This is a genomic window from Neptunomonas antarctica (assembly GCF_001305295.1).
GTDB classification, from domain to species: Bacteria; Pseudomonadota; Gammaproteobacteria; order Pseudomonadales; family Balneatricaceae; genus Neptunomonas; species Neptunomonas antarctica.
Window position 1 is genome coordinate 1 of the sequence record NZ_LJSI01000052.1, and the last position, 181,488, is coordinate 181,488.

The window sequence follows — 181,488 nt, forward strand, 5'->3', positions numbered from 1 at the left end:
GCAACAGCCTGTCGGGCACCGACGCCGGCAACTACAACCTGCTGCAGCAGACCGGTTTGACGGCCGATATAACCCAGGCTGATCTGTTGGTCACTGGCCTCACGGCTGGCGACAAGACCTATAATGCCAACACCGCCGCTATCTTGGGCGGCACCGCAGCCGTTGCAGCTATCAGCGGTGACGACGTCACTCTGGACGGCACGGCCGGCGGGCTGTTCGCTGATAAAAACGTCGCCACCGACAAAACCATCGATTAGGCGGCAGCGCCAGCGGCCTGTTCGCTGACAAAAATGTCGATACCGGCAAGACGATCACCGTCACGGGCAACAGCCTGTCGGGCACCGATGCCGGCAACTACAACCTGCTGCAACAAGCTGGTCTTTCTGCCGATATCAGCAAAGCGGATCTGTCAGTCACCGGCCTCACCGTCGGCGACAAGGTCTATGATGCCACTACCGACGCTATCCTGGGCGGCACCGCCGCAATTACCAAGCTGGGCAGCGATGACGTAACTGTAGGCGGCACCGCCAACCACTGCCGCACTGGGCGGCACGGCAGCCGTGACCGCCCTCGACGGTGACTCTGTCATTCTGGACGGCACTGCCGGCGGGCTGTTCGCTGATAAAAACGTCGCCACCGACAAAACCATCGACGTAACGGGCAACAGCCTCAGCGGCGACGATGCCGGCAATTACAATCTGGTGCAACAGGCCGGCTTAACGGCTGATATAACCCAGGCTGATCTGTTGGTCACCGGCCTCACGGCTGGCGACAAGACCTATAACGCCAACGCCATCGCTGCACTGGGTGGCACCTCAGCCGTTGCAGCTATCAGCGGTGACGACGTCACTCTGGATGGCACGGCCGGCGGGCTGTTCGCCGATAAAAACGTCGGTTCCGACAAGACGGTCACCGCCAGCGGCAATACCCTCAGCGGTGACGATGCCGGCAACTATAACCTAGTGCAACAAGCCGGCTTAACGGCCGATATAACCCAGGCTGATCTGTTGGTCACTGGCCTCACGGCTGGCGACAAGACCTATAACGGCGACAGCAGCGCTACCCTGAATACGGCGAATCTTCTCCTGACCGGTTTGATTGATGGAGATGCCTTGAGCCTGAGTGCGACCGGCCTGTTTGCTGACAAAAATGCGGCCGCAGACAAAACTGTCACACTCGCCAGCCATTACACGGGGGCCGACGTTAGCAACTACGCCATCGTCGATCAAACAACGACTACCGCTGACATCACCCAGGCAGCACTCACCTACAGTGCCACAGCGGTCAGCTTCTTTTCCGGGCAAGCACCGGGCGAGCTCTCCGGAGGGGTGAGCGGGTTTGTGGCCGGCGAAACTCTGATAGGTTCGACCAGCGGAGCCCCGACCTGGACGACTGAAGCCGGTGCCACTAGCCAGCCAGGCTCATACGCAATCAATGGCGCGGGCCTGACGGCCGGCAACTATCGCTTCGTCCAGGGCGCCGGCAATGCCAGCGCCCTGACACTCACGCCAGGCACGGCCACTAATCCAGTAGTCCAGGTTACCGCGCAACTGGCCTCCAGCGTGCTATCGCCTCAGGTCCGCAGTCAGCCTCAGGCCCTCAATGGCTCATCGTCCGTTCGGGTGTCGCAAAGCGATAATTCAGACAACGGCTCAGCGGACGATTCTTCCGCGGACGACGCCAACAGTGCGGCGCTGAATACCCAGATGGCGATAGCCAGCGGCGGCCCTGCAATGCAAATTGTCAGTGGCGGCGTAAATCTTCCGGAAACGATGGTGGCAGAATAATGAATTACAAATACGTTGTTACTAATAAGGTGATCCCTCTGCAAACTCTCAAACCACTCTGTGCCGCTCTGCTGTTGGCGGCTGCGCCCTTCTGTGTTCAGGCGGCAGGCCCTGAAGTGCCTGATGCCGGCTCGATTCTGCGGGAGATCCAGCCGCTTGAAGCACCCGTGCCCTCTTCCACCGGGACCGGTTTACGCATCGTACCGAGCGTCTCTACGCTGCCGGCGAGCGCGCCTTTCCGGGTCAAAGCTCTGCGCATCTCGGGCAACACAGCGTTTGACAACGCGACCCTGCATGCCTTGGTGGCAGAAGCTGAAAACACCGACATGACCCTTTCGCAACTGGGCGAGCTGACCGACCGCATCACGGCGTATTATCGTGAGCAAGGTTACCCGCTGGCCCGGGCGATCATTCCGGCGCAGACCATTCGTGATGGCCAGGTGCTTATCCAGGTGGTCGAGGCGCACTACGGCGAAATCAGTCTGGATAACCGCAGCCGGGTCAAGGATTCGCTACTGACGGCCGCGCTTGTGCCCCTGAAAAGCGGCCAGGCCATCCGCCAAACGGCGCTGGATCAACAACTGCTGCTGCTCTCGGACATTCCGGGCATCGCGATCAAAGCTACCCTGAAACCGGGGCAGGCAGTAGGCACCTCGGATCTGCAGGTCGATACTCTGGAGAGCCCGAGGGTTTCGGCCAATCTGACGCTGGACGGTTATGGCAACCGCGCCACCGGGCGCGAGCGGCTCGGCGGCACGCTGAACATCAATAACCTGTCGGGCCATGGCGATGTGTTGAGTCTGAGCGCACTCAGTTCGGGGAGCGGGCTGAACTATGGCCGCCTCGGTTATGAATCACTGGTTAATGGACAGGGCACGCGTGTAGGTGGCAGCTATTCGGCGCTGGACTACCAGCTGGCTGAAGAGTTCGAGGACCTCGATGCCCACGGCAACGCTCAGGTAGGCAGTCTGTGGGCCAAGCATCCGCTAATACGCAGTCGGAACCTTAACCTCAGCGGGCAGATTCAGTATGACCGGCTGCGCTTGCGCGACCGCGTCGACCTCAGTGAAATTCGCACCGACCGCCATCTGGATAACGGGACAGCCAGCCTGGCCGGCGACGCACGCGATACCTTGGGGGCCGGCAGCATAAGTCTCTGGAGCCTGGGGGTAACCGTTGGCCGGGTCGCGTTCGACGACAGTGTCGCGGAGGCGGCCGATGCGGCCAGCGCGAATAGCCAGGGCGGGTTCTCAAAATGGAACGCCAGCTTGACGCACCTGCAGCGCCTGAGTCCGAATACCAGTCTATATCTCACCTTGTCCGGTCAATGGGCCGACGGCAACCTGGATTCCTCACAAAAGATGAGTGCGGGCGGTCCTTACTCGGTGCGCGCCTATGACATAGGTGCATTATCTGGCGATAGCGGGTATAGCGGCAGTGTCGAACTGCGCCATGACCTCGGCATGACGTGGGCAGGCCAATGGCAGGCGCTGGCATTTATCGACAGCGCTCAGGTCACCCTCAACCAGGATAGCTGGTCTGGCCTGAGCGGTGCCAACAAGGCAACCCTGAGCGGCGCGGGCGTGGGACTCAACTGGACAGGCCCGAACCAGTGGAGCGCCAAAGCCAGCATCGCAGCACCTATAGGCGCCACCCCGGCGTTGCTCAGCGACGCCGACTCGGTGCGCGGCTGGCTGGCTGTTAGCCGGGGCTTCTGATCCCCCGGGATTGAGGCATCGAAAAAAAGCCGGCACTTAGCCGGCTTTTTTATGCAAAACCTCCTGTGTATAGATTACGAGAAAACTCTACTTTTGAGACTGTCTATTTCCGTGGAGATTACCCTCTCTATACTTAATAGCCTAAGCAAAAATATAACGCCCATTACCATGACACCGGCAGATAAATAGAGCCCATAATTATAGTTTCCAAAAGCGTCGGCAAGATATCCCGTACAGACCGGTGCAATAATTTGTGCTGCACCAAAAGCCAAGGTCATTGTCCCCATGAACTTAGCCGGGTTACTGGGGTAAAACTTACCCGCCATGGTCAGTACCAGGCTGACACAGGCGATAAACGTTCCACCAAACAACAGCGCACTTACTATAACAACAGGTAAGGTGTCATTTATTGCAGGGAGAATAATCCCTACAGCCTGCAGTGTGTATGCGCCTATTAATGCTTTGAGATAGCCAACATTGCGTGCGATTCGATCCCAGACGAGTGCTGCCGGAGTGGCCGCTAATCCAACCAATATAAAAGCAAACCCTCCCTGCCCTTGCAGACCTTCGGTACCTTCAACAATATCCACAATAAAGGTGGAGCTCACAACATAGCCATAACCCGCACAAAAATAGGCCAACATCATCATAGACGTGAAAGTTTTACCCGGAGGGTTATCTTTTGCGGTACCCCCCGCTTGAGCATTTGCAGAAGGGTGTGGCATCCATAACCATGCCGGAATGGCGAATATTGCTGCCATAATAGCTAACGCCAGCCACTGTTGCTGCCAGCTGGCTGACATAGTCAGCATCACTTCTACCAGTAATGATGTAGCAATGATGCTGAGCCCGGCACCAGAGAAGTGAATACCTAACTCTGCACGGTGGTTATTGTTAACCAGCCATTTAAGGATCAGACCAGAGGCGATGATCATCCCCCCTGACGCACAAATTCCAGCAATAAATCGCAACACAGCCCAGGTAATCATATCAGTCGTCATCACCATGGCTGCTGAGGTGATAATACTCAATAGAAGGTAAACCCGGTGCAAGCTGTACTTGTGGTTTAGGTTATGCAGGCTCGCAGCCAGTATTACGCCTACCATGTAACCCATATAGTTGGTGGTAGCCAGCCAGCCTCCGCCGGTTTCAGTCAGGCCTGCACTATCCTGCATTATCGGTAATAACAGGCTATAGGAGAAACGTGCTACCCCCACGGTCACAATTAAACTACAAATACCGGCTAAATAGACCCGGCTTTTTGTCAACTCCGTTAACATGCTCATTACCTTGCTGCTGAAAGATCATTAACAAATAATATCCTGCTCTGATAAGATTAAAAATTGAATCATTTAGAACTAAAGCTTCTTATTTAGAGAACCTTATGGAAATTTTGACACTGAAAACCTTTAAGGCAGTGGTTGATGAAGGAGGCATTAAAGGTGCTGCAGATAAACTTCATACGGTCCAGTCCAACATCACTAACCGAATTAAAAAACTGGAAAACGAGCTGGATACAAAATTGTTTAATTTGGTGGGAAGAAAGCTACAACTAACACAGAGCGGACAACAGCTTTGTGAATATGCCAATCAGATTTTGCAGTTGGAATATCAGGCTACATCCGCCATTACACGTGATAAGGGCCGTTATGAGTTAAGAGTCGGCATGCCAGAAACATTTGCAGCCGTTCATATGCCTCTGGCGCTCAAACAACTCAAGCAGAATCATCCGGAGATTCGAACGAAAATTTATACTGATACCAGTGACAGGCTTGTATTTGCTGTCTTGGATAACAAAGTTGACTGTGCTGCTTTGGGTAATGCCCCTAAACATGAAAATCTGGTTGTTATACCCATTGTGCAAGAAGAGCTGGTTATAGTGACACCTTTAGAAAGCGATTATGATCCGATATTGTTTGTGCGAGAGGAAGGTTGTGGCTACAGAAAATGCGCTCTTTTCTGGCAACAGGAAGCTGGCCGGGATAGTGACGAGCTAATGGTAATGAGTAGTGCAGATGGTGTTTTAGGCTGTATCTCTGCGGGTTTGGGCTACACCATTATTGGCAAGAATATGGTGGTTGGCAGCCGGTATGAAAAGTCCCTTGTCATGACACCGGTCATCCATGGCCCAAAATATGTTCAGCTATCGATCGTCTACCGCAAAGGAAGTCCATTAGAATCAGGCACACTCACCCTTGCGAAACTTTTAACTAAGTAATTAAACCTTATTATCTGTGAACAGAAAGAGTCTTGTATTTAATAGCTTTTGTGTCAGGTTTCTTTACAAAATTAAAATTAAAAAAATGAGTTTATTTTTAAGCAACTGAAGTATTGACATATTGTTTTATTGGCATGAATTGTGCTTTCTTCCCAGTATGTAACCACATGTCACTTTTAGGGATAACTACACCATAATAAAACGGAAGAGATTTAAAGGATAAAAAGATGTTTAAAAAAATGCTAGTGAAAAAAGTCGGTCTTGGTTTGTTCCTGTGCGGTGCCAGTTTGTTTAGTGCCGTTTCTCAAGGTTCTATTATTGCAAGCTTTGATGCAGAGGTGGATCTGAAAGTTTCGTCCACATTTTTGACCAATGAGTTCGCGACAGAGCTTTTTGACAATGATGTATTTGTTGAGGGCAGTGCATCAGGTGATGCATCAGGCAGTGGCGATGCTGACTACGCCCCTTTAGGATCGGGAGAAATTGGTAGTCTACGTGCGGCGGCCAATGGTGACGTAACTGGCGCCCCAGGCTCGGTTGTTAGTACTTGGTCTACGGATGGCTATTTCTATATCGAAAACACTACAGGCTCAGCAATCACTGGCGATGTGACCTTTGATATATCCTGGTCTGCTAATATTTTCACAGACAGCCTCAATGAAGAAGCCTTGGCTTATGCCGCTGTCTACATTGAAGATAGCTATTTTAACGTTATTTTTGATGACTTTATTGAATTCGACAGCCTTATAGAAGGAGCTGGATCATCTGGTTTAGGGGATTCTTTTACCGTCCAAATAACTGACCTTACCCTAGCCGCCTGGGATTTTGAAGAATACTATATTGCAATTGATGCAGCTGGCTTTGCTGAAGTCCCAGAGCCAGGCGGTATATTCCTGGCGGGTTTGGCATTGTTGTTAATGATGCGAAAATGCAGAACGAACCAGCAACCTTTATTCACTCGTTTCATTTGAGCGTAAAATAAAGCCACACTTGGCACCATAGAGTAGATTCAGCCTCTGGATACACTTTATGGTGCCTAACAACTGAGGCAGCACCATTCAGACCCTATTTATTGGTTGCTTTGTTTTTAATCAAACTATTCACGACCACATGGGCAACATAAATTCTCTGTAGACCAAGCTCCCACGACATACTTTACGGTATATCCAGATTGTGATTTCAATAATGTCAGAGCAAACCTTACCGAGGCATTAATTCCCGCACTTCAAGATCGCCACGGCAACGAAGTGCTAACGCTCAGTAGCAAAATATCTGACGATCGCCGAACCCAAATGAGTTATCTGCAGCGATAATCAATGGATAGGTTTTTACAAAATCAATAAAAGTGCAGAGCCTAAACGAGAATAAATATAATCAGTTATTTGTATCGTAATAATATCAAACCTGACTTATATTTATAAAAAAGCCGCTATTTTTTCTTTAGCGGCTTTAATCATGTTTTGTCATAACTTGTACTTAAACAAACATCTTATCAAGCGTCAGAGGACCTACTACGCCATCAGCTGTCAAGCCATGATCTGATTGCCAGCGCTTAACCGCCTTCTCTGTGCCAGGTCCAAAAACACCATCAACACTAACGATACCGATTGCTTCCTGCATCATTTTAACGCCTTCACCACGCATCCCACGCTTCAGGATTCCGATATCCTCGACATCAAGATCTTCATGCTCAACTTCTGCATCGCACTCAGCATACTCAACGCCCATTGCAGCCAGTGCCGCATTCCAATTATTAATACGCTCTTCAAGTCCGATATAACCACCGTTAATACGTTTAGTCAGCATCTTAATATCACTGCTATCGCAGTACTTATTAAGCCTGTTTGCCTTCCAGAACCAACACGCAGATTCAATAGCACCCTTGGGAGTACGCACATAGTCGACTGCTTCTTCTGCTGTCATACCTACGCTTTTTCCAAAACGCGTATAGTTATCACGACCAGTTAGCTGCAAGATGCCGCCCCCGCGGAACGTGTATCCATCGCCACTATCCTCATCACCGTTTTTCATGCGGTTTGCATAAACATGATTGGCAATCTTTTCTGGTTCGCGAGCGTATTCATCAGCATCAACGCCTGCGCGTTTAAAATACTTACCGAACACCACGTCTAAAGATTTAGCGCAATAGTTTAAGTTCTCAGAAAAAGCCCTGAACCCAGCAGACTCATGACCTGTTTGAGCAATAAAGCCAGCTATACGCTGTGGTGTATCGATATTGTATTTCGGAAAAATGTCATTCATCGCTTCAACGAGCTCAGCAGCATCTTTAGCTCGTGGAAACATCTGTGTAAATTGGTTTGATGTGATCATAGTATTATAATCCCTTTATTATTTTTTTTTATTTAGGTGACTAAGTTTCTTTTCTATCACAACTAAATCTTCAATGCTTGCAATGATCGTAATCACACCAGCGCATTAGTAACAGGCATTCGATATCTATCCAAAAAAACCGTGTGAGTCTTAGCGCCCATATCATTGATTTGTGTTTTCAGTGGCTGTATTTTGAATAGCCTCGTTCAGGTTTTACCGTAAGCTTGTTACGGCCAACCTTTTTCTGATAGCGCAGAGCGGATAATATAACGACACTGTATTTTAAGCGTACTCCTATTCTGAGCGTCACTTATAATATGTTAATGCTGTTTTTCTAAAACATATATTTTCAATATTTGTTCATCTGAATTTTCAAAATCACATAAACTGGCAATGCTTTCTTTGGTCAGTTTATGGCCTTCATCTGCCAATAAAATTTCTTTACTATTGATAACATCCCGAGAGAGCACCATGTTGGGCTTAAGCTGTGAACAGGCAATTTTCTTCTCGTTTCGTGCAATACTATCGGATTCGAATTGAGGCAACACTAAGGGTAAAATTGACACGATTTTTTCATCATAGTGACTGCCTGTTCTATGGTTTACATAATCTAAAGCACACTGACGAGCAAGGCGGATGGGCATTAATTTTGCTTGTGTTAATGCCATATAATCACGGGCAATCATCAGAATACGTGAACCTTCCGGTATCTGCTCACCTTGCAGTTTATCTGGCGTGCCACAACCATTTATTTGTTCGTATTGGTGCAAAATAATACTAGCCGCTAACGATAAGCGAGCAACCGGTGCCATGGCTGCATACGCATGCAGAGGATGTGTTCTATATAGCTTCTTTTGTGCCACTCCCAAAGCAAAAAAAGGTGTTTTGGAAAGTGATGAATCCATACAAAGTAAGCCCAATTCATGTAACAGTCCTGCTAGCTTAAGTTGTTGTAATTCATGCTTTCCATAACCCAGGCGCATTCCGATCAGAGTGCAAAGCTCGCCGATTTTCATGGCGTGAATTCCACCAAGATTCTCATTCATACTAAGAAGGTTATAAAAAACTTTTAGAACGTCACGATTATTTTCTTTATTTATTGTATTTTGCTCTTCAAGTGCTCTCATAGTTTCACGAATTTGTAGCGTTCGCTGCTGAACGCGGCTTTCAAGCTGCAGATTTACATGAATAAGTTCATCATTTTGTTTTTCTACTTCCTGGCTGAGCCTAATGTTTTCGTCAGCCAATAGCTTATGCTCAAGTGCTTGCTCAATCGTTATCAGGACTTCCTGATTATTCCAGGGTTTTTGAATATAATGGTGGATTTTTCCATGATTAACTGCGGCAATGGTTGATTCCATATCAGAATAACCCGTCAATAAAATACGTATAGTATCCGGATAAAGCGCTGCAACCTCAGATAGATATTCGACGCCGCTCATTCCGGGCATACGCATATCAGAAATCACCAGATCGATACGATGTTCTTGCATTAGTGTTAACGCACCTTGCCCACTACCCTCAATAAAGACTTCATAGGTAGTCGTGCGTAATAAACGTTTGAGCGCACTTAATACGCTGGGTTCATCATCAACACACAGAATTTTACACGGAACAAAGGGAATTTCTGGATGAGTCCCTGTGTTTATTTCGGCGTGGTTGGTCATACGGTATACCCGTTCACTTTAAGTTCATAAAAATATAATATCACCAATAAAACTAATATGAGATAATAATATATTTTTTATTTAAATTAGTACAAACTTATATTAAAGCAAGACATCAACCTAAATAAAGCTGATAATGCCAGACAATAACAGGAGAGAATAAGTGGGTGCGCAGAAGACACTGTTACTGGTTGATGATGATCGGAAGATTATCAGTGCTTTAAAACGTTTATTTCGTCATGCTGGATATCAAATAGTTTCTGCCCAAAGTGGTGCGGAAGCACTTGATATTTTACAGACACATCCTGAAATTAAAGCAGTATTAACGGATTTCAGAATGCCCGATATGACTGGAGGAGTATTATTAGCGCACGTTAAGCAGCGCTTTCCTCATGTGGTTGGCATTATTCTAAGTGGGCATGCTGATTTAGAGGCGGCCATCGACATATTAAATAGTGGCACAGCTTATAAGTTCCTTACAAAGCCTTGGGATAAAAGCCTGCTGATAGAAACAGTCGATCAGGCTTTTGAACACTACCGCACACAAAAAGAGCAGCATTCGGCGCCGCTGGGCGTCGACCAACTTTTGTCACGGAGCAAACTGCTGCTCAGTCTCCATGAGTGGATAGGACACGCCCTACCAGTTTCTGCATTTTACTTGGACGTTAATAACTTTCGTAGTTATAACGACAGCTTAGGCTATGAGTTAGCGGATCAGCTATTGTCTTCAATTGCCCGGGAGCTCATACAGAATAAGCCTGCAGACAGCGTACTGGGCCAAATGAGCGGTGATGAGTTCGTACTTATTATGCCGGCAAGTTACTCGCAAGAAGATAGCGAGCGATTAATACAGCGCTTATTACAACCCTTTGAGGAACTGATCATAATTGGCGGACGAGAATTGCATATCTCATTCAGTGCCGGTTACGGAATCAGCCCTGAAGACGGAACGACTCCCGAGTTATTACTACGTAATGCGCAGATTGCTGCTAATCATTCAAAGCAGCCCGGATTTATCCGATTCCCTCGCTATCAAGCGTCAATGAACCTTAAAAGCAGCGAACTGATGGGGCTGCAAAGTGATCTGCACAGAGCGTTGGAACGCAACCAACTATCGGTTGTTTATCAACCTAAGGTCTCTTTAATTACAGGTTGCATCGTTGGTGCTGAATCCTTGTTGCGCTGGAAGCATGATTTGCTTGGCATGGTTGCACCCTCTGTGTTTATTCCTTTAGCAGAGTCGAATGGCTTGATTGATTCAATTGGTGAATGGGTACTGTCTACCGCCAGCACTCAAATAAATGCCTGGGAAAAAGAGGGATTACCTTCTTTTTTACTGTCAATTAACCTGTCCGGACGGCAATTACAACGAGAAAACCTGACTAAAAAAATCGATCATATTTTACGCTCATCAGGCGTCTCTCCCACTCAAATAGAGTTCGAGATCACAGAGACATTTCTGATGCAGGATATAGATAGTAGCCTCAAATTGTTACATGAAATGAAAGGCCTCGGAATAAAGTTAGCGCTTGATGATTTTGGTACAGGGTATTCATCATTAAATTATTTGAGTCGCTTACCTATAGATACATTGAAAGTTGATCAATCGTTTGTAAAAGAACTTACAAAATCGAAAGAGAGAGTAAACTTGGTTAAGCATGTAATTCAAATGTCACATGATTTAGGCATGTCTGTTGTCGCTGAAGGTGTGGAGACACAAGCTGAGTTTGATATGTTACGGCAGCTTAACTGTGATGAAATTCAAGGATATTTTTTTAGCCCACCGGTAAGTGCGGAACAGTTTCGTATATTGCTTGAAAACCAGCCATTAGTCGGTATGGATTATCAGCACCAGAAGATACGAAGTCGAGCTGGCAATAATTGAGTAATGCTCGAAAAGCTATTTCTATTAATGATGATTAGAACCCTTTAATTCTCTTCGAAGAGTATCGCGCCGACAGTCGGGTTGACTCCTCCCCTGAATATCACTGACTTCGCCTAATCCGACAGACTCTTGCTGGCGCTGGACTCGTCCTGTTGAATACAGGGCTTGTAGGTCTTTCAGCTTAAATTCAGCACTATCATACTGACGAATAGCAACGTAAGCACCAACCCAAGGACAATCATCACGACGCTTATAACATCGATACTTTAAGTGACGATGATTTCGCTTAATCTGAATCAAATGAGACGCTAGCTCTCACTCTCTGAACGCCAATTCAGCGCCATTTTAGATCACTCTCAGATGTAAACTTCATACACTATGTAGCTGCCGATCAAGCACGGCGGCAAGGCATAAATGGGCAATTTCCCAACCAAAAACGAGCGTTAAAAACAAGCTAAAAGCGATTAAAGGGATACATGATGACGTATTCATGTCAAGTTACTACTGAATCTGCATAAAAAGGGCTTTATTCTTCCTTCCCTTTGTCAGATCTCTGTTGTCGCGAATTAAACGAATTTCCAGTCGCAATCTGGTTTGTCATTCGCCATCACACAACACATTTTGCAAGAGGTTTACCGATGAATAATTCGACCATCTATGCAGTTATCACCTACCTTATCATTTTCCGTGTGGCCATTATTCTAGTCGGCGGCGTCAGTATTGTACTGGGCTACAAGTTGTTCGTAAGGGGGATATTTGCCGCCGGGAGTGATAACCCGGGTGCATCAATGGAAGCCAAGTTGGGCGGGTATGAGGTCAGCATGAAAAATGCTGCTCCAGGTACTTTTTTTGCCCTTTTTGGTTCGATAGTTATCGGCGCAATGATCCTCAGTTCGCCGCCAGAAGTTCAGCTGGAACAGCGCAGCGGCCTGCCAACCACCCAACAGGATGACAATGGTGCAGCCAATACGGGTGCAGGCACAGAAACTATTTCCCGCCTCACCGCGCGTGGTGATAAAAATGCCGATACCTTGCACAGAGAAGCTTGGGATCATCTGGACCGCGCGCTCAATGCTACCAAACGAGCAGTAGAACTCGAACGGACTTCAAAGCAGAGTGAAAAACTAAATGATTACTTAGATACCTTGGCGGCAATCTCATTCATTGCCGAAAAGGACAAACAGAGCAGGAAAAAAGCGTTGGAACAAATGCCGGTTGACGCTGATTTCCGGAAACTGCTACAAGAATTTTTCCAGCTAAGAGACGCAGACACCCTCCGGGAATGAGGCGATGGCCTGCCTGACCGGGCATAGATTGCTCGCAAAAGGTTTCCGTCAAAGGAGTAATGACTTCCGTCCATCGCTCTGAATCGAATATTGAAAGAGGCGTTATTATGAAAGAGCTGAAGTTACTATTAGTCGTTCTGGCAGCTATCCTGCTTGTGCCTGGCATAGCGACGTCTGCCGAGCCGGCGGCGCCTTCAACGCCTAAGCTAATGCCGCAATTGGGACACGATCAACGATTGGCATCTGTGGCTTTCTCACCCACAGGGAAGCAAGTCCTGACAGGAGGCAACGACGCCGCCGCAGTGCTGTGGGATAACGCTACTGGTCGCGAGATCAGAAGGTTTGAGATAGACCGAAATTCAGTCTGGTCGGTCGCCTTTGCAGCGGAGGGCAAACAGGCGTTGGTCGGGAGCTGGAAGGCAGACTTGTTTGACATCCAGACGGGCGAGATTCTCAATAGCTTCGACACCCACGGACTGGTATCGGCGATGGCCGTCTCACCGGATGGAACACAGTTACTGCTGACCGCGACGAACGCCGCGAGCTTGTGGGACCTCCGCACGTACAAGAGACTGCAGCGATTTGAGGGTAATCGAAGCGCGATCAGCTCTGTGGCCTTTTCACCCGACGGCACACAAGTGGTTACCGGAGGGGGCTACAATCCGACCAATGAGACCAGAGGCATAAAAGACTTCACGATTCGCCTTTGGAACGCGAAGACCGGAAAACAGCAACAGCAATTCGTGGGGCACACGGGCGCGATCAGCTCAGTTTCCTTCTCTCCGCCCGACGGTAAATACCTACTTTCCGCGAGCAGAGATGAATCAGTATCCCGGCTGTGGGACGTCTCAACGGGCCTCGAAGTGGGACAATTTGAGGGGTCTTCGGGAGAGAGCACTGGCGCCATTTTTTCACCCGACGGCAGGTACGTAGTGACTTCATCATGGCCGATTACGCTCTGGGACACGGCTACGAAGACGAAGGTACGTGAATTCGAGGGACACGAGCAAGAGGTTGCTGCGGTCGCCTTCTCGCCTGACGGCAAGCAGCTCGTGTCGGCCAGCTGGGACAAGACAGCTCGCCTTTGGGATGTGCAAACCAACCGCGAGCTCCAGAAATTAGAAGGGAGAGCATACAGCCTCTCGGCGGTGGCTTTCTCTGGAGACGGCCGACGAATTTTAACAGCCGGAACGGACAACAAAGCTCATCTGTGGAACGCGCAGACGGGTTCCGAGGTGCAGCGCTACGAAGGCCACGGCAAAGGCCAGTATGGCTACGTAGATATTCGTGCCGTAGCGTTGTCAGCAGACGACCGGCTCGTGCTGACGGGTGGTTATGACGGCACGGCGCGCCTGTGGTATGCGGGGACAGGTGAAGAGCTTCAGGTGCTCAAAGGCCACGGGAAGGACAAGAACGGATACTACGCAGTCCGGTCCGTCGCGTTTTCGGCCGATGATCAACAAGTACTCACAGGCGGTGACGATGGAACAGCGCGGCTGTGGGATGTAAAGACAGGCAAACAATTACACTTATTCAAAGGCCACGGAGAAAACAGATACAACTCTTCAAGCGTAGGACCTGTGGCTTTTTTACCCGACGGCCGCGTGCTGACAAGCGGGCAAGACGGCACCGCTCGCGTTTGGAACATCGAGACAGAACAGGAGGAGCAGCGTTTTGATGGCTGGGAAGGAGAAATAATTGCTTTCTCGCCGGACGGAAAAACCGCGATGATCAGAGCCGACGGCCACGCAGCCGGCCTGTGGAATTTAGAAGCGCGCAGGCAAGACTGGAGGATCACGGATCAGCCTTATGTTTCGGCGGTTTTTTCTTCGAATGGCAAACAGGTCTTGACGATGAGCGGGTCCAATATTTCCGATAAGACAGCACGCCTCTGGGATGCCGTGACAGGTGATGAGCTACAAAGATTCGAGGGCCATACCGCCAGTCTTTCCGCCGGGACTTTTTCACCGGATGGCTCCAAGGTATTGACGGTCAGCAATGACCGTACGACCCGAATTTGGGACACCAAATCTGGCAAAGAGCTTGCCAGACTGCTTTCGTTCGATGACGGCACCTGGGCGGTTGTCGACTCCTTTGGCCGATTCGATGCATCCAACGGTGGAGATATCGATGGCCTTCACTGGGTAGTCGGCCTCGAACCCATCAAACTCTCGCAGCTAAAGGAACGCTACTACGAGCCGGGTCTTCTGGGCAAGGTTTTGAAACTCAATGTTGATGAGGAGGGATTACGCGAGGTCGAAGTGTTTAACGATAGCGGTATCGCGCTTTTTCCCGAAGTCACTGTGACCCACGATCCGAGTCCCGATGATCCCGTTCTGCATGTGCGCCTGGAAAACCGCGGCGGCGGTATCGGCAGGGTACAAATTCTGGTCAACGGCAAGGAGGTCACCGAAGACGCGCGGCCACGCGGCCCGGATGACCAGGAAGCGACAGTACTAGACCTGGAAGTCGATCTTACCAACAGCCCACTGATGATAGCCGGGACACAAAACGCGATCGAAGTCGTCGCCTACAACGCCGCCGGCTATCTCGCGAGCCGTCCCCGCGGCAGACCCAAAGCGCGACCAAGCGACACCCAGCCAGCCGTGGCACCAGCCTTATGGGCCTTGGTCGTGGGGGTATCTGAGTACCGTGGCAACAATATTGATCTCAACTACGCCGCCAAGGATGCTGACGACTTCGCCAATGCTCTCAGAATCGCAGCCAAAGGGCACCGAGGCTTCAAAGAGGTCAATATCAAGACGTTAACAGATTCGACGACCCCAGCCACTCGAGGTAATCTTGAGGCCGCCTTTGAATGGCTCAAACAAGCCAAATCGACAGATATCCTGGTGGTCTACTTAGCGGGACACGGGATAACTTGGGGTGGTGCTGAAGGCGACTATTACTATTTACTCCGAGACGCGAGCAGCATGGAACTCAAGGACAAGGCGGTGCGCGGGCAGGTTGCGGTATCAAGTCGAGAACTGACCGAATGGATCAAAGCAGTGCCGGCCTTGAAGCAGGCATTTATTTTGGACACCTGCGCATCCGGACAAGCCATTTTGAGCCTGACAGCAAGCCGCTCCGTGTCGGCAAGTCAGACGCGTTCTTTGGATCGCATGAAAGACCGTACCGGCATGTTCGTACTTGCAGGCTCGGCCGCAGATGCGGTAAGTTACGAGGCGTCCGAGTATGGGCAGGGGCTTCTTACTTATAGTCTGCTCGAAGGAATGAAGGGCCCGGCGTTGGGTATTGACGGGTTTGTAGACGTGCAGAAGTTATTCAGCCACGCGATCGATCGTGTTCCACAATTGGCGGGTGACCTCGGCGGCATCCAGCAGCCCCGGCTATCAGTCCCCCGAGGAGGCGAAAGCTTCGATGTGGGACAGCTCCAGGCGACAGATCGCAACCAGATACCTCTATCCCAAAAACGGCCGCTGGTGCTGCGCACCCGCTTCGAAGATGCAAAGCTCTGGCGGGACAACCTGAAGTTTGGAGACAAGGTCAACGGAGCCCTCCGAGAAATTTCCTCAAGTGGGCGCGAGGCACCGCTTGTTTTTGTAGAGACGGACGAATTCTCCAATGCGTACCGACTCGCCGGCCGCTACAGCGTACAGGGAGAATTAGTCGAGGTTACCGTCAAAGTATCGAGGGAAAACAAGGAAATCGGAACCTTCGATGTCCAGGGCCAGAGGACAGCATTGGCTCACCTCGCGTCTCAGGTCGCCCAGCAGATGCAGCGGATCGTCAGGAAGAATCACTGAAGCGACTTAAGTAGCAAACGGCCCTCACATCTGGCGCATCCAGATGAGAGGGCTCTAGCGGTAGCACTCGCCTAAAGAAACCAACCTAAATTTATACTATTTCAAGGGCTATATCGCTTATCTCACGCCCTTCCCCGCGAAAACCATTAACCCTATGAAACCTCTTTTAAAAAATAAGCCAGACCAGAACACAGCGAATATTAATGAAAATATTCACTTATTACAGCCAGGCTTATACTAGAGATGTAGTGAGATTAGTTACTAAATACTACGGTTCGGTGACCATTGATAAACACACGTTTTTCAATATGGTAGCGCACCGCATTAAAGAGCGTGACACGCTCCACATCCTGCCCTTTTGATATCAAATCTTCGGGGTATTGTGCATGCCCGACCGTCTGAATGCCTTGTGCGATAATTGGCCCTTCATCCAGATCATTATTCACATAATGCGCGGTAGCACCGACCATCTTGACGCCTTTTTCCCATGCCTGATGGTATGGACGGGCACCTTTAAAACCAGGTAACAGAGAGTGATGTATATTGATCGCCCAGCCATCTAAATGCTCACACATTTTAGGCGACAGCACTTGCATGTAACGCGCCAGCACGACCAGTTCAATATCGTATTCTGCCAGTAATTTAACGATCTCGGCTTCTTGTTCAGGCTTGGTTTCATTGCTGATGGGCAAGTGATGGTAGGGAATACCATGCCACTCAGCCAGAGGCTTAAGGTCGGGATGATTAGAGATAATCACCGGAATCTCGATATTCAGCTGCCCGGTACGATAGCGATATAGCAGATCGTTCAGACAATGATCATATTTTGATACCAGAATAGCGACACGCTGACGATGCTCAGGGCGGGCCAGCTGCCACTCCATAGAAAACTCAGCCGCACGCTCGGCAAAATCTGCAGCAAAAGTCGCTTCAGTGAAGTCACTATCACCCGGCTGAAACTCTACCCGGATAAAGAAGCGCTGCGACTCCCTATCATCGAACGAATGGATTTCATCGATATAGTTTTTAGCATTAGCCATATACCGGGTTACTACATCAACGGTGCCGACAATACTGGGACAACTGGCAGTAAATATCCACGGCTTTGATTTGCTGTTCATCACACCACCTTTACTTAAAGAACCGCTATAAAAAAAGTGAAACCGAGGGACTATCCGGGCCTTTTCAGGCCCGGACAGTTTCAGACCTCAATCACCAAACCATATTCACGGCTGGCATCCTGCAGCCAGAGCCACAGATAATCGGCAAAACTACGACGTATCACTAACTCAAAGCGATCTTCTCCCGTACGGCTAATCACTGCACCACTTTTCGCAAAGATGGAGGAGACCACCTTGCCAACAGGGAACTGCGTCGGATGAAAATCAATAGGCGTGCATTTTTTCAGCAGGCTCACCACATCAGGTCCCCACAATTCAATAATCGTCTGGCCACCACTGCCATTAACCAGCGAGTAGTGACCTGTCATCACATCGCGGAAACAGCTCTCTATATCGAAAGTTTGCTCACCCGGAACAACGATAAGCCACTCATCCGGAGACATCCAACGAATCGAAATATCTCCTTTAACAACGGCTGTTAACGGCTGGATCGGCAGCGCCAACCCCAGTACCGTTTCAACAGCCGCCAGCTGGTCTGGATTATTCTGATTGCAACGCAGCGTCAAATGGCCTTGCAGCTTATTCTCACGCAGATGCACGCCGCCCTGCTGCGGCCCTTGCTTAGCAAGGACCTCCAACTCGGCATGAAACAAAGGTGATTCAGCACGAACACCGCTACCGTCAGCAGGCAGCTGGTTCATCACGGCCGCTTTTGCTACTACTTCAACGTTTGACTCTAAATCAGACATTTTGACGCTCTCCTTTTGGATCAAGGAAGACAAGGCTACAAATTTCAGCCTCAATCACACGACCATCCGCTTGCGGGTAATACACCGTTTCGCCCATGCGACTCAAGCCTCCTTTAATCACACCCATAGCTATACTATGACCCAAATTAGCACTGTAATAACTGGACGTGATATGACCGACCATCGTCATCGGAATCGGCTCATTCGGATCAAATACCGCTTGCGAACCTTCAGGAATAACGACCTTTGGCTCTTTGGTTTTCAGACCCACCAGCTGCTTACGGTTTTCTCGCATGCAGTCCTGGCGTGCCATTCCACGCTTGCCGACATAACTAAACGGTTTTTGGTCAGAAACACACCAACTCATCCCTAAATCATGCGGATGAACGGAGCCATCTGTATCTTGCCCTGCGATAATGAAGCCTTTCTCTGCACGTAATACATGCATAGTTTCAGTACCGTACGGTGTCAGATTAAACTGTTTACCATGTTCAAAAAGTTTTTCCCAGACATGCATACCGTAGTTAGCCTGCACGTTAATTTCGTAGGAAAGCTCACCCGTAAAGGAAATACGGAAAACGCGTGCAGGCACGCCCGCTACCGTGCACTGATGCACGTCCATGAAGGAGAAATTCTCATTGGATAGATCAAAATCTGTTAACTCAGACAACAATTTACGGCTATTAGGGCCAGAAATAGTCAGCGTCGACCAGTGATCCGTTACGGTGTTGAAGTACACGTCCAGCTCTGGCCATTCAGTCTGATGCCATAGCTCCAGCCATTCAAGAACACGCGGCGCACCACCGGTGGTTGTAGTCATCAGAAAATGGTTATCGCCAAGACAAGAGGTAACCCCATCATCAAAGACCATACCGTCTTCGCCACACATCAAGCCATAACGACATTTACCGACCGCTAATTTAGCCCAGGCGTTGGTGTAAATACGCCCCAGAAACTCACGTGCATCCGCACCCTGAATATCAATTTTACCTAGCGTTGACGCATCGAGAATACCGACACTATCGCGGGTAGCCTTACATTCACGATCCAGACACTCCTGCATCGACTCACCCGGTTTAGGGTAGTACCAACCACGCTTCCACTGACCCACATCTTCAAACTTAGCGCCATGTTCGACGTGCCATTTATGCATAGCGGTATAACGTTTAGGGTCAAACAGCTCACCACAATCACGTCCGACCATTGCACCAAAGGTGACCGGCGTGTAGTTAGGTCTGAAAATCGTGGTACCGGTTTCCGGAATGGTTTTATTAAGCGCCTTAGCGGCCACGGCCATACCATTAATATTACCCAGCTTGCCCTGATCCGTACCAAAGCCCATTGCGGTGTAACGTTTTACATGTTCAATCGACTCGAAGCCTTCACGGCAGGCCACTTCAATACCTGCAGCCGTCACATCCGTCTGGTAATCGACAAACTGTTTTGGCGCTTTTGACGTCGGTAGCAGATGAGGTATCTGGAACAACGTCATGCTCGCTTCTTCAACCATATCGGCCGCCGAAGGTAAGACAACCTCAGTCGCTGGCAGGTCTAATTTAGCCAAGGCGTTTAAGCCCGCCAATACACCTTCAGACAAGGCTTCATTAATGCTGTATTTGCCATTAATCCCGCCGGCCGTCAGCTGCTTCTGAACGGTAGGACCGGGCACAAAGCCAACCACTTTATCATCCCACACCGGACGACTGCCCGTATGCGATGACAAATGGATAACCGGACTCCAGCCTCCTGAACTAGCGACAGTATCGGCGTTCAGGCGGTTGACCGCTCCGGTGACCTTATTACCGGCAGCATCAATGGTGGCCACCGAAACACCGCTAACACGCTTACTGCCCTGAACTTCGATAACGGCTGAACCGGTGATCACATTCAAGCCACGTTTGCGGGCTTGTTCTACACGCGCACCTTGCGGATTTTGACGAGTATCAACGATAGCGACGACTTTACGTTGAGCGTCGTGCCAATCCAGCGCGGCCTGATAACCATAATCATTGGTCGTCATCAATACCAATTCGCTACCGGGAACCACACCGTAACGATTAATGTACGTAGATACGGCACTGGCGATCATGCAGCCCGGCACATCATTGTTAGAAAAGACCAAAGGACGCTCATGCGCACCGGTTGCCAATACAACCCATTTAGCACGTACACGGTGCAGACGCTGGCGCACCATGCCTACGGGTGCTTTATCGGCCAGATGGTCAGTCAAACGCTCATGAATGGTCAGAAAGTTATGGTCGTGGTAACCGTTAACCGTCGCACGGGGTAATAACAGAACGTCGGCACAGCCAGCCAACTCATCAACCGCGCTTTTTACCCAGCTTGTAGCCGGTTTGCCATCCAGCAATTCCTTACTGCTTAATAAACTGCCACCAAACTCGCTCTGTTCATCCGCCAGAATAACGCGTGCACCACTACGAGCGGCGGTTAACGCCGCGGCCAATCCTGCAGGGCCCGCACCCACCACCAGCACGTCACAGTGCTGATTTACTTTATCGTAGGTATCCGGATCATTTTCCAACGGCGAACGGCCCAGACCTGCCGCTTTTCGAATCATTGATTCATACGTATCCCAAAGTGATTTCGGGTACATAAAGGTTTTATAGTAAAAGCCGGGAGGCATCATTTTACCACCCAACTTACCGACCCAACTCATCATATCGTTGTCGACATTGGGCCAGCCATTAACTGCCTGACTGGTGAGTCCGTCGAACAACTCTTGCTGAGTGGCGCGCACGTTAGGTACTTGTGTCTCTTCTGTCGCGCCTAACTGCAATACCGCATTGGGCTCTTCAGCACCGGCGGCAACAACCCCACGTGGACGGCTGTATTTAAAACTACGGCCAACAACATCAATGCCATTCGCTAATATAGCTGAAGCCAGAGTATCGCCCTGAAAACCTGTGTATGTTTTACCGTTGTACTGAAACTTCAGCGGCGTGGTGCGATCGATGCGGCCCCCAGTACCGAGGCGGTTTTTCTGTGACATGGTTCCGCTCCTCATTTATTACCAGCAAGCTTGTTACCGGCAACCACCGATGGCTGTTCGCCAATCTTGTAGATTTCTTTGATTTCGTAGGTGACTGTATCGCGTGTCATATTAAAAAACTTGCGACAACCAGCAGCATGTATCCATAACTCGTGATGCAGACCACGAGGATTTTTACGGAAAAACAGATATTCCCCCCAGGCTTTATCATCACAAGCAGCGGGATCTATCGGGCGCACAATATGCGCTTGCCCTTTAGCATGAAACTCTTCTTCTTCACGGTGCTCGCCACAATGCGGGCAGTAGATATAAAACATCTTTTCATCTCCCCTTAGTGAGCTACGCCAGCAGCGCCATGCTCATCGATCAATGCGCCATCATGGAAGCGGAACATGGAAAACGGTTTAGCCATCGGATGCATTTCACCGGTTGCCAGCGATGCCGCAAAAACATGCCCCGAGCCCGGTGTCGCTTTAAAGCCTCCGGTGCCCCAGCCACAGTTAAAGAACAAATTTTCAACCGGCGTCTTACTGATAATCGGACACGCATCCGGGCAGGTATCAACAATACCGCCCCACTGCCGGTTCAGACGTACACGACTGAAGATCGGAAACAGCTCAACAATGGCCTGCATAGTATGTTCGATCGTTGGAAAAGAGCCGCGCTGACCATAGCCATTCCAGCCATCAATGCCGGCACCAATCACCAAATCGCCTTTATCTGACTGGCTAACGTAGCCATGCACATGGTTAGACATCACAACCGTATCCAGAATCGGTTTGATCGGCTCAGAGACCATGGCTTGTAGCGGATGTGATTCTATCGGCAGATCAAAACCGGCCATCTTAGCGATAACACCAGAATTACCCGCCACGACGCTACCGACACGACCGGCTTTAATCACGCCATATTTGTTGGTTTTAACACCCACAATCGCGCCGTCTTCAATTACCAGATCAACGACTTCCGTTTCTTGCAACATGTCGACACCGTAGGCATCGGCACCACGAGCAAAGCCCCAGGCAACGGCATCATGACGTGCCACACCACCACGCGGCTGCCAGGACGCACCCATAATCGGATAGCGGGTATTGTCAGAGCAGTCCATATGCGGCACTATTTCTTTGATCTGCTGCGGGTCCAGCACTTCGCCATCAATACCATTGAGACGGTTAGCACTCACCCGACGTTGAATATCACGCATGTCCTGCAGCGTATGGCCCAGGTTAAGCACGCCTCGTTGGGAGAACATTACGTTGTAGTTCAGATCCTGAGACAGGCCTTCCCACAACTTCATCGCGTGCTCATATAGATGGGCAGACTCATCCCATAAGTAGTTAGAACGTACGATCGTAGTATTTCGCGCGGTGTTACCGCCTCCCAAATAGCCCTTTTCTATTACGGCTACGTTGGTAATACCATGCTCTTTCGCCAGATAATAAGCAGTAGCCAGACCATGACCACCCCCTCCGATGATAATGACATCGTATTCTTTCTTGGGCGTAGGGTTACGCCAGACACGTTGCCAGTTTTCATGATGAGTCAGACTATGCTTAAGCAGTCCAAAACCTGAATAACGCTGCATATTATCAGCTCCAATTTTTAAACGTGAACGGACAGTTTTTTGTCTTCCCGATCACTTAGCGATGACTAAACCAGCCGCCTGAGCCGCTGGCATATAGGGTCTTATGTGCTCAACGATACACCGGATACTCGGCGCATAACGCTTTCACTTGTTCTTTTACTTCAGCAATCTTTATTTCCAACGTGTCAGGCTGGTCAAGCACATCCAGCAAATCAGCAATCCAGCCGGCCAATGTGCGGCAATGTTCTTCTTTGAAGCCACGGGTAGTCACTACCGGAGAACCGATACGCAGACCCGACGTTACAAACGGTGATTGTGGATCGCCAGGAACAGCGTTTTTGTTCACAGTAATGTTAGCCCGACCCAAGGCTGCATCGGCCGCTTTACCGGTAAGGCCTTGCTTGATCAGGCTTAGTAGAAACAGGTGATTTTCAGTGCCACCCGAGACGATTTCAAAACCACGCTCGATCAGCACTTCAGCCATTGCATTAGCGTTCTTAATCACTTGCGCCTGATATTCTTTGAATTCAGGTTCCTGCGCTTCTTTGAATGCTACTGCTTTAGCCGCAATCACATGCATCAGAGGACCACCCTGACCGCCTGGGAATACAGCAGAATTCAGTTTCTTCTCCAATTCATTATCACGCGAGATAATCAAACCTCCACGAGGGCCACGCAAGGTCTTGTGTGTTGTTGTGGTGACTACATCAGCAAAAGGCACCGGATTCGGATACAAACCAGCGGCAACTAATCCAGCAACATGCGCCATATCAACAAACAGATATGCGCCCACTTTATCGGCAATTTCGCGGAAACGTGCCCAATCAACGATACGCGAATAAGCAGAGAAACCGGCAACAATCATCTTCGGTTTGTGCTCTACTGCCAGACGCTCAACTTCGTCGTAATCGATCTCGCCCGTCGCTTCATTCAGACCGTACTGAACAGCGTTATACATTTTGCCGGAGAAATTAACATGCGAGCCGTGAGTCAGGTGACCACCGTGTGCCAGGCTCATACCAAGAATAGTATCGCCCGGCGCACATAGCGCCATGTAAACGGCAGCGTTCGCCTGAGAACCCGAATGCGGCTGAACGTTAGCGTAAGTTGAACCGAACAAAGCATTAGCACGATCAATCGCCAACTGCTCAACCACGTCAACGAATTCACAGCCTCCGTAGTAGCGCTTTTCAGGGTAACCTTCAGCGTATTTGTTAGTGAGCACAGAACCTTGCATCTGCATGACACGGGGGCTTGTATAATTTTCGGAAGCGATTAACTCAATATGCTCTTCCTGACGCTGTGCCTCATGCTCGACTGCTGCCCACAAAACATCATCGTACCCTTGAACCTGGTCACCTTTACTAAACATCGATATCTCCTACTAAGCCAAACAGCCGAGTCACAAATTGAGTTTTATAATTATTGTTTCCTGCCCGTTAACCGGTGTCAGTAAACGCTGGGGAGATAAGTCATGTTGCACAATTCCCAATACAGCGATAATAACGGGCGTACAGAAACGCGCCATGCCCCGCTACGCCTTGAGAATGTCCATTTACGACACCTGAAATCAAGATATAAAGCGAGAACTAAAGCAAGCGCTAAGGTGGGGACGATGGCGTCATGAAAGATAAGCAGGGACAAGCGCTAGCTGTCTTACGTATAATGAGCTTCAGGTTGCGAATAACCAACTATGCATAAGCAGTAAAATATAATCAACGATCATCGTTTTAGTAACACAGACCGCCGCAAGGCCACAGGGTTTTAATGACGCAAGTACAGAAGAACAATCCACTGCATGGCCTTTCACTTGAGAGTATTGTTACGGCACTCGAAGCCTATTATGGATGGGAGACATTAGGCCAACTGATCACTATTCGCTGCTTCCAGAGCGATCCCAGCGTTAAATCAAGCCTGAAATTTCTACGTAAAACTCCGTGGGCACGCACCAAAGTTGAAGAGCTTTTCCTCAAAACCCGCTTTATATAAGGGCTCTTAACATAAGCTCTCTTTTCAGCGAGCTTATGAAAGTACTTATTAAAACACTTCTCATCAGTGCTTTAATAAGTACTGATGGCACTCCCTAATACAAAGCCTAATGAAAAGTTTTAATGAGAAATACTCTGCCGTATGACCTTAGCCTCGCTCACGGTATCGATCGTGACACGCCTTACACTGCTTAGCTACATTGCCGTAAGCAGGACGAAGCTCATCCTTATCTTCTACGCCCGCTTGCTCTGCTAATTCAGCCGCTGCTTTTATCATGTCGTCCATGTAAGTATTAAAGCGCTCCGTCTGAAACCACACATCAGGCTTGACCCGCGTCGGTAAAGTGCTGTCTTTTGCCTCTTTGACAAACCCTTCAGCGGGCATGTGTGATAACACCGCAACCGCTTCAGCATGACGTTTAAACTCGACCGCATCATAAGGTATGCGCCCCTGAATCATGGGTCCCATCTTTTTGAAGTGCCAGCCGATGGCGTTGAATACACCCTGTCGGTATTCAACATAATCATCTGCTGTTTTATCTTGCGCGTTACCCAGTATTGGCAGCGATAATAAAATCGCACTCATCATCAGTTTTTTCATTGTCGGATTCATTATTTTGCGTTGCATCCCTAGCGTTAGTTTGAAGGCATAAAAAAAGCGGGCAAGTGCCCGCTTTTTTATGCTTATTTGAAAAGCCGCTTACTTAAAATTACTTACTTAAAAAGCTACTTACTTAGCTCAAGTAACAGCTTGTTCAAGCGGGTGACATAAGCCGCCGGATCAGCCAAATGGCCACCTGCTGCCAGGTCAGCCTGATCAAACATAATCAGCGCTAATTCACCGAAGCGATCTTCATCTGCTTCCTGGTCCAGTTTCTGAATCAGTGGGTGCTCTGGATTCACTTCAAAGACTGGCTTAGAATCCGGTACAGCCTGGCCTGCCGCTTCCATAATCTGGCGCATCTGAGCACCCATATCATAGGCGTTCAGTACCAGACAGGCGGGAGAATCAGTCAAGCGGTGTGTAACACGCACATCAGATACTTTCTCTTTCAGACGTTCTTTCAAACGTTCAACCAAACCTGCTGCTTCTTTAACCGCTTCTTCCTGCGCTTTTTTGTCTTCTTCTGTCTCGGTTTCGCCCAGCTCTAACTCACCCTTAGTGACATTCTGAAGCGTCTTGCCTTCGAAGTCGAACAGATGGCTCATCATCCACTCGTCTACACGCTCAGTCATCAGCAGTACTTCGATACCTTTCTTACGGAAGATTTCCAAGTGCGGGCTGTTTTTAGCAGTATTGTAGTTTTCTGCTACCACATAATAGATCTTAGTCTGACCTTCTTTCATGCGGCTGATGTAATCTTCTAGAGACGTCGTTGGTGCATCACTGTTGGTATGCGTAGAAGCGAAACGCAACAGCTTCATGATCTTTTCACGGTTGGTATAATCTTCAGCCGGGCCTTCTTTGATCACGCTACCAAATGCTTTCCAGAAAGTGACGTATTTCTCTGGCTCATTTTTCGCCAGTTTAGTCAGCATATCCAGAACACGCTTAGTCAATGCAGTACGTAGCTTATCGACGTTCGGATCTTTCTGCAGAATTTCACGCGACACGTTCAGTGACAGGTTATTTGAATCAACCACACCTTTGATAAAGCGTAAATACAATGGCAAGAACGAGTCTGCCTGATCCATAACGAAAACACGCTGGATGTATAGTTTCAGGCCACGTGGTGCATCACGGTTCCACAAGTCATACGGTGCTGTTTCTGGCACATATAACAGGCTGGTGTATTCCAGATTACCTTCTACACGATTGTGAGCTACGGTCAGCGGGTTCCCGAAATCGTGTGAAATATGTTTATAGAATTCATTATATTCTTCTTCAGAAATATCGCCCTTGTTCAACGTCCACAGAGCCGTTGCACTGTTGACTGTTTCTAACTCAGGGGCTGCGACTTCTTTTGGTGCTTTTGCTTCTTCGCCTTCAGCCAGATCTTCTTCGCTTTCTTCCTGACCTAGTGGCGCTTCTTTCAGCATCATCACAGGCATAGCAATATGATCTGAGTATTTACGTACCAGAGTACGCAGGCGTGAACCATCAGCAAACTCTTCTTCACCATCTTTAAGGTGCAGTACAATCTGTGTACCACGAGTCGCTTTATCAAGTGTTTCAATGCTGAATTCGCCTTCACCTTCCGAACTCCAAAGCACACCTTCAGAAACCGGCGCGCCTGCAGCACGAGTGAACACATCAACCTGCTTAGCCACAATAAAAGCAGAGTAGAAACCCACACCAAATTGACCAATCAGCTGATTATCTTTTGACTGATCGCCTGTCAACTGGCCCAGAAAGCTTGCCGTACCGGATTTAGCAATTGTACCCAAATGTTCAATCACTTCGCTACGGTTCATACCCAAGCCGTTATCTTCGATAGTGACGGTTTTTGCTTCAGCATCGAAACTGACTGTGATTTTAAGGTCACCGTCGTTTTCGTAAAGTTCACCATTAGAAAGTGCTTTAAAGCGTAGTTTTTCAGCCGCGTCTGATGCATTGGAGATCAGCTCGCGCAGGAAGATCTCTTTGTTAGAGTACAAAGAATGGATCATCAGATTGAGGAGCTGTTTGACTTCCGTCTGAAAACCAAGTGTTTCTTTCTGCGTTTCTGTGCTCATAGATACTGTACCTTATTCTCTTAGAAAATTATTTTTTCACTTCCAGAGAGATGGGGGCAGTGATCTGATTTTCAAGGGTAGATTGGCAGATTATGTCAGTGCAGAAAATGAATCGAGTAGAAAATGCCCCCGCGCTGAGGCAATCGGATGGCTTTTTCTATCCTGCCAGGCAATGATCGAACAATTTGCTACACGGCGCCCTTGTCGTTCTATCTTGCACATCGCAAAGGTATCCCTATCTAAACCCGCCCGCATATAATCCACCGAAAAATCGATAATTTTAGCCAAGGCAGGATGCTCTAATTGCAGCGTCAACTGAAACGCAGCCGTCAGCTCCATAAACGAAGCGATTACCCCCCCGTGAATCGCCGGTATCGTGGGATTACCAATATTATCCGAATTACGCGGCAGACGAAAAATCATCTCTTCGCCAAAACGTTCACACTTTACCCCGATCACGCCGGCATAAGGAATCAGATCGATAACCGGTTGATAATCGCCAGTCGCGTGGGCCTGATTCACGCGTTGCTGTAACAGGTCCATCAGATACTCTCCTCTATCAGTTTCGTCGTAGCTGTTATATCGACACCATCAATTATCGCTTTAAATGATGCATCGGTATTTCCGTCGCCAGGACGCATAAAGGTGGAAATTGCATACGCCACCGGCTTATCGGGGTTTTCCTGATAAATAGTGGCCCGGGTGAACAACACGTTACGCGTTACGCGGTAACATTCGGCAAAAGCGTATAGCGGCTGACTGGCAACAGGGGTCGACATATGATCAATACGCAGATCCAGGGTCGGGCATAATTCGTACTCTTTCAGCGCAGGTATGGTTGATAAGCTAGTGGCGGTATCCACCAGCGTTGTCAGAACGCCGCCATGCATATAAGTATCAAAAGCCGAACTGATTAGCTGATCTTGCACCGGCAAAACCACTGTTACGCTTTTTTCATCGGCTCTGATCACCTGCATCTGCAACTTACGCATGTGCGCGAGTGACGCAATAAAACGGCGGCACTTTTCCAGAATAAGTTGGCTCATTCTTTACGCTCCGGCTCGGTAGACATCATCAGTGTGCGCAACGTAGATGAGTTAAATTCCCGTCGGTACAGAACAAACGCAATAAACGTGGACAATGCAATAAAAAGTATAGGGTTAATGAACCATCCCAATACTGCCTGACTAAAGTAAAACGTCCGCAACCCTGTATTAAAGTTATTGGCGGCCATTGACGACATCTTGGCAATTCTTGACGCCGTCGCCTGTTTAACTTGCTTGGATGTCATTTCTTCGGGTGTAGGTGCACCACCAATCATTACCGACACGAATCCGTACTGGCGCAGACTCCAGGTAAACTTAAAGAAGGCATAAACAAAAAGCACAATGAGTAGCAGTATTTTCAGTTCCCATTCCTGTCGGGTAGCCAGTATAGCAAAGGGGATATCTGCAACCAGATCAATCGCTCTCTCAGTAGACCCTAAGACGGTCATCAAACCGGCCAGAATCAGCATTGTGGTTGATGCAAAAAAGGATACACTACGTTCCAGATTAGCGATGGCTGATGTGTCAGCAATCCGGACTTCCCGTTCCATGACATGTTGCATCCATTGCTGACGATACATGTGCATAACGCTGGCAAGACATGGCGTTGTGTAGCTTTTGCGTTTGGCATAATACATATAGCCACGGAAGCAGAGAACAAACCAGACAAGTGCGGTCAGGCTTAGCCAGTTCTGGGTTAAAAGTACCAGAATTTCATCCATTTAAGTCATCCATTGAGTGCGTAAGCACCCATTGTAATTGAAGCGTCAGGATTCTCAATTGATCTCTTCCCCTACACAAAACATTGGCCTGGGTGCCTTTTATGCGCTGGCCACTGCACTGATCATGAGCGTGGCTGCTGCATTGATCAAATATACAGCGATGCTGGTCAGCATAGAAATTATTGTGGCAGCACAATATGTCATCTGCGCTGTCTTTATGCTGCCCTGGCTATTGCGTAAAGGCATACAGGGAGTCAAAACAGAAAAACTCAGCTTGCATATTATACGGGCACTTTGCGGCTGGGCCTGCTTCTATACCTATTACCTGGCTATCGCCCACATTCCCCTTGTGGATGCTGCTTTGCTACGCAACGCCGCTCCACTGTGTGTCCCTTTTCTTATTTTACTGGTATATAGAATCCATATCGCCTGGATACGCTGGATTCCGATAGCCATCGGTTTTATTGGCATTGGCTTAATTCTCAAACCCGACGGAAACGCGCTGAGTGTCTGGCACCTGATTGGTTTTGGGTCAGCCATTACTCTGGCAGGATCCATTCTCAGCACACGTATGCTGACGCGCTCCGAACCGACGAATCGGGTTTTGTTTTATTACTTTGGATTATCTGCCATCGCGAGCACCCCATTGGCAATACTTAACTGGCAGCCGATTCCTGTCGCAGCGCTCTTGCCGATGCTGCTGATTGGTTTATCCATCTGGTTAACGATGTGGCTATATACGCAAGCGTACCTTTATGCAAAAGCATCGGTGATCTCGCCCATCAGTTATTGTGGTGTCGTATTTACCGGATTCTGGGGGTGGTATTTCTGGGACCATATTCCGGATTGGTTATCATTGGCCGGTGTAATCCTGGTCGTTAGTGGAGGGATGGGGTCGCTGTTATTGGGATCGCAGGCAGAAAAACGTGAGGCAGGTTTAAGTAAGGCTCCTGATAAGCCGAGCGTCTAGCAGACGGTTACTCGTTAAAACGAGAAAAGCCGGTCTATATCGCAAAGACCGGCTTTATTCTAAACATCAACGTTAAAGACAAGCGGTAAAATCGGCCTGAATTACGAGTGACTTTTCAGGAATTCAGGATCTAATTTCAGCTCATCATTACTGTTAACCGAAATACCGCGCGATTTCACATTAGCGGCAATTTGCTTTGCTTCATCTAATGAATGCATCTCTTGCGTGCCACACTGGTACTCGTTCAGCTCAGGAATCTGGTTCTGTGACTGTACTTTCTCAACATCATCCATGGCCGCTAGCCAAGCATCGCCTACTTGCGTCTCGGTAGGATGGCCAATAAGGCTCATATAGAAGCCTGTACGGCAACCCATTGGAGAAATATCAATAATTTCAACGTTATCGCCATTCAAATGTTCACGCATAAAACCAGCAAACAGATGCTCAAGCGTATGAATACCGCGCTCACTCAGAATCTCTTTGTTGGGTAAGCAAAAACGCAGATCAAAAACGGTGATCGTATCGCCACTCGGTGTTTGCATTGATTTGGCCACACGAACAGCTGGCGCGTGCATACGTGTGTGGTCAACGGTAAAGCTATCTAACAATGGCATGGACTTTCCTCTTAAAACGCTATTATTCACTTTTAATGGGATGATTATCCCAATGGAGGGAACCTTTAATCAACAGTAATCCATCATTGATTACTGACACTGTATAATTGAGTTCTTATTTAGGGCACTTAATTCAAGCAATTATTGAAAAAGAAGAAAACACAGCCCCATTAAGATGAACAGCTTAGGCTAATACCACCGGCCCACTCTGGCGCCTCTCCCGCATAACGGGCAAACTCCGGTTTCTCTTCAAAGGGATTACGCACAACGCTAAGCAACGTATTGACCAGTCGGTAATCACCGTCATTGGCTTCACGAATCGCCTCTTCAAGCATGTAGCTGCGTAGTAAATAACAAGGGTTCACACTGCGCATTTGCTGTTGCATGATAGGAAAACTGGCCATTTCCAACGCCGCACGATGGGTGTAAGCCACCAGCCAATCCGTTGCCGCAACAGGATCGCTAAAATGACGCAGGCATTGCTGTAAGCTTGTATCATTATCCGGATCAAGATCACAAAGATCGCGCAGGAAACGATTAAGATCAATACGTTGCACGGTGGCAAGTTGAATCAACTGATCAATCAGCACATCATCACCGTCTTGCGCTACAACCAAGCCTAAGCGCGCGCGCATCTGCTGATAATAAGCCTGCTGATACAGATCTTTATAGTCATCCAGCGCGGCGACCAAGGCATCTCGCTTAATCAGAGGCAATAACGCCTGAGCTAAACATGAAAGATTCCACAGCATAACATCCGGCTGACGTTTAAAGGCATAACGCCCTTCATGGTCGGTATGGTTGCTCACATAGTCCGGTTTGTACTGATCCATAAACACATAAGGACCGTAATCGAAGGTTTCCCCTAAGATCGACATATTATCGGTATTCATCACGCCATGAACAAAACCATACGCCTGCCACTTCGCGACCATTTCAATGGAACGATCGCGAATCGCTTTAAACATAGCAAGGTAAGCAGACTCTGACTCTTTTACATCAACATTATTTGTATCAAGATCGTTAGCCTGCGGAGCCTCACCTAACGGGCTTTTACGATCCCCTTCGCATTCTGTAAAATATCGATCCAGACAAGTGTCAGCCAGCGTTTTCAGTGCATCATACTGACGGCTGTAATAGAGATGCTCAAAATGACCAAAGCGGATATGACATTGCGTTACACGCAGCACCTTAGCGCACGGCTCCATCCCTTCACGCATCGTATATTCGTCACTGCCTACCAGACAGAGCGCACGCGTCGTCGGAATATGCAGCCCCTCCATTGCAGCACTGATCAGGTATTCACGGATACTCGAACGCAGTACAGCACGGCCGTCACCAAAACGAGAATAAGCGGTTTTACCGGCACCTTTAAGATGCAGATCCCAACGCTCGTCTTTACTGTTAACCACTTCACCCAGCAACAAACCACGGCCATCACCCAGATCAGGATTATATTGGCCAAACTGATGCCCACCATACTTCATAGCCAGCGGCTCACTGCCGGTTAAAATCTCCCCGCCACCAAAAAAACGGGCTAGCTCTGAAGGAGATACCTTACACGGATCCAGATCCAGCATGTAGGCGACATCTGGATTAAAGCTGACCAAATGAGCGTTCTTTAATCCCCGGGGATTAACCCGATGATAAAAATTTTCGGGAAAATCCAGATAACTATTTTCCAGTTTCAACTCACTAAGTGTTTTTAACATACCGACCATAATTCCTGATGAAGCAATGACATATGTATACCTTATCATTTTACTCAACTATTCGCATCCAACAGCTGATAGATAACGCTGCTTAGTAAACTTCCCTTTATTTCGACAGGCTTTTACCTCAGACTGCTGAAAAAACTACCGAAGTACCATCGCTATGTATATAGAGTTTTCTGATCTGCTCTGGTTCACCCTAATTTGCCTTTTTCTCTGGTACTGGTGGTCAGCACAAAAAGTAAAAGAGATTGCACTCAACGCGGCACGCAAAAACTGTAAGGATATGTCGCTACAATTACTGGATGAAAACGTCGGGCTAAGAGCGTTATGGATAAAGCGGGACGATAACGGCCAACTCAGGCTGTGGCGACGTTATATGTTTGAGTTCTCCTCAACGGGAGAAGATCGCTATCTGGGTAAAGTTATTATGCTGGGCCTTCGTGTTACCGATGTAGAGCTTCAGCCGCATCGACTCAATGAGTAAATGCGGCTTGGTATCTGCTCTAATCGGGTGATGCTCTGATATGAACGCGTTAATAGTTGCTAGTCACGAGCGTTGGCAGGATTAGTTTCATCGTTCTCTTGATCATACTCGTCTTCATCCAGTTCATCTTCAGGATGTTCAACTTCGTAAACATTATCAGCGCCATCATCGTAATCAAAAGCCCCTAAAAAAGTCATATATTGATCTTTTTCAACACCTGAAATCTTAAGGCTATACTCAACCTCAAACAACAACACGATCCAGGATACTTGCTCAAGTTTTTTCTTGCGCGCCTTACTCATCAATGTTTCGATATACGACGTCGAAAACGAGCACGCACCTGCCGCCACTTCAATGCTGATCAGCCCTTCTTCAGCACCATTGGTTTCTAAATTATCAGGCATAAAATACTTAAGATTAAAGTTTTTAGACCAGGTATTAACCGCGCGGGTATTATTTTTACTAAACGTCTCTTCAAAATAATCATCAGGCACATCAGCATAAGGATGTTGCGACGCCCACACCGACACCTTGTACTTCTTCGTAAAATCGTGGCCTTTGTCGGCTTTAACCTGATTCTTTCTCAGCTGCTTATCTGTCACGTTACCTTCCTACTACCTGATTAACTCACTAAAGAGCTTATTAAAGTGCCTGCTAAAGGGGATTCGTCTGTTGCGCTTTTGTGGGTAAACCATCCGCTAAACTGACCACCCGGGCGGTAACATACATGGTTAATACCACCGCCGCCGTGAAAGCATACAGACCAAAACGCATCTCCACACTCGCTATTGCTCCCAGTTTAACCGCAACCACCAGCACCGCCACCACAAAAACATCGAGCATCGACCACTTCCCGAACAGATGCATCCAGTGTAAATATCTATCAAGATGCACAGAAGCCTGCTGTTTATCACTGAGCAACTTATATAAAACCGCCATTTTCAACAGCGGCAACATAACACTAAATCCAGTAATCAACACAAATAGAAAAAATTGCCCCTCTTTTAAAAGCCCTAACGCACCACTGAGCACCGAGAAGGTATTTTCCAACAACACAAACTTTGTCATGGTGATTATCGGCGTAACCAAGCCTGCAATAAATACGATAAATGTAATAGCCAGAAGAATTTTCAACCGCCGGGTCTCAACAGGGAAATGGTTTGCAATATTGATATGTGTGGTTCCTGTGAATTAATACATGAACGAGAAAAATCTCTCTCGATATGATCCCTGCCTAGGCATTTTAACGGTTTATTAAGACTCGGACCAGATGGACATCCTCTACCCAAGATAACTCATCGATTTCAATATGCCGACGGTGGGGGCGAAGATGCATGGCTGATTGCTTTGAGTGCCATGGCTTCCTGGCAACCCTGGTGTCACGATAAAAACGAGGACTCGTGCAATGAGTGAGTATTAACCCTTGAATATATTATTTGGCGTCGAGTATAGCTAAGATGAAACTTCAACGAAGCAGAACTCAATCACCTGATTGAGTATGTGAGTACGAGTATTAATCACGGCTTACGTATAAACCGTGACCATTACTGATGCTTACCTCATGAAACAGGTTTTAACGAAACTTCTGTTAATCAAACCTATATTAACGATTCCGGTAGTAACGACTCCTCTGATAGTGGAGATTTTGTTGGCAAGGATGGTGTTACCTGAGAAAGCGATAGCTGAGACAGTGCCGTAAATAGAGCGGGAGTGGCCAACACCAATGCCTGCTCACGCTGATTCAGATAAGAGACAGCCTCACTCACACTGGTCGCCTCACGGATTTTCATAGCAGCCGTGGCTTCAACAGCATCAACTTTGCCACGGGCTCGTGTTGGCATACGATCAATCAGGGCCAGATGCACGGCGTACCAGCGAGGGTCACTGGCGAGTGTAAGCAGATCGGGCGCATGACTCACGGCGGTTTCATAAGCGCCGCGTGTTTCGTCCATCGCCTGGCGAATTGCGGGTCTTACGCTTTCATCGGGTGTACGTAGTAACCCCCATTTTTTGACGCGTGCACCAATACTCCAGGAACTCGTTAGCATCGATAGCGGCACAGACAGCAACATGCCGGCAATGGCAGGTGATAACCATGCAAGCAATACTAAGGAGTTAAAGTAAGCGGCAACGGTTAAAAATATGCCGACAGCCATGTGCCAACGGTGTCTATAAATCAGAGATTTAAGTGGCAAACTGCCATCATCACGTCGCTGCGGATTCCAACCTGAATCTTGTCCTAGCAGAATCGACATGACCGCACCGCTGTGAATCAACATCATGACCGGAGCAATCAATGCCGACAGGATCGCTTCGAGAATAAAACTCAATATAAGACGGATAAACCCACCCGACTGGCGGCGTAACTGACCATTGATGATAAACGCGATAAAGCCAAGTATTTTAGGCGTGAACAATATCACCATGGTAAAGATAAATAGCGTTAATGCACGGGCCGCATCCATTCGGGGCCAGGAAGGAAACAGTGAAAATTCATCTGTAAAATACTCAGGACGAATAAATTGGGCTTGCAATGCCAATACCAGACCGACCACGATCAACATAAACCACAAGGGGGAGGAGAGGTAAGACATAATACCCGTCAACAAATGTGTACGGCTAACCCAGTGCAGACCTTTGGCCGTAACAACACGACTGTGCTGAAGGTTACCCTGACACCAGCGGCGATCGCGTACCGCCAGATCAATCATCGACGGAGGGCACTCTTCGTATGATCCGCTCAAATCAGCAGCAATCACAACACTCCAACCCGCACGACGAATCAGCGCCGCTTCAACAAAATCGTGGCTGAGTATATGTCCACCAAAAGGAGGATTGCCTTTCAGGTCAGGTAACCCTGCGGCTGACATAAACGCGCACGTTCTAATAATCGCATTATGCCCCCAGAAATTACCTTCTTTGTCAGTCCACCATGCAAGCCCTGTACCCACGACCGGCCCATATACACGGGTGGCAAATTGCTGCAGGCGTGCCATTAAGGTTGTGCCATTAATCAGCTGAGGGATAGTTTGGATCAATCCGGCATCGGGATCGGCCTGCATACGACGCGCTAACTCAAGCATCGTACCTGCTTCCATCAGGCTGTCAGCATCAAGCACTAAAAGGTGATCATAACCTGCACCCCAACGACGACAAAAGTCCGCAACATTACCCGCTTTACGGGCCGTGTTTTGACGTCTGCGGCGGTAATACACATTAATGGTCTTGCCAATACGTGCACGTAGCGTATGAAAAGCAGCTTCTTCAGTAATGGCAATGTCGGGATCGGTCGTATCACTGATAACAAACCAATCAAAGGCACGCCCTTCTCCGCTTTCTTCTATCGCGCACGCCATCGCTTCAATCGATGCAAATATACGTTCAGGGGCTTCATTATAGGTAGGCATTAGCACGGCGGTTCGTGTATGCAGTGGAGCGCTCAGCAGTGGGCGAGGGAAAAAGCGCTGCCCCACAACATAAAAAAATCCGACAATTGAGCCGCTAAATGCCACCGTAATCCAACTGAACGTCAGACTAAACAATATCAGCACCAGATACTCGACGAAGGTCATTTCACCAACGGCGAGTACCGCACGCATTTCATTAATACCCCACAACGAGAGCAACACGGCAGTACCCAGAACCAACCAGCGCCGCCAGCTATGAGACCGGCAGCCATTAGGATTCACAGGCTGACGTTTAGCATCAACACCGAATTCCCGCAATGACTGAACCGGCATCTCGCCGGGACATTCATCCGGCATACCCGATTCAATCGTTAGCATATCTGCGTCATTATCATGGTCAGTATTAGATTTAATAGTGTGGTTTACCGTGACCACTGGTACATCCAGCTTTCAGCTTTACGGCCGTCTGTGAATTCCAGATCTAATCTGAGCTCAATCAACTTCTGATCTTTAGGATCCAACTCAAAGCTGACGCGATATCCGCTATTCACTGGATTCTCAACCACAACGATATGACTCACATCCCCACCTGAATTTTTCACTGTGGCTTTGGGCTTGTGGATTTCAATCCCATCTAACGGGTTAGGGAATCGGTAATCAACCACAAACAAACGCTCGGGTACGGGGCCGCTAATATCGGCACGTCCACTACGTGTTGCGTCAACCACGGCCTCGCCTTGCATCGCAACCGGAGCAACACCCCACACTAATCTGTACGCAAAACTGTATTCAGAGCCAGCAGGAATGGTCTCTTTAGGTGACCAGTAGGCCACTATATTGTCATGAATTTCTGATTCAGTGGGTATTTCGACCAATACGACCGCCCCTCTGCCCCAATTTCCGACAGGCTCAACCCACAAGCTTGGGCGACGCTCGTAACGCGCTTCCAGATCCTGAAAGTTATTGAAATCACGGTTACGCTGCAACAGACCAAAACCCAACGGGGCGTTATCCATAAATGCACTGATCTGTAAATTAGCCGGATTCGTCAGAGGACGCCACAAGCGCTCACCTCTCCCATTGAGCATCAGTAAACCATCAGAATCATGTACCCTTGGTCGGAAATCATCTACTTTATCGCGTCCATACGATGAAAACATGAACATGCTTGTGCCTGCTGCAAGACCTACCTTGTTCAGGTCTTCACGGGGGAAAAGCGTCACTTCAACGTCCATCACCGTATTTTTTCCCGGGCGCAGGGTAAAACGATAAGAACCGGTAGTACTCGGACTGTCCAGCAAGGCATAAACTACTATCGAGTTGCTGTCTTTTGCTGGTTTTTCTATCCAGAATGCGCGAAAAGTAGGGAATTGCTCTCCTTCAGGATCAGCGGTTTTAATAGCCAGGCCACGTGAGGACAGCCCATATGCCTGATTTTTACCTAAAGAGCGAAAATAACTCGCCCCCTGAAATACAGCCATCTCATCAAAATACTCGGCACGGTTCAGCGGATTATGTAAACGAAAACCAGCAAAACCTACATCTTCAGTAGGCAATGGCTGCTGCATAACTTCGCCTGTTGTGAACAGTTCGGGCGTATAGCGCAGATGATGTGATTCGCCCTCTTCGATAATAGCTATCTCGACAGTTTCTTTAAAATAGAAACCACGATGGAACAACTGCATCTGGAACGGTAATCCTTCATCGGCCCATATAGCAGAAGCTGGATTAAAACGGATATCCCGGTATTGATCGTAATTCAGATCCCGCAAACTCGCAGGCAACACTTTCTCAGGTTCTTTATAAGGCGTCTTAGCCAACTTACGCGCCAAATCCGCTACTGTATTGCGGTTAAACTTACCGGTCACGGCGTACTGAGCCACAGCAGCAGATGCCACTTTCGTGGGAGCAGCATAGGCCTGCAATGGCAGCACTGACAATACGGCCAAGCCTGGAAGCAAGGCACCGGCCAACGCCATTTTTTTCCAGCACAAAGAACTCACAACATTACGTAATATAGGCATTTATAGATTCTTAAATTCGAGGGCTAAGAAAACACACGAGGCTTAAAAGCAAACTTAATACACCGTTTTTCTTTTCAAAAAAAACCCGTATATTAAAAGCGTAATAAAATTTTAAAATTTACACTTTTTTTATAGTATTGCAATCGCTACGCTTCAATAATTAGTCGGATGATACGCCTGATTACCAGTCAATAAGTACTATTTCATTTGCTGCACCGATTTTTATGCGCCGATCAACCAACGGCTTCTACCGGGCAAGAGTGACCGGAATAAACGGGCGGTATAAAAACTACCAAAGAAGTGAATACTGAATACCATCAGCGTCATCATTACACTAAGCCATGCGCCTCCTGGCACTTTCTGCCACCCCAACTGCGGAAAAATATTTCCCATCGCCATCGTAAACAATGGATGTAAAAAGAATATCGCAAAACTCAAATCCCCTACTTCTTTTAGCCAAAGATTGGGAGTGCTTCGGCTTGCCAACATCTGGCATATCGCCAACAAAATAAAACACAGCCCGATTTTTTGTATGAACTGCAGATCAATCCCGTGAAAACCAAAAAACGATTTATGATAATTCCCTACCCATATCCAAACATAAGTTTGCAGCACCAACGTTCCGGCAACCAACAACACGGCCGTTAATAGTATCTGACGTTGTCTCGTTTCAAACCAGGACCGGTATTGCGAATACATGATGCCCAGCATATAAAAAGGGGTGTAGTACAACAGCGATTGAAATACATTGGCATTACCATGAGGCCGATGCAGAAATACAGCCAATAGCATAAACAACCCCAACAACAACAATTGTCGCCAAACTGGCAGGCGTGAAAAACCAAGAAACAAAGGCGATAAAACAAACACCACCATAATAAAAGGGATATACCAGTGCGGATAAAGCACATAAAAGTGTTTAATCGTATGGAAAATATTTAATCCGATTTTGTCGCCAGGCAAGCCTTCGATACCTCCCCAGCCAAACACCTTAAATGTTAAGCCAAGCAGCGACACAACCAAAAATGGAACATAAACATTTTTTAGCTTCTTCAACATGAATGACTGCAATTCAAAGTTTTTTGAAAAGACAGCGTGTAAGAAAAAACCGGAAATAAAAACAAATACTGCCGTACCGCCTCGAATGAGGTTTTCCAGCAGAATAGGAAAACCTTTTTCAGAGTTATAAACCGAATGACCCAGCACTATCAGCATAATAGCGAGCGCACGCAGATAATCAAATTCCAACAAGCGTATTTTCAACGAAATATCCTGCACTAATAGCGTATAAAGAAATGCAAACAGGAGTACGCGTGATCTGCATGAATCCGGATGGAAACAAGCCAGAGGGTGGCAATGCTTTTCACTCGTGTGAAGTGTTTGTCGGTGCATTATGAAACGAATGTTATTTTTCTGCTACTACTGCAGACAAGGTTTTTGCAGTTATCTAAAAATTAATCACATGCACGCCTGTGATTAATCATAATATGCAGTTATTTATAAGAACACATTATCTGTCATCTGTCTCGACGGGTAAGTCGGGGCTAACGACATGACTCAATAACGGGTCTCCCCAGCAAACAATACTGTGGTAATCAAATCCGGTTTCCAACATCGGTTTTATCACTTTAAAATAAGGCGACACATCAAAATCACGCGGTGTAAATAAACTGGAGTGTCGCTTGTACAGCATTCGCTCTCTTTGACCTACCGATTCGCCCAATACCACCGAGGGCAATATCGGATAATGTATAGATTGGAATGCCTCTGCGATTAACGAGGAGCAGATAGCACGGGTCGGGTCGCCGCTGCCCAGTTGCAATAATGTTCTACGCCAACGTGTTGGCACCGGCGGTGTTGGTAAAAGATAGCGCGCCAGATCGAAAATATTTTTACGATCGTACTGATCCCCTAAGCGCGAAATAAGATAATGGATTAGCGCATCGACTTCCTCATCCGATAACCCTACGGGTCTGCATATACGAGTGTGTTGATCATAATAAGTACTTAGGGGAATCGCTCTGACACCTTCAATGATATCTGCCTCAATAAGCGTTCGAGCCTCCTCAGGCTGATCTGTAGAATCTATACTATCGCCAATATAGATAGCCGCATGAGACCAGGTAGACTGCGTCAGATACTTAATTGCCGTACTCACCCGGCTGGTACCCTCGACTAACAAAACATCCCCTTTCCTAATACAACTTGCCAGCCGTTCTGGAGAACTTGTTGCAACAAAAGCATTGTCGCCTCTCGATGCCGATAAATAGTCCGCAAGAAAAGACCCCACATTCTCCAGCATAGCTCGCATTGATAGTCCCCTGTTAATAACCACATGCCTTATCTATTAAGCATCCAAGACGCCCTATTATTAGAGTATAGACAGTAGTTGCATCTGCAATGAACTTTACGCCAGGATAGATTACTAATACTTTACAAAAAACAGGACAGATACTTTGCTATGATAGATAAAATGTCCAGTATCATGCGCCACTTAACATGGCTGATCGCATTAATATTGTTAACAATGCTATTCAATAACTGGCTCGATAAACAACACAATCCGAATCAGCTACTGGCGGCTAACAATGCTGAAAGCAGTCAACCGGTTATTCTTAAACGAAACAGACAAGGCCATTACATTGCATCAGGGCTGATCAATGAGCTACCCGTTGTTTTCCTACTCGACACGGGCGCGACGGTCATCAGTATCCCTGAAAAAGTGGCCGAAAGAATGGATCTTCAGAAAGGAAAAGCAGTACGGGTAAGCACCGCTAATGGATCAATTCAAGTTTATTCCACCTTATTAAACAGGGTGCAGCTGGGTAATATTGTGCTTACTAATGTCCCCGGCCATATCAATCCATACATGAATGGAGAAACCGCCCTGCTAGGCATGAGTTTTCTTAAGCATCTTGAGTTACAACAATCAGGAAATACCTTAGCACTGACGGTTCCAAATTAAAAAGCAGCCTAAAGCATACATTGCAGGTAACGGCTAATATACAGGTGGGTAATTATCTGGTCGGATCAAATTTTAACAATATTCTCATACTCCACAAGCCAAGTAGCGGCCCGACCAGCATAATCCAGGCAACATAGTTACCGATATGCGAGTACAACATAGTGGTTAAGGAAATTGAAAAGATAGTCATAAAGAAACCGATACTGTTCATCAACGACAACGCACTACCCAGATATTCTTTCGGACAACTGGCTGCTGCTAAAGCAGAGTACTGCGCAGAATCTGCTATTACTGTTGTACCCCACAGCAATAATACGAAAAGCACAATGAGAATCGAGCCTCCTGCAACAAAAGGCCAGATCAAACAAACAAACCCAGACACCAGCAACATCAGATAAGCCGTTCTCGCACTGCCCCATTCGCGGCTTAGCAGACCGGCAAGCAAACATCCAGGCAAACCCACAGCAACAATAGAAAAAGAAACCCAAGGTACAAGGTACACAGACCAATTGGCTTGTTCCAATGTAGCCAGAACAAGCACAGGTACCAATGTCCAAAATGCGTATAACTCCCAACAATGCCCAAAATAAGCTAATGCTGCGGCGCGAAATTCCGGGACTTTAAAAGCGGCTAACGCTTTCCCCTTTCGAACCAACGTCGAACTGGCAGGAAGATGTTCCCCTTCTCCTAATCGATAAATCATACCGGCGGCAATAACCGCAAGAAAAGATGCTCCCAAAATAACCCACTGCCAGTCCAAGCCACTACTCATGCCACGCATGGCATGCGGTAAACTCGTGCCTAAGGTTAACATGCCCACCAACCACCCTAGCGCATGACCTGTTTTACCAGGCACCCAGCTGACAACCAATTTCATGCCTAACGGATAGATACCAGCAAGGCTAACACCTGTCATAAAGCGCCAGAATAAAGCGGAAGTGAAATTACTGTCAGGTAATAAAAACAAGGCATTGAATACAGCACCACAAATAGCACTTAACGCAAATATCCGACTAGCACGATACCTGTCAGCAAAACCGCTAAAAGCAACGATCGACGTACCAATAATAAATCCAAACTGAACCGCGCTGGTCAAATAGCCCAGTTGATCCAGGGATAAATTCCAATCATGCATTAATGCACTGGCGACGCCGTTCGGAGTAAACCAAAGCGACGTTCCCAGTAACTGCGCTATAACGATAATAACGAGAGGATTATTCACTAATAGCGCCTGAAAATAGTGTTGTGATGCTCAACGCATCTGAATGCAAAAAAGCAAAAAGGCAGCCGAAGCTGCCTTTTGTTACCTCAAGACTAGCTTACCAGCCAGTTACTTCAGCCAATGCTTTACCAATATCAGCCAAAGAACGTACTGTCTTAACGCCAGCATCTTCCAGCGCTGCAAACTTCTCATCAGCAGTACCTTTACCGCCAGAGATGATTGCACCAGCATGACCCATACGCTTACCAACAGGTGCAGTAACACCGGCAATGTAAGAAACCACAGGCTTAGTCACGTTAGCTTTGATATAAGCAGCCGCTTCTTCTTCAGCAGAACCACCGATTTCACCGATCATGACGATCGCTTCAGTCTGAGGATCATTCTGGAACATTTCCAGAATGTCGATGAAGTTAGCGCCTGGAATAGGGTCACCACCAATACCTACACAAGTAGACTGGCCGAAACCAGCATCAGTAGTTTGCTTAACAGCTTCATACGTCAATGTACCAGAGCGGGAAACGATACCCACTTTACCTGGCAAGTGGATATGGCCTGGCATGATACCGATCTTACATTCACCCGGAGTGATAACACCCGGGCAGTTAGGACCGATCAGACGCACACCCAGTTCATCACACTTCACTTTGCACTGCAGCATGTCCAGAACCGGAATATGCTCAGTAATACAAACGATCAGTTTGATGCCACCATTAGCCGCTTCAAGAATTGAATCTTTACAGAATGCAGCAGGTACATAGATAACTGAAGCGTCAGCGCCGGTCACTTCTACTGCTTCTTTAACAGTATTAAAGACAGGAAGACCTAAATGCTCAGTACCGCCTTTGCCCGGTGTAACACCACCGACCATTTTTGTACCGTATGCAATCGCTTGTTCCGAATGGAAAGTACCCTGACCACCGGTGAAACCCTGACAGATTACTTTAGTATCTTTATTAATCAGAATGGACATTATTACTTACCCCCCGCAGCTTTAACTGCTTGCTGAGCAGCATCTGTCAGACTGGTAGCAGCGATGATATCCAAACCAGACTCAGCCAGGCGCTGTGCACCTAACTCAGCATTGTTACCTTCTAAACGAACAACAACAGGTATTGTTACGCCTACTTCTTTAACAGCGCCAATAATACCTTCAGCAATCAGGTCACAACGTACGATACCACCGAAGATGTTAACCAATACTGCTTTAACTTTGTCGTCAGCCAGGATGATTTTGAACGCTTCTGTAACACGTTCTTTGGTTGCACCGCCGCCAACGTCAAGGAAGTTAGCCGGGAAGCCACCGTGTGTAGCAACGATGTCCATAGTACCCATGGCCAAACCAGCACCGTTAACCATGCAACCGATCGTACCATCCAGTGCAACATAGTTAAGATCCCAGGTTGCCGCATGTGCTTCACGGGCATCTTCCTGTGAAGGATCATGCATTTCCTGAAGGTCTTTGTGACGATAAACAGCATTACCATCGATCACAATTTTGGCATCAAGACAGTGCAGGTTACCAGCTTCAGTGATAACCAGAGGATTGATTTCCAACAAAGCGAAATCTTTCTCTTCAAACATTTTAGCCAGACCCAGAAAGATCTTAGTGAACTGTTTTATCTGATCACCGGTCAAACCGAGTTGGAAAGCTAACTCACGCGCCTGATATGGCTGAGCGCCAGTCAAAGGATCGATTGTTGCTTTTAGAATTTTTTCTGGTGTTTCTTCTGCCACTTTCTCGATCTCAACACCACCTTCGGTAGATGCCATGAAAACGATACGACGTGAAGAACGATCAACAACAGCACCCAGATAAAGCTCTTGAGCGATATCAGTACATGTTTCAACCAGTATTTTAGTCACAGGCTGACCGTTAGCATCTGTCTGATAAGTAACCAGATTTTTACCTAACCAATGTTCAGCAAATGCTCGTGCAGCTTCTGGCGTCTCAACCAGTTTTACTCCGCCCGCTTTACCGCGGCCACCAGCGTGAACCTGAGCTTTAACAACCCATTTGTCACCGCCAATTTTATGAACTGCTTCAACAGCAGCTTCCGGAGTGTCTACCGCGTAACCTTTGGATACAGGCAGACCATATTGAGCAAACAATTGTTTGCCTTGGTACTCGTGAAGATTCATGTTCTAGTCCGTTGTGTTGTCACTGATAAATCCAGGCAAGTAAATAACCCACCCAGCCCACAGGGCTTGCGACAGCTCTCGCAAAATTAACCAGGCTTTTGGCCTGGCCAAAACTTAAAACCGTGTAATGATGACTTAACTTAACGCTTTTTACGATTAGCAATATGTATTGCACGGTTGTCTACAGCCAACGCTGCTTCATGCACAGCCTCGCTCACGGTTGGGTGAGCAAAGCACATTAGCTGCAGGTCTTCTGCACTTGAGCAGAATTCCATAGCAATACCACCCTGAGCAATAAGCTCAGATGCAATTGCTCCCACTATGTGAACACCCAAAATCCGGTCTGTTTCTTCATCAGCAATGATTTTTACAAAACCATCGGTAGCATTAGAAGCCATTGCACGACCTGAAGCCGCTAATGGGAATTTACCAACCTTAATTTTAACGCCTTCAGCTTTCAACTCTTGCTCAGTTTTACCCACCCATGCTAATTCAGGGAAAGTGTAAATAATGTTAGGGATTACATCATAATTCATAGCCGCTTTATGACCAGCAATGATCTCTGCAACCATAACACCTTCTTCTGAAGCTTTATGCGCCAGCATCGGACCACGTACAGAGTCACCAATAGCGAAAACACCTGGAACATCCGTACGGCAAGATTCATCAACAAAGATAAATCCACGCTCATCCAGCTTAACGCCGCTATCACCCGCCAACAGACCCTGCGTCTGTGGACGACGACCAACAGCAACAATAAGCTTATCAACGATCAGCTCTTTTTCGCCTTCAGCATCGCTGTACTTCACTTTGACTTCTTTGCCGTCAAGGATTTCAGTACCAGTGCAACGTGCATTCAGCTTAATATCCAGACCTTGTTTAGTGAGCAGCTTTTTAGCTTCTTTAGCAACATCAGTATCAGCCAATGAAAGGAAACCATCCATTGCTTCAAGAACCGTTACTTTAGAGCCGAGGCGTGCCCAGATAGAGCCCATCTCCAAACCGATAACACCCGCACCAATAACACCTAAACGTGCAGGAGTTTCATCGATATTCAGTGCGCCGACATTATCAAGGATCAGACCTTCAGTCAGTGGGGCCGGTGGAATTTCAACAGGCACAGAACCTGAAGCCAGAATCACACTGCCCGCATCATAAACAGTAGCAGTACCATCTGCAGCGGTAACTTCAACCTGTTTATTAGCCAACAGCTTACCCATACCAGAAAGGGTCGTCACACCGTTAGCTTTAAACAGACCGGTAATACCACCGGTTAAATTTTTCACAATAGTATCTTTACGCGATACCATTTTTTTAACATCCATTTGAACATCAGATGCCTCAATTCCATGAACGGCGAAACCATGAGCAGCTTCATGAAATTTATGCGTAGATTCCAACAATGCTTTTGAAGGGATACAACCGACATTCAGGCAAGTCCCGCCTAATAAAGTAGCGCCTTTATCATCAACCCACTTTTCAACACACGCTGTATTCAGTCCTAACTGAGCAGCACGGATTGCAGCAACATATCCACCAGGTCCGGCACCAATTACGATAACATCAAATTTTTGTGACATGTGTCTTTCCTATTTTTACGTTGGTTACAGGTTGAAAATTACACATCAAGGAGAATACGAGCCGGATCTTCCAGCAAACTCTTAACGGTAACGAGGAATTGTACTGCCTCTTTACCATCAATCATACGATGGTCATAAGACAATGCCAGATACATCATAGGCAGAATAACAACCTGACCATCAATAGCCATCGGACGATCCTGGATTTTATGCATACCCAAGATAGCTGTCTGAGGTGGATTCAGAATCGGAGTCGACATCAGCGATCCGAAAGTACCACCATTTGTAATGGTAAATGTTCCGCCTTGCATATCGGCCAAACCCAGTTTTCCGTCGCGACCGCGCTTACCAAAATCGGCAATAGTCGATTCTACGTCAGCAAGGCTCATGCCATCAGTATCACGCAACACCGGAACCATCAGGCCGCGTTCAGTAGAAACAGCAACACCAATATCCTGATAACCATGATAAACCATGTCATTACCATCAATAGAAGCATTGACGGCAGGGAAACGTTTCAGCGCTTCAGTTACTGCTTTTACGAAGAAAGACATAAAACCGAGACGCGTACCGTTATGAGTTTTTTCGAACAGCTCTTTATATTGCTTACGAAGCTCCATGACAGGCTTCATGTTAACTTCATTATAAGTAGTCAACATCGCCGCGGTTTGTTGCGCTTCAACCAAACGTCTGGCGATCGTGGCACGAAGGCGAGTCATAGGCACACGTTTTTCGACACGCTCACCGGCAGCAACATTTACAACAACAGCGGCAGGAGCAGGAGCTGCTTTAGCTGCCGGTGCTGATGTTACGGCTGCTGGCGCACCAGACTTCATAAAGCTCACGACATCTTCTTTAGTGATGCCACCGTTCTTACCCGAACCCGGAATAAGATTAACGTCAAGCTTGTTTTCATCAATCAATTTACGTGCAGCAGGACCGACTTTATCAGCATCGCCGGCCTCAGCAGAAGCAGCCTCAGCTACGGGTGCAGCAGAAGCAGCAGCTCCGGCTTCAAACATCGCGATAACTTCATCACTCAGTACAGTCTCACCTTCACCTTTGATGATCTGTTTAAGAACACCGTCTTGTGGCGCTACTACTTCAAGAACAACTTTATCAGTCTCAATATCAACAATCAGGTCATCAGCAAAACATGCTTCACCGGGTTGTTTGTGCCAAGTCGCAACGGTACCGTCGGCAACCGATTCAGGAAATGTGGGGGCTTTAATTTCGATGGACATTTCTATTCCTTATATGCTCAAAAAGCTGCCCTACTGAGGGCAGCTTTGTCATTAACCGTTGATTGCTTCGTTTACCAGAGTTTCTTGCTGTTCTATATGCACAGAGATATATCCAACTGCAGGTGCAGCTGATGCCGGACGACCGACACCGACTAGCGACAGTGAAGAATCATGCTTATGCAAGACCGAGCGCATATGGTGCTGCGTACAATACCATGCGCCCTGATTCATCGGCTCTTCCTGACACCAGACGACAGATTCCAGTTCGGTATAGTCTTGAATAGCGTTAGCCAGATCGACTTCAGGGAACGGGTACAACTGCTCAATACGAACAATTGCCACGCCTTCTTTTTCAAGTTCTGCGCGGCGGTTATAAAGATCATAATAGACCTTACCACCGCAAAGCACTAAACGCTTGACGCTCTTCGGATCAAGATTATCCATTTCACCGATAACTGAGTGAAAAGTACCTTCTGCCAATTCTTCCAGAGTTGAAGTCGCCTGCTTATGACGTAACAAGCTCTTAGGCGACATGATAATCAACGGTTTGCGTAGCGGGCGTATCACCTGACGACGCAACAAATGGAAGATCTGCGCAGGCGTTGTCGGCGTACACACCTGAATATTGTGTTCAGCTGACAATTGCAGGAACCGCTCAAGACGTGCTGAAGAATGCTCAGGGCCTTGACCTTCAAAACCGTGGGGCAAGAGTAATGTCAGACCGCAAAGGCGCTGCCATTTATGCTCACCACTCGCGATAAACTGATCAATAACAACTTGGGCACCGTTAGCGAAATCACCAAACTGAGCTTCCCAAATAACCAACGCATTTGGCATTGTGGTTGAATAACCATATTCAAAGGCTAACACAGCTTCTTCAGACAAGTAGGAATCATGCAAAGAAAGTCGTGGTTGATCAGCAGACAAATGCTCTAGCGGCAAGTAGGTATCGGCGGTTTTCTGATCATGCAATGCAGCATGACGATGCGAGAAAGTACCGCGCCTCACATCCTGACCCGTTAACCTAACCGGATGCCCTTGCGCAAGAATCGTTGCATAAGCCAACGTTTCAGCCATACCCCAATTAAGCGCCATCGCACCTGCAGCCATACGCTTACGGTCATCATAGATTTTTTCAACCTGACGCTGAACACTAAAGCCTTCTGGTGTTTCACAGATCTTTGCTCCAAGTTCCTGGAGCAACTTAAGGTCAACACGCGTATCACACTCAAATGACCACTCGTGACCCAGATAAGGCTGCCAGTCAACAAACAGTTCTGAATTCGGCTGTTTTACAAGCGACTTAACAACATGCTCTCCATTTTCAAGTAATTGACGATAGGCCACTTCTTTCTGCTTACTTTCTTCAGCAGTAATAACGCCTTCATCAATCAATTTTTGAGCATATAATTCACGCGTAGTTTTTTGCTTTTTAATCTGAGCGTACATCAACGGTTGTGTACCGGATGGCTCATCTGCTTCATTATGACCACGACGGCGATAACAGAACAGATCAATAACAACATCTTTTTTAAATTCGTTGCGGTAATCCAAAGCCACCTGCGTAACGAAACGCACCGCTTCAGGATCATCACCATTGACATGAAAAATAGGCGCCTGAATCATTTTCGCAACATCGGTTGCATATTCAGTTGAACGCGAATCTTCTTTTTTACTGGTCGTAAAACCAACCTGGTTATTGATCACAATATGAACAGTACCACCGGTTTTATAAGCGCGGGTCTGGGACATCTGGAATGTCTCCATCACCACACCCTGACCTGCAAATGCCTGATCACCGTGAAGGTTTACAGGAACAACAGTTGTACCGACAGAGTCATTGCGACGATCCTGACGCGCACGAACAGAACCTTCTACCACAGGAGCAGAAATTTCAAGATGAGATGGGTTAAATGCCATCGCAATATGAACTTCACCGCCCGCTGTCATAACATTTGACGAAAAACCCTGATGATATTTTACGTCACCGGATGTCTCTAATGTTTTCTTACCTTCGAACTCACTGAAAAGATCTGCTGGATTTTTACCAAAGATATTTACCAATGTGTTCAGGCGTCCTCGGTGAGCCATACCAATAACAACTTCTTTGGCTCCCTGCTTACCTGCGCGCTGAATAAGAGTATTAAGCGAAACGATCAGTGACTCGCCCCCTTCGACACCGAAACGTTTAGCACCGGCATAGCGTGAACCCAGATATTTTTCAAGACCTTCTGCCGCAGTTAAACGCTCCAGAATCATCCTTTTTTTACTAACTTCTACCTGAGGATGAGAGCGCACAGGTTCAAGTCGGGACTGAATCCAGCGTTTTTCCTGAGTATCAACAATATGCATATACTCAGCGCCTACTGTTGCACAGTAAGTCTTTTTAAGATCAGCAATAATGTCTTTTAATGGTGCTTCTTCCGGACCGAAGAATAGTGAACCCAGTTGAAACGTAGTATCAAAATCTGCTTCAGACAGCTCATGATACCGAAGCTCCAGATCAGGCACATCTTCACGCTCCATCAACCCCAAAGGATCAATTTTAGCAACCTGGTGGCCACGCACACGATAAGCATTGATCATGCGTAATACACGAATTTGTTTCTTCTCATGTTCCGAAGAAACACTACTCCGCGCTACAGGCTGAGAACGCTTCTGATTCTTAGCGAGATAAAGGAAGTGCTCACGCACTGGTGAATGAGGGACGTCCTGAGAAATGCTTTCTCCCACTTTTGGCAAGCGGTCAAACTCTTCCCGCCATTCTTGTGGAATAGCATTGGGGTCCATAAGGTAAGTTTCATATAGCTGCTCGATATAGGAAAGGTTCCCACCGTATAGGTGAGCGTTCTTCCACAGCAACTCCATTACGCCTTCTTGCATTAGTTGATCACCCTGGCTCGAGGGACTGCCCACGCTGTCAATTACCTGACCGAATCCGCGCAGATGCCCCTTCTTGTGTTTCCGTTGTCTTAACCCTGCGCTTCCACGACATGGCATGGAAATGCGGGCATTATTATATGCCTTTTAAAACAAGCTTTATATATCAAATGAGGTTCGATTCTACAGAAAACAACCGATTAAAAGCATAAGCCTTTCGGCTAAAGAACCAAAAAAAAACGGCACCTATTGGGTGCCGTTTATATTTCTTAAGTCGCCTGCTGGAGCAGCATGTTACGAATTTTGCCAATTGCCTTAGTAGGATTCAGTCCTTTCGGGCAGACGCTCACGCAATTCATGATGCCATGACAGCGAAAAACACTAAACGGATCATCCAGCTCAGACAATCGTTCATGTGTTGCCGTATCACGACTATCTGCAAGGAAGCGATACGCTTGCAGCAATCCAGACGGACCAATAAATTTATCAGGATTCCACCAGAATGAAGGACAAGCCGTTGTACAACATGCACACAAGATGCACTCGTACAAACCATCTAACTCAGCACGCTCTGCAGGAGACTGCAGGCGTTCCATGGTAGGCGCTGGCGTATCATTGATCAAAAATGGCTTAATCTTCTCATACTGCTTATAGAACTGTGACATATCCACAACAACATCGCGGATAACAGGCAGTCCCGGCAGCGGACGAATAACCAGCTTATCGTCAACAACCACTGCAGACAGTGGCGTAATACAAGCCAAACCATTCTTACCATTCATATTCATACCGTCAGAACCACACACACCTTCACGGCATGAACGACGGTAACCCAGTGATGTATCTTTTTCCTTCAACAAATGAAGGAGATCCAAAACCATGATGTCTTTACCACCAGGGATATCGATATGGATATCCTGCATGTAAGGAGCATCATCAGTCTCAGGATTGTAACGATATACGCTTACTAACACTGTAATAACCCCTTAATAGGTACGAATTTTAGGAGGGAATGGCTCAACAGTTTTGGGCGCGAAGTTAACCGCACGCTTACCGACTGTCTTATCCGCTGGAAAGAAAACTGAATGGCATAACCAGTTCTCATCGTCACGATCAGCAAAGTCATTACGCGCATGAGCACCACGCGATTCCTTGCGAACTTCTGCTGCGATAGCAGTAGCTTCAGCAACTTCCATCAAATTCTGAAGTTCCAGCGCTTCGATACGTGCTGTATTAAAAGCATGACTTTTATCATCAAGATACAGGTTTTCAACTTTCTCGCGAATCTCACCGAGTAATTTAAGACCTTTTTGCATGCTTTCGCCATCACGGAACACCCCGAAGTACAGCTGCATAGTTGCTTGCAGTTCTTTACGAACTTCAGCAACAGCCGTACCTTCAGACGAACCATTCAAACGATTCAAACGAGTCATCGCGCGTTGAATATCAGCTTCTGAAGCATCTTTAGCTTCATAGCCTTCACGCATTTGTTTCTCAATCTGAATACCCGCTGCACGACCAAAGACAACCAGATCAAGCAATGAGTTACCACCAAGACGGTTTGCACCATGAACTGACACACAAGCCACTTCACCGCAAGCAAACAGGCCGTCAATGATAGTATGACCGCCGTCTTTATCAGGAAACAGCGCCTGACCACCAATATTGGTAGCGACACCACCCATCTGATAATGACAAGTTGGCACAACTGGAATAGGCTCTTTAACAGGATCTGCATGTGCAAACGTTTTAGACAGTTCGCAAATACCAGGAAGACGTGAAAGAAGCACCTCTTCACCTAAATGATCCAGCTTCAGATATACATAGTCACCATTAGGACCACAACCACGGCCGCCAAGTATCTCAAGAATCATTGAACGCGCAACCACATCACGACCAGCAAGGTCTTTTGAGTTTGGCGCATAACGTTCCATGAAACGCTCACCGTCTTTGTTGATCAGGTAACCACCTTCACCACGACAGCCTTCAGTTACCAGAGTACCCGCACCGGCAATACCGGTTGGGTGAAACTGCCACATCTCCATATCTTGTGCAGGAACACCCGCACGCAGAGACATACCCATACCGTCACCGGTATTAATCAGAGCATTGGTAGTCGAAGCAAAGATACGACCTGCACCACCCGTAGCCAGCACTGTCGCTTTCGCTTTAATATAAACGGTCTCGCCTGTTTCGATACAGATTGCGATACAGCCTACAACAGCACCGTCTTCATTCTTAACCAGATCAACAGCAAACCATTCATTCAGAAAAGTTGTACCTGCTTTCAGGTTAGCCTGATACAGAGTATGCAACAAAGCATGCCCGGTACGGTCAGCAGCAGCACAGGTACGTGCAGCCTGAGTCGGATTATCTGGTCCCTTTGACTGACCACCGAACGGACGCTGATAAATACGGCCTGTTTCGGTACGCGAGAAAGGCAAACCCATATGGTCAAGCTCAAACACAGCCTGCGGACCTACCGAGCACATATACTCAATCGCATCCTGGTCACCGATATAATCGGAACCCTTTACTGTGTCATACATATGCCAGCGCCAATCGTCATCAGGATCAGCACTTGCGATTGCACAGGTAATACCACCCTGAGCAGATACTGTATGTGACCTTGTTGGAAACACCTTGGTCACACAAGCCGTATTCAGCCCGGATTGCGCCAACTGCAATGCAGCACGCATACCCGCACCACCGCCGCCAACTACAATCGCATCAAAAGTTAATGTGCGCAGTTCATTCATTTCTTAGACGCTCCACAGAATCTGAATACCCCAAACGACGTAAATAAACGTCAACAAACCACATCCCGACTGGACAACAAAACGAAGCCCCGTTGGTTTGATATAGTCTGTAGTTACTGACCATAAACCAATCCAGGCATGTGCAGCCATGGACAGTAAAGCCAGTAGGGTGAAAATGCGCATCGAAGTGCACTCAAATAAAGATTTCCACTGCATATAATCCATATCAGAATTAAACAGCAGATAACCAATCATAAAGATTGTATAGGCCAGCAATACTACTGCCGTGACACGCTGAACCATCCAGTCGTATAAGCCACTTCGGCCAAAGCTAGTGATACTTGTTACCATATCCAGACTCCCGCCAGTAGAATCGCAACTGCAGCGACGGCCAAGGTAGCTTTCGCTGCCATTGTTCCGCTCTCAAGTTCTTCAAGATGACCAGCATCCATTATCAGATGCCTAACACCTGCAAGAAGGTGATACAGCAATGCAGATACAAGTCCCCATGTAATCAGTCTCGCAATGAAACCTTCCTCAAACATGGTAATTGTTTCGTTAAAGCCAGCTTCAGACTCGAGCGACAAACTTAGTGCATATGTCATAAAGAGTGTGCCAAAAAACAGCACAACACCGGTGGCACGATGCAGAATGGATGTGATCGCAGGAAGCGGCTGCTTGATCGTACGTAGATCTAAATTTACAGGTCTTTTTTTGTTCACGGCTCTTATTCACACTTTGCTGCCCATCAAGGGGCAAGGTTGCTAGGTAGTGTTCAGAGAGTAATTCCTCAGACAAGATGTACGCACAAACACTCAATTACACGTACTTCGGATCGAGAGTATAGACAGTTCAAAATAAGATTACAACGCGCCAGACCCAGCACTAAGCCTAATGTCTAGCTAACTTACTACCCCATCTTTATACCCTCTACAACTAAAAGAGTATTCAGTAACAGCGCTAATATTGGTAGAAATCATCACCAGATGCTGCAATGCAGAAAAAGTGCCTGACGTCCAGATTGACAAACCTGAATCAGGCTTTATATTGTGACAGGTACACCTCCGACCAAGACTCTTGATATAACCTATTATCAGCAGAGTCTACATATAATGAATAAAATGATAGGAGCCTTTAAATGGCTGATAAGAAAGCACGTTTGACAATCGACGGTCTTGATGAAGTAATTGAATTATCGGTTTATTCCGGCACCGAAGGTCCTGATGTCATTGATGTTCGTCCACTAACCGGCTTAGGTCTTTTCACTTACGACCCCGGATTCGTGTCCACTGCTGCGTGTGAATCCAGAATCACCTATATCGATGGCGACAAAGGTATCCTGCTGCACGGAGGCTACCCGATTGAGCAGCTGGCAGAAAACTCTGACTACCTTGAGGTCTGTTTTCTTTTACTGAATGGTGAGCTACCTACACCAGAGGAAAAAGATCTGTTCGTCAGCACAGTTAAACGTCATACCATGATTCATCAGCAGATGACGAATTTTTTCAATGGTTTCCGTCGTGACGCTCACCCGATGGCTATCATGGTGGGTGTGGTGGGTGCTCTATCCGCATTTTATCATGACTCTCTGGACATAGATGACCCCCATCACCGTGAAGTATGCGCATTCCGCTTAATTGCGAAAATGCCTACCATCGCTGCGATGTGTTACAAATACAGCATTGGCCAGCCATTCCAGTATCCACGTAACGATTTAGACTATGCAGATAACTTCCTGCATATGATGTTCGGTACACCCTGTGAAGCTTATGAAGCCAATCCGATTTTGGCTAAAGCAATGGATCGCATCTTTCTGCTACACGCTGACCATGAGCAAAACGCCTCTACTTCAACGGTACGTCTGGCGGGCTCTTCAGGCGCCAACCCATTTGCATGTATTGCATCGGGTGTAGCTGCTCTATGGGGACCTGCTCACGGTGGAGCAAACGAAGCCGTTTTGCAGATGCTGGAAGAGATCGGTGATGAAGCCAACATTCCTGAATTCATCAAACGCGCTAAAGATCCGGATGACAGCTTCCGCTTGATGGGCTTTGGCCATCGTGTTTATCGCAATTTCGATCCACGCGCAAAAGTCATGAAGCAAACGTGCGACGAAGTACTGGCTGAACTGGGTATTGAGAACGATCCTCTTTTGAAAATCGCCAAACGCCTCGAACAAATCGCACTGGAAGATGAATATTTTGTACAGCGTAAACTTTATCCCAATGTAGACTTTTACTCTGGTATTATTCTGAAAGCTATTGGCATTCCAACCAATATGTTTACAGTAATTTTTGCCCTGTCACGTACGATTGGCTGGATTGCAAACTGGAGCGAATTCCATAGCAGCCCGAATAAAATTGGTCGTCCTCGTCAATTGTATATTGGGCCAAGCAAGCGCGACTTCCCTAAGTAATAGCTAACGCATCAAAAAACCCGCATTTTGCGGGTTTTTTTGTTCTGATTATAAATCTGTTTTTTATTCGTTAAATACTATTCTGCACGCCAATCAATCTCTATCGCCGTCGCTGAACCGACCACCACCTCCGTCAAACTGGGCGGTATTACCGCAATAGCAGGCGATATCTGTACCCGCCCTGCCATAATTTCTGCTTTTTTTTGCGGCAACAAAGGCACTTTTGTCGGATCAGCATAACCATCGGGCCATAATGGCCAGTTCGTCTTAGGATCATATTTATCCGTTGCGCCTAACGTATGCAACAACTCATGCACCGCAATCAGGTTATTTTGCCCCTGATAGTCCGCATCTGCATAGCCATTGACCAGACCAATCAAGCCTTTCTGTAAGCCCAGCGAATGACGCAATGCATGCGGGTTATCAGGCGAGTAAAAACGCATATATATTTTTATATCAGGGGTGGGGCCATCCCAACCATCTTGCTGCCACGACCAATAGCGCATCTTCAGACTCCAGATAACATTCTCAACCAGACTTGGATTATTTGCAGGTTCAGGAGGCTGATTCACTAACGGTGGAGCCAATATCACGTTCACTGGATTTTCCAGCTCAAGCCGATAACGTCGCGCTTCTCTTACGAAAAAATCATTAATATCGTCAAACTGCACTGTTTTCAGTGTATTAATATAGCGCTGAGTATCCTCTCTACTATCCGCATTGACTGGATAAATAACAACCCACAAAGGATCATTCCAATCAGTCGAACGGTTCTTAGAAAGTAGCGCATTTAAACTGACGATAACCAGAAGCGTAAGAAGCACTGTTAACCGAATCACTCTATACATAGAAACCACCGGCAGAAGTAACCGCCATCATTCCCTAGCTAAATAAACCTACCACCAGCATATACCTGAAAGCCTTCCCCAAGAAAACAAACAACACCGCCGCCAACGCATTAATCTTCAGCCAGCCCGCGACAAAACAGAGCGGATCACCTACGACAGGTAGCCATGAAAACAATAAAATACGACTCCCTGCTTTTTCAAACCAGCGCTTCGCCCGCTCGTGACCTGGTTTATTTAATAACTGCAACGGATACCGCATCGCGACCAACCGTCCCATACCATACGTAATCATGCCTCCTAGCGTATTACCTATCGTTGCCACACTGACCAATAAAATCGGAGATATTTCAGCATCACTGACTAACCAGGCAAGATAAGCTTCCGAACCGCCGGGCAGCAACGTAGATGAAATCAGACTACTAAAAAACAACCCGAGCAGATTTGCCTCCATTAATTATCTAAACCCTTAATCATCTAAACCCTTAATTGTCTAACCCTTGTCGAACACAACTGAGCACACCAATTTCATATACACCGGCAAGCGCATCATAAACGGGCTTAAGCGCTTGCCCGAAACGTTGCTGACAATCAAGAATCACTTCCTGAATATGCCGCAATTCAGCTTCTGGCAGCTCAACGACTTCTTCCACTGTCAAATCCCGACTCTTAATCCCTGCGGCCAGGTGGATATAAATCACCTTGGCTGACAGCTTTTGCATTTTAGCCACCTGATCAATCGTCATACCCGCCTTAAACAGCGCAACCGACTCCTGAGCCTGATGGCCTTTATCCTGATCTGGCGATGACTGATGACCAATAACTTCCAAAAACGCATCACCATATAGCGCCAGCTTACGCTCACCCACACCGCTGATCTTATGCAACTGATGGGAATTAATCGGGCGGTACATCACCATTTCCATCAATGTTGCATCGTGAAAAATCACGTAGGGAGGAACATCCTGCTCATCCGCAAGACGCTTTCGTAACTGCTTTAACTGTTCCCATAGTTTACGATCAACCACATCCAATTGATGCTGAGGGGCATTGTTTTTCTGGTAACCACTACTGCGCTCACGCTTATCTTGTCGCAACAATATGCTCTCATCACCCTTCAGCAAAGATCGACAGCTATCACTGAGATGGAGAACCCCATACCCTTCCGGATCGACACTGAGATACCCTCGCGCCACCAGCTGGCGGAAAACCGAGCGCCATTGGTTACGATTCAACTCCACCCCGATTCCCCAGGTGGACACCACGTTATGGTTCGCCGCTTTTACTTTATCGGTCAGATTACCCAGCAGCACATCAATAATATGATTAACACCAAAACGCTGTCCGGTTCGATAAACAGACGACAAGGCTTTTCGCGCCGCCTCAGTACCATCCCATTGCGGCACGGGCTCAAGACAGGTATCACAGTTACCACAAGGTGGATGATCATGCTCACCAAAGTAGCTCAGTAACACCTGCCGCCGACAGGTCGTTATTTCACAAAAACCCAGTATTGCCTCAAGCTTTTGACGCTCGATTTGTTTGAACTGCTCAGCTGCCTGAGAAGTTTCAAGCATCTGGCGTAAAAAAATAACATCCTGTAAGCCATAGACCATCCAGGCATCGGCGGGCAAACCGTCACGCCCGCCCCTCCCCGTTTCCTGATAGTATGCTTCTATGCTTTTTGGAAGATCAAGATGGGCAACAAATCTTACGTTCGGCTTATCGATACCCATTCCGAAAGCAATGGTTGCCACGACGATAATCGACTCTTCCGTCAAAAAACGATGTTGATTATCCCGCCTGACATCAGTTGATAACCCGGCATGATACGGCAACGCATTAAAACCGCGCTCGGCCAACCAGGCAGCGGTTTCCTCAACGCTTTTCCGCGACAGACAATAGACAATACCGGCATCGCTGGGGTGCTCTTGTTTAAGAAATAATAATAACTGTTCCCGCGCCCGGTTTTTTTGACCTATGCGGTAGCGGATATTGGGGCGATCAAAACCCTGCACGAAGCGGCGAGGATCCCGTAAACCCAAACGATCGACAATTTCCTGCTGCGTTCGCGTGTCTGCTGTTGCAGTTAACGCGATACGCGGGACATCGGGAAAATGATCAGTAAGGGAGGCCAGTTTCAGATACTCAGGACGAAAATCATGGCCCCACTGAGATACACAGTGCGCTTCATCAATGGCGAACAGCGCAAGACGACTCTGCCGCAAAAGAGACAGCATTTTGGGCTGAACCAAGCGCTCAGGCGCTATATAGAGCAGATCTAACTGGCCATTGAGCAACGCCTGCTCAACTTCCGTTTGAATAACATAATCAAGTGAGGAGTTAAGGCAGGCAACCCTGACACCCAATTGCGACAAAGCTGTCACCTGATCATACATCAGGGCAATTAATGGCGAGACGACAATGGCAGTACCCGGACGCAACAATGCCGGCAGTTGATAACAAAGAGATTTACCGCCACCGGTAGGCATAATAACCAGCGCATCACGGTTGTCTAATACACTCTGAATCACTTCATCTTGTGGCTCACGAAACTGATCGTAGCCGAACACTTCTTTCAATACATGGAGGGTTTTATTTATCATCATCCAATTATCCGGAAAGACAGCACCACTGTCATCCCAAATTATCACTGACTACTCTTTCGTCTAGGAGTAGAATAGCGCAGAATGCCCTTTTTTCAGGAATGCCAAACATGCAAAGTACATTAAATAGCGCACCGTTATCCGATGCCGAGCTAGATAGTCTCGAAACTTTTATTTTTTCAGACATTGTGTCACAAGATTCTCTCGATCTTATCGGGATTCACGGTTTTCTGTGCGCACTTAATATCAGCCCGCTTCCTGCTGCTGAAGAGGAATGGATGGATGTACTGTTCGATGGCAAGCCTAAATGGGAATCAACAGAGCAAGAAACTGAAATCACCACGTTGTTGAATCGCTGGAAAAACTCAATTGGCGGTGATCTGTATAATGACCGTGAACTTGAAATGCCTTGCGACCTGACGCTGGTCACTAAAAATGAAGAGTCCGAGCTGGAGATCTGGGCTCAAGCCTTTATGGAAGGCGTATTCATCAATGAAGATGAATGGTTCTCAGAAGGCACGGATAAAGAAGAAGTGGTGGCGGAACTAATGCTGCCAATTATGGTGATTTCAAATCTGTTTGATGAAAAAGAATTTATAGAGATCCGCAATAATCGCACAGTGACTGAGCAGATGGCGAATGAAATACCTGACATTCTGATTGATCTTTTCCTTCTTTATCATGCTCCGGAAAAATAAGCATAATAGTTTGATTGCCTGAACAAAAATTCCCCGACCCGATTTTCAGGCGACGGGGAATTTGTACAGCATCAGATATACTGTCTTGGCACCCTTTTCGTGACACCGGTAAATAGCGAGTAAGGAATAGTGCCGCAATGCCGCGCTACCTCGTTAATACTCAGCTGACTACCCCACAGCTCTACTGTTGCACCGATAGCCACGTCAGACAGCCCCGTCAAATCCACCGCACACATATCCATTGATACGCGCCCGATAATCTGTGCCCGCTGTCCGTTTACAAGGACCGGCGTGCCTGTGCCTGCATGACGGGTGTAACCATCACCGTAGCCAATGGCTACCGTGCCTACGCGGGTTTTTTTATCACATACATAGGACGCGGCATAACCAACAGCCTCGCCTGCTTCCAGGTCATGGATAGCGATCACTTCACTTTGCAGCGTCATAGAGGCCACTAATTGATCCGCATTGGGCTGATCCATTTCAAAAGGAGAGGCACCATAAAGCATTAAACCCGGGCGAATCCAGCCCCGATGTAACGCAGGCCACGCTAGCACAGCCGGTGAATTTGCGAAGCTATGTAACGCAGGAATCCCTTCAACAGTTTGATCAAATAGCTCAGTCTGTTGTTGTGTATGGGGCTTATCCAGCTCATCAGCACACGACAGATGACTCATCAGCACAATTTCTGACACCTGATTACAGGCATTCAGACGCTCAAATGCCTGTCGATATTCACAACTATCAAAGCCTAATCGATGCATACCTGAGTCCAGCTTAAGCCAGACATTAACCGGAGCCGACAGCTGAGCATTCTCCAGCATCGCTATTTGCTCTATACGATGAATAGCAGTCCAGAAATTATTGTCTGCAATAACGGATAGCTCATCCGGCGTAAAAAAACCTTCGAGTAGTAAAATGGGTTTTTTCACTCCCGCATCTCGCAATTCGATAGCTTCTTCGATACAGGCAACACCGAAGGCAATCGCATCAGCCTCCAACGCCAGAGCAACGCGAACAGCACCATGGCCATAGGCATCAGCCTTAATCACTGCCAGCGCATTTGCACCCGGCGCTAATGACTTCGCCAAACGATAGTTTTGACGAATTGCCGATAAATCAATAATTGCCCGCGTTGCTCGCCCCATAGATATCCCCTTTATATAATCAGTTAAGTCAGTCTTACTCAGGCGTAACCATAATAGCTTCAACTTCAATGTCAGCATCTTTAGGCAAGGCTTTAACAGCATAAGCCGCACGTGCCGGGTATGGCTCAGAAAAATAACGCATCATGATTTCATTAACCTCAGCAAAGTACTTCAGATCAGAAAGAAGAATGGTTAGTTTTACTATATCAGCCATTGAACCACCGGCTGCTTCGGTCACTGCTTTCATATTTTCAAATACACGTACAGCCTGCGCTTCAAATGACTCTGTCACCATTTCCATGGTTTCAGGGTTTAGCGGAATCTGTCCTGACATATAGACCGTATTACCCACTTTTACGGCCTGAGAATAAGGACCAATAGCGGCAGGCGCCAAAGGCGTTGAAATGATGCTGCGATTCATAATAAGTTCTCTTTAAAAATAATGTGATGTCGTTTACTTAACTTTCATTTACTCAACAATGCATACCCATAATAAATCAGCCGATTTATTTACGCATATCTTTCTATATTAAGGCCTGACGGGTCAATATCCGGCTGTCGCCCACAAATAATATCCGTCACGAAACGGGCAGAACCGACAGCCATTGTCCAGCCAAGCGTACCATGCCCCGTATTCAGATAAAGGCTGGGATACTTAGTCGCACCCAGCACCGGCGTGCCGTCCGGCGTCATCGGCCGTAAGCCGGTCCAGAATTCAGCTTTGGACAAGTCTCCGCCGCCTGAGAATAGATCACTTACCACAAAATCCACATTGTTTCGGCGCTTATCTTTCAGGCTTAAATCATACCCCGTCAACTCAGCAGTACCACCGACACGAATACGATCATCAAAACGAGTTACCCCAATCTTATAAGTCTCATCCATTACAGTCGACACAGGTGCCCTACTTTCATCAATGATAGGCAGCGTTAACGAATAACCTTTAACGGGATAAACCGGTATTTTAATACCGACTTTACTTAATAGCAGAGGACTGTAACTACCCAAAGCAACCACATAACGATCAGCCTTAATAATCTGCGACTCTAGCTGTACACCCTGAATATCGCCCTGATTTTCAATCAATCCTTTAATTGTGGTGTTATACATGAACGTAACACCCAGCTTTTCGCACTCTTTCGCCAAGCCCTGAGTAAATTTAAAACAATCACCGGTTCCGTCGCCAGGTAAGCGTAAGCCGCCAATAATTTTCTCTTTTACATGAGCTAAAGCAGGCTCTCTGTCGATACAACCCTGACGATCCAGCACTTCATAATTAACGCCACACTCTTTCAGGATCGCAACATCTGCTTTTGAGGACGCGACCTGCTTATCTGTTCGGAATACCTGTAATGTGCCTCCGAAACGCTGATCATAATTGAGCACTACGTCATTATTCAGCTCAACCATACTATCGCGACTGTATTCAGCAATACGCAACATGCGCGACTTATTAACCCTATAAGCAGCTTCGTTGCAGTTACCTAGCATTTTAGCCATCCATTTAAACAATACGGGATCAAGCGCTGGCTGAATCCGTAAAGGGGCAAGGTCTTGCATCATCCACTTAACGGCTTTCAGGGGGACACCCGGCGCAGACCACGGAGAGGAATAACCAGGAGAAAGCTGACCCGCATTAGCGTAACTGGTTTCAAGAGCCGCCGCAGGCTGACGATCAACTACCGTGACCTCATGGCCCAATTTCGCTAAATAGTAAGCATTTGTAACACCGATAACACCACTACCCAATACCAATATTTTCATTATTATCCTTAAAGTTGACACAAGATATGTGCCTAGAATAATTCAAATTAACAATGAAATTTTGTTGTTTTATGCGTAAATAATAGTTACTTTAACTAGATAACTTAAAATAAACAGAATTTTATAAAATGAAAAAACTCGATCGGATAGATAGAAACATTCTAGCAACATTACAAAAAGATGGCCGTATGTCATATACCGACCTGGCTGATAAAGTCGGACTATCGACAACGCCCTGTATCGAACGAGTGAAACGACTTGAAAAGGATGGTTTTATTCAAGGATATCACGCCAGACTGAACCCGGAAGCGCTAGGTTACAATATGCTGGTTTTTGTTGAAATCTCTCTCTCTTACCAGTCACCTGATGCATTTGAACGATTTAACTTAGCGGTTAATCAACTATCTTACATTATGGAGTGCCACTTAGTCTCCGGCGACTCCGATTACCTGCTAAAAGCCCGCATAAAAGACATGTCGGAATACCGAGCATTATTGGGCGATATGCTACTGACCTTACCGGGTGTAAAGAATTCAAAAAGCTACATCGTAATGGAAGAAGTAAAAGAAAGCTTCAGCATTCCGGTACAGGCTTAGCTGCTTAATACACCAAGAGGCATTGTCAGTTTTCAGGTAGATAGCCTCTTATATTAGATGCTATCTACCTACGTCTATTACATCAAACGCTAGACTTTAAACCCATGTACTAACTCTTTCAGTTGATGCGCCATGCCAGCTAACTCCTGAGCTGAATTGGCTATTTGTCCCGCGGCTGTTGCAACTTCATCCGAGTGATCATCAATCACAGCCAGATTCTGGCTCACATCCTGAATCACGGCAGCCTGCTCTTCAGATGCAGTCGCTATCTGGCTGGACATATCCATAATACCGGTAACCGCTTGTACAATCGATTCCAATGAATTCTCTACATTATGCGTGCGATCTACTGTTTCACGCATTTTCACATGATTATCTTCCACCAGAGTGAAAGCCAGCTCTACTTCATTCTGTAAATCCTGAATGATCTCGGCAATCTCAGCCGTTGATTTTTGAGTACGGTGCGCCAACGTCCTAACCTCATCAGCCACCACCGCAAACCCTCTCCCTTGCTCACCTGCACGCGCCGCTTCAATAGCCGCATTCAACGCCAGCAAACCAGTCTGGTCTGAGACATGGTGAATAACTTCAACGACATTAGAAATATTGGTACTGCTGGAATGTAGTTTGTTAATTAACTGACTTAACTGACTTACATCGTCCGCCAACTTATTCACAGAATCTACTGACGACTGAACTACCTCATGCCCTTCGTTAGCAATCTGGCTTGCATTATTGGCTTGCTCTGCCGTCCTCCCGGTATTACCTGCGACTTCCTGAACAGCCGCAGACAACTCCTCCACGGCGGCGGCAACTTGTGTCGTACGCTCGCGCTGCATTTGTAATTTTTGAACACTGTGGCCCACGACATCCGTTGTCTCATCTGCGATGTTAACCAGCGTGTTACAGCTATCTGCTAACTGTCGGATAGCACCTGAAAAGTTTTCGAGTGTTTCATTCAGGCCTTCAGCAACCTGACCCAATTCATCATGGCTATATACCTCGACCCGTGATGTTAAATCGTGTTCGCTTCGAACTTTTCTCATTACCGTGGATAATGACGAAACCTGTCGGTTCAACCCCCTGATAATATTAAGCGCGATCAGCGACACCACAAGAAAAGAGACAACCAGTAAAGCTACATAGATTAACAGTGCCATTTGAGATTTTTCTTGTTCTCTTTCCGCCTCGGCAATAACATCTGCGGCCAGTGTGTCTTCAAGTTTTTTGAGTAGATTAATACGCTTAGTTGCTTCACCAAACCACTGTTTGGATTCGACATTAAACCCACCGCTTGACGCTTTATCAGACGCAATCGATCTAAAGCGCTCAACTTCCTCAACAACAGCAGATCCGGACAATTCATTAAATAAAGCTAAGTGTTTATCAGAAGCCAGCGTCTTAAAAATACGACTGTAGGTATTTTGTTCCGTGACTAAGGTAATAAATTTTTCATATAACCCTGGGGCAAATTTATCGCCAGCAAAGGTGTTACTGAGCACGGCACGCTCAATACCAGCCCGCTCTTTGGCTTGTAAAAAAGTGTAATAAGCTAAAGAGGCTCGCGTCAGATTTACATTCTGGCTCAAATTAGCCGTCGTAGCACCCGCGGACAGCAATCTTGTATTCAGGCCGGTGTAATAGCCTAATGCTTCGCTAAGCGGAATCTGTAAAGCATCAACACGCGCTCTTACTGAGTTCACGCTACCTAATTGCTGCTTCACATCACGAGCTAATGCATTAAGTATTTTATTTTCAAGCACATTCTGATTAACAAAATTTTCCCATTGCTGTTGAACCTTCTGAGTCGAGCGTCTCTGCTGATTCAGCACATCAGAAAACTGCTGTCCTTTAGACCCAAGAAAACCTGCCGTTGCTCCCCGCTCCTTCTGAAGCTCATGAACCAATGCACTATTCACCGTAACTAATTCAGTATAAATGGCTAATTCACGGCTTTCTCCGCTGACCGAATAACTATTCACCACTTGTGCAACCAACATAACCGTACTGATAAACACGGGCAGTGCTATCAACAGCAGCAACTTATAGGTAAAGCTAAGATTTTTCATGAAACAACTACCTTGATAATAAATTCAACCTGTTAAGTTCTAATAGTATGGAAATATGCGTTACACATGCTGTGATTGTATTTCATTTGAATAAAAAAAATGTATGTAAACTTAACAAAATGAACGCTGTAAAAGCTATACCTCCAAATATCCATCTATACTTAAGAGGTAAACATGAACAGTAATCATCATTAGAATACCGGTAAAGCACGTCTGATCTTATGATCCAAGACCATTATTTACCCGTATAATATTTATAAAAGCTAAATAGCAGGTATACCCACATGTCACATCATCCCAGCAAACCTACTGCATTGACTATTCACATTGGCATCAGCGCCTGCCTGCTGGGTGAAGAGGTTCGTTATAACGGTGGACATAGTAACTCAAAACTCTGCTCGAATGAGTTTAGTCAGTATTTTGAATACCGGCGCTTTTGCCCGGAAGTCGCCGCAGGATTTAGTATACCCAGACCAACCATGCGCTTAATTGGCGACCCGAATAAACCTCAGTTACGCTTTTCTAACAACCCGGATGAGGATTTAACTGATCAATTAATCTCTGGCTTCGAGCACCAACTGGAAAATTGTGATGACCTCGACGGTTATATACTGATGAAAAATTCGCCAAGCTGTGGCATGGAGCGAATTAAAATTTATCAGGAAAATGGTCACCCGCATATGCAAAGAGGCCGTGGGCTTTTTGCACAGGCATTAATGTCGAAATATCCGCTACTACCGGTAGAGGAAGACGGTCGCCTTAACGATGCGCCGTTACGCGAGAATTTTGTGATGCGAGTGTATGCGCACGCCAACTTTCGACATGAAGTGATGGAACAGCCCAGCTACCACAACTTGCTCCAGTTCCACAGCAGCTATAAATACATGCTGATGGCGCACAGCCAACGTGATTACCGTGAACTCGGCCAGCTATTAGCGGTTTCAAACAAATTACCACTGGATGAATTAATCCCCCGTTATAAAGCATGTTTTATGCAGGCTATCAGCGAACCCGCGAAAAGAGGAAATCATTGCAACACCATGCAGCACATTCTGGGCTACCTGAAAAAAACGGTTTCCAATGACGAGCGACGTGGGGTGCAAAATGTTATTTCTCAATATCATCGGGAAGAGGTTAATCTGGCGACACCAATGGCATTGTTAAATCATTATATACAACGGACCGGCAGCGATTACATTCGCGCGCAACGCTACTTTGAACCCTATCCAGCGGCCTTAGGATTGAGAAATCAGGTATGAGTACAGCTATTGTTTGGTTTCGTCAGGATCTTAGGTTATCAGACAACCCTGCACTCTTGGCAGCATGTAAGGCGGGTCATGTACTACCTGTTTACATTCTGGATGATGTAAATACAAACGCACGGACAAGAGGTGAAGCCAGCCAGTGGTGGTTGCACCACTCTTTGGTATCGCTTCAACAGTCACTAGACGGCCGGTTAAACTTCTATCGCGGCGACCCCTTAACGATATTAAACCAGCTCATCAAAGAAACGTCAGCCAGTAGCGTTTACTGGAATCGCTGCTATGAGCCTTGGACTACTTCCCGAGATTCAGAGATAAAACAGGCACTTAAATCTTCAGGCATTAGCGTATCCAGTTTTAATGCTTCTTTATTGTGGGAGCCGTGGAGCGTCCTTAAAAAAGACGAAACCCCTTATAAAGTATTTACGCCGTATTACCGAAAAGGCTGCCTGCAGCGTACGCCCCCACGAGAACCGTTACCGCTACCTGAGACAATGAATATTGTTGAAAAACTCACGTCATCAGCCAATCTTACTGATCTTAATTTATTACCCACTATTCCCTGGGATAAAGAGATGCAGACGTGCTGGATAATAGGTGAAGCCGCTGCAAAACAGCGACTGGGAGAATTTTTATCCCATGGACTCGTCGATTATAAAGAGGGAAGAAACTATCCCGGCAATGACCCTGACAACGCCAATGTGTCACGCTTGTCTCCTCACCTGCATTTTGGAGAAATATCTCCGAATACCGTCTGGTACAGCAGCGCCGCCGCCGGTTCTGCGCAGGGTTGCGAAGAAGATCTGGATTGCTTTATGAGCGAATTGGGGTGGCGAGAATTTTCCTACTACCAACTGTATCATTCGCCGGAACTTCCATGGAAAAACAGCAAAGCTAAATTCGATCGATTTCCCTGGAAAACAATGGCGGATACGCAGCTTAAACAATGGCAACAAGGGATGACGGGCTTCCCTATTGTTGATGCAGGTATGCGTGAATTATGGCAAACAGGCTACATGCACAACCGTGTCCGTATGGTTGTCGGTTCTTTTTTAGTAAAAAACTTACTGATTGACTGGCGCTTAGGCGCAGAGTGGTTTCTCGATTGCCTGGTGGATGCCGACCCCGCCAGTAACAGCGCTGGCTGGCAATGGGTCGCGGGCTGCGGAGCGGATGCATCACCCTACTTCAGAATTTTCAATCCGGTATTACAAGGACAAAAATTTGATTCCAAAGGGGCCTATATTCGTCGTTATATACCTGAACTCGCAGAGCTACCCAATAAATACATCCATTGTCCCTGGGAAGCCCCGCAAATGACATTAGACATGGCAGGCGTCACTCTTGGTACAGACTATCCAGCACCGATGGTCGACTTAAAAGCATCACGCACCCGTGCGCTAGACGCCCTGAAATCAATAAAAAGCGAATAAATAATGAGACGCCGTGTGATTAATATTTTCAGCAGCGCCATAAAAATCACAGCAACAGTGCAAAGAGAGCATAGGACTACGTCATGAATATCAGTGATGCGATCATTCGAATTACCAATTTAAGACTTCGCACTTATATTGGATTCAATCAGGAAGAAATGGAAAAACAGCAGGATGTTATCATCAATATAAAGATTCATTATCCCGCAGAAAAAGCATATCAAACAGATAACGTAGAAGATGCTCTCAACTATAAAGTAATCACCAAGCAGGTTATCCAACACGTGGAAGAGGGCCGTTTCCTGCTACTGGAAAAACTAGTGGCGGATGTACTCGATATTTGCACCCAGCATAAATGGGTGACTTACGCTTCTGTGACCGTCGATAAGCCACACGCTTTGCGCTTTGCTGACTCCGTTTCACTGACGCTGGAAAAATACTGCGATTAAGGGATTTATATGAGCGCGCCTATTCTTATTACCGGTGTTGGAAAACGCATTGGTTATGCATTAGCAAAACACCTGTTAAACGCTGGTCAACCGGTGATTGGCACCTACCGGACTGAGCATGATTCGATAACTGAACTACGTCTACTGGGTGCAGAATTACATTATTGCGACTTCTACGATGATGACCAGATAGCCACGCTTATCAGCACCATTAACGACAACCACTCAAGCCTTCGCGCTATTATTCATAATGCATCCGATTGGCTACCCGACAACAACGCACTTGCGCCCGCCACAACTCTTGCGCGCATGATGCAGGTCCATGTGAATACCCCATACCAGATCAACCTGGCGCTGGCGGACTTACTCGAAGCCAATGAGACCGAGTTCAGCGACATCATCCATTTTACCGATTACGTGGCAGAGAAAGGCAGTAAAAAGCATATCGCTTATGCGGCTAGCAAAGCAGCGCTCACTAATATGACACTGTCATTTTCTGCTTTGCTCGCACCTAAAGTGAAAGTAAACGCGATTGCACCCGCCATGATTATGTTTAACCCGGACGATGATGAGGATTATCGTTCAAAAGCACTAAAAAAATCACTCATGCAAAGCGAACCGGGTACGCTGGAGATTATTGAGACGGTCAACTACCTATTAAAAAGCCGTTATGTCACCGGCAGAACACTGCATGTAGATGGCGGACGTCACCTCAAATAATAAGGCCGAATAATAGGGGTTGTTCTGACTGCGTTATCTCAAGGTAACGCATCTACCAGCTCAGCCAGCACAACTGACCCCTCTCTGAAAACGGGCCAACCATCACCGGTTAACACGGCATTTATCCCCTTAATCGCCGCTAATTGCCTAACCGATGCAATCGCTTTGCTCTTATCCTTTAATTTTCCGTCTGGAAGAATACACAGCTTTCCACCCGCATGCGCCCGAATAAGATCGCCGGTTATCAGCGTATCGCCTTCTACAACAAAGGCTAATTCCCCTGCTGTTTTAGAGCCGTCAAGCGGGTACACATCCAAACCTTCTAAGATATTTTCAGACGCGCCTAACCACTGCGAACACTCAATAGGAAAGCTGTCTTTTTCCTCTGCGGGCCCCCAAATTCTTGCACCCGTCTCAGCCGCCAACGCCACTGCATTCCGGACATGGTCGGAATTAGAAATCAGAATATGGCTCACCTGACCTAATGAAAGCAGATGCTTTTTGTCATGTTCCGTGAGAGGCAGAGGATCGAAAACGATAGCGCCCTGCTCCCGCACCCAAACATAGCTATGAAAATCAATATTGCGGTCTTCATCAAAAACACTCCAGCAATACAGGTTAGGCTTATGTAGCAATTTCATTATTTATCTCCAGAACTGCGGGCTTATGCCAACAAAAGGTTACCCTTGCACCATACACGATCTGTTATTTTCTAGTAATCAGCGGCGCACAATCTTATGAATTTCCATCACCCATAATACCGTCAGCGCAACCGCTAACAACTCCAGCCAATGCGGAAGCGAAACGGGGTGAATACCTAACACATTTTAATACTTTAGTTTTCTTTTCTTTATGATGGAGGGGGCCATTCCGATAATTAATGTGGAGGAATTGTAATGTTATATAAATTTTCTATTTTTTTGTTGGCCATTATTAATGTTGAGGTTGCAAATGGGGACGTAGCACAAAATATTGGTTTTAATTCAAAAACAAAAGTACTTATTATAACATACAATATTAATAATGTATTAAGCTCTGAGAATGATGAATTTATATACAATGGTTTGGTTCAAAAGTTGATTAGTACGGCCAAGCAGCAAGATATAGAAGTTACAAAGATATTCTATCCGACAAAGAGGGCCATTCGGATTTTTATTTCCTCAGGCATCAATGTCTGCATTTTTCCAGTGTCTCAAAAAATGCTTTTAATATACGAGAAAAAAAGAAAAGTATTATTTGTTTCTAGGTCAGTTGTTTCTGTCGATTTAAATATTATCTCAAGAAAACCGATTCCAATTGCTAGAAGTATGGAAGATTTAAAAGGTCAAAATATCGGACTACTTAATCAGTTTTCATTTGTTCAAACTAAATTAAATACCGCTTCAAGTATATATTTTTATAATAGGGAAGACCAAGGTATTAAAATGTTAGCGTCTGGAAGGATCGATTACCTAGTAGGAAACGGAGAGGATCTAGTTATAGGTAATGGTATAGTGGATGGGAACAGTTTATATTTTGATCCAAAGTTCAAAATTTCTAAAATTGAAGATTTTTTAATTTGTCATGAAGGGGTAGGTAGTAAAATTGTTGTAGACCTTTTTAGTACAATTATTGGCCCTTAGGTCGATTTTTGTTAAGACGAGAGTAATGCGCAAACCAAAACACAAAAGAGTTTGTTATTAACCTAAATAAAATACACACTCTGTTTTTTTATCATTTAAAAGCCCATGTCATGGATAATCATTCAAAGATTGATTCTCAAAAAAAAATAGAGTAAATTTTAGAAAAACTTTTTTTACAAGGAATTATATGAAAGTAGTTAGGTATATTGTATGTGTTTTTTTTATTTTTGGAGTTTCTATTATGAATAGTAATGGAGAACCCTCTGTGGGGATTAAGCTTATCGATTTTGATAAAGAGATTAAAGTTGATATGGTGATTGATTACAAGAAAATCCCTAATATTGAATCTTATGGGTTTTCTTTTGAGCTCACCGAAGTTCATATTGATAAAAACATTATTACCGTCAAAGCTAAGACTAAGAATACAAGTACTTCTGATAAATTAATTTATTCATATGCTTACCCAGCTAATAGTTCTCCGATGGTGCTAAGTATTGATATTCCAAGAAAGGCAACCCTTCCACCTCTTCCGGCCCAGCTACCTCCTGGAGTAGTTAAGTGGAAAATCCCAGCAATGTGTGAGGTTTTGTTTACGGCAAAACTCAATCTTGATGATTATGAGTATATTGGAGCCCCAGCAGTCAGCCTGACCGCAAACCTGGGCCTAAAACAAAAATATAACACCTATGCAACAAAGATCCTGGCGCTTCCAAAACGCTAAATTGTTGGCCATTAGCTTTATTAAAAACCATGTAAACTTTTCTAAAAAAACCAATTGAGTGAGTATTTCTGAGATAACAGTTCATCTTATAAATATGTTGGAGTCAGTCTTGTTTAAGTCTTTTTTTATAGTATTCATGCTCATATTCTCACCTTTAAGTTTTGGCTCAGATACAAGTTGTATGAGTGAAGAGTGTACCCAAGAAGTGGCCGACTTTATCGCTGGTAAGGTTTTTGAAAAAGCAGATGATGGTCAAGTCGATATTAACTTTTCTTTAATGAATGATAATACCTATGGTGTATTTGAACTCATGAGCGGTAGGAAGTTAGGAGATGACTTCGGGGATACCCATGGCGTATTAATTGAAATTGCTCGTACTAATTCAAGGGGTGTTAACTATAAAATTGTCTACTTTTCAAAAATTTATAGTGAGAGAGATTCTCCTAAATACACTACTGACGAGTGGGGAAGCACCTCGTCAACTGCGCCTGCTCTTCTGTCGACGGTACGCCGTGAGGCGTGAGGCGTAACAATACTGCCTTGCGGAATAACACTCTGACCGCCCACCTCCCATCTATCACCATCAGGAAAAGCAATACAACGCACAGAGAGCTGATTGACAGTTAAGGTACCTGTCTTGTCCGTTGCTATAATGGTACAGGAGCCCAACGCCTCGACCGCGAGCAACCTGCGTACAATCACGTTGCGCTGCGCTATTCGCCTCATGCCAATAGCTAATGCAACCGTGAGTGCTACCGGTAATCCTTCAGGGATAACTGATACGGCAAGCGCGACCGCCAATAAAAAACATATCACTAAAGGGTGTGCCTCGAATAACCGCGACGACGATCAGCAGCGCCGCCGCCAGGCCCACAAAAATCGCCACATGGAGAGTAAACCGATCCATCCGGACTTGCAGAGGAGCTTTTGGTGGCTGCTTATACAGAACATCCGCCGCAATTTTACCCAGCTCGGTAGTAAGCCCTGTGCTGACAACAACGCCCTGAGCACGTCCACGGCTGACGATGGTGCCGGTAAACAGCATATTAATGCGGTCGCCTAACGCGGGATTGGCATCTAAGACAGCCATATGATCTTTCAATACCGCTAGCGACTCACCGGTAAGAAGAGATTCATCTACTTCAGCATCATGAGAAACCAGCAAACGCAGATCAGCCGGAATCTTATCTCCCGTTTCCAGCAAGACAATATCGCCAGGCACTAATGTCTCGGCATTTATCTCTTCATTGTTTCCATCACGTAATACGCGACAGCGCTTACTCACCATGCTTTGTAAAGCGGCGGCGGCACGCTGGGCAGAGCTTTCCTGCATCGTCCCAATAACTGCATTAATAATAAGCACCGCTGAGATAAAGCCCGCATCGGACCATTCTTGAATCATGACGGATAACAGCACGGCGGCTAACAACACATAAATCAGCGGACTACCAAACTGATGTAAAAAAACCGTACTGACTCCCGGCATTTTGGCCTGAAGAAAAACATTGCATCCATATTGCTTAATACGCGCGCAAACTTCGTCCCGGGCCAGCCCTGAACGTGAGCTGTCAAGCGCATTAAGTACGACATCGCCGGAGAATGCATGAGGCGACAAAAGAGGCTTAGATTCATGAGGGAGCGGCATACCAATAATCCTTATTCTGACTGACATACTCAATCCAGAAAACCAATCATATATCTATATCTTTTACTGAAAACATATCACCCTCTACTCCCCCTGCAACCTACTCAAAAGCTAGTCAAAACTTCCAATTGAGATTTTTCCAGGTCGCCCAACCATCACACGATCCCATCTTTCGCATCATTCACAGTTCCCTATGCAATTACTTATCTGTAATATTTGCGTCTTTAACACTTCGAATGAGATAGCGTTATGGGCAGAGCCTACCAAAACCGCAAAGAATCCATGGCCAAAACGTCGGATAACAAAGCCAAGGTCTACAGTAAATACGCCCGCGAAATTTATGTATGCGCCAAAGCCAGCGGTCTTGACCCTGACAGCAATCTGACCTTACGTGGCATTATTGAACGCGCCAAAAAAGACCAGGTACCCAGCCATGTAATTGAAAAGGCGATCGAAAAAGCAAAAGGTGGTGGCGGTGAAGATTTTGCGTCTGCTCGCTATGAAGGTTATGGGCCAGGTAACTGTATGGTGATTATTGATTGCCTGACCGACAATCCTAATCGTACTTTTGGTGATGTGCGCAACTGCTTCACCAAGACTAAAACTAAAATTGGCACATCTGGCAGCGTTAGCCATATGTTTGACCACTGTACGATTTTAGTCTTTAAAGGCGATGATGAAGAAGCGGCACTTGAAGCATTGATGACGGCCGATGTTGATGTTTCTGATATCGAAAACGAAGACGGTACTATCAGCGTATTTGCACCACATACCGACTACTTCAAAGCCAAAAATGCATTAACAGATGTCTTTGGTGAGATTGATTTTGACGTAGCTGAGATTCAGTTCGTACCACAAAACACGGCACCGATTAGCGAAGAAGATATGCCCATGTTTGAGAAATTCTTACATATGCTGAATGAATTGGATGATGTGCAGAACATCTATCACAATGTAGAACTGTAATTGTTTGGCCCATGCTCAGCAAAACTGAGTATGGGTAAATATCTGTACCTTTATTGGGTGACCTCCTCTTATTTACTGATTATGACTTCTTACCAGCCGCTTTCTATCAGCAGGCATACTCTACTAACCTCCCCGATCTATCAGGCCTTAGCATTTTTTGATTAAGATTTAAGCAACTTTAAGGACTATTGATGATGCGTATCAAAAGCCTCTTTCTGCCGCCATGCTTATACTGACTGGACGCAGTATTTAAGGGAGCGACAGTATGCATCACCCTCTACATCAGAACGTTTCAAACCTTGATGCGCCACTCCAAGCCAAAGACCATATCAGTGTGTTTCATGTGAAGGGGGTCACTAAGGTATATCAAATGGGGGAAGTTCAGGTCCATGCACTACGCGGGATCGATCTGGATCTTTACCAAGGTGAATTTGCAGTATTGCTGGGGGCATCCGGCAGCGGAAAGTCGACGCTTTTAAACATCCTCGGCGGGCTGGACGCTCCCACCACAGGAGATGTTTTTTATGGACAACGTAATTTAACCCGCGCCACTGAAAGCGAGCTAACCGATTACCGACGCTACCATGTTGGTTTTGTTTTCCAATTTTATAATTTAATACCCAGCCTGACAGCACGCGAAAATGTCGCGGTTGTGACCGAAATTTCACGCGCACCGATAAAGCCGGAAGAGGCATTGCAGCTGGTGGGGCTGGGTGACCGGCTAGACCACTTCCCTGCGCAGCTTTCCGGAGGAGAACAACAACGCGTTGCCATTGCCCGCGCCATCGCAAAACAGCCCGATGTATTGCTATGTGATGAACCTACCGGCGCACTCGACTCCCAAACGGGCATTGTTGTTCTGGAAGCGCTGCAACGCGTCAATCAGGAACTGGGAACCACCACCGCTGTAATTACACATAATGCCGGTATTGCTCAGATGGCCAACCGTGTCATCCACTTAACCGACGGACTTATCAGCCAGATACAGGTTAATAAACACCGCTTAGCGCCGCATGAACTGACATGGTGACGCAAAGATGAAAGCACTCGACAAAAAACTATGGCGCGAACTGTGGGGCATGCGTATGCAAGCACTCGCTATTGCCATGGTGATTGTCGGCGGCGTGAGCATCTTCATCATGTCATTAAGTACAGTGGACTCTTTATTTGAAACCCGTGAAGCCTATTATCGTAACAACCACTTTGCCAACCTGTTTGCATCACTAAAACGGGCCCCGCTCTCACTGACAAAGCGGATCGAGGAAATACCCGGCGTTGAAAGAGTTGATCACCGTGTGATTGCTTACGTCAATATTGATGTTGCCGGTTTTGATGATCCGGTCAGTGCTCACCTGATATCTTTGCCCGATAGTAGCTCGGGGCTATTAAATCAGATCTATTTGCGCTCGGGTCGCTTGCTTGAGCATGATAGCGACAACGAAATACTGCTCAGTGAAGAGTTTGCCCGTGCTCATAAACTTCACTCTGGTTCAAAGTTAAGCGCCACTATTAATGGCCGGCGCAAATCACTGACTGTTGTAGGGCATGCACTGTCACCGGAGTATATTTATCAGATTGCTCCCGGCGCCATGTTTCCTGATTTTATGCGCTACGGTATTGTATGGATGGCACGTAAACCGCTCGCCAGCGCATATGATATGGAAGGCGCTTTTAATAACGTCACACTTACCTTGAGCAAAGGCAGTAACCAACAGGATGTTATCGACCAGCTTGATGAGCTGCTAAAGCCTTACGGTGGGACTGGTGCATTTGGGCGCAAAGATCAGCTATCGCATCGATTTTTGTCCGAAGAGCTCAAACAACAAAAAACTATCGCCACCGTATTTCCTATCATCTTTTTTGGTGTTGCCGCTTTTATTTTGAATGTAGTCACCAGTCGTTTAATCAGCCTTGAACGCGAACAAATCGCCGTTCTCAAGGCTTTTGGCTACAGTAATTTTGCCGTAGGCTGGCATTATGGCAAGCTAGTGTTGATGATCGTCAGCATCGGCGTTATCGCAGGCATCGGCATTGGTACCTGGATGGGTAAAGGAATGAGCAACATCTATATGGAGTTCTACAGCCTGCCCTTTATGATTTATGTGCTCAAACCACAGGTGGTTATTGCCGCCGCACTTATCAGCATCACCGTTGCCATTCTGGGTACATTATATGCGCTGCGCACTGCGGCTGTATTACCACCCGCTCAAGGGATGCGACCTGAGCCACCCGCTATCTATCGCCCTATTTTGATCGAACGTTTAGGACTGCAAGATTGGTTTTCACAGCCAACCCGCATGATTATCCGCCATATTGAACGCCGCCCGCTTAAGTCATTTTTAACCACATTAGGCATCAGCATGGCCTGTGGCACCATGATGGTTGGCGGCTTTCAGGAAGGCGCTATCAATCACATGGTGGAGGTGCAATTTGGCATGAGCCAGCGCAGCGACCTAACGGCTATTTATACGGAGCCGACCTCACAGAGATCACTCTATTCGTTACGCAACTTACAAGGCGTAGAACAGGTAGAAGGCTTTAGAGCCGTACCCGCCAAGCTCATGTTTGAACACCGATTTTATCGCACCAGCGTACAGGGGATTCAGCCAAACGGTGATCTCTTACGCCTCTTAGATACCCGTTTAGCGCCAATAGACCTGCCTGAACAAGGGGTTATTATTACCGATTATCTGGCCGAACTACTGCATATCAAACCTGGCGACATGCTCAGCATTCAGGTGCTCGAAGGTAACCGCCCAACCGTACAAGTACTCGTGGCCGGCACCGCCAAAGAATATATGGGGGTGAATGTTTATATGCAACGGGAAGCCCTGAACCGCCTTTTGAAAGAGGGAAATGCGGTCTCGGGCGCATGGTTGAAGGTCGATCCCTATTATCAAAAAGACGTGTATGTCGCACTCAAGAACATGCCCCGTATCGCCGGCGTTATCGAACAACGATCAGCCATTAAATCTTTCTATGACACCATGGCCGAGACCATCTTATTTTTTACTTTTATATCGACATTACTCGGTTCAAGCATTGCCTTTGGCGTAATCTACAACAGCATGCGTATTGCCTTATCTGAACGTAACCGTGAGCTCGCCAGCTTACGAGTATTAGGTTTTCGGCGCAGTGAAGTTGCCTATATTCTTCTCGGTGAACTGGGACTATTAACCCTGCTCGCCATCCCACTCGGATTACTCATCGGTTATGGGTTATGTGCTTATCTGGCCTTTCAGTTCGACAGCGATCTGTACCGCATTCCATTGGTACTTGATCGAGATGTATTTGCCTTCGCCGCATTGGTGGTGATTGTGTCCGCGTTAATTTCTGCCGTCATGATATGGCGTAATTTGGCGCATCTGGATATGGTCGCTGTATTGAAGAGTAAGGAGTAAGTTGATGCGTCCTCTGTTACGAGAGCACCCTTTAATAGTACTGATCGCTATTCTGCTAAGCGGCTTGATCATATGGGGCTTCTGGCCACAATCGGTACGGGTGGAAGTGGTCCCGGCGAGCTACGCTCCCCTGACCATCACCATTGAAGAGGAAGGGCGTACCCGGGTTGTTGACCGCTATGTTATCGCAGCACCGGTTAATGGCGTAACCTGCCGGCAGCAGCTTAAAGTCGGCGATAGCGTTACACAGGGACAAGTCCTCTTAGGCATTACGCCTCTCGAATCTCAGGTTCTGGATCCGCGTAGCCGCGCAGAGGCAGAAGCACGCTTAGCCTCTGCGGAATCGGCCTTACACGCCGCTCAGGAACAGGCCCGGGCTGCTGCAGCCACCGCACAACTCGCCATTACTGAACGCAACCGCTTGCGACCACTGGCCGATAAAAATCTTATTTCCCGCGAAATAATGGACAAAGCCAGCACGGCAGTCCAAACCACGGCGGCGGCAAAACGCTCGGCTGATTTCACAGTAGAAGTAGCAAAATATGATCGCGAAGCCGCCCGCACAACATTGCAATACTCGGCATCAAACCAAAATGAATCGCTCAACACCGCAGGGGATACAAACGAAGAAAGAGTTCTGGTGCGCTCCCCTATCAACGGCAAAATTCTTAAGATTGCTCGCCAGTGTGAAGGGCCCGTTGCAACAGGCGAGCCTTTATTGGAAATAGGTGATCCAAGCGCCTTAGAAATTGAAGTCGATGTACTGTCAGCCGACGCCGTTCGCATTGCGCCAGGAATGAAAGTTACATTTGATCGCTGGGGAGGCGAACAGCCTCTCACTGGCATTGTCCGTATCATTGAACCAATCGGTTCAACTAAAATCTCAGCACTGGGTGTTGAAGAACAGCGTGTACTGATTATTTCAGATTTCACTTCACCTAAGGCGCTATGGCAACGCCTCGGCGACGGTTATCGTGTGGAAGCCAGTTTTATCATCTGGCATCAGGAAGAGGTTTTACAGATTCCAAACAGCAGCCTGTTTCGTTATCAGAATGGCTGGGCGCTGTTTGTAGCAGAAAATGGCACGGCCAGGCGGCGCAAAATAACGATCGGCCAACGGAACGGATTAATAGCTCAGGTACTCGAAGGTATTGAAGCAGGCGAAAACATCATCAATCATCCTAGTGATGTTATTAACGACGGAACACGCGTAAGATTAAAATAGATACCCACGGATCCGGGCAGAGGGAAATAGCTATGTTACAAAGAGCATTCTTATCACTCATGCTGTCACTCTGGTTTACAATTTTGCCCGGTGCTGCACACGCCTCCTCCTTTATCGGTCTATCCGATGCGATACACTTTTATGAATCCATCGAAGACTCTGGCCAATGGACGACGATTCCCGCAGGGCCATCATTGCGCATCACTGATACCCACCCGCACGTTCCGCTGCTACGCAAACAGCTCCTGCTACTGGGCGACCTGCAACCAGAACTGCAACCAACGGCTCTGGAAAACCCCGAGCAATTTGACTCAGCCCTTCATCAGGCGCTCTTAAAGTTCCAACAACGCAATGGCATCGAAATGGACGGTGTACTTGGACCCCAAACCCGACGCTTACTCAACATAACACCCCGCGATAGAATTCAGCAGCTGGCCATAAACACCGCACGCCAACAGGCATTTGGCACACCGGCCGTGCAACATTATATTCAGGTAAACATTCCAGAATTCAAACTCCGCTTGTATGAACAGGGCCAGGTTATTCTGGACATGAAAACCATTATCGGACGAACAAGTCGCCAAACGCCCGTATTTGATACCGACATCAATACCCTCGTCGTGAATCCCTCATGGAACGTACCCAGAAGCATTGCGTTTAAAGATATTTTACCCAAATGGAAAAAGGACAATAACTACCTTAGCAAACACAACCTGCAGATCCGTTCTGGCTGGGGACCCAACAGCGACATTATTCCGGCCGAACTCGTGGATCCATCCAGCATGTATCAAGGCGCTGAATACCTGCGCTTATTTGAGCCACCTAGTCAAAAGAACACGCTGGGACAGATCAAATTCATTTCGAAAAATCGCGACTCAATCTACCTGCATGACACGCCCGCTAAAAATCTGTTCAATCGAACACAACGCGCCTTCAGCTCAGGCTGTGTTCGTTTAGAAAAAGCGCAGGATCTTGCTCATGCCTTATTGGTGTTGACTAACCGCCCAGAATATCAACAACTAGACAAGATGATAGAGACAGATGAAACACGCAACATCCAGTTTCCGGAACCAGTACCGCTGTATGTCACCTACTGGACTGCATGGCTGGATGAAAAAGGAACGCTGAACTTTCGGGACGATCTGTATAAGCGTGACAAGAGTGATTTTGCAGAATTAAAAAGCTCAGAAAATCAAATAAATACGGCCGCTCAAGCACTCTATGAGCAAAAACAACTGGTCGAATAATATACAGAAGCACTAATATTAGGCATAATTGCAGACTTTATCATTTATTAAAGGTCTGATGAAAAGTAAAATGCCAAATAAACATCAACAATCTCGCCGATCTTTTTTACGTCACATGGGCAGCCTTACCGCCGGCTTAGCCGTTTCTTCAACGGCTCTAGGCAACATCAAACCCGCCGCATTTGACAAAACATTAATGTTCAAAAACCTACATACAGGCGAAGCGCTCAGTACCACATTCTATGCCGCTGGTGATTACATAACAGAAAGCCTGGATAATATTAATTATCTGTTACGTGACCACCGCAATAATCAGGTCAGTGCTATAGACCCAGACCTTCTGACGCTGCTGTATAATCTAAAAAAAGCACTACGCACAACCAACCCATTCCATGTTATTTCCGGTTACCGCTCACCGGAAACCAACGCAATGCTAAGCCAACGCAGTAATAAAGTCGCTAAAAAAAGCCTGCACATGCAGGGTAAAGCGATTGATATTCGCTTGCCAGGAATTGACATAAAACATCTCCAGCGCGCCGCATTAGCATTACAAGGCGGCGGAGTTGGCCTCTACACACGCAGTGATTTTGTGCATCTGGATGTAGGCAGAGTAAGACAGTGGGGCTCATAATAAACACCGCCCTCCTTCGGGGCATTTAGTGAAACATTCACTGCCGGAACAGCTATAACGTCAGAGAGGGTGCTTTACACATTAAAGACCATACCGTCATATCCTCCGAATCAACGCGGGTAACTTACGATAACAACGCGCGTACTCGAGTTGATAAACAATTAAGCCTACAAGCACATCTGGCCTTGCCGGATATAAAGCGAGCAGTTACCTCCCCCCCAAAAAAATATCTACATACAATCGTTGGTAATACCGGGGTGGGGTGATACTTTTTATTTTACACGCTCCCCTTTTTTCAACGATTTAAACGATTATGTAAAATTGTACTATCCTTCCTTAATTACCTGTTTAATAGTGCTATCGCTTCGCTAACGAGGAACTGTGCAGACTGGACTCAGAATACATCATATTAATATTCGTTAAGTAGGTAATATATGAGATTGCTAATAATACTAATATTTTGGACATTGAGTGCTGCCAGCACAGCAATTTATGCGGCACAGTCTGATGCAGATAAAGTCTATACCGTAGGTGTTGTGCCACAGTTTGAGGTGCGCAAGATTCACACTATTTGGCGCCCGACACTCGATCTTCTTGAAGAAAAAACAGGGTATAGATTTATTCTCCGTGGTTCTGCATCTATACCAGAATTTGAGCAGGAGTTTATCGAGGGCAAGTTTGATTTTGCCTATATGAATCCCTATCACCTGGTGATTGCTAATGAGCACGCGGGTTATATTCCATTGGTACGAGATCACGGCCACAAGCTTCATGGTGTGCTAGTGGTGAAAAAAGACAGCGGCATCACAGATCCGTCACAACTCAAAGGGAAAACGCTGGCTTTTCCCTCACCTAATGCCCTTGGAGCATCGCTTCAGATGCGTCAAGAACTGCACGACAATTTTGGCATCAACTTCACATCTAATTTTGTCAAAACACATGATTCGGTCTACTTAAATGTTTTACTGAACGAAGCGGATGCCGGAGGCGGAGTACAGAAAACACTTAATAGTCAAAAGGATCAATATAAAGAGATGTTGCGCGTGATTTATAAGACAACAGGGGTTGAGCCACACCCTTTTGCCGCCTTACCTGAAGTACCTGTTGAGGTGAGAAACCGTGTTCGTGATGCTCTATTGGAGATAGGTCAATCAAAAGAAGGACGAAAACTGCTGGCTGAAATTCCTATAAATAGTATTGGACCCGCTAGAATGGATGATTATTTACCGCTCAAACTATTGAACTTGAACCGTTTCTACGTGGAACCTCATCAATAAATGAGCATTAATCTCAAACTCGCTCTGCCGCCCTTATTAGGGTTGGTACTGATCATACTGCTACTCCAGATTTATTGGCAACCAATGCAGTTAGAAAAGGCGAAGAGTACGTTCGAAAAACATACCCATGCATTACTTCTTTTAGGTGAAGCGGGGATAATACAAAACCTGCTGGAACGTGATCTTGGTGCACTGTTTGCTGGCATCGAGCATCTGGAGAACTCTGATCAAACCCGTTGGAAAAACATTACGCTTTATAACGATAACGGAAAGCAACTCTACCCTATCTTTAAGCGTAATCCAGAAAAAATAATAAATAACAACGCATTAATACTTATTACACATCCTCTGAATATACAAGGAACCCCACTTGGTCGTCTTGAATTCGATGCCGACTGGGGGCGTGAAAAACTAGACGTTATTGAGAATATTAACGACGTTAGAAATATGGTCATATTACTGGTGGTCCTTAGCCTGCTGATTAGCACCTTCAGTCAGTATCGGATTATATACAGGCCACTAAAAAGACTAGGGATAGGCGCTCATAAAATAGCCCAAGGAAACTTTAACGTAAAGCTACCGGCTACCGCTAAAGATGAAATTGGAGAGCTCACAGATTCGTTCTGTCTTATGATGGAAGAACTGGCATTTCAAAAAAAATCGCTTGATGAGCATGCCATTGTCAGCGCTACAGACCGTCACGGTGTTATCACGTACGTCAATAATAAGTTTCTTGATATTAGTGGCTATACCCGCGAAGACCTGATTGGAAAAACGCACCGGGTTATTACCTCAAACACCCATGAAGCCGCGTTTTATCGAAATATGTGGGAGACGATAACGCGTGGAGATACCTGGCATGGAGCAATGTGTGACATGAAGAAAACAGGCGAAAATTTCTGGGCCAGTTCAACTATTATCCCCTTTCTGAATGCACAAGGTGTAGCCGAGCGTTACATGTGTATACGAACAGATATAACGGATCAAAAACTCGCGGAACAACAACTCAGATATATGGCTAACCACGATAGTCTTACAGGCCTGCCAACACGCAGGCTATGCAAGGAAAATCTTTCGACGGCCATAGCAATAGCGCGTCGCGAGAAAAATAAAGTCGCCATTTTATTTATTGATCTGGACGGTTTCAAAGCGATAAACGATACGTTAGGTCATGAAGCGGGAGATCTTTTGCTGATGAGTGTCGCTGAAAGACTTGCACTCTCACTACGTGAAGCTGATACGGTAGCTCGCATCGGTGGCGACGAGTTTCTAATTATACTAAATGATATCAATTACCCTCAAAATACAACACGGGTTGCACAAACGATAATTAATAGCCTGGCTCAACCATTTACGCTTAACAACAATATTGCTTGTATAAGTGCGAGCATCGGTATCGCACTTTATCCTGACCACGAACAAGAACCCGAAGCATTGATTAAACGAGCAGATGAGGTGATGTATGCCATCAAATTACAAGGAAAGAATAATTATGCTTTCCCTGAAGATTTGAAATAAGTGCGGCTTTATACGTTGCGACGACGCAACAGACTGTAATAAAGCAACGGAATGACGATCAATGTTAGCAGAGTTGATACCAGCAAACCAAAGATCAAACTCACCGCTAACCCGTTAAAGATAGGATCGTCCAGTATAAAGAAAGCTCCCATCATGGCCGCAACGGCCGTTAATACTATTGGTTTAGCCCTGACACTCGCTGCGGTAACAACAGCGGCTTCCAGAGCGACCCCACGCGCCAGCAAATGATTGATGAAATCCACCAGCAGTATCGAATTACGTACAATAATACCCGCCAATGCAATCATCCCTATCATGGAAGTCGCGGTAAACTGCGCGTTCAGTAGTGCGTGCCCCGGCATGATCCCAATCATCGTTAAAGGAATCGGCGCCATGATAACCAAAGGCACCAGATAAGAACCGAACTGAGCGACGACAAGCAGATAGATAAGAATCAACCCGACCGAATAAGCCGCACCCATATCACGGAATGTTTCGTAAGTGATTTGCCATTCACCATCCCATTTCAACGCATAATCGTATTGATCTTCAGGCTGACTGATAAACGTCTGCTGCATTTGATCAATTTTACCCACCATATCAAACATGCCATACAACGGGCTATCCTGACCACCCGCCATATCTCCCGTAACGTACACTACTGGCAACAAATCTTTATGATAGATATTTTTATCCCAAGGGCGCTGCTGTACAAGAATAACTTCTGAGAGGGGTATTAAATCGCCGGAACGGCTTCTTACCCTAATATCCAATAGCGTACTCACATCGGCTTTGCCAGCAACCGGTAACTCGATACGTATCGGAATAGGATATTTCGCATGGCCGGTATGTATGTAAGTAACATCTTCTCCCCCGAGCGCCGCAGCAATGCTGGACGCTACATCAGCTTGACTAACACCTAAGCGCGCCGCACGGCTACGATCCACTTCAAATACAATTCTTTTTGAATTCGCTTCAATGCTGGTATCAATATCAACCAAGCCATCGGTGTGATTAAACAAGGTTTCCAGCTCACGCGCTTTTTCGATTTGCCCTTGATAATCAGGGCCATAGACCTCGGCGACTAACGGAGACATCACCGGAGGGCCTGGCGGTACTTCAATTACTTTCACTGATGCTGAAAATTGCTTACCAATAGTTGTAAGTTGTGGACGAACAGCCAACGCTATTTCATGACTGGAGCGGTCTCGATCTTTTTTATCAGCCAGATTAACCTGCAAATCCCCCTGATTAGGCGCTTGTCTCAGATAGTACTGACGCACTAAGCCATTAAATCCAATGGGCGCGGCTGTTCCTGCATACGCCTGAATATTCCGGACTTCATCAACGGATAACAGAGAGTCGGCCAATTCAGCTAAGACGCGATTAGTCTGCTCCAGCGGCGTACCTTCTGGCATATCGACGACCACTTGAAATTCACTTTTATTATCAAAAGGTAACATTTTCAGAATCACCAACTGCACCACGCCCAACCCAATAGCGCCGACAATCAGACCGATTAATGAAAACCCCAAAAGATAGCGGTTAAAGCGTTTAGCGCCAAGAAAAGGGGTCATCAACCATGTAAACAACTGGTGAGAGCGGGTTTCTTCTGACTTAGCTGGCGTTGATGCATCCGGGCTCCGAGGTTGCTCATGATGCTTTAATAACTTAGAACAGAGCCAGGGCGTAAATGTAAACGCGATAATAAGTGATAGCACCATGCCCATTGACGCATTGATTGGAATAGGGCTCATATACGGCCCCATCAAGCCACTCACAAAGGCCATTGGTAACAAGGCCGCAATCACAGTAAAGGTAGCAAGAATCGTAGGACCACCGACTTCATCAACCGCCACAGGAATCGCTTCCAGCAATGTTTTATTATCCATGGCCATATGTCTATGGATGTTTTCAACCACAACAATGGCATCGTCAACCAGAATACCAATAGAGAAGATTAGCGCGAATAGAGATACCCTATTTAACGTAAAGCCCCACGCCCATGATGCAAATAAAGTCACCATCAGCGTAAGCACAACCGCCGCACCTACAACGACAGCTTCGCGCTTGCCGAGCGCTAAAAAAACCAGTGCAATAACCGATAGCGTAGCAAAAATAAGCTTCTGAATCAGCTTATTAGCTTTGTCATTCGCCGTTTTACCGTAGTTACGCGTCACCGTAACATCAACACCTTGTGGAATAACATGACCTTGCAGCTGCTCAATTCTATTGAGTACCTGATCGGCAATATCAACAGCATTTTCACCCGGTTTTTTACTGATAGAAAGCGTAACCGCCGGCAACTTGGCGGCAACACCTGGCTCGGCATACCAGACATACTGTTTGTTTTCACCGGCATACTGCTTAATATCCGTCACATCTTCAAGATAGATGGGACGGTTATCAACCATACCGATAACCAATTCAGCAAGTTCATCACGTGTCGAAAAAAATGTGCCCACCGTCACAGGGACATACTGATTATCAGAGACAAAAGCCCCCGCCTGAGATGCAATATTGCTCACCACCAGCGCTTGCTTAAGCTCATTAATAGAGATGTTACGCGCCGCCATTTTTTGCGGATCTAATAACACCCGTACCGTTTGCTCTGACCCACCAATGGTTTCTATATCCCGAGTACCCGGAACACGTTTCAACTCACTCTCTAACGCATGAGCAATCTGGCGGAGCTCATAAGCACCGCGTGAAGAATCCTGAGTATGTAGTGTTAATGAAACAATCGGTACGTCATCAATGCCTTTGGGCTTAACAATGATAGGACCTACCCCTAAATTGGCCGGCCTCCAGTCAAGATTGGAATAGACCGCATTATAAAGTCGAACCAACGCCTCAGTGCGCTCTACACCTACTTTGAATTGCACTGTCAACACGGCCAAACCCGGACTAGACACTGAGTAAATATGTTCAATATCTTTAATTTCACCCAGTATTTGCTCTAGTGGTGTCGCTACTAGCGCCTCTACATCTGCCACCGACGCGCCGGAAAACGGCACCATCACATTCGCCATAGTGACATTAATTTGTGGCTCTTCTTCTCGTGGAGTCACTAATGCGGCAAAAACCCCCAGTAAAAGGCCTACTAATGCCAATAGCGGCGTAAGCTGTGAACGCATAAAGCGATTAGCAATGCTGCCTGAAATGCCTAACGGCTTATCCATAAACTATTGCCCTTCCAGAACAGGCGTATCAGAAGCAGCAATGCCCGCTGCAATAGGATCAGTAGCGATGTTTTCACCTACCATCAAGCCCGCCAGAATTTCTACCTGGTCACCAAAACGGCTTCCCACCCTTATTTGGCGTAACTGAGGTAATTTTTGTAGGTTAGATTGCAATGAATCAGGCTGATTTGCGTTAAGTATGTAAACGCCTGCCACTTCAGATCGATAAACTACGCTCGATACAGGTACTAATAAGCGCTCTTGCTCACCTAACTTTACAGCCACCTTCACCAACGCGCCCGGATAGGCAACGGATACGGATTCCGGCAGTTCAAGACGCATACGCACGGTACCGGTTCGTGCATCTGCAATTGGAAATAATGTGGTTTTAGCAGGCCTTACTTTTGTTCCATTATTTAGCACAATATGAACGTCAGGAGCGAGACGAACACTGGTAGCGATAGACTGCGGCAAATCTACAAACCCCCGTAAACGATCAGGGTCGAAACCACTCATCAGCGGCATGCCTGGCTGCACCGCCTCACCCACCTCCACATGTCGTGCACTCACGACACCGCTATAGGCTGCTTTTATTTCTGTGTAGGAAACTTGTTGACGCGCACGATTTAACGCGGCTTCTGCACTGGAAACACGCGCCTTAGCGCTGTTATAACTAGCAGAAGCGCTATCATAATTTGCTTTGGATAGTAGCTTCTTATCATAAAGCACTTTTACACGCGCAAACTGCTGTGCTTCTGCCTGACGCTGTACAATTGATTCATTTAAAAGAGCCTGCGCCTGATTCAGGCCTTCTTTCTGATCGACGCCAACTAATGTGAGTATAACCGTGCCAGCAAGCACTGAATCCCCTACATCAACTCTTATTTGATCCACTCGTCCGCTTGTTTCTGCAGAAACCGTCGCTTGCGATATCGCCTCAACACTGCCTTCTAAAAATCGCTCAAAGGGCATTATTGTTTTAACTACATTAAATGACCGTGGCTCGACATTAGAAGACGGTATCTCTGTCGCTTGCGCAGCCATAGCAATGCTTAACAAGAAGCAAGCCAGAGAACGAATCATAAGGCACTCCAAATAGATAAAAAACCTTATTTTAGCATATTCTAATATAATATATAGCAATCTATACGTCTTAAAAAACGCCATATAACGAGACTATTCTGCAGCCATGCAGATTAAAATCAGTATTATTCTATGCGTAATAGAATTATTGAATGATTGCTAAAAATTGATGACTAATATTAAAATGATATGGATCAAGTTAAATGAACATCCGCCGTTATATATAATATTGACATACGGAGGTATTGAATGGCGTTGCTAATTTATGACAATGGAAATCTCGTTAAAAACCCGTCAACTGCACAGTTTCCACTACGTGGTGTCACAGCCGCTAACAGGAGTAGTGCGTCCAAAAACCCTATGCAGAACAATACGATTAGCAACCCAAAAACCACAGCTAAAGCTAAGCCAGCAAGCTCACCGCTGACTAGCGGTACTCGTTCTACTCTTGTTTCATCCCGTCTCTATGCTGAAACCGGACGTAAATCAGACTCTCTTCAGGACCGTCGCCGCTTAATCGCTTTGCACATCATGAACGCGCCGGTCATTACAGTAGGTCAGTTTGACACTATAAATTTTGCATGGATGCTAATGCAAGAAGAAGAAATTGATCATTTAGTTGTTGTTGGCAGCAATGGGCACCCTCTGGGCGTAGTCACGGATGGTGATTTATTACGCTCAGGCTCTGATTCTAATAGCTTTGTCGGCAACCTACTGAAAAACGCGTTAATTGCTGTGAGTCCGGATACATTAGTGCGGGAGATTGCTCTGATCTTCATAGAACAAAAAATTAGCTCTGTACCCGTTGTCGATCAGTACCACGAAGTGGTAGGCATTGTTTGCCGTAGCGATCTTCTGCGTTTACTGGTGAGCGGCCCTAACCTGGAGCAACGAGTGTAAGCGTATTATTGACAGCGGCTTAAAGCAGTTGCTTAAAGCCTAATGTTAACTGAAGGTCATCTCGGTTCAGAAAAATTTCATTATCGGTAATGGTCATTGTTATCGATACCGTTCTTCCAACCAGGTCAGGTAATTTCGCTGACTGCTCAGCGTTAAACTGCCAGACATCAACACGCGGCAGATCCTTAAAGGCATCCTGAGCACGTGCCCACCAGACATCCGACTCTCGGCCAAAAGCATACAACGACACTTTCGGTGATCGACTAACAGCCTTGCGTATACGTTCCGGGGTGGCCTGCCCTACTTCGATCCAATGATTAATCTGCCCATCAAGACCACATTCCCATACATCTGGCTCATCGGTAGCGGATAGCCCACGGCTGAATTGAAGATCCTCATGATAGTTCAGGCCAAAAACCATCAACCTTATCATCATACGTTCTTGAGTTTCTGAAGGGTGTTGCGCAATAGTGAGTTTGCAGCTGGTATAAATATCACGATTCATATCAACCAACTGCAACTCAACCTTATAGATGGTTGGTTTATGTGCCATAGAGTTTTAAGAAGTAGTATCCAGCTGAACCGGTGTGGTTAGAATTAATATTAAACTTTGTGAATGCTCAGCAGCGTCATGACCCAAGTCAGTCAAATAACCTCCGTCCTCCTGAGTAATCAAATCTTTATCAAACAATCGTTTAGCAGCTTCTATCATGTGTGGTGCAGCACTATGATGAACCTTAATACCTTCTTGAGTCGTACCTACATTAAAGTGGTTCAGTAAGTTCAGTTCTGCTACCAATTCAGCGTCATATGGCATTGTCTTATTTCCTCATATCATTTCCTATGCCAGCAGCATAGAACTTATAAACGTATCAGTACAGTACCTTAGCAAAAGATGACACCAGCATCGACTTAAAACTATAGATATTATATTTCTTTCATTTTATTGTGAAAAAATCAAATAGAGCTTACTAGTAAACGCATTGTATCCTTGTATATCACCGCGCTTGAATTCTGGATAAAACTGACAGAATACTGATTATTACGTGAGATCAGATCAAGATAACCCTGACATTACACATGCTTTCACATAAAATCCCTGTTTTGGTTAATGGCTCTGGGAATACTTGTGGAATTAAAGCATCTGGTAATTAGAGAACTACATAAAGAGGAAGATCAGGCTACCGTTATCAGTGAACGTGGTGGCAGTGTTAATACTCAAGATACGGTAGTTCCAGACATGGTTCTGGCCTTAAATAACGCTTTAGCCAGGCGATCGACCCTAACCCATGGATCTTTTAACAAGGACAACCGTGACGGTTATCCATTTATCCAGGCATTTGAGAATTACCTCTCTCAAGAGCAATCAGCAACCAACTTCCTTAAATTAGCCGATCTGGGTATCGCTCAGCTCGCAGCCGCTATGGATGCGCCCTCTTCCCGCGCAGCCACCGGTGGCTATATTATCTTTGCCCACTACCAACAAGAGCGCTATGAGTTTGTTCTTGTGGCCTTGGTACGAAACCGCTCAGCCATATCACTGAACGACCAGTTAAGCCCTACTGAAGTGGATGAGGTCGATCTCGACAAACTTCATCAAGCTGCAAAAATCAACATTACGTCTTACCAGAAAGGCAAGGATAGTTATTTGAGCTTTATGGGTACAAAAGAGAAAGGCGATGTAACCCATTATTTTTCAAATGCATTTGGTTGCACCGATGTAATGCCGTCTAAAAAATCCACGGGAGACTTGATTCGGGCCACACGCGATTTTTGCACCCAAAATGGCATGGTTGAAGAAAGAGACAAAGTTGTCGAAGATGTTGTCAGTTACCTCAGCCGTCAACGATCTGAAAAAAACACAGCAAACCTGCCAGAAGTCGAACAAATTTTAGATCAGCACATTCCTGCAGCACAAGTGGAATCGATGACCGGTAAATTCGGGCGCTTCGCTAACGGAGAAAACTATCAGGTGAGCCAAGAATTTCAGCCTCACACTCATACACTGAACGCTCTGACTAAATTAAAAGCAAAAGCAGACAATTGGCAGCTCGATTTTTCCAAACGCTCTTTAGGACCGTTGGCGTCAGGTAGCGAGATTGAATTTGACGAAGAGAATCAGGTGCTTATGATCAGACGCCTGCCCAGCCGGGTGGTTGAGCAGATTAAACGTGCGTTGCAAGGTGAAGAGGAATAATTTAACACCTAGCAAAAAGGACGCTATTGCGTCCTTTTAGTCCAGCGTTTATCTAAGTAACTACCTTTTCCGTAACTACTTTTCAGCGGTTACTTTCTTCTCTGGCGTTTCGTAAATAAGAATCGGTTCAGACGTACCAGCAATCACGCCTTCATCGATAACGACCTTGCTTACATTTTCCATAGAAGGTAGCTGATACATGATGTCCAGCAAAGTACCTTCGAGAATAGAGCGTAAACCACGCGCACCCGTTTTACGCGCTAAGGCGTGCTTGGCGATCGCATGTAAGGCTTCTATACGAAAATCAACTTCAGCGCCTTCCATTTCAAACAGTTTGGTATATTGTCGCACCAGACTGTTTTTCGGCTCTGTCAGAATCTGCATCAATGCTTCTTCATCAAGCTCGCCGAGCGTTGCTATCATTGGCAAACGGCCCACGAATTCCGGAATAAGACCGAATTTAACCAGATCTTCTGCTTCGATATCTAACAACGTGTCTGTAATAGATTTAGTATCATCCTTACTTTTCACGCTGGCATTAAAGCCAATAGAGCTTTTCTCGGAGCGATCACGAATAATCTGCTCAAGCCCTGAAAAGGCACCACCACAGATAAACAGTATATTCGATGTATCAACCTGCAAAAATTCCTGCTGAGGATGCTTACGTCCACCCTGAGGCGGCACAGAAGCAACCGTACCCTCAATCAGCTTCAGTAACGCCTGCTGAACACCTTCACCGGATACATCACGTGTAATTGATGGGTTATCAGATTTACGTGAAATCTTGTCGATCTCATCAATATAAACGATACCCAATTGAGCACGCTCAATATCATAATCACATTTTTGCAGAAGTTTCTGAATAATGTTTTCTACATCTTCACCCACATAACCCGCTTCAGTCAGCGTCGTTGCATCAGCGATTGTAAAAGGAACATTCAACAAACGCGCCAATGTTTGCGCTAACAGCGTTTTACCACTGCCTGTAGGGCCAATTAGCAGGATGTTGCTTTTACTGAGCTCTACTTCCTTGTTGGCCGAACTGCTCTGGAACCGCAAACGCTTGTAATGATTATATACAGCAACAGCCAGTACTTTTTTAGCACGGTCCTGGCCGATAACATAGTCATCAAGTTTAGCTTTGATTTCAGCAGGAATTGGCAAGCTGTCCTGTGCTTCCTGCTCATCAATATCTTGAATCTCTTCACGAATAATATCGTTACACAGATCCACACATTCATCACAGATAAAGACAGAAGGACCAGCAATCAACTTTTTAACTTCATCCTGATTCTTTCCACAGAATGAACAAAAAAGCTTGCCCTTTTCGTCATCTTTGTCGTTGATATCATCACTCATTCAACTACCTCATACTCATTCACGCAAAGCGGTATTTTAATTAATTGTGGCTGGTGACACATTTTTCAACCCACAGCCACTTTATACGTCCCGCTAACGCCGTTTATTGACCCTGACGCTTATCCAGAACAGAGTCGATAAGACCATATTCTGCTGCGGCTGCAGGATCCATAAAGTTATCCCGATCAGTATCACGTGCGATAGTCGCCATATCTTGTCCTGTATGCTCAGACAAAATACGATTTAACTTATCGCGTATACTCAGAATCTCTTTAGTGTGTATTTCAATATCCGTTGCCTGCCCCTGATAACCACCTAATGGCTGGTGAATCATGACACGGGCATTAGGTAAAGCATGTCGCTTACCTGCAGCACCCGCCGACAACAAGAAAGCACCCATACTAGCCGCCTGGCCAATACACATCGTACTAACATCTGGCTTGATAAACTGCATCGTATCGTAAATCGCCAGACCCGCTGTTACGGAACCACCTGGCGAATTAATGTACAAATGAATATCTTTATCTGGATTTTCAGCTTCAAGAAATAGCAACTGAGCAACGATCAAGTTAGCCATATGATCTTCAACCTGGCCAACCAGAAAGATTACTCGCTCTTTCAGAAGACGTGAATAGATATCATACGCACGCTCACCGCGGGCAGACTGCTCTACTACCATCGGCACCAGACCAGAGTTTTCAATGATTTTGGCATTGTCCTGATGGAATACTGACATGCAATTTACTCCTTAACCTGATAAACAAAAAACGACAGAGGATCATTACCAACTGTCGTTTTTCATTCAGTCAATACGTCATTAGCGACGTAAGAACCTATGACCCTACTTCGCTTTATTGCTGAGCGGGCTTGATTGCGTCTTCATAAGCAACTGCCACTTCTGTGACGTTAGCAGAAGCAAGTAGACTATCAACAGCCTGATCTTCTAATACCAAACCTTTAACCTGATTCAGCATTTCATCATTGCTGTAGTACCAATCAATAACCTCTTTAGGATCCTGATAAGTACTCGCCATCTCTTCCACTGTTGAACGAACACGTTCATCATCTGCTTTGATTTCGTTAGCTTTGATGACTTCCTGCACCAGCAGACCTACAGTAACACGACGCTTAGCCTGCTCTTCAAACATCTCTTTTGGCAACATGCTTGGATCAATATCTGCACCACCACCAAAACGCTGAACTGCCTGTTTACGCAGATTTTCAATTTCACTGTCAACCAGTGAACTTGGTACTTCAATCGCGTTAATATCAACAAGCTGAGTGAAAACCTGATCTTTTAGTTTCATTTTAAGGGCGTTTTTCATCTCACGTTCCATATTCGAACGCACTTCTACCTTAAATGTTTCTAAATCAGTGGCTTCCAATCCAAACTTAGCAAAGAGCTCTTCGTTCAATTCTGGCAGATGCGGTGTAGAAACAGTCAGCACTTTAACTTTAAATACAGCTGCTTTGCCTTTCAGATTTTCTGCATGATACTCTTCAGGAAAGGATGCATTAACTTCAACTTCGTCCCCTGCTTTAGCACCCACTAGGCCATCTTCGAAGCCCGGGATCATGGAATTTGAACCTAACACTAAATCCATTGCTTCAGCTTTTCCGCCTTCGAACGCTTCTCCATCGATAAAGCCTTCGAAATCCAATTTCAGACGATCACCGTCTTTAGCATCCGATTCAACTTCAGACCAATCAGCCTGCTGCTTACGCAGTGTGTCGATCATCTTTTCCAAATCTTCATCTTTCACTTCTGAGCTTTGCTTTTCAATCGTTACAGCAGAGTAATCAGCCAGAGCTATTTCCGGATATACTTCAAATGTTGCTGTGAACTGAAAGTCTTCACCGTCTTTATCATTTTTGAAATCGATCTGCGGGCCACCAGCAGGCAAGATTTTCTCTTGCTGAACTGCTTCATAGAAGCTCTGCTGAATCACTTCACCAATAACATCCTGACGAATACTAGCACCGTAACGCTGCTTAACAACTTTCAAAGGCACTTTACCAGGACGGAAACCGTCCAGACGAGTTGTACGTGCAGTATGCTGCACTCGCTTATTTACATCATTCTCAATGCGCTCTGCTGGCACAGTGATTGTCATCTGACGCTCTAGAGCGGAGGTCGTTTCAACAGAAACTTGCATGGAATTCCTCACCAAAAAAATACTATGTACTGGTTAGTCGATCGCGGTGAACTAGTTTACCGGAATATTTCCCTGATTAGTTCACAGAATCGCTTATTTAGACTCGATTATACTGACAAGTCAAAAATTCTAAAGCGCGAAAGTTTCGGGCACTTGAGCTTATTAGTCAAGAGCTAACGGAAAATCAGAGCGCACAATAACATTCATAGAAGAAAATAGATTTTTTTTAAGGACTAAAGACACAAATGGGGGGAGAAAAAAACATATGGGGTGAACGATGGGGCTTGAACCCACGACCGCCGGAATCACAATCCGGAGCTCTACCAACTGAGCTACGCCCACCACAAAAAAAACACCATTTATCGGGGAGATAAATGGTGCGGATGGAGAGACTCGAACTCTCACGCCTTGCGGCACTGGTACCTAAAACCAGCGTGTATACCAATTTCACCACATCCGCATTTCGATATTTAGCATGGGGTGAACGATGGGGCTTGAACCCACGACCGCCGGAATCACAATCCGGAGCTCTACCAACTGAGCTACGCCCACCATAACTAAAAATCAATTTCTTTTAACCAGGGGATGAAAGAAATCATCTTACTTTAAACAGTTATTACTCATAACTGCATTGGAGTTTAGGAGGCTCCTCGTGAAGATGTGGCGTATTCTATGGAGACCGACGCATACTGTCAACAAGTTTATACAAGAAATATTGAATAAATTCACAGTAATTTCAATACACTAGCTTTAGCGATCAAAATTCATAGGTAATTACAGCCGATTGACTAACAAGACTCGATCATCACCGCACAATAATGCAATGACTCTGGCAGCTAACCCTTACCGTCAGCTATGCGCCATTTACTGAGAGGCACCACTCAGTTTATCCAAAATAGGACACTCGGCCCTTGAATCACCCGAACACAGCCCTACTACACCCTCTAAAATATCCCTCATTTTTTGCAACTGCATGATCTGGTCATTCACTTTATTTAAATGCTGCACTGCTTTTTGCTTAACAACCGCACTACTTCGCTCAGGATCAAGCGACAACAACAGCAATTCATGACTATCACTTAATGAAAACCCCAAATCTCTAGCGCGCTTAATAAAAACCAACAGCGCTAACTGATCAGCATCATACTGGCGATAGCCATTATCTCCGCGCTTTGCCGGCGGTATAATCTTCTCTTGCTCATAGTATCGAATAGTCTTACTACTCAGCCCGGTGTATTTGGCGGCTTCAGCAATATTCATTAATTTACCTTAAATTTTTAATTTGACCTTACAGTGACTGTAACCCTTACACTCATTCAATATTACTGCATTTAGTTGATAGGCGCGATCAGCAACGCCTGCCACCCTGAGGGCCACATATCATGAAAACCACACTCATTCTGGAAAACGTATCTTGCGCCGGCTGCGTAAAAAAGATCGAGACCTGCGTATCAAAAATACCCAACATTGAGCAGGCAGAAGTCAATTTCCCACAACGCAAACTTTATATTAGCGGTACAGCCAGTGCCGAACTGATCATCAAAGAACTGGAGAGCATTGGATACCAGGCCCGCCCTTCACAAAGCGACGCGGAAGACAGAATTAAACAAAAGGAAGCACAGCAAGCACGATACCGGCAGCGCCTGATTCAAGCGGCAGTTGCTCTTGCACTAGGCATACCCCTCATGCTCAGCGGCTTTTTCATGGAGGACATGAGCGTCCAGACACCCAACGATCAAATTTTATGGGGAGTCACAGGGCTTATCACGCTTGCCATTATGTTTTTTTCGGGCCGCCACTTCTTTTCGGGCGCGTTCACCGCGCTACGTAATGCCAGCTCTACGATGGACACTTTGATTTCAATCGGCACCGGAAGTGCATGGCTGTTTTCCATGCTGGTTGTTCTTATGCCTCACTTATTACCGGCCGATGCCCGACATATCTATTTCGAAGCAGCGGTTATGATTATCGGCTTAGTCAACCTCGGACAGGCAATGGAACTCAGAGCACGCACCCGAACGTCTGATGCGGTAGAGCGCCTGTTAGACCTGCAACCGAAAACCGCACGTGTGATTCGCAATGAAAAAGAACAAGACATACCTCTTGAACTGGTTCAGGTAGACGATCATATCCGTATTAGGCCAGGCGAACAGATTCCTGTTGATGCACGTGTGCTAGAAGGACAAAGCTATATAGATGAGTCAATGCTAACCGGCGAACCCGTTGCCGTTAACAAAAAAATCGGAGATACCGTATCCGGCGGCACTTTCAACAAATCCGGCAGTTTACTGGTGACAGCCGAAAGGGTTGGCTCAGAAACCGCACTGAGCCGTATTGTAGAAATGATCAAACAGGCGCAAAACAGCAAACCTGACATAGCGCGATTAGCCGACAAAATCTCATCTATATTTGTGCCAGCTGTCATTCTTATTAGTATCGCCACAGCAATTATTTGGTATTTTTTCGGCCCGGAACCTAAAATCGCTTACATGCTGGTAACGGCCACGACCGTACTTATCATCGCCTGTCCTTGCGCACTCGGACTAGCCACACCCATGTCAGTCATGGTGGGCGTAGGCAAAGCCGCAGAGCATGGCGTACTCATCAGAAACGCGCAGGCACTGCAATCAGCAGCTGGTATCACTACATTAATTATCGATAAAACAGGCACCGTCACTGAAGGCGCACCCAAACTAACCAGCATAATCGCGCTGCAAGGATCTGAAGAACATCTGTTAACACTGGCCGCCTCACTGGAAACATTATCCGAACACCCATTGGCTGAAGCCATTGTAGACGCCGCGAAAAAAGCACAGCTTAAGCTACTTCCCGTTAAACAATTCAACTCCGTCACAGGAAGAGGCGTCACTGGTAAGATAGGTGTTGAAACGCTGCTGATGGGCAATCTCGCCTTCATGCAAGAAAACGGCATTGATAGCCAACAAGTTAGCGACCAAATCACAAAGCTAACCGCCAATGCACACACGCCCGTGTATATAGCAGCAAACGATCAACTAATTGGATTCATCTCCGTAGCTGACCCAATACGCCACGATTCAGCGGCTGCCATTAAGCGACTGCAGAAGGCCGGCATAAAAGTCATTATGCTGACAGGAGATAATCAGCAAACCGCCGCTGCCGTTGCACAACAAGTCGGCGTAGATGAGTTTATTGCAGGAGTAATGCCAGCAGACAAAGCCAGCAAAGTAAAATTATTGCAGCAACAAGGCGGCATTATAGCCATGGCCGGTGATGGTATTAATGATGCCCCCGCTCTGGCGCAGGCAGATGTAGGATTTGCCATTGGCAATGGAACAGATATCGCTATCGAAAGCGCTGATATGGTGCTTATTCGTAACTCATTGCATAGCGTTGCTGATGCGATTGAGCTATCTAAAGCCACGCTTAAAAACATCCACCAGAACCTCTTCGGTGCATTTCTTTATAATAGTCTGGGGATACCGATTGCTGCAGGTATTCTATTTCCATTTACGGGCATTCTGTTAAGCCCGATTATTGCTGGCGCAGCAATGGCTTTCTCTTCAGCTACTGTCGTGGGAAATGCAAATCGATTAAGACTGTTTAAACCATCAGCTTAAAGATTTTATTGTAAAGAATACACATAGCAAAATATCGCAAGGGCACAAAAACGGCCACTACACGCCCTTGCTTATTAAGGCTTTAATGATTGGAGTTAGAAATGCTCATAGCGGCGCTATTGGCGATATTATTTAACGTATTAGAAGGCAGAAAGTATGTGAGGAGTGACTGGTGCGCCCAGTAGGAATCGAACCTACAACCTACGCCTTAGAAGGGCGTTGCTCTATCCAGTTGAGCTATGGGCACTGTCAGAAACCAGGTAAAAACCTGAACCTTTATGAGGCCCTGCTGCTGAACCGAGATTCAAAGGCCTTATAAAGGAGGCAGTATCCTAAAGGAGCATTGGTATATCGTCAATATTTTTTTAAGTCATCCTGCATTAAACTACTATATGCGCCTATTATTCCATCCTCCACTTGGCCGAAGCGGCTTAACATGAGAAAATCCGCGCAGTTTTGATACAACGCCTGCATCGGGAAACGCCAAACATAATGACCGCACAGATTATTGACGGAAAAAAGATTGCTGCCGACGTCCGTCGACAGGTAGCAGAAAAAATCCAAGACCGACTCACAAAAAGTAAACGCGCGCCTTGCCTTGCCGTGGTTATTGTTGGTAACGATCCGGCTTCTCATGTGTATGTTCGCAATAAAAAGAACGCCTGTATTGAGGTAGGAATTGAATCCATTTCTTATGATTTACCCGTCGACACTTCACAGCAAAAATTACTATCGCTGGTAGATGAGCTTAACGCCAATCCAGATATAGACGGAATTCTCGTTCAGCTCCCTTTACCAGCCGAGCTGAATAGTAATGAAATCCTTGAGCATATTCAGCCAGAAAAAGATGTTGATGGATTCCATCCATTTAACCTTGGCCGCTTAGCCCAGAGGATGCCGGCATTACGCCCCTGCACACCCAAAGGCGTAATGCTACTTCTTGAATCAACGGATATTGACCTCCATGGCCAGGAAGCGGTTGTTGTGGGTGCATCCAATATCGTCGGCCGCCCCATGTCTCTAGAGCTATTGCTGGCAGGTTGCACGGTTACAACCACGCACCGTTTTACACGCGACCTTGCGTTTCATGTAAAACGTGCTGACATTGTTGTCGTTGGCGTGGGTAAACCAGGCCTGGTAAAAGGCGAGTGGATCAAAGAAGGCGCTATTGTTATAGATGTTGGCATTAACCGTCTGGAAGATGGCCGCTTAGTAGGCGATGTAGATTATGACATCGCGGCTCAGAGCGCAGGGTGGATAACGCCAGTTCCAGGTGGTGTTGGCCCGATGACCGTTGCCTGCTTGATGGAGAACACATTGGAAGCAGCTTCTAGAAACGATTGATCCCATTAAAAATTTAAAAAGCACTCAATAAAACACCATAAAAAAAGCGAGCTCATTGCTCGCTTTTTTATGCCAGATTACCCAAACAGCAACCGCTACAAGGTTAAATCTGAGAGACGGCTAGCCTTCTCGAAACCAGCTCGTGCCTTCTCGACTATCTTTAAGAATAACACCTTGCGCAGCCAACACATCTCGAATCCGATCTGATTCAGCGTAATCCTTGCTCCCTTTTGCTGCAGTACGCTGCTGAATTAACGCTTCGATAGCGCTCGCATCAACCTCACCCTCTTTATCATCACCTTTCAGGAAAGCGTCCGGATCTTGCTGCAACAATCCAATAATGCCACCCAACTCAGCAATTTTATGCGCCATCGCAGCCGCACCTGCTTCAGATGATTTCTTTAGTTTGTTTAATTCATTCACCATCTCAAACAAAACAGAAACAGCTTTAGGTGTATTAAAGTCATCATCCATCGCAGCATTAAAGCGCTGTTCAAAATCACTTATATTCACCTGATCAGCATCTTCTTTAGAATACTCGTATCCAGCCATGCCATTTAGCGACTGATAAAAACGTTCCAGCATGACCCGTGCTTCTTTTAAGCTCTCTTCGCTGTAATCGATATAACTGCGGTAGTGAACACGCGCCAGGAAGAAACGCACAACTTCAGGATTGTATTTTCCTAACACGTCTCTGATGGTGAAAAAGTTGTCTAAAGACTTAGACATTTTTTCACTATTTACACGCACAGGACCCGCATGCATCCAATAATTCGCGTAAGCACAGCCATTGGCTGCTTCTGACTGCGCTATTTCGTTTTCATGATGAGGAAATGGCAGATCAGGACCTCCGCCATGTATATCGAAAGTATCGCCCAAACAACATTTAGACATAGCCGAACATTCAATATGCCAGCCCGGACGCCCTGCCCCCCATGGAGACTCCCAGCTAACCTCTCCGGGCTTAACCGCCTTCCATAAGACAAAATCAAGCGGACTCTCTTTCGCCTCATCAATCGCAACACGAGATCCGGAACGAAGCTCATCAATATTCTGATTAGTCAGTTTTCCATACTCTGCAAATTTTTCGACACGGTAATAAACATCACCATTGGCAGCAGGATAAGCAAAATCTTTTTCTATCAGCGTACTTACCAGCGCAATAATCTCATCAATATGGGCGGTAGCTTTTGGCTCCTGATCGGGGCGCAAGACACTAAGCGCATCTTCATCTTCATGCATCGCAGCAATCATGCGCTCAGTTAATTGCTCAACCGTTTCATTATTTTCATTTGCCCGTCTGATAATTTTATCATCGACATCGGTAATATTGCGGACGTAATTTACATTCCAGCCACGCGAACGCAAATAACGCGTAATGACATCAAAACACACCATCACCCTTGCATGCCCAATATGACAATAGTCATACACTGTGATGCCACAGACATACATATTAATATGGCCTTCTACCAACGGCTTAAAAGGGGCTTTTTGCTTGGTCAGTGTGTTATAAATCTGAAGCATGATCGATTGGTGTATTCCTGGATGATATTAATTTGGATAGCATTTATCTGGATAATCTTAATCTGAATAGTATTAACAACGAAAACTTATGTGCGCTGCCGCCTTCGCTAATAGCGACAAAAATCATTATAGAGGAAATTAATATCCAATGTGACCGAAATCCTACCCTCTTTAACCACTCAATTCCAAGGAGATTTAATCAGGCAAACGCAAGCGACCAATCTGCTGAGCACCCAGCCGGCTCTTTTCAGAAGTGAGCAGTAAAGCGTTGTCTCCATCCCACAGCACACCTTCCCATTGCCCATAGGGCAGAATCGTATGATACGTCGCTCGATCCCAGTCCGGCAGACCAGCAACCACATCAATAACCCAAACAAAAGACTGCCCAAACATACTGGGCTTCTGGTAACCCAGCAACACTAACGTATGAGTTTTTTCATTGTAATCCGCTGCTGTGATTAACCCGGCAACCGGTAGCGTCATGACAGGCTCAACGGCCTGATCAGCCTGTTTTTTATCGAGAACATACAAGCGTGATTGCAAATCACCACGGTTTTTAGTGAACAACCACAACTGCTCGCCAACAAAGGCTAATGCCTCACAATCATAATTATGACTTTTACTGTCGACACTTCCTATTCGGTCCGCATAATGAAAACGTATTTTCTTCGCCGCCACCTTGTCACCACTCTCGGCTTTCGCAATCTGCTTCAGGCTTACTTTATAAATATCGAGCGTTTCACGCTTGCCCCGATTATTTCCACAATCCGCAATAAATAAGTGCTTCTGGTTCTGCGCCAGCGATTCCCAATCGATATTTTTTGCACCCTGAATCTCTACCTGTTTGCTAAACACATAATCCTGATCATTAAAAGCATAGAGCGAAGCCTTGCCCCCGCTATCATTGATAGTCCATAAATAGCCACCAAATTTAGCCAAACCCGATGTTTCGGAAACGACATCAGGCCAGTGCTTAAGACTCTCTATCGTCAACGGTGGTCCAATCCGGTCCTGTGATACCGCGACAGATGAACAGCCGGCCAGCAACCCAACGAATAGCCCGAACACACACAGCGCTGATAATTTTTTTTCTGGAAGCATAGAAAAAACCACTGATTCTAATAAATATTCATATTGCTTAATGAGGCTAAGAAAGCCTCAAATTTAGATGATACAATACCGCTAATTTTTATATCACAGAGTAGTCATAGTTAGTATGTCCGCATCCCCTCATAAAACCAGCCTGTCAAATCAAACAGGTTTGTCAAACAAAAGCGCCTGGCTTCTCTCTTGGCAGGGAGTCACTTTCTTTATCTTATTGTTGACGCTCTATCGGATTTTAGCGATTACTCAAGGACATGTATCTCTGTTTTATGATGAAGCTTACTATTATCACTGGTCACTTGATCCTGACTGGGGCTACTATTCCAAACCCCCAATGGTTGCCTGGATTATAACCATGACGACCTCTCTTTTCAGCGACAATGATTTTGCGGTTAAACTTGGCGCTCCCATTCTTTATGGTTTAACCGCGGGGGTTGTTTATCGTATCGGGAAGCATCTCTGGAATCCGCAAGCAGCCGCCTGCTCTGCTCTGGTTTTCTGTGCAGCTCCTCTTGTAGGCTTCAATAGTTTATTTATCACAACAGATGCGCCCTTACTTTTTTTCTGGGCTTTAGCCACATGGCTGTTCATCATCGCCCTTCAAACCCAATCCTGGAAAAACTGGTTGCTCGTAGGCGTAGCCGTGGGCTTAGGCATGATGAGCAAATATACGATGGCTCTACTGCCTATCGGCTTATTTCTCTATATGGGAGCGTCCAAGCAATATCGACCACTACTCTTAACCTTAAAACCCTGGTCGGCCGCAGTAGTTGCCGGTTTGATTTTCGCCCTCAATATCTATTGGAACTACCAACACAACTTCGTCACACTTAACCATACATCAGAGATATCACAACTCGATAAAAAACTATTCAACCCAGATAAGCTGGCAGAGTTCATATTAAGTCAGCTGATCGTTTTTGGGCCTATCTGGAGCTACTTCCTGATTCGACAATGGATGAGTAAGGAAGCACGCGCAGCGATTACCCAGTCGGGCATTCTACTAGCTACATTCCTGCCGCTGTTTCTTATCATATGTACACAAGCGCTATTATCCCGCGCCTTCATTAACTGGGCAGCCCCTTGCTTGATTGCTGCTTCTTTGTGGACTGGTTTTTATTTAAGCCGCCAACCTAGACGCAAACTTATTATTGGTCTGATTATCCAACTAGGATTTATTAGCACGTTTTACCATTGGCCCATTATTCTCGAATCTGCAGGTATAGAACGCACACGAAAAGTCGATCCATTTCAACGTACACAAGGCTGGTCGGAACTCGCAACACAACTAAAGCCCGTGTTGATGGCAAGCCCTAACGCACTCATTACCAGCCCTTCGAGAAAGCTGCTGGCCTATATCAGTTTTTATGCAGAACCAGGACAGCTCAGGGTCGCACGCTGGAATCCTGATCAAAACAATATTCGCGACTACTATGATCTGCTCTTCAACCTGAGAAACTATGCGCATCAGAATCAGCAAGCATTCATTCTGATAAATGAGACACCCTTGGACAGCAACCTGCTATCACGCTTTCAGCAATGTGGATCTGAGCAACATTATACCGAAACTGTATTCCGCGATCTCAGTCGGGAAATCTATTTATATGAATGCACTGGATTCAAAGGCTATATAAATGAGGGGCCATAAATGAATAGTATTAAGAACCTATTACTACGTAAAGACATCCAGATTTTTCTCTTGTGTTACATTATATTTACGCTATTCTCAGGTGTAGACCTCGCCGTTACATCCTTTTTTTACAACCCTGCAGATGGGTTTTATCTAAAAGATATCTGGTTTAATCAGTTCATCCACAGCACATTTGCCCGCATTCACCTTTTATGGCTAGTGTTATTTATTATCAGTCTTATTTATTGCTGGAAAAACAAGCTAAAAGCCAAACAGAAAGTCTTTCTGTTCTTGATTGTCACGATGGTTGTCGGCCCCGGTTTACTGGTCAATGTATTCATCAAGGATAATTCAATTGGCAGAGCGCGCCCCGTACAGATTGAGCAGTTTGGCGGTACGGATACATTCACACCCGCTTTTATTTATTCAGGACAGTGCCAGAAAAACTGCTCATTTGTTAGCGGACATGCTGCCATTGGCTTTTATGCCATTGTGCTAGGCTGGATTTTCAGGAAACGCATATGGTTCTGGTCTGGCTTTTCTCTGGGAGCAATTATTGGACTAAGCCGCATGATGGAAGGCGGACACTTCTTGAGTGATATTGTTTTCGCTTTCTGGAGCGTCTATTTCAGCACGCTATTGCTGGGCCATCTTTTTGGTTATAAAGCGCCCACGATCTCCCCTTTTCAAAAAGAAGATACTTAGCTCATCTTACGGACAATACTTATGCCTACGGTTAGCAAACACTACAACGAAAGCCTGCAACTGGAAACAATTCTACTCCAGCTTAATGACGCCTATCCTGATGGCCCTAACGCCTATCAACTCGCCCCGATTGATCAACTGCATATTGGCGGGATAAAGGCCTCCGAAAAATTAGCGGAGCGACTTGACACACTTAAACCAGAAAGCGTACTGGATGTTGGCAGCGGGCTGGGCGGCCTATTGCGTGTTTGCAAACAGCGTCATGATGCCATTTATGTGGGATTAGATATCACACATGGTCTTAGCTACGCCAATCAGCAATTAGGCAAACTAAACCAGACATCCTCACCTTGTATGGTAGTAACCGGTAACGGCCAGCAACTCCCTTTTGCTGATGAGTCATTTGATGTGATCATCATGCAACACAGTTTGCTGAACATGCCTGACAAAATCAACGCACTAAAAGAATCTAAACGCGTGTTGCGTAAAGGCGGACATTTGATACTTCATGAAGTATTGATGGGAGAACATTATGAGCAGATGCTTTTTCCTGTACCCTGGGCCCGAACCAAAGACATATCCCATTTAACATCAGAAAAGAGCCTGACTGCCTTAATTGACGAAGCATCATTACGCATAGAATCGATTAACGACTGGTCGGAAGAAGCCATTTTATGGAGAACCCGACAAACCAACAAACAGGCAACCCAACAAACAAGCAGTCAATCGCCAGTCGTTTCACCGGCGATGATTTTAGGGTGTGACTTTATACAAATGGGAAAAAACGTGCAGAGCAACCTGCAAAATGGCGCTATTCGGATTGTAGAAATCCTGATTTGCTAATTTTCTCTCACAAAGCGAATTAAGAACACTCAGTAATATCAAAATAAATGGTCTGCTCTCCTTGCTTAACTTTTCCATGCTTTATAACTCTGAAATCTAAAAGCAGGGACTCGTAACACCTCCCATCGCACTTCTGAAGGGACTGACCAATAACCTCCCAACTTAAGTCTTTAAGTCGACCTAAACTCCACAACACCGCCTTCTGAATCGTGCGTTTATCGTGGATACCATCCTGGTGAATAATAATGGCCGATTCAATAGAACGACCATTACCACCAGAAATAGGAGCGTCAAATCCAGAATGTTCTACAACAAGCGCTTTTAACTCAGCCGGCATATGTTACTCCAATGAAATATCCTTATGAATGGAGCATAGCTCTATTTTCTTAAAAAGCTATGAATCAACCCTTGCCCGGCAGCTAAGTCAGACAAGGGTCAAGAGCTTTTATTCGCTTTTAGCATCATCCTGAGCAGGCGTCATTCCCTGCTCAACGACTACCGGCTCATCTGTCGAGCTTTCAACCGCATTATCAACTTTACTGGCGGCGTCTTTAATCATATCTTTTGTTGATTCTACAACACTACTTGCCGCACTTTTAGTTGAATCAACCGCCGTACCTGCGGCCTCAGTAACAACTGTTTTTGCTGCATCAACAGCATTACCTGCAGCGTCAGTAGTCGCTTTATACGCATCAGATGAAGCCTCTTTCGCACCTTCAAGAGCCTTAACTGCTGTTTCTTTTGCATTTGCAACCGCTTCACTGCTGTTTTCTTTCATCGTGTCCATAGCTGATTTTGTTGCATCAGAAGCATCTGTTACCGTCTCGGTTGTCGTTGCTTTTGTTTCTTCCACAGCTTTTTTTGCATCATCATTATCACAACCGGTCAGCGCGACAGCCGAGACCAGCACAGTAACGATAAAAGCTTTATTCAATTTCATTTTCTCTTCCTTTCCTTTCTTTTAAAAAACAGATAAACAATGCCTGCAGCTTATCCCCTCAGACCTGAACAAAAGCTGGATTTTACCGCAGTGCACAATAAAAAATACGTTATACCCTAAACCCCCACAATAACAGATCAATAATAAATAATTATGGTAGCTTTTATCAAAATTTAAACCTGAAACGAGAGATATTTTTACTCTCCTGACAATTGTCCGTATGATTTGCGAATGAAACCTTTTACGCTCAGAGACTATCAGCAAGAAGCTGTCGACCTCACCATTCAGCACTTTCGTCAAAGCAATGACTCAGCTGTAATAGTACTCCCCACAGGTGCCGGAAAAAGCCTGGTTATCGCGACCCTGGCCAAACAAGCACGCGGTAAGGTCTTAGTATTAGCTCACGTTAAAGAACTAGTTGAGCAAAACCATCATAAGTTTACTGAACTAGGCATAGATGCAGGTCTGTATTCCGCAGGACTAAAACAAAAAGAAACTCACCATAACGTTACTTTTGCCAGCATCCAATCCATTTCGCGGAACCTTGAAGCACTAGGCTCTGCATATTCACTGCTGGTTATTGATGAGTGCCATCGTCTAAGTGACGATGCAGACAGCCAATACCTAAAAACCATCTCACACCTCAAAAGCCTCAACCCTAACCTCAAAGTATTAGGACTGACAGCCACGCCTTATAGAATGGGACTCGGCTGGATTTACCAATATCACTATCGCGGCTATATCCGCAGCAATGAACCAAGACCCTTCAAGCACTGTATTTATGAGCTACCTTTACGCTATATGATAACCAAAGGCTATCTTACTCGTCCGGAAGTTATTGATGCAGCGATAGCGCAGTATGACTTTTCATCTATTACGCCTAATGCATTCGGGCAACTACCGGAGAAGCCGGTCAATGAACTACTGACTCGCTGCAAGCGAGTCACTCAAGCCATTATCCAACAGGTAGAAACTCTCGCAGCCAACCGACAAGGGGTAATGATTTTTGCTGCCACTGTTCTACATGCGCAGGAAATTACCAGCTACCTCCCTGCGAACCAAACAGCACTGATTACCGGCGAGACGCCTCATGCTATCAGGGATGAATATATACGCGCATTTAAGCAAAAAGAACTTAAATATTTAGTTAATGTATCTGTCTTAACGACAGGATTTGATGCCCCTCATGTTGATGTGATCGCCCTACTCAGGCCCACCCAATCAGTTAGTTTATACCAACAGATTATAGGCCGAGGGCTACGCCTGAGCCCCGACAAAGAGGACTGTTTAATCATCGACTATGCAGGTAATAATTTTAACCTTTTCCATCCGGAGGTAGGTGAACCTAAACCCAACTCGCAGTCAGAACCCGTGCAGGTATTTTGTCCTCTCTGCGAATTTTCCAATATTTTTTGGGGAATAAAAGATGATAACGGGTTCGTCATCGAACATTACGGACGACGCTGCCAACACGCAGAAAAAGATGAAAAAGGAAAAATCACTCGCTGCGAATATCGCTTTCGTTTTAAGAGCTGCTCTTATTGCGGGGCTGAGAATGATATTGCTGCCCGACAATGCCACCAATGCAGTAAAGCGATTACTGATCCGGATGAGCAACTAAAAAAAGCGTTACAACTAAAAGATGCGCTCATATTACGCTGCGCAGGCATCAGCATCGAAGCCTCTGACGTAAAAGTAATAGTCACTTATCATGATGAGCATGGAGAATCGCTGAAAGAAAGTTTCAATTTTAGCGCCCCTGCACAACGCTACATTTTTAATCAGTTTTACGGCCGACGCTTCAAAAACAGTACCCAGCCTATGAATTTCAGCACAGTAGAAGAGGTCATGAAAAATCAACAAAACCTTACCTCTCCGGACTTCGTTATTGCCCGTAAGAAAGGAAAATTCTGGCGCATACAAACGAGGATATTTGATTACGAGGGTAATTTTCGTAAAGCCAATCAACTCAACTGACAGACTTTACGAATGGCTACTACGACAAAATCACAGCGTCAAGTCACGGCAACTTGCTGTCAAAAATTCTTTTTTCAGATCGTCAAACGTATGCACTGCCGGAAATTGTGGAAACTCATCAATAACATTCTGAGGAGCATGAAACAAAACACCTGCCTCTGCCTGCATAAGCATAGTGGTATCGTTATAAGAATCACCCGCAGCAATCACACGGTAATTAAGTAATTGAAAAGCCCGCACCGACTGACGCTTCGGGTCTTTCTGTCGTAAGGTATAATCAGTTATGCGACCATTCTCATCGACTTCAAGCTTATGACATAATAAAGCAGGATAACCTAGCTGCTTCATTAACGGTGCTGCAAAATCATAGAAGGTATCAGAAAGAATGATGACCTGAAAACGCTCACGTAGCCAGTCGATAAATTCACGTGCACCGTCAAGAGGCTTCAAACGGCTAATGGTATCCTGAATTTTCGGCAATTTCAGACCATGCTCATCTAAAATCCGTAACCGCTGCTTCATCAGCACATCATAATCGGGAATATCACGCGTCGTTGCTTTTAACTCATCAATGCCGGTTTCTTCAGCAAACGCAATCCAAATTTCTGGTATTAAGACACCTTCTAAGTCAAGACAAGCCAATTCCACAAGCAACTCCTTAAACGAAAATTTCAGTAAATATTGACTGCAATATAATTTTTCTTATACCACGGGCAATGCAGTCCCTAATCCATAAGGACTAACATTCCATTAAAGATCAGGTAATACCTGATGCGCAAATAACTCATCTATTTCAGCACGGCTATTACATTCCAGTACGCGCTTAACGACATCCTTAGTCAAATGCGGTGCAAACAATTCAATAAATTCATACATATAACCACGCAAAAAAGTACCTTTACGGAAACCGATTTTGGTGGTGCTTGCTTCAAACAAATGACTGGCATCCAAGACAACTAAGTCTTTATCAATTTCAGGCTCATAAGCCATAGTAGCGACAATACCTACCCCTAGATTGAGACGTACATACGTTTTAATGACATCAGAATCTACCGCCGTAAACACCACTTTAGGTTCCAGCCCTTCGCGTGAAAACGCATCATCAAGCTTAGAACGTCCCGTAAAGCCGAATACATAAGTAACAATCGGAAATTCAGCAAGGTCATTGAGAGTTAACTTTTGAATCTGAGTCAACGGGTGATCTTTTGGTACAATTACCGACCGATTCCAGCGGTAACACGGCATCATAATCAAATCGGAAAAGTGCGTCATCGCTTCAGTAGCAATGGCAAAATCCACAGTACCATCAGCAGCCATCTCCGAAATTTGCATCGGCGTCCCCTGATGCATATGCAATGAGACATCAGGGTAGGATTTAATAAACTCAGTAATTGCTTTCGGCAACGCATAACGCGCCTGTGTATGCGTAGTCGCTAAAGCAAGACTGCCTTTTTTCTCATCACTGAACTCTTGAGCAACCTGCTTGATACTTTCTACTTTTTGTAAAATTTGACCCGCCACTTCAAGGATCGCTTCTCCTGCGGGAGTAACACGGGTCAGATGCTTTCCGCTGCGGGCAAAAACCTCAACACCTAACTCATCTTCCAGCAAACGAATCTGCTTACTGATACCCGGCTGGGAAGTATATAAACTTTGAGCGGTCGCCGACACATTCAAATCATGACGGGAAACTTCCCATATATAACGCAATTGTTGCAGTTTCATGTCAGATATTCCGCTCAGATTAATTCTTTACCGTACCACTGTGTAATAGACCGTTCATTACCAGACTATTTATACAATTATCTTTATACAACTATTATATACAAGATGTTCTTATAACTGTAAAGAATAACAAAACAGCAGTGCTCTCATTTATAGCCGTGCATTAAGCCTACGTATTTCTTCGTCCTGAGAAATAATGCGTTTCTCAATATTCGCAATACGTGACAGCGTTCTGGTCAATTCTTCATCTTTATCTTTCACTTCTTTACGCAAGCTATTTTCCCGTCGACTCCAATCTGTCGTGGAGTTGAGTTGCTTTTGATTAAGGCGTTTAATCTCATTATCCAATTCACGACCTTTATCTTCTAAACGTTTAGATTTATTCGTTTCCGCTAAAAGCGCTGAGGTACAACGGGATAGTTCCCGGCTTTGCAATGCAGCATCTTGCTTAAGAAGCTTAAGTTCGGCCTCCTGGCTACGCACCTGAGTACGTTGCGTGTCGATTTTCACTTCCTTTTTTGCCACCTCAGCTTTGATATCATGAAGCGACTTGGTCAGAACAGATTCTTTTTTACCAATTTCATCACGTAACTTTTCTAACGCGTTTTTATAGTACTTAGCATCGACGTCCGCTTTACTTATCGCGTCCAGCATATGACGCTGCTCATCTTTAATGCGCTGATCAAATGTTCTTTTTGAATCTTCGTATGTTTTGCGTAAATGAGCCAATTCATGCTCAACATTAGAACGAATTTGCTCTTCTTGTTTGCGCATTGTCGATTCTGATGCCAATCCTGATTTCAATACAGAAAGTTCAGCGTCAATCGACTTATTCACAGCCTGAAGTTCCACCGACTTCAGGCTTTGCTCCCGCAGCTTATTTTCAAGATCTTGCTGGCGATATTGCATCTCTTTAATGGTATCGTCAGATATTCGCCCAGCCTCTTCGAAATGCATGCCGGTGCTTTTTTGCTCAGAAACCAAACGAGAACCAGCCTCATCAACTGCTTGTTGCCAAATTTTCCCAAACGCCAAACTCAATGAATCAGGAACATCCGGAACGTAGACGCCATCCTGCCCAAAGCTAATACGCGCAGATAAATCCTGCTTCCAATTTTGCAGATGAATCAATACTTTCTCAGCATCGATCTGACAACTTGCACTCACAGCTTCCGGCGTTGGCTGCTCTCCAGATGCCAGTATGCGATCAGCACAACGATAAACCTGATCCTTTATCATTCAGACGCCCCTTGAAATATTTTGTTCTGTTGATCAGCCAAGCGCTCCAGCGCTTGAGTCAAAGACTGCTCTAAGGGTGCTTTAACCTGTAATCTCTCACCGTCAGGCAACTCCACATCTAACATGGCCGAATGCAGAAAAAGCCGGCGAATCCCTTGTTTCTTCATATCGCGGTTTATAGATTCAACGCCATATTTATCATCACCAATAATGGGATGCCCTGCAAACTGAGTATGCACACGAATTTGATGCGTGCGCCCCGTGACAGGTTTAGCTTCAACTAATGTAGCCAGAACACCGAACCGGCGTAAAATTTTAAAGCGCGTTAAAGATGCTTTCCCATCGGGCTGAACTCTGACAATTCGCTCACCGGATTGCAGTTCATTTTTACGTAACGGCGCATCGACTGAATGATCTTTAGATTCCCAACGCCCCACTACTAACGCATGATAAATTTTATTGACCCGATTCTGGCGTAATGCTTCATGCAGGTGACGCAGCATACTTCGTTTTTTAGCAATCATAATACAACCCGATGTATCACGATCAAGCCGATGCACTAACTCCAAAAAACGCTCTTCTGGCTTCAACTGACGCATCGCTTCAATCAGCCCCAGATTAATACCACTACCACCATGAACAGCGAGACCAGACGGCTTATTAATAACGATTAACGCCTTAGATTCATATAAAATAGACTGTTCAAGTAACTCAAGCAGCGCTTTACCTACAATAGGCACTTCATTCGGTTCAGCCACTCTGATCGGCGGGATACGAATAATGTCACCACCCTGAATCCGGCCATCCGGCTTAATTCTCTTTTTATTAACACGCACTTCACCCTTACGCACGATGCGATAGATCATGCTTTTAGGAACGCCCTTTAAGGCGGTACGCAAGAAGTTATCAATGCGCTGTCCCGCTTGATCTTCTTCTACTTCGATATAACGAACGCCGTTAGCGGCTGGCTGATTAGTATCTGACATTGAGGAAATCATGTTCTCGATTGATGCTGTATGGGTTAGCTGCTATATTGTACCGTCGCCGAACGCTGTTGGCTTTAGCTATTATTAAAAAATAGACAACGGGCTGATGTGAAAACATGTTTCACTCACGCCAACTCTTAACAAAACAGCCCGGCAGTATTTAATAAAGTTTTTAAGAGAGTGCATTACCCCCTGAACATCTCCTGCTGGATTTGATTGGAGGTGGGGACGCATTAACAGCCTGGAACCTACGATTTTATAGCGTAGAAACCAACACTTAGAAGAAGAACAGTGGCTGTTTTTTCCTCCACCGCAGATGCATTTGCGCAGTACTATCATCTATAGATACTGGCATCCTCAATGTTGATCGACATCGTATGATTGAATCGTGTAACGTTTTCACCAGATGGATCGGACAGGTTGAAGTGCGCTCTCTGTAATAGAGAATTAATTTAAAATGAAAAGAATGTTGATCAACGCAACTCAACCCGAAGAGCTGCGTGTCGCGCTCGTAGACGGCCAACGCCTTTACGATCTGGATATTGAAGCTGAGAGTAGGGAGCAGAAAAAAGCAAATATATACAAGGGGAAAATCACCCGCGTAGAACCCAGCCTTGAGGCTGCTTTTGTTGATTACGGCTCCGACCGACACGGCTTCCTTCCATTAAAAGAAATTTCACGTGATTACTTCACTAAACAGCCGCAAAGAGGAAACCGTCCGAGTATTCGTGACGTCCTCAAAGAAGGCACTGAAGTCATCGTACAAGTTGATAAAGAAGAACGCGGCAACAAAGGCGCTGCACTAACTACTTTTATCAGCTTGGCTGGTCGCTATTTGGTTTTGATGCCAAATAACCCACGTGCGGGCGGCATTTCTCGTCGCATTGAAGGTGATGAACGTACTCAGCTTAAAGCTGCTTTAGATGGCGTTAATATCCCGGACAAAATGGGTATCATCGTTCGCACAGCCGGCGTAGGCCGATCTTCACAAGAGCTTCAGTGGGATCTTGATTACCTCAAGACACTCTGGGAAGCGATAGTAGAATCCAGCGACAAACCGGCTTCTTTCCTGATTTATCAGGAAAGTAACGTCGTTATCCGTGCTATTCGCGATTACCTGCGCGCCGACATTGGTGAAGTACTGATCGACAACGAAGAAGTTTATCAAAATGCTTTGCAGTTCGTTCAACAGGTCATGCCCTCGTACGAAAGCAAACTAAAACTCTATGCAGAACAAACGCCTTTATTCAATCGCTTTCAAATTGAAAGCCAAATTGAAACGGCTTTTGAACGTGAAGTACAACTTCCTTCAGGCGGATCTATCGTTATAGATCCAACGGAAGCGCTGGTATCCATTGATGTCAACTCAGCCCGCGCAACTCGTGGTAGTGATATAGAAGAAACCGCACTGCAAACCAATTTGGAAGCGGCCGAAGAAGTATCTCGTCAGTTACGTTTACGTGACATTGGCGGCCTGGTTGTTATTGACTTCATTGATATGACACCGATTAAGAACCAACGCGCTGTTGAAGACAAACTCCTTAACGCATTGAAACTTGATCGCGCTCGCGTACAGATGGGACGAATCTCCCGATTCGGGCTACTTGAAATGTCACGCCAACGCTTGCGCCCATCCCTGACGGAAAGCCGTGGCGTTGTATGCCCTCGCTGTAACGGACAAGGCTCGATTCGCGATACTGAATCACTCGCGCTTTCAATCATGCGTTTAATTGAAGAAGAGTCATCTAAAGATCGCACGGCGCAAATCAGAGCTATCCTGCCGGTGACTGTGGCAACCTACCTGCTGAACGAAAAACGCAGCATCATTCACGATATCGAACTTCGTAATGATATGCGTATTGTTATCGTGCCTAATCCTAATATGGAAACGCCTCATTATGAAGTGGTGCGTTTACGTGATGATCACACTATCACAACCATAAATGATGCTAGCTATACACTACAGCCTGAGCCTGAAACTGAGTCAGAAGATCTGGCCCGCACACCGCCACTGAAACGTGAAACTGCTGCTGTACGTAGCGTTCCACCTTCATCTCCAGCACCTACTGAAGCAGCCGCTAGCATCTCTCCTGTTACAGCAACCGTTGCGCCTCAGACACAGAAACAGAGCCAGCCTGCAACTAAAACAACAAAGTCAGCCGCTAAGCCTGTTAGCGTTGGCTGTCGTATCATGTCGGCTCTTCGCTCATTATTCGCAACACCCGAAAAGAAAGAAGAGACACCTGCCACAGCACCCAAGGAAAGCTTTAACAAAAAAAGCAGCCCTCGGGACAATAACAGCCAGCGCAACCGCAAACCACGCCGCAATGGCCGGGATACAACTGACCGCCAGCGTTCTGCCAAGCAACAGGATGAAATTATTACCGTCATGCCAGATCAAGCGCATCAGGCAATCGGTACTACTGGCGCAGCCAGCGCCAACACAACCACTCAGACAGATGACGATAAAAACGGCAAACCGCGCCGTCGCCGTCGCACACGCAAAAACGGTGATGAAAAGCCCGAAATCACGAAAGAAAGCAAAGAGAACAAAGAGACAAAAACAGCAGACGCTCCTAAGGCTATTGCTGAAGAGCCTGCAAATGAGCCTCGCAGCCGTAATCGCGGTCGTCGTCGCAGAAACAACGAACGTACAGCCGAGCGTACACTGGTAGCAGATTCTGAAGCGCTAATCCCTGATACTGAGGAATTAGCGATTACAGCAAACACGCAACCGGCTGCTGAAGAAACTAAAAAAGCACTAGAAACCAACGAACCCACAACAGAAGTAGTTGGAACGACAGAAGCCCCTGAGCCTGCAGAAACAGCATCTGAATCTGCTGAAGCAACAGAAGCGGTCAAAGCAGCAGCTGAACCGGCTGAAGCCGCAGAATCTATCGAAGCTGTAGCTGAACAGGCTGAAGTCGCAGAACCTGTCGAGGTTGTAGCTAAACCTACTGAAGTCGCAGAATCTGTCGAAGTAGCAGCTGAACCAACTGAAGTCGCCGAATCTGTCGAAGTAGCAGTTGAACCAACTGAAGTCGCAGAATCTGTCGAAGTAGCAGTTGAACCAACTGAAGTCGCAGAATCTATCGAAATAGCAGCTGAACCGACTGAAGCCACCAAATCTGTCGAAGTAGTAGCTGAACCGACTGAAGCCGCCAAATCTGTCGAAGTAGTAGCTGAACCAGTTGCCTCCACTGAAGCAACTGCAGTAACAGAGCCTGTAGTAACAGAACCTACTGAAACAGCAACAGTTGCAGAACCTGCTGTAGCTGAGACAATTAAGCCTGCTGCTGTATTAGCAGAACCGACTGAAACAGTTGATTCAACTCCTGCAGAAACTACAGCCCCGCCTCGAAGAGTTCGCCGCACCAGCCGCGCACCTAACGACCCACGTGAAATTCGTCGCCGCCAGGAAGAAGCAGCGAAGCAGAATAGCACTAGCGAATAAGCTTCAGCGTCGGATAACATCCGGCGCCCTTCCTATTCAGGTGCAAAAAAACGCGTAAAAAAACCGGCTAATGCCGGTTTTTTTATCCTTAGAGAAAGCCCAACCCTAATAGGGTTACACTTCTTCTAAAGCCTCAACCACGTATTGCGGCAACGCAAAAGAACCCACGTGCATCTCAGGGTTATAGTAACGCGTCTTAATCCCTGATTTAGCAAAACGCTGCTTCACAGTATCCAGATCCAATGCACGCAAGCCTGCATTATCAGAACCCCATGCCAGCGTCATAAGACCACCAATATATGTCGGCACAGCCGTGCAATAGAAGGTCTGATCCGCAAAATACGGACTTAAACGACGACGCGTAGTTTGCACTTCATCTACCTGCATGAAAACAACACCATTCTGTGCTACAAAGATTCCGCCTTCAGTAAGACAATTCTTACAGCCTTCATAAAAACGACTACTGAAAAGAACCTCACCAGGCCCTACAGGATCGGTGCAATCTGAAATAATCACATCAAACTTTTCGCTAGTCTCACAGACAAACTCAATACCATCAGCAATCACGATATTGGCACGCGGATCATCATAAGCCCCATCGGAATGCTTCGGCAGGTAAGTTTTGCACATATCAATCACAGACTGATCAATCTCCACCTGCGTTGCATGCTCGACCTCAGAATGCTTCATAACCTCACGAAGAATACCGCCATCGCCACCACCAATAATCAATACACGTTTAGCGGCCCCATGCGCAAACAAGGGCACATGCGTTAACATTTCATGGTATGTAAACTCGTCACGCTCAGTGGTTTGAATAATGCCATCCAATGCCATAACGGTGCCGAACTCTTTATTCCTAAAGATGACAAGGTGCCAGGAATCAGTCTGTTGCTCGAATAAGACTTCTTCGACAGCGTAGGACTGTCCATAGCCATCATAAAGTGTTTCAAGAAAGGTAGTAGTCATTATCAATCCATTTTTTGCGTAAAATTTATCGACTTTTATCTATCAATAATTATTTATCAACAACAAAAGTCACTTAAAACACTGTAACACTCAAGCTTTCTCAGCATAACCATGCACCCATTATTACCCTACTGCATAACCACCCGAAGGTAATAAGTACATGACATGTTCGACCAGAAAACAAAATGCCCAGCCTAAGACTGGGCACGCAAAGCAACGTAGCTTATAAACTCTTCCTCTAAGCTCCTCTTCTAAGCCCAGGCGTCAAACAGTAACTCAAAACGCTGCTTTGTTAGTCAGAGCTGAAACGTAACCTCAGCAAGCTGTAACACTTAAGGCCTAACCAGCAAAAGACTTAATCTGTAATAACAGGCGTACTACATTTCACATCAGCGTTCTGCGCGCGATGTCGCAAGAAGTGATCCATTAACACCATCGCCATCATCGCTTCAGCAATAGGAGTCGCCCTAATACCCACACAAGGGTCATGACGACCTTTGGTGATCACTTCAATGGGCTCACCCTTAATGTTAACACTGCGGCCCGGCAACCTAAGACTGGACGTTGGCTTGAGAGCGATATGAGCAACAATCTCCTGACCGGTTGAAATCCCACCTAAAATGCCCCCAGAATGATTAGACAGGAAACCTTCAGGCGTCATCTCATCCCGATGCTCTGTGCCTTTTTGTTCAACCACAGCAAAACCATCACCTATTTCAATTCCTTTAACGGCATTAATACTCATTAGCGCATGCGCTAACTCAGCATCCAACCTGTCAAATATTGGCTCACCCAACCCGACCGGCACACCTGAAGCGACGACAGATATTTTTGCACCTACTGAATTCCCTTCTTTTCGAAGGTCGTCCATATACACTTCCATCAGCTTTGCCGCATTAGCATCCGGCGAGAAGAAAGCATTTTGATCGACCTGATCCCAGTCGAAGTTTGCATAATCGATAGTGATTGGCCCTAATTGAGACAGGTAACCACGAATTTCAACTCCTTTACTGGCCAGATACTTCTTGGCAATACCTCCGGCTGCTACTCGCATAGCCGTTTCACGCGCCGAAGAACGACCACCACCGCGGTAATCACGGAAGCCATACTTGTGCGTATACACGTAGTCAGCATGCGCCGGACGGAACGTTTCAGCGATGTTAGAATAATCTTTAGAACGCTGGTCTGTATTTTCGATCAGCAACCCAATGGAGGTACCTGTGGTTTTACCCTCAAAGACACCGGAGAGAATTTTCACTTCATCCGCTTCACGACGCTGGGTCGTATGACGAGACGTGCCGGGCTTACGGCGATCAAGATCACGCTGCAAATCGGCTTCTGATATCTCTATCCCCGGAGGACAGCCATCAATAATACAACCGAGTGCTGGCCCATGACTTTCTCCGAAGGACGTCACCGTAAACAGTTTCCCAAAACTATTGCCCGACATTATCTATACTTCTCTCTTATTTAATGCTGCTGAATAATTATAGCGCCCGAATCAGAATTCGTCGCGATAATGCTTTAACTCTTGTGCTGCAATCACAAACACGCCATTGCCACCCTCAGGCAACTCCGCCCAGATAAACGGAATATGAGGGAACTCTGCCATGAGGTGAATCTCACTGTTACCTACCTCAACCACTAAAAGCCCGTCCTCGGTCAGATAATCACAAGCCTGGCGTAAAATTGACCGGGTAATATCCAGGCCATCATGGCCTGATGTCAGCGCCAACTCTGGTTCATGCTGATACTCTTCAGGCATACTCTCAAAATCAGACTTATCAACATAAGGTGGATTCGTAACAATTAAGTCATATTTCTGACCATGCAACGCCTCAAACAGATCACTCTGAATAGCCGTCACCCGCTCTTCCAGCTCATGCTGCTCAATATTACGCTGCGCTACATCCAGAGCCTCTGTTGATATATCAACCAGATCAACAACAGCTTCCTCAAACGCATACGCGCAGGCAATACCGATACAACCACTGCCCGTACATAAATCAAGAACACGCTCGACCAGACCCGGTCGTAAAAACGGTGAAAATTCCGTCTCGATCAACTGCGCAATCGGTGAGCGCGGAATCAACACACGCTCATCCACATAAAAGGGCATACCCATAAACCACGCTTCTTTTGTTATATAAGGCAAAGGTTTACGTTCTGCTACGCGTTGACGGACAAAGTCGATCACACGCATTTTTTCAGACGTCAGCAAACGGGCATCAAGCACCGTTTTATCGCTATTCCAGGAAAGATGAACGGCCGCCATTACCAATTGCACAGATTCATCCCAGACACTGTCATTACCGTGCCCCAGATAAACCTTATGCTCGTTCAGTAAACTGCACGTCCAACGTATAAAATCTCGAACTGTTTTTAATTCAGTTACAACCTGCTCTTGATCAATCATCATAACTATCGGGATAATACCTGTAGCTGGTTTAGTTAAAGCCAGACAGTTTAATGAATTCATGTGCTGGGTGCTATGTCTGACAAAATAAACTCTGGTACGGCTTGTCCAGAAATCTCTTTTATCGAGATAATGAGTGATGTGTCGCCGATCAAACACGACAAAGTTGTGTTGCGTACTAATGGACCACTGCGCAAGGATAAACAACGCGCTTATCATCGCTCCATGGCTGAAGCCGAAATAGAGCAGGTCATCGATGGGCTATCGAGCGAAGTTGTTGCCATTGTGGAATCTGATGAGGAACTGATATTCGCCGCTCCGGGGATACAGCTCAGAATGATGAAGCGCCTCCGCAAAGGTCACGTTCCCTGGGAAGCAGGTATCGATCTGCATGGCATGAGTATAGACAGCGCCCGAAATGAGTTAAGCCTGTTTATCCGCGATGCGCAGCGTCAGAGCATGCGCTCTGTGATAGTCATCCACGGTAAAGCTTTCAGTCAATCAGGCCAGCAACCCATTATTAAATCCTATGTTAATGACTGGTTACGGCAACTCCCTAATGTACTGGCGTTTTGCTCGGCACAGCCCAAAGACGGTGGATCAGGTGCTCTCTATGTATTACTAAAGCAGACCAAACAATAATTTACACTGCCTACTTTACGAAACTGTCATGTTCGCGTAACTTAGCAACCTTTTTTGGCTAATTAGTACTGAGGATTATCACCAGTGATGGAAAAAGCATACGCTACCATTATCGAACAGGTAGGCGAAGACCTGAGTCGTGAAGGCCTGGTTGACACGCCTGCCCGCGCGGCAAAAGCAATGGCCTACCTAACTCGCGGATACAAACAAAACCTCGAAGAAGTCGTCAACAATGCTCTCTTTCCTTCCGATAATAGTGAAATGGTCCTTGTTAAGAATATAGAATTGTACTCTCTGTGCGAACATCATCTATTACCCTTTATCGGCAAAGCGCATGTGGCCTACATTCCTGATGGAAAAGTCATCGGATTATCCAAGATTGCACGTATCGTTGATATGTACGCCCGGCGCTTACAGATTCAGGAAAATATGACAAAAGAAATTGCTGAAGCAATTATGTCTGTTACCGGCGCTAAAGGCGTTGGGGTGGTGATAGAAGCCAAACATATGTGCATGATGATGCGTGGTGTTGAAAAACAAAATGGATCAATGACAACATCAATGATGCTGGGAACTTTCAGATCTAAGCCTGAAACCCGATCCGAGTTCCTTTCGCTACTGTCTTAACACATAGAGAGATACGTCAGTCATCATTGACCCGCCTGGCAGTCACATGAACAGGGCCTATTCTTTACGGGCCCGCTCTTCTAAAGCATCTAAGCTCTCATTAGCGACTTTCCTGCCCACTTCTATCACTTCTCTGGCCCGATGAAAGTCATGAAAACGGCAGGTTTCTGTTGGAATATTCATCAACACATCGGGACTGTAACCTGCAATTTTGTATTGACTTAGCGCGCCCTGCATAACTTCCAGTGAGCACATAAGCACATCCAGATTACTATCCAGCTTAAACTTGTTTTCATAATTCTTCTCACCATTTTTTTTAAGAATGGAAGCCATAGCAACACTATCAGGAACAGTAGGAATTAAGGATAAAGCACGAGGTAATTGCACCTCAGGCATCGCAGGACTACTGTTAAGATCTACTGCAATAATCAGATCTGAGCGCGCTGCTACAACCGGGATAATGGGCAGGGGATTAAGCACACCGCCGTCAACCAATACCCGGTGAGCATCGACAATAGGCGCAAACACTCCAGGTACAGCCACTGACGCCCGAATGGCAGCCTGTAATGAACCGCGCTGAAACCAAACTTCTTTGTGGTGAATAATATCTGTCGCTACCGCCGTAAAGGGAATCCGTAATGTCTCGATACCTGGATCGCCAGCAAGATCTGTAATCTTCTGAAACAGCCGGTCACCACGAATAGTACCCAGCCCAAAAGTCAGGTCCAGTAATCGGAGAATCTGTAACCTAGACAATCCCATAACCCATTCCCTATAAGCATCAAGGGCTCCCGCTGCATATAAGCCACCCACCAAAGCACCCATTGAGCTGCCCGCTATACAACTGATGTGGTAACCTCTTGCCTCCAGTACTTCAATGACACCAATATGCGCATATCCTCTGGCCCCACCGCTACCGAGAACCAAAGAGACACTGGTCATGGCAGTGGTCTATCTGAAACCAGCACAACCACCCATTGATTCTGCTTAAGCACCGAAGGAGCCAGCGCGCCAACAGAGGCTACTGTCACACCTGATATATCATTGCTGTTTAATAACTGGCGCAACTGTTCGGATTTTGTTTCTGCCAGCGTCTTAGCAGATGCCAACGTATCACCCCTATGATGCACCACCAGCACAATCTCCGACGTATCACTTTTAAGCTGATCTACCAGCGCTTTTAACAAGTCCATATCAGGAAGCGTATTCTCTGAAAGCTGAACATAACCATCGTTCTTTACAACAGCAGTCATGCGTGCGGCTAAATCAGTTTCAAGTATATCGATATGCGCATAAACCCTGTGAGTACCCCGCTCAACAGTATAAATTGCGACCGTGACGCCTGGTAATTGCGCGGCCAGATAATACTGCGAGTGCTCCACGCCATACAGCCTCGAATAACCAAACACGCTATTCGCCCAATAATTACTACCGCCACACTCTCTTCCATTACAGGCAAAGAGTTTCTCTGCATTGCGCCGTTCCAGCTGAGCTGCAAAATACTTCATGATATTACGGGTGGTATTTCCCTCAGGTATCCGGTAACTGATACGAGTAAGACTCCCTGTTAAACGCATCTCGCGCTCAGGACCTTCCACACCATTAACCACCTCAATACCGCCTAACGGCAATGAATAATCAGATAATGGCTGCCGCTGATAATTGACAATCGACGAACCTCGAAACCGACTGAGTAAATTATCATCAGCAGATCCGGCAACATCGTCTTCAGCCAGCGCAATCGATGAACACACTACTAATATGAAAGAAAAAATTCTTGTTAACCACATGTACAGACAACCTTTTTATACTTTTAATGAGTTAGAATATTTTTTATAAAAAATGCAATCAATGGCTATTTTTAATATCTTCCGCAATACTTCTGGCTGCCGCTGACTCAAGATGCAAATGATGATTACCTTGCAACCGAACAATTTCCACGTCCGAAATAAGCTTCACCCGCTCACCCCATAAGTCATCATATATACCAGTATCACCCAGATAAAGCCTGACCGGCACAGTAATAGCTTGCAGAAAAGCACCTACCTGAGACTCACTCATGCGTAAAAGCGAAGGCAACATAAGCCCGCGATCACTTCTCCATATATATCCTTCAGGCGTTTGCTTTAACCCTCTGTCTATTAACCATTCAGCAGCTTGTCTGTTAACCGGCCAACGGCCACTCATACGAACATCGATGGCTGATTCTTTATTCGGATAGGGTCTGAGTTTTTTAGCCTTCATCTTGCTACGCTTAGTAATCGCATCAGCCATGAGCACAGGCAGCTCCGCAGCCTCGTAAACGAGCGGAGCCAAACCTTCAATAAGAAATAGTTTTTCAACCCTCTCGGGAAAAGCACCCGCAAATAACGTAGCAATACTGGCACCCATTGAATGCCCTAGCAATGTGACTTTTTCCAAACCAAGCTGATCTATTATCGCCAGCACATCGCTGACATTATCCCAGATATAATAAGGCATAGACGCCGGACGATGATCAGTATAACCATGCCCCATTAAATCTAACGCTATGAAGTGATAATCGTCAAAGTGCTGTCGCATTTCATTAAAGGTAGCTGCATTATCCAGCCATCCATGCAATGCCACGATGACACGCGACTGCCCTACACCCGATTCAAGTGCATGCAGTACCAATTCGTCTAGTTTAAATTGTCTTTCATTCATAACGATAAAGTAGCAGAGCTTTAGACATAAAGCTTCTGAATTATAGAGGCAAACGGATCGCGGATGCTCTACCCGGCCAGAGTATGTCTAATACGACTAACTGCCCTGGTAATAGAGGCTCAGGTGAACGAATGTCACCCTCAATAAGGAAAGGTACCGCATAACCAATAAGCGGCTGATGCGTGACTACCAACAGATTTTCAACCCAGTGCTCTTCTAACGCGAGCATGGCATCATTGACAGAAGCTTCTGGAGACCAACGGTCATCGATTACGAGATCGGCACCAGGCTTACATGCTTTAAGTAACAACGCGGCGGTTTGTCTGGCACGAAAGTATGAACTACAAACAACCTTATCAACCCTTGCCAGATTTTTCTCATAACGGGCCATCTGCTCCCCGATATACACAACACCTGACTCGGTTAGAACGCGTTCACTATCACTGGGAGCATCCCAGCCGGCCTCACCGTGACGCATCAGAATTAACATTTATACAGCGTCTCTTGGCAAGACAAACTCCACATCTGAACTTTGCTCATTCATCATCAACGCCTTAACGACTTCTTTTACAGGCGCACCGTTAAAAACAACTTCATACAAGCCAGAGACCAGCGGCATATAAATCTGCATTTCGTCGGCTTTGACTTTGATGATCCGAATCGTATTAACACCTTCAGCAACCTCACCCAAAGACTCTACAGCCTCTTCAAGTGTTTTACCGCCACCTAACGCAAAGCCCACCCGATAGTTCCTACTCAAAGGAGACGAACAGGTAACAATCAAATCTCCAACGCCGGACAGCCCTAAAAATGTCATGGGATTAGCACCCATACTCACCGCAAACCGGCTCATTTCCGCCAGACTTCGGGTTAACAGCATACTTTTAGTATTTTCACCCACACCTAACGCGGCACTTAGCCCTGCCGCTATGGCATAGATATTTTTAAGCGTGCCGCCTAATTCAACGCCATACATATCAGAACTGGCATACACCCTAAAGTAAGACTGATGCAATGCCGATTGTACCTGCGTACGCAAATCTTCGTCATCACTTGCAATCACGGTAGCCGTGAGCTGATGCAAAGCGACTTCTTTGGCTAAATTCGGCCCACTCAAGACGCCAACCTTGGCATCGGGTAATTCATCCTTAAGAATCTGACTCATCAAGCTAAAGGACTCTCCCTCGATACCTTTAGTGGTACTGATAACCCGCTGACCCGCCGGCATGAAAGGCTTTGCCAACTGCACAACAGAACGAAAACTCTGACTCGGTATGGATACAAATACCAAGCACGCATCCTTAAGAGCCATCTCAATATCGGTTGTTGCGCAAAGCGATTCAGACAGCGGGTAATCAGGCAGATAACGAGAGTTAACATGCAGCCGGTTAATCTCTTCGGCTCTTGCAGCATTACGCATCCACTGCGAAACCTGAATCCCCTTTTCAGCCATGATATTAGCGATCACAGTGCCAAAACTACCACCACCTAACACCGCAACTTTCTGCTGCACTGCTTTCATGTTAAAACCCTTATCACAGTTTATTCATCGTTCTTATGCTGATCAACGATACTATCCAACAGCCTATCGATACCTTTAAATATAAAGATAATAAAGCTATAAGACACTACCGATACCGCCAGGAAAAGCAACAATTGTGTTACGTCTCCTGTTCGTTGAAAACCAGCCACAGCAAAAACAGCAAACAACGCGCTAATTACAATCGCTAATATCCGTGCAATTAAACGCGTTTTATGCCGATCTTCAGACACCTTCATGAGTTTTCACATCAGTGTCATTGACTGCAGAGTCCTCTGCTTCAGCTACCTCTTTAGTAATCTCTTTGGTAACCTCTTCAGCCGAATCGACAATCGAATCAGTCGCCAGTTCTTCTGAACTATGCTCAACAACAGGCAAAGCCTCAGCAACGTCGCCTGAAACCTCTACAGGCACTTCTACAAGTACAACGTCAGAAACAGTCTCTAATACGATATCCGAAACATTTTCAGGTTCCTTCTCCACGGTGTCGACTAACACGTCAACCACAACAGATTCAGCCTGACCATCAGCAACAACCGCTTCGGCTTCTACTGTCTGCTTAGCCGACTCTGTTGAGGCAATATCATCTGCTACCTCGGCGCTATTGACCTGCTCAGCTTTTACCGGATCAACGTCAACTTGTTCCGTTTCGACTTGTGCTATTTCAACAACAGGTTCGACTTCAACAACAGGCTCAGCTTCAGCGTCAACAACAGGCTCAACCAGAACCGGTGCCGGTGCCGGTGCCGGTGATTGGACTTTAACGACAGCATCCGGATCGGCCAACAACTCTTCAGTTGGGTGAATACATTCCAACTTAACGCCTGTCTCCGCTTCTATTTCAGGAATCATAAAGGAGTCATTTTCACAGGCGAAGCAGATAGAAGTACCCGTAGCCCCTGCACGACCGGTACGACCGATACGGTGAACGTAATCCTCGGCATCTTCCGGCAACTGATAATTGACTACATGCGTAACACCATCAATATGAATACCACGCCCGGCAACATCGGTCGCGACTAACACTTCGATCTTGCCACTTTTAAAGTCTTCGAGTGTTTTTACACGCTTGTGCTGTGGTATCTCACCTGACATTAGCGCGGCTTTGACACCATCACGCTTCAACCTTTCAGCAAGATCACGGGTTTCATGACGTCGATTACCAAATACAATAACGCGCTCAATATTATTGATACGGATGTAGTTACGTAACAGTCTGTATTTCTCCTTACTGGCCACCAGAAAAACTTTCTGACTGATGTTATCCGTTGAACGGCGTTCAGCTTCAATCTCTATCTGAACAGGCTCATGTGTCCATTGACGCGCCAAATTCATAACATCATCGGTAAACGTCGCACTGTACAACAACGTCTGACGCTCTTCCCCTTTGCGTGGAGTATTGCGGATAATCGTTCTGACATCGGGAATAAACCCCATGCTCAGCATTCTGTCCGCTTCATCCAGCACCAGCACTTCGACGTTATGCAGGTCCACTTCTTTAGAGCGCACAAAATCAATTAAGCGTCCTGGTGTTGCTACGAGAATACCGACAGGACCTGCTTTTAGTTCCTTACGCTGCTTCTCATAATCCATACCACCGACAATTGAAACCACATTGATATCGGTGTATTTACAAAGCAAAACCGCATCTGCTGCAATCTGCAAAGCCAGTTCGCGCGTTGGCGCAATGATAAGTGCGCGTGGCTCTCCCTGACGTTGCTTATCTTCCAGCTGAAAATCTAACAGGTCAGTTATAATACCCACTAAAAAAGCGGCGGTTTTACCGGTACCAGTTTGCGCCTTACCGATAATATCTTTACCCGCCAAAGCCGGCTTAATAGTATCCGCCTGAATCGGCGTACAATACTCAAAACCCAGATCATGGATCGCATGCATTAACTGATCAGGTAACGAAAAATCATGAAAACGCTTTTTCCCTTCTGATACAGCAACGGCAGAATCGTTTGGCACCCAACCGCTATCCTGAACTGTTTTTCGAGAACGACCAGCAGGCCGACGTTTGTCTTTACGCTCACCTTTATTCTCGGCAGCATTATTAACGTTTGTCGTCTCGCTAGAATTACTCGGATTAAATTCTTCCAATGTCATACTCACTTGTTAACTGATTTCGCGACGAAATGGAGGCAACGCGTCCAGCAATTGCCGGCCATAACGGCGCGTTACTACACGTCTATCTAATAAAATAACCCGACCACTGTCTTGTTCAGTACGCAGTAGTCGGCCTGTTGCCTGAGTTAAGCGCATCGATGCTTCTGGGACGGTCCACTCCATAAAAGCGTTTCCACCCCGCTGCTCTATCCACTCAGCCATTGTTGCATCAACCGGATCATCGGGCACACCAAAAGGCAATTTGGTAATAATCACTTCCATCAGGTATTTGCCTGGCAGATCGACACCCTCTGCAAAAGAAGCCAAACCAAAAATAATACTGGCATTCTCTGCATCAATAACTTCTTTATGCTTTCTGATAATTTCGTTTTTTGTCAGGTCACCCTGCGCTAACACTCTACTTCGAATCTTACTATCAAGCTTTTCCAGCACCGCAAACATCTGCCGCCATGAACTAAACAATACAAGTGTTGCCGTGGCGTCTAACAGGTTTTCATTCAAATAACTGATCACTTCCTGTGTATGCTCTTCAGGCTTACCAGGATCTGACAGCATTTTAGGTACAGATAAAACGGCCGCCTTCGGGTAATCAAACGGGCTTGGTAAACGCTCACATAATACATCATGTGGCAAACCCAGCTCATCGATCAAGCGGTTAAAGTGGCCTAATGCTGTCATGGTAGCCGATGTAAGCACAGCACCGAAACAACTTTTCCACAGATGTTCATCTAGTGTATCCGCCGCTGATACAGGGCTACTCCGACATTCGAAATCAACCCCATCACTGGCATCAACTAAATTGATCCAACGAGCGGTAGGCGCAACACCCTCAGTGTCGGGCAGTGCATAGCTTTTATTGAGAGAATGAAGTGACTGTGCCCGCATCCACATCAAACCCATGCGTGGATACCAACGCTCAGCCACCTCACGATTAATTTCCGGAATTCCGCCATCTAATGCTTCTTTTAGAACATCGACTATCTGTTCTGCTTTTAACATCCATTTTTCTGAAGCGGCTGCAATCTCAATAGCAGAATGTATCAACGTCTCGGGCAACACCCCCTTAGGAAATCGGTAGCGTTCGGATGCGGGTCGCTGCAGGCCGTCAAAGAGCATGAGTCGCAGGTTAGCTTGTAATTGTTCCAGTGCCGTGTCTATATCCAGCCGTGCCGGTGTCATTCTTTCAACATACTGCGCTAAAACAGCATTGTTCTCGCACTCATCCAACATGTGTTCAAGCTGTTTAACAGAAGATTTCAACCAGCGTTGCGTGCCTTTAACCCGCATACTATAGGCAAAATGGCCAGTCGCCTTTGATGAGAGGTGATGCGCCTCATCAAAAATATAAATGGTATTCGCAGGTTCAGGAAGAATTGCTCCACCGCCCAACGATAAGTCAGCCAACACTAAGTCATGATTAGCTACAACGATATCCGCTTTATCCATTGAGTCACGCGACTTATAAAAGGGGCAAACCGAAAAATTGCTGCAACGCCTGTTAGTGCAACGTGTGTGATCACTGGTTAACGGAGCCCAACGCGTTGACTCGATCTCTTCTGCCAAACTATCACGATCACCATCCCACTCACCTGCTGCAAATTTACCCAAAAGAACTTGATAAAAATCCAATGCAGCCGGATCAAGACGATGTTCGATCTCATCTTCATATAGCGCAATCTGGCCAGTTTGATGTTGCGACTCCAGTAATTTTTCAGCCTGAGAGATACAGAAATAACGACCACGACCCTTAGCCAGCACAAACCGAACCGGTTCATCCAATAACCGTGCAACCTCGGGCAGATCCTTATTGAGCAATTGCTCCTGAAGAGCAACGGTGGCAGTAGAAATTACCAGCGATTTAGATTGTGATTTGGCGATGGGGATAGCACTCAGCAAATAAGCCATGGTTTTGCCGGTACCTGTACCCGCTTCAATCACACACAAGTGATTCCCACTCGCTCGCTCGCCCTTGTCATCCGTCTCGATTCCACCCAGTGTGCGCGCAATATGCGCAATCATCATCTTCTGGCCATAGCGTGGCTTCATAGCATGATCCGCTAAAAACCGACGATACGTAGCCTGAATAGAATTTTTGAGAGCATCGCTGAGCAAGACAAATCACCTGATTAACATTTGCCGTGGATCATACCAAGATACTGGATATATAAACAGAAAATTACTTTACTTCACATCCGTGCTGTATATAATCCCAAGTACTGTATAAATACACAGGAACGATGATGAAGCTAACTAAACGCCAAGAAGAAGTACTCGAATGTATTCGCGGGCATATAGATGCAACCGGATATCCTCCTACACGTGCAGAAATTGCTACCGCACTAGGTTTTAAATCAGCTAATGCAGCAGAAGAACATCTCAAAGCATTAGCCCGGAAAGGCGCAATACAAATAATCCCCGGAACCTCGCGCGGCATTCGCTTACCGGAACCAGAACACGTATCCGAAGGCATACCCGTTATTGGTCGCGTAGCCGCCGGCTCTCCTATTTTGGCACAAGAACATATTGAAGAGCATTGCACTATTTCCGCCGACTTCTTTCATCCCGCTGCTAACTATCTGCTTCGGGTACACGGAACCAGCATGAAAGATATCGGCATAATGGATGGCGATCTATTGGCTGTTCACCAGTGTGCTGAAGCGCAAAACGGACAAGTAGTTGTTGCCAGAATTGACGATGAAGTCACCGTAAAACGCTTTAAAAAAGAAGGCCACATGGTCTATCTGATGGCAGAAAATAGCGAATTTTCTCCGATTGAAATCGATTTAAGGCAGCAAGAATTATCAATCGAAGGATTAGGTGTTGGCGTCATCAGACAGGGAGGAGAACTCTAATGTACGTCCGTAGCCCATATATCAAAGCGCGCATGTCGCTGCAGCCTGAATCGACATGTAATAAAATTCATTTAAAAGCGCCTACTCCAAAAACGGGTTACGGGAAAATCACCGAAATTGTAACTCAAAGTGGTGATTTGAATGACATGCCACTACTCATGCCGCTACTTGCTCAGTTAAGTTACGAAAATCGGTGGTTTGCCTGGATATCGCCTCCGTTACACCTCCCGAGATCACTGTTATTAGATGCCGGGATTGATCTTAAAAAGGTTATTTTACTTTATCCTGACGAGCATCATTCAGTACTACAACTGGCCAAAAAAGCGCTAAGCGCAGGAACATGCCATGCGGTAATAAGCTGGGCGGACGAAATTTCTGAACATGAGATCAAAAGTCTGGAGCAATCGGCACAACAGGGCTCCAGCAACGGCATCCTTATAAGAAGGCGCCATCACTGAGTCACCCGGCAATACGATCATTATTCAATATCATCCATAATTAAGGCTATGAATAATCAAGTGCAGCATATGAACTATTAGGCAAAACCTACGAACGAGCAAAAAAAGCCTGCAAACTTTTAAATAAAGTCTACAAACAAGAAACTAATGAATGACTGGTTTTTTAGAACCTGAATCCTTCGCTGATTGTAACGACAAATCGGACATCATCTGCGCACCCGCGACCAGAATCATACGTGCCAACTCTTCTGATTTATCATGCAGATTATCTTTAACCTGCTGTGACAGGCTTACCGTAATTAATGGATCATCATCGCCCGCTTTACGCATCGCGTATTCGCCCGATGGCAGCTTTATAATTTCAAGTACCGTCTGATGCTTGCTTTTCTTATCATCTACCACTCTTGCATATCCGACCGTAAACGCTCGACAAGCGAGCGGAACTCATTCAGCCAATGACGATATTCCGCCAAGATATCCCCGTCTTCTGCGTGATCAGGATTTATCTGCAGAACATGTATTTCTGAAACACTCACTTGATCACTTGCTACAACAGAGTGATTATCAGCGGCCTGCCAGCACGCGTGGTAAGCCGCCAGCATTTTATGCAACCAACTAGCATCGTTCTGCTCAAGCGCCGCCAACTCAGATCTTTCAGGCGATTCCTGCCCTGAAGCATCCAGTAACGATTCCAAATCGGCCAGACTATCAATTACATTCGTAGCAAAACGGTACTTTTCTGCTACTTCACGCAAAAAAGAGCTGTATGCTGAAGCCAGATGAAACAGAACCGATTCATTGTACGATTCAATCATGGCATGCTTACTCCACCCTGTTGAACCCTGCGCCTCAGTCAATGCATCCAGATGGATACGTGCGAAGTTTATTTTCTGATTCGTCCTGACCAGATATATATTACTCATACAACGCCTCTATAGAATGACTACATAAATAACTACATTAATAATTGTATAGATAAATACGTAATATTATTTCTTTTTAGTTTTTGGCTCTTCAATGACCCACGCACCATTTTGATAAAACGCACGCCATCCTGTCGCTTTAGCATCCGCCTCAGTCATCACATATTGCTCCTTTGTCTTACGACTGTAGCGAACAATAGTCTCACGCCCTTCATTATCACGTGTCGGCGCACTGAAAAGAAAACTGTACTTAGGATCAATTTCAGCCTGATGTGGCAACAATTCCAGCACTTTAGGCGCTCTTGTCTCACGGTTACGTGGAAACTGACTCGCAGCAAGGAACAAACCCGACGCACCATCGCGAAGAATATAAGTATCCTCAACCTTTTGGCAAACCAGTTCAGGCATAGGCACTGGGTCCATTTTAGGTGGCGCGGCTTCTCCACTTTTCAACAGTTTACGCGTATTTTTGCACTCACTATTAGTACAGCCAAAGAACTTGCCGAATCGTCCTGTTTTGAGCTGCATTTCTTCGCCGCACTTATCGCACTCTAACGACGGACCTTCATACCCCTTGAGGCGATAACTTCCCTCTTCGACTTCATAGCCAGGGCAATCCGGATTATTACCACACACATGCAGTTTGCGATGCTGATCAACCAGATAACTATCCATGGCGCTATCACAGATACTACAACGATGTTTATTTCGTAATATCCGGGATTCTTCTTCTTCATCGCCATCAACACTAACAACTTCATCACCGGGTGTGAGATTGATCGTTGCCTTACAGCGCTCCTTTGGAGGCAAACTATAACCAGAACAGCCGAGGAATACACCTGTACTGCCCGTACGGATCATCATATGACGGCCACAATCAGGGCACGGGATATTCGTTTCTGTTGGAGAATTCGGCCGCATGCCTGTGTCAGGATCCTGCGCCTCTTCAAGCTTGCGGGTAAAACCACTATAGAATCGATCAAGCAGCACCTTCCACTCGGCTTCTCCCTGCGCTATTTCATCTAAGGCATCTTCCATACGTGCCGTGAAACTGTAATCCATCAAATCGGTGAAGTTTTCGGCCAAACGCTCAACCACAATATCGCCCATTTTGCAGGCATAGAAGCGTCTGTTCTGAATCTCTACATAACCTCGATCCTGTATGGTAGATATAATCGATGCGTAGGTGGATGGCCGGCCAATACCCTGCTTTTCAAGCTCTTTTACAAGACTGGCTTCAGTAAATCGAGCAGTCGGTTTTGTAAAATGCTGCTTAGGCTCCAATGCGCTCATCACCAACACTTCACCTTTTTTCACATCAGGCAAAATAATGTCTTCATCATTCTTGGCTTTCGCTTGCATGACGCGGGTATAACCATCAAAACGTAAAATACGTCCTTTTGTGGTTAATTCAAAGTCCCCCGCTTTCACCGTTATACGCGAACTGGTATACAGTGCCGGCATCATCTGACACGCAAGAAACTGGCGTCTGATCAACTCATATAAACGCTCAGCATCACGCTCCATTCCTGACAACGAGGCTGTTTCCAGATTCACATCGGTAGGCCGTATAGCCTCATGCGCTTCCTGCGCGCCCTCTTTACTTGAATAGCGAACGGCTTCTTCAGGCAAGTACTTACTACCGAAATTGTCACCAATATACTCACGGCAACTTTCAACAGCTTCAGCACCTAAATTGGTCGAGTCGGTTCGCATATAGGTAATGTAACCCGCTTCGTAAAGACGCTGCGCCATCATCATAGTTTTCTTAACCCCAAAACTCAGCCGCGTACTCGCCGCTTGCTGTAATGTAGAGGTTATAAATGGAGCAGAAGGCTTACTGCTTGTCGCCCGGTCTTCCCTGCTCAGCACCTTAAATTCAGCAGCGCTGAGCGCATCCAGATGCGCTTTAGTTTCTGACTCAGATGTCGGACGAAAAGCGTTGCCTCCAACACGAGCTACCTGCAACCGCAGCGCTTCTTGTGCAGCAGTAGCCGTATCGGCGTGTACTTCCCAATACTCATCAGGAATAAATGCACGAATTTCTTTTTCCCGTTCGACAACCAAGCGTACAGCAACTGACTGAACCCTACCTGCAGAAAGCCCACGCGCCACTTTCTCCCATAACAGAGGCGAAAGCATGTAGCCGACAACACGATCTAAGAAACGCCGTGCTTGCTGAGCGTTAACATGATTCATGTCGAGCGTGCCGGGTGACTCAAAAGCACTGGTAATGGCTTTTTTAGTAATTTCATTAAAAACTACCCGACGATACCGATCATCATCGCCGCCAATAGCTTCTCTGAGGTGCCATGCAATCGCTTCACCCTCTCTATCCAAATCGGTTGCGAGATAGATGATGTCGGCATCTTTAGCTAAACGGCGTAACTCATCGACCACCTTTTCCTTGCCCGGCAGAATTTCGTAATGAGCCTCCCATCCTTTTTCAGGATTAACGCCCATGCGCGCCACTAACTGCTCTTTAGATTTCTTTAATTTATAAACGGCTTTTTCTTCAGGGGGCATTTTACGTGTAAGAGCCGCTTGTTTAGCACGCGCTTTAGGATCTGATTTCTGGGCACTACCGCTCGTAGGCAAATCACGGATGTGACCTACGCTTGATTTAACAATAAATTCACTGCCAAGATATTTATTAATAGTCTTAGCTTTTGCGGGTGACTCAACAATAACGAGCGACTTTCCCATAGGGTAACTATCCTCGGGTAGATAAAGCACAATAAAAAATAGCGAGCATATATAAGTGCTAACACTACGCGGGTCAAGCAAGTCGACTAAAAAAACTAATAAGCGCTATAATTAATCTATTAAAAATAACATCGAACTCGGGCTTATCAATGCGACATTCAGACTATATAATTCATAGACTTAACGAGGCAGTTACTTAGCATGTCACAAGATAACCTTATTTATATAGTCATCATAGCTCTTATCGGCGCTATTGCGCTGGGCATCAACCATTTTATCTCACAAAAAGAGCACAATACGTCTGTCAAAAGCTCCCGACTGATCTGGCTGCGCACTCAAGCATTTTATACTCTCGACGCCATCGCAATGCTGAAAGCGGCAGGCTGCAAACCAGATATATTAGACAAACTCAACCAGCATGCAATGATCCTGATTGAAGAGATTAGCACGTTAGCACCCGATTCAGATTTAATGACGCAGGTAAATAACCAGAAAGAGACCGCCGACAGAACCGTGCCCGGGCAAGGCGCGTTCAGTAGCGACAAGGATTTGAAACGTTTCCAGATTTATATCAATTTTACCGAAAAACTGCTCAGCCAAATGGTGAAGAAGAACAAACTCTCTCCACTATTAGCTAAAAACTATGGTGAAGAATTATATTGGCTGAATATTTCAGTCGTTGCCGAAGCTCACATTCATCAAGCACATTCATTTCTGAATTCAGACGAAAAACTAACCGCGTTATCCCACCTGAAACACGCCAAAGCAGTGATTGTTCGCGCTATGGTATCACAGCAAAAAAAACAACCGGTCCTTGACCGTATTCAACCGCAAATTGACGACATACAACCCCGCAAAGTATCTCATGGAGGCGCCTTGTCTGAATCTCTCGATAATTTTTTAAAATAATTTCAGATCCATTCATAATCAGAATGGACAAGCACATCTCCCCATAACTTTCTCGCCAGTAATAGGGTGTTCAAATTCCAGCGTAAACGCATGCAATAATAAGCGATTAGCCATCCCTTGCGTTCTTTCTGTGCCATAAAGGTCACAGCCTAAAATAGAATGCCCTACTTCACGACTATGAATACGTAATTGATGTGTGCGACCTGTCTGCGGCGAAAATAATACGCGACAACGTAGCGGATCAAACGAACGCGATAACACTTTATAATCACTTAACGCCTGCTTACCACTATGATAACAAATTTTTTGAAGTGGAAAGTTTGGAGGGTCTTTTGCTATCGGCGCATCAATTGTGCCTTGATCACATTCCAGATGACCATCCAGTACACTCAGATACGTTTTCACCACCGCACGACCCTGAAACTGCTTTGTAAGATGCGCATTTACCGACTTACTAAGCGCCAGCACCATAATGCCCGACGTGCCAAAATCCAGACGATGCGCCATCGTTGCCGTTGGAAACTCTTGTACCAAACGGAAATGCACGGAGTCTTTATTCAAAGGATTCTTGCCTGACAAACTCAATAACCCGCTGGGCTTATTGATTAACAATATGTGCTCATCCTGATACAGAATTTCAATCTGCTCATGGCAAACAGGCGCTACAAATGTATCTACCACGACAGTCATACCGTTTTCCTTTTCCGACGGGATCTTGCCGGCGCTTTACCTTTACCCTGCAGCCCCTGAAATCGAACAGAACGGACCTCTTCAATTAACTGTTGCAGACTCTGTGTCATCGGTTCCATAAAACTGCTGTACTTCATTTCACGTTGGCTGATGGCTTCTAGCTGTGCTTCCCAATGCGCTGTCATATCAGGGTGCGCCATATTTTCAGGCAAGCTGGTTATCAGCTCTCTCCCGACCTCTGTTGCTCTGATATCTTTACCAGTACGTGCTAAAAATTGTCGGGTGAAAAGCAGCTCAATAATTCCGGCTCGTGTGGCTTCTGTTCCGAGCCCATCAGTATCTCTTAATACTTTTTTAATTGCAGGATCCTGCACATAGCGTGCAATTCCGGTCATTGCGGCCAGTAGTGTTGCATCAGTAAAGTATTTAGGTGGACTGGTTTGCTTTTCAGCTAACAGTGCTTCTGTACACAGAACGACGTCACCTTGCTGAACCTCTGGAAGTGTTACGTCAGAAAACCCTTCATTACTGGCCCGTGAAGCGTCATCACCCCCCTTCTTGCTTTGAGGAAACAGTGCTTTCCACCCCTGAGCCAACACATCTTTTTGCTTGGCAATAAATAATCCACCTTCGACTTCTGTATCAATTTGCTTATCCAGATACTCAAATGGTGGGTAAAACTGAATTAAATACTGCCTCGCCACCAATTCGTACACATGCGCCTCACCTGGCGATAAACGGCTGCCAAGCATCGTTTTTGAGGTGGGTATAATGGCATGATGCGCACTGATTTTAGCGTCATTCCACGCTTTGCTTTTTATATTCAGATCAGCTTGCGTAACAGCGCTGCTTAAGTTACTACATGTACTGGCAATGGACGCTGTCACGCGATTCGCTTCACTATGATGACCAAGGGGCAAATAGCGACAATCGGAACGAGGATAGGTAATCAATTTATGCTTTTCGTACAGTCCCTGACAGATATCTAATACTTGTTTAGCGCTCAGCCCATAGCGTTTTGCCGCATCAATTTGTAGTGACGATAAATTATAGGGCAAGGGAGCTGCCTGCTTTTTCTTGCTTTGCTGGACCTTAGTAATAACGCCATTTTGATTAGTGACACGGGCAATAACATTTTCTGCCAGTTTTCTGGACAACACACGGCCTTCTTCGTCCATGTAGGAGTCACACGCCTCACTAGGGCTCCATTTTGCTTTATAAAACGCGCCTTTCGATGTTTTAAGGGTTACAAACACTTCATAGAATGGCTTACTAACGAAACCGTCTATTTCCATATCCCTATGCACGACAAGACCCAATAAAGGGGTTTGCACCCTTCCTATCGACAAAACACCCTTAAAACCCGATTTCTGCCCTTGCAGGGTGCACAGTCGTGTCATATTGATACCATACAACCAATCTGCTCTGGCGCGCGCTAAGGCCGATGTTGCCAAAGGAATAAAATCCGTATTATTTCTTAGCGAATTAAGCGACTTTTTTACAGCACTTGCGTTCAAGTCACTGATCAAACAACGCTTCACTAATTCACGCTTAGTTTTAGATACGCCACTGAAACTAATCACTTCATCGACTAAAATCTGCCCCTCACGATCCGGATCGCCAACGTTAACCAGCATATCAGCTTGTTTTATCAGCTTTTTTAAAATAGTAAACTGCTTTCTCGTTTTTGCTTTAACTTCAAGCTTCCACACATCAGGAATAATCGGTAAATGCTCAACAGCCCATTTTTTAAAGACGGGATTATAGACTTCTGGCTGAGCTTGCTCTAGTAAATGCCCGATGCACCAACTGACCACGTCGCCATTACCTACATAGATACAACCATCACCCTTTTTATGAGGCTTTGGTAACACCTCGGCAATAGCACGTCCTAAACTTGGTTTTTCAGCAATATATAAAATCATGGATAAGGCGGGCTCTGCGGTTATTCAACCTGTCGTGTAGGGATCGTTTTTGCAGAGCTATTTTCTGCAGGGCTTTTTTTGACTGGATGACTTTTGGCTGGATCATGTTTTACTGGAGAAGGCGCTTTATAAGCGATAACACAATTTCGACCACGCTTTTTAGCGGCATAGAGCGCCAAATCCGCCGACTTTATAAGCATTTCTTCATTTTCATGATCCTGCGGGCAGGTGGCAATTCCCACCGACAAGGTAATAACCCGCTTACAATCAGGACTGTTATGCGAATCTTCCGCTACTTTTGCAATCACCATTTTCAACTTTTTATAGGCTTCAATCTTACTTGTATTAGGCAGCACAAGAATAAACTCTTCACCGCCATATCGGGCAACAACATCGCGCGCACGCATATTCTGAGCCAATGTTTCTGCTACAAATCTCAGCGCTTTATCACCTTCCTGATGGCCAAATGAGTCATTATATTTTTTAAAATGATCAATATCGATCATCGCCACCGTGACTTCATAACCTTGTAGCTCGGAAGCTTTTATCTCTCGTTTAAGCGTATTCCCAAGCCCTCTGCGATTAAGCAACCCGGTCAACTCATCTCTATTAGACGCCAGACTCAATTCGGCGCGTAGCTGAGCATTATAAAAATGCAGACCTATCGTATTGCATACCGCGACAATCATCTCTTCATCTTCACTGGATAATAACGATTCAGTGAGTTTCTCTGAACGAATATGCAACACGCCAAACTGCATTTCATGACATGCTATAGGATAACAGGCGACACTTTTAATGGAGGTCAGGTTAGCATTACCACAGAGCATACTCTGAGTATTAGAGGACTCGATATAGGCCTTGCTTTGCCTTAGTACCTGACAATCTTTAAGAGACACTTGCGTATAGACTTTGTCTTCATGTACTCCCCACGCACCTACTAACGTCCAATTTTTAAATGCCTTATCAGCGAAAAGAACCGACACTGTATGATCAAGAATTATATTTTTCAAATAGGTCACGGATATTTCTTGCAATTCTTTCAGTGACGTTGCTGCCGCTAAACAATCGCCCATGAGTCGCACCTGCTCGAGCTTTTTCGAACGCAAATATTCGTTTTCCAGAATCTCATTTTTAGTAGCTGATAGCACATGCGCATGCTCTACCGCTAACTTGCGCTCTTCCACTTCAATCCTCAGCTGTTCAATCGTTTCTGAAAGCTGCTGATGACTAATGCTCGCTTCCTGCCAGCGTCGCCAGGCATACCACGCCAACATCAACGAAAAAAACGACAACGCCACAGGCAATTCATCAACACCAAGATAAGAATAGCCAGCCGTCCAGGTCAACCAGTACTCATTAAGCGCTAAAATGGCAGCGACCAGATAAGAAACAAGAAAAACGCCAATGGCGATTAAAAAGTCAGAAACACTTCTTTTCATGCACTCATCCTGAAGAGGTCAAAATAATTATATACAAAGCCGTTAAGAGACTTAAAGAACCAAAGATAATGTATTAAGCATAGTTTTTGCCCTTTCCGAATACATTTTGTCATAAAAAAGGCAGGTTACCTTACCTTTAATCACGACAAAAAGGCGATTAAAGACCTGATAACCGTTAGTCTCTAGATGTTTGTTTTAGTTTTTTAAAGATAACCTTCAAACTTTTCTGCATTCGGCTAATGGCATCTGCCAGTTCACCGATTTCATCATTTGAATTGACAGTGATGACAGTATCCATTTTACCCAAACTCATTTGGCGAGCACTCTCAGCCAATTCGCGAATAGGCTTAACCAGAGCCCGATTAGAGAACCAAAGGTTAACCATTATAATCAGCAATAAAATAGCCGTACCTATGACCAGATAAAGGATGATTGTTGTTTGCTCTTCCTTATCCACTTCCTGTTGCTTTAACAACACCGCATCGTCTATATCATCAATATAGAATCCAGTCCCCAGCATCCAACCAAATTCTTTAAGTGCTATAGCGTAACTCAGTTTAGGTACTTCATGATCCTTTGAGGGCTTATCCCACATATAGCTAACATAACCACCGCCGTTTTTGGCGGCATTAATCAGTTCGGCGATGACTCGCACACCATTCACATCAGTCAGGTCAATTAGGTTTTTGCCTTCCAGCTCTGGTTTTGCAGGATGAACTTCAGTTAATCCGTTATAGTCAAAAGCAAAAATATATCCGTCGTCATCTCCGTAAGATATTGAACGCAATAAAGTTTTAACGCGGACCTGCGTTTCATAGCCATCTGACACGCCTTCTAAAATCGGACGAATAGCCGTCTCTGTTATGGCCATAAAGTTGAGAAGCGATTCGCGCTTAGATGCCATCATGGTACTGCGTATCTGTTCTACTTCATGCACACCCATGACACGCAACTGGTAAAGCGACACAGCCATCAAAGCAGCAACGGTAAACATCAACGGGACTATCGTTAAAATCAGAATTTTCTGTTTTATCTTAAGATTCTTCACTTACAGTACTCCAGGGCCCAACGACTGTTCGATAAACGTCGCGTTTTTTATTATTTTTTAAAAGCGATACAATAATTATTTTTCTAAGAAGTCGACTATAGTAAACAACTCTCTGAATTAAAAGGTTAATTGAATGGAAAAGCCTGAGGTTCAATTTCCAATTGCACATCAAACGCAACATACACAGATGCCTGTATCTCTCCCGCCAGTTGCAGCAACTCGGTTAATTGACCACCACCAAAATGCACCAACACTAATGCCTGCTTATCGTAAACACCCACATTCGCTGTTCCCTTACCCTTCCAATCACATTGATCAATTAACCAGCCTGCTGCCAGCTTCATAAATCCCGGACGATCGGGATAGGCTATAAGATTTGGCCACTGTTGTTTAATAAACTGATGCTGCTGCTCTGAAATGACAGGGTTTTTAAAAAAGCTTCCCGCATTAGCGAGTATTTCAGGGTCAGGAAGCTTACTACGACGTACCGCACAGACGGCATCGAACACCTGTTGAACACCCGGTTGGGTTATATGTTGCTGATCAAAATAATTCTGTAATGCAGCATAGCGGATGCTTGCATCTTGCTGGCGAAACAGCTGAAGCTCTACTTCCGTAATAATATATTCTCCCGGAAAATGCTTAAACAGGCTGTCTCGGTAAGCAAACTGACACTCGCTATTAGATAATTCAACAAAGCGTCCACTCGTTACATGATAAGCACGAACCGTTCGTAAAACATCTTTCAGCTCTGTGCCGTAAGCACCAATATTCTGTACGGGTGATGCACCAACACGCCCGGGAATGAGCGCCATTGACTCGATGCCAGATAGACCTCGCTCAACACTCCAACGCACAGTCTCATGCCAATTTTCTCCGCCGCCTAACAGAATACTGACGGAATCGCCCGATTCAAACACACGCTGCCCCATAATATCGATACGGATTACAAGGCCATCAATTTGAGGTGCCATTAGTACATTACTGCCGCCGCCTAAAATTCTAATAGGTAAATGATGTTGCTTTGCATAGGTAACGGCAGACACCAACTCAGCTTCGCTGGCTACGGCGATAAAGTATTCGGCTATGGCAGGAAATTTCAACGTATTACTGGATTGCAATCCGAAATTGGATTGTAATTTGTGCTGTATATCCATTACCGCCGCTCTTGTTGGATTTTAATAATCAGACCCATAGAGGCATTCTCAACCAGATCAAGCACCTGCTCGAAACCTGTATTACCCCCATAATAAGGATCAGGCACTTCACGCTCGACACATTGAGCAAAATCCATAAACAAACCCAGATGCCCCTGATATTCGGGCGGAGCGATGGTCTTCAAGTGACTAAGATTTTCTTCATCCATCGCGAGGATATGCGTAAATTCTGCAAAATCCTGAGGGACTGCCTGACGAGCACGAAGATGATTAAGCTGATAACCTCGCTCTTGCGCCGCACTAACAGAACGCGCATCAGGAGAATTACCTACGTGGTAAGCCGCCGTACCAGCAGAATCAACATCAATCAAAGCGGCCATACCCTGCTGAGCTACTAGCGTTTCAAAAACACCATGCGCTGTTGGGGAACGACATATATTGCCAAGACATACAAAAAGAACACGTGATTTATTGTTGATTTTCAAAAGATTACACCTAAGGCATCAGCTATGACTACATACATCTGATTTATTATCTCAGAAAATCATTATCAAATCCTATTAGCGGGTAAATGTAACGGGCTGTTCAATCTCATAGATAGCGTCGGCTATCGTTTCTAACTGTTTTTCCAGCACTGCCTGCGCATCATGCAGCCCTTGATTATAATAATAAGACCCCATCTCTTTTGAAAAGAAGTCGAGCAGAAACTGCGCATCAAACTGGCCCACTTCCTGGTCCAGCTCATCAAGAAAATAACGTTGGATTTTATGGACAATGGCATCTTTTTGTTCGGCAGGAAATTCTATTGCAGGCATTTATAATTGTCCTTATATTTTTTAACAATGGCTTACCGATAATATTACAGTAGCCAGCACCCCTTGTGATCATCCTTGCTGATCTCTTTCAACGTATCTGCTGATGTTCAGAGAAGAGCTCCCTAAATGAAACGTAGAATCATGCAAAAAAAATTGCAGTACGTTCATAAAAAAGATTTATAAAACGTTCTATACAAAACTATCCGGTTATTTTGTTTTAGTCGGATGCCTTTCTTTAAGATATTCCATATGAGAAATCAGACCTTCAACCGTCTCCCTCAACAAATCAAGCTCTTCAATAGACAGCGTCTCCAGCTGTTCCAGGTTATATTCAATAATCTCTATAATCTGTTTATCCGGACGCTGCAAAGGACGCATAAAATAGGTTGTTATCGTGGCGACAATTGTGCCAAAAAAGAGGGCCGAACCTACAATAATCCAGATACCACCGATAAGTTTTGATATACCTAATACCGGCACGGGGGCAATACCCGCCGTTGAACATGCCGCGACGGACCAATAAAGAGCTTCACCGAATGTCGTGATACCAGAACCCTGCGCCCCACTTTCTGCAAAGAACATCGCCGCAGAAAAGCAAAACCAAAGAATCACTAATAACACTACCGCTTTCACAAAAGGAGTGTGATTCAATATATCTTTAATAAAAATCTTAGCGCGCGAATGCTTAACCATATTAATTCCCCTTATGCCATGACTACTTATCACAGCATACAAGAGAAGTATTATTAAGATGTGCGACAAATCAAAACGAAGCCTCAGTGTAGAGCTTAAAAATATTTAAGGCCTACATTGGCATTAGCTTTTTCGGTGTAAACGAGTTCGCCACCCCAAAAGGAATATAACCTTAGGAATAACACAGCAAATCGGCAAGCTATTACTGCTACCCACCTTTATTTTACGGTTATCATTGGAATCTTGCGGTAGCGATAGTTGCGACCTAGCAACCAAAGCATCAAGGCTGCTCCCATTCCACTGGTGCCGAGAATCATCGTCATTATCATAATCTGATAACGCACTGCGATAAGAGGCGAAACACCCGAGAGAATTTGCCCAGTCATCATTCCAGGCAAAGCAACCAGTCCAACAGCTAACAACCCGTTTATCTGAGGAATCATAGCCGCATGAAAAGCATTTAAACGCGCTATTTTCTCATCCTTCCCTTCATGTAATTCTGCATGATACCGCTCGGCAGCCAAACTGATTGCATTCATTGTATTAGCAAAATACATTCCTGCTAACGGTATAATTACGCGTGGCTCATACCAAACATCAACCGCTAAAACCAACTTAAGGGTAATTAACAGATGCAGCGCGACTGACACACCTAACGCAATAAAAGCAGGCTTCAGAAAACCTTTATGATGATTAACGGGGCGAATAGCAATCCATGCCGCAGCAGATATCATCACCGCCAAAACACCTATGGTTAGCCAGAGGGAAGGATTTCCGAATAATGCAACCAGAACATAGCCTACGCCTATCAATTGTAGCGTCATACGTGCGCTGGCTAACAAAATGTCTGCCGGTTTACCATTCCAATAGAAGTAGACGCCGCAAATCAAGATAACGGGGATTAAACACCACGCCAGTGACAACCACGAGATAACCGGCATAGAAGTATGCTCCGTAGAAGTTAATTTAAAGAATTCATGAACTACTTATTTAAAGCGCTTACTCAAAGAGCTTATAAAAGCTTCGCCACTAAGCTCTTGGCTTTATTTTGTATCTGTGGCGGCAATATTGGTTGAGAGCGCTGTGAGACAAAACCCGTAAAGAGTGTACCGACGGTCTCGGCACCCACAACTTTTGCCGTTGTTTTAAGCTGTTTATGCGTATCGTACAGCCAGCGGCCTAATACGCCAGGCGCGGCGCACGAAGAGACTAATAGCGCTTTCTTCTTAGGCTCATTATTTTTCCTGAAATCAGGCGAATGCTGGCCCCATGGCCAATAAGCATAAACGACTAACCGCTCCATAAATCGTTTAAAAATTGCAGTCACCGATCCAAAATTAGTCGGCGAAGCAAGTATATAAGCATCTGCCCGCTCTATTTTATCGACTAAAGCCTGCATTGCATCTTGCTGTACACATTTACCCGGTACGCTACCCTTTTGCTGCGTACACTCTCTGCAATTAAGGCAAAACTCTATTGGATATTCCCGTAATAAAACAACGTCAACATCAGCATTCGCCTCTCGCAAAGCCAGCACCATAACATTGATAGCTTGATCGGTAATCCCATCTGACCGATATGACCCGTTGATTACTAATATTTTAGTCATGATGTCCTTACCTCCCACAGCAAACAACATCTTTTTTATAACGAAAAATAATATTAAGTTAGTTAAAAATTATTTTAAAGTAATCTTGACAAAGTCCGACATACCAATCCACATTTTATTGTTTAACTTAACAGACCTCGGGGTAAAACTAATCACAGTTATAATATTGTTTGGATTATATTCATGAAGCTATCTGCTTATATCAGGAGGGTGTTGTCGGGAGAGAGCTATCGGGAGACCGCTACAAGAAATTGCTCACTCAGGAGAGTCCTGAACGAGCAATAATATTTAATGATTTTTCAGTGGCTAAATAAGTTAGCTATTTATTAATATTCTTATTTACTAGCCAAGCTAGCTGAAAAATCGAGCATACGCTGTAGTGGGCGTCGAGCGGCATCTCTCAATGATGCATCAACGAGCACTTCACCTTCACCGGTTTCAAGTGCCGAAATGATGTTTTCCAGACCATTCATCGCCATCCACGGGCAATGAGCACAGCTACGACAGGTCGCCCCACTGCCACCTGTAGGGGCTTCCAGAAACGTTTTACCAGGTGCCGCCTGACGCATTTTATAGAAAATGCCGCGATCTGTTGCAACGATGAATGTCTGATTAGGCAATTCAGCCGCCGCTTTGATTAACTGCGTTGTAGAACCAACCACATCTGCAATTTCGACAACCGCATCCGGTGATTCAGGATGTACTAATATCGCCGCATCTGGATAAACGTTTTTGAGCTCCAGGATACCTTTGGCTTTAAACTCTTCGTGAACAATACAAGAGCCATCCCACATCAACATTTCAATGCCGGTTTGCTTTTGTACATATTCCCCTAGATGCTTATCAGGTGCCCAAATAATCTTTTTACCCTGCTCTTCTAAATGCTCAACCACTTTTACGGCAATACTGGAGGTTACAACCCAGTCTGCACGGGCTTTAACAGCCGCTGATGTATTGGCATACACCACGACTTCGTAGTCAGGATGCTGGTCACAGAACTTTGAGAACTCATCAATAGGACAGCCGATATCAAGAGAGCACGTTGCTTCTAGTGTTGGCATCAGAATGCGCTTTTCGGGATTCAGGATTTTTGCCGTTTCACCCATAAAACGAACCCCGGCAACCACCAGTGTCTGCTCGGGACGCACCGTACCGAAACGTGCCATCTCAAGGGAGTCTGAGATGCAACCACCTGTTTCTTCAGTAATTTCCTGAACGATTGCGTCGGTATAATAATGCGCGACAAGGCAAGCGTCCTTCTCTTTAAGCAGTACTTTAATACGTGATTTATAGCGGTCGATTTCAACCTGGCTCATTTCACCTGGCAGATGTTCCTGCGCAAAGTGCTCCTGAACCAGAATACGATCCGAAATGTCCTGTTTACTCAACATAGTCAGATATCGCCAGTAGAAAATTAGGTTAAATAATAAAATCAAACAGTAGATTACACTATGGCGTAATCATTTTCACGCCACAGTGTTATTAACGCTGTTCAATTCAGAAGCTGTTTGACGCACGCGATTGATGCTAATCGACTGATAAACTCGCCGCAATAAAAAAGTTCAGACCTTGATATAATGCGTAGGATCCGTAACTCCGGCATCTTTGAAGCCTTGTGCCCGCAAGCGGCAACTATCGCAAACACCACATGCACGGCCATCATCGTCTGCCTGATAGCAGGAAATGGTATCAGCATAACTGACCCCTAAATATTGTCCTTCACGGATAATATCAGCCTTGGTCATATTCATCAGTGGAGTATGAATTTTAATACCTTGACCAGAGATACCTGTTTTGGTGGCTAAATTGGCCATTTTTTCGAACGCATCAATAAACTCTGGGCGACAATCCGGATAACCGGAATAATCAACGGCATTAACGCCAATGAAAATAGCATCGGCTTCTAACACTTCAGCCCAGCCCAGCGCGAGAGATAAGAAAACGGTATTACGTGCGGGAACATAAGTAACGGGGATGCCGCCGGTATCATGATCAGGGACATCAATAGTATGATCGGTCAGCGCCGATCCACCGAAGTCTTCCAGATGAAGACGAATAACGCGGTGCTCTGCGATTCCCATCTGTTCTACAATCCGCCGTGCGGCATTTAGCTCGGTCAGTGAACGCTGACCATAATCAAAGCTTAATGCAAAACATTGGAAACCCTGTTTCTTAGCCATCGCTAATGCGGTTGCTGAATCAAGGCCACCTGATAAAAGCACGACAGCCTTAGGGGCAGGCTTACTCATATAAATTTAATTCCTACTCGTATTTAAAAAACAATTACTGACTTAACGCGCTTTCAGCCAAACGTGCCGCTGAAGTTTCCGGATATTCTTTTGCCACCCGTGACATATAAGACATGGATTTTACAAGATCACCCTGCTGCTTATAGAGAATGCCCAGTTTGTATAAAGCATCCGCTGCTTTGCGTGAATCACTATATTGATCAGCAACGCGCAAAAAAGCTTCTTCGGACTGCTGATGATTACCTTGTGCCAGATAAATTTCACCTAACCAATAATAAGCATTCGGCACCCGCGGACTGTCTGGGTAATCTGTCAAAAAACGTTCGAAGCTATCTGCAGCACTATCAAAATCTCGCTCTCTAACCAGCGCAAACGCCGACTGATAATCTTTCTGATCGTTGAGATTTAAAGACTGTGCTGACGGTTTTGGAGCGGATTCTGCTTTTGACACCTCTGTTTCAGCCTTTACAACGGGCTTAGCAGCAGGCTCGGATGGCAGAGCCGACTCAGTAGGTAATGCAACCTCCCCTGATGCCGGACTTACACCATCAGCGCCCTGCATCTGGCTTTGTACTAACAAACTGATACGCCGATCCAGGTCCCGGTAACGCACCTTCTGATCCGTTTCCATTTGAGTTAACTTGTACTGCTGAGATTCAACCTGCCCCCGTAATTGACGCACCTCATCCTGCAATTGCTGAAGGCTGATAATTAATTCGCTGTTTTGCGAAAGAGCATAATTACTCGCCGTATTATTCTGATTTACTTCAATAACAGGGACGACCTGAGCAGCCTGAATGGCCACTGCAAATGCAGTGGCCACCAAGGTGATCGATATTTTTTGTATCAATGTCGGCTTCATTAGCGCGATACGTATTTCAGTTCAACACGACGGTTTTGAGACAATGAACTATCATCCGACCCCATCATCGCTGGCTTTTCTTCACCGTAGCTGATGGACTCAACTTGTCCGGCACTTACGCCGTTAACGGCCAGAAAACGCTCTACGGCTTTAGCGCGACGCTCACCCAACGCCATGTTGTATTCACGCGTTCCGCGCTCATCAGCATGGCCTTCAACACGAACGGCCGCAGTAGGGTTCATTGACAGGTACTGCGCATGCGCTTCCAGATCAGCAATACTGTCATTGCGAACAGAAGAAGTATCAAAATCAAAATAGAAAACTGTCTGGAGATTGGCAACATCAACCGACCCGCCAGCACCCGATCCATTCACACCGTTTCCTGACCCCGTTCCATAGGTAGAAGCTGAGCCATCGGCAGTAGACGATGAGGTATCTTCATCTGAAAGAGTGCTTGGTGAACTACAACCAACAATCCAGGCAACAGAAAGAGCCAAAGACACTGCTTTTGTAACATTCGAAACGCGCATGGTAACTCCTAATTAAAAACATATGGCCTTAGCCGCGGATTATATAAATAACATGATTGTTGCTTAATTTTACTGCAAGAAAGGAGACCAGGCAGGTTCCCTGACATCTCCTTGAGTATTTGGCATAGTAAACCGGACTCGTCCATCCAGTGAGACCCCTGCCAAAACTCCACGCCCCCCTTTTTTGGTTGCATAGAGTATTATGCTGCCGTTTGGTGCAATCGTGGGTGACTCATCTAATCCAGTACTCGTCAGAATATCGACACGTCCACTTTTCAGGTCTTGTACGGCAATATGAAAACCGTCGCTATCCTGATGCACCATCGTCAAAAAACGACCATCCTGAGTCAGACGGCCGCGGCTATTATACTTACCTTCAAACGTTAAGCGCTTTAAATCTCTGCTTGGCAGATGTAGAGAATATATCTGCGGCATGCCACCGCGGTCCGACGTGAACAAGATAGACTCACCATCCGGTGACCAGGTAGGCTCTGTGTCAATACCGTAATGGCGTGTTAACCGGTCTAACTGCCCTGTTGCCAGTGTCAAAACGTATATTTCCGGATTACCGTCTTTTGATAATACCAACGCAAGACGATCGCCTTGTGGAGACCAGGCAGGCGCACCGTTCAGCCCTTTAAACGATTGAATTCTCTGACGCTGACCTGTTGCAAGATGCTGCACATAGATAGAAGGACGCGTACTTTCAAATGAAACATAAGCGAGTTTACTGCCATCTTTTGACCAGGTTGGGGATAAAATGGGTTCTTTCGACTCCAGAATTGTTCGCGGACGCGCACCATCGGAATCAGCCATTTGTAAACGGTACCGGTACTTATCTTTGCCTAACATTTCTGCTGTCACGTACACAATACGGGTGGAAAAAGCCCCTTTGATCCCGGTAAGCTGCTGAAACACCTGATCAGCGATATAATGCGCAACATCGCGTAAATTGCTGCTGTTGCCATTCACTGTTTCAGACCAGACCAACTGCTCCTTGAGCACATCGTATAACTCAATGGTCGCTGTTATCTGGCCATTAGCCGCAGGAATAAGCCTTCCTATGACAATATAATCATTGTTGGAAATACGCCAATCACGGAAAAAAACCTGACTCCGCTCATGCGGTGTACTCAACATATTTTCACGCGGCATCATTTTAAAAAACCCACTACGCCCAAGATCATCTGAAACAATCTTAGCAACATCTTCGCTTAAGGCACTGCCACTCCAATCGAAAGGAACAATGGCAACAGGCGAAGGAGCGTCCACACCTTGCGTAACTTCAACCACCAATTCAGCACGGACTGTCAAGGTAGACAGTAGTAATACAAACCCTGCGAGTAACTGCTTAACCATGTTTTACCACCTCAACCCTTCTGGACGAAACTCGATTATAACCCGGCGTAACTCTCTTTCAAAAAACTGCGGATCAACTTCTGATACGCGTGTAAATCGCCCGATTCTTAATACTGCTTGTTCTGTTGATTTATCAAAGGCTGCATCGCCACTGCTGCGAAGAATTTCCACGCTATCCACTTCTCCTGAAGGAAACAAGCGTATTAACACTTTGGCTGACATACCATTACGTGTGTTACTAGGATATCTCCAGTTTTTTTCAATCAGTGCTTGAATATAGCCACTGATTTCGCTCCGCATTTTATCCGCCCGTTCAGCGGCCGCCGCTTTTTGGTTAGCTATATTTTCAGCCTTCAGACGCGCATCTTCTTGCAAACGTTTTTTCTCTTCTGCTGCTTTGCGCTCGCTCTCCTTACGCTTAGCGTCGTCCTCTTTGCGCTTTTTATCCGCGGCAACAGCTTTTTTCCGTGCATCTTCTTTCCGGGATTCTTCTGCTTTACGTTTCTTATCTGCTTCTAGCTTCTTTTTAGCATCTTCCTTTTTCTTATCTTCTTCTTTTTCAGCCGCTATTTTCCGAGCATTTTCAATGACTTTCTGCTCTTTGGCTTTAATAAGCTTCTGAACGTCGGCTTCTTGGCGCTTTTGTTCTTCGGCTACTTTTTGTTTTATTTCTGTTTCTTGTTTCTGCTGCGCCGCTTTCTGCTTGTCAATATCCTGCTGTTCAGCTAACGCTTTTTTCGTCTCTTCAAGCTTACGCTGTTGCTCGTTTTCAACACGTTTTTTTTCTTTTTCAGCCTTTTTAAGCTGCTCATCTTTGAATTGTTTCTGCAGGCTTTCCTGATTGCTTAACGTTTTATAATCAATCATCTGCGCCTGAATGAACTGTGGCGGTTTACGATAGGGGTCTTCCTGATGAAACCAATGAGGAATCAGCAACAATAACAAACCGCCGTGCAGAATCAGAGCACATAAAACCGGAATAATGTAACTGGCTATACCCACGCAATAATCTACTCAGTTACCAGACCGATACTGCTGACACCTGACTCTTGCATCAGGGACATCAACCTCACGACCTTATCGTAATTAACTTCTTTATCCCCTCTTACCAACAGCAGTTGTTTTGGGTTTATATTCATGATTTTTTCTACCCGTGATGCCACTTCGTCCGGGGTCACAGCTTCCATCTCATCGCCGCCGATATTAATATAATAGAGTCCCTCTTTATCGACGGTCACTATAATAGGTTCCTGATCCTGAGCGTCAACGGGCTCCGCTGATGTCTGAGGAAGCTCAACATTAACGCCTTGAGTCAGCATCGGTGCTGTGACCATAAAAATCACCAACAACACCATCATCACATCAATGTAGGGAACCACATTGATCTCGGCATTAAGTTTACGCTTATTCTTTTTCCGTCTGATCATAGTATTACACCATTAACCCGGCGAATGAATACGACGGTGCAGTATGCTGGAGAACTCATCGGCAAAGGTGTCATAATTATTCATTAGCCATTCTGATTTAGCAGAAAAACGGTTGTAGGCAATGACCGCCGGAATTGCAGCAAAGAGACCGATCGCCGTAGCAACCAATGCTTCAGAAATACCCGGCGCTACCGATGCCAACGTAGCCTGATGAACATTAGCCAAACCACGAAATGAATTCATAATCCCCCACACAGTTCCAAACAATCCAATATACGGACTAGTTGAACCAACGGTAGCTAAAAACGGCAGATGATGGTCCAGCTTCTCTTCTTCTCTGGCCAACGCGACACGCATGCTGCGCTGAACGCCATCCATCACGGCATCGGGGTCATAATGCTTCTGCTGTGTCATTCGCGTGTATTCTTTAATACCTGCACAGAATATAGTTTCTGCCCCGCTAAGCGTGTCAGAAGCGTCTGTAATCTCTCGATATAACTGCCCTAAATCTATACCAGACCAAAAACGATCTTCAAAATCACGTAATTCCTTACTCGTTTTACGAATAAAGGAGAAACGCTGAAAAATCATTACCCAAGACATAAAAGATGCGAGCGCCAGAATAACCATTACCACCTGAACGACAGCACTAGCGTTGGCAACAAGACTCCAGATCGACAACTGTTCGACCACTGCATTTTCTCCGCACCAACTTATTCACCAGTTCGTCTGGCTATGTTGGAATTGTAAAAATTGATTTAATTACATCTTAATAAAGCCTGATCGGCAGATGTCGTCATGAGAGTGCGAAGTACTTACAAAGTTCATAACTTCAGACTACAAAGCTTAGTCCGAGTGTATATTTGCAAGCATCAATCGCAGAGACGCCACAATAGCAGGCGCACAGATTTATACAAGATGGGCATATAAAATGAAATAAATATTTATTGTTGAACACTCTTTATCTGGGCTTTTGATCAGTACTTTTGACCAGTATTATTTAACAGACAAAGAGTGTTAATCGATCACATAGACGCGTGATGATTTTCGCGGTGTTCGTGCTCTTCTTTAGACTGGCAAGATAAGCAACGAGAAGAAACCGGCGTAGCCTTCAATCGATTAAGTTCAATCTCTTCGCCACAATCAACACACAAACCGTATGTGCCGTATTCCAAACGCTGCAAAGCGGCCTGACATTCTCCAACTTCCTGTAAGTGACGTGACATATGAGCAAGTGAAATAGTCGATTCTAACTCGGCAGTCGCCTCATCCCCGCTATCATGGGCTTCTTTCATCACTTCGTGAACTCGTTCACCTTGCCGGTCATCCAGCTCACTACCCACTTCATCACGAAGACTAGTCAATAGTTCAAGAAGCTCAGCTTTAATCAATTTTAATTGCGCAGAAGATAAATAAGATGACATGACCTTTATCCTTTTGTTAGTTGGTTTAATGCCAGACCTGCAGCATAAACCGCTAACTTCAGCATCAAAATAACTTCGCAATAAATCCCCTGTTTTTTGTCTGGTTTATTGATCCTTATCAGGCTTATCGATTCCAAAATGAAGGTAGGCATGATCAGTAACCACCCGCCCTCTGGACGTTCTCATTACATAGCCTTGCTGGATAAGGTAAGGCTCAAGAACATCTTCAATGGTATCCCGCTCCTCACTGATTGCGGCCGCGAGACTATCAATACCTACAGGCCCCCCACCGAATTTTTCAATCATAACCAGCAGTAAACGACGGTCCATATGATCAAAACCGCGCTCATCCACACTCAGCATATTCAACGCCAGATTAGCCACATCTTGTGTAATTTTTCCATTCCCTTTCACTTCGGCGTAGTCACGTGCGCGACGTAACAGCCGATTGGCGATGCGCGGGGTTCCACGACTACGCTTAGCAACCTCCTTTGCTCCCTCAATATCAATGTGAGTACCCGACAATTTTGCTGAGCGCATAACTATCTGTGTTAAATCTTCAATATTATAAAATTCAAGACGTTGCACAATACCAAAACGGTCTCGTAGTGGTGATGTAAGCGAACCGGCGCGTGTCGTAGCACCCACTAGTGTAAAGGGTGGCAAGTCCAGCTTAATGGAACGAGCTGAAGGCCCTTCACCAATCATAATATCCAGCTGATAATCTTCCATGGCCGGATATAATATTTCTTCTACGTTAGGACTAAGACGATGAATTTCATCGATAAAAAGAATATCACCGGCTTCCAGGTTGGTTAGCAACGCTGCCAGATCACCGGCTTTTTCGATGATTGGACCTGAAGTGGTTTTAATATTGCCACCCATTTCATTAGCAATAATATTTGCCAATGTAGTCTTGCCTAATCCTGGAGGGCCAAAAATAAGGGTATGATCTAACGCTTCATTACGCTGCCTCGCGGCATGGATAAAAATCTCCATCTGCTCTTTTACGACCGGCTGGCCTGTATAATCGGCTAATCTTTTTGGACGTATCGCCCGATCATGCTGCTCCTCGACCGGAGCACTAACGGATGAGATAAAACGATCTGCTTCGATCACTCTTGAATACCTCGTAACTGAATTAGCCAGATACCATTGATTTAAGTGACAAACGAATCAGCTCTTCAATGCTGACATTCGATCCCAGCTTCTGCTCAGCCTGCGAAACGGCTTTAGCGGCATGTGCCGGCTTGTAGCCGAGAGACACCAGCGCACTTTCTGCTTCTTCACGAAAACTTGCCAAGTGCTGCGCCATATCGGGCACATCTGTTGCGGTGAGCTGAAAATCAGCTGGCTCATCTTGCTGGAGAGGTTGAAGCTTATCTTTTAACTCTACGATAAGACGCTCTGCAGTCTTTTTACCTACACCAGGGATACGCGTTAGCGCTGTAGAATCTTCACGCACCAGGCAACCAATAAACTCATTGGTAGTCATTCCGGAAAGTATTGATATAGCAAGCTTTGGCCCGACACCATTCGCTTTAATGAGCGACCTGAATAAGGTTCTCTCTTTTTTATCAATAAAACCATACAGTAGCTGCGCATCTTCGCGCACCACAAAATGGGTATGCAGTAGGACCTGCTGACCTACTTCGGGCAGGCGGAAAAAAGTATTCATTGAAGCTTCAACTTCATACCCCACGCCCTGCACATCTACAAGAAGATGTGGAGGCTGCTTTTCGATCAACTCGCCTATCAGTCGCCCAATCAAAGCTATTCTCTCATTCAGTTAAAATGCATGGATGAATATACAGTAGTTGTTTGCCAATACCAATACTTTAACGTGCGACTGATCTACCCTAGAATCAACCTGAACAGCTTTGCTGTATTTTATCCATGCACGCTATCTTTTTAAGGTAATAAATTAATCAAATAAGGCGGCAACGAACTCTTCAGCCACAAACGGACGCAAATCATCAATCTGTTCACCCACACCGATAAAGCGGATGGGTAGTTGTAACTGTTTTGCGATGGCGAAGATAATCCCACCCTTTGCCGTACCATCGAGCTTAGTCAATGCTATGCCGGTGACACCAACAGAATCTTTAAAGACCCGCGCCTGGCTCATAGCGTTCTGACCGGTGCCTGCGTCCAGCACCAGCATGACTTCATGTGGTGCTGATCCATCCATTTTACGCATCACCCGGACAACTTTTTCAAGCTCCTGCATCAGATGATCTTTATTCTGTAATCGGCCCGCTGTGTCAGCAATCAGTACATCAATATTCTTTGTTTTGGCCGATTGCAGTGCGTCAAACACAACAGAGGCGGAATCCGCACCGGTATGCTGCGCAACAACCGGAACATTATTCCGATCACCCCACACCTGCAATTGCTCAACAGCAGCCGCACGGAATGTATCGCCCGCCGCCAGCATCACCGATTTACCTTCATTCTGAAAACGTTTCGTCAGCTTACCAATCGTCGTAGTTTTTCCTACGCCATTAACACCAACCATGAGGATTACGTAAGGCTTGCTCTTCGGGTCAACTACCAACGGTTGCTCGACCTGAGCCAACAGCCCACCTAATTCCTGCTTTAAAGATTCATGCAAAGCCTGCGCATCCGCCAGCTGATTACGTTCAACCCGGGCAGTTAACCGCCCGATAATCTCAGTTGTCGCTTCTACGCCCACATCGGCAGTCAGTAACAGTGTTTCAATATCTTCAAGTAACTCATCATCAATTTCTTTTTTACCCAGAAACAGATTGCCCAGCTTTTCAGACAAATTAGCTTTGGTACGACTCAAGCCCGCTTTCATGCGAGCAAACATACCTTTTTTAGCCGGCTCTTCTTTAACAGGATCGGGCTTAACGGGCTCTAACTGAACCGGTTCCTGTTTAACTGATTCTGGCTCGCCAGACGGCGTTTCTTTTTCAGGGGTACCAACAATCGACTCAGACGCAAGATCAACTTTTGTAAGCTCTGCGACTTTTACAGACTCTGCGACAAAAGCAGGCTCATCAGCCGGCTCAGGCTTAACAATCTCTGGTTCTACAGATTGAAGCCCTGCTGCTTCAGGCTGACCCGGCGTGGGTTCAACAGATTCGGATTTAACAGGCTCAGATTTAATAGGCGCGGCTTGAATAGATTCGGATTCGACAACGTCCTGCTGACTATCAACAACCTCAGCCGTCTCTTTTTGTGGTTCTTCGCTGGATGAAAATATAGATTTCAGCTTTTTAAACATATTAATTCCTCAAAACACTTGATACACCAGCGATTAGCGTAAAGTGTAATAATAATCTGGTGGTTACAGCTATGATTTAAAAAGGAATATCTTATCATAGTGCAACGCTGCACAAACCCATTGATCAAAAAATGTAGGACGCTATGGACTTTATCTGGATTTTATTTGCTTTTGTCTGCGGTTTAACCGTTAAGTTCTTCTCTTTACCTCCGCTAATAGGCTTTCTTTTTGCCGGATTTTCCTTACATTTTATGGGCATTGAACCTACCGCATCTTTAGACTCATTAGCCGATTTGGGTATTACGCTGATGCTGTTTACTATTGGCCTTAAACTGCACGTGAAGGACCTGTTAAAACGCGAAATATGGGTAAGCACCTTATCTCACATGGGCCTGTGGACGTTATTATTTGGATCACTGTCAATACTGCTCTCGATTATTGCCTTCCCTTTTTTCTTAGATATGGATATTCAAACAGCCGCTTTGCTCGGATTCGCACTGAGCTTCAGCAGCACCGTATGCATTATTAAATTACTGGAAGAAAGTGGTGAAATAAAAACGCGTCACGGCCAGATCGCTATCGGCGTGCTGGTTATGCAGGATATTGCCGCCGTTATTTTCCTGGTTTTTGCGACCGGTAAAACACCTTCTATCTGGGCGCTAGCTTTATTCGGACTTATTTTTATACGTCCATTTCTCGACGCATTACTCAATCGGGCAGGACACGGTGAAATGCTGCCGCTAACAGGATTTTTTCTGGCGTTGGGTGGATACGAATTGTTCACGCTGGTTGGGGTTAAAGGTGATTTAGGCGCTCTATTATTTGGTGTTTTACTCAGCCATCATGCCAAAGCCAGCGAACTGACGAAGTCACTTCTTAGTTTTAAGGATCTCTTTTTAATCGGCTTTTTCCTCTCTATTGGCTTTATTGCACTACCGACTTGGCCCATGCTTGGGATGGCCGCCATTATTTCCTGTTTAATTGTGGTTAAATTCGCGATGTTTTTCCTGATTTTTACGCGCCTGCAGCTACGTGGACGCACCTCCTTTCTATCTGCTTTAGCCTTGAGTAATTTCAGTGAATTTGGCCTGATAGTCGCAGCACTAAGCGTAGAATCCGGATGGCTTAACAAAGAATGGCTTGTCATTCTGGCACTGGCCGTATCCCTTTCATTTATTCTTACCAGCGTATTTTACCGGCATGCTCATCAACTGTACTCGACGTATAAAGAGTATATTAAAAAATACGAAAGCCCTGAACGTCTGCGAGAAGATCTTTTTATCCAACCTCCCCATGCTGAAATATTGGTTATTGGCTTGGGCCGTGTCGGCAAAGGCGCGTTTAAAGCCCTACAGAACATGGTTGATCAACGCGTCGTCGGGATGGATGCAGATAGACTTCGTATCAAAGAATATCAACAAAAAGGGATGAATGTATTTTTTGGTGACGGAGAAGATGCAGACTTATGGGAGAATTTTGACACATCCACTATAAAACTGATTCTACTGGCATTGCCGTCAATCGAAGATGACAAAAACATCACCACCCAGCTACGTAAAGTTAACTACCAGGGCCAGATTGCCGCTATCGCCCGCTTTCAGGACGAACGCGAACTGTTATTAAATTCGGGCATTGACAATGTATTCAACTTTTACACGGAAGCAGGAATCGGTTTTGCAGAAGAGAGCTTACGATTAATCGGAGAGGAACCCGCTATTCAGCATGCTCTCTAGAAAAAAACCCTGTATGGGAACCATACAGGGCATAAAAGAAGTAGAAGTAGATCGTTCCTGATAGGCAGTCGGATCTACCACATCCCCACTTCAAACTGTGAAATCAGAACAATGCATTAAATGGATCGCTGGTATAGCGTGAAACACATATAGCGTCACGCCAGCACAATACCAAGTAACGCTAAAATATAACGTTAAAATGAATCGCCGGGAACACGCACCCACCCTTCCATCAGCACACGAGCACTACGACTCATGATTGCTTTGGTTGCTGTCCATTCACCATCAACCTGTTTGGCTTCTGCGCCAACTTTCAACGTACCAGAGGGGTGACCGAAAGTGACGGCACTACGTTCGCCACCTCCCGCAGCCAGATTCACCAGCGTGCCGGGAATCGCAGCAGCCGTTCCGATAGCGACAGCTGCCGTACCCATCATCGCATGGTGCAATTTACCCATAGAAAGAGCACGCACCGCCACATCGATATCATCTGTGGTTACTTGCTTTCCACTGGAAGAAACATAGTTCTGTGCAGGCGCACAGAAAGCTACTTTTGGCGTGTGCTGACGTGCAACCGCTTCAGAAATATCCTGAATCAACCCCATACGCACTGCACCGTATGCACGGATAGTTTCGAAACGCTCAAGGGCGGCAGGGTCTCCATTAATCGCATCCTGCAGCTCTGTACCGTTGTAGCCTATTTCATCAGCATTGAGAAAAATAGTCGGGATACCCGCATTAATCATGGTTGCTTTGAAAGTACCGACACCCGGAACTTCAAGATCATCAACCAGGTTGCCCGTTGGGAACATAGAACCTTCGCCATCAGCCGGATCCATAAATTCAACCTGAACTTCGGCTGCCGGAAAGGTGACACCATCGAGTTCGAAATCACCCGTTTCCTGAACGTCACCGTTGGTAATGGGTACATGCGCAATAATAGTTTTCTTGATATTAGCCTGCCAGATACGCACAACACACACACCGTTCTGCGGGATGCGATCTGCATCGACCAAACCACCACTAATAGCAAAGGCACCTACGGCTGCCGTGAGGTTACCGCAGTTACCGCTCCAATCAACAAAAGCTCTGTCAATCGCTACCTGACCAAACAGATAATCCACATCATGGCCTGGCTGACTGCTCTTATCTAAAATAACCGTTTTACTGGTGCTAGACGTTGCCCCCCCCATACCGTCTGTTTGTTTGCCATATGGGTCTGGGCTACCAATCACGCGCAAAAGCATATTATCACGCGCCGCACCAGCAACCTGAGCTCTTTCAGGAAGATCCTGCCGACGGAAAAACACACCTTTACTGGTACCGCCACGGATATAAGTAGCGGGAATTTTAATCTGGGGTACGTGTGACATAATACTATTGTCCTGTCTATTAGGTCTGGCTATTTGGTCTGTTTATTTGGGCCTGGAATTAACTAACACCACGGCTCAGAAAAACCTTAATAACATCAACTGCACCATTATTTTTCTTTTAGTGGTCTGACAGCCATCTGGTTCAACAGACGTTGTTAAGGGCTTTCTTGTTCTTAACGTTGTGCTTAATATTATTCTTTATATTGTAAGTAATACCGGTATGCGTTGTTCTTTTTACAGTTCGCTGCCACTACAGCAAACTGTAAACCACACAGAACAACGCTTACCGGTTACACACAGATGCGATACTTAAGCGTTACCTTCCAGGAAATCCTGAGCAAAACGTTGTAGCACACCACCAGCGTTGTAGACATTAACTTCAGCAGCCGTATCCAAACGACAAATCATTGGCACTTTAACCGTTTCGCCATTGGCACGATTAATAATGACATTAAGCTCTGCACGAGGAGATATATCACCTTCTACATCAAAGGTTTCTGTACCATCAATAGCATAAGTCTTACGTGTCTCACCCTCTTTAAACTGCAGTGGCAACACACCCATACCAACGAGATTAGTGCGGTGAATACGCTCAAAGCCTTCAGCCATAATCGCTTCAACACCCGCCAGGCGTACACCTTTCGCAGCCCAATCACGTGATGAACCCTGACCATAGTCAGCACCCGCTACAATAATTAACGGCTGCTTACGCTCCATGTAGGTCTCTATCGCTTCCCACATGCGGCTCTCTTTGCCTTCTGGTTCGATACGTGCCAGTGATCCCTGCTTCACTTCACCTTTTTCATCGAGGCACATTTCATTCAGCAACTTAGGGTTAGCAAACGTTGCACGCTGTGCCGTTAGATGATCACCACGGTGCGTTGCATAAGAGTTGAAATCTTCTTCCGGTAAACCCATTTTGGCGCAATATTCACCGGCAGCACTAGATGCCTGAATTGCGTTTGATGGAGACAAGTGATCGGTTGTGATGTTATCGCCAAGCACAGCCAGTGGACGCATACCTTTCATCGTACGCTCACCCGCTAAAGCACCTTCCCAATAAGGGGGGCGACGGATGTAGGTGGTCTGTGGACGCCAGTCGTACAGCGGGCTTACAGCCTTTTCTACCGTCCCCAAATCAAACATCGGGATGTAAATCTGGCTAAATTGTTCCGGTTTAACGGCCTTGGCAACGATCGAATCGATCTCTTCATCGCTAGGCCAGATATCTTTCAGAGTGATCGGGTTACCGTCTTTATCAGTCCCCAGTACATCTTTCTCGATATCAAAACGTATAGTCCCTGCGATTGCATACGCTACTACAAGGGGGGGTGATGCAAGAAAGGCTTGCTTCGCATACGGATGAATACGACCATCGAAGTTACGGTTACCGGACAGTACGGCCGTGGCATACAGATCACGATCGATGATCTCTTGCTGAATCACAGGATCTAACGCGCCACTCATGCCATTACAGGTAGTGCAAGCGTAACCAACAATACCGAAGCCCAGCTGTTCCATCTCAGACAGCAAGCCTGCTTCTTCCAGATACAGCTTGGCAACTTTAGAACCGGGTGCGAATGACGTCTTAACCCAAGGCTTACGGACCAGGCCCAGCTCGTTGGCTTTCTTAGCCACTAAGCCAGCAGCCACTACGTTACGTGGGTTAGAGGTGTTGGTGCACGAGGTGATTGCCGCGATAATTACCGCGCCATCAGGCATCAGGCCTGCTTCTTCTTCAGCCTTAGCAGCCGCCAACATCTCCTCGCTAGCGATACCGCGCTCTTTCAGCGCAGAGGTTGGCAGGCGGCGATGCGGGTTAGATGGGCCAGCCATATTGCGGACAACAGACGACAGATCAAACTCTAGTACGCGTTCGTATTCAACGTTTTCAAGATCGTCCGCCCATAGGCCTGTGAGCTTAGCGTACTGCTCTACGAGAGCAACCTGCTCAGGTTCACGGCCCGTCAGCTTCAAATAGGCAATTGTCTGTTCATCGATGTAGAACATACCTGCAGACGCACCAAACTCAGGCGTCATGTTGGAGATAGTCGCGCGATCACCGATAGTCAGGTTTTTAGCGCCTTCACCGAAGAACTCCAGGTAAGCAGAAACAACTTTCTGGTTACGCAGGAATTCAGTGATAGCCAGTACGATATCCGTAGCAGTAATACCAGGCTGACGTTTACCCGTAAGCTTCACACCAATAATGTCAGGCAGGCGCATCATAGATGGCAAGCCTAGCATGACGGTTTCAGCCTCAAGCCCACCCACACCAATCGCAAGAACACCTAATGCATCTACGTGAGGGGTATGAGAGTCAGTACCTACACAAGTATCCGGGTAAGCAACACCGTCACGCGCCTGGATTACCGGAGACATTTTTTCCAGGTTAATCTGGTGCATGATGCCGTTACCGGCGGGGATTACATCGACGTTGTCAAATGCAGTCTTACACCACTCGATAAAGTGAAAACGGTCATCATTACGACGATCTTCAATCGCACGGTTTTTTTCGAATGCATCCGGGTCAAAACCAGCAGCTTCAACGGCCAGAGAATGGTCAACGATCAGCTGAGTAGGGACCACAGGGTTTACTTTAGATGGGTCACCACCTTGTTCAGCAATAGCATCACGCAGGCCTGCCAGGTCAACTAAGGCGGTCTGGCCTAAAATATCATGGCAAACAACACGTGCAGGGTACCAAGGGAAGTCTAACTCACGCTTGAATTCAATAAGCTGCTTTAGCGAGTCAGTCAACGCTTCAGGCTCACAGCGACGTACAAGCTGTTCTGCTAACACGCGAGAGGTATAAGGCAGTTTTGCATAGGAACCCGGCTGAATATCTTCGATTGCAGCACGCGTATCAAAGTAATCCAGTTTTGTGCCCGGTAATGATTTGCGGTATTCAGTATTCATAGCTTACTCCTTCGAGTAATGTTCAGAGAGGTAAAGCAGGCACAAACAATGCCCACTCCCCTGTTAATCAACGCTCAAAATCACCCGCGTTTTTCGATATCAACCCATTCAGCACTGTCTGGACCGGTATAGTCAGCAGAAGGTCGGATAATTCGGTTGTTAGCACGCTGTTCTACAACATGCGCCGTCCAGCCTGCTACACGGGAACAAACAAATATCGGGGTAAACAACTGCGTAGGAATACCCATAAAATTGTAAGCAGATGCGTGGAAGAAATCGGCATTACAGAAGAGTTTTTTCTCCCGCCACATAACCGCTTCAACACGTTCCGATACGGGGAAAAGTACGGCATCGCCGGCCTGCGCAGCAAGCTTACGCGACCATTCTTTGATAATCGCATTTCGTGGATCCGACTCGCGATAAATCGCATGGCCAAAGCCCATGATTTTATCTTTACGCTCAAGCATACCCATGATTTCAGCTTCTGCTTCATCAGGCGTTTTCCAGTCTTGAATCATATCCATGGCGGCTTCGTTAGCACCACCATGCAAGGGTCCGCGCAGTGTTCCTATTGCCCCTGTTACACAGCTATGGATATCCGACAGCGTAGAAGCACAGACACGCGCAGAAAAAGTAGAAGCATTGAACTCATGCTCTGCATACAAAATCAGAGAGGCATGCATAACATCCACATGCAATGGGTCTGGCTTTTTACCATGCAGGGTCCATAAAAACTGCTCACCGATAGAATCAGCACCCGTTTCTACTTCGATACGCTTGCCATGATGACTGAAGTTATACCAATAATTAATCAAACCCGGAAACACAGCCAACATACGATCAATATGATCGTGCTGCTCGGAAAAGTCTTTTTCTGTTTCCAAATTACCCAGCATTGAACAACCCGTACGCATAACATCCATCGGATGAGCATTGGCAGGAATCTGTTCCAAAACCGTTTTCAGCGCTTCAGGCAAAGCGCGCATGCTTTTCAGGCGTACTTTGTAGGCATCCAGTTCAGTCTGTGTTGGCAATGCGCCGTATAACAACAGATAAGCCACTTCTTCAAATTGAGCCTTGGCGGCTAATTCTTTTATGTCATAACCACGATAAGTCAGACCTGCACCGGTTTGACCCACAGTACAGAGTGCCGTTTCACCAGCAGATTGACCACGCAGGCCTGCACCACTTAGTTTGTTCGCTTCTGCCATCCGGTTTCTCCTTCTATCGCCGGGAGGATAAACACCCTCCCGTATCAGTTTATTTCTAATTATTAGGGTCGATTTAGTCATTCTTTCTGAACAGAGTTACTTGTTTTTGCCTTCAGCAAAAAGCGCATCTAATTTTTGTTCAAAATCATGATAATTCAGGAAATCATAAAGCTCCATGCGTGTTTGCATAGTATCTACAACAGCTTTCTGATCACCATCACGCAGTAGTGCTTCATAAACATTCAGCGCGGCTTTGTTGGCTGCACGAAAAGCTGATAACGGATACAAAACCATTGAAGCGCCATTGGCTGCCAGCTCAGCGGTATTAAATAGTGGCGTCGCACCAAACTCAGTGATATTTGCCAGCAAGTGACCGCCATTAATGCCATCAGCAAATGCTTTATAATCTTCGAGTGTATGCACCGCTTCAGCGAAGATACCATCCGCACCGGCTTCCAGACATGCCTGCGCACGATCGACAGCAGAGTTCAGACCTTCCATTTGGAAAGCATCGGTACGCGCAATGATAAAGAAGTCATCATCGGTTTTAGCATCAACGGCCGCTTTAACACGATCAACCATTTCCTGAGGGGAAACGATCTCTTTGTTCGGACGATGCCCACAACGTTTCTGAGCAATCTGATCTTCAATATGAACAGCGGCAGCACCCGCTTTAGTCATCTCTTTAATGGCACGAGCAATGTTGAATGCCCCACCCCACCCTGTATCGATATCCACCAACAAAGGTGTTTCAACGGCACTACTGATGCGGCGAACGTCTTCCAGTACATCATTCATGGATGTCATACCCAGATCAGGTAGGCCATATGATGCATTAGCAACACCACCACCCGACAGATAGATAGCTTTGTGGCCTACACGCTCTGCCATCATCGCATGATAAGCGTTAGTAGTGCCGACAATCTGTAATGGTTTTGCTTCTAGTAACGCTTTGCGGAATCGACCGCCTGCAGTTAGTTTAGCCATGTTTTTCACCTTTGAGGTCAATTGCTATGTTCAGTTTCTCTTCAATGTTTTTACGCGCAGCACTGATATGCCGGCGCATTAACATCTCTGCGAGTTCAGGATCCCTGGCTTCAATAGCATCAACAATTTGTCGATGCTCCTTGAGTGCACGTATGGGACGAGAACTCGATACACTGAACTGATAACGGTACATACGTACCACGTGGTATAGATCACTGCCGAGTAGCTCTAACAATGTCGCGTTTTTGCTACCCTGCACAATTCGATAATGAAAATCCAGATCGCCCTCTTTTTGAAAGTAAGAGCGACCTTCCAGTTCTTCGATTGAGAGCTCGTGCTCATCAAGCAATACTCGTAAATTGGCAATTTCTGCGTCAGTCATAAACTCCGCCGCCATGCGGCAAGCCATGCCTTCTAATGCTTCCCGTACCCGGTAAATTTCGACCAACTCTTTAGCACTGAGTTTAATAACCCGGGCACCAACATGAGGTTTGCGTTCGATCAGCCGCAACCCTTCAAGTCGCCTCATTGCTTCACGTAGTGGGCCACGACTAATACCGTAAATACGCGCCAACTCAGGCTCACTGATCTTCTGCCCTGGTGGAATGTCACCAATAACAATGGCCTTAATTATTTGCTCGCATACTTTGTCGGCCAATGTACGAGGTACTCCCGGAATATCGCTCACATTCAGTCTTCCTGTCATTACAATCTATCTTTAGGATTGTCGACAATCTTTATTTAAACTAACGATAGCGCGTGTTTTAAGGCACGTCAACCGAATAAAAGAAGAAAGTTGTCAACACAATACAAAAGTTTAAGGAGTAACCCCTACTGTTTTTTTACGTCTGATGCCCGGTATCTAAGCACCTCTTCCGTCATAATTCTGGCAATTTGTCGCGGCTTCTGGAACGGCAGAGAGTGATCGGTACCGGGTATCATAAAGTAATGCCAGTTAGGTAAGCCTTCCGCCATATCACGATGATATTGATGCATCAGGTCAACACTTAAGCCGCCAATAAAACTTGAAACGTCACCCTGAGCGGCGACCAGTGCTTCACGATTAATACTATTAATGGCTGCGGTTACACAATCTAACGCATGCGCAAAACCCAGAGGCCGCTGCCCCAAACGTGATGCCGTTAAATCATCCACTTGCACAGACACCCTGCGATGTGGCGAAATAGTATCCATAAAGTTGCGGATTCCTACGTGCCCGTTATCACTGCGCAGATGCCCTGCAGCCTCACTGTACTGTTGACGCAGCAGTACAGTGCTATCCCAGCAAGGCCGGTCCAACAATGCAGACTCCAATAAAAACTGCTTTTGCACCCGGTCCGGATGCTGCTGCTTAAAAAGCATGCACACCATCCCTCCTAATGAATAGCCGCCAAGATCAAACGTCCACCATCCCAAATGATCGACGAGTGCATTCACATCAGCCACCAGCATTTGCGCACTAAAGCCATACTCTTGGCGGTCAGGGTAATAGGTATCCCCCATGCCCCGCTGATCAGGAATCAATATTTCCTGCCATTGTGTTAGCATTGATGAGATCAACATCCAGGTATCCATTCCTGCCACGCCAGCGCCGTGCAATAACACCAGCCTTTTACCATTCTCTACAGTCGGGTTCTTATAAACCCGATAGGTAATCACCTGATCCGCTAAATGAAGCTCTCTAACACTGACATTCTGGCTACCTCGCATGCGCTTTTTATTCTCCACTCTACATTGTCGACAATTTATTATACGCCATTCACTGATGCGTGCGGGATACGAAAAGGGTAACTCTCGCTATCCTTAAGTAGGATGCGTAAAATGCAGATCTTTTTATTGCTTCGCGAGGCTCATACGGGTGCTTAACAGAGTTACTCTTTCATATCAGGTCAGTACAACCTGCTACTTTGAACGTATCAGACCCTTGGGCAATGCTATTCTATTAGATAGCGGCAAACCTGATAGTGAACGAGGACGCTTCGATATATTGGTAGCAGCCCCTGTATGCCAGCTAACGTACCATCGTGGTGCTTTATCCGGCATCAACCTGCCTATTAGCGTTTCAGCCAATACTGACCCGTTTGTTGCATTACAAGACTTATACTCCCATTCATGCCCAACATCGCCCTGTCCGCCCTCAGAGCTGCCGTTCTGTGGTGGTCTGGTCGGACATTTTGGCTATGATCTGGGACGCGTTATCGAGAAGATACCTACACAAGCCCTCGACGATACCCTTTTACCCGAGATGCAGGTCGGTCTTTATAGCTGGGCTATTATCATCGATCATACGGCGCAAACAGCCTGTCTGGTTGGCTCTCATCTGATCAACAATACCGCACTTAACGCACTAGCAGAACAGATTGCCGACATGCCGCCAGCGGCAACTACAAGCCCAACGAAACAATTTTGCCTGACGTCTGAATTTTCCAGCAACCTGACTGAGCCGCAATACCATAGTGCTCTGAGTCGCATTGATGACTATATCCACGCAGGCGATTGTTATCAGGTGAATCTGGCGCAACGTTTCAGCGCACACTGTCAGGGAGATCCCTGGCACGCTTATAAACAACTTCGTAGCGCAGCCTCTACCCACTATGCGGCTTATTTTGATACTGAACATGGCGCGGTACTATCACTGTCACCGGAACGTTTTTTAGCCACCGATCGACAGGGTCACGTCATCACTCAACCCATCAAAGGCACACGCCCCAGAGGCGCGGATGACGCTTCGGACCAGAAACTTGCAGAAGAGTTGAAGCATTCAGAGAAGGACCGATCCGAAAATGTGATGATCGTCGATTTAATGCGTAATGATCTGAGTAAGGTGTGTCAACATCACAGTGTTAAAACACCCTCACTGTTTACCATCGAGAGTTACAAAAATGTACATCACTTAGTCAGCACTGTGACAGGCACACTCAATATCGATCAATCACCCATTAGCCTTTTACGGCATTGTTTTCCGGGTGGGTCTATTACCGGTGCTCCAAAAATCAGAGCCATGGAAATTATTGATGAGCTGGAACCACACCGCCGCAGCATTTATTGCGGCAGTATCGGTTACTTGTGTTTATCGGGACAGATGGATACCAGCATTACTATTCGTACCTTACTGGTAGAGAATAACGAAATTCACTGCTGGGCAGGTGGCGGCATCGTCGCCGACTCGATCAGCGAAATGGAATATCAGGAAACGTATGACAAGGTCAACAATCTGCTATCTACATTGGAATCAATGTAATCTATTAGCGTAAAACTAACGCGGTCTAACTGCGGTGACATAATCGACACTCAGAACCTGGTCCAAATGAAGAACGCAGCCTAGACACATTAAGAGAGCGGGACAACCCTCTTATAAATGCTTATTTTAGTGCATTTAACCTGAACGCTAAGCTTTTTAGTTTTCACTGACCGTGCTTTCTCTTTCACTACATTTCAACTACATGCCTTCTTCTGCACTACTTTCCTCTGCACTATTTTCTGCTTCACTATTTTCGGCAACCTGGCTTTCTATCTTCGCTCGCTCTTCTTTAGAAATGTAACGAGGCTTGCTAGTACTGTGCAATTTACTATTCGCTTTCTTAACTCGCTTGGTATGAATTTCGTTAAGCTTTTTCTTTCTGTTCATAAGATATATACGACTTTGCCATAAAATTTATAAGATTGATTGTAAAACTAATCGACGCAATAAGGTAATCAGTAACGTATGCTATTCACCAACAAATTCCCGCCAGGATAACAACGCTTCTTTAAAGTCCTGCAACCCACAACCCGCATAAGACTCTTCATCATAAAGATTTGTCTCTTCGGGTAGCTCATCATCCATATCAAGATCCAGCACTAAAGCAAGCACCTCGATCTCATATTGATTAAGCCGTAGCTGAAACTCTGATCCACGCTGCTGATGCTGACCTATCATACGCTGTTCTAACTGTTCGATGATGCCCAAAAGAGTGTCGATTTCATGCTGATTTGCTCTTATCTCTTCTGACATCCACCGACCTATCGCTTCAGCCCCCATAGAAAACTTTGCAACGGGCCGGCCTATATCATCAACAGTAAATTCGTAATCCACAGCGCTCTCTTGTTTTGACGTTACATAATGGACGCGCATTCTACCTTAATATGCCACACAAATATGCCACACAAGAAAGCTCTAATGAATGCTTAACTTATTGTGACTTTTTCAGAAACACTTCCTATCTCTAACAACGAATCATGTAACGCCTTAATTCTTGGATTAGCCACTCTAAACCATAGATAAAAAATAATCGTTTGATATACCTCCTTGCTCAGCACAAAATGACGTCTTCTGATTTTAAAAACGAATAGATACCATGACACCACTCTTTGATCCCGCACTTAAAGAGCAACTGAGTACTGCAGCCTCTTTTTTATGGTTAAACCCAGCTTATCGTAGCAAAATGGATAAGACCCGGCAGCCATTATCCATCGATGATATTAAATCGGCTGATTTACGCCTGCACCGTTTTGCTCCACTGCTACAAAAATTATTCCCCGAACTTCAACAAAGCCATGGCCTGATAGAATCAGAACTTCAAGCCATCCCGAACATGCAACACGCTGTGTTCCCTGAATTGCCCGGTAAATTGATGATAAAGGCTGACCACGCATTACCTGTCGCGGGTTCAATCAAAGCGCGAGGCGGTATTTATGAAGTACTTTGTCATTGCGAATCCTTAGCCTTAAAACACAGCATTTTGAGCAGCACCGAGGATAACTACCTGAAGCTGATTGATACTGATGCACGTGAAATATTCAGCCGCTACAAAATCGCCGTAAGCAGCACCGGAAATCTGGGCCTTAGCATTGGTATTATCAGCTCAGCGTTAGGCTTCAATGCAACTGTTCACATGTCAGCAGAAGCGAAGGATTGGAAAAAAAAGCGACTACGTGAGCGAGGCGTCAGTGTCATCGAACACAGTGACGATTACAGTGCCGCCGTCACAGCAGGACGACAACAATCAGAGGCCGACCCATTAAGCTATTTTATTGATGATGAAAATTCATCTCAGTTATTTACGGGTTATGCCGTGGCGGCTCTACGTCTAAAAGAACAATTAAAGGCACAACAGGTTGCCGTCGATGCCGAGCACCCTCTGTTTGTATATCTGCCCTGCGGAGTCGGCGGTGCTCCTGGTGGTATTACTTTCGGCCTTAAACAAATATTTGGCCCATACGTACATTGCTTCTTTGCGGAGCCAGTTCAAGCACCCTGCGTATTAATCGGACTGCAAGCTGATTCAGAAGAGACCTTACTCAGTGTTTACGATGTAGGCCTGACAGTGACAACTGAAGCTGATGGGTTAGCTGTGAGTAAAGCTTCAGCCTGGGTTTGCTCGGTCATTAAGAACATCTTATCCGGTGTATTTACCGTCGAAGATAACAGCTTATTCCGCCATCTTTACCAGCTCTATCTACATGAGAATATAACATTAGAGCCCTCTGCAGCAGCAGGTTTCTCTGGCCCGGAACATATTATTCAATCAGAAACGGGAAGACGCTATCTTGAACAGGAAAACCTACTTGGGCACCTAGATAAAGCAACTCATCTTATTTGGACGACCGGCGGATTATTTGTACCGCCAGAAGAGATGAAAAAATCCCAACATTATGGGCAACAGCTAATAGAGAACAATAACTGAAAAATCTCATCATAAAACACCCATAATTCATAAAAACCATCAAAAACAATAAAACTTTTGAAGGAGTTTACATGGAAGGAATTACGTCAATCATAGGATAAATTAATAGCATTGCATGGGAGACCCCTTCATGCTGATGCTGATTCAGGGTGTCGGACTTTTTCTGATGCTTGGTTTACGTGTAATGCGAATCCTGAAACCAGGAACTGGCTTCAAGCTACTTCTCTAAGGTCGCAGCACTAAGAAAGGCGAAGAGAAGGGAGATGAATATCACCCTTTCAGACTCTGAGGACAGCGCTCCCTGCTACCGTGGGTACCTTTATTGGCCATCGTTCATCTAGGCGCTGGTTTGGGCTCTCCTGCTTCCATCCCACGAATTTCAGCCATATAAGTCAACAGCGTTAAAGATGTCCGGGCCTTTTAGCCCGGACATCTTCCAATTTAGATTGATGTTCCCAGTATAAAAATTTAAATTAGATTTGAAGCAATTCATTTATTAAATATATACAAATGGTTCCGTATTACACATGAAACAAAAACTAGAGTCGATTACCCAACCAGACGACGCTTTCCCGACGTACGATGAAGCTATCTGGACTACTGTTGGGTATATTCCTAAAGGTAAGGTAGCGACGTATGGATACATCGCCGCACTCGCCGGATTCCCCCGTACAGCAAGAGCTGTAGGGCGAGCATTATCAAAACTGCCGGATAACACGACTATTCCCTGGTTTCGAGTCATTAACGCAAAAGGCGTAATATCATTCCCTATTGGTAGCGAAAAGTATGGGTGCCAGAAACAAAAGCTGTTGAACGAAAATATTGTATTATATAACGGAAAAATTAACTTAAAACGATATCATTGGGAAATATGATCAACGCTGCTCTGAATTAACACTTAAGCTCTATGATTATGTGTCGATAAATAAATATATCAGTTTCAAAAAATGCAGAATATGGATAAAAAATCACTCGAATCAGACAACATAGAATTGAAACGGGCTCTCCGGCTTACGGCTAAAAAAATTGAGCACAACGAAACGATTCTAAAACGCTTCTTTGATGTTGAGTTACGCTTACTTGCCTGCAATAAACTCTCAGACTTACTTGATTTACTACTTAACCATTTCAAAGAGACATTCCGACTATCTGCTGTCTCGGTGTTCCTTTTTGATCCAGAACAGATTGCACTAGATTTATTGGATGAGATTCCTGCCACTGACCGCAGCCGAATCAGGCTGGAACCGGATCAACGCCTGTTACGCCAACTCTATCCAGACCACAGACTCAAGGCAGGTGAAATTGATCAAAATATTCGTAACATAATCTTTCCTGACAACCCTTATATTCTCAGTGTCGCCATGCTGCCTTTGATCCGACAAAACTGCTTGATCGGTAGTCTTCATTTCGGCGCTCAGGATATTCATCGCTATACAGTAGATTACCGTTATGATTACCTCGCACACCTGTCATCCGTCATTTCAGTGTGTATCGAAAACTGTGTTAACCATGAAAATCTGCAACGACTCAGTATTATCGACATGCTGACAGGCGCACATAATCGACGTGCTTTCGATATAGAAATAGTCCGCGAAATCACACGCTCTGATCGCACCCATGAGCCGCTTAGTTGCTTATTTATCGATCTGGATTTTTTCAAAAAAGTAAATGACACTTATGGCCACCAGACAGGAGACAGGGTACTCAGAACGATAGGTCAATTATTAAAACAACAATTACGTAAAACAGATCTGGTGGCCCGCTTTGGCGGAGAAGAATTTTCTATTTTGTTACCAGGTTGCGCCAAAGAACAGGCCGCTTCTGTTGCCGAAAATATTCGGCAAAAAATTGCAACTCAGATTTACCGCAGCGTAGAAGGTACGCCCTTTCGCATTACAACGTCTTTAGGTTATTCAACCTACCTACCCGATCAGACACAATGCGCCAAGAATCAAAAAAAACAAGCAAGTCTTTTACTTCATTCATCCGACGAGGCGCTTTACGAAGCCAAGCGCCTAGGGCGAAATCGTCTATGCTATAAGGCATGCGCTAAACCAAGCCCAAGCAGCTCTATAACAGAGCTGATTACGAATTAATATCCCGCATTAACTCAACATATAGTGCTTTATATTCTTCAGCCTGTTTTTCGCCAAACAACGGATCACTTTCAACAGGAAGCTCTTTTTCAACTTTTTCCCAATCTGCGTTAGTAGCGACATGATCTAACACAGGAAAAATTTCAGTTTCCTCAAAATTAATATGCACTTTTTCATTAATAACAAACGCAGCTAATTGCTCAATCAAATCATTCATAGGCACGACAGCATCATGCAAAATACCATCAATAGTATTGAGTAACGTTTGAGTACTACCCTTTAACACGCGATGCTGGTCTTCACACTGCGACATAACATCATCTAACTCATTGCTACGACCCTTAAAAAAGGCATACATTTTATCCTCTCTAGGGTGATGATAACCTTCAGCATATTTTGCTATATAGCCAACCACATCCGCCATTAAATTAAAATTCGGCCGACTTCCTGCTTTAAGCTTAATAACTTTTTTATCCAGAATCTCAAGTAATTTATTAAGATTCACGTGATCTTGATGTAACTCGGATACAAGGGTCATATCAGTTCCTCCCACTTAATATATTTATACTATAACGCAGACTTTACCAATATTTTTAACAAATGTTTAAAAAATGATCTCTGTTTATACTTTATATCTATAAATAAAGTCAGATAAATTAGATGCAGAAAAACTGCACTGGTTATCATTCATAATGAGTAAGTATTGATATTGTCTGTTTAAATAAATTCAAACAATTTGGATAAAGAGTTAACACGATAGTCTGTTAACTCAGGCCATTGCAAATTTTCATCTTCACTGACATGAGCTGTTTTACAACCGGCTGCGCGTCCTGCCAAAAGATCAAATTTATAATCTCCGACCATAATGACATCAGAAGGAGACACATCCCATAGAGAGATAATTTTTTGTATCCCATGAGGCTCGGGCTTAGGCTCCGCCTCGTCACGGCCCACAATACATTCGTCAGTAAAGTGATGGGACAAATTCAACATGGATAAGGACAACTGCGTGAACGCTTTAGTATTACGGGTCACAATACCCATGCGACAACCTTTTCCTGATAACACATCCAGCAACTCATACACTCCTGGAGCAGATTTCGCTTGCAACGCATAAAAGTGCTCAAGCTCATCAAGACGGGCTACTTTTATGCTTCGCTGCTGATCAGACAAAGCTGCCAAATGTTGTAAGATATCCTCGTCTAGCGCAACCCCCAGCTCTTTTCGGATAAAATTAAAATCATGCACTGGCTGGGTTAATGTGCCATCAAGGTCAAAAATCCAATACTTACAATGTTCTAAAAATAGGGTCATTGTGATTACTTCTCAGAAGTAGAGTCAGAAAAACGTTGTAGTAACTTATCAACTTTACTTTCTAACCGTTTTAGTGTGATTCCACGCTGCTCGAAATTGGTATCAGCCAATAAAAACCGTTCCAACTTACCTAAACTATCCTGACTATCCTTAAGCGTTTGCAACAGGTTTCGCGATCGTTTTTTAGTGCTATCAGTTATTCTTCCCATCCGCCCCAACGTCCGCTGCAGCTGACTATCAAGATCATGTATATGCTGTGCGACCGCTAACATATCGCTACTTAATGACTGGTTGATACTACCGACCTGATCTTCCAGCTGAGAGACCGCTGTTCTGAATCGGGACAAAAACTTATCCCCTTCGCTATCCATAAAGAGCAATAGCAACTCTTCCGGATAAAGAGCACGATTACGACCTTCCGCCCTGATGGAGTATTCTCCACGGGGAGAACAGTAAGGCTTTAAATGCCCGGACGGTACTTCGATCCTCATAATCGACTTAACTTTAAGGTTTTCTATATAAATCTGTACATCAACGTTTGGATAGCAATCGGTTGCTTTGTTGATAACCATCAAACGCGCATTATCATCCACTTCGCAACCAACAACTTTACCTCTTTGCAAGCCATCTACTGTTGTGTATTCATCCACCCCAATAAGCAGCGTCCCACCATGAGGCGCGTTGGCTAACGCCACAATGTCACTACTTTTAACACCACTGACTTCACGTTTAAAGTCAACATTAGCGGTTTCAGTGGATGACAGCATCTGACGCGTACGCTTAGTCAGATGCTGATATTCACGCTTAACCGGCATCGGATCATTTACCGGTAGAGGTTATCATTAAAAGGATCTAAAGGTGTTTCAAGCATTTGATCATCACGAAAATACAAAATACGCCCTTCAAATTTTAACCCTTTGCTGGCAAACCAGCGATCAGTACTTTCTCTACCCTCTTCCGCCGCGCCAACTTTCATTGAAGCCATCAAAATACGATAGAAATATAAACCAAATAACGCCGCCGATGCGCCCAGAAAAAAGTCAGACGCCAGAGCAAATAATAAGGTGATCACGCCAGCAAGCCACACACGGCTCGCTCGTACCTGTTTAGAAATTTCATTCGCTACTTCATATTGATCCTGATATTTGAGATAACGACGAAAATTTTGTTGTAAGTTAAACTTATCTTCAGATGACAGCTTTCGGTCCATCAGCACACCTATAAATTCAGTATTGTTTATTAATTAATAATCTATTCAGACAAACAAATCACTAAAATAGTTCTATCACGCCAGACTTTTACTCACAACCTCAAATACATCCCGCGAAAGATCTCCGCTATCCGTAATACGCTGCAATTCTTTACGCATTAGCCCCTGTCTATCAGCACTGTAGCGCTTCCAGCGTGTGAGCGGAGTCACTAAACGTGACGCTATCTGTGGATTCAGCTTATTCAGCACGATAATCTGATCGGCTAAAAAACGGTATCCACTACCATCGATTGCATGGAAATTTACCGGATTCTGCGCACAAAAGCTTGCGATTAAGCTGCGCACTTTATTCGGGTTACGCATGTTAAAGGCTTCGTGATTCATCAGCGCTTCAACGTGAGTCAACACACCTGCTTGCGGATTCGAAGCCTGCACTGACAACCACTGATTAACCACTAACGGCTCATCAGACCAACGCTGATAAAACTGATCAAGGATAACCTCTCCCGCTTTCTGATAACCCGAATGCACCACAATATACAGAGCAGCCTGGCTATCCGTCATATTATTGGCCTCATGGAACTGTTTCAGTGCCAATTCAAGGAAGTCCTGCTTCCCTGTTTCCATCAGGTAACTTAAGCAAACATTGCGCAACGAACGGCGGGCAATGCTAGCCGCATCGGGAGAGTAGATATCTTCTAATGTACACGCCTGGTAGCTTGCTACAAACTCGGCTTCAAGCTGAAGAGCCAATTGCTGGCGGACAAACTGACGTACCGTATGGATAGCATCCACATCAATCACGTCTGAGAGTTCGCTTATATACGCTTCAGAAGGAAGACTCAGCACCTTAGCGACCATGGCTTTATCTAAATCAACGTTAGCTAAAACTACTTTAAAGGCGTCGCCTAGTTGTGAATCCAGCACTAATTCCCTGCCGTGCTGAAAATCTTCGATTAAGGCTTGAAGTATATTCACGGCCAGTTTCTGAGCCGCTTCCCAACGGTTAAAACCGTCACTATCATGGCTCATAAGAAACGTCAGATTATCCCGTGTATACGGGTAATGCAGCTTAACCGGTGCTGAGAAACCTCTCAGTAACGAAGGTACCGGTTTTTCAGTAATACCGGTAAATTCAAATGTCTGCTCGCTATCGTGCAACTCCAACACCTGTGTTGTTTTACCATTAGGTAAGACCAAATCTTCCCCCTCGCTATCAAGCAAGCCGATAGCCACAGGAATATGGTACGCTGCTTTTATAGCTTGTCCCGGCGTTGCAGGGCATGACTGAGCAACCGTAAGACGATAGGTTTGCGAAGCAGCATCAAACTCATCTGACACCGCCAAAACCGGTGTTCCCGCCTGATGATACCAATTTCTAAACTGCGTCAGATCACGCCCTGAGGCATCTTCCATCGCCTTAACAAAATCTTCTGTGGTGACTGCCTGGCCATCATGCCGTGAAAAATACAGATCACTGCCCTGACGAAATGCGTCTGCACCCAGTAACGTATGGATCATACGTACCACTTCAGCGCCTTTCTCATAGATCGTCATGGTGTAAAAGTTTGCAATTTCTATAAACGATGCAGGAAGAATAGGATGTGCCATCGGGCCGGCATCTTCAGCAAACTGAGCTGTCCTTAATACGGTCACATCTTCTACACGTTTGACCGTAGGCGAATTCAGATCTGCCGAAAATTCAGAATCACGAAAAACCGTAAAACCTTCTTTCAAACTCAGTTGAAACCAATCGCGGCATGTAACTCGATTACCTGACCAATTATGAAAATATTCATGCGCAACAACGCCTTCAACGCGTTGAAAACCTAAATCTGTGGTCGTATCCGGACTGGCTAAAACACAGGATGTATTAAAGACATTCAAGCCTTTATTTTCCATCGCGCCCATATTGAAGAAATCGACGGCAACGATCATAAAAATATCCAGATCATATTCACGCCCATAAACCTCTTCATCCCAGCGCATGGCATTTTTCAGAGACTGCATGGCGTAATCGAGCTTATTCAGATCTTTATTAGCAGCATAGATATGCAGAGCAACATCACGACCACCAGAGGTTGTATATTGATCTTCCACACGCTTCAGATCACCCGCCACCAAAGCAAACAGGTAGGCAGGCTTAGGGTGCGGGTCTTCCCATGTAATCCAGTGGCGACCATCATCTGCTTCACCTTGTGCAACAGGATTACCGTTAGATAACATCACAGGGTAGGCTGTTTTATCCGCTTCTATCGTTGTAGAAAAAATCGACATCACATCAGGCCGATCGAGATAAAATGTGATGCGTCTGAAACCTTCAGCTTCACATTGTGTACAGTAAATACCATCTGAACGATATAAACCTTCCAACGCCGTGTTCTGATCCGGATCTATCTCAACAACCGTTTCCAGAATAAATTCATCAGGAACGTGTGAAATTTCTAAGCCTTGATCGTGGCGCTTATAATCTTGCTCATTCAGCACTTGATCATTAACGGATACGCGACATAAACGTAATGCTTTATCGCCCTGCAGTTCTAGTACGCGAGTCTTCTGATGACTGTCGGGATTGCAGCGCATCGTCAGACGAGCTTTTACCAATGTTCGCGACGCTTCAAGCTCAAAACGCAGTTCTGTATGATCAATAAGAAAAGCAGGCACCTGATAGTCTTTCAGGTAAATCGCTTCTGGTTGCTTTGTCATCTGAAATTAACCTCTACTCTGAACTGAGTTCTATCTGATAAGACGTATATTTGCGCATATTTATAACACCAGTATCCAAGATCAGGTACTGACCTTTAACACCCAGCAATACACCTTCCGCTTCTGGTATTTTATCTAAATTATGGGTTACAACTTTGACTGGGTACTGAATAACAGGGTATTGAATATTCAGTTGTGTCGCATCAACTATCGGCTGAATCGCCTGTAATCCATGAATGTTTTGTAAATCAGTTATTTTTTCAGCACATTTTTCAAGCAATTCATCACGCTTACTTTCAAGATCAAGCAACTCTACTTGCCCTTTAAGCATGGCTCGCCAGTTAGTACGGTCAGAAACATGTTCTCCGTACACGCGCTCAACCAAACCAGACTGAAAACGTGTCTGCACTCGGAAAATGGGCAATGCCTGTACCGCACCCTGATCAATCCAGCGCGTCGGTGTTTGCGTGCCGCGTGTAATCCCGACCTTCACTCCAGAGGAATTAGCCAAATACACGATATGCGGCACAAAACAGTGACTCTCACCCCACGCAGGATCTCGACACGTGCCTTCCTGAAAATGGCACTTTTCCGGACTCATTATGCAGGTATCGCACTGCGGCAAGCGTGTAAAACAAGGGTAACAGAACCCCTGACTAAAACTTTTTTTGGTTTTTCTACCACAGTGCAGGCAATTAATCGCTCCGAGGAACTTAATATTAATCTTCTTTTCCAGCAACTGATTAACGGAAATGATTTCATCACCCAAAGCGAGCTTATATTCGATGGGTTCAGCCAGTTCAGAGCGCATTTTACTTAGTGCGCCACTACCTAATATTTGCATGTAAAGTTCTTATTAATGAGTATTAAGGATTTTTAAAACAGCAGGCTCAAGGGGATCTGAGCCATGCCGGACACCGTCTGACTTAGTTCGATCAATAAAGCCTGTACGCTGATCTTCTGGCAAACATTGCTGATCATAGGCAATAACGGCACGCATACAGATGTCACGCTGTTCAACTGTCAATTTCTGACCTGTGGGCCATTTACCCAGTTCAATCGCGCGCTTAAGTGACACGTGAACCTCCGGCGTCATGGAATTAATGAGTTCTTCATATTTCACGGTAGCATCCTCGTAAAAAATCAGATTATCAGATAGCCGAGGCTTGTCTGAAAATCATGCGTATAAGGGGCACTGCAGACAACCCGGCAATGAGCCCGGCAAGGTGCGCAGTATTCGCAATGGAACCAAAGCCAAGGACTTCCAACAAGCCGGTATAGCCGAGAGCAAGCCAGAACACCATAAAGATCATGAGTGCCGGAGGAAATCCAAACAAAGGCACAGGTGCTAGTTTATCCCATAACCACGTGTAGGCAAGGACGGCAAAAACAACACCTGATAGCCCGCCAAACATTGGCCCGGAAATCCAGAACTGCGCAATATTAGAGACAACCGCCGACCAGATAACAATGACTAAAAAAACCATCCACCCTTGTAACTGCTCTATTCGCCGTCCAATCACCCACATCCATAACGAATTAAACAGAATATGCGGCACATTGAAGTGCATAAAAATAGGAGTAACAAAGCGCCACAGCTCAAACGAACGAAGCGAATCCTGTAAATGGTTCTGCCCTTCTACACGAAAATCAGTAATCGTTAACCAGTGCATCAAGTCAGTCTGGCTACCAAAACCAATCCCCATGGTGATCACGGCACTAATAACCAACAAACTAATGGTCAGAGGAAAGTCCAGCGGATTAATACGCTGATGCAGCGGGCGCTGAACCTTGACTTCACTTATATCAGCCCCACTAAGCCATTGATCATAGATAAATCGCACTTTATCCGCGTTAACATCACGCGGCACCCAGAGTGACTGAGCTTGTTCATCCTCAACAATGCGGTGCGGGATCTCGTGCTGCCAGAGAAACTCAGCAAATTCTTTTAAGTCGACACTCAGTGATACTTCAAACACTTTAATCATAAGTTTTTAATAATCCGGCACGTACTACTCTGGTTTTTTTATTTCTGCTCGAACATCGATCCAGACAAATTTATCAGAGCGTAACTCTCTTTCATGATCATAACGATACGCTACTAATTTTCCGTACTTAACGGCACTGTAGTCCAGACAAGCGATATTTGTACTCACAGGCCTTGGCTCACCCTCACACCAATAATGGCCAATAAACAACGGTTTTTGCGTTTCATCATAATGAACAAGATCCTGACGATTATGCGCTGTCAGTGGCATTCTGGCGACATGTTCAGGTAATGGGTCCGGCTGAAATGCCACATCAATAAATAGCTGCGGCTCAACGGACCAAAATTTAGTCCTGAAGAAATGACGTTTAAAACCATCGCGACTCACCATCACTTCATTATTAGGCAATTTTAAATGTGTTCCGCGCAACAATCGATCCATCAAAACCCACTCAAAAGTATCAGGTATGGAGGAGCGGTGCAGGAAATCATCATTAATCCGATTGCCTCCCATCATCTCTTTAAATTGCGTAATTAACTCATCATGCCAACAGGCATGCACCACCCGAAAGTCATCCATTTCAAGAAAGAGAGGCATTTGCTTCATCCACTCAAGAAATTCACGCTTATCGTGCGGATAAGGGTCTAACTGCTGCAGGGTCTCCTGAAGTATGCGTCGATGCCGTTGAGTATGCTCGCGCAGAAAAGGGTGTATTTCAGGCGTGCGACTAGGCGTACAGTAACAAAGCAGATTGTATTCGTGATTACCCATAACGATCTGAGCGTGCCCTGCCTCTACCATATCCCGGACAATATGCAGCGCTTCACGAATATGCGGCCCACGGTCAACAATATCACCTAAAAAAATCATCTGTCGACGTGGATGAAAATAGGTACCGTCTCTTTTGCTATAACCCAGACGTGCAAGCAACATCCGCAGACTTAAACCGCATCCATGGATATCCCCTACCAGGTCATAACCTTCAAAGCGTCTAATGGTCACATTATCTCCCAAGTTTCGTACCCCACCCTAACTTCTCTCGACAGGTACGATAAAAATCATAATTCAGTGGGTGCAGCAACTTGAGTTTGTGTGGTTTTTTATGAATGGTAATGACATCACCGGGAGCAAGGCTAATATTGATCTGACCGTCACACGAGACGATTGGATACGTCTCATTAGCTTCGCTAATTACCAGTTTTAGCTCACTGTTACCATCTACTACAATAGGCCTGCTGGAAAGCGTATGCGGGAACATCGGCACCAACACAATGGCATCCAGCTTTGGATGCATAATAGGCCCTCCGCCAGAAAGCGCGTAAGCCGTGGAGCCAGTGGGCGTCGATACAATTAAACCATCTGATTTTTGAGTATAAACAAACTGACCTTCAATATAGAGTTCAAACTGAATCATACGTGTGGCTTTACCCGGATGCAGAACGCAGTCATTCAGTGCGGTCCCCTCTCCGATAGGTTCACCTGCGCGCTTGACAATCATATCCAGTAAAAACCGACTTTCGACGGTGTACTTTCCTTCAAGCACTTCTGTTACTTTGTCCTCAATTTCATTAGGAGAAATATCGGTCAAGAAGCCTAGATTTCCACGGTTAACACCTAATACGGGTACATGACATTGCGCTAACGCCCGCGCCGCGCCTAATAAACTCCCATCGCCACCTACGACGATAACCAGATCACAGATCTCGCCCATCATTTTTTGCTTACAAATTTGCTGACCATGCCCCGGCATCATTTCGGCATTACGCTCATCAAGAATCGTATTTAAGCCACGATCTTGCAAAAAACGCATCAGATGTTTCAACGTATCAATTGCCGTTTTACTGCCTAAGCGACCGATTAAACCGATATTGCGAAAATGATCCATACTTTACCTTTTATACGCTGACTATCTGAACAGGATAATAACTACATGATTACCGGCTTAGTCGAAGTTTTCAAGCACTTACATCAACCGATCTACGCCCCTGCAGCCCTCCCGTATGTAACAACGCCACAGTAGAACCCTTGGGATAAGCATTCTGATGCACTTTTTCTATAAATCTTCGCATCATTTTTGAGGTATAGACCGGATCAAGCGGTATTTGGTGATCCTGCTCTAATCGTAACCACGCCTCCTTGTGGGCGCTATTAATTTTCCCATAACCGCCGTAATGCGCATCAAGATCCAACGTCCATAAACACTGAGCTTCAGCGCCAGCAGCAAACAGCAATTGTTCAATATCCTGGTAAAGAAACCCTGCGCCTTTCAATACCGGGTAACCTTCAACCCTGACATGCCCCTTCGCTGCGCTTAACAACCCCGCCAAGGTCCCTCCTGTACCGCAGGCACAGAGCAACACATTCAGCTCGGGAATTTGATTTTGCACTCCAGCCATCAACTCTGCAACACCTCGCAAAGCCAATGCATTAGAGCCGCCTTCAGGTATCAAAAAGCCCGCGCCAACCTTAGCGCGCAATGTTGCTACCCAATCGGGGTTATGTCGTTCGCGATAACTCGCCCGATCTATAAAATGCAGTTGCATTCCCCACTCCCGTGCATCAGCCAGCATAGGATTAACCACTGACTCGCCACGAATAATACCGATGGAATCCAATCCAAATGATTTTGCCGACCAGGCCAACGCGTGAATATGGTTAGAGTAAGCCCCACCAAAACTGATAACACGCGAATAACCTTGCTGACGAGCCGCTCTAAGATTGTATTTAAGCTTGTACCATTTGTTACCGCTAATCTGCGGATGAATCTGATCCGTACGCACCATTAATACACGCAATTTTTTTTCAGTAAAAAGAGGCATATGCAAGTGCTGGATAATCAACGGGGCTTGTGTATCAAAAATATCGATAACTAAGGTTCCTTCCTGATGAACAAGGCGTCATCCGGCTGCAATAAAAAACAGTGGCGTCACAAGGGATGTCATGATTGATTACAAAGAGAGCAATTATAACAAGAAAGAATTAGTAAGCAGGCAGACTGTTAATAACAATTATGCGTACAACCCAACTAACACTCGTTGCTACATAGCCTGAATTGCTGGACACATGAGTAATTATTAAAAACGAGGAACAATATAACAAGCAGAGAATAATGGCAGGAGATAATAATAATCATGGTGGGCGTGGAGAGGTTCGAACTCCCGACATTCGCCTTGTAAGGGC

The 181,488-nt window shown here is 45.8% G+C and carries 163 protein-coding genes, 4 tRNA genes and 2 pseudogenes; 51 read left to right on the plus strand and 118 right to left on the minus strand.

Features of this window, described 5'->3' with window-relative positions; genetic code table 11:
• The 4 genes from Nant_RS21840 to Nant_RS13980 form a co-directional block, all read left to right on the plus strand.
• A partial coding sequence (locus Nant_RS21840) for a YDG domain-containing protein (protein WP_054342284.1) occupies window positions 1-257 on the plus strand: 257 nt, incomplete at its 5' end.
• Window positions 258-310: 53 nt separating this feature from the next.
• Window positions 311-580, plus strand: coding sequence for a YDG domain-containing protein (locus Nant_RS21935; protein WP_420798934.1), 270 nt, complete (start codon window positions 311-313; stop codon window positions 578-580).
• On the plus strand, window positions 543-1,787 hold the full coding sequence (locus Nant_RS13975; RefSeq protein ID WP_274378337.1) for a YDG domain-containing protein: 1,245 nt from the start codon (window positions 543-545) through the stop codon (window positions 1,785-1,787). Before Nant_RS21935 ends, Nant_RS13975 begins: the two co-directional genes overlap by 38 nt.
• On the plus strand, window positions 1,787-3,505 hold the full coding sequence (locus tag Nant_RS13980; protein WP_054342286.1) for a ShlB/FhaC/HecB family hemolysin secretion/activation protein: 1,719 nt from the start codon (window positions 1,787-1,789) through the stop codon (window positions 3,503-3,505). Before Nant_RS13975 ends, Nant_RS13980 begins: the two co-directional genes overlap by 1 nt.
• Window positions 3,506-3,579: 74 nt before the next feature.
• Here Nant_RS13980 and Nant_RS13985 read toward each other — a convergent pair whose 3' ends face one another.
• Window positions 3,580-4,791, minus strand: coding sequence for a YbfB/YjiJ family MFS transporter (locus Nant_RS13985; RefSeq protein ID WP_202905025.1), 1,212 nt, complete (start codon window positions 4,789-4,791; stop codon window positions 3,580-3,582).
• Between the two features lie 98 nt (window positions 4,792-4,889).
• Between Nant_RS13985 and Nant_RS13990 the strand changes: the two genes are divergently transcribed.
• Together Nant_RS13990 and Nant_RS13995 are read left to right on the plus strand one after the other, a co-directional pair.
• Complete coding sequence (locus Nant_RS13990) at window positions 4,890-5,723, plus strand: LysR family transcriptional regulator (protein WP_054342288.1); 834 nt, start codon at window positions 4,890-4,892, stop codon at window positions 5,721-5,723.
• A 227-nt stretch (window positions 5,724-5,950) separates the two neighbouring features.
• On the plus strand, window positions 5,951-6,694 hold the full coding sequence (locus Nant_RS13995; protein WP_054342289.1) for a hypothetical protein: 744 nt from the start codon (window positions 5,951-5,953) through the stop codon (window positions 6,692-6,694).
• A gap of 505 nt (window positions 6,695-7,199) precedes the next feature.
• Here the strand turns inward: Nant_RS13995 and Nant_RS14000 are convergent.
• Window positions 7,200-8,054 carry a peptidoglycan-binding protein gene (locus tag Nant_RS14000; RefSeq protein WP_054342290.1) on the minus strand — a complete coding sequence of 285 codons (855 nt, stop codon included), beginning with the start codon at window positions 8,052-8,054 and terminating at the stop codon, window positions 7,200-7,202.
• Between the two features lie 320 nt (window positions 8,055-8,374).
• The gene (nosR, locus tag Nant_RS14005; RefSeq protein ID WP_054342291.1) at window positions 8,375-9,721 is read right to left on the minus strand and encodes a response regulator c-di-GMP phosphodiesterase, NosR family; all 1,347 of its coding nucleotides are present in this window, start codon (window positions 9,719-9,721) and stop codon (window positions 8,375-8,377) included.
• A gap of 163 nt (window positions 9,722-9,884) precedes the next feature.
• Here nosR and Nant_RS14010 point away from each other — a divergent pair, with 163 nt between their 5' ends.
• Entirely contained in the window at window positions 9,885-11,606 is a 1,722-nt protein-coding gene (locus Nant_RS14010) for an EAL domain-containing response regulator (protein ID WP_054342292.1), read from the plus strand.
• Window positions 11,607-11,630: 24 nt separating this feature from the next.
• Here the strand turns inward: Nant_RS14010 and Nant_RS21340 are convergent, their stop codons facing one another.
• On the minus strand, window positions 11,631-11,906 hold the full coding sequence (locus tag Nant_RS21340) for a hypothetical protein (protein ID WP_143773503.1): 276 nt from the start codon (window positions 11,904-11,906) through the stop codon (window positions 11,631-11,633).
• 338 nt (window positions 11,907-12,244) lie between these two features.
• Here Nant_RS21340 and Nant_RS14015 point away from each other — a divergent pair, with 338 nt between their 5' ends.
• Both Nant_RS14015 and Nant_RS14020 read left to right on the plus strand, forming a co-directional pair.
• Entirely contained in the window at window positions 12,245-12,892 is a 648-nt protein-coding gene (locus Nant_RS14015) for a hypothetical protein (RefSeq protein ID WP_054342293.1), read from the plus strand.
• Window positions 12,893-12,999: 107 nt separating this feature from the next.
• Window positions 13,000-16,659, plus strand: coding sequence for a caspase family protein (locus Nant_RS14020; RefSeq protein WP_054342294.1), 3,660 nt, complete (start codon window positions 13,000-13,002; stop codon window positions 16,657-16,659).
• A gap of 254 nt (window positions 16,660-16,913) precedes the next feature.
• Here the strand turns inward: Nant_RS14020 and purU are convergent, their stop codons facing one another.
• The 6 genes from purU to glyA form a co-directional block, all read right to left on the minus strand.
• Window positions 16,914-17,780, minus strand: coding sequence for a formyltetrahydrofolate deformylase (gene purU, locus Nant_RS14025; protein ID WP_054342295.1), 867 nt, complete (start codon window positions 17,778-17,780; stop codon window positions 16,914-16,916).
• A gap of 80 nt (window positions 17,781-17,860) precedes the next feature.
• Window positions 17,861-18,529: a sarcosine oxidase subunit gamma gene (locus Nant_RS14030; protein WP_054342296.1), complete on the minus strand. Its 669-nt coding sequence runs from the start codon at window positions 18,527-18,529 to the stop codon at window positions 17,861-17,863.
• On the minus strand, window positions 18,522-21,539 hold the full coding sequence (locus Nant_RS14035; RefSeq protein WP_054342297.1) for a sarcosine oxidase subunit alpha: 3,018 nt from the start codon (window positions 21,537-21,539) through the stop codon (window positions 18,522-18,524). The genes Nant_RS14030 and Nant_RS14035 overlap by 8 nt, the downstream gene beginning before the upstream one ends.
• Before the next feature lie 11 nt (window positions 21,540-21,550).
• Window positions 21,551-21,856, minus strand: coding sequence for a sarcosine oxidase subunit delta (locus tag Nant_RS14040; RefSeq protein ID WP_054342298.1), 306 nt, complete (start codon window positions 21,854-21,856; stop codon window positions 21,551-21,553).
• A gap of 14 nt (window positions 21,857-21,870) precedes the next feature.
• Window positions 21,871-23,124 carry a sarcosine oxidase subunit beta family protein gene (locus tag Nant_RS14045; protein ID WP_054342299.1) on the minus strand — a complete coding sequence of 418 codons (1,254 nt, stop codon included), beginning with the start codon at window positions 23,122-23,124 and terminating at the stop codon, window positions 21,871-21,873.
• 109 nt (window positions 23,125-23,233) lie between these two features.
• On the minus strand, window positions 23,234-24,496 hold the full coding sequence (glyA, locus tag Nant_RS14050) for a serine hydroxymethyltransferase (RefSeq protein ID WP_054342300.1): 1,263 nt from the start codon (window positions 24,494-24,496) through the stop codon (window positions 23,234-23,236).
• A 395-nt stretch (window positions 24,497-24,891) separates the two neighbouring features.
• Between glyA and Nant_RS14055 the strand changes: the two genes are divergently transcribed.
• Window positions 24,892-25,113 (plus strand): VF530 family protein, encoded by a 222-nt coding sequence (locus Nant_RS14055; protein WP_054342301.1) that lies wholly within the window; start codon window positions 24,892-24,894, stop codon window positions 25,111-25,113.
• Window positions 25,114-25,260: 147 nt separating this feature from the next.
• Here Nant_RS14055 and Nant_RS14060 read toward each other — a convergent pair whose 3' ends face one another.
• From Nant_RS14060 to Nant_RS14080, 5 genes are all read right to left on the minus strand, one after another.
• Window positions 25,261-25,713, minus strand: a complete 453-nt coding sequence (locus Nant_RS14060; protein WP_054342302.1) for a c-type cytochrome — start codon at window positions 25,711-25,713, stop codon at window positions 25,261-25,263.
• Window positions 25,714-25,838: 125 nt separating this feature from the next.
• The gene (gene htpG / locus Nant_RS14065) at window positions 25,839-27,788 is read right to left on the minus strand and encodes a molecular chaperone HtpG (protein WP_054342303.1); all 1,950 of its coding nucleotides are present in this window, start codon (window positions 27,786-27,788) and stop codon (window positions 25,839-25,841) included.
• Between the two features lie 90 nt (window positions 27,789-27,878).
• Window positions 27,879-28,331 carry a PaaI family thioesterase gene (locus Nant_RS14070; RefSeq protein ID WP_054342304.1) on the minus strand — a complete coding sequence of 151 codons (453 nt, stop codon included), beginning with the start codon at window positions 28,329-28,331 and terminating at the stop codon, window positions 27,879-27,881.
• Window positions 28,331-28,834, minus strand: a complete 504-nt coding sequence (locus Nant_RS14075) for a PaaI family thioesterase (RefSeq protein ID WP_054342305.1) — start codon at window positions 28,832-28,834, stop codon at window positions 28,331-28,333. The genes Nant_RS14070 and Nant_RS14075 overlap by 1 nt, the downstream gene beginning before the upstream one ends.
• Window positions 28,831-29,556, minus strand: coding sequence for a DUF599 domain-containing protein (locus Nant_RS14080; RefSeq protein ID WP_054342306.1), 726 nt, complete (start codon window positions 29,554-29,556; stop codon window positions 28,831-28,833). Before Nant_RS14080 ends, Nant_RS14075 begins: the two co-directional genes overlap by 4 nt.
• Before the next feature lie 58 nt (window positions 29,557-29,614).
• Here Nant_RS14080 and Nant_RS14085 point away from each other — a divergent pair, with 58 nt between their 5' ends.
• A complete protein-coding gene (locus Nant_RS14085) occupies window positions 29,615-30,526 on the plus strand; it encodes a DMT family transporter (RefSeq protein WP_238377153.1) in 912 nt (303 codons plus the stop codon).
• 101 nt (window positions 30,527-30,627) lie between these two features.
• Here the strand turns inward: Nant_RS14085 and luxS are convergent, their stop codons facing one another.
• A complete protein-coding gene (gene luxS / locus Nant_RS14090) occupies window positions 30,628-31,140 on the minus strand; it encodes an S-ribosylhomocysteine lyase (protein WP_054342307.1) in 513 nt (170 codons plus the stop codon).
• Window positions 31,141-31,310: 170 nt separating this feature from the next.
• Window positions 31,311-32,852: a protein adenylyltransferase SelO gene (locus Nant_RS14095; RefSeq protein WP_076495963.1), complete on the minus strand. Its 1,542-nt coding sequence runs from the start codon at window positions 32,850-32,852 to the stop codon at window positions 31,311-31,313.
• 163 nt (window positions 32,853-33,015) lie between these two features.
• On the opposite strand from Nant_RS14095, the gene Nant_RS14100 reads away from it, so the two are divergent.
• A complete protein-coding gene (locus Nant_RS14100) occupies window positions 33,016-33,339 on the plus strand; it encodes a DUF3301 domain-containing protein (RefSeq protein ID WP_054342309.1) in 324 nt (107 codons plus the stop codon).
• A 59-nt stretch (window positions 33,340-33,398) separates the two neighbouring features.
• Here the strand turns inward: Nant_RS14100 and Nant_RS14105 are convergent, their stop codons facing one another.
• The 6 genes from Nant_RS14105 to Nant_RS14130 all read right to left on the minus strand — a co-directional run bounded on the left by Nant_RS14105 (window position 33,399) and on the right by Nant_RS14130 (window position 41,081).
• Window positions 33,399-33,941, minus strand: coding sequence for an immunity 22 family protein (locus tag Nant_RS14105; RefSeq protein WP_202905026.1), 543 nt, complete (start codon window positions 33,939-33,941; stop codon window positions 33,399-33,401).
• A gap of 52 nt (window positions 33,942-33,993) precedes the next feature.
• Entirely contained in the window at window positions 33,994-34,473 is a 480-nt protein-coding gene (locus Nant_RS14110) for a paraquat-inducible protein A (RefSeq protein WP_076495952.1), read from the minus strand.
• Between the two features lie 464 nt (window positions 34,474-34,937).
• Entirely contained in the window at window positions 34,938-37,181 is a 2,244-nt protein-coding gene (gene mdoH / locus Nant_RS14115; RefSeq protein ID WP_202905027.1) for a glucans biosynthesis glucosyltransferase MdoH, read from the minus strand.
• Entirely contained in the window at window positions 37,169-38,770 is a 1,602-nt protein-coding gene (locus Nant_RS14120) for a glucan biosynthesis protein G (protein ID WP_054342310.1), read from the minus strand. Before Nant_RS14120 ends, mdoH begins: the two co-directional genes overlap by 13 nt.
• Before the next feature lie 222 nt (window positions 38,771-38,992).
• Window positions 38,993-40,033 (minus strand): acyltransferase family protein, encoded by a 1,041-nt coding sequence (locus tag Nant_RS14125; RefSeq protein ID WP_054342311.1) that lies wholly within the window; start codon window positions 40,031-40,033, stop codon window positions 38,993-38,995.
• Between the two features lie 247 nt (window positions 40,034-40,280).
• A complete protein-coding gene (locus Nant_RS14130) occupies window positions 40,281-41,081 on the minus strand; it encodes a YiiX/YebB-like N1pC/P60 family cysteine hydrolase (RefSeq protein WP_054342312.1) in 801 nt (266 codons plus the stop codon).
• Between the two features lie 150 nt (window positions 41,082-41,231).
• Between Nant_RS14130 and Nant_RS14135 the strand changes: the two genes are divergently transcribed.
• On the plus strand, window positions 41,232-41,735 hold the full coding sequence (locus Nant_RS14135) for a retropepsin-like aspartic protease family protein (protein ID WP_054342313.1): 504 nt from the start codon (window positions 41,232-41,234) through the stop codon (window positions 41,733-41,735).
• A gap of 52 nt (window positions 41,736-41,787) precedes the next feature.
• On the opposite strand, the gene Nant_RS14140 is transcribed toward Nant_RS14135, so the two are convergent.
• The 10 genes from Nant_RS14140 to sdhC all read right to left on the minus strand — a co-directional run bounded on the left by Nant_RS14140 (window position 41,788) and on the right by sdhC (window position 54,281).
• A complete protein-coding gene (locus Nant_RS14140) occupies window positions 41,788-42,957 on the minus strand; it encodes an MFS transporter (protein ID WP_054342314.1) in 1,170 nt (389 codons plus the stop codon).
• A 97-nt stretch (window positions 42,958-43,054) separates the two neighbouring features.
• Window positions 43,055-43,927, minus strand: a complete 873-nt coding sequence (gene sucD, locus Nant_RS14145) for a succinate--CoA ligase subunit alpha (protein ID WP_054342315.1) — start codon at window positions 43,925-43,927, stop codon at window positions 43,055-43,057.
• A gap of 2 nt (window positions 43,928-43,929) precedes the next feature.
• A complete protein-coding gene (sucC, locus tag Nant_RS14150) occupies window positions 43,930-45,096 on the minus strand; it encodes an ADP-forming succinate--CoA ligase subunit beta (RefSeq protein WP_054342316.1) in 1,167 nt (388 codons plus the stop codon).
• A 140-nt stretch (window positions 45,097-45,236) separates the two neighbouring features.
• Window positions 45,237-46,676: a dihydrolipoyl dehydrogenase gene (gene lpdA / locus Nant_RS14155; protein ID WP_054342317.1), complete on the minus strand. Its 1,440-nt coding sequence runs from the start codon at window positions 46,674-46,676 to the stop codon at window positions 45,237-45,239.
• Window positions 46,677-46,714: 38 nt separating this feature from the next.
• A complete protein-coding gene (odhB, locus tag Nant_RS14160) occupies window positions 46,715-47,920 on the minus strand; it encodes a 2-oxoglutarate dehydrogenase complex dihydrolipoyllysine-residue succinyltransferase (RefSeq protein ID WP_054342318.1) in 1,206 nt (401 codons plus the stop codon).
• A gap of 51 nt (window positions 47,921-47,971) precedes the next feature.
• Window positions 47,972-50,803 carry a 2-oxoglutarate dehydrogenase E1 component gene (locus Nant_RS14165; protein ID WP_054342319.1) on the minus strand — a complete coding sequence of 944 codons (2,832 nt, stop codon included), beginning with the start codon at window positions 50,801-50,803 and terminating at the stop codon, window positions 47,972-47,974.
• Window positions 50,804-51,069: 266 nt separating this feature from the next.
• Window positions 51,070-51,774: a succinate dehydrogenase iron-sulfur subunit gene (locus tag Nant_RS14170; protein WP_054342320.1), complete on the minus strand. Its 705-nt coding sequence runs from the start codon at window positions 51,772-51,774 to the stop codon at window positions 51,070-51,072.
• A gap of 12 nt (window positions 51,775-51,786) precedes the next feature.
• The gene (gene sdhA / locus Nant_RS14175) at window positions 51,787-53,559 is read right to left on the minus strand and encodes a succinate dehydrogenase flavoprotein subunit (protein WP_054342321.1); all 1,773 of its coding nucleotides are present in this window, start codon (window positions 53,557-53,559) and stop codon (window positions 51,787-51,789) included.
• Between the two features lie 3 nt (window positions 53,560-53,562).
• On the minus strand, window positions 53,563-53,910 hold the full coding sequence (gene sdhD, locus Nant_RS14180; protein ID WP_054342322.1) for a succinate dehydrogenase, hydrophobic membrane anchor protein: 348 nt from the start codon (window positions 53,908-53,910) through the stop codon (window positions 53,563-53,565).
• On the minus strand, window positions 53,904-54,281 hold the full coding sequence (sdhC, locus tag Nant_RS14185; RefSeq protein WP_054342323.1) for a succinate dehydrogenase, cytochrome b556 subunit: 378 nt from the start codon (window positions 54,279-54,281) through the stop codon (window positions 53,904-53,906). The genes sdhD and sdhC overlap by 7 nt, the downstream gene beginning before the upstream one ends.
• A gap of 416 nt (window positions 54,282-54,697) precedes the next feature.
• Between sdhC and gltA the strand changes: the two genes are divergently transcribed.
• A complete protein-coding gene (gene gltA / locus Nant_RS14190; RefSeq protein WP_054342324.1) occupies window positions 54,698-55,975 on the plus strand; it encodes a citrate synthase in 1,278 nt (425 codons plus the stop codon).
• Between the two features lie 77 nt (window positions 55,976-56,052).
• Here gltA and Nant_RS14195 read toward each other — a convergent pair whose 3' ends face one another.
• From Nant_RS14195 to recQ, 3 genes are read right to left on the minus strand one after another with little or no spacing between them, the layout of a single operon-like run.
• The gene (locus tag Nant_RS14195) at window positions 56,053-56,823 is read right to left on the minus strand and encodes a hypothetical protein (RefSeq protein WP_054342325.1); all 771 of its coding nucleotides are present in this window, start codon (window positions 56,821-56,823) and stop codon (window positions 56,053-56,055) included.
• Window positions 56,824-56,857: 34 nt separating this feature from the next.
• Window positions 56,858-57,274: a YqaA family protein gene (locus Nant_RS14200; RefSeq protein WP_054342326.1), complete on the minus strand. Its 417-nt coding sequence runs from the start codon at window positions 57,272-57,274 to the stop codon at window positions 56,858-56,860.
• 31 nt (window positions 57,275-57,305) lie between these two features.
• Window positions 57,306-59,426, minus strand: coding sequence for a DNA helicase RecQ (recQ, locus tag Nant_RS14205; RefSeq protein WP_054342433.1), 2,121 nt, complete (start codon window positions 59,424-59,426; stop codon window positions 57,306-57,308).
• Between the two features lie 110 nt (window positions 59,427-59,536).
• Between recQ and Nant_RS14210 the strand changes: the two genes are divergently transcribed.
• Window positions 59,537-60,124 carry a UPF0149 family protein gene (locus Nant_RS14210; protein ID WP_054342327.1) on the plus strand — a complete coding sequence of 196 codons (588 nt, stop codon included), beginning with the start codon at window positions 59,537-59,539 and terminating at the stop codon, window positions 60,122-60,124.
• Between the two features lie 71 nt (window positions 60,125-60,195).
• Here the strand turns inward: Nant_RS14210 and alr are convergent, their stop codons facing one another.
• The 3 genes from alr to Nant_RS14225 all read right to left on the minus strand — a co-directional run bounded on the left by alr (window position 60,196) and on the right by Nant_RS14225 (window position 63,036).
• Entirely contained in the window at window positions 60,196-61,272 is a 1,077-nt protein-coding gene (gene alr, locus Nant_RS14215; protein WP_054342328.1) for an alanine racemase, read from the minus strand.
• 34 nt (window positions 61,273-61,306) lie between these two features.
• The gene (locus tag Nant_RS14220) at window positions 61,307-61,693 is read right to left on the minus strand and encodes a RidA family protein (RefSeq protein ID WP_054342329.1); all 387 of its coding nucleotides are present in this window, start codon (window positions 61,691-61,693) and stop codon (window positions 61,307-61,309) included.
• Window positions 61,694-61,782: 89 nt separating this feature from the next.
• Window positions 61,783-63,036 (minus strand): D-amino acid dehydrogenase, encoded by a 1,254-nt coding sequence (locus Nant_RS14225; RefSeq protein WP_054342330.1) that lies wholly within the window; start codon window positions 63,034-63,036, stop codon window positions 61,783-61,785.
• Between the two features lie 128 nt (window positions 63,037-63,164).
• Here Nant_RS14225 and Nant_RS14230 point away from each other — a divergent pair, with 128 nt between their 5' ends.
• Window positions 63,165-63,632: a winged helix-turn-helix transcriptional regulator gene (locus Nant_RS14230; protein WP_054342331.1), complete on the plus strand. Its 468-nt coding sequence runs from the start codon at window positions 63,165-63,167 to the stop codon at window positions 63,630-63,632.
• Between the two features lie 89 nt (window positions 63,633-63,721).
• Here Nant_RS14230 and Nant_RS14235 read toward each other — a convergent pair whose 3' ends face one another.
• Window positions 63,722-65,701: a methyl-accepting chemotaxis protein gene (locus Nant_RS14235; protein WP_054342332.1), complete on the minus strand. Its 1,980-nt coding sequence runs from the start codon at window positions 65,699-65,701 to the stop codon at window positions 63,722-63,724.
• A 284-nt stretch (window positions 65,702-65,985) separates the two neighbouring features.
• Between Nant_RS14235 and Nant_RS14240 the strand changes: the two genes are divergently transcribed.
• From Nant_RS14240 to folM, 4 genes are all read left to right on the plus strand, one after another.
• Window positions 65,986-66,960, plus strand: coding sequence for a YbgA family protein (locus Nant_RS14240; protein WP_054342333.1), 975 nt, complete (start codon window positions 65,986-65,988; stop codon window positions 66,958-66,960).
• Window positions 66,957-68,396: a cryptochrome/photolyase family protein gene (locus Nant_RS14245; RefSeq protein ID WP_054342334.1), complete on the plus strand. Its 1,440-nt coding sequence runs from the start codon at window positions 66,957-66,959 to the stop codon at window positions 68,394-68,396. Before Nant_RS14240 ends, Nant_RS14245 begins: the two co-directional genes overlap by 4 nt.
• A gap of 83 nt (window positions 68,397-68,479) precedes the next feature.
• Entirely contained in the window at window positions 68,480-68,845 is a 366-nt protein-coding gene (folX, locus tag Nant_RS14250; protein ID WP_179078913.1) for a dihydroneopterin triphosphate 2'-epimerase, read from the plus strand.
• Between the two features lie 9 nt (window positions 68,846-68,854).
• On the plus strand, window positions 68,855-69,565 hold the full coding sequence (gene folM / locus Nant_RS14255; protein WP_054342335.1) for a dihydromonapterin reductase: 711 nt from the start codon (window positions 68,855-68,857) through the stop codon (window positions 69,563-69,565).
• A gap of 38 nt (window positions 69,566-69,603) precedes the next feature.
• Here the strand turns inward: folM and Nant_RS14260 are convergent, their stop codons facing one another.
• Window positions 69,604-70,206, minus strand: coding sequence for an MBL fold metallo-hydrolase (locus tag Nant_RS14260; RefSeq protein ID WP_054342336.1), 603 nt, complete (start codon window positions 70,204-70,206; stop codon window positions 69,604-69,606).
• 255 nt (window positions 70,207-70,461) lie between these two features.
• On the opposite strand from Nant_RS14260, the gene Nant_RS14265 reads away from it, so the two are divergent.
• The 3 genes from Nant_RS14265 (at window position 70,462) to Nant_RS21470 (ending at window position 72,431) form a co-directional block, all read left to right on the plus strand.
• Window positions 70,462-71,187 carry a type 2 periplasmic-binding domain-containing protein gene (locus tag Nant_RS14265; protein WP_054342337.1) on the plus strand — a complete coding sequence of 242 codons (726 nt, stop codon included), beginning with the start codon at window positions 70,462-70,464 and terminating at the stop codon, window positions 71,185-71,187.
• Between the two features lie 241 nt (window positions 71,188-71,428).
• Window positions 71,429-71,908, plus strand: a complete 480-nt coding sequence (locus Nant_RS14270) for a hypothetical protein (protein ID WP_143773504.1) — start codon at window positions 71,429-71,431, stop codon at window positions 71,906-71,908.
• 109 nt (window positions 71,909-72,017) lie between these two features.
• Entirely contained in the window at window positions 72,018-72,431 is a 414-nt protein-coding gene (locus Nant_RS21470) for a hypothetical protein (protein WP_162224948.1), read from the plus strand.
• Here the strand turns inward: Nant_RS21470 and Nant_RS21940 are convergent.
• Both Nant_RS21940 and Nant_RS14280 read right to left on the minus strand, forming a co-directional pair.
• Window positions 72,332-72,724, minus strand: coding sequence for an HAD-IC family P-type ATPase (locus Nant_RS21940; protein ID WP_076495953.1), 393 nt, complete (start codon window positions 72,722-72,724; stop codon window positions 72,332-72,334). The genes Nant_RS21470 and Nant_RS21940 overlap by 100 nt on opposite strands.
• Window positions 72,675-73,580 carry an HAD-IC family P-type ATPase gene (locus tag Nant_RS14280; protein WP_082400294.1) on the minus strand — a complete coding sequence of 302 codons (906 nt, stop codon included), beginning with the start codon at window positions 73,578-73,580 and terminating at the stop codon, window positions 72,675-72,677. Before Nant_RS14280 ends, Nant_RS21940 begins: the two co-directional genes overlap by 50 nt.
• Window positions 73,581-73,802: 222 nt before the next feature.
• Here Nant_RS14280 and Nant_RS14285 point away from each other — a divergent pair, with 222 nt between their 5' ends.
• From Nant_RS14285 to Nant_RS14320, 8 genes are all read left to right on the plus strand, one after another.
• Window positions 73,803-74,519 carry a YebC/PmpR family DNA-binding transcriptional regulator gene (locus tag Nant_RS14285; protein WP_054342341.1) on the plus strand — a complete coding sequence of 239 codons (717 nt, stop codon included), beginning with the start codon at window positions 73,803-73,805 and terminating at the stop codon, window positions 74,517-74,519.
• Between the two features lie 265 nt (window positions 74,520-74,784).
• Complete coding sequence (locus tag Nant_RS14290; RefSeq protein WP_082400295.1) at window positions 74,785-75,549, plus strand: ABC transporter ATP-binding protein; 765 nt, start codon at window positions 74,785-74,787, stop codon at window positions 75,547-75,549.
• Between the two features lie 7 nt (window positions 75,550-75,556).
• The gene (locus Nant_RS14295; protein WP_054342342.1) at window positions 75,557-77,920 is read left to right on the plus strand and encodes an ABC transporter permease; all 2,364 of its coding nucleotides are present in this window, start codon (window positions 75,557-75,559) and stop codon (window positions 77,918-77,920) included.
• 4 nt (window positions 77,921-77,924) lie between these two features.
• Window positions 77,925-79,145 (plus strand): efflux RND transporter periplasmic adaptor subunit, encoded by a 1,221-nt coding sequence (locus Nant_RS14300; protein ID WP_054342343.1) that lies wholly within the window; start codon window positions 77,925-77,927, stop codon window positions 79,143-79,145.
• A gap of 32 nt (window positions 79,146-79,177) precedes the next feature.
• Complete coding sequence (locus tag Nant_RS14305; RefSeq protein ID WP_054342344.1) at window positions 79,178-80,392, plus strand: L,D-transpeptidase family protein; 1,215 nt, start codon at window positions 79,178-79,180, stop codon at window positions 80,390-80,392.
• A gap of 70 nt (window positions 80,393-80,462) precedes the next feature.
• On the plus strand, window positions 80,463-81,023 hold the full coding sequence (gene mepK, locus Nant_RS14310; RefSeq protein ID WP_054342436.1) for a peptidoglycan L,D-endopeptidase MepK: 561 nt from the start codon (window positions 80,463-80,465) through the stop codon (window positions 81,021-81,023).
• Between the two features lie 434 nt (window positions 81,024-81,457).
• Window positions 81,458-82,300: a phosphate/phosphite/phosphonate ABC transporter substrate-binding protein gene (locus tag Nant_RS14315; protein WP_054342345.1), complete on the plus strand. Its 843-nt coding sequence runs from the start codon at window positions 81,458-81,460 to the stop codon at window positions 82,298-82,300.
• Window positions 82,301-83,818: a diguanylate cyclase domain-containing protein gene (locus Nant_RS14320; RefSeq protein WP_054342346.1), complete on the plus strand. Its 1,518-nt coding sequence runs from the start codon at window positions 82,301-82,303 to the stop codon at window positions 83,816-83,818.
• Window positions 83,819-83,826: 8 nt separating this feature from the next.
• Here Nant_RS14320 and Nant_RS14325 read toward each other — a convergent pair whose 3' ends face one another.
• Window positions 83,827-87,000 (minus strand): efflux RND transporter permease subunit, encoded by a 3,174-nt coding sequence (locus Nant_RS14325; protein WP_054342347.1) that lies wholly within the window; start codon window positions 86,998-87,000, stop codon window positions 83,827-83,829.
• Window positions 87,001-87,003: 3 nt separating this feature from the next.
• Window positions 87,004-88,083: an efflux RND transporter periplasmic adaptor subunit gene (locus tag Nant_RS14330; RefSeq protein ID WP_054342348.1), complete on the minus strand. Its 1,080-nt coding sequence runs from the start codon at window positions 88,081-88,083 to the stop codon at window positions 87,004-87,006.
• A 249-nt stretch (window positions 88,084-88,332) separates the two neighbouring features.
• Here Nant_RS14330 and Nant_RS14335 point away from each other — a divergent pair, with 249 nt between their 5' ends.
• The gene (locus tag Nant_RS14335) at window positions 88,333-88,983 is read left to right on the plus strand and encodes a CBS domain-containing protein (RefSeq protein ID WP_054342349.1); all 651 of its coding nucleotides are present in this window, start codon (window positions 88,333-88,335) and stop codon (window positions 88,981-88,983) included.
• Window positions 88,984-89,002: 19 nt separating this feature from the next.
• Here the strand turns inward: Nant_RS14335 and Nant_RS14340 are convergent, their stop codons facing one another.
• The gene (locus Nant_RS14340; protein WP_054342350.1) at window positions 89,003-89,536 is read right to left on the minus strand and encodes a YaeQ family protein; all 534 of its coding nucleotides are present in this window, start codon (window positions 89,534-89,536) and stop codon (window positions 89,003-89,005) included.
• Between the two features lie 6 nt (window positions 89,537-89,542).
• Window positions 89,543-89,800: a TIGR02647 family protein gene (locus tag Nant_RS14345; RefSeq protein WP_054342351.1), complete on the minus strand. Its 258-nt coding sequence runs from the start codon at window positions 89,798-89,800 to the stop codon at window positions 89,543-89,545.
• Between the two features lie 312 nt (window positions 89,801-90,112).
• On the opposite strand from Nant_RS14345, the gene Nant_RS14350 reads away from it, so the two are divergent.
• Complete coding sequence (locus Nant_RS14350) at window positions 90,113-91,180, plus strand: nucleoid-associated protein (protein WP_054342437.1); 1,068 nt, start codon at window positions 90,113-90,115, stop codon at window positions 91,178-91,180.
• A gap of 75 nt (window positions 91,181-91,255) precedes the next feature.
• Here the strand turns inward: Nant_RS14350 and clpX are convergent, their stop codons facing one another.
• The 7 genes from clpX to cueR form a co-directional block, all read right to left on the minus strand.
• A complete protein-coding gene (clpX, locus tag Nant_RS14355) occupies window positions 91,256-92,539 on the minus strand; it encodes an ATP-dependent Clp protease ATP-binding subunit ClpX (RefSeq protein WP_054342352.1) in 1,284 nt (427 codons plus the stop codon).
• 103 nt (window positions 92,540-92,642) lie between these two features.
• Complete coding sequence (clpP, locus tag Nant_RS14360) at window positions 92,643-93,275, minus strand: ATP-dependent Clp endopeptidase proteolytic subunit ClpP (protein ID WP_054342353.1); 633 nt, start codon at window positions 93,273-93,275, stop codon at window positions 92,643-92,645.
• A gap of 115 nt (window positions 93,276-93,390) precedes the next feature.
• Window positions 93,391-94,695, minus strand: a complete 1,305-nt coding sequence (gene tig / locus Nant_RS14365; RefSeq protein WP_054342354.1) for a trigger factor — start codon at window positions 94,693-94,695, stop codon at window positions 93,391-93,393.
• A gap of 266 nt (window positions 94,696-94,961) precedes the next feature.
• Window positions 94,962-95,037, minus strand: a tRNA-His gene (locus Nant_RS14370).
• A gap of 33 nt (window positions 95,038-95,070) precedes the next feature.
• Window positions 95,071-95,155: transfer RNA gene (locus Nant_RS14375), tRNA-Leu, on the minus strand.
• A 16-nt stretch (window positions 95,156-95,171) separates the two neighbouring features.
• Window positions 95,172-95,247: transfer RNA gene (locus Nant_RS14380), tRNA-His, on the minus strand.
• A gap of 312 nt (window positions 95,248-95,559) precedes the next feature.
• Window positions 95,560-95,955: a Cu(I)-responsive transcriptional regulator gene (gene cueR / locus Nant_RS14385; protein WP_054342355.1), complete on the minus strand. Its 396-nt coding sequence runs from the start codon at window positions 95,953-95,955 to the stop codon at window positions 95,560-95,562.
• A 122-nt stretch (window positions 95,956-96,077) separates the two neighbouring features.
• On the opposite strand from cueR, the gene Nant_RS14390 reads away from it, so the two are divergent.
• Window positions 96,078-98,294: a heavy metal translocating P-type ATPase gene (locus tag Nant_RS14390; protein WP_054342356.1), complete on the plus strand. Its 2,217-nt coding sequence runs from the start codon at window positions 96,078-96,080 to the stop codon at window positions 98,292-98,294.
• 170 nt (window positions 98,295-98,464) lie between these two features.
• Here the strand turns inward: Nant_RS14390 and Nant_RS14395 are convergent.
• Window positions 98,465-98,541 (minus strand) — tRNA-Arg (locus tag Nant_RS14395).
• 245 nt (window positions 98,542-98,786) lie between these two features.
• On the opposite strand from Nant_RS14395, the gene folD reads away from it, so the two are divergent.
• Entirely contained in the window at window positions 98,787-99,638 is an 852-nt protein-coding gene (gene folD / locus Nant_RS14400; RefSeq protein ID WP_054342357.1) for a bifunctional methylenetetrahydrofolate dehydrogenase/methenyltetrahydrofolate cyclohydrolase FolD, read from the plus strand.
• A gap of 120 nt (window positions 99,639-99,758) precedes the next feature.
• Here folD and cysS read toward each other — a convergent pair whose 3' ends face one another.
• Window positions 99,759-101,165 carry a cysteine--tRNA ligase gene (gene cysS, locus Nant_RS14405; RefSeq protein WP_054342358.1) on the minus strand — a complete coding sequence of 469 codons (1,407 nt, stop codon included), beginning with the start codon at window positions 101,163-101,165 and terminating at the stop codon, window positions 99,759-99,761.
• A gap of 195 nt (window positions 101,166-101,360) precedes the next feature.
• The gene (locus Nant_RS14410; protein ID WP_054342359.1) at window positions 101,361-102,266 is read right to left on the minus strand and encodes a hypothetical protein; all 906 of its coding nucleotides are present in this window, start codon (window positions 102,264-102,266) and stop codon (window positions 101,361-101,363) included.
• 115 nt (window positions 102,267-102,381) lie between these two features.
• On the opposite strand from Nant_RS14410, the gene Nant_RS14415 reads away from it, so the two are divergent.
• The 3 genes from Nant_RS14415 to Nant_RS14425 are packed head-to-tail and all read left to right on the plus strand — an operon-like array spanning window position 102,382 to window position 105,447.
• Window positions 102,382-103,917, plus strand: a complete 1,536-nt coding sequence (locus Nant_RS14415) for an ArnT family glycosyltransferase (protein WP_054342360.1) — start codon at window positions 102,382-102,384, stop codon at window positions 103,915-103,917.
• Complete coding sequence (locus Nant_RS14420; RefSeq protein ID WP_054342361.1) at window positions 103,918-104,604, plus strand: phosphatase PAP2 family protein; 687 nt, start codon at window positions 103,918-103,920, stop codon at window positions 104,602-104,604.
• Window positions 104,605-104,625: 21 nt separating this feature from the next.
• On the plus strand, window positions 104,626-105,447 hold the full coding sequence (locus Nant_RS14425; protein WP_054342362.1) for a class I SAM-dependent methyltransferase: 822 nt from the start codon (window positions 104,626-104,628) through the stop codon (window positions 105,445-105,447).
• Between the two features lie 19 nt (window positions 105,448-105,466).
• On the opposite strand, the gene Nant_RS14430 is transcribed toward Nant_RS14425, so the two are convergent.
• Entirely contained in the window at window positions 105,467-105,784 is a 318-nt protein-coding gene (locus Nant_RS14430) for a hypothetical protein (protein WP_054342363.1), read from the minus strand.
• Window positions 105,785-105,892: 108 nt separating this feature from the next.
• A complete protein-coding gene (locus Nant_RS14435; RefSeq protein ID WP_054342364.1) occupies window positions 105,893-106,387 on the minus strand; it encodes a hypothetical protein in 495 nt (164 codons plus the stop codon).
• A gap of 231 nt (window positions 106,388-106,618) precedes the next feature.
• Here Nant_RS14435 and radD point away from each other — a divergent pair, with 231 nt between their 5' ends.
• Window positions 106,619-108,364 carry a DNA repair helicase RadD gene (gene radD / locus Nant_RS14440; RefSeq protein ID WP_054342365.1) on the plus strand — a complete coding sequence of 582 codons (1,746 nt, stop codon included), beginning with the start codon at window positions 106,619-106,621 and terminating at the stop codon, window positions 108,362-108,364.
• Window positions 108,365-108,394: 30 nt separating this feature from the next.
• Here the strand turns inward: radD and thrH are convergent, their stop codons facing one another.
• The 4 genes from thrH to rluC form a co-directional block, all read right to left on the minus strand.
• Window positions 108,395-109,012, minus strand: a complete 618-nt coding sequence (gene thrH / locus Nant_RS14445; protein WP_054342366.1) for a bifunctional phosphoserine phosphatase/homoserine phosphotransferase ThrH — start codon at window positions 109,010-109,012, stop codon at window positions 108,395-108,397.
• A gap of 102 nt (window positions 109,013-109,114) precedes the next feature.
• The gene (cysB, locus tag Nant_RS14450; protein WP_054342367.1) at window positions 109,115-110,089 is read right to left on the minus strand and encodes an HTH-type transcriptional regulator CysB; all 975 of its coding nucleotides are present in this window, start codon (window positions 110,087-110,089) and stop codon (window positions 109,115-109,117) included.
• A 150-nt stretch (window positions 110,090-110,239) separates the two neighbouring features.
• Entirely contained in the window at window positions 110,240-111,328 is a 1,089-nt protein-coding gene (locus Nant_RS14455; RefSeq protein WP_054342368.1) for a DNA-binding protein, read from the minus strand.
• Window positions 111,325-112,314: a 23S rRNA pseudouridine(955/2504/2580) synthase RluC gene (rluC, locus tag Nant_RS14460; protein WP_054342369.1), complete on the minus strand. Its 990-nt coding sequence runs from the start codon at window positions 112,312-112,314 to the stop codon at window positions 111,325-111,327. The genes Nant_RS14455 and rluC overlap by 4 nt, the downstream gene beginning before the upstream one ends.
• 457 nt (window positions 112,315-112,771) lie before the next feature.
• On the opposite strand from rluC, the gene rne reads away from it, so the two are divergent.
• Complete coding sequence (gene rne, locus Nant_RS14465) at window positions 112,772-115,768, plus strand: ribonuclease E (RefSeq protein WP_076495954.1); 2,997 nt, start codon at window positions 112,772-112,774, stop codon at window positions 115,766-115,768.
• 114 nt (window positions 115,769-115,882) lie between these two features.
• Here rne and speE read toward each other — a convergent pair whose 3' ends face one another.
• The 3 genes from speE to prmB all read right to left on the minus strand — a co-directional run bounded on the left by speE (window position 115,883) and on the right by prmB (window position 119,156).
• Entirely contained in the window at window positions 115,883-116,737 is an 855-nt protein-coding gene (gene speE / locus Nant_RS14470) for a polyamine aminopropyltransferase (protein WP_054342371.1), read from the minus strand.
• Between the two features lie 355 nt (window positions 116,738-117,092).
• The gene (gene aroC, locus Nant_RS14475) at window positions 117,093-118,187 is read right to left on the minus strand and encodes a chorismate synthase (RefSeq protein ID WP_054342372.1); all 1,095 of its coding nucleotides are present in this window, start codon (window positions 118,185-118,187) and stop codon (window positions 117,093-117,095) included.
• Window positions 118,188-118,238: 51 nt separating this feature from the next.
• Entirely contained in the window at window positions 118,239-119,156 is a 918-nt protein-coding gene (gene prmB, locus Nant_RS14480) for a 50S ribosomal protein L3 N(5)-glutamine methyltransferase (protein ID WP_054342438.1), read from the minus strand.
• 72 nt (window positions 119,157-119,228) lie between these two features.
• Here prmB and Nant_RS14485 point away from each other — a divergent pair, with 72 nt between their 5' ends.
• On the plus strand, window positions 119,229-119,795 hold the full coding sequence (locus Nant_RS14485; RefSeq protein ID WP_054342439.1) for a Smr/MutS family protein: 567 nt from the start codon (window positions 119,229-119,231) through the stop codon (window positions 119,793-119,795).
• Between the two features lie 87 nt (window positions 119,796-119,882).
• A complete protein-coding gene (gene folE, locus Nant_RS14490) occupies window positions 119,883-120,422 on the plus strand; it encodes a GTP cyclohydrolase I FolE (RefSeq protein WP_054342373.1) in 540 nt (179 codons plus the stop codon).
• A gap of 57 nt (window positions 120,423-120,479) precedes the next feature.
• Here the strand turns inward: folE and Nant_RS14495 are convergent, their stop codons facing one another.
• From Nant_RS14495 to dinG, 8 genes and pseudogenes are all read right to left on the minus strand, one after another.
• A complete protein-coding gene (locus Nant_RS14495) occupies window positions 120,480-121,364 on the minus strand; it encodes a patatin-like phospholipase family protein (RefSeq protein ID WP_054342374.1) in 885 nt (294 codons plus the stop codon).
• Entirely contained in the window at window positions 121,361-122,212 is an 852-nt protein-coding gene (locus Nant_RS14500; RefSeq protein WP_054342375.1) for a DUF4892 domain-containing protein, read from the minus strand. Before Nant_RS14500 ends, Nant_RS14495 begins: the two co-directional genes overlap by 4 nt.
• Window positions 122,213-122,270: 58 nt before the next feature.
• The gene (locus Nant_RS14505) at window positions 122,271-123,107 is read right to left on the minus strand and encodes an alpha/beta hydrolase (RefSeq protein WP_054342376.1); all 837 of its coding nucleotides are present in this window, start codon (window positions 123,105-123,107) and stop codon (window positions 122,271-122,273) included.
• A gap of 40 nt (window positions 123,108-123,147) precedes the next feature.
• Window positions 123,148-123,597, minus strand: coding sequence for a SixA phosphatase family protein (locus Nant_RS14510; protein ID WP_054342377.1), 450 nt, complete (start codon window positions 123,595-123,597; stop codon window positions 123,148-123,150).
• On the minus strand, window positions 123,598-124,629 hold the full coding sequence (locus Nant_RS14515) for an NAD(P)H-dependent glycerol-3-phosphate dehydrogenase (protein WP_054342378.1): 1,032 nt from the start codon (window positions 124,627-124,629) through the stop codon (window positions 123,598-123,600). It abuts the gene before it with no gap.
• A 20-nt stretch (window positions 124,630-124,649) separates the two neighbouring features.
• Window positions 124,650-124,886, minus strand: coding sequence for a hypothetical protein (locus Nant_RS14520; protein WP_054342379.1), 237 nt, complete (start codon window positions 124,884-124,886; stop codon window positions 124,650-124,652).
• Window positions 124,887-125,430: 544 nt separating this feature from the next.
• A pseudogene (gene rhlB, locus Nant_RS14525) lies at window positions 125,431-126,756 on the minus strand (ATP-dependent RNA helicase RhlB); the annotation flags it as partial.
• Between the two features lie 9 nt (window positions 126,757-126,765).
• Window positions 126,766-128,889, minus strand: a complete 2,124-nt coding sequence (gene dinG, locus Nant_RS14530; RefSeq protein WP_054342380.1) for an ATP-dependent DNA helicase DinG — start codon at window positions 128,887-128,889, stop codon at window positions 126,766-126,768.
• Window positions 128,890-129,017: 128 nt separating this feature from the next.
• Between dinG and lexA the strand changes: the two genes are divergently transcribed.
• Both lexA and Nant_RS14540 read left to right on the plus strand, forming a co-directional pair.
• Window positions 129,018-129,629, plus strand: a complete 612-nt coding sequence (gene lexA, locus Nant_RS14535) for a transcriptional repressor LexA (protein WP_054342381.1) — start codon at window positions 129,018-129,020, stop codon at window positions 129,627-129,629.
• Window positions 129,629-130,087 (plus strand): cell division inhibitor SulA, encoded by a 459-nt coding sequence (locus Nant_RS14540; protein WP_054342382.1) that lies wholly within the window; start codon window positions 129,629-129,631, stop codon window positions 130,085-130,087. Before lexA ends, Nant_RS14540 begins: the two co-directional genes overlap by 1 nt.
• 144 nt (window positions 130,088-130,231) lie before the next feature.
• Here Nant_RS14540 and Nant_RS14545 read toward each other — a convergent pair whose 3' ends face one another.
• From Nant_RS14545 to topA, 3 genes are all read right to left on the minus strand, one after another.
• Complete coding sequence (locus Nant_RS14545; RefSeq protein ID WP_054342383.1) at window positions 130,232-130,489, minus strand: hypothetical protein; 258 nt, start codon at window positions 130,487-130,489, stop codon at window positions 130,232-130,234.
• Window positions 130,483-131,010, minus strand: a complete 528-nt coding sequence (locus Nant_RS14550; RefSeq protein WP_054342384.1) for a DUF6586 family protein — start codon at window positions 131,008-131,010, stop codon at window positions 130,483-130,485. The genes Nant_RS14545 and Nant_RS14550 overlap by 7 nt, the downstream gene beginning before the upstream one ends.
• Window positions 131,011-131,076: 66 nt before the next feature.
• Window positions 131,077-133,716: a type I DNA topoisomerase gene (gene topA, locus Nant_RS14555; protein ID WP_054342385.1), complete on the minus strand. Its 2,640-nt coding sequence runs from the start codon at window positions 133,714-133,716 to the stop codon at window positions 131,077-131,079.
• A 201-nt stretch (window positions 133,717-133,917) separates the two neighbouring features.
• Between topA and Nant_RS14560 the strand changes: the two genes are divergently transcribed.
• The gene (locus Nant_RS14560; RefSeq protein WP_054342386.1) at window positions 133,918-134,625 is read left to right on the plus strand and encodes a hypothetical protein; all 708 of its coding nucleotides are present in this window, start codon (window positions 133,918-133,920) and stop codon (window positions 134,623-134,625) included.
• 18 nt (window positions 134,626-134,643) lie between these two features.
• On the opposite strand, the gene Nant_RS14565 is transcribed toward Nant_RS14560, so the two are convergent.
• The 22 genes from Nant_RS14565 to ftsY form a co-directional block, all read right to left on the minus strand.
• Window positions 134,644-135,315 (minus strand): pseudouridine synthase, encoded by a 672-nt coding sequence (locus tag Nant_RS14565; RefSeq protein WP_054342387.1) that lies wholly within the window; start codon window positions 135,313-135,315, stop codon window positions 134,644-134,646.
• On the minus strand, window positions 135,312-137,240 hold the full coding sequence (locus Nant_RS14570; RefSeq protein WP_054342388.1) for a DNA topoisomerase III: 1,929 nt from the start codon (window positions 137,238-137,240) through the stop codon (window positions 135,312-135,314). Before Nant_RS14570 ends, Nant_RS14565 begins: the two co-directional genes overlap by 4 nt.
• 20 nt (window positions 137,241-137,260) lie before the next feature.
• A complete protein-coding gene (locus Nant_RS14575) occupies window positions 137,261-138,682 on the minus strand; it encodes a sensor domain-containing diguanylate cyclase (RefSeq protein WP_054342389.1) in 1,422 nt (473 codons plus the stop codon).
• 175 nt (window positions 138,683-138,857) lie between these two features.
• Complete coding sequence (locus tag Nant_RS14580; protein ID WP_054342390.1) at window positions 138,858-139,730, minus strand: cache domain-containing protein; 873 nt, start codon at window positions 139,728-139,730, stop codon at window positions 138,858-138,860.
• 125 nt (window positions 139,731-139,855) lie between these two features.
• Entirely contained in the window at window positions 139,856-140,887 is a 1,032-nt protein-coding gene (gene murB, locus Nant_RS14585; protein WP_054342391.1) for a UDP-N-acetylmuramate dehydrogenase, read from the minus strand.
• Window positions 140,887-141,372: a low molecular weight protein-tyrosine-phosphatase gene (locus tag Nant_RS14590; RefSeq protein WP_054342392.1), complete on the minus strand. Its 486-nt coding sequence runs from the start codon at window positions 141,370-141,372 to the stop codon at window positions 140,887-140,889. The genes murB and Nant_RS14590 overlap by 1 nt, the downstream gene beginning before the upstream one ends.
• Before the next feature lie 75 nt (window positions 141,373-141,447).
• The gene (locus Nant_RS14595; RefSeq protein WP_054342393.1) at window positions 141,448-141,702 is read right to left on the minus strand and encodes a DUF2164 domain-containing protein; all 255 of its coding nucleotides are present in this window, start codon (window positions 141,700-141,702) and stop codon (window positions 141,448-141,450) included.
• 207 nt (window positions 141,703-141,909) lie between these two features.
• Window positions 141,910-142,395 (minus strand): two pore domain potassium channel family protein, encoded by a 486-nt coding sequence (locus tag Nant_RS14600; protein WP_054342394.1) that lies wholly within the window; start codon window positions 142,393-142,395, stop codon window positions 141,910-141,912.
• 218 nt (window positions 142,396-142,613) lie between these two features.
• Window positions 142,614-143,336, minus strand: a complete 723-nt coding sequence (locus Nant_RS14605) for an ABC transporter permease (RefSeq protein WP_054342395.1) — start codon at window positions 143,334-143,336, stop codon at window positions 142,614-142,616.
• Window positions 143,337-143,407: 71 nt separating this feature from the next.
• Window positions 143,408-144,004 (minus strand): flavodoxin family protein, encoded by a 597-nt coding sequence (locus Nant_RS14610; RefSeq protein ID WP_054342396.1) that lies wholly within the window; start codon window positions 144,002-144,004, stop codon window positions 143,408-143,410.
• Window positions 144,005-144,339: 335 nt separating this feature from the next.
• On the minus strand, window positions 144,340-145,395 hold the full coding sequence (gene nadA / locus Nant_RS14615) for a quinolinate synthase NadA (protein WP_054342397.1): 1,056 nt from the start codon (window positions 145,393-145,395) through the stop codon (window positions 144,340-144,342).
• A 171-nt stretch (window positions 145,396-145,566) separates the two neighbouring features.
• Window positions 145,567-146,253, minus strand: a complete 687-nt coding sequence (gene queC / locus Nant_RS14620; protein WP_054342398.1) for a 7-cyano-7-deazaguanine synthase QueC — start codon at window positions 146,251-146,253, stop codon at window positions 145,567-145,569.
• A 34-nt stretch (window positions 146,254-146,287) separates the two neighbouring features.
• Window positions 146,288-147,115 (minus strand): tol-pal system protein YbgF, encoded by an 828-nt coding sequence (ybgF, locus tag Nant_RS14625; RefSeq protein WP_054342399.1) that lies wholly within the window; start codon window positions 147,113-147,115, stop codon window positions 146,288-146,290.
• Complete coding sequence (pal, locus tag Nant_RS14630) at window positions 147,115-147,645, minus strand: peptidoglycan-associated lipoprotein Pal (RefSeq protein WP_054342400.1); 531 nt, start codon at window positions 147,643-147,645, stop codon at window positions 147,115-147,117. The genes ybgF and pal overlap by 1 nt, the downstream gene beginning before the upstream one ends.
• Window positions 147,646-147,714: 69 nt before the next feature.
• The gene (tolB, locus tag Nant_RS14635) at window positions 147,715-149,004 is read right to left on the minus strand and encodes a Tol-Pal system beta propeller repeat protein TolB (protein ID WP_054342401.1); all 1,290 of its coding nucleotides are present in this window, start codon (window positions 149,002-149,004) and stop codon (window positions 147,715-147,717) included.
• Between the two features lie 3 nt (window positions 149,005-149,007).
• A complete protein-coding gene (gene tolA, locus Nant_RS14640) occupies window positions 149,008-150,006 on the minus strand; it encodes a cell envelope integrity protein TolA (protein WP_054342402.1) in 999 nt (332 codons plus the stop codon).
• Between the two features lie 8 nt (window positions 150,007-150,014).
• On the minus strand, window positions 150,015-150,431 hold the full coding sequence (tolR, locus tag Nant_RS14645) for a protein TolR (RefSeq protein WP_054342403.1): 417 nt from the start codon (window positions 150,429-150,431) through the stop codon (window positions 150,015-150,017).
• A 12-nt stretch (window positions 150,432-150,443) separates the two neighbouring features.
• Window positions 150,444-151,124: a protein TolQ gene (gene tolQ / locus Nant_RS14650; protein WP_054342404.1), complete on the minus strand. Its 681-nt coding sequence runs from the start codon at window positions 151,122-151,124 to the stop codon at window positions 150,444-150,446.
• Between the two features lie 332 nt (window positions 151,125-151,456).
• A complete protein-coding gene (locus tag Nant_RS14655) occupies window positions 151,457-151,855 on the minus strand; it encodes a TraR/DksA family transcriptional regulator (protein WP_054342405.1) in 399 nt (132 codons plus the stop codon).
• A gap of 105 nt (window positions 151,856-151,960) precedes the next feature.
• Entirely contained in the window at window positions 151,961-152,974 is a 1,014-nt protein-coding gene (gene ruvB / locus Nant_RS14660; protein WP_054342406.1) for a Holliday junction branch migration DNA helicase RuvB, read from the minus strand.
• 22 nt (window positions 152,975-152,996) lie between these two features.
• A complete protein-coding gene (gene ruvA / locus Nant_RS14665) occupies window positions 152,997-153,626 on the minus strand; it encodes a Holliday junction branch migration protein RuvA (protein ID WP_054342407.1) in 630 nt (209 codons plus the stop codon).
• Window positions 153,627-153,779: 153 nt separating this feature from the next.
• Window positions 153,780-155,105, minus strand: a complete 1,326-nt coding sequence (gene ftsY / locus Nant_RS14670) for a signal recognition particle-docking protein FtsY (protein ID WP_054342408.1) — start codon at window positions 155,103-155,105, stop codon at window positions 153,780-153,782.
• Between the two features lie 143 nt (window positions 155,106-155,248).
• Between ftsY and Nant_RS14675 the strand changes: the two genes are divergently transcribed.
• A complete protein-coding gene (locus Nant_RS14675) occupies window positions 155,249-156,838 on the plus strand; it encodes a cation:proton antiporter family protein (protein WP_054342409.1) in 1,590 nt (529 codons plus the stop codon).
• Between the two features lie 194 nt (window positions 156,839-157,032).
• On the opposite strand, the gene prpF is transcribed toward Nant_RS14675, so the two are convergent.
• From prpF to Nant_RS14705, 6 genes are all read right to left on the minus strand, one after another.
• Window positions 157,033-158,211 (minus strand): 2-methylaconitate cis-trans isomerase PrpF, encoded by a 1,179-nt coding sequence (gene prpF, locus Nant_RS14680; RefSeq protein WP_054342410.1) that lies wholly within the window; start codon window positions 158,209-158,211, stop codon window positions 157,033-157,035.
• Between the two features lie 309 nt (window positions 158,212-158,520).
• Window positions 158,521-161,130 (minus strand): Fe/S-dependent 2-methylisocitrate dehydratase AcnD, encoded by a 2,610-nt coding sequence (acnD, locus tag Nant_RS14685; protein WP_054342411.1) that lies wholly within the window; start codon window positions 161,128-161,130, stop codon window positions 158,521-158,523.
• 80 nt (window positions 161,131-161,210) lie between these two features.
• On the minus strand, window positions 161,211-162,341 hold the full coding sequence (gene prpC, locus Nant_RS14690; RefSeq protein ID WP_054342412.1) for a bifunctional 2-methylcitrate synthase/citrate synthase: 1,131 nt from the start codon (window positions 162,339-162,341) through the stop codon (window positions 161,211-161,213).
• A gap of 96 nt (window positions 162,342-162,437) precedes the next feature.
• Entirely contained in the window at window positions 162,438-163,328 is an 891-nt protein-coding gene (gene prpB / locus Nant_RS14695) for a methylisocitrate lyase (RefSeq protein ID WP_054342413.1), read from the minus strand.
• Entirely contained in the window at window positions 163,321-164,034 is a 714-nt protein-coding gene (locus Nant_RS14700) for a GntR family transcriptional regulator (protein WP_054342414.1), read from the minus strand. The genes prpB and Nant_RS14700 overlap by 8 nt, the downstream gene beginning before the upstream one ends.
• 125 nt (window positions 164,035-164,159) lie before the next feature.
• On the minus strand, window positions 164,160-165,038 hold the full coding sequence (locus tag Nant_RS14705) for an alpha/beta fold hydrolase (protein WP_054342415.1): 879 nt from the start codon (window positions 165,036-165,038) through the stop codon (window positions 164,160-164,162).
• Window positions 165,039-165,186: 148 nt separating this feature from the next.
• Between Nant_RS14705 and pabB the strand changes: the two genes are divergently transcribed.
• Window positions 165,187-166,569, plus strand: a complete 1,383-nt coding sequence (gene pabB, locus Nant_RS14710; protein WP_054342416.1) for an aminodeoxychorismate synthase component I — start codon at window positions 165,187-165,189, stop codon at window positions 166,567-166,569.
• 198 nt (window positions 166,570-166,767) lie between these two features.
• On the opposite strand, the gene Nant_RS14715 is transcribed toward pabB, so the two are convergent.
• Together Nant_RS14715 and Nant_RS14720 are read right to left on the minus strand one after the other, a co-directional pair.
• Complete coding sequence (locus Nant_RS14715) at window positions 166,768-166,956, minus strand: DUF2986 domain-containing protein (RefSeq protein WP_054342417.1); 189 nt, start codon at window positions 166,954-166,956, stop codon at window positions 166,768-166,770.
• Between the two features lie 81 nt (window positions 166,957-167,037).
• Window positions 167,038-167,403 (minus strand): YacL family protein, encoded by a 366-nt coding sequence (locus Nant_RS14720; protein ID WP_054342440.1) that lies wholly within the window; start codon window positions 167,401-167,403, stop codon window positions 167,038-167,040.
• 262 nt (window positions 167,404-167,665) lie between these two features.
• Between Nant_RS14720 and Nant_RS14725 the strand changes: the two genes are divergently transcribed.
• From Nant_RS14725 to Nant_RS14735, 4 genes and pseudogenes are all read left to right on the plus strand, one after another.
• Complete coding sequence (locus Nant_RS14725; protein WP_054342418.1) at window positions 167,666-168,994, plus strand: D-serine ammonia-lyase; 1,329 nt, start codon at window positions 167,666-167,668, stop codon at window positions 168,992-168,994.
• Window positions 168,995-169,095: 101 nt separating this feature from the next.
• A pseudogene (locus Nant_RS21985) lies at window positions 169,096-169,312 on the plus strand (sodium:alanine symporter family protein); the annotation flags it as partial.
• Between the two features lie 209 nt (window positions 169,313-169,521).
• Window positions 169,522-169,869 (plus strand): MGMT family protein, encoded by a 348-nt coding sequence (locus Nant_RS14730; protein ID WP_082400297.1) that lies wholly within the window; start codon window positions 169,522-169,524, stop codon window positions 169,867-169,869.
• 81 nt (window positions 169,870-169,950) lie between these two features.
• Complete coding sequence (locus tag Nant_RS14735; protein ID WP_054342419.1) at window positions 169,951-171,090, plus strand: sensor domain-containing diguanylate cyclase; 1,140 nt, start codon at window positions 169,951-169,953, stop codon at window positions 171,088-171,090.
• On the opposite strand, the gene Nant_RS14740 is transcribed toward Nant_RS14735, so the two are convergent.
• The 11 genes from Nant_RS14740 to Nant_RS14790 all read right to left on the minus strand — a co-directional run bounded on the left by Nant_RS14740 (window position 171,080) and on the right by Nant_RS14790 (window position 181,127).
• Window positions 171,080-171,628, minus strand: coding sequence for a hemerythrin domain-containing protein (locus tag Nant_RS14740; protein ID WP_054342420.1), 549 nt, complete (start codon window positions 171,626-171,628; stop codon window positions 171,080-171,082). The two genes, Nant_RS14735 and Nant_RS14740, sit on opposite strands and share 11 nt — an antisense overlap.
• Window positions 171,629-171,807: 179 nt before the next feature.
• Entirely contained in the window at window positions 171,808-172,404 is a 597-nt protein-coding gene (locus Nant_RS14745; protein WP_054342421.1) for an HAD family hydrolase, read from the minus strand.
• Window positions 172,405-172,409: 5 nt separating this feature from the next.
• Window positions 172,410-173,219, minus strand: a complete 810-nt coding sequence (locus Nant_RS14750) for an AlbA family DNA-binding domain-containing protein (protein ID WP_238377154.1) — start codon at window positions 173,217-173,219, stop codon at window positions 172,410-172,412.
• A gap of 8 nt (window positions 173,220-173,227) precedes the next feature.
• Complete coding sequence (locus Nant_RS14755) at window positions 173,228-173,614, minus strand: hypothetical protein (protein ID WP_054342422.1); 387 nt, start codon at window positions 173,612-173,614, stop codon at window positions 173,228-173,230.
• 75 nt (window positions 173,615-173,689) lie between these two features.
• Complete coding sequence (gene pepN, locus Nant_RS14760; RefSeq protein WP_054342423.1) at window positions 173,690-176,320, minus strand: aminopeptidase N; 2,631 nt, start codon at window positions 176,318-176,320, stop codon at window positions 173,690-173,692.
• Window positions 176,321-176,333: 13 nt separating this feature from the next.
• A complete protein-coding gene (locus Nant_RS14765; RefSeq protein ID WP_054342424.1) occupies window positions 176,334-177,164 on the minus strand; it encodes a DUF2797 domain-containing protein in 831 nt (276 codons plus the stop codon).
• A 12-nt stretch (window positions 177,165-177,176) separates the two neighbouring features.
• A complete protein-coding gene (locus Nant_RS14770) occupies window positions 177,177-177,443 on the minus strand; it encodes a YeaC family protein (protein ID WP_054342425.1) in 267 nt (88 codons plus the stop codon).
• Window positions 177,444-177,471: 28 nt separating this feature from the next.
• Window positions 177,472-178,308 carry a rhomboid family intramembrane serine protease gene (locus Nant_RS14775; protein WP_054342426.1) on the minus strand — a complete coding sequence of 279 codons (837 nt, stop codon included), beginning with the start codon at window positions 178,306-178,308 and terminating at the stop codon, window positions 177,472-177,474.
• Between the two features lie 24 nt (window positions 178,309-178,332).
• Complete coding sequence (locus Nant_RS14780) at window positions 178,333-179,310, minus strand: metallophosphoesterase (protein WP_338011162.1); 978 nt, start codon at window positions 179,308-179,310, stop codon at window positions 178,333-178,335.
• 1 nt (window position 179,311) lies between these two features.
• On the minus strand, window positions 179,312-180,193 hold the full coding sequence (locus tag Nant_RS14785) for an NAD(+) kinase (protein ID WP_054342427.1): 882 nt from the start codon (window positions 180,191-180,193) through the stop codon (window positions 179,312-179,314).
• 70 nt (window positions 180,194-180,263) lie between these two features.
• A complete protein-coding gene (locus tag Nant_RS14790; RefSeq protein WP_054342428.1) occupies window positions 180,264-181,127 on the minus strand; it encodes a 1-aminocyclopropane-1-carboxylate deaminase/D-cysteine desulfhydrase in 864 nt (287 codons plus the stop codon).
• Between the last annotated feature and the right edge of the window lie 361 nt (window positions 181,128-181,488).

Bases quoted from the DNA above. Each gene is read 5' to 3' on its own strand.
- Nant_RS13990 (WP_054342288.1), top strand. From the start codon at position 4,890: ATGGAAATTTTGACACTGAAAACCTTTAAGGCAGTGGTTGATGAAGGA.
- odhB (WP_054342318.1), bottom strand. From the start codon at position 47,920: ATGTCCATCGAAATTAAAGCCCCCACATTTCCTGAATCGGTTGCCGAC.
- sucD (WP_054342315.1), bottom strand. From the start codon at position 43,927: ATGTCCATTCTGATTAATAAAGATACTAAAGTAATCTGTCAGGGTTTC.
- Nant_RS14260 (WP_054342336.1), bottom strand. From the start codon at position 70,206: ATGAAATTGCTACATAAGCCTAACCTGTATTGCTGGAGTGTTTTTGAT.
- Nant_RS14075 (WP_054342305.1), bottom strand. From the start codon at position 28,834: ATGAGCCAACTTATTCTGGAAAAGTGCCGCCGTTTTATTGCGTCACTC.
- Nant_RS14290 (WP_082400295.1), top strand. From the start codon at position 74,785: ATGCATCACCCTCTACATCAGAACGTTTCAAACCTTGATGCGCCACTC.
- Nant_RS14080 (WP_054342306.1), bottom strand. From the start codon at position 29,556: ATGGATGAAATTCTGGTACTTTTAACCCAGAACTGGCTAAGCCTGACC.
- Nant_RS14130 (WP_054342312.1), bottom strand. From the start codon at position 41,081: ATGCGAGCTATGCTGGAGAATGTGGGGTCTTTTCTTGCGGACTATTTA.
- Nant_RS14120 (WP_054342310.1), bottom strand. From the start codon at position 38,770: ATGCCTATATTACGTAATGTTGTGAGTTCTTTGTGCTGGAAAAAAATG.
- Nant_RS14070 (WP_054342304.1), bottom strand. From the start codon at position 28,331: ATGGACCTGTTACAGCAACGCGTGAATCAGGCCCACGCGACTGGCGAT.
- Nant_RS14755 (WP_054342422.1), bottom strand. From the start codon at position 173,614: ATGGACCGAAAGCTGTCATCTGAAGATAAGTTTAACTTACAACAAAAT.
- Nant_RS14655 (WP_054342405.1), bottom strand. From the start codon at position 151,855: ATGTCATCTTATTTATCTTCTGCGCAATTAAAATTGATTAAAGCTGAG.
- Nant_RS14455 (WP_054342368.1), bottom strand. From the start codon at position 111,328: ATGATAAAGGATCAGGTTTATCGTTGTGCTGATCGCATACTGGCATCT.
- Nant_RS14045 (WP_054342299.1), bottom strand. From the start codon at position 23,124: ATGCAGCGTTATTCAGGTTTTGGACTGCTTAAGCATAGTCTGACTCAT.
- Nant_RS14285 (WP_054342341.1), top strand. From the start codon at position 73,803: ATGGGCAGAGCCTACCAAAACCGCAAAGAATCCATGGCCAAAACGTCG.
- prpC (WP_054342412.1), bottom strand. From the start codon at position 162,341: ATGGCAGAAGCGAACAAACTAAGTGGTGCAGGCCTGCGTGGTCAATCT.
- Nant_RS14775 (WP_054342426.1), bottom strand. From the start codon at position 178,308: ATGATTAAAGTGTTTGAAGTATCACTGAGTGTCGACTTAAAAGAATTT.
- Nant_RS14015 (WP_054342293.1), top strand. From the start codon at position 12,245: ATGAATAATTCGACCATCTATGCAGTTATCACCTACCTTATCATTTTC.
- Nant_RS14240 (WP_054342333.1), top strand. From the start codon at position 65,986: ATGTCACATCATCCCAGCAAACCTACTGCATTGACTATTCACATTGGC.
- Nant_RS14565 (WP_054342387.1), bottom strand. From the start codon at position 135,315: ATGACTGTCGTGGTAGATACATTTGTAGCGCCTGTTTGCCATGAGCAG.
- ybgF (WP_054342399.1), bottom strand. From the start codon at position 147,115: ATGAAGCCGACATTGATACAAAAAATATCGATCACCTTGGTGGCCACT.
- Nant_RS13980 (WP_054342286.1), top strand. From the start codon at position 1,787: ATGAATTACAAATACGTTGTTACTAATAAGGTGATCCCTCTGCAAACT.
- Nant_RS14000 (WP_054342290.1), bottom strand. From the start codon at position 8,054: ATGATCACATCAAACCAATTTACACAGATGTTTCCACGAGCTAAAGAT.
- nosR (WP_054342291.1), bottom strand. From the start codon at position 9,721: ATGACCAACCACGCCGAAATAAACACAGGGACTCATCCAGAAATTCCC.
- Nant_RS14195 (WP_054342325.1), bottom strand. From the start codon at position 56,823: ATGTATAGAGTGATTCGGTTAACAGTGCTTCTTACGCTTCTGGTTATC.
- Nant_RS14335 (WP_054342349.1), top strand. From the start codon at position 88,333: ATGGCGTTGCTAATTTATGACAATGGAAATCTCGTTAAAAACCCGTCA.
- Nant_RS14725 (WP_054342418.1), top strand. From the start codon at position 167,666: ATGACACCACTCTTTGATCCCGCACTTAAAGAGCAACTGAGTACTGCA.
- Nant_RS14575 (WP_054342389.1), bottom strand. From the start codon at position 138,682: ATGAAAAGAAGTGTTTCTGACTTTTTAATCGCCATTGGCGTTTTTCTT.
- Nant_RS14750 (WP_238377154.1), bottom strand. From the start codon at position 173,219: ATGCCGGTTAAGCGTGAATATCAGCATCTGACTAAGCGTACGCGTCAG.
- prpB (WP_054342413.1), bottom strand. From the start codon at position 163,328: ATGGCTAAACTAACTGCAGGCGGTCGATTCCGCAAAGCGTTACTAGAA.
- Nant_RS14790 (WP_054342428.1), bottom strand. From the start codon at position 181,127: ATGCCTCTTTTTACTGAAAAAAAATTGCGTGTATTAATGGTGCGTACG.
- sdhA (WP_054342321.1), bottom strand. From the start codon at position 53,559: ATGAATGAACTGCGCACATTAACTTTTGATGCGATTGTAGTTGGCGGC.
- nadA (WP_054342397.1), bottom strand. From the start codon at position 145,395: ATGTTGAGTAAACAGGACATTTCGGATCGTATTCTGGTTCAGGAGCAC.
- Nant_RS14600 (WP_054342394.1), bottom strand. From the start codon at position 142,395: ATGGTTAAGCATTCGCGCGCTAAGATTTTTATTAAAGATATATTGAAT.
- Nant_RS14305 (WP_054342344.1), top strand. From the start codon at position 79,178: ATGTTACAAAGAGCATTCTTATCACTCATGCTGTCACTCTGGTTTACA.
- acnD (WP_054342411.1), bottom strand. From the start codon at position 161,130: ATGAATACTGAATACCGCAAATCATTACCGGGCACAAAACTGGATTAC.
- Nant_RS14230 (WP_054342331.1), top strand. From the start codon at position 63,165: ATGAAAAAACTCGATCGGATAGATAGAAACATTCTAGCAACATTACAA.
- Nant_RS14700 (WP_054342414.1), bottom strand. From the start codon at position 164,034: ATGACAGGAAGACTGAATGTGAGCGATATTCCGGGAGTACCTCGTACA.
- clpX (WP_054342352.1), bottom strand. From the start codon at position 92,539: ATGAGTGATGATATCAACGACAAAGATGACGAAAAGGGCAAGCTTTTT.
- Nant_RS14765 (WP_054342424.1), bottom strand. From the start codon at position 177,164: ATGCAAATATTAGGTAGTGGCGCACTAAGTAAAATGCGCTCTGAACTG.
- rne (WP_076495954.1), top strand. From the start codon at position 112,772: ATGAAAAGAATGTTGATCAACGCAACTCAACCCGAAGAGCTGCGTGTC.
- recQ (WP_054342433.1), bottom strand. From the start codon at position 59,426: ATGATAAATAAAACCCTCCATGTATTGAAAGAAGTGTTCGGCTACGAT.
- mepK (WP_054342436.1), top strand. From the start codon at position 80,463: ATGCCAAATAAACATCAACAATCTCGCCGATCTTTTTTACGTCACATG.
- alr (WP_054342328.1), bottom strand. From the start codon at position 61,272: ATGGGGCGAGCAACGCGGGCAATTATTGATTTATCGGCAATTCGTCAA.
- cueR (WP_054342355.1), bottom strand. From the start codon at position 95,955: ATGAATATTGCTGAAGCCGCCAAATACACCGGGCTGAGTAGTAAGACT.
- Nant_RS14390 (WP_054342356.1), top strand. From the start codon at position 96,078: ATGAAAACCACACTCATTCTGGAAAACGTATCTTGCGCCGGCTGCGTA.
- rluC (WP_054342369.1), bottom strand. From the start codon at position 112,314: ATGTCAGATACTAATCAGCCAGCCGCTAACGGCGTTCGTTATATCGAA.
- luxS (WP_054342307.1), bottom strand. From the start codon at position 31,140: ATGCCATTGTTAGATAGCTTTACCGTTGACCACACACGTATGCACGCG.
- Nant_RS14705 (WP_054342415.1), bottom strand. From the start codon at position 165,038: ATGCGAGGTAGCCAGAATGTCAGTGTTAGAGAGCTTCATTTAGCGGAT.
- Nant_RS14595 (WP_054342393.1), bottom strand. From the start codon at position 141,702: ATGCCTGCAATAGAATTTCCTGCCGAACAAAAAGATGCCATTGTCCAT.
- queC (WP_054342398.1), bottom strand. From the start codon at position 146,253: ATGAGTAAGCCTGCCCCTAAGGCTGTCGTGCTTTTATCAGGTGGCCTT.
- Nant_RS14055 (WP_054342301.1), top strand. From the start codon at position 24,892: ATGACGCAAGTACAGAAGAACAATCCACTGCATGGCCTTTCACTTGAG.
- lpdA (WP_054342317.1), bottom strand. From the start codon at position 46,676: ATGTCACAAAAATTTGATGTTATCGTAATTGGTGCCGGACCTGGTGGA.
- Nant_RS14020 (WP_054342294.1), top strand. From the start codon at position 13,000: ATGAAAGAGCTGAAGTTACTATTAGTCGTTCTGGCAGCTATCCTGCTT.
- Nant_RS14495 (WP_054342374.1), bottom strand. From the start codon at position 121,364: ATGACCAGTGTCTCTTTGGTTCTCGGTAGCGGTGGGGCCAGAGGATAT.
- Nant_RS14325 (WP_054342347.1), bottom strand. From the start codon at position 87,000: ATGGATAAGCCGTTAGGCATTTCAGGCAGCATTGCTAATCGCTTTATG.
- Nant_RS14485 (WP_054342439.1), top strand. From the start codon at position 119,229: ATGTCTGACAAAATAAACTCTGGTACGGCTTGTCCAGAAATCTCTTTT.
- Nant_RS14295 (WP_054342342.1), top strand. From the start codon at position 75,557: ATGAAAGCACTCGACAAAAAACTATGGCGCGAACTGTGGGGCATGCGT.
- Nant_RS14550 (WP_054342384.1), bottom strand. From the start codon at position 131,010: ATGAGTAATATATATCTGGTCAGGACGAATCAGAAAATAAACTTCGCA.
- Nant_RS14425 (WP_054342362.1), top strand. From the start codon at position 104,626: ATGCCTACGGTTAGCAAACACTACAACGAAAGCCTGCAACTGGAAACA.
- Nant_RS14605 (WP_054342395.1), bottom strand. From the start codon at position 143,336: ATGCCGGTTATCTCGTGGTTGTCACTGGCGTGGTGTTTAATCCCCGTT.
- aroC (WP_054342372.1), bottom strand. From the start codon at position 118,187: ATGTCGGGCAATAGTTTTGGGAAACTGTTTACGGTGACGTCCTTCGGA.
- Nant_RS13985 (WP_202905025.1), bottom strand. From the start codon at position 4,791: ATGAGCATGTTAACGGAGTTGACAAAAAGCCGGGTCTATTTAGCCGGT.
- speE (WP_054342371.1), bottom strand. From the start codon at position 116,737: ATGACTACTACCTTTCTTGAAACACTTTATGATGGCTATGGACAGTCC.
- Nant_RS14510 (WP_054342377.1), bottom strand. From the start codon at position 123,597: ATGTTAATTCTGATGCGTCACGGTGAGGCCGGCTGGGATGCTCCCAGT.
- cysB (WP_054342367.1), bottom strand. From the start codon at position 110,089: ATGAAACTGCAACAATTGCGTTATATATGGGAAGTTTCCCGTCATGAT.
- Nant_RS14315 (WP_054342345.1), top strand. From the start codon at position 81,458: ATGAGATTGCTAATAATACTAATATTTTGGACATTGAGTGCTGCCAGC.
- Nant_RS14610 (WP_054342396.1), bottom strand. From the start codon at position 144,004: ATGACTAAAATATTAGTAATCAACGGGTCATATCGGTCAGATGGGATT.
- tolR (WP_054342403.1), bottom strand. From the start codon at position 150,431: ATGATCAGACGGAAAAAGAATAAGCGTAAACTTAATGCCGAGATCAAT.
- Nant_RS14210 (WP_054342327.1), top strand. From the start codon at position 59,537: ATGCAAAGTACATTAAATAGCGCACCGTTATCCGATGCCGAGCTAGAT.
- Nant_RS14410 (WP_054342359.1), bottom strand. From the start codon at position 102,266: ATGCTTCCAGAAAAAAAATTATCAGCGCTGTGTGTGTTCGGGCTATTC.
- Nant_RS14540 (WP_054342382.1), top strand. From the start codon at position 129,629: ATGTACGTCCGTAGCCCATATATCAAAGCGCGCATGTCGCTGCAGCCT.
- Nant_RS14245 (WP_054342334.1), top strand. From the start codon at position 66,957: ATGAGTACAGCTATTGTTTGGTTTCGTCAGGATCTTAGGTTATCAGAC.
- Nant_RS14505 (WP_054342376.1), bottom strand. From the start codon at position 123,107: ATGAATGAAAGACAATTTAAACTAGACGAATTGGTACTGCATGCACTT.
- sdhD (WP_054342322.1), bottom strand. From the start codon at position 53,910: ATGGTAACAAGTATCACTAGCTTTGGCCGAAGTGGCTTATACGACTGG.
- folM (WP_054342335.1), top strand. From the start codon at position 68,855: ATGAGCGCGCCTATTCTTATTACCGGTGTTGGAAAACGCATTGGTTAT.
- Nant_RS14500 (WP_054342375.1), bottom strand. From the start codon at position 122,212: ATGTGGTTAACAAGAATTTTTTCTTTCATATTAGTAGTGTGTTCATCG.
- glyA (WP_054342300.1), bottom strand. From the start codon at position 24,496: ATGTTTAGTAAAGGTGACCAGGTTCAAGGGTACGATGATGTTTTGTGG.
- ftsY (WP_054342408.1), bottom strand. From the start codon at position 155,105: ATGTTTAAAAAGCTGAAATCTATATTTTCATCCAGCGAAGAACCACAA.
- Nant_RS14300 (WP_054342343.1), top strand. From the start codon at position 77,925: ATGCGTCCTCTGTTACGAGAGCACCCTTTAATAGTACTGATCGCTATT.
- Nant_RS14270 (WP_143773504.1), top strand. From the start codon at position 71,429: ATGAATAGTAATGGAGAACCCTCTGTGGGGATTAAGCTTATCGATTTT.
- Nant_RS14735 (WP_054342419.1), top strand. From the start codon at position 169,951: ATGGATAAAAAATCACTCGAATCAGACAACATAGAATTGAAACGGGCT.
- sucC (WP_054342316.1), bottom strand. From the start codon at position 45,096: ATGAATCTTCACGAGTACCAAGGCAAACAATTGTTTGCTCAATATGGT.
- Nant_RS14515 (WP_054342378.1), bottom strand. From the start codon at position 124,629: ATGAAAGCAGTGCAGCAGAAAGTTGCGGTGTTAGGTGGTGGTAGTTTT.
- Nant_RS14560 (WP_054342386.1), top strand. From the start codon at position 133,918: ATGTCACAAGATAACCTTATTTATATAGTCATCATAGCTCTTATCGGC.
- Nant_RS14035 (WP_054342297.1), bottom strand. From the start codon at position 21,539: ATGTCACAGAAAAACCGCCTCGGTACTGGGGGCCGCATCGATCGCACC.
- Nant_RS14040 (WP_054342298.1), bottom strand. From the start codon at position 21,856: ATGTTTTATATCTACTGCCCGCATTGTGGCGAGCACCGTGAAGAAGAA.
- Nant_RS14280 (WP_082400294.1), bottom strand. From the start codon at position 73,580: ATGTCAGTCAGAATAAGGATTATTGGTATGCCGCTCCCTCATGAATCT.
- murB (WP_054342391.1), bottom strand. From the start codon at position 140,887: ATGGATATACAGCACAAATTACAATCCAATTTCGGATTGCAATCCAGT.
- folD (WP_054342357.1), top strand. From the start codon at position 98,787: ATGACCGCACAGATTATTGACGGAAAAAAGATTGCTGCCGACGTCCGT.
- Nant_RS14165 (WP_054342319.1), bottom strand. From the start codon at position 50,803: ATGCAAGAAGGCGTAATGGAGTTGCTGTGGAAGAACGCTCACCTATAC.
- Nant_RS14345 (WP_054342351.1), bottom strand. From the start codon at position 89,800: ATGCCATATGACGCTGAATTGGTAGCAGAACTGAACTTACTGAACCAC.
- lexA (WP_054342381.1), top strand. From the start codon at position 129,018: ATGAAGCTAACTAAACGCCAAGAAGAAGTACTCGAATGTATTCGCGGG.
- Nant_RS14100 (WP_054342309.1), top strand. From the start codon at position 33,016: ATGTATATAGAGTTTTCTGATCTGCTCTGGTTCACCCTAATTTGCCTT.
- Nant_RS14265 (WP_054342337.1), top strand. From the start codon at position 70,462: ATGTTATATAAATTTTCTATTTTTTTGTTGGCCATTATTAATGTTGAG.
- pepN (WP_054342423.1), bottom strand. From the start codon at position 176,320: ATGACAAAGCAACCAGAAGCGATTTACCTGAAAGACTATCAGGTGCCT.
- Nant_RS14135 (WP_054342313.1), top strand. From the start codon at position 41,232: ATGATAGATAAAATGTCCAGTATCATGCGCCACTTAACATGGCTGATC.
- prpF (WP_054342410.1), bottom strand. From the start codon at position 158,211: ATGTCACACGTACCCCAGATTAAAATTCCCGCTACTTATATCCGTGGC.
- Nant_RS14435 (WP_054342364.1), bottom strand. From the start codon at position 106,387: ATGAAATTGAATAAAGCTTTTATCGTTACTGTGCTGGTCTCGGCTGTC.
- Nant_RS14200 (WP_054342326.1), bottom strand. From the start codon at position 57,274: ATGGAGGCAAATCTGCTCGGGTTGTTTTTTAGTAGTCTGATTTCATCT.
- clpP (WP_054342353.1), bottom strand. From the start codon at position 93,275: ATGTCAGTATTCCATCAGGACAATGCCAAAATCATTGAAAACTCTGGT.
- tig (WP_054342354.1), bottom strand. From the start codon at position 94,695: ATGCAAGTTTCTGTTGAAACGACCTCCGCTCTAGAGCGTCAGATGACA.
- tolB (WP_054342401.1), bottom strand. From the start codon at position 149,004: ATGGTTAAGCAGTTACTCGCAGGGTTTGTATTACTACTGTCTACCTTG.
- Nant_RS14740 (WP_054342420.1), bottom strand. From the start codon at position 171,628: ATGACCCTTGTATCCGAGTTACATCAAGATCACGTGAATCTTAATAAA.
- Nant_RS13995 (WP_054342289.1), top strand. From the start codon at position 5,951: ATGTTTAAAAAAATGCTAGTGAAAAAAGTCGGTCTTGGTTTGTTCCTG.
- cysS (WP_054342358.1), bottom strand. From the start codon at position 101,165: ATGCTTCAGATTTATAACACACTGACCAAGCAAAAAGCCCCTTTTAAG.
- Nant_RS14340 (WP_054342350.1), bottom strand. From the start codon at position 89,536: ATGGCACATAAACCAACCATCTATAAGGTTGAGTTGCAGTTGGTTGAT.
- folX (WP_179078913.1), top strand. From the start codon at position 68,480: ATGAATATCAGTGATGCGATCATTCGAATTACCAATTTAAGACTTCGC.
- folE (WP_054342373.1), top strand. From the start codon at position 119,883: ATGGAAAAAGCATACGCTACCATTATCGAACAGGTAGGCGAAGACCTG.
- Nant_RS14730 (WP_082400297.1), top strand. From the start codon at position 169,522: ATGAAACAAAAACTAGAGTCGATTACCCAACCAGACGACGCTTTCCCG.
- Nant_RS14570 (WP_054342388.1), bottom strand. From the start codon at position 137,240: ATGATTTTATATATTGCTGAAAAACCAAGTTTAGGACGTGCTATTGCC.
- prmB (WP_054342438.1), bottom strand. From the start codon at position 119,156: ATGATGATTGATCAAGAGCAGGTTGTAACTGAATTAAAAACAGTTCGA.
- Nant_RS14095 (WP_076495963.1), bottom strand. From the start codon at position 32,852: ATGTTAAAAACACTTAGTGAGTTGAAACTGGAAAATAGTTATCTGGAT.
- Nant_RS14715 (WP_054342417.1), bottom strand. From the start codon at position 166,956: ATGAACAGAAAGAAAAAGCTTAACGAAATTCATACCAAGCGAGTTAAG.
- purU (WP_054342295.1), bottom strand. From the start codon at position 17,780: ATGAACAGCAAATCAAAGCCGTGGATATTTACTGCCAGTTGTCCCAGT.
- Nant_RS14520 (WP_054342379.1), bottom strand. From the start codon at position 124,886: ATGAAGGTGTCTGAAGATCGGCATAAAACGCGTTTAATTGCACGGATA.
- Nant_RS14745 (WP_054342421.1), bottom strand. From the start codon at position 172,404: ATGACCCTATTTTTAGAACATTGTAAGTATTGGATTTTTGACCTTGAT.
- Nant_RS14430 (WP_054342363.1), bottom strand. From the start codon at position 105,784: ATGCCGGCTGAGTTAAAAGCGCTTGTTGTAGAACATTCTGGATTTGAC.
- Nant_RS14785 (WP_054342427.1), bottom strand. From the start codon at position 180,193: ATGGATCATTTTCGCAATATCGGTTTAATCGGTCGCTTAGGCAGTAAA.
- Nant_RS14030 (WP_054342296.1), bottom strand. From the start codon at position 18,529: ATGTCTGATTTAGAGTCAAACGTTGAAGTAGTAGCAAAAGCGGCCGTG.
- Nant_RS14420 (WP_054342361.1), top strand. From the start codon at position 103,918: ATGAATAGTATTAAGAACCTATTACTACGTAAAGACATCCAGATTTTT.
- Nant_RS14235 (WP_054342332.1), bottom strand. From the start codon at position 65,701: ATGAAAAATCTTAGCTTTACCTATAAGTTGCTGCTGTTGATAGCACTG.
- topA (WP_054342385.1), bottom strand. From the start codon at position 133,716: ATGGGAAAGTCGCTCGTTATTGTTGAGTCACCCGCAAAAGCTAAGACT.
- Nant_RS14415 (WP_054342360.1), top strand. From the start codon at position 102,382: ATGTCCGCATCCCCTCATAAAACCAGCCTGTCAAATCAAACAGGTTTG.
- radD (WP_054342365.1), top strand. From the start codon at position 106,619: ATGAAACCTTTTACGCTCAGAGACTATCAGCAAGAAGCTGTCGACCTC.
- Nant_RS14225 (WP_054342330.1), bottom strand. From the start codon at position 63,036: ATGAAAATATTGGTATTGGGTAGTGGTGTTATCGGTGTTACAAATGCT.
- gltA (WP_054342324.1), top strand. From the start codon at position 54,698: ATGGCTGATAAGAAAGCACGTTTGACAATCGACGGTCTTGATGAAGTA.
- Nant_RS14320 (WP_054342346.1), top strand. From the start codon at position 82,301: ATGAGCATTAATCTCAAACTCGCTCTGCCGCCCTTATTAGGGTTGGTA.
- pal (WP_054342400.1), bottom strand. From the start codon at position 147,645: ATGCGCGTTTCGAATGTTACAAAAGCAGTGTCTTTGGCTCTTTCTGTT.
- Nant_RS14220 (WP_054342329.1), bottom strand. From the start codon at position 61,693: ATGAATCGCAGCATCATTTCAACGCCTTTGGCGCCTGCCGCTATTGGT.
- Nant_RS14675 (WP_054342409.1), top strand. From the start codon at position 155,249: ATGGACTTTATCTGGATTTTATTTGCTTTTGTCTGCGGTTTAACCGTT.
- Nant_RS14060 (WP_054342302.1), bottom strand. From the start codon at position 25,713: ATGAAAAAACTGATGATGAGTGCGATTTTATTATCGCTGCCAATACTG.
- Nant_RS14330 (WP_054342348.1), bottom strand. From the start codon at position 88,083: ATGATTCGTTCTCTGGCTTGCTTCTTGTTAAGCATTGCTATGGCTGCG.
- htpG (WP_054342303.1), bottom strand. From the start codon at position 27,788: ATGAGCACAGAAACGCAGAAAGAAACACTTGGTTTTCAGACGGAAGTC.